The 230,686-nt window shown below is 41.0% G+C and carries 203 protein-coding genes, 1 tRNA gene and 2 riboswitches (2 of these 206 only partly in view); of the genes, 158 read left to right on the forward strand and 46 right to left on the reverse strand.

All coding sequences use genetic code 11. The annotated features are described in order from the left end of the window. On the forward strand, window positions 1–1,096 hold the 3' portion of the coding sequence (locus FZC40_RS01790) for an MFS transporter (RefSeq protein WP_243135720.1). It extends 95 nt beyond the left edge of the window; the window shows 1,096 of its 1,191 coding nt (coding positions 96–1,191); its start codon lies off the left edge, out of view; the stop codon is at window positions 1,094–1,096. A 286-nt stretch (window positions 1,097–1,382) separates the two neighbouring features. Here the strand turns inward: FZC40_RS01790 and FZC40_RS01795 are convergent, their stop codons facing one another. Further along, the gene (locus tag FZC40_RS01795; RefSeq protein WP_148602231.1) at window positions 1,383–2,138 is read right to left on the reverse strand and encodes an SDR family NAD(P)-dependent oxidoreductase; all 756 of its coding nucleotides are present in this window, start codon (window positions 2,136–2,138) and stop codon (window positions 1,383–1,385) included. A 66-nt stretch (window positions 2,139–2,204) separates the two neighbouring features. Beyond that, window positions 2,205–5,015 (reverse strand): oxidoreductase, encoded by a 2,811-nt coding sequence (locus FZC40_RS01800; protein WP_148602232.1) that lies wholly within the window; start codon window positions 5,013–5,015, stop codon window positions 2,205–2,207. Window positions 5,016–5,190: 175 nt separating this feature from the next. On the opposite strand from FZC40_RS01800, the gene FZC40_RS01805 reads away from it, so the two are divergent. Continuing rightward, window positions 5,191–6,702 carry a PucR family transcriptional regulator gene (locus FZC40_RS01805; RefSeq protein ID WP_148602233.1) on the forward strand — a complete coding sequence of 504 codons (1,512 nt, stop codon included), beginning with the start codon at window positions 5,191–5,193 and terminating at the stop codon, window positions 6,700–6,702. A gap of 93 nt (window positions 6,703–6,795) precedes the next feature. After that, window positions 6,796–7,473, forward strand: coding sequence for a flavodoxin family protein (locus FZC40_RS01810; protein ID WP_148602234.1), 678 nt, complete (start codon window positions 6,796–6,798; stop codon window positions 7,471–7,473). 151 nt (window positions 7,474–7,624) lie between these two features. On the opposite strand, the gene FZC40_RS01815 is transcribed toward FZC40_RS01810, so the two are convergent. Beyond that, entirely contained in the window at window positions 7,625–8,035 is a 411-nt protein-coding gene (locus FZC40_RS01815) for a hypothetical protein (protein WP_148602235.1), read from the reverse strand. Between the two features lie 185 nt (window positions 8,036–8,220). Between FZC40_RS01815 and FZC40_RS01820 the strand changes: the two genes are divergently transcribed. Continuing rightward, window positions 8,221–8,952 (forward strand): LytR/AlgR family response regulator transcription factor, encoded by a 732-nt coding sequence (locus FZC40_RS01820; protein WP_148602236.1) that lies wholly within the window; start codon window positions 8,221–8,223, stop codon window positions 8,950–8,952. Beyond that, window positions 8,942–10,279, forward strand: a complete 1,338-nt coding sequence (locus FZC40_RS01825) for a sensor histidine kinase (RefSeq protein WP_148602237.1) — start codon at window positions 8,942–8,944, stop codon at window positions 10,277–10,279. The genes FZC40_RS01820 and FZC40_RS01825 overlap by 11 nt, the downstream gene beginning before the upstream one ends. A gap of 130 nt (window positions 10,280–10,409) precedes the next feature. On the opposite strand, the gene FZC40_RS01830 is transcribed toward FZC40_RS01825, so the two are convergent. The 3 genes from FZC40_RS01830 to FZC40_RS01840 all read right to left on the reverse strand — a co-directional run bounded on the left by FZC40_RS01830 (window position 10,410) and on the right by FZC40_RS01840 (window position 12,741). Beyond that, window positions 10,410–10,814 (reverse strand): hypothetical protein, encoded by a 405-nt coding sequence (locus FZC40_RS01830; protein WP_148602238.1) that lies wholly within the window; start codon window positions 10,812–10,814, stop codon window positions 10,410–10,412. Window positions 10,815–11,049: 235 nt separating this feature from the next. Further along, a complete protein-coding gene (locus tag FZC40_RS01835) occupies window positions 11,050–11,952 on the reverse strand; it encodes an SPL family radical SAM protein (RefSeq protein ID WP_148602239.1) in 903 nt (300 codons plus the stop codon). A gap of 183 nt (window positions 11,953–12,135) precedes the next feature. Beyond that, window positions 12,136–12,741, reverse strand: a complete 606-nt coding sequence (locus tag FZC40_RS01840; RefSeq protein WP_148602240.1) for a LysE family translocator — start codon at window positions 12,739–12,741, stop codon at window positions 12,136–12,138. Between the two features lie 123 nt (window positions 12,742–12,864). Here FZC40_RS01840 and pdxR point away from each other — a divergent pair, with 123 nt between their 5' ends. From pdxR to FZC40_RS01860, 5 genes are all read left to right on the forward strand, one after another. After that, on the forward strand, window positions 12,865–14,310 hold the full coding sequence (gene pdxR, locus FZC40_RS01845; RefSeq protein ID WP_148602241.1) for a MocR-like pyridoxine biosynthesis transcription factor PdxR: 1,446 nt from the start codon (window positions 12,865–12,867) through the stop codon (window positions 14,308–14,310). Window positions 14,311–14,451: 141 nt separating this feature from the next. Further along, window positions 14,452–14,595: a hypothetical protein gene (locus FZC40_RS17010; RefSeq protein WP_186843857.1), complete on the forward strand. Its 144-nt coding sequence runs from the start codon at window positions 14,452–14,454 to the stop codon at window positions 14,593–14,595. A gap of 277 nt (window positions 14,596–14,872) precedes the next feature. Then, window positions 14,873–15,322 (forward strand): MarR family winged helix-turn-helix transcriptional regulator, encoded by a 450-nt coding sequence (locus FZC40_RS01850; protein ID WP_148602242.1) that lies wholly within the window; start codon window positions 14,873–14,875, stop codon window positions 15,320–15,322. A 113-nt stretch (window positions 15,323–15,435) separates the two neighbouring features. Then, entirely contained in the window at window positions 15,436–15,810 is a 375-nt protein-coding gene (locus FZC40_RS01855; protein ID WP_186843856.1) for an MFS transporter, read from the forward strand. Between the two features lie 34 nt (window positions 15,811–15,844). Then, entirely contained in the window at window positions 15,845–16,444 is a 600-nt protein-coding gene (locus FZC40_RS01860) for a cytidylate kinase-like family protein (protein WP_148602244.1), read from the forward strand. 410 nt (window positions 16,445–16,854) lie between these two features. Here FZC40_RS01860 and nifH read toward each other — a convergent pair whose 3' ends face one another. Further along, window positions 16,855–17,712 (reverse strand): nitrogenase iron protein, encoded by an 858-nt coding sequence (gene nifH / locus FZC40_RS01865; protein WP_148602245.1) that lies wholly within the window; start codon window positions 17,710–17,712, stop codon window positions 16,855–16,857. Between the two features lie 491 nt (window positions 17,713–18,203). Here nifH and FZC40_RS01870 point away from each other — a divergent pair, with 491 nt between their 5' ends. The 11 genes from FZC40_RS01870 (at window position 18,204) to FZC40_RS01920 (ending at window position 30,089) form a co-directional block, all read left to right on the forward strand. After that, the gene (locus FZC40_RS01870) at window positions 18,204–18,581 is read left to right on the forward strand and encodes a NifB/NifX family molybdenum-iron cluster-binding protein (RefSeq protein WP_186843895.1); all 378 of its coding nucleotides are present in this window, start codon (window positions 18,204–18,206) and stop codon (window positions 18,579–18,581) included. 8 nt (window positions 18,582–18,589) lie between these two features. Next, window positions 18,590–19,513, forward strand: a complete 924-nt coding sequence (locus FZC40_RS01875) for a hypothetical protein (RefSeq protein WP_148602247.1) — start codon at window positions 18,590–18,592, stop codon at window positions 19,511–19,513. A 324-nt stretch (window positions 19,514–19,837) separates the two neighbouring features. Next, window positions 19,838–20,173 (forward strand): NifB/NifX family molybdenum-iron cluster-binding protein, encoded by a 336-nt coding sequence (locus FZC40_RS01880; RefSeq protein ID WP_148602248.1) that lies wholly within the window; start codon window positions 19,838–19,840, stop codon window positions 20,171–20,173. Further along, a complete protein-coding gene (locus FZC40_RS01885; protein WP_148602249.1) occupies window positions 20,174–21,040 on the forward strand; it encodes a radical SAM protein in 867 nt (288 codons plus the stop codon). Window positions 21,041–21,173: 133 nt separating this feature from the next. Further along, window positions 21,174–22,481, forward strand: a complete 1,308-nt coding sequence (locus FZC40_RS01890; protein WP_148602250.1) for an O-acetylhomoserine aminocarboxypropyltransferase/cysteine synthase family protein — start codon at window positions 21,174–21,176, stop codon at window positions 22,479–22,481. Window positions 22,482–22,524: 43 nt separating this feature from the next. After that, window positions 22,525–24,012, forward strand: a complete 1,488-nt coding sequence (locus FZC40_RS01895) for a nitrogenase component 1 (protein WP_148602251.1) — start codon at window positions 22,525–22,527, stop codon at window positions 24,010–24,012. Further along, the gene (locus FZC40_RS01900) at window positions 23,996–25,330 is read left to right on the forward strand and encodes a nitrogenase component 1 (protein WP_148602252.1); all 1,335 of its coding nucleotides are present in this window, start codon (window positions 23,996–23,998) and stop codon (window positions 25,328–25,330) included. The genes FZC40_RS01895 and FZC40_RS01900 overlap by 17 nt, the downstream gene beginning before the upstream one ends. Window positions 25,331–25,431: 101 nt before the next feature. Beyond that, window positions 25,432–26,472 carry a uroporphyrinogen decarboxylase family protein gene (locus FZC40_RS01905; RefSeq protein ID WP_148602253.1) on the forward strand — a complete coding sequence of 347 codons (1,041 nt, stop codon included), beginning with the start codon at window positions 25,432–25,434 and terminating at the stop codon, window positions 26,470–26,472. A 118-nt stretch (window positions 26,473–26,590) separates the two neighbouring features. Then, window positions 26,591–28,048 (forward strand): APC family permease, encoded by a 1,458-nt coding sequence (locus FZC40_RS01910; RefSeq protein ID WP_148602254.1) that lies wholly within the window; start codon window positions 26,591–26,593, stop codon window positions 28,046–28,048. Between the two features lie 26 nt (window positions 28,049–28,074). Further along, the gene (locus tag FZC40_RS01915; protein ID WP_148602255.1) at window positions 28,075–29,361 is read left to right on the forward strand and encodes a glutamine synthetase family protein; all 1,287 of its coding nucleotides are present in this window, start codon (window positions 28,075–28,077) and stop codon (window positions 29,359–29,361) included. A gap of 245 nt (window positions 29,362–29,606) precedes the next feature. Then, the gene (locus FZC40_RS01920) at window positions 29,607–30,089 is read left to right on the forward strand and encodes a DNA-deoxyinosine glycosylase (protein WP_148602256.1); all 483 of its coding nucleotides are present in this window, start codon (window positions 29,607–29,609) and stop codon (window positions 30,087–30,089) included. 142 nt (window positions 30,090–30,231) lie between these two features. Here the strand turns inward: FZC40_RS01920 and selD are convergent, their stop codons facing one another. Together selD and FZC40_RS01930 are read right to left on the reverse strand one after the other, a co-directional pair. Continuing rightward, window positions 30,232–31,269, reverse strand: coding sequence for a selenide, water dikinase SelD (gene selD / locus FZC40_RS01925; protein ID WP_148602257.1), 1,038 nt, complete (start codon window positions 31,267–31,269; stop codon window positions 30,232–30,234). Between the two features lie 64 nt (window positions 31,270–31,333). Beyond that, a complete protein-coding gene (locus FZC40_RS01930) occupies window positions 31,334–31,696 on the reverse strand; it encodes a CC/Se motif family (seleno)protein (protein WP_311135684.1) in 363 nt (120 codons plus the stop codon). Between the two features lie 218 nt (window positions 31,697–31,914). Here FZC40_RS01930 and FZC40_RS01935 point away from each other — a divergent pair, with 218 nt between their 5' ends. The 8 genes from FZC40_RS01935 to FZC40_RS01970 all read left to right on the forward strand — a co-directional run bounded on the left by FZC40_RS01935 (window position 31,915) and on the right by FZC40_RS01970 (window position 39,248). Continuing rightward, window positions 31,915–34,737 carry a cation-translocating P-type ATPase gene (locus FZC40_RS01935; protein WP_148602259.1) on the forward strand — a complete coding sequence of 941 codons (2,823 nt, stop codon included), beginning with the start codon at window positions 31,915–31,917 and terminating at the stop codon, window positions 34,735–34,737. 12 nt (window positions 34,738–34,749) lie between these two features. Then, on the forward strand, window positions 34,750–35,400 hold the full coding sequence (locus tag FZC40_RS01940; protein WP_148602260.1) for a potassium channel family protein: 651 nt from the start codon (window positions 34,750–34,752) through the stop codon (window positions 35,398–35,400). 18 nt (window positions 35,401–35,418) lie between these two features. After that, window positions 35,419–36,078, forward strand: coding sequence for a potassium channel family protein (locus tag FZC40_RS01945; RefSeq protein ID WP_148602261.1), 660 nt, complete (start codon window positions 35,419–35,421; stop codon window positions 36,076–36,078). Window positions 36,079–36,184: 106 nt separating this feature from the next. Beyond that, a complete protein-coding gene (locus FZC40_RS01950) occupies window positions 36,185–37,159 on the forward strand; it encodes an aromatic ring-hydroxylating oxygenase subunit alpha (RefSeq protein ID WP_148602262.1) in 975 nt (324 codons plus the stop codon). Between the two features lie 277 nt (window positions 37,160–37,436). Further along, window positions 37,437–37,844, forward strand: a complete 408-nt coding sequence (locus FZC40_RS01955; RefSeq protein ID WP_148602263.1) for a hypothetical protein — start codon at window positions 37,437–37,439, stop codon at window positions 37,842–37,844. A gap of 9 nt (window positions 37,845–37,853) precedes the next feature. Then, complete coding sequence (locus FZC40_RS01960; RefSeq protein ID WP_148602264.1) at window positions 37,854–38,408, forward strand: RNA polymerase sigma factor; 555 nt, start codon at window positions 37,854–37,856, stop codon at window positions 38,406–38,408. Then, window positions 38,395–38,676, forward strand: coding sequence for a hypothetical protein (locus tag FZC40_RS01965; protein ID WP_148602265.1), 282 nt, complete (start codon window positions 38,395–38,397; stop codon window positions 38,674–38,676). The genes FZC40_RS01960 and FZC40_RS01965 overlap by 14 nt, the downstream gene beginning before the upstream one ends. Before the next feature lie 2 nt (window positions 38,677–38,678). Beyond that, window positions 38,679–39,248, forward strand: a complete 570-nt coding sequence (locus FZC40_RS01970; RefSeq protein ID WP_148602266.1) for a hypothetical protein — start codon at window positions 38,679–38,681, stop codon at window positions 39,246–39,248. 70 nt (window positions 39,249–39,318) lie between these two features. Here FZC40_RS01970 and FZC40_RS01975 read toward each other — a convergent pair whose 3' ends face one another. Further along, window positions 39,319–39,912: a TetR/AcrR family transcriptional regulator gene (locus tag FZC40_RS01975; RefSeq protein ID WP_148602267.1), complete on the reverse strand. Its 594-nt coding sequence runs from the start codon at window positions 39,910–39,912 to the stop codon at window positions 39,319–39,321. A 161-nt stretch (window positions 39,913–40,073) separates the two neighbouring features. On the opposite strand from FZC40_RS01975, the gene FZC40_RS01980 reads away from it, so the two are divergent. The 4 genes from FZC40_RS01980 (at window position 40,074) to FZC40_RS01995 (ending at window position 43,291) form a co-directional block, all read left to right on the forward strand. Beyond that, window positions 40,074–40,805 (forward strand): ABC transporter ATP-binding protein, encoded by a 732-nt coding sequence (locus FZC40_RS01980; protein WP_148602268.1) that lies wholly within the window; start codon window positions 40,074–40,076, stop codon window positions 40,803–40,805. After that, a complete protein-coding gene (locus FZC40_RS01985) occupies window positions 40,799–41,809 on the forward strand; it encodes an ABC transporter permease (protein ID WP_148602269.1) in 1,011 nt (336 codons plus the stop codon). Before FZC40_RS01980 ends, FZC40_RS01985 begins: the two co-directional genes overlap by 7 nt. Window positions 41,810–41,858: 49 nt before the next feature. Continuing rightward, the gene (locus tag FZC40_RS01990) at window positions 41,859–42,767 is read left to right on the forward strand and encodes an AraC family transcriptional regulator (protein ID WP_148602270.1); all 909 of its coding nucleotides are present in this window, start codon (window positions 41,859–41,861) and stop codon (window positions 42,765–42,767) included. 89 nt (window positions 42,768–42,856) lie between these two features. Beyond that, window positions 42,857–43,291: a pyridoxamine 5'-phosphate oxidase family protein gene (locus FZC40_RS01995; protein WP_148602271.1), complete on the forward strand. Its 435-nt coding sequence runs from the start codon at window positions 42,857–42,859 to the stop codon at window positions 43,289–43,291. Window positions 43,292–43,679: 388 nt separating this feature from the next. On the opposite strand, the gene FZC40_RS02000 is transcribed toward FZC40_RS01995, so the two are convergent. Further along, window positions 43,680–45,104: an MFS transporter gene (locus FZC40_RS02000; protein WP_148602272.1), complete on the reverse strand. Its 1,425-nt coding sequence runs from the start codon at window positions 45,102–45,104 to the stop codon at window positions 43,680–43,682. 295 nt (window positions 45,105–45,399) lie between these two features. Between FZC40_RS02000 and FZC40_RS02005 the strand changes: the two genes are divergently transcribed. From FZC40_RS02005 to FZC40_RS02215, 43 genes are all read left to right on the forward strand, one after another. Next, window positions 45,400–46,383, forward strand: coding sequence for a sensor domain-containing diguanylate cyclase (locus FZC40_RS02005; protein WP_148602273.1), 984 nt, complete (start codon window positions 45,400–45,402; stop codon window positions 46,381–46,383). A gap of 197 nt (window positions 46,384–46,580) precedes the next feature. Continuing rightward, window positions 46,581–46,665, forward strand: a riboswitch (cyclic di-GMP riboswitch). Window positions 46,666–46,748: 83 nt separating this feature from the next. Further along, window positions 46,749–46,833, forward strand: a riboswitch (cyclic di-GMP riboswitch). A gap of 86 nt (window positions 46,834–46,919) precedes the next feature. Continuing rightward, complete coding sequence (locus tag FZC40_RS02010; RefSeq protein ID WP_148602274.1) at window positions 46,920–47,609, forward strand: prepilin peptidase; 690 nt, start codon at window positions 46,920–46,922, stop codon at window positions 47,607–47,609. A gap of 61 nt (window positions 47,610–47,670) precedes the next feature. Then, on the forward strand, window positions 47,671–47,847 hold the full coding sequence (locus FZC40_RS02015) for a Flp family type IVb pilin (protein ID WP_148602275.1): 177 nt from the start codon (window positions 47,671–47,673) through the stop codon (window positions 47,845–47,847). A 132-nt stretch (window positions 47,848–47,979) separates the two neighbouring features. Continuing rightward, window positions 47,980–48,156: a Flp family type IVb pilin gene (locus FZC40_RS02020; RefSeq protein WP_148602276.1), complete on the forward strand. Its 177-nt coding sequence runs from the start codon at window positions 47,980–47,982 to the stop codon at window positions 48,154–48,156. 174 nt (window positions 48,157–48,330) lie between these two features. Continuing rightward, window positions 48,331–48,741, forward strand: coding sequence for a TadE/TadG family type IV pilus assembly protein (locus FZC40_RS02025; protein WP_186843685.1), 411 nt, complete (start codon window positions 48,331–48,333; stop codon window positions 48,739–48,741). Window positions 48,742–48,743: 2 nt separating this feature from the next. After that, window positions 48,744–49,910 carry a pilus assembly protein TadG-related protein gene (locus FZC40_RS02030; RefSeq protein ID WP_148602278.1) on the forward strand — a complete coding sequence of 389 codons (1,167 nt, stop codon included), beginning with the start codon at window positions 48,744–48,746 and terminating at the stop codon, window positions 49,908–49,910. A 127-nt stretch (window positions 49,911–50,037) separates the two neighbouring features. Then, entirely contained in the window at window positions 50,038–50,709 is a 672-nt protein-coding gene (gene cpaB, locus FZC40_RS02035) for a Flp pilus assembly protein CpaB (protein ID WP_186843686.1), read from the forward strand. Window positions 50,710–50,769: 60 nt separating this feature from the next. Then, window positions 50,770–51,918, forward strand: coding sequence for a CpaE/TadZ family protein (locus FZC40_RS02040; protein ID WP_148602280.1), 1,149 nt, complete (start codon window positions 50,770–50,772; stop codon window positions 51,916–51,918). Between the two features lie 25 nt (window positions 51,919–51,943). Then, on the forward strand, window positions 51,944–53,287 hold the full coding sequence (locus FZC40_RS02045; protein ID WP_148602281.1) for a TadA family conjugal transfer-associated ATPase: 1,344 nt from the start codon (window positions 51,944–51,946) through the stop codon (window positions 53,285–53,287). A 37-nt stretch (window positions 53,288–53,324) separates the two neighbouring features. Next, a complete protein-coding gene (locus tag FZC40_RS02050) occupies window positions 53,325–54,266 on the forward strand; it encodes a type II secretion system F family protein (protein WP_148602282.1) in 942 nt (313 codons plus the stop codon). Between the two features lie 47 nt (window positions 54,267–54,313). After that, a complete protein-coding gene (locus FZC40_RS02055; RefSeq protein WP_148602283.1) occupies window positions 54,314–55,234 on the forward strand; it encodes a type II secretion system F family protein in 921 nt (306 codons plus the stop codon). 2 nt (window positions 55,235–55,236) lie between these two features. Next, window positions 55,237–55,596 (forward strand): DUF192 domain-containing protein, encoded by a 360-nt coding sequence (locus FZC40_RS02060; protein WP_148602284.1) that lies wholly within the window; start codon window positions 55,237–55,239, stop codon window positions 55,594–55,596. A 12-nt stretch (window positions 55,597–55,608) separates the two neighbouring features. Continuing rightward, the gene (locus tag FZC40_RS02065; RefSeq protein ID WP_148602285.1) at window positions 55,609–56,553 is read left to right on the forward strand and encodes a coiled-coil domain-containing protein; all 945 of its coding nucleotides are present in this window, start codon (window positions 55,609–55,611) and stop codon (window positions 56,551–56,553) included. 146 nt (window positions 56,554–56,699) lie between these two features. Beyond that, the gene (locus FZC40_RS02070) at window positions 56,700–57,569 is read left to right on the forward strand and encodes a DegV family protein (RefSeq protein ID WP_148602286.1); all 870 of its coding nucleotides are present in this window, start codon (window positions 56,700–56,702) and stop codon (window positions 57,567–57,569) included. 239 nt (window positions 57,570–57,808) lie between these two features. Beyond that, the gene (locus FZC40_RS02075) at window positions 57,809–58,678 is read left to right on the forward strand and encodes a universal stress protein (protein ID WP_148602287.1); all 870 of its coding nucleotides are present in this window, start codon (window positions 57,809–57,811) and stop codon (window positions 58,676–58,678) included. Between the two features lie 163 nt (window positions 58,679–58,841). After that, window positions 58,842–59,945 (forward strand): DNA-processing protein DprA, encoded by a 1,104-nt coding sequence (gene dprA, locus FZC40_RS02080; RefSeq protein WP_148602288.1) that lies wholly within the window; start codon window positions 58,842–58,844, stop codon window positions 59,943–59,945. Window positions 59,946–60,056: 111 nt separating this feature from the next. Next, window positions 60,057–62,126: a type I DNA topoisomerase gene (topA, locus tag FZC40_RS02085; protein WP_148602289.1), complete on the forward strand. Its 2,070-nt coding sequence runs from the start codon at window positions 60,057–60,059 to the stop codon at window positions 62,124–62,126. A gap of 33 nt (window positions 62,127–62,159) precedes the next feature. Beyond that, a complete protein-coding gene (gene hslV, locus FZC40_RS02090; protein WP_148602427.1) occupies window positions 62,160–62,705 on the forward strand; it encodes an ATP-dependent protease subunit HslV in 546 nt (181 codons plus the stop codon). A gap of 1 nt (window position 62,706) precedes the next feature. After that, window positions 62,707–64,107, forward strand: a complete 1,401-nt coding sequence (gene hslU, locus FZC40_RS02095) for an ATP-dependent protease ATPase subunit HslU (RefSeq protein WP_148602290.1) — start codon at window positions 62,707–62,709, stop codon at window positions 64,105–64,107. A gap of 148 nt (window positions 64,108–64,255) precedes the next feature. Then, window positions 64,256–65,095, forward strand: a complete 840-nt coding sequence (rpsB, locus tag FZC40_RS02100; protein WP_243135721.1) for a 30S ribosomal protein S2 — start codon at window positions 64,256–64,258, stop codon at window positions 65,093–65,095. Window positions 65,096–65,122: 27 nt separating this feature from the next. Then, window positions 65,123–65,767 carry a translation elongation factor Ts gene (gene tsf, locus FZC40_RS02105; RefSeq protein WP_337959673.1) on the forward strand — a complete coding sequence of 215 codons (645 nt, stop codon included), beginning with the start codon at window positions 65,123–65,125 and terminating at the stop codon, window positions 65,765–65,767. Between the two features lie 100 nt (window positions 65,768–65,867). Continuing rightward, window positions 65,868–66,578: a UMP kinase gene (gene pyrH / locus FZC40_RS02110; RefSeq protein WP_148602292.1), complete on the forward strand. Its 711-nt coding sequence runs from the start codon at window positions 65,868–65,870 to the stop codon at window positions 66,576–66,578. A gap of 3 nt (window positions 66,579–66,581) precedes the next feature. After that, window positions 66,582–67,139, forward strand: coding sequence for a ribosome recycling factor (frr, locus tag FZC40_RS02115; protein WP_148602293.1), 558 nt, complete (start codon window positions 66,582–66,584; stop codon window positions 67,137–67,139). Between the two features lie 246 nt (window positions 67,140–67,385). Beyond that, the gene (rimP, locus tag FZC40_RS02120; RefSeq protein ID WP_148602294.1) at window positions 67,386–67,877 is read left to right on the forward strand and encodes a ribosome maturation factor RimP; all 492 of its coding nucleotides are present in this window, start codon (window positions 67,386–67,388) and stop codon (window positions 67,875–67,877) included. Between the two features lie 23 nt (window positions 67,878–67,900). Further along, entirely contained in the window at window positions 67,901–69,130 is a 1,230-nt protein-coding gene (gene nusA / locus FZC40_RS02125) for a transcription termination factor NusA (RefSeq protein ID WP_148602295.1), read from the forward strand. A 68-nt stretch (window positions 69,131–69,198) separates the two neighbouring features. Next, entirely contained in the window at window positions 69,199–69,474 is a 276-nt protein-coding gene (gene rnpM / locus FZC40_RS02130; protein ID WP_148602296.1) for an RNase P modulator RnpM, read from the forward strand. A gap of 29 nt (window positions 69,475–69,503) precedes the next feature. Further along, complete coding sequence (gene infB / locus FZC40_RS02135; RefSeq protein ID WP_148602297.1) at window positions 69,504–71,759, forward strand: translation initiation factor IF-2; 2,256 nt, start codon at window positions 69,504–69,506, stop codon at window positions 71,757–71,759. A 39-nt stretch (window positions 71,760–71,798) separates the two neighbouring features. Further along, the gene (rbfA, locus tag FZC40_RS02140; protein WP_148602298.1) at window positions 71,799–72,200 is read left to right on the forward strand and encodes a 30S ribosome-binding factor RbfA; all 402 of its coding nucleotides are present in this window, start codon (window positions 71,799–71,801) and stop codon (window positions 72,198–72,200) included. Beyond that, entirely contained in the window at window positions 72,184–73,152 is a 969-nt protein-coding gene (locus FZC40_RS02145; RefSeq protein ID WP_148602299.1) for a DHH family phosphoesterase, read from the forward strand. Before rbfA ends, FZC40_RS02145 begins: the two co-directional genes overlap by 17 nt. Beyond that, a complete protein-coding gene (gene truB, locus FZC40_RS02150; RefSeq protein ID WP_148602300.1) occupies window positions 73,139–74,059 on the forward strand; it encodes a tRNA pseudouridine(55) synthase TruB in 921 nt (306 codons plus the stop codon). Before FZC40_RS02145 ends, truB begins: the two co-directional genes overlap by 14 nt. Window positions 74,060–74,068: 9 nt before the next feature. Further along, window positions 74,069–74,977, forward strand: coding sequence for a bifunctional riboflavin kinase/FAD synthetase (locus FZC40_RS02155; protein ID WP_148602301.1), 909 nt, complete (start codon window positions 74,069–74,071; stop codon window positions 74,975–74,977). A gap of 120 nt (window positions 74,978–75,097) precedes the next feature. Beyond that, window positions 75,098–75,364 carry a 30S ribosomal protein S15 gene (rpsO, locus tag FZC40_RS02160; RefSeq protein ID WP_148567190.1) on the forward strand — a complete coding sequence of 89 codons (267 nt, stop codon included), beginning with the start codon at window positions 75,098–75,100 and terminating at the stop codon, window positions 75,362–75,364. Between the two features lie 148 nt (window positions 75,365–75,512). Further along, window positions 75,513–77,591 carry a polyribonucleotide nucleotidyltransferase gene (locus FZC40_RS02165; protein WP_148602302.1) on the forward strand — a complete coding sequence of 693 codons (2,079 nt, stop codon included), beginning with the start codon at window positions 75,513–75,515 and terminating at the stop codon, window positions 77,589–77,591. A 2-nt stretch (window positions 77,592–77,593) separates the two neighbouring features. Then, window positions 77,594–78,046: a dUTP diphosphatase gene (gene dut, locus FZC40_RS02170; protein ID WP_148602303.1), complete on the forward strand. Its 453-nt coding sequence runs from the start codon at window positions 77,594–77,596 to the stop codon at window positions 78,044–78,046. 219 nt (window positions 78,047–78,265) lie between these two features. Next, window positions 78,266–80,755, forward strand: coding sequence for a DNA translocase FtsK (locus FZC40_RS02175; protein ID WP_148602304.1), 2,490 nt, complete (start codon window positions 78,266–78,268; stop codon window positions 80,753–80,755). A gap of 7 nt (window positions 80,756–80,762) precedes the next feature. After that, the gene (rimO, locus tag FZC40_RS02180; RefSeq protein ID WP_148602305.1) at window positions 80,763–82,118 is read left to right on the forward strand and encodes a 30S ribosomal protein S12 methylthiotransferase RimO; all 1,356 of its coding nucleotides are present in this window, start codon (window positions 80,763–80,765) and stop codon (window positions 82,116–82,118) included. After that, window positions 82,105–82,644: a CDP-diacylglycerol--glycerol-3-phosphate 3-phosphatidyltransferase gene (pgsA, locus tag FZC40_RS02185; protein WP_148602306.1), complete on the forward strand. Its 540-nt coding sequence runs from the start codon at window positions 82,105–82,107 to the stop codon at window positions 82,642–82,644. The genes rimO and pgsA overlap by 14 nt, the downstream gene beginning before the upstream one ends. A gap of 105 nt (window positions 82,645–82,749) precedes the next feature. After that, on the forward strand, window positions 82,750–83,991 hold the full coding sequence (locus FZC40_RS02190) for a competence/damage-inducible protein A (protein WP_148602307.1): 1,242 nt from the start codon (window positions 82,750–82,752) through the stop codon (window positions 83,989–83,991). A gap of 55 nt (window positions 83,992–84,046) precedes the next feature. Then, the gene (recA, locus tag FZC40_RS02195; protein ID WP_148602308.1) at window positions 84,047–85,123 is read left to right on the forward strand and encodes a recombinase RecA; all 1,077 of its coding nucleotides are present in this window, start codon (window positions 84,047–84,049) and stop codon (window positions 85,121–85,123) included. A gap of 194 nt (window positions 85,124–85,317) precedes the next feature. Continuing rightward, window positions 85,318–86,862 carry a ribonuclease Y gene (gene rny, locus FZC40_RS02200; protein ID WP_148602309.1) on the forward strand — a complete coding sequence of 515 codons (1,545 nt, stop codon included), beginning with the start codon at window positions 85,318–85,320 and terminating at the stop codon, window positions 86,860–86,862. Window positions 86,863–86,918: 56 nt separating this feature from the next. Beyond that, window positions 86,919–87,722, forward strand: a complete 804-nt coding sequence (locus FZC40_RS02205; RefSeq protein ID WP_148602310.1) for a TIGR00282 family metallophosphoesterase — start codon at window positions 86,919–86,921, stop codon at window positions 87,720–87,722. A gap of 115 nt (window positions 87,723–87,837) precedes the next feature. Beyond that, entirely contained in the window at window positions 87,838–89,271 is a 1,434-nt protein-coding gene (gene purB, locus FZC40_RS02210) for an adenylosuccinate lyase (protein WP_148602311.1), read from the forward strand. A 74-nt stretch (window positions 89,272–89,345) separates the two neighbouring features. Next, window positions 89,346–89,421: transfer RNA gene (locus FZC40_RS02215), tRNA-Trp, on the forward strand. A 54-nt stretch (window positions 89,422–89,475) separates the two neighbouring features. Here FZC40_RS02215 and FZC40_RS02220 read toward each other — a convergent pair. Beyond that, window positions 89,476–90,945 (reverse strand): deoxyguanosinetriphosphate triphosphohydrolase, encoded by a 1,470-nt coding sequence (locus FZC40_RS02220; RefSeq protein ID WP_148602312.1) that lies wholly within the window; start codon window positions 90,943–90,945, stop codon window positions 89,476–89,478. 240 nt (window positions 90,946–91,185) lie between these two features. Here FZC40_RS02220 and FZC40_RS02225 point away from each other — a divergent pair, with 240 nt between their 5' ends. The 3 genes from FZC40_RS02225 to FZC40_RS02235 all read left to right on the forward strand — a co-directional run bounded on the left by FZC40_RS02225 (window position 91,186) and on the right by FZC40_RS02235 (window position 93,698). Beyond that, complete coding sequence (locus tag FZC40_RS02225; protein ID WP_148602313.1) at window positions 91,186–92,022, forward strand: DUF1002 domain-containing protein; 837 nt, start codon at window positions 91,186–91,188, stop codon at window positions 92,020–92,022. A gap of 58 nt (window positions 92,023–92,080) precedes the next feature. Further along, complete coding sequence (gene yqeC, locus FZC40_RS02230; RefSeq protein WP_148602314.1) at window positions 92,081–92,803, forward strand: selenium cofactor biosynthesis protein YqeC; 723 nt, start codon at window positions 92,081–92,083, stop codon at window positions 92,801–92,803. A 244-nt stretch (window positions 92,804–93,047) separates the two neighbouring features. Next, a complete protein-coding gene (locus FZC40_RS02235) occupies window positions 93,048–93,698 on the forward strand; it encodes a DedA family protein (RefSeq protein ID WP_148602315.1) in 651 nt (216 codons plus the stop codon). A gap of 96 nt (window positions 93,699–93,794) precedes the next feature. Here the strand turns inward: FZC40_RS02235 and FZC40_RS02240 are convergent, their stop codons facing one another. The 5 genes from FZC40_RS02240 to FZC40_RS02260 all read right to left on the reverse strand — a co-directional run bounded on the left by FZC40_RS02240 (window position 93,795) and on the right by FZC40_RS02260 (window position 100,869). Further along, window positions 93,795–94,067, reverse strand: coding sequence for a DUF5661 family protein (locus FZC40_RS02240; protein ID WP_148602316.1), 273 nt, complete (start codon window positions 94,065–94,067; stop codon window positions 93,795–93,797). Window positions 94,068–94,202: 135 nt separating this feature from the next. Further along, the gene (locus FZC40_RS02245) at window positions 94,203–95,177 is read right to left on the reverse strand and encodes a DMT family transporter (protein WP_148602317.1); all 975 of its coding nucleotides are present in this window, start codon (window positions 95,175–95,177) and stop codon (window positions 94,203–94,205) included. 156 nt (window positions 95,178–95,333) lie between these two features. Next, the gene (locus FZC40_RS02250) at window positions 95,334–97,895 is read right to left on the reverse strand and encodes a chemotaxis protein CheW (RefSeq protein ID WP_243135722.1); all 2,562 of its coding nucleotides are present in this window, start codon (window positions 97,893–97,895) and stop codon (window positions 95,334–95,336) included. A gap of 170 nt (window positions 97,896–98,065) precedes the next feature. Further along, entirely contained in the window at window positions 98,066–99,622 is a 1,557-nt protein-coding gene (locus FZC40_RS02255) for a carboxylesterase/lipase family protein (RefSeq protein ID WP_148602318.1), read from the reverse strand. Continuing rightward, window positions 99,610–100,869, reverse strand: a complete 1,260-nt coding sequence (locus FZC40_RS02260; protein WP_148602319.1) for a nucleotidyltransferase — start codon at window positions 100,867–100,869, stop codon at window positions 99,610–99,612. The genes FZC40_RS02255 and FZC40_RS02260 overlap by 13 nt, the downstream gene beginning before the upstream one ends. 148 nt (window positions 100,870–101,017) lie before the next feature. On the opposite strand from FZC40_RS02260, the gene FZC40_RS02265 reads away from it, so the two are divergent. The 19 genes from FZC40_RS02265 (at window position 101,018) to FZC40_RS02355 (ending at window position 116,383) form a co-directional block, all read left to right on the forward strand. Continuing rightward, window positions 101,018–102,208 carry an acetate/propionate family kinase gene (locus tag FZC40_RS02265; RefSeq protein ID WP_148602320.1) on the forward strand — a complete coding sequence of 397 codons (1,191 nt, stop codon included), beginning with the start codon at window positions 101,018–101,020 and terminating at the stop codon, window positions 102,206–102,208. A 70-nt stretch (window positions 102,209–102,278) separates the two neighbouring features. Continuing rightward, a complete protein-coding gene (locus FZC40_RS02270) occupies window positions 102,279–102,737 on the forward strand; it encodes a YceD family protein (RefSeq protein ID WP_148602321.1) in 459 nt (152 codons plus the stop codon). Window positions 102,738–102,769: 32 nt separating this feature from the next. Next, window positions 102,770–102,949 (forward strand): 50S ribosomal protein L32, encoded by a 180-nt coding sequence (rpmF, locus tag FZC40_RS02275; RefSeq protein WP_148567168.1) that lies wholly within the window; start codon window positions 102,770–102,772, stop codon window positions 102,947–102,949. A gap of 106 nt (window positions 102,950–103,055) precedes the next feature. After that, complete coding sequence (gene plsX / locus FZC40_RS02280) at window positions 103,056–104,051, forward strand: phosphate acyltransferase PlsX (protein ID WP_148602322.1); 996 nt, start codon at window positions 103,056–103,058, stop codon at window positions 104,049–104,051. A 3-nt stretch (window positions 104,052–104,054) separates the two neighbouring features. Further along, a complete protein-coding gene (gene acpP, locus FZC40_RS02285; protein ID WP_148567166.1) occupies window positions 104,055–104,279 on the forward strand; it encodes an acyl carrier protein in 225 nt (74 codons plus the stop codon). 149 nt (window positions 104,280–104,428) lie between these two features. Beyond that, window positions 104,429–105,100 carry a ribonuclease III gene (gene rnc, locus FZC40_RS02290; protein ID WP_148602323.1) on the forward strand — a complete coding sequence of 224 codons (672 nt, stop codon included), beginning with the start codon at window positions 104,429–104,431 and terminating at the stop codon, window positions 105,098–105,100. A 47-nt stretch (window positions 105,101–105,147) separates the two neighbouring features. Continuing rightward, complete coding sequence (gene smc, locus FZC40_RS02295; RefSeq protein WP_148602324.1) at window positions 105,148–108,720, forward strand: chromosome segregation protein SMC; 3,573 nt, start codon at window positions 105,148–105,150, stop codon at window positions 108,718–108,720. A 39-nt stretch (window positions 108,721–108,759) separates the two neighbouring features. Beyond that, window positions 108,760–109,662: a signal recognition particle-docking protein FtsY gene (gene ftsY, locus FZC40_RS02300; RefSeq protein ID WP_148602325.1), complete on the forward strand. Its 903-nt coding sequence runs from the start codon at window positions 108,760–108,762 to the stop codon at window positions 109,660–109,662. A gap of 80 nt (window positions 109,663–109,742) precedes the next feature. Continuing rightward, the gene (ylxM, locus tag FZC40_RS02305) at window positions 109,743–110,099 is read left to right on the forward strand and encodes a YlxM family DNA-binding protein (protein WP_148567162.1); all 357 of its coding nucleotides are present in this window, start codon (window positions 109,743–109,745) and stop codon (window positions 110,097–110,099) included. Between the two features lie 9 nt (window positions 110,100–110,108). Next, window positions 110,109–111,449 (forward strand): signal recognition particle protein, encoded by a 1,341-nt coding sequence (gene ffh, locus FZC40_RS02310; protein WP_148602326.1) that lies wholly within the window; start codon window positions 110,109–110,111, stop codon window positions 111,447–111,449. A gap of 63 nt (window positions 111,450–111,512) precedes the next feature. Then, window positions 111,513–111,758, forward strand: coding sequence for a 30S ribosomal protein S16 (gene rpsP / locus FZC40_RS02315; protein WP_148567160.1), 246 nt, complete (start codon window positions 111,513–111,515; stop codon window positions 111,756–111,758). A 16-nt stretch (window positions 111,759–111,774) separates the two neighbouring features. Continuing rightward, entirely contained in the window at window positions 111,775–112,005 is a 231-nt protein-coding gene (locus FZC40_RS02320) for a KH domain-containing protein (RefSeq protein WP_148602327.1), read from the forward strand. 77 nt (window positions 112,006–112,082) lie between these two features. Then, window positions 112,083–112,595, forward strand: a complete 513-nt coding sequence (rimM, locus tag FZC40_RS02325) for a ribosome maturation factor RimM (protein WP_148602328.1) — start codon at window positions 112,083–112,085, stop codon at window positions 112,593–112,595. Further along, window positions 112,592–113,290, forward strand: coding sequence for a tRNA (guanosine(37)-N1)-methyltransferase TrmD (trmD, locus tag FZC40_RS02330; protein ID WP_148602329.1), 699 nt, complete (start codon window positions 112,592–112,594; stop codon window positions 113,288–113,290). The genes rimM and trmD overlap by 4 nt, the downstream gene beginning before the upstream one ends. A 91-nt stretch (window positions 113,291–113,381) precedes the next feature. Beyond that, entirely contained in the window at window positions 113,382–113,741 is a 360-nt protein-coding gene (rplS, locus tag FZC40_RS02335) for a 50S ribosomal protein L19 (protein WP_148602330.1), read from the forward strand. Window positions 113,742–113,852: 111 nt separating this feature from the next. Continuing rightward, entirely contained in the window at window positions 113,853–114,380 is a 528-nt protein-coding gene (lepB, locus tag FZC40_RS02340) for a signal peptidase I (RefSeq protein WP_148602331.1), read from the forward strand. A 2-nt stretch (window positions 114,381–114,382) separates the two neighbouring features. Next, window positions 114,383–115,219, forward strand: a complete 837-nt coding sequence (ylqF, locus tag FZC40_RS02345; protein ID WP_148567154.1) for a ribosome biogenesis GTPase YlqF — start codon at window positions 114,383–114,385, stop codon at window positions 115,217–115,219. A gap of 22 nt (window positions 115,220–115,241) precedes the next feature. Beyond that, a complete protein-coding gene (locus FZC40_RS02350) occupies window positions 115,242–116,018 on the forward strand; it encodes a ribonuclease HII (protein ID WP_148602332.1) in 777 nt (258 codons plus the stop codon). Further along, the gene (locus tag FZC40_RS02355) at window positions 116,018–116,383 is read left to right on the forward strand and encodes a YraN family protein (RefSeq protein ID WP_148602333.1); all 366 of its coding nucleotides are present in this window, start codon (window positions 116,018–116,020) and stop codon (window positions 116,381–116,383) included. The genes FZC40_RS02350 and FZC40_RS02355 overlap by 1 nt, the downstream gene beginning before the upstream one ends. Window positions 116,384–116,461: 78 nt before the next feature. On the opposite strand, the gene FZC40_RS02360 is transcribed toward FZC40_RS02355, so the two are convergent. After that, window positions 116,462–116,782, reverse strand: a complete 321-nt coding sequence (locus FZC40_RS02360) for a nucleoside triphosphate pyrophosphohydrolase (protein ID WP_148602334.1) — start codon at window positions 116,780–116,782, stop codon at window positions 116,462–116,464. A 197-nt stretch (window positions 116,783–116,979) separates the two neighbouring features. Here FZC40_RS02360 and FZC40_RS02365 point away from each other — a divergent pair, with 197 nt between their 5' ends. The 5 genes from FZC40_RS02365 to FZC40_RS02385 all read left to right on the forward strand — a co-directional run bounded on the left by FZC40_RS02365 (window position 116,980) and on the right by FZC40_RS02385 (window position 129,836). Further along, entirely contained in the window at window positions 116,980–117,222 is a 243-nt protein-coding gene (locus tag FZC40_RS02365; protein ID WP_207706695.1) for a VanZ family protein, read from the forward strand. A gap of 356 nt (window positions 117,223–117,578) precedes the next feature. Beyond that, window positions 117,579–118,220 carry a flavodoxin family protein gene (locus FZC40_RS02370; RefSeq protein WP_148602336.1) on the forward strand — a complete coding sequence of 214 codons (642 nt, stop codon included), beginning with the start codon at window positions 117,579–117,581 and terminating at the stop codon, window positions 118,218–118,220. A gap of 245 nt (window positions 118,221–118,465) precedes the next feature. After that, entirely contained in the window at window positions 118,466–120,607 is a 2,142-nt protein-coding gene (locus tag FZC40_RS02375) for a hypothetical protein (RefSeq protein ID WP_148602337.1), read from the forward strand. 316 nt (window positions 120,608–120,923) lie between these two features. Continuing rightward, window positions 120,924–127,568, forward strand: a complete 6,645-nt coding sequence (locus FZC40_RS02380) for a leucine-rich repeat protein (protein WP_148602338.1) — start codon at window positions 120,924–120,926, stop codon at window positions 127,566–127,568. A gap of 132 nt (window positions 127,569–127,700) precedes the next feature. Further along, complete coding sequence (locus tag FZC40_RS02385; protein ID WP_186843687.1) at window positions 127,701–129,836, forward strand: Ig-like domain-containing protein; 2,136 nt, start codon at window positions 127,701–127,703, stop codon at window positions 129,834–129,836. 155 nt (window positions 129,837–129,991) lie between these two features. Here the strand turns inward: FZC40_RS02385 and FZC40_RS02390 are convergent, their stop codons facing one another. The 3 genes from FZC40_RS02390 to FZC40_RS02400 all read right to left on the reverse strand — a co-directional run bounded on the left by FZC40_RS02390 (window position 129,992) and on the right by FZC40_RS02400 (window position 132,568). Then, on the reverse strand, window positions 129,992–131,323 hold the full coding sequence (locus FZC40_RS02390; protein ID WP_148602340.1) for a sensor histidine kinase: 1,332 nt from the start codon (window positions 131,321–131,323) through the stop codon (window positions 129,992–129,994). 11 nt (window positions 131,324–131,334) lie between these two features. Next, window positions 131,335–132,042 (reverse strand): LytR/AlgR family response regulator transcription factor, encoded by a 708-nt coding sequence (locus tag FZC40_RS02395; RefSeq protein WP_148602341.1) that lies wholly within the window; start codon window positions 132,040–132,042, stop codon window positions 131,335–131,337. Window positions 132,043–132,118: 76 nt separating this feature from the next. Then, window positions 132,119–132,568 carry a cupin domain-containing protein gene (locus FZC40_RS02400; protein WP_186843688.1) on the reverse strand — a complete coding sequence of 150 codons (450 nt, stop codon included), beginning with the start codon at window positions 132,566–132,568 and terminating at the stop codon, window positions 132,119–132,121. Between the two features lie 461 nt (window positions 132,569–133,029). Here FZC40_RS02400 and FZC40_RS02405 point away from each other — a divergent pair, with 461 nt between their 5' ends. The 5 genes from FZC40_RS02405 (at window position 133,030) to FZC40_RS02425 (ending at window position 141,847) form a co-directional block, all read left to right on the forward strand. Beyond that, the gene (locus FZC40_RS02405; protein WP_148602343.1) at window positions 133,030–134,013 is read left to right on the forward strand and encodes a uroporphyrinogen decarboxylase family protein; all 984 of its coding nucleotides are present in this window, start codon (window positions 133,030–133,032) and stop codon (window positions 134,011–134,013) included. A 281-nt stretch (window positions 134,014–134,294) separates the two neighbouring features. Then, on the forward strand, window positions 134,295–137,159 hold the full coding sequence (locus FZC40_RS02410; protein WP_148602344.1) for a methyl-accepting chemotaxis protein: 2,865 nt from the start codon (window positions 134,295–134,297) through the stop codon (window positions 137,157–137,159). 349 nt (window positions 137,160–137,508) lie between these two features. Continuing rightward, window positions 137,509–140,220 carry a methyl-accepting chemotaxis protein gene (locus FZC40_RS02415; protein ID WP_148602345.1) on the forward strand — a complete coding sequence of 904 codons (2,712 nt, stop codon included), beginning with the start codon at window positions 137,509–137,511 and terminating at the stop codon, window positions 140,218–140,220. A 346-nt stretch (window positions 140,221–140,566) separates the two neighbouring features. Continuing rightward, window positions 140,567–141,211: a hypothetical protein gene (locus tag FZC40_RS02420; RefSeq protein WP_186843689.1), complete on the forward strand. Its 645-nt coding sequence runs from the start codon at window positions 140,567–140,569 to the stop codon at window positions 141,209–141,211. Between the two features lie 30 nt (window positions 141,212–141,241). Further along, the gene (locus FZC40_RS02425; protein ID WP_148602347.1) at window positions 141,242–141,847 is read left to right on the forward strand and encodes a sugar O-acetyltransferase; all 606 of its coding nucleotides are present in this window, start codon (window positions 141,242–141,244) and stop codon (window positions 141,845–141,847) included. Window positions 141,848–141,910: 63 nt separating this feature from the next. Here FZC40_RS02425 and tsaA read toward each other — a convergent pair whose 3' ends face one another. Beyond that, complete coding sequence (gene tsaA / locus FZC40_RS02430; RefSeq protein ID WP_148602429.1) at window positions 141,911–142,582, reverse strand: tRNA (N6-threonylcarbamoyladenosine(37)-N6)-methyltransferase TrmO; 672 nt, start codon at window positions 142,580–142,582, stop codon at window positions 141,911–141,913. Between the two features lie 395 nt (window positions 142,583–142,977). On the opposite strand from tsaA, the gene FZC40_RS02435 reads away from it, so the two are divergent. The 4 genes from FZC40_RS02435 (at window position 142,978) to FZC40_RS02450 (ending at window position 147,053) form a co-directional block, all read left to right on the forward strand. Continuing rightward, window positions 142,978–143,535 (forward strand): PadR family transcriptional regulator, encoded by a 558-nt coding sequence (locus FZC40_RS02435; RefSeq protein WP_148602348.1) that lies wholly within the window; start codon window positions 142,978–142,980, stop codon window positions 143,533–143,535. Window positions 143,536–143,560: 25 nt separating this feature from the next. Beyond that, a complete protein-coding gene (locus FZC40_RS02440) occupies window positions 143,561–144,274 on the forward strand; it encodes a flavodoxin family protein (protein ID WP_148602349.1) in 714 nt (237 codons plus the stop codon). A 2-nt stretch (window positions 144,275–144,276) separates the two neighbouring features. Beyond that, window positions 144,277–144,951, forward strand: a complete 675-nt coding sequence (locus tag FZC40_RS02445; protein ID WP_148602350.1) for a VC0807 family protein — start codon at window positions 144,277–144,279, stop codon at window positions 144,949–144,951. Between the two features lie 239 nt (window positions 144,952–145,190). Beyond that, a complete protein-coding gene (locus FZC40_RS02450; RefSeq protein ID WP_243135723.1) occupies window positions 145,191–147,053 on the forward strand; it encodes a sensor domain-containing diguanylate cyclase/phosphohydrolase in 1,863 nt (620 codons plus the stop codon). Window positions 147,054–147,134: 81 nt separating this feature from the next. Here the strand turns inward: FZC40_RS02450 and FZC40_RS02455 are convergent, their stop codons facing one another. The 15 genes from FZC40_RS02455 to FZC40_RS02525 all read right to left on the reverse strand — a co-directional run bounded on the left by FZC40_RS02455 (window position 147,135) and on the right by FZC40_RS02525 (window position 167,943). Beyond that, a complete protein-coding gene (locus FZC40_RS02455) occupies window positions 147,135–147,980 on the reverse strand; it encodes a PRD domain-containing protein (RefSeq protein WP_148602352.1) in 846 nt (281 codons plus the stop codon). 93 nt (window positions 147,981–148,073) lie between these two features. Then, complete coding sequence (locus FZC40_RS02460) at window positions 148,074–150,329, reverse strand: PTS sugar transporter subunit IIABC (RefSeq protein ID WP_148602353.1); 2,256 nt, start codon at window positions 150,327–150,329, stop codon at window positions 148,074–148,076. Between the two features lie 382 nt (window positions 150,330–150,711). Next, window positions 150,712–151,134, reverse strand: coding sequence for an arsenate reductase/protein-tyrosine-phosphatase family protein (locus tag FZC40_RS02465; RefSeq protein WP_148602354.1), 423 nt, complete (start codon window positions 151,132–151,134; stop codon window positions 150,712–150,714). A 180-nt stretch (window positions 151,135–151,314) separates the two neighbouring features. Continuing rightward, entirely contained in the window at window positions 151,315–152,457 is a 1,143-nt protein-coding gene (locus FZC40_RS02470) for a tyramine oxidase subunit B (protein ID WP_148602355.1), read from the reverse strand. Between the two features lie 56 nt (window positions 152,458–152,513). Further along, complete coding sequence (locus tag FZC40_RS02475) at window positions 152,514–153,938, reverse strand: APC family permease (protein WP_148602356.1); 1,425 nt, start codon at window positions 153,936–153,938, stop codon at window positions 152,514–152,516. 221 nt (window positions 153,939–154,159) lie between these two features. Next, the gene (locus FZC40_RS02480; protein ID WP_148568081.1) at window positions 154,160–154,513 is read right to left on the reverse strand and encodes a P-II family nitrogen regulator; all 354 of its coding nucleotides are present in this window, start codon (window positions 154,511–154,513) and stop codon (window positions 154,160–154,162) included. 193 nt (window positions 154,514–154,706) lie between these two features. Continuing rightward, window positions 154,707–155,570, reverse strand: a complete 864-nt coding sequence (locus tag FZC40_RS02485; RefSeq protein WP_186843690.1) for a helix-turn-helix domain-containing protein — start codon at window positions 155,568–155,570, stop codon at window positions 154,707–154,709. Between the two features lie 305 nt (window positions 155,571–155,875). Continuing rightward, window positions 155,876–157,003 carry an NAD(P)/FAD-dependent oxidoreductase gene (locus FZC40_RS02490; RefSeq protein ID WP_148602358.1) on the reverse strand — a complete coding sequence of 376 codons (1,128 nt, stop codon included), beginning with the start codon at window positions 157,001–157,003 and terminating at the stop codon, window positions 155,876–155,878. Further along, window positions 156,996–157,325: a (2Fe-2S)-binding protein gene (locus FZC40_RS02495; RefSeq protein WP_148602430.1), complete on the reverse strand. Its 330-nt coding sequence runs from the start codon at window positions 157,323–157,325 to the stop codon at window positions 156,996–156,998. The genes FZC40_RS02490 and FZC40_RS02495 overlap by 8 nt, the downstream gene beginning before the upstream one ends. 201 nt (window positions 157,326–157,526) lie before the next feature. Next, a complete protein-coding gene (locus tag FZC40_RS02500; protein ID WP_148602359.1) occupies window positions 157,527–159,119 on the reverse strand; it encodes an FAD-dependent oxidoreductase in 1,593 nt (530 codons plus the stop codon). After that, complete coding sequence (locus tag FZC40_RS02505; protein WP_148602360.1) at window positions 159,116–159,436, reverse strand: (2Fe-2S)-binding protein; 321 nt, start codon at window positions 159,434–159,436, stop codon at window positions 159,116–159,118. Before FZC40_RS02505 ends, FZC40_RS02500 begins: the two co-directional genes overlap by 4 nt. Continuing rightward, window positions 159,433–159,846 (reverse strand): Rid family hydrolase, encoded by a 414-nt coding sequence (locus tag FZC40_RS02510; protein ID WP_148602361.1) that lies wholly within the window; start codon window positions 159,844–159,846, stop codon window positions 159,433–159,435. The genes FZC40_RS02505 and FZC40_RS02510 overlap by 4 nt, the downstream gene beginning before the upstream one ends. Window positions 159,847–160,123: 277 nt before the next feature. Then, a complete protein-coding gene (locus FZC40_RS02515; protein WP_148602362.1) occupies window positions 160,124–160,336 on the reverse strand; it encodes a hypothetical protein in 213 nt (70 codons plus the stop codon). A gap of 158 nt (window positions 160,337–160,494) precedes the next feature. Then, the gene (locus tag FZC40_RS02520; RefSeq protein ID WP_148602363.1) at window positions 160,495–167,226 is read right to left on the reverse strand and encodes a non-ribosomal peptide synthetase; all 6,732 of its coding nucleotides are present in this window, start codon (window positions 167,224–167,226) and stop codon (window positions 160,495–160,497) included. A 60-nt stretch (window positions 167,227–167,286) separates the two neighbouring features. Then, complete coding sequence (locus FZC40_RS02525) at window positions 167,287–167,943, reverse strand: 4'-phosphopantetheinyl transferase family protein (protein WP_186843691.1); 657 nt, start codon at window positions 167,941–167,943, stop codon at window positions 167,287–167,289. Between the two features lie 281 nt (window positions 167,944–168,224). On the opposite strand from FZC40_RS02525, the gene FZC40_RS02530 reads away from it, so the two are divergent. The 4 genes from FZC40_RS02530 to FZC40_RS02545 all read left to right on the forward strand — a co-directional run bounded on the left by FZC40_RS02530 (window position 168,225) and on the right by FZC40_RS02545 (window position 174,918). Next, entirely contained in the window at window positions 168,225–169,469 is a 1,245-nt protein-coding gene (locus tag FZC40_RS02530) for a sensor domain-containing diguanylate cyclase (protein ID WP_186843692.1), read from the forward strand. Window positions 169,470–169,621: 152 nt separating this feature from the next. After that, entirely contained in the window at window positions 169,622–171,112 is a 1,491-nt protein-coding gene (locus FZC40_RS02535) for a phytoene desaturase family protein (RefSeq protein WP_148602366.1), read from the forward strand. A gap of 70 nt (window positions 171,113–171,182) precedes the next feature. Beyond that, window positions 171,183–173,840: a DEAD/DEAH box helicase gene (locus FZC40_RS02540; protein ID WP_148602367.1), complete on the forward strand. Its 2,658-nt coding sequence runs from the start codon at window positions 171,183–171,185 to the stop codon at window positions 173,838–173,840. A 112-nt stretch (window positions 173,841–173,952) separates the two neighbouring features. Next, window positions 173,953–174,918, forward strand: coding sequence for a tocopherol cyclase family protein (locus tag FZC40_RS02545; protein WP_148602368.1), 966 nt, complete (start codon window positions 173,953–173,955; stop codon window positions 174,916–174,918). A gap of 22 nt (window positions 174,919–174,940) precedes the next feature. On the opposite strand, the gene FZC40_RS02550 is transcribed toward FZC40_RS02545, so the two are convergent. Both FZC40_RS02550 and FZC40_RS02555 read right to left on the reverse strand, forming a co-directional pair. Further along, window positions 174,941–175,765 carry a metallophosphoesterase gene (locus tag FZC40_RS02550; protein WP_148602369.1) on the reverse strand — a complete coding sequence of 275 codons (825 nt, stop codon included), beginning with the start codon at window positions 175,763–175,765 and terminating at the stop codon, window positions 174,941–174,943. Between the two features lie 234 nt (window positions 175,766–175,999). After that, window positions 176,000–178,732, reverse strand: a complete 2,733-nt coding sequence (locus FZC40_RS02555; RefSeq protein ID WP_148602370.1) for a methyl-accepting chemotaxis protein — start codon at window positions 178,730–178,732, stop codon at window positions 176,000–176,002. A 391-nt stretch (window positions 178,733–179,123) separates the two neighbouring features. On the opposite strand from FZC40_RS02555, the gene FZC40_RS02560 reads away from it, so the two are divergent. From FZC40_RS02560 to FZC40_RS02620, 13 genes are all read left to right on the forward strand, one after another. After that, complete coding sequence (locus FZC40_RS02560; RefSeq protein WP_243135724.1) at window positions 179,124–179,591, forward strand: pyridoxamine 5'-phosphate oxidase family protein; 468 nt, start codon at window positions 179,124–179,126, stop codon at window positions 179,589–179,591. A 140-nt stretch (window positions 179,592–179,731) separates the two neighbouring features. Further along, window positions 179,732–180,778, forward strand: a complete 1,047-nt coding sequence (locus tag FZC40_RS02565; protein WP_148602372.1) for an ADP-ribosylglycohydrolase family protein — start codon at window positions 179,732–179,734, stop codon at window positions 180,776–180,778. A gap of 140 nt (window positions 180,779–180,918) precedes the next feature. Then, complete coding sequence (locus tag FZC40_RS02570) at window positions 180,919–182,022, forward strand: GGDEF domain-containing protein (RefSeq protein WP_148602373.1); 1,104 nt, start codon at window positions 180,919–180,921, stop codon at window positions 182,020–182,022. 218 nt (window positions 182,023–182,240) lie between these two features. Beyond that, window positions 182,241–182,567 (forward strand): PadR family transcriptional regulator, encoded by a 327-nt coding sequence (locus FZC40_RS02575; protein ID WP_148602374.1) that lies wholly within the window; start codon window positions 182,241–182,243, stop codon window positions 182,565–182,567. Then, window positions 182,560–183,171 (forward strand): DUF1700 domain-containing protein, encoded by a 612-nt coding sequence (locus FZC40_RS02580; RefSeq protein WP_148602375.1) that lies wholly within the window; start codon window positions 182,560–182,562, stop codon window positions 183,169–183,171. The genes FZC40_RS02575 and FZC40_RS02580 overlap by 8 nt, the downstream gene beginning before the upstream one ends. Beyond that, complete coding sequence (locus tag FZC40_RS02585) at window positions 183,155–184,108, forward strand: DUF4097 family beta strand repeat-containing protein (RefSeq protein ID WP_148602376.1); 954 nt, start codon at window positions 183,155–183,157, stop codon at window positions 184,106–184,108. Before FZC40_RS02580 ends, FZC40_RS02585 begins: the two co-directional genes overlap by 17 nt. A gap of 63 nt (window positions 184,109–184,171) precedes the next feature. Beyond that, a complete protein-coding gene (locus FZC40_RS02590) occupies window positions 184,172–184,738 on the forward strand; it encodes an acetate and sugar kinases/Hsc70/actin family protein (protein WP_148602377.1) in 567 nt (188 codons plus the stop codon). Beyond that, window positions 184,726–185,061, forward strand: coding sequence for a Rieske (2Fe-2S) protein (locus FZC40_RS02595; RefSeq protein ID WP_186843693.1), 336 nt, complete (start codon window positions 184,726–184,728; stop codon window positions 185,059–185,061). The genes FZC40_RS02590 and FZC40_RS02595 overlap by 13 nt, the downstream gene beginning before the upstream one ends. Window positions 185,062–185,203: 142 nt before the next feature. Continuing rightward, window positions 185,204–185,596: a NimC/NimA family protein gene (locus FZC40_RS02600; protein WP_148602379.1), complete on the forward strand. Its 393-nt coding sequence runs from the start codon at window positions 185,204–185,206 to the stop codon at window positions 185,594–185,596. Between the two features lie 174 nt (window positions 185,597–185,770). Next, window positions 185,771–186,073, forward strand: a complete 303-nt coding sequence (locus FZC40_RS02605; protein ID WP_148602380.1) for a hypothetical protein — start codon at window positions 185,771–185,773, stop codon at window positions 186,071–186,073. A 45-nt stretch (window positions 186,074–186,118) separates the two neighbouring features. Further along, entirely contained in the window at window positions 186,119–186,685 is a 567-nt protein-coding gene (locus FZC40_RS02610) for a hypothetical protein (RefSeq protein WP_148602381.1), read from the forward strand. Between the two features lie 98 nt (window positions 186,686–186,783). Continuing rightward, the gene (locus FZC40_RS02615) at window positions 186,784–187,899 is read left to right on the forward strand and encodes a tetratricopeptide repeat protein (RefSeq protein WP_148602382.1); all 1,116 of its coding nucleotides are present in this window, start codon (window positions 186,784–186,786) and stop codon (window positions 187,897–187,899) included. Window positions 187,900–187,996: 97 nt separating this feature from the next. After that, the gene (locus tag FZC40_RS02620) at window positions 187,997–190,000 is read left to right on the forward strand and encodes a GAF domain-containing protein (protein WP_148602383.1); all 2,004 of its coding nucleotides are present in this window, start codon (window positions 187,997–187,999) and stop codon (window positions 189,998–190,000) included. Window positions 190,001–190,086: 86 nt separating this feature from the next. On the opposite strand, the gene FZC40_RS02625 is transcribed toward FZC40_RS02620, so the two are convergent. Further along, a complete protein-coding gene (locus FZC40_RS02625; RefSeq protein ID WP_148602384.1) occupies window positions 190,087–190,491 on the reverse strand; it encodes a bacteriohemerythrin in 405 nt (134 codons plus the stop codon). A 190-nt stretch (window positions 190,492–190,681) separates the two neighbouring features. Between FZC40_RS02625 and FZC40_RS02630 the strand changes: the two genes are divergently transcribed. The 5 genes from FZC40_RS02630 to FZC40_RS02650 all read left to right on the forward strand — a co-directional run bounded on the left by FZC40_RS02630 (window position 190,682) and on the right by FZC40_RS02650 (window position 195,248). Then, entirely contained in the window at window positions 190,682–191,245 is a 564-nt protein-coding gene (locus tag FZC40_RS02630) for a TetR-like C-terminal domain-containing protein (RefSeq protein WP_148602385.1), read from the forward strand. A gap of 216 nt (window positions 191,246–191,461) precedes the next feature. Beyond that, window positions 191,462–193,231 carry an oleate hydratase gene (locus FZC40_RS02635; protein WP_148602386.1) on the forward strand — a complete coding sequence of 590 codons (1,770 nt, stop codon included), beginning with the start codon at window positions 191,462–191,464 and terminating at the stop codon, window positions 193,229–193,231. A 142-nt stretch (window positions 193,232–193,373) separates the two neighbouring features. Next, a complete protein-coding gene (sdaAB, locus tag FZC40_RS02640) occupies window positions 193,374–194,042 on the forward strand; it encodes an L-serine ammonia-lyase, iron-sulfur-dependent subunit beta (protein ID WP_148602387.1) in 669 nt (222 codons plus the stop codon). Then, on the forward strand, window positions 194,039–194,908 hold the full coding sequence (gene sdaAA / locus FZC40_RS02645; RefSeq protein WP_148602388.1) for an L-serine ammonia-lyase, iron-sulfur-dependent, subunit alpha: 870 nt from the start codon (window positions 194,039–194,041) through the stop codon (window positions 194,906–194,908). Before sdaAB ends, sdaAA begins: the two co-directional genes overlap by 4 nt. A gap of 112 nt (window positions 194,909–195,020) precedes the next feature. Further along, the gene (locus FZC40_RS02650) at window positions 195,021–195,248 is read left to right on the forward strand and encodes a hypothetical protein (protein ID WP_148602389.1); all 228 of its coding nucleotides are present in this window, start codon (window positions 195,021–195,023) and stop codon (window positions 195,246–195,248) included. A 216-nt stretch (window positions 195,249–195,464) separates the two neighbouring features. Here the strand turns inward: FZC40_RS02650 and FZC40_RS02655 are convergent, their stop codons facing one another. Continuing rightward, a complete protein-coding gene (locus FZC40_RS02655) occupies window positions 195,465–197,222 on the reverse strand; it encodes a GGDEF domain-containing protein (RefSeq protein WP_148602390.1) in 1,758 nt (585 codons plus the stop codon). A 132-nt stretch (window positions 197,223–197,354) separates the two neighbouring features. Between FZC40_RS02655 and FZC40_RS02660 the strand changes: the two genes are divergently transcribed. After that, window positions 197,355–197,606 (forward strand): hypothetical protein, encoded by a 252-nt coding sequence (locus tag FZC40_RS02660; RefSeq protein WP_148602391.1) that lies wholly within the window; start codon window positions 197,355–197,357, stop codon window positions 197,604–197,606. Between the two features lie 80 nt (window positions 197,607–197,686). Here the strand turns inward: FZC40_RS02660 and FZC40_RS02665 are convergent, their stop codons facing one another. Beyond that, on the reverse strand, window positions 197,687–198,175 hold the full coding sequence (locus tag FZC40_RS02665) for a hypothetical protein (protein ID WP_148602392.1): 489 nt from the start codon (window positions 198,173–198,175) through the stop codon (window positions 197,687–197,689). Between the two features lie 331 nt (window positions 198,176–198,506). On the opposite strand from FZC40_RS02665, the gene FZC40_RS02670 reads away from it, so the two are divergent. From FZC40_RS02670 to FZC40_RS02690, 5 genes are all read left to right on the forward strand, one after another. Then, on the forward strand, window positions 198,507–198,704 hold the full coding sequence (locus FZC40_RS02670) for a cold-shock protein (protein ID WP_148568044.1): 198 nt from the start codon (window positions 198,507–198,509) through the stop codon (window positions 198,702–198,704). Window positions 198,705–199,002: 298 nt separating this feature from the next. Next, a complete protein-coding gene (locus FZC40_RS02675) occupies window positions 199,003–199,551 on the forward strand; it encodes a TetR/AcrR family transcriptional regulator C-terminal domain-containing protein (RefSeq protein ID WP_148602393.1) in 549 nt (182 codons plus the stop codon). 137 nt (window positions 199,552–199,688) lie between these two features. Next, the gene (locus FZC40_RS02680) at window positions 199,689–200,789 is read left to right on the forward strand and encodes a zinc-dependent alcohol dehydrogenase (protein WP_148602394.1); all 1,101 of its coding nucleotides are present in this window, start codon (window positions 199,689–199,691) and stop codon (window positions 200,787–200,789) included. Window positions 200,790–201,400: 611 nt separating this feature from the next. Beyond that, window positions 201,401–201,934, forward strand: coding sequence for a hypothetical protein (locus FZC40_RS02685; protein WP_148602395.1), 534 nt, complete (start codon window positions 201,401–201,403; stop codon window positions 201,932–201,934). Between the two features lie 276 nt (window positions 201,935–202,210). Next, on the forward strand, window positions 202,211–202,684 hold the full coding sequence (locus tag FZC40_RS02690; RefSeq protein ID WP_148602396.1) for a GNAT family N-acetyltransferase: 474 nt from the start codon (window positions 202,211–202,213) through the stop codon (window positions 202,682–202,684). A 213-nt stretch (window positions 202,685–202,897) separates the two neighbouring features. Here FZC40_RS02690 and FZC40_RS02695 read toward each other — a convergent pair whose 3' ends face one another. Further along, complete coding sequence (locus tag FZC40_RS02695) at window positions 202,898–203,107, reverse strand: DUF1858 domain-containing protein (RefSeq protein WP_148602397.1); 210 nt, start codon at window positions 203,105–203,107, stop codon at window positions 202,898–202,900. A 282-nt stretch (window positions 203,108–203,389) separates the two neighbouring features. Here FZC40_RS02695 and FZC40_RS02700 point away from each other — a divergent pair, with 282 nt between their 5' ends. The 6 genes from FZC40_RS02700 to FZC40_RS02725 all read left to right on the forward strand — a co-directional run bounded on the left by FZC40_RS02700 (window position 203,390) and on the right by FZC40_RS02725 (window position 208,061). Beyond that, window positions 203,390–203,932 (forward strand): hypothetical protein, encoded by a 543-nt coding sequence (locus FZC40_RS02700; RefSeq protein WP_148602398.1) that lies wholly within the window; start codon window positions 203,390–203,392, stop codon window positions 203,930–203,932. Window positions 203,933–204,067: 135 nt separating this feature from the next. Further along, window positions 204,068–204,670, forward strand: coding sequence for a hypothetical protein (locus tag FZC40_RS02705; RefSeq protein WP_148602399.1), 603 nt, complete (start codon window positions 204,068–204,070; stop codon window positions 204,668–204,670). Window positions 204,671–204,768: 98 nt separating this feature from the next. Further along, complete coding sequence (budA, locus tag FZC40_RS02710) at window positions 204,769–205,560, forward strand: acetolactate decarboxylase (RefSeq protein ID WP_148602400.1); 792 nt, start codon at window positions 204,769–204,771, stop codon at window positions 205,558–205,560. Between the two features lie 230 nt (window positions 205,561–205,790). Beyond that, window positions 205,791–206,348, forward strand: a complete 558-nt coding sequence (locus tag FZC40_RS02715; protein WP_148602401.1) for an RNA polymerase sigma factor — start codon at window positions 205,791–205,793, stop codon at window positions 206,346–206,348. 3 nt (window positions 206,349–206,351) lie between these two features. Continuing rightward, window positions 206,352–206,738 carry a hypothetical protein gene (locus FZC40_RS02720; protein ID WP_148602402.1) on the forward strand — a complete coding sequence of 129 codons (387 nt, stop codon included), beginning with the start codon at window positions 206,352–206,354 and terminating at the stop codon, window positions 206,736–206,738. A gap of 36 nt (window positions 206,739–206,774) precedes the next feature. Then, window positions 206,775–208,061 carry a bactofilin family protein gene (locus FZC40_RS02725; protein WP_148602403.1) on the forward strand — a complete coding sequence of 429 codons (1,287 nt, stop codon included), beginning with the start codon at window positions 206,775–206,777 and terminating at the stop codon, window positions 208,059–208,061. Window positions 208,062–208,206: 145 nt separating this feature from the next. Here the strand turns inward: FZC40_RS02725 and FZC40_RS02730 are convergent, their stop codons facing one another. Together FZC40_RS02730 and FZC40_RS02735 are read right to left on the reverse strand one after the other, a co-directional pair. Next, a complete protein-coding gene (locus FZC40_RS02730) occupies window positions 208,207–209,325 on the reverse strand; it encodes a hypothetical protein (RefSeq protein ID WP_148602404.1) in 1,119 nt (372 codons plus the stop codon). 184 nt (window positions 209,326–209,509) lie between these two features. Then, window positions 209,510–212,566, reverse strand: a complete 3,057-nt coding sequence (locus FZC40_RS02735; protein ID WP_243135725.1) for a methyl-accepting chemotaxis protein — start codon at window positions 212,564–212,566, stop codon at window positions 209,510–209,512. A gap of 551 nt (window positions 212,567–213,117) precedes the next feature. Here FZC40_RS02735 and FZC40_RS02740 point away from each other — a divergent pair. Both FZC40_RS02740 and FZC40_RS02745 read left to right on the forward strand, forming a co-directional pair. Next, entirely contained in the window at window positions 213,118–214,878 is a 1,761-nt protein-coding gene (locus tag FZC40_RS02740; protein WP_148602405.1) for a sensor domain-containing diguanylate cyclase, read from the forward strand. 330 nt (window positions 214,879–215,208) lie between these two features. Beyond that, complete coding sequence (locus FZC40_RS02745; protein WP_148568030.1) at window positions 215,209–215,409, forward strand: cold-shock protein; 201 nt, start codon at window positions 215,209–215,211, stop codon at window positions 215,407–215,409. A 551-nt stretch (window positions 215,410–215,960) separates the two neighbouring features. Here FZC40_RS02745 and FZC40_RS02750 read toward each other — a convergent pair. Further along, window positions 215,961–216,659 (reverse strand): MBL fold metallo-hydrolase, encoded by a 699-nt coding sequence (locus FZC40_RS02750; protein ID WP_148602406.1) that lies wholly within the window; start codon window positions 216,657–216,659, stop codon window positions 215,961–215,963. Between the two features lie 242 nt (window positions 216,660–216,901). On the opposite strand from FZC40_RS02750, the gene FZC40_RS02755 reads away from it, so the two are divergent. From FZC40_RS02755 to FZC40_RS02800, 10 genes are all read left to right on the forward strand, one after another. After that, window positions 216,902–220,630 (forward strand): phosphoribosylformylglycinamidine synthase, encoded by a 3,729-nt coding sequence (locus FZC40_RS02755; protein WP_148602407.1) that lies wholly within the window; start codon window positions 216,902–216,904, stop codon window positions 220,628–220,630. Window positions 220,631–220,673: 43 nt separating this feature from the next. Beyond that, window positions 220,674–221,168, forward strand: coding sequence for a 5-(carboxyamino)imidazole ribonucleotide mutase (gene purE / locus FZC40_RS02760; RefSeq protein ID WP_148602408.1), 495 nt, complete (start codon window positions 220,674–220,676; stop codon window positions 221,166–221,168). A gap of 79 nt (window positions 221,169–221,247) precedes the next feature. After that, window positions 221,248–221,955, forward strand: coding sequence for a phosphoribosylaminoimidazolesuccinocarboxamide synthase (purC, locus tag FZC40_RS02765; RefSeq protein WP_148602409.1), 708 nt, complete (start codon window positions 221,248–221,250; stop codon window positions 221,953–221,955). A 107-nt stretch (window positions 221,956–222,062) separates the two neighbouring features. Further along, window positions 222,063–223,451: an amidophosphoribosyltransferase gene (purF, locus tag FZC40_RS02770; RefSeq protein WP_148602410.1), complete on the forward strand. Its 1,389-nt coding sequence runs from the start codon at window positions 222,063–222,065 to the stop codon at window positions 223,449–223,451. A gap of 36 nt (window positions 223,452–223,487) precedes the next feature. Then, window positions 223,488–224,534, forward strand: coding sequence for a phosphoribosylformylglycinamidine cyclo-ligase (gene purM, locus FZC40_RS02775; protein WP_148602411.1), 1,047 nt, complete (start codon window positions 223,488–223,490; stop codon window positions 224,532–224,534). Beyond that, window positions 224,525–225,157: a phosphoribosylglycinamide formyltransferase gene (purN, locus tag FZC40_RS02780; protein WP_148602412.1), complete on the forward strand. Its 633-nt coding sequence runs from the start codon at window positions 224,525–224,527 to the stop codon at window positions 225,155–225,157. The genes purM and purN overlap by 10 nt, the downstream gene beginning before the upstream one ends. A 70-nt stretch (window positions 225,158–225,227) precedes the next feature. Next, window positions 225,228–226,760, forward strand: a complete 1,533-nt coding sequence (gene purH / locus FZC40_RS02785) for a bifunctional phosphoribosylaminoimidazolecarboxamide formyltransferase/IMP cyclohydrolase (RefSeq protein WP_148602413.1) — start codon at window positions 225,228–225,230, stop codon at window positions 226,758–226,760. 64 nt (window positions 226,761–226,824) lie between these two features. Beyond that, entirely contained in the window at window positions 226,825–228,081 is a 1,257-nt protein-coding gene (purD, locus tag FZC40_RS02790) for a phosphoribosylamine--glycine ligase (protein ID WP_148602414.1), read from the forward strand. A 271-nt stretch (window positions 228,082–228,352) separates the two neighbouring features. After that, the gene (gene proC / locus FZC40_RS02795; RefSeq protein WP_148602415.1) at window positions 228,353–229,162 is read left to right on the forward strand and encodes a pyrroline-5-carboxylate reductase; all 810 of its coding nucleotides are present in this window, start codon (window positions 228,353–228,355) and stop codon (window positions 229,160–229,162) included. Between the two features lie 115 nt (window positions 229,163–229,277). Then, on the forward strand, window positions 229,278–230,686 hold the 5' portion of the coding sequence (locus FZC40_RS02800) for a beta-glucosidase (protein WP_148602416.1). It continues 1,183 nt past the right edge of the window; the window shows 1,409 of its 2,592 coding nt (coding positions 1–1,409); its start codon is at window positions 229,278–229,280; its stop codon lies beyond the right edge, outside the window.

Consider the following 230,686-nt stretch of genomic DNA (forward strand, 5'->3'; position numbering starts at 1 on the left):
GCCGTTTATTTCTACCTATTGCAAGTCGTTAATCGGATATACATCCGTGCTTGCCGGCCTTGCGGTCGGAATTTTTGGACTTACCCAGGCGATTTTTCAGATTCCTTTTGGAATGCTCAGCGACCGGTATGGGAACAAGCGAATGATGCTGATTGGACTAACGCTAGTGGTCGTAGGTCTTGTCCTTGCTTACTTAACAAACAATATTGGCTTGTTGATTTTTGCAAGAGCTTTACAGGGAAGTGGTGCCGTAATCGGTGTTGGCTATTCGTGGGCCGCCGGTATGGCGGGTGAAAAAGAGAGAATTCGCGCCATGAGCATATTGGGTGCGTTTATTTCTGCGGCGGCAGCTCTCGCATTTGCCGTAGGGCCATTACTTCGAAAAATCATGTCAGTTAATTTGATGTTCCTGTCCTGTGCAATTTTACTTTTCCTCAACGAATTATATATTCTGTTTTTTATAAAAGATCATCAAAGCGGAGATATGCAGGAGCAGGGTACTCCTGACAGTAAGCATATTAAAATCCTTTTAAAAAATAAAAATTTCATAGTAATGAATTTATCTGCTTTCATAAACAATTACATGATGATTTCGGTTTTTTATGCTGTCCCAATTTACTTAACCAAGGTTACCAGTGAAACGGGAATGTGGAAGGTATTTGTTCCGGCAATTTTCATTGCCATCCTAGCGATGAAACAGGCTGTCCGGTGGACACAAAAGGGGTTTAATAAACAGGTCTTGATGATATCTTTTTTAATTTCGGCCTTGAGTCTGTTTTTGTATTTTGAAAAGTCATCCTATTTATTTTTACTGTTTGGAACCACCTTATTTATGTGCGGTTATATTTCCATTGCAACCATCGTGGCAACCAATGTAAATAATGTTGTAAAGGATAGTTATCGCGGTACCGCCAATGGTATTTTTAATTCGTTTCAATACGTTGGAAATTTTGTGGGGGCTGTCGTAACGGGTGCGCTATGGGGATTTTCGGAACAGTTAACGTGGCTGGTTACAATCGGAATTGGAATTGCAGGATTTTTGATTATTGCATTAAACAGTTCATCACAGGAAGTTATTCAAGAGGAGAAAAATTAGCATTAAAGAGAGAATATTAGATACCGCTGGACGCTTGATTCAGCGATATGTTTACCGACTATGATTTTTTAATTGAAAACCGGTTAAAGAATCGGGAAGCAATGGATGAGGCACTAAAAAATATTTAACGGAATATTGAAAGAAAATCAACCATAACAGATATTAAAAAAATCCGACTAGAAAGATAATTTCTAATCGGATTTTTTATCAATGTTTAAAATGACATGTGTTTTACTGACCTTAAGACAGGGACACAACACTTTTTTGTGTATTTTAAGTGCTTGATTTAGAAAATGGTGTAGCCGCCATCAACGGCCAGACTGGCACCGTGAATAAACGAGGCATCTTCACTTGCCAGGAAGAGAATCGCCTTTCCAACTTCCTCCGGCTCGCCAGCTCTGGCAGCCGGGCTCATTTTAATCTTCATGCAAACCGGATGTTGAGGTATTGCCAGTACGCGGGCAATCATCTCGGTAGCAATCGGTCCCGGAAGGACGGCATTAATGCGGACACCGTTTCGACCATGGTCTAGAGACATCTGACGGGTCAGCCCGAGAAGCCCGTGTTTGGCAGTGGTATAGGCAAGGCCGCCTCTGCCGGCCCCGGTAGAGGCCATCGAAGCGACGTTGACAATGGCACCGGCTCCTTGTGTTTCCATAATCGGGATGATTTTTTTACAAAGCATGAATGGGGCGGTTAAATTGGTGGACAGCACGGTACTCCACTCATCACTGGTAATATCATTCATATTTGCAGTGGTTCCACTGACTCCGGCATTGTTCACCAGGATATCAATCCGGCCGTATTTATCCATCGTTGCTTTTACTAAAGCATCCAGACTTGTCTCATCGGTGACGTTTGTTTTCTGAAAGAAAGCTTCACCCCCAGCATCCAGAATTTCACGGACAGTGGCATTGCCTCTTTCTTCATTGGTGCCGACAACGACTACTTTTGCACCTTCCTCGATAAAAATCATGGCGGTCGCTTTTCCGATCCCCTTGGTTGAGCCGGTAATAATAGCAACTTTGTTTTCAAGTTTCATGATAAATCTCCTCCTATATTGCTTTCAATTATTATTTAGAAATTTTGATAACCGATGTTTTTTGTCTTATTTGCGTCCGGTTTCCATAAATGCGGTTCGGTCGTAGCGGCCAGCCATCAAATAGGGGACAATTTCTTCCGCGTTCATCTTTTTTACCAGATTCAGCTTATGAACAAGCAGACTGTTTACCGAATAAGCACCGCCGACCATTGTATTTATCGGCAATTCGCCCCATGGGTCGTCAATGCTGGAACGAAGCTTCAGGCTGGCAAAGCCCGGCTCCCAGGATTTGTAATTGTATTCACAGAGATTCTGAAGCAAGGCGCCATTCATAAAATGGGACACGCCTTCTTGGTCAGGTTCACGGTCAAAATGATAATAGAATCCGCCACCATAGGTCTGTTTTCCCGGTGCCGGGAATTGATATAAGGCACCAGTCAGAGGACTGTTGGTTTCACCGAGTTCCAGTTTGGCCTCAATTAGCTGAACACCGCGGCGGCTGACACTGGCGGTAATCGTATTTCCAGTTTGGCGGATCACAAATTCGGCGCCCAGTTTTTTGGGAATACTGCCATTGTCACGGCCAAGTTGAACGGCCATTTCGGCTCCGGGTCCGCCCAGCACCAGGCTGAGAGGATAAAGTCCCAGGTCTTTTCCGTTCATCGCATATACGCCCAGAATGGCTTCATAATAATCATCGGCAAAAGATGGATTATGGACATGTGCGATGGACAGGGTTACCACCGGCATGGAGAAAGGTTTAAGTGGTGGCGGCAACAGCCGAGCGATGACAGCAGGGTCCGTGAGAAAGCAAAGATACAAGCCCTCCTGATTGTCCATCAGAGAAATCTTTCCAAAGTTTGGCAGTTCTTCTTGAGGGGTTAGAAAACTGGTGGCTTTTGGCTTCTCGGCAAACAGACTGCGGCCCACTTCAAAGCCGGCTCGGACAGCCGGTTCAATACGGCCAACTTTAAGGGCATCGCCGATAATTATCACTTGATCAAATTTTGTTTTCAGATCTTCTAAAAGAGAACGATTTGAGCAATAACCTAGAGATAAAACAACCGCATCAGCCGGGATGGAGACTGCCGAGTGATCTTCCAGTTTTTCAAGAACAACGCTATCCGGTTTGATTTCTTTTAGCGCATGGGATAGCATATAAGTTACGCCATATTTTGCCAGCCGTCCGGTAACATCCAGAACAGTGGTACCATTTCCGTCCGGAGCGACCTTATCCAGCATGTCGACAATTGTTACCGAATTTCCGGCAGCACACAGATATTCAGCGGTTTCAATTCCACTCATCCCGGCGCCGATCAAGACGACCTTTTTATCTTTCAATCCGGCTGCTCCGGAAAGGACTGTGTCAATTCCAATCACATTTTGGCCATGGATACCAGGTATCCGTTCGGGCACGATCGGGGTACTGCCGGTGGCAAGAATGACTGCATCTGGGTTCATTTCTGCTAAGATAGAAACGGTTGCTTCGGTATTTAGTTTCACCTTTACATTCAGACGAGCAAACTCATTCTGATAATATTGAGCGATCCAGTCCATAACACTTTTATGAGGGGGCATTTTGGCAAGATTGACAAGACCGCCGAGGGCATTTTCTTTTTCAAACATGGTAACCTGGATGCCTCGAAGGGCCAGCGTCCGGGCGGCTGACATGCCAGCTGGACCACCACCGATGACGGCGACTTTATGACTGCAAGAATCGTGATCTAAGTTGCCAAGCTTTTTCTCTCTGGCTAGGCGTGGATTCACGGAACAGACAGGGGGAAGACCAACGGCATTATTTTCGTTTAAACTTTCAAAGCAGCGCAGACAGGAAATACATTTACATAATTCTTTTTCTCGGCCTTCTTTTACTTTAAGACCCCATTCTTCATCAGCCAGCCAGGCGCGGCCTAAAGCCACAAAATCCACGATGCCGTCGGCCAGAAAATTTTCACCGATAGCTGGTTCACGAATAGCCGAAACACCGATTACCGGAATGGAAACATGATCTTTTACCGCTTTAATCAGATCCCGTCGCCAGCCCTGAGGAAAGGAAATCGGTTCGACGCAGACGGAGCCGGTTTCATAAATACCGCAGCTGACATTGATGACATCGATCCCCATTTTTTCCAAGGCCATGGAAATTTTAACGCCATCTTGGATATGAATGTAATCTTCCGTTACACCAACATTACTTAAAAACTCTTCAACGGAAAGACGCACGCTAATGGGAAAATCAGGTCCACATTCTTTCCGGATACCGGCGATAATCTCGGCAATAAAACGCAGCCGGTTTTCAAAACTGCCGCCGTATTCATCATCTCGTTTATTGGTATATGGGCTTAAAAATTGATTAATCAGATAGCCATGAGCAGCATGCAGTTCAACACCGTCACAGCCAGCTTTCTGCACGCGAACGGCACCATCGATAAACTGTTGGACCAGTTCCTTAATTTCGGCATTTTCAAGAGCACGGGTCGGCTGGTTGAGATATTTGCAGGGAATTGCTGATGGCGCAGCGACTGGTCCGCCGACCAGAGCAGCCAGCGTTTCACGACCGGGATGATGCAGCTGGATGAAGATTTTTGTACCATGTTTATGGACGGCTTCCGCCAGTCTCGATAAAGGTTCAATGTGACGATCTTTGGTAACGGAAAGCTGACGCAGCATCCCGGCACCATGCACATCGTTTACACGAGTAATTTCAGGAATGATCAAGCCGGCCCCACCAATGGCTCGGGCTTCATAGTAAGCAATCATATCTTCAGTAGGCGAACCGTCCAGTTCCGCCAGTCCGATCCCCATCGGAGCCATGACCAGACGATTTTTCAATTTTAGTTTTCCAATCGTTCCTTCTATAAACAGTTTTTCATACATACTTTTCCTCCTTGATTATTAAACGTATTGAGTTTAGGATAAATTCATTATACTGTGTCTGCCCAAATTTTCCTATATTGACGAAAGACGATTTTTCATTGACGATTTGTTCATGATACACTATTATAATGATAATGTGACAATAATAAATACTTTAATCTAAAAAGGGGTAAGTATGAAATTTAATGACTTAATCACAAAAATATCGGTTAATATACCGATCATAAAAGATTCTTGTGACAATCAGACTGAGATTATCGACATTGCGTTAATTGACGGACGGCAAAATTCATTTCAAGGAAATGTCCTATACTTTGGTTATAGTAGCCAATTAGATAGTGTTGGAACTCCACCCTGTCACTGTATCCTGGTTAATGACGGCAATTTCCTGACCGACAGGATCCAAAATCTCGCTTTTGTCGAGACATCGGAATTATTTTCAGCTGTCAATCTGGCCCGTACCTTGATGAAAAGTTCAGGGGGCGGGCTTCTTTACGAAGAACTCATAAAGCGCGCCAATGAGACAAGGGATCTTCAGGCTGTCGTCAATACTGCTTCCATACTGCTCGGAAATTCTCTGCTTTTCAGCGATGTTAATTTTAAAATTCTGGCCCATTCCACTTCGATCCCAGTTACGGATGATTTATGGAAGGACAATATCAGACAGGGGTATTGCAGTTATGATTTTATCCAGGCCGTGCAACAGCTGAAGCCAATTCAGCAGGCTGGTCATACCACTGATGCCATTGAAGTTTCATGTACCGAATCACCCCATCGAAAGCTGAGCAGTAAGGTCTTCCATAATGACATGCAGGTTGGTTTTCTGCTGATGATTGAAGGCGAAACCCCGGTAACTCCGGTACATATGGAAATGCTGGAGGTGGTGAGCCATGCCATTAGTTACACCATTACCCATTATTTTGCTTATCTGTTTCAAACTGGCACGCGTTATCAACAGCTGCTGTATGAACTGCTGATCGGAGCGCCACCGGAGAATATCGCTAGTTGCTTTCCCGGTTTAGAGTTTGCATCCAAGCTGATCGCTCTTTCGATTCTCCCGACACGCTATCTTGGTGAGCGGCATTTAAAAGATCATATTGTTTCGGCATTGAAAGAAGTTTTACCGGGTTCACATGTCACCTATCATGAGGGCAAAGCAGCTGTTCTGGTGCCGCTTTCGAAAAACGACGATTTCCATGGAGAACAATTACAAGAGCTACAGAATCTGGTGGCCAATGAACATCTTCGCATTGGTGTCAGCAATGCCTTTACGCATGTTGAAAGTTTTGCAAAATATTATCATCAGGCTGTTTCGGCGCTGAATCTTGGAAAACGGCTAAATCCGGAAAATCTTATTTTCTACTATATCGATTATCAGTTTTATGATCTGCTTGATCATGTGGAAGATCAATCTCAGCTTGGTCTGTTCTGTCATCCGGCTTTAAGTATGCTGCGGCAGTATGATCGAAAAAATGAAACCTGCTTATATGCTACTCTGAAAGTCTATTTAGACAGCGGGTGCAGTATCAAACTCGCTTCAGAAAAATTGTTTGTTCACCGAAATTCACTGGTGTATCGACTGGGACGGATATCCGAAATCAGCAATGTTGATCTAAATGATTCATATATTCGCTTTATGCTACGGATGTCTTATCTGATTGACTGTTATAAAGGTCAGGCTGCTTAGTGCTGATGGGCTAAAATGACAATTAAAAAATTTAACAGAATCACTGGAAAAGATTAAAAAAATAAATATGGGATTTATGGAGGTATAGGGATTATGAAAGTAGCCGTTATTCATGGCCAGGCTCATCAGGGCAATACATATCAGGTGACACATCAGCTGATCGAACAGCTGGAATGTAAAAAAGAGGATGTAGAGGAATTTAATGTCAATGGATTAGAACCGTGTGTCGGTTGTTTCAACTGTATATTGAAAGATGAAAAGAAATGTCCGCATTACGAGCAGATGACACCGATGATTGAGGCGCTGGATGCCGCAGATGTGATTATCGTTGATTCGCCAAATTACTGTATGGGAATGACTGGTCAGTTGAAAACATTTTTTGATCATTTGGCATATCGATGGTTCAGTCACCGACCAAATGGTAAGATGACTGAGAAAATTGCGGTCGCTATTTCAACTACAGCTGGCGGTGGAGCTAAGGGAACCACCAGGGCTATCGCGAAACAGCTTTTCTGGCTGGGAATCGGAAAGACTTTTCGAATCTCGGAAGTGGTCGGGGCATGGTCGGTTGATCAGGTGACCATCAAAAAGCAGCAGCAGATCGCTCGGGATGTTAATAAAGTTGCTGTAAAAATCAAACATAAAGTCGGAAAAGTGAAACCGAGACTCAAGACCATGTTTGTTTTCAAACTATTTAAAATGATGCAAAAAGGAATGGCTTGGAATCCTGTTGATACAGAGTATTGGAGAATGCAGGGATGGATAAAATAGACTGCTCTGGTTTCGGATCTTCAAGAAGTTGGTAATTCTTTCTGTTCTGCAGACCATTAAATCTAGGTGACAATATTTTGGATAACATAAAAAGAAGGCTTCTGCTTAACCGCTTGTTTCGCCGGTTTGCAAAAGCCTCATCGGAATTTTTTTATTTGAATGTTGCAGTAGGACTGCCATTCTCGATTTTTAGATTAATTTCTGAAACAGAGAATAAATCAATGTTTGTCCATTCAACGGTCGCTCCAGCAGAGTCGGCAATCATTAAATCCCAGTATTGATCTTGAACATCGGTGTCAAAGACAATGTCGGTTGAGTTTCCAGTTGGAAGGGTATCCGTTGTTAAAATATCATCCCCCCAGTTATTTACTCCAGTTGGCGAAACATAGATCGAATAAATTTCAATCCCAGTATCATTGACAATTGTGAAATCCTGAGAATAAGTTGTTGCCTGATTTGAAGATGAACCACCCCCGGTCGAAGATGAACCACCACAACCTGTGAAAATAAACACCGATAAAGCAAAAACCACCAATAAACTAAATATTTTCTTCTTTTTCATTTTTTCTCCTCAAAGTTGAATTTGTTATGCAATTATGATACCAACAATTAGAGCAGAAAACAATTAAAACTCACGAGCTAAAATGACGTTCCACGAAATGAATCAACCGCAAAAAAATTGAAATATTTGATTTAATATGCTAGAATAAAATTATATAGTCAATCAATCAACAGTTGGAGGACAGGATGGTTTATATTGGAGTATGCGAAGATGAAAAGGAACAACAGGAAAGAATCGACGTTTTCATAAAAAGATATGCCGAAGTTAATTGTTGTGATTTTTGCCTCTCTTTTTTTTGTTCAGCTAAGGAATTTTGGAATCATTATCATGTTGGAACGTTCAATATTATTTTTTTAGATATTTATTTGGAAGAGGCCAACGGAATTGAAATTGCAAAAAAGCTACGCAACATAGGGGAGAAATGCGCAATTGTATTCACGACATCAAGCAGGGATTATGCGATTGAAGGGTTTGAGTTAAAGGCTCAACACTATTTAACAAAACCCATAACAGAAGCAAAAATATTTGAAGCATTAGAACGCTGTCAAGAGATGTACGCGAATGACATGAAGTCTATTTGCATTTCAAATGGAAAACTCGAAGTCGTTGTTTATCTTAGAGATATCATTTATGTTGAGGTTTTTAACAAGGTGTCCATCATTCATACGGTACGAGACGAAATTAAAACTTACGTTCCGTTATCTGAATTAGAAAGACAATTGGGCGGGACACCCTTTTTACGCTGCCATCGCTGCAATATCATTAATATGAATTTTGTAGAAGACTATACGTCATCTGATTTTATCATGAAAAATGGTGATATCGTAGCGATCCCAAGAAGTAGGAGTGTGGTTGCGCGACAGACATATTTAAACTTTATATTCACAAACGTTAGAGGAGAAAGTGATGCTCAGTAGCAACTTAAACACCATTTGGGGAATTTGCCTCTCTATTTTCCCTTATTTTATTTTAGCATTCATACCAGTATGGGATCAACTTCGATATTCAAAAAAAATAGTTGCTTTGGTTGGAATCCTATGTATGCTTCTAAATATTGTTTCAGTGATCCTGATCATTCAATTGTTCCCCAATTGGAATAATTTGCGCCTTTTTCATAGTGTTTTCTTTTTATTGTTATATATTGTTGTATATACTGCAACGGTACAGGGGACCCCGTCAAAACTTTTGTTTGTCGCCTTGCTCGTAAAAAGCTATGCTGATTTTATAGTATATATGGCTAAGTTCTTTGAGATTTCTTACATTACCTATGTACTGCATCGAGTCTATGTGCAAAGCTCATATTCTTTTTATTTTAACCTGTTTCAATGTTTGATTTTATTAATCACCTATCCTTTGATTTGGATATTTTTTAGCAAAAAAATCGCACAGGTCATGCGGACCATCAACAAAGCCTGGAGCTATCTATGGATTATTCCGCTGGTATACTATGTTATCAGTATGGCATTTGCGGCGATGGATGTTACTTTGATTGCGCAATGGCAATTTCTAGTATTTAATATTGCATCGTTTTTGGGATTTAACCTCATCTATTATGTCGTTATCGAAATGTTGGAACAATCGGAAAAAAATGTTGTTTTGACTGAGAACAATGAGATGATAAAGCAGCAGTTGGGATACCAGTCCGATTATTACAAGAAATTTGGAGCGTGTATTGAAGAGACTCGAAAAGGCGAACATGATTTAAGGCACCATCTCAATACCGTGCTGGGATTGATTCAGAAAAAGGACAATGAAAAAGTTGAAAAATACATATCTGAGTTGTTGGGAAATCGATTGAGTATTTCAGATGTTTTATATTGTCGGAATGATGTGGTCAATGCGATATTAGGCTATTATGTAAATACTTGCAAAAAAGAAGCGATTGATCTTTCAATTGCAACACAAGTGCCCAACGATTTGGAAATAGACGAAACGGATCTATGTGTTATATTTGGAAATATCCTGGAAAATGCTTTGGAAGCCTGTTGTAAAATAACAAACTCGAATAAATTTATAAAAATTTCATCCCAGTTTCTAAATAACAAGCTATACATTGCCGTGGACAATAGTTTTGAAGGGACATTGAGATTAAAAAACGACATCTATTTATCCCAGAAAAGAAAAGAGGAAGCTGGTATTGGTATGCTATCAGTAAAGGGCATGGCAAAAAAGTATGACGGTGAAGCTTCTTTTAAGGCAGTTGAAAAGACTTTCTGCGTATCGATCGTTTTAAATAATAGATAAAACAAAGGGACGGTCAAGGCCGGTGAAAAAGTCGCTTTTTCACCGGCCTTGACCGTCCCTTCATATCTGTTGGACTTTAAGTTGTGGGGCATAGCCAGCTTGACAAAGCTGTTTTCTTCATGCTCTTATTCTAGTTCAGCAACCCTTTTGTTTGGCACAGTTTTGTCAGTTCTTCACCGACGATACGTGTCATCTGATTCAAGTCGATGTTTTCACCGTTTAATACATCATACCAGCCGCCGGTCACCGCATCACCGACGGTTTCTTTGAGTATGCCGCCAATACCGCTGTAGATTTTTGTGACAGTAACGGTAGTTCCGCTGAGTGCTACCTGGATGACATATTTATTAACTGGTGGAAACTGGATACAATGCATAATGCCTTTTCCGGTTAGCTGTGGTTCGCCACAGGGGTAGGTCCCTTCTTTCATCACATCGTAGAGCTCTTCATAGGTCAGCTTCTGATTGAGCTTCACCTTGTCATAGCTTTTGATCATATCTTTGCTTCCCTGTTTAAACTTATCAAATAATCCCATTATAAATTCTCCTCCATATAAAGTTTTCTGGATAGATTGACCATCCTTTTTTGTCTAACAAGATTTTATCAATACCATGGATGAATTTCAATTACCATTCACACCGAAAAATCACTGTTCGCGAAATTGTGTGTAGAGATTTGATGGAGGATTCTATTTAAAAGACAGAAGATGGCAATTCCTTCCATGGAAAATCTTTCAGCAGATTTGGATGATTTCAATTCCATTGAGAAATTTAAAAATCTAAAAACGATACCTGATCTTCTAATGGCTCAAAAAATTTCATCTTTTCTTTAATGGGCTGGCTGTAACTGTTGGAGAGGCCAAAGGCTTGGCGAAGTGGATTTAGGCGGGCGTAGAGTTCGTCTTTATATTCTTTGGGTGCTCCGCCCTTTTGATAAAGCTTCCAGAGGGCATCATACTTTTGGGGATAGACAGTCTTGACGAAGTCAAAAAAAGCTGGCCGAGTAGCACCCCTGAGATAAAGTACACCGGGAAGTACATAGTGGATACCGGCATCTTTTCCGGCTTCAAACAAAGTGGACAGGTTATCAGAATCATCCGTCAGATCCGGAATAATGGGCATTAGGTGGTGACCGATGGAGGCATTGGTTTTTCGTAAGGTTTTAAGCATGTCAAACCGAGCACGTCCAGTTGCCGCCCCCGGTTCAATTTTTTTCCGGATTTCTTCATCCAGGGTCGTCACGGTGGTGGCGATATTTATATAGGTAATTCGAGAAAGCTCGTCAATGAGGTCATAATCGCGGAGAACTAAGTCAGATTTGGTGGAGATTATGGCTGGAGTTTTATATTTAATCAGCAGTTTCAGAATTTCCGGCATCAGCTGATATTGGGCTTCTGCAGGCTGATAGGAGTCAGTTACACCTCCGATATTCACAATTTCCCGTTTCCAGTCTGAAGATCGCAGTTGTTTTTCTAAAACCTCCACAATATTCGACTTTATGGCGATGTTGCATGAAAAATCCCCATAGCCCGTAAAACCGTAGGTGCCCATGGCATAACAATATCGGCAACCGTGGCTGCAACCTTTGTAAATATTTAGATCCCAATGATACGGTGTTTTTCGTTTCAATTGATTCAGTGCTTTAACACAGGTGATGGGTTGATATTGCGGCATGGGAGTCCTCCTGAATAGTTTTTTATCTTGTTTAAGTATAGATTATAAATGTTCAGGGTGTCTATTAAAATTTATGATAAATTATTACTGCTGAGACCAGATGGACGATTCTGTTCTGTCGCTTCAACTACGCAGGATAACTGGAAACAGCAGAATTATCATGAAACCCATGCTGACGTTTTATCAAAAAAACGCCAGCTGCATAGCAAAGATAATAAAGACGGCTCCAAAAATCTGTTGTATCCGAAGGCAGATTTTGGGTGAATGCTTCAGCAACTCGCTGAAGCTGCCAGCCAGAATTCCGTAGAGCATAAAAATGATCAGGGTGAGCAGCATAAAGAAAATGCCGAGCTGCAGGCTTTGTGTCGTGGAATTATCGCCGTTGACGATGAATTGAGGCAGGTAGGAAAAAAAGAATAGCGTCAGCTTGGGATTCAGAAGATTGATAAAGATGCCCTTCAAGATAATCGAAAGTGGGGGTGATGCGGTGATTTCTTCGTTTGCCGTCAGGCCGGTTTTCGACAGAATCATCCCCAGACCAAGATACAGCAGGTAGATGGCACCGATCCATTTGATCAGGCTAAAGGCGGCTGAATTCATTTGTCGGATCAATAAAAGCCCCAGAATGCTGATAGTCAGATGTGGGATAATGCCGAGGGTGCAGCCCACAGCCGCAAAGAAACTGCTTTTTCGACTCCCTGTCATGCCGGTTGAAACGGTATAAAGCACACCGCTTCCGGGAATTAGAATGACAATCAGCGAGGCAATAAAAAAAGTTGTTGTGATCATTTTGGATTCTCCCTGGATTTTGAATTTTTTTCAAATTGCATTTGTGATATAATCGTAGCAGAAAGAAGTGGTATTAAAAAGAGCCATTTCCGGTTAAAAAATTCAAACCACTATGGAGAGAACATGCTGCATATCAATTTAAACAGAAATCGAGATGAATCATTATCGGAGCAAATTTATCATGCCATGAAGGAATTCATTTTTTCAGGGGACCTGAAAGCGGATGAAAAGTTGCCTTCCACCAGGGGGCTCTCGGAATTTCTTTCGGTGTCGCGCAATGTAGTGATGGAGGCCTATGAACAGCTCTGGGCGGAGGGATATCTTTATTCAAAGGAAGGGTCCGGCACCTATGTCAGTGGTGGGATCTTTTTTGAACGCAAAGAAATATCTTCTTCAGATGAAAAAAAAGAGCCATGGGATTTGCTGTATCCTCAAAAGAGGGTTAGTTTTCGCACCGGGGTTCCAGATTTGAATACAATCCCGATCAAAAAATGGGGACAGCTCTACAGATTAGTTGCCCAAACCCTTGATAGCACAAGTCTGGATTATCAGAACAGTTTCGGGATGCATGCCCTGAGAAATCAGCTCTCAATTTATTTAAAACGGGTGCGTGGCGTCAACAGTCGGCCAGAGAACATTCTGATTGTCAACGGAGCCGCTCAGGCTTTCAGCCTGCTAGCCCGGATGGTGGGAAAAGACGAGGAGGTTCTGGTTGAAAACCCCATCAGTCAGGGCATTGTCTATACGCTGAGGAGCCTTGGGGTCAGAATGAAAACGATCCCGATTGATGAAAATGGGATCATGACGGCAGTGCTTCCGGAAAAACCGCCGAAGCTGATTTTTACAACGCCCAGCCATCAGTTTCCCACTGGCGTGGTTTTGTCCATCAAACGGCGGATTGAACTGATTGAGTACGCCAGAAAGCACGACTGCCTGATTGTGGAAGATGACTATGACAGTGAGTTCCGGTTTGAAGGCAATCCGATCCAGTCCCTGCAGAATCTTGATCCGGACCGGGTCATCTACGTGGGCACCTTCTCGAAGATTTTGTCACCGGCATTGAGAATGGGCTATCTGGTGCTGCCGGGGTGTCTGGTGTCGGAAATGAAAAACGAAAAATACGTAGCGGATATTCATTCGCCGGTTCTTGAACAGCTGACGCTGGCCAAATTTATCGAAGAGGGATACCTGACCCAGCATATCCGGAAAATGAAAGGGATCTATCTTAAACGGCGCAATTATCTGGAAACCTGTCTGAGAGAAAGTTTTGGTGATGACGTTTCCGTGACCGGAACCCGATCCGGGATGCATCTGGTTGCGGCCTTTGAGTCTGTTGTGTTTGATGCAGAGCGCCGGAAGGCCCTCGACGAAAAACAGGTTTTTGTGACGACACTGGGAGATTATTTTCTTCATGATGACGAAAATTTGGTGCAGACAAAAAAAGCCGGCGACCATGCACTGGTGTTGGGATACGGCAACACTGATTTAAAGGCTATTGAAGAAGGGGTCACCGGAATCGCCCAGGTGGTGAGCATATTTAAGCAGAAGACGGTTTTGAAGAGCTGGTAAAGACAGGAAGAATAGAGCGCTAAACGAATTGCCTACGTCGAGAAGACCGGGGTAAAAAACTTCATGTTTAAGTTGTTAGTACCTTCCTCAATTTAGCTTAATGCATGCAAGTCTAAATTATTTAATGACAGGAGATATCTTATGAATAGCAAATTAGAATTCGATTCTGAGTTTTGTAATGTACGGTACATGGAAAGCGATAACGTGGTATTTCTCAGATGGAACCGGGCAATTTCAAATACGAATATTACATCCCGGTGGATTCGCAAAATGACTTGTTCTTGATGAAAATGTGGGTAAGTAGTGAATCGCAGGTGACACATGGGGAAACTGAGCATTACAAAATGCTGCAGACATTAAAGAATGAATATGTTATTGCCGTTGCCATTGAAAAATATTGCATTAGCGCAATATCTTGAATGGGATACAGTCCGCTATTTTGTCGGAGATGTGATGTTTGCCATTTGACAAATAATAGTTGCCGTGATATTATATTCCACGACAACTATTATCGCGGCATCAATATGGCAGTTCATGGTGTTATTTAACTGAGGAGAAATTTATGGAAAATCCAAACCCCTGGTCTGAGATCATCAGCCTTTTACAAAGTGCCGAATCAAAATTGGCAAAAGCCCGAGTCCGCGCGTTTGAATCTCACGGTTTGACCGCGCCTCAAGTCAGCATTTTGTTATTGATTGACAAAAAAGGGGCGATGAAAATAAGCGATATTGCGGATGAGCTTGACATGATCAATAGCAATGTCTCTAATATTTGCTCTCGCCTTGAAAAAGCTGGATTCATTGTGCGGAAACGATTGAAGGATGACCAAAGGGTCGTTAAAGTCGAATTGACCGATGATGCCAAACATAAAATGGCTGAAATTAAAGCCAGTGCTGATGCCTTCTACAAATGTATCGAAGAAAATGTCTCTCAAAAAGATTTTGAAGAGATTAATACGGGACTTGTCAAGCTTAACAAATTGTTTGATCTGTTCTGCAAAAATAAAAAATGAAAAAAGAAATTTATGATCGAAAAAACAAAAAAATAAAGGTTTTGCCTTCATGCTGGCCATTTTACTGGCGGGCATGATCGTCACCATGCTGAATCAGTCCATTAGAAGCCGGTGTGCTCCTGCTTCCTGGATCGTTAGTTATGGGTCTGATGGGGATCTTGACCGGAAAGCTTTATGACATGTTTGGTATAAAACCCCTTGCCATTATTGGCTTGACCATTCTTACGGTTGTTTCCTTTATGTTGACCACCCTTTCGATGGATACGCACTATCTGGAAGTGATGATTCTGTACACGATTCGTTCCTTTGGCTTGTCTTTTGTGATGATGCCGATTACTACGGCCGGGCTTGCCACCATGCATGGGATAAATACTGCATTTCTGGTGGCTGCCGTGATCAGTGCAATCGCTTTGGCACTTTCGTTTTTCTTCAAAAAACAGAAGCTTGAAGCGTCCACAACTGAAAAAGAAATACTGATATTAGAATAAGAACAATCATTTTTTAATCAAATAGGAGGAACAAATGGGAAAATATCGAATTATTACAATTGAACGACAGTATGGCAGCGGTGGCAGGGAAATCGCAAGAAAATTAGCGGAGAAATTGGGTTTTGAATTTTACAATGAAGAAATTCTTAAGATGGCGGCACAAAAACTGAATATCGAAACGGATTATATTCAACATTTGGAAGAGACCGCAACAAACCCCATTATCAGTGCGATGGCCAGAGTAGCAAACTTCACTGAAGATCAACAGCTGTCGGATAAATTATTTTGCGCCGAGAGTGACATCATCAATCGCCTGTCACTTACCGGAAATGCTGTAATAGTGGGACGCTGTGCAACCCAGATATTAGCCAATCGAAAAAATTGTCTGAGAGTATTCATTCATGCAAATGATGATGTGCGAAGCCAAAGAGTCATCAAAGAGTACCATATATCGGAAAAGGAAGCGCATGCGGCGCTGAGAAAAACGGATAAACGACGTTCAGAATTCTATAACGCTCACGCCGAAAAAAAGTGGGCAAGTATGAGCACCTACGATGTGTGTCTCGATAGCGGCGGACTTGGCATTGATAACTGCGTGGAAGTCATTTCGGCTTTAGCAGCCAAACTAAAGTAGAAAACGGTACCGGCCCCCCTTGCTTTTTTTCTTAATAAAAGCTTTATTTGTTTAATGCAAATCATAATGTCGTATTTACTAGATGCTCATTATAATAAAATTAAAGAACAATCACTTTATTGAGGAGAAAGAATTGCATGTTTTGGAATACGACCAGCATCATGTTGGTCATTTGCACAGAAAATAAATGACTCAAACAGACTGGCGTCAGATAAAAGAGCGAACAAATGATTGTTTTTCAGCAAATGAATGACATAGTGGAAATTTTGGTTGTTAATTGGCGCCTGTTAAACAACTACTGAACATGATAAAGAAGGACGAATTATGTGTATAATTCGTCCTTCTTTGATTTTCTTCATTGAAAAAAATCAAAGAATTTTTCAATGAAGTGATGGTTTGAAATTACGGCATTAAATTCGGTAATCATCGTTAAGTGAATCCAGTAAACCATATTTCATCAGAATTTCTTCAAGACGTTCTTGAGTCATTGGTTTTGGGATGACAAATGAATCGTTATTTTCTATTGCCTTTGCCAATTGACGGTATTCTTCTGCTTGCGGGACTTCAGGATTATATTCGATTACTGTCTTTTTCTGTATTTCGGCACGTTGAACAATGTTGTCTCTCGGAATATAATAAATCAGATTTGTGCCTAATTCTTCAGCAAATGCTCGAAGTAGTTCCATCTCTCTATCAACATTCCGACTATTGCAAATAATCCCGCCAAGTCTGACAACGCCTTTTCTGGCGTATCTTTCAATACCCTTGGCAATGTTATTGGCTGCATATAAAGCCATCATTTCTCCGCTGGCAACAATATAAATTTCTTTGGCTTTCCCTTCTCGGATGGGCATTGCAAAACCTCCGCAGACAACATCCCCCAGAACGTCATAAAATACATAATCCAAGTCGTCGGTATAGGCACCAAGATTTTCTAACATTCCAATAGATGTTATAATCCCCCGACCGGCGCAACCCACACCGGGTTCTGGTCCACCAGACTCAACACAACGAATTCCATTATAGCCACTTTTCAAAATAGAATCCAACTGCACACCTTGTCCTTTTTCTCGTAAAGTATCCAAAACCGTCTTTTGAGCCAATCCGCCTAATAATAGCCGTGTTGAATCGGCCTTTGGGTCACAGCCGACAACCATAACTTGTTTACCAAGTTGGGCAAGACCTGCTGTTAGATTTTGAGTGGTGGTCGATTTTCCTATGCCACCTTTTCCATAAATGGCAATTTGTCTTAATTTTTTTTCTGACATATTTGAACTTCTCCTTAATGATTTTTAAATTATTATAAATTTTTTCACATATGAATAGATATCAAATTACTAGCTAATGAAATTTAGTGCTTTTTAAAATAAATAAAAAAAGAATACAACTCAAAAAAGCATATCTGCTAAATATACAGTAAAGAAGTATCCTCTGGTTTTCCAGTCAGATCATAATTTGATAATTGAAATAATGATTTTTGTAATATACTTATATCATATACGAATAATATGTATTAAATTTAAGCTACTTTCAATTATTTGTCAATATTTTTTTATAAAAGATTAAAATTCAAATATATAAATAAAAAAAGTTGACAAGCGAGAACAATGGATTTATACTCAAAACAATATAAACATATTTATAAAGTATGAATATGTAGCCAGAGCAAACTGGCCTGATAAGTGGAGATTTAGAAATACAATCTATATTACATCTACACCTTAAGATAAAGATGCTTTTTCAGAAAGGAAGTGAAAAAATGTCGTATCGAGTGGCGATTACATCTTCAGATGGTAAATGCATTGATCAACATTTTGGCAATACTAAAATATTTTATGTTCTTCAAATTGAAGAAACCGGGAAATGGGAGATGTTAGAATTAAGAAAAGCAGAAGAAGCTGAAATCAAAAAATTGGCAACCGAACAGGGGAAATTTGGAGAATGCAGCGGTCACAATGATGTATTCCTGGATTATGTGAGCAATTTGCTGAGCGATTGTACATATTTATTAACCAGTAAGATCGGTATGAGACCCTATAAAGTATTGATGGAGAATAATATCAATACTCTTGAAGCACCACATGATTTATCTGTGGCGATAGAAAAGATAAACAATTACTATTTGAAAAATAAATAATATTGAGGATGGCAGGTATTGAAAAATTGAAAACATCAGTGGAAACGACCTATGGAATCGTATCTGGGATTATCAATGCTGAGTATTATACAAATGGGCAGCTAAAAGAATGTATGTTGAAAGAAAAAAATGAGTTAACTGTGCTGGACGGTACTTTGATACCAAGATATTCCATTTGGGAAGTGCGAGACAAGTATATAAATTCCTTGTCGTTCTATGCTTCCGGGAAACTACAAAGCATCGTTTTAGCAAAACAAACTCCCGTGCAAACGCCGATGGGAATGGTTCCCGCAGAATTAATTACTTTTCATGAAAATGAAATGATTGATCGGATTTTTATGTTGAATGGAAAAATAAGCTCATATTGGAATGAAGATGATGAATATCAATTGTCGATACCCTTAACCATAAAATGTGGATTTGGAGAAATTACAAATAGATTTATTAATTTATGCTTTTACCCTGATGGCCAGCTAAAGAGTCTCACATTATGGAAAAAAGAGATTGTTTCAGTGCAGACAGAGTATGGAACAATAAATGCAAGAATTGGGCTATCATTTTTTGAAGGTGGAGCTCTTGAGTCATTAGAACCAAATGTTCCAACATGGATTTCAACACCAATTGGCAATATTCAAGCTTATGATCTTAATGCAATCGGGATATTTGGCGATGCTAATTCGATTAAATTTTATAAAGATGGCACTATTGCCAGTCTGATAACATCAACAAATAAAATAAGTGTGAGAGAAAATAATAATCAAGGACGTGAATTTATACCCACGCTTATTGAAAGCAGCATTTTACTCGATGGTTGGATAATAGCGCCAATTAAGATTGAATTTTATGACAATCAAGTGATTTTTCATGATTGTGACGGTAAAATATACGACTATCAGATTTCAGATATAAAATGTGAAATTAAGAAAAAATAGACGCTGATAGTATTTTTAAACTTATAAAAAAAGAAGTTGACATACTACCGGAGATATATTAAAATACAATTCATATATTACATATATGAATACAGTAATTTAATAAACCAATTTAAATCGAAAAGAATAATAAGGGTAGATTTAATAAACCAGCAATTTTGAAATGGTTATAAAAGACTGAGATTATTTACAAATATCGATAGAAACTGACTAGAAAACTAGAGGTTTCAGGAAAAAAGAGATTTTTTTCTGGAGCCTTTTTTTTGTAAAATTTAAAAAGAAAGAGTTTATACAGCTCAGTGGCTTGCAGATAAGGTGAGAAAAATGAGAATAGCAGCAGTAAGTTCTGACGGTAAATTTATCAATCAACATTTTGGTCATGCCCAACAATTTTATATTTTTGAAAGATTAGAAGACCGTTTCCAATTCCTGGAGTTAAGGAGAGGCAAAGCATTTTGCAACGGCGGAGATCATAATAACAAAGAACTCAAGGATGCCATTGACATCATTGATGATTGCTCTTATATTTTAGCAGTGCAAGCTGGGTATGGCGCGGTAGAGGCGCTAAATGAACGTGGCATTTGTGTGAAGATTGCAATAGGTTTTATTGATGATTGCTTAAAAGAATTTTTTAAAGAATTAACGGAAGGGAATAGATGAATGAGTCAGCTAGATAGGGTAAAGTCACTTCATCCGTGTTTTGGGGCACAGAAAAACAAGGGTAGAATTCATTTACCGGTGTGCCAGGCATGCAATATTGAATGCAAGTTTTGTGAACGAAAAATAAATGATTATGAAAATAGACCCGGCGTATCATCTGTCATTATTACTCCGGAAGAGGCAATCGAGTCGATTAAGAGAGCATTAGAACTGTGCTCGGATATTACGGTGGCGGGAATAGCCGGCCCCGGGGATACATTAGCGAGCGAAGGTGCCATTCAAACATTTCAACTTGTAAAAGAGCGATATCCGGAATTGTTAAAATGCATGAGTACCAATGGACTTCTCTTGAATGAACGGGCAGAGGAATTAATTGCGTTGGGAATCGATACATTGACGGTTACGGTCAATGCCGTGGATCCCAAAATTCAGGCAAAGATTATTTCGGGAATTCACTATCATGGGAAAAAATATAGTGGTGAAGAGGCAGCCAAAATTCTCATCAGAAACCAACTGGAAGGAATAAAAAAAATAACAACAGCAGGCATTGTGGTAAAAGTTAATACGGTTTTGATCATGGAGATCAATAGAGCTCACATTAAGGAAGTTGCAAAAGCTGTTAGTAAAGCCGGAGCTTCTATGTATAACATCATTCCATTAATTCCCCAACACGAATTGGCAAATTGTATTGAGCCGGAATGCTCGGATATTGATGGCGCAAGGCAGGAAGCAGAAGAGTATATTGATGTTTTCAGACATTGTCAGCGATGTCGTGCTGATGCGATTGGTGTTCCGGGAGGAAAAGACTATGGTGAGCAAATATATCTTAAACGATTGGCCGTAAAAGATACTTTTTCACATGGTTGATTTTCTTCATATATAAAAAAATATGATGTAATATAAATCTTGCTGATTAGCAAGTTCCTCGTGATAGAGAGCCTGTTTATATATACTTATACAATCAAGTAATAAAAATTCAAAAAATAAAGGAGAAATTATTATGGCTACAGAAAATTTTAAATTTGATACGTTAAAAGTGAGAGCGGGTTACAATCCCGAAGATCATAATTATTCGGTGGCAGTTCCTATTTATCAAACCGCAGCATATGATCTAGGAAGTCCTGAACGTGCAGAAAATTTGTTCTTAGGAAATGAGGAGGGCTTTTTATATACTCGCGTCAACAATCCAACCGTCGATGTTTTAGAAAAAAGAGTGGCAGCTTTAGATGGCGCGGCTGGTGCAATTGCAGTTGCATCGGGAATGGCTGCGATTGCTTATACCATTCTAAATATTGCGGAAGACGGTGGAAGAATATTATCCAGTGCCTACATTTATGGAGCCGCCTCAGACAGCTTCAAGAAAATTTATCCTAAATTCGGCATTCATTTTGATTTATCAAGGAATTTTGACAATCTGCAAGAGTTGGAAAAAGAAATTAAACCGGATACCAAAGCTATCTATGTCGAATCAATCAGCAATCCCAACGGCGCCCTTGTTGATATTGAAGCTTTAGCAGAACTGGCACATAAATATGGAATCCCCTTAGTTGTCGATAATACTTTTGCAACCCCTTATTTATTTAATCCCATCAAATATGGGGCAGATGTTGTTGTTTATTCCGGGACAAAAGCCCTTAACGGCCACGGCAATGTGATTGCCGGACTTGTTTTGGAAAGTGGAAAATTTCATTGGGATAACGGCAAATTCCCGCAATTCCAGGAAAAGCACTATACGCAAAGAGATGATAAGGATAATCCAAGAAGTTTTGTTGAAAAATTCCCGGATTTTCCATTTACGGCAAGAATAAGATTGAATTATTTAAACTATCTGGGCGCAGCGATTGGTCCATTTGATGCTTATCTGTTATTGCTTGGAATCGAAACTTTATCGGAAAGAATTCAAAAACAGGTTTCAAATACGAAAAAAGTCATTGCTTACCTGGAAAAGAACGAACATGTTGAATGGATTAAATACCCGTCATTGGAAACTAGTCCATATTATGAGTTGTCGAAGAAGTACTTCCCATTGGGAACCGGTTCAGTCTTTTCATTTGGTTTTCTCGGAAGTATCGAAAAAAGCAAGGCGTTTATCCAGGCTTTAAAAATATTCAGCTATCATGCCAATGTGGGGGACGCAAGATCGTTAATTATTAATTCTCCCAAAACAACTCATAGTGAATTAACACCGGAAGAACAGAATCACGCGGACATCGAACCCAATTTGATTCGGATATCCATTGGTCTTGAAGATCCAGAAGATTTAATCAATGATTTGGATCAGTCGTTTAAGCAAGTGTTTAAAAAATAATAAGGCAGTAAAAATAAATAATAAAAAAGGCAAGGTATGATTATTGAGCAAAGTTAATTTAGAAAAAGCTGAAGTTGAGATAAGAGAACGTCGTCTCGGCTCGATTACGGGTTTTGAAGGAAGTGCAAAAGAGCTGGTTGATTCGGCCAGATGTGGCAGCCTGAAAGATAAGAGTCGTTCCTTTAGTCAGTGCCTGGGTTGTTCTACCTCAAATGCGGCGTGTACCGTTGTATTGATTCAAGATGCGGCAGTCATTAGCCACGGACCAGTTGGTTGTGCCGGCTGTCTGCATGAATTTGCGTTTACCTATCGGGTAAATGGTGTTCATCGGGGCGTGGATAATCCAACGCAAAGACGTATTTTCAGCACAAATATGAAAGAAACAGATACCGTTTATGGTGGCAGCCAAAAGTTGTTTGATACGATTTATGAAGTTGAACGCCGGGTAAAACCCAAAGCGATTTTCGTCATCACAACTTGTGCTTCCGGCATTATTGGCGACGACGTCGAAAGTATTGCTGAAGAGGCGGAGGATGAAATCGGCATTCCGGTGGTTGCAATTTTCTGTGAAGGCTTTCGATCAAAAATATGGACATCGGGATTTGATGCCGGTTATCATGGCGTCGCCAGAAAATTAATTAAAAAAGCAGAAAAAAAACAAACGGATCTCGTTAATATCATCAATTTCTGGGGAACTGATATTTTTGCCGATTGGTTTGGGCGACTGGGGTTAAGGGCGAATTACTTAACCCCCTACGCCACTGTTGATCAAATTGCCCATTCTTCTGAAGCAATCGCGACGATTCAGATCTGTTCTACGCTGGGATCGTATCTAGGTGCGGCGTTGGAACAGGGATTCGGTGTTCCGGAGATACGGGTTTCCCCTCCCTATGGGATTGCTCAAACGGATCGATGGTTCAGAGAACTGGGACGAATAACGAACAGAGAAAAAGAAGCTGAAAAATTTATCGACGAAGAGCGTGAGCGATGGCTCCCACAAATTGAAGAGCTCCGCAAAAAATTGGCTGGAAAAACGGCTTATGTTACGGCCGGCGCTTCCCATGGGCATTCTTTACTGGCGCTTTTAAAGGAGCTTGGTATGGAACCCCAGGGAGCGGCTATTTTCCACCATGATCCGGTGTATGATAATGAGTCCATCGAGTCGGACACCTTGCAAAATGTTGTGAACGATTATGGCAATATTCCGAACTACAATGTTTGCAACAAACAGGAATATGAATTAGTCAATGTTTTGAATCGCGTTCGACCGGATGTGCTCTTAGCTCGTCATGGTGGCATGACCCTGTGGGGCGCCAAGTTTGGTATTCCATCTTTACTGATAGGGGATGAACATTTTGGAATGGGTTATCAGGGCATCGTTCAGTATGGGGAGCGAATTCTTGAAACAATGGAGAATGATGAATTTGTGAAAAATTTGGAAAAACACGCGATCAACCCTTATACAAAGTGGTGGCTTGATCAGGATCCATATGCTTTTTTAGGAGGTAATTCAGATGTCAGGACTTATTGAGCAACAGCGATTTATGTGTGCGATCGGTGGCATGCAGACGGTTGTAGCAATTCCCAGGGCAGTCCCCATTCTGCATTCAGGTCCTGGCTGCGGAACCATGGTATCCGGCTTTTTCGAAAGAGCGACCGGTTATTCCGGAGGAAGTACCGCTCCATGTACGAATTTTAGCGAGTCTGAAGTTATTTTCGGGGGAGAGGAAAAACTCAGAGAACTCATTAAAAATACATACAAGGTACTGGACACCGATCTGCAGGTGGTTTTAACAGGCTGTACATCAGCCATTGTTGGCGATGATGTTGGGAGCATTGTCAGTGAATTTGCTGATGAAGGAAAGCCCATTGTTTATGTCGAAACAGCTGGTTTTAAAGCAACGAATTACGAATCTCACAGCACCATTGTCAATGCGATTATTGATCAATACGTCGATCAATTTTCGGAGACAGCGGCGGATAAAGATAGCAAGCTCGTTAATGTTTTTGCATCCATTCCCTATCAGGATCCTTTCTGGAAAGGTAATCTTGAAGAATATAAACGTCTGATTGAAGGAATTGGATTAAAAGCAAATATTTTGTTTGGACCCTACTCCGGGGGCGTTGATGAGTGGAAAAGTATCCCAACAGCCGGATTTAATGTTCTCATCTCACCCTGGTATGGAACAGAAATTGTGAAAAATCTGGAAACAAAATACAATCAGCCATTCTTTCAATTTCCCTATATCCCCATCGGTGGAAATGAAACCACGCGATTTTTAGAGGAACTGACCACCTTTGCAAATGACCATGGGGCGGCGCTTTCAATGGAACGGGCAAAGCACTTTATTGCAAGAGAAGAACTTTCCTTTTATGAAGAAATTGACAATCTGGCAACATTTTTGCTTGAATTCCGTTACGGTCTGCCCAGCTTTGTCCATATATTGCAAGATGCAAGCTATGTGTTGGGGATATCAAAGTTCTTACTCCATGAGGTTGGAATTATTCCGCACGAGTTGTTTATCACCGATGATACGCCTGAAGAATATCAGGAATTAATCAAAGAAATCAGTCTGAAAATTTCAGATAAAAAGCAGATCCCGATCTATTTTCTTGCTGATGCAGGCAAAGCGCAGGAAATAATTAAAAATATTTCACATTCCGGACGAGGCTTAATCATCGGAAGCGGTTGGGATAAGGAGCTGGCAAAAGAAAAAGGTTATGATTTTTTATCGGCCGCATTGCCTTCACCCTATCGGATGATTTTAACCACCGGTTATGCCGGTTACAGAGGTGGGCTGCGATTAATTGAGGATATTTATAATAAAGTGTTGGACACCTACAGATAGGAAAAACAAAATTTTATACTTGCCGACTAGAAAACTAGAGGCTGTATCCATTTTAATAGGATGCGGTCTTTTCTTTTTTTCAATAAGAAGGGAGCGATAATTTGCTTAACACAAAGGAAATGACACTAAAGACTTTTAAAAGAGAAAACACTGGATATGTACCGGTTGGGGTTTTTCTTGGTGGCAGCTGGCCGATCATAAATTCAGGATTAACACTCGAGGGTTTAATTGGAAAGTCGAAAGAAACGGCCAATGTCTTTTACGAAGTGAATAAAAGACTCAATGCGGATATTGTCATGGTTGGAACGGGATCAACGGCATTATTAATAAAAGCTTTGGGCGGAGAGGTCAAATTTGACAACAAAGGTGCACCGCAGATTATCTCCGAGCTGATTAAAACCGAAGCTGATTTATCACGGCTTTCAGTTGATTCGGCCTTGAAAAACCAATCAGTGAGATGGCTGGTTGAAACAGCCAAAGAATTGGTGGATCTTTCAGAAGACAAACAATTGATTTTAGCAAGTGGACGTGCGCCATTTACCCTTGCCACACAACTGTTTGGCCTTGAAAAATTTTCAAAAGCAATCTATAAAAATCCGCGCTTAGTTCATAAAATTCTTGAGTTTACCACCGCACTGTCTTTAGGGTATTTCAAGTTAATGATTGAAGAAGGCAATGTTGATGGAGCATTTATTGCTGATCCCAGTGCCTCCGGGGATGTAATATCTAAAAAACACTTCGAGCAGTTGGTATTGCCTTATTTTAAAAAGGTCGTCAGGGGAATTAAAGAGCTTGATAAACCGGTCATGTTACATATTTGTGGAGATATCACGGACCGGCTTGAGCTCTTTCCCGATACTGGGATAGACAGTTTATCAATCGATACAAAAGTAGATGTCGCCAAAGCAATGGCGATAATTGGCGATAAAATATCCGTTGCCGGAAATGTCGATCCGGTGGATGTTTTGGAATTTGGAACCAAAGATGAGGTCTGGAGATCCACGGCCAGATGCCTAAAAAAAGGAACAGAAAAAACTGGTTTTATTTTGTTCCCGGGCTGCGATTTGGCGGGAAATGTTCCGGAAGAAAATATCAGGGAATTTGTTGAGACTGCCCATAAATGGAAACAAAAGGAATTCTAAATGGATTTCTGTTGATTTAATAAAAATCAAAGGAGGAAATTTTTATGAAACGATGTTGTAGCATAATATAAATTTGAGTGAGTGTAAAAATATTTATATTATAAGGAGATTATATAAAATGAGCAAAAATGTTAATGAAGAAAAAGTCAGTAAATCGGGTTTAAGATCCGACTATTTGACGAAACTTGAAGTACTGGGACAATCCGTGGCGAATATTGCACCGAGTGCTACCCCAGCCTTAGTTATTCCCCTTGTTTTTGCAACAGCAGGAAATGGAACTTGGCTGGCCTATTTATTTGCCACCGTAGCAATAGCCCTGGTAGCTGCAAATTTAAATCAATTTACCAGAAGATCGGCATCCCCTGGTTCATTATATGCCTATGTAGCAAAGGGTCTTGGTACAGATGTGGGTGTCATTGCCGGATGGGCGTTGATATTGGCCTATACCCTAACCGCAAGTGCTGTGCTTAGCGGCTTTGTAAATTATGCAAATGTATTATTTGGGTATGGCGGAATCAGTCTCCCGCCGATACTGATCGCAATTGTGGGGGCAGCAGCTGCCTGGTTTTTGGCTTACAAAGATATTAAACTATCAACTAAAATAATGCTTGCGTTTGAAGTCATATCGTTAATTCTAATCATTGTTCTGGCAGTATTTGTAATCATAACCAATGGATTTTCGTTTGACTTTGGGCAGTTTTCTTTAGAAGGTGTTTCAATTACAAGTATTGGAACCGGATTGGTATTGGCGTTTTTTAGTTTCACCGGTTTTGAAAGTGCGTCCGCGCTGGGTGATGAAGCTAAAAATCCACTGAAATCAATACCAAGGGCAATTACGACGAGTGCTTTATTTGTCGGAATATTTTTTGTTGTTCTGTCCTATTCAGAGGTTTTAGGATTTAGCGGCAGCAGTACAACCCTTGATGCCGCCGCCGCTCCGTTATCCGATATTGCCTCTAAATATGGCATTGAATTCTTCGGTCCGCTTATTTCGATAGGAGCATTGATAAGCTTTTGGGCGTGCTTTCTGGCGTGCACAAATTCTGGCGCAAGAATATTTTTTACCATGAGTCAACATGGCATATTTCATTCGTTTATCGGTAATACTCATGTAAAAAACAAAACTCCGCACATTGCAATAACAATTACAGCAACAATCGCAGCGATTATTCCGATAATTTTAATTGGAACGGGAGCTGGTTTGTTTGAAATATATGGTTGGGTAGGGACCATTGCAACTTATGGATTCATTACCCTTTATACGCTCATATCCGTTGCAGCACCTGTTTATTTATACCGTGAAAAAGAATTAAAAATTAAGAATGTTGTTTTGTCGGTGGCGTCAGTACTAATATTATTCATACCGATTGTTGGGAGCATTTATTCCAATTCGCTGGCGGCTCCGTATAGCTGGTTTATCTATATTTTCTTGGGCTGGCTGGTGCTAGGCGTTTTATGGTTGTTATTCAGAAAATTCCAAACTCCTGATGTATCCACGGAAGTGAGCAAGCGGATTGAAAAAGTTCATGTACGCTATCGTGATATTAGAGCAAAAGAGGAAAGTGAAGGAATTTAATTACATTAAAATTAGAGGTGGAAAATTTGGGCTTAACTGAAACAAAAAAATTCATTGAAGAAAATAAAATACATACAGTCAATTTGGGATTTGCCGATATTAATGGCGTTTTAAGAGGAAAAACACTTCCGGCAAGACATTTTCAGAAAATTGCCGAAAGTGGAACAGGACTTGCTAAAGCTCCTTTTGCCTGGGATATTCAATGCGGAGTTTATGATGATATCGAATTTGCGAATTTTAATAACGGGTTTCCTGAGATGATAGCAAAACCAATTCTTTCAACATTGAAAAAGATTCCGTGGAGAGCGGGAAGTGCTTTTGCGTTGGCCGAGATTGTCGACGAAGAAGGCCGTTCAATTGAAGAAAATCCTCGAGAAGTGCTTAAGAAAGTCTTGAAAAGGTATAAGGACTTAGGATTAAGACCGATAGTCGGTTCAGAGCTTGAATTTTATCTTCTCGATTCAGAGAAAAAACCGGTGTTTGATGGCATCCAATGCTATTCACTGTTAAAAGGAGCAGAACTCGAGTATGTCATCGAGGAGATGAGAAACAGTCTGGAGGATTTAGGAATAGCGCTCGAAGCATTTCATATTGAGTATGGACCTGGTCAAATCGAAGTAATACCGGAATGCGATGATGCTTTGGAGATGGCGGATAAAACAATACTGATTAAACATTCAATAAAAGAAATTGCCAGAAAGCATGGATTGTACGCAACGTTTATGGCAAAACCCTGGGCCCAGGAATCCGGAAGTGGTTTCCATGTTCATCAAAGCCTCTGGGATCTTGAATTAAAGAATAATTATTTTAATACGGACAAAGGCGTCACCGCTAATTATTTGGCAGGCCTATTAAAACATGCCCGGGATTTTATGGTGTATGGGTCGCCAACCATCAATGACTATAAGCGTTTCCAGCCAAATTCCTTTGCACCTACAAAGGTAACTTGGGCACATGATAACAGAACCGTGGCGACACGTTCCTTGTTGGGACTTGGCGATAATAGTCGCTTTGAACAAAGAAACGGTTCAGCGGCGGCAAATCCATATTTGATTATTGCGGCAAGTCTGGCTTCAGGTCTAGACGGAATAATAAATAAATTGATACCGCCTGAAAATCAGGAGGAAGATAGTATTGAGTTTCCAATAACGTTAGATTCGGCTTTGAATTATTTTGAACAAAGTATATCGGCAAAAGAGTACTTTGGAGAAAAATTCGTCAAATTATTCCTCACTTTGGGAAGACACGAAGTTGATCTCTATAATTCGGCAGTAACGGACTGGGAGTGGGATCGATATCTTGAATTCATATAAACGGATTTATAACCATTTATAGATATATAAATAGAATGTAAAACGGGATACTTATTGAACTGGAAGAAGAAACAAAAATTGGTGAGTAAGTTAGCTACTCAGGCTGAAAAGCCGGGCACATGGAAAAATCCGATTGGAAAAGAATCTTTTTAGGCAGACTGGATACAGAATATGTTTCTTGGTTGACAATTAGTATTTGATGCTCTATCCTGATTTTAAAGGTGAATGAAGGAGATTGAAGTATTATGAAACATACATTTGAACCTGTTTACAATAGAAAATCAAGAATTCTAATATTGGGGACATTCCCATCAGTAAAATCACGGGAGGCAAGCTTTTACTACCAGCATCCACAAAACAGATTTTGGAAAGTTGTAAGTGCGCTTGCGGGAATTCCAACCCCTGAAACGATCGAAGCTGAGAAAACTATGCTGTTAAGAAACAACATCGCTGTCTGGGATGTAATCTATTCCTGTGACATAAATGGTTCAAGTGACAGTTCAATTAAAAATGTTGTCCCAAACGATATCATAAAGCTCTTGCATGAGACAACTATTGAAACCATTTATGCAAATGGCGGCAAGGCATATGAATTATATAATCGCTACTGTTATGAGAGCACCAATAAAGAGATCATAAAATTGCCATCAACAAGCCCTGCCAATGCGAGGTACTCATTGGAACGACTGATAGAATGCTGGAAAAATGAGATCTGCCTGAAACCATGAAGATGAGAACTTGAAGACAAGATAATCCAGACACGCGAAGCTATAACGGCGCTTTACTACCTGCTAATCATGTTCAACTAAAAACGAGACAGCCATAAAAGGCGGTCTCGTTTTTAGTTGGAAATTCAGCTTAAAAAAGAATTTAATCGATGACGATCGCGCAATCATCACGTTTGGTTACGTGTCCGACAATAGCGGCACAGGGAATCGAGTCTTTTAGTTCTTTAAGCATTTCAATTGAATCGGCTTCGCTGACGGCTATCAATAGTCCTCCCGAGGTTTGCGGATCATACATAATATCCTGCATGGCTACGGAAACTTTTTTTGAGGCACGAACGCCGCACTCAGCATAATCCCGGTTACGATAAGCGCCTTCTGGAATCATTCCCATTTCAGCCAGTCCGTAGGCTTCCGGATGATAAGGAACGGAACTGCTGTCCAAATGGATGGTCAGATTGCTGCCCTGTGCCATTTCATAAGAATGGCCAAGCAGGGCAAAGCCGGTTATGTCGGTGCAACCGTGAATAGCATATTTTACCATGACATCCCGGGCGGCTTTATTTAGGGTTGACATCTGTTCATAAATCCGTTTTAAGACGGGTTCAGCCACCATATCTGCTTTGGCAGAAGTTGTCAGGATTCCGATGCCAAGGGGTTTTGTTAGAATAAGGACATCACCCTCTTTGGCGGAGGAATTTCTCAATACCCGTTTGGGATGGACGAATCCGGAGACGGATAATCCGTATTTGGGTTCAGCATCCTCAATGGTATGGCCTCCGGTAATGATGGCGCCAGCCTCATATGCTTTTTCATAGCCGCCGCGAAGAATGGAATAAATGGTATCCTGGCTCATCTGTTTGGTGACACACAAAATATTCATTGCCAGTTTTGGTTCTCCGCCCATGGCATAGATATCACTTAAGGCATTAGTAGCAGCAATCTGACCAAACATGAAGGGGTCATCGACGATCGGCGGAAAAAAATCAATGGTCTGTACCAGTGCCAGCTCGTCATTGATGACATAGACAGACGCGTCATCACTTTTATCGAAGCCGACAATCAAACGTGGATCGTATAAAGTTGGCAGCTTATCTAAAATTTGTGATAAGGTTCCGGCACCAACTTTTGCGCCACATCCGGCACAATTAGCCAATTTTGTTAATTTTACTTCTGTTTCCATATAAAAACCTTTCTTATTAATAAGCTCAAAGCATGGGGCCATTTGATTATAGAATGAGAAATGCTTAATATTTTTTTTGGCTCCGGTCCCAGGTATCTTCTTTGTATGCAAGTATTCCAGTTACCGCTAAAGACTTACGCCCTAAAATGTTGTGAAGTTTTATGGTAACTTTTTTGGTCTCTTTATTTATCGCTTTTTTAGGAAGATAACAGGCAAGGTTATCTTTCATGATGAGGTCATACATATTCTCGCAATCTGGTTTTCCTAATTTGACCACCGGAAGATAAACGGGACCTGAGCAACATCCTCCCCGATTGGTCATTTCTATATAAATCTCTTTGGCATTTCGTTGATTTAAATACTCTGCAACACCATTTTTAATTTCTAAGTTAATAACAATCCCTCCTTTTGTACATTTTTTTAATATTCATAAATTCATTATAACATTATTTAAAACTTATTGGCCAAAATTAAACTTTCTTTCAGGAACGAACGAATCAATACTTTTGTTTTTTGAAATAAAAATATGGCTACATTGGTTGATTTATTCACTTGCTAATTAGCATTTACAGGCATAAAATTATTACTATAAGTAAAAATATAAAAGCTGAACTATTTTACTTCATTGAGAAAGAAGGAAAAGAATTGGATAAAAAGGAATCGATTTCGGATGTGAAAGAAAATATATATAAGCTTCCGGTAGATGAGGTCTATCAGGCGCTGGGAACAGGTCCGCAGGGATTAACCCAGACCCAGGCGGAAAATATACAGAAAGAATTTGGGAAAAATCTTATCGATGAGAGAAAGAAGAAGTCTCAACTACTTATTTTTCTGTTGAATTTCACTCATTTAATGGCGATATTATTATGGGGTGGAGGCGCGATTGCTTTTTTTGCAGGGATGCCTCAATTAGGAATCGCAATTTGGGCCGTTAATGTTATTAATGGCGTTTTTAGTTTTTGGCAGGAACATCGTGCCGGTAAAGCAACAGATGCCCTAAGAAATATGCTACCATCCTATGCAAGAGTTATTCGAGGTGGGGAAGAACAAAAAATTCTTGCCGAAGACCTGGTAATTGGAGATATTATTCTATTTGAAGAGGGCGATAAGATTTCAGCAGATGCCCGCCTGATAGAATGCAGCGATTTACAAGTCGATCAATCGACATTAACTGGTGAATCCAACCCGGTTCGAAAAACTAAGGAAGCCGTATTAAAAGAAGATTTAACTCGAGCTGAAACGCCTAATTTGATTTTTGCTGGGACAAGTGTTTCAGAAGGTAATGGAAAAGCTGCTGTCATGGAAATTGGGATGAAAACAGCTTTTGGAAAAATTGCGGGTTTAACGCAAAACATGGAAGCAGAAGACAGTCCCTTGCAAAAAGAACTAAATCGATTGACGAAACAAATTTCGGTTATTGCGATTGCTTTAGGGATATTCTTTTTTGCGGCAGCAATATTTTTAGTGAAGGAACCGCTTGCCACCGCATTTGTTTTTGCTTTAGGGATGATTGTCGCGTTTATCCCGGAAGGATTACTTCCAACGGTAACTTTATCTCTGGCGAAGGCTGTACAACGCATGTCCAAACGAAATGCGCTGGTAAAAAAGCTTTCCTCAGTTGAAGCTTTAGGGAGCACGACCGTTATTTGTACTGATAAAACCGGGACATTAACTCAAAATGAAATGACGGTTAATCATTTATGGTTAGTTGATAAAGAATATGAAGTGACCGGGGTGGGATATAGTTCAGTTGGAGATATCATGGACGGCAACAAAAAAGTGATGGCCAATGACAATGAAGACCTGAGGATCCTGTTAAAGGGTGTCGCACTTTGCAGTAATGCCCGTTTGTTGCCGCCAAATGAAGAGTCTCCCCGGTATACTGTATTAGGTGATCCGACAGAGGCTTGTTTAGGGGTGGTCGCTGAAAAAGCGGGCATTAATATGAAAGAACAGTTGGAATTAACTCCCCGCTTATGGGAATTACCTTTTGAATCCCGACGTAAGCGAATGACAACCGTTCATCAATTGGAGAAACCGATTGACGGAACCCGACGGGTTGCCTATGTAAAAGGGGCTCCAAAAGAAATTATAAACTTAAGCGATTTTATTCGAATAGACGGAGAAACTCAGCCGATAACAGAAGAAATCCGAAAAAAAATCATGGCAGCAAATGACGGATATGCCCGTAACGGCTTGCGTGTCCTGGCGCTTTCCTACCGTTTGCTTCACAAAGAAGACAAAATTCCCACTGCTATGAGTGCTTATACAGCGGAAATCATTGAACAGGATATGGTTTTTGTGGGTTTGGTTGTCATGGCCGATCCTCCCCGGGCAGAGGTGGTTGATGCTGTTGAAGAGTGCCACCATGCCGGAATCCGCATCATCATGATTACGGGAGATTATGGTTTAACGGCTGAAAGTATTGCCAAGCGTATCGGAATTGTAAAAGGTCTTCATCCCCGGGTTCTATCCGGACTGGATCTGGAAGCGCTTTCGGATGAGCAACTTAAAGAATATCTGAAAGATGAGATTATCTTTGCCCGGGTAGCACCTGAGCAAAAATTGCGGGTTGTCACTAATTTACAGGAAATGGGCGAGGTTGTTGCAGTAACCGGGGACGGTGTCAATGATTCACCAGCCCTTAAGAAAGCCGATATTGGTGTAGCCATGGGTATTTCCGGTACCGACGTGGCAAAAGAAGCAGCTGACATGATTTTGACCGATGATAATTTCGCTTCGATTGTTCATGCCATTGAAGAAGGTCGGGCGGTTTACAGTAATATCCGAAAATTTCTGCTTTATATTTTAAACTCAAATATGGCGGAAGCATTTCCATCTATTTTATACCTGGTTTCCCGAGGCGCCATTCCATTACCATTAACGGTTATGCAGATTCTAACGATTGATTTAGGGACAGATATGTTACCGGCATTGGGATTGGGAACCGAGAAACCGGAAGCAGGAATTATGGATAAACCGCCGCGCAACCAAAAAGAACCGTTGTTAAGTAAAAATGTCGTTTTCAAAGCTTTTCTCTGGTATGGTTTATTGGCTTCGGCGGCTTCAACAATCTCTTACTTATTTATCAATATGCAAAACGGATGGCCGGGTGTGGCTCTTGCCGGTGGGGTTGATCCCGTATACATCAAGGCAACGGCAATGACACTGGCTGCCATCGCATTTTGTCAAATTGGCGCCGTATACAATTGTCGAACAGAAAAACAGTCTGTTTTTAAAGTGGGATTGTTTACGAATAGTCAAGTGAATTTTGGGGTCATGGTGCAAATTATTTTGATTATCACCTTAATTTACTTGCCTATATTGCAGTCTGTTTTTCATACAGCGGCACTCAGTTTAACAGATTGGCTGTTTTTGTGTATGTGGCCACCGATTATTTTGTTGCTTGAAGAAGCTAGAAAAGCATTAATTCGTCGCAACGATAAAAAAACGATTATGAAAAAATAGAGAGGTGAAAGCATGAAAGTTATTGTAGTAGGTTTGGGCAGACTGGGTATCGGTTTAGCCATGAATCTGGTCAAAAGAGGTCATCAGGTAACTGTGATTGACTCTGATCCAGAGGCGTTTAAAGGTCTGGGAACGAATTTTACCGGATTAAAAGTTACCGGCATTGGCTTTGATCGGGATGTGCTAAATGAAGCGGGGATTGATAAAGTAGACGCCATTGTATCCTGCACAGCAAGTGATGCAGCTAATGCGGTTATCGGAAGAATTGCAAAAAATATTTATCGGGTACCCCATGTCATTGCACGATTGTACGATCCCCGTAAGGCAAATATCTATCATCGTCTGGGTATTCAAACAATATCCACAACAACTTGGGGAATTGAAAGAGCAACTGAAATTTTATCATATAATCAGTTAGACCGAGTTTATGAGATTGGAAATGGTAATGTGGATTTAGTGCGAATTGAAGTCACACCCATGCTCGTTGGCAAAAGGGTAAATGATATCATGGTTATTGGAGAAATTCATGTCGTGGCGATTACGCGTAATGAAAAAACATTTATGCCAACATCCGGTACCGTTTTTGAAGCGGAAGATATTCTCTATCTTTCAGTCATGCTATCGGCAACTAAAAAATTGCGATCTATGTTAGATTTATCATAAGAAGAAGGAGAAATTAGGATGAGAATCGTTATTATCGGTGGAGGAGAAATAGGTTCCTACATTGTCGCCCTGCTATTATCCAATGGACATGAGGTGTCTCTGATTGAACATGATGAAAAAACCTTTCACATGCTTGAAAAAGGTTTTCCGCCTGAGATACTTTTTTATGGAGATGGCTCAGATCCTGATGTCATGGAAAAAGCGAATATTGTTTCCGCTAATGTTGTTGCTGCCGTTACTGGTTGCGATGAGATAAACTTAGTCATTTCAACCCTCGCTAAAATGGAGTTTGGTATTCCACGAGTCGTCGCCAGAGTTAATAATCCTAAAAATGCCTGGTTATTCGACAGTGGAATGGGTGTTGATATTCCTGTTAATCAGGCAGATATCATGGCCCATTTCATTGTTGAAGAAATGAATATAAAAGATATGTTCACGCTTTTAAAACTTACCGAAGGAGACTACTCGATTATTAAAATGAAGGTCGGGAAAAAGGCAAAAGCCGCCGATCGATTGTTAAAAGATTTATCGCTTCCCAAACAAACAGTACTTATTTCGATTACCCATGATGACGTATTGTCGATTCCCAATGGCGATACAAAAATTCTTATCGGTGATGATATATTATTACTGGCGGATGAAGCAAGTCGAAAAGAATTGAATGAAATTTTTGACTAAATTCCGAAGGTGTTTTATTACAGAAAACACTTAAAGAGAATTGTATTTCTGAATCAAAGATAAAAGGAAGAATTTCAGATTTTATATTTTGAAAGGAAGAACAGTTATGATCAAAAATCAATGGTATGCAATACTCCCATCAAAAGCAGTTAAAAAAAATAAAATTCTTGGTGTGAAAAGGTTGGATTTAGACCTGGCATTATTTAGAAATACCAAAAATGAGCTTGGCTGTGTGGTCGATCAGTGTACGCACCGGGGTGCTGAACTCAGTAAGGGAAAAATAAAGGGTGACTGTATTCGCTGTCCCTTTCATGGACTTCAGTTTGATAAAAATGGAAAATGTAAGTTCATCCCGGCAAATGGTAAAGCAGCCACTGCTGATATCAGCCGATATAATGTCAAACAGTACGTGGTCAAAGAATCAAACGGAATTATATATCTATGGCTTGGAGACGAAAAAAATGCCACTGGAGAGTTGCCGTTTTTTTATGATCATGTCGATGATTCCTATGTCTACAGTGAAATTGAAGATCATTGGAACTCCCATTACTCACGTTCTATTGAAAACCAGCTGGATGTTGTCCATGTTCCAATCGTGCATTACAATACAATTGGGAGAGGGAATAAAACCCTGATCAATGGGCCTAAAGTAGAATTTGAAAATAATGTCTTAACAACCAGTGCAAATAATGAGGTTGATGAAGGACAAACGCCAAAACCGGCGGCGGAATGTATCATTAAAGAGACTTACCTGAGTTTTATGTTTCCCAATATGTGGATGAACCACATTTCTCATAAAGTTAAGGTCATCATCTATTTTGCTCCGGTGGATGAAGAAAATACAGTTTTGTATATCCGGTTTTATTGCAAAATAACAAATTCGAGAATAATAAATCGAATCATTGCATTCTTTGGAAAGTTTGCCAATCGAATCATCGAACGTCAGGATAAAAGAGTCGTCATTACTCAGAAGCCGAAAGCTTCAGCTTTAAAATCGGGAGAGAAGCTATTATCTGGAGACGGACCGATTATCAAGTACCGGAGGGTGAGTGATGAGCTCAAAAATAGAGATAAGAGCTGAAAAAAAACAGGTGAGATGAATTTTAAAATTAAAAAAAGATATGAAGAGGGTCGTTTGCGTAGAGGTGAACGGTCTTTTTTTCTTGGCGTGCGATTCTTGAAATCATAGAAAAAATTGGAAATGAAAGCATCGCAATAAAAGCGATTTTTTTTGAATAGGATTAAAACGTTATTCGAAACTCAGAATAAATTTTTTGCGAAAATTATTTTATTTTCGAAGGATTTTTAAGATTGCCACGACTAACTTAGTGAAACCCAATGTGAAAGGAGTTTTACGTATGAGAAAGAAAGCCATAAAAATGATTGCGTTTGTTTTAGGGAGTATGCTCTTAATAATAGGACTGACGGGCTGTGAAGATGATACGGTTATGAATCTTGTCATTGACAATAAACCCTATCAGGATCAGGCAGTCCTTGACCAGGCAGAATCCCAGTCGGAATTTTCAGTGCAGACCCCATTGTATGCCAGTATATATTTCATCGAGTCCCCTAAGGGAATGAAGTATACTGCAAAATGGTTTTTGAATGATCAGGAAATAAAATCAGAGGAGAAAGAAATGCTTACGGATAAAGCGGGCGTTATTGTTTATTCTCTAGAAGCTGATAAGGTGATGGCAGGAAATTTTAAGTTCCAAATTCTATTTCGAGATAAGGTCATAACTGAACAAACATTCACAGTTAAATGAGGTGACGCTATGAGCGAACACGAAAAAGAGCAGCACTTTTCGGAGCTCTATGAAAAATATATCGATGAAATTTATCACTATGTTTTTTTAAGAACGGGGTTAGATAAGGTGACAGCAGAAGATATCGCCCAGGAAATATTTATTGATGTTTATAAAGGATTGGATCGTTTTAAAGGTTTGTGTTCTGAGCGAACCTGGATTTATAGAATAACAAAGAATAAACTGTCTGACTATTACCGAATTCAGTATAAACGGAGTATGGAAGAATGCAGCATCAATGAAGAAATTGCAGATCAAATGACAGATTTCAATCAGAATATCGAAATAAAAATGGAAGAAACATTTCAAAGTCAACAGGTTTTAGAATGTTTAAGACAGCTTCCTGATCATTATAGAATGACATTGCTGTTAAAATATGTTGATGAAAAAAGCGTTAAAGATATTGCGAAAATTATGGAAAAATCTAATAAGGCCGTGGAAAGTATTTTACAACGGGCAAAAATGGCTTTTCTCGTGCAGTATCAAAAAATTCAGGAAGGTGAGGTTAGCGATGAAAAAAAATAACCAATTTTTCGAAAATTCATTCAAAACCTTAGATGAGGTTTCGAGACCTACCGACGAACAAAAAGAACAAATTTTAAAAATGGTTCTCAAGGAAGTTGCTGTGGCGTCAAAAGTAGAACCCAGAAACAATCGAAGCCCGCTAAAAAGAATAGTGACTGATTATCCGTGGCGATTTGCCTTCGGAGCAGCTTTTTTACAGTCCTCTGTTTGCACCTTGATTTTTGGCACAGACTATATCCGTTTTGTTATGAGCATATTAGGAGGTTGAAAATGAAGCTATTGTTAGAAGCACTCAACAAGCCGGTAGACGCTTTTAAAAGGGGCAATACGAAGCTGTCGTGGACACTGGTGGTGATAACCATTGGAATGGTTACAATCCTTGATCCTATTTTGAGAATTTTCGCTAAGGTGACAGACGTCAATCCGGGGATTGATGTCCTCCATGTTATTGTACTGTCGGCCGCCGGCATGATTACCTATTGTGCTGTTTGTACGGCATTTTGGATTGTCGGAAAAATTTTTGGCAGTTTGAGACCGTTGCAGACTTATCTTCGAACATGGGGAATTACCTATTTGCCGACACTTTTCTGCGTAGTAATTGTTTCTGTTACGGATAACTATTTTTTCCTCTTTTGGAACAATCTATTTTGGGGAATGTTGTTTACCATTGCGTTTGGGGGAATACTGATCTGGAAGGCTATTTTATATGTGTTGTTTTTTAAAGAGGTTGCTCAGCTTAGCGGCTTCAAACTAGTCGGGGCACTGGTGCTCGCCGGGGTTGTGATTATCATTCTGGCTTTCATTAATGCATCAATTGGTTTAATAACACCGATAGTATAAAAATAATTAATAAAACGGCTTGACTGGAACGCTGATTGCGGTCCGGATCAAGCCGTTTTTTATTTGGGTATCAATATTTTGATAATTCCGTTTGAATACCATTTGTTGTGACCGCTAAAAGCAGTTCTAAAAACTGTTCGGTTGGCATGTCCTTATCATTGGTGTACCATTTAGAAATAGTGCTGAGCATGGCCGCACTCTGGTATTCCATTAAATACGTCACTTCCAACAATTCCTGCGGCGTTAGCTTCTTATACATCGATAGTACCGCAGGAGTGAGTTTCTTCAAGACTTTCTGTCTGAATAGGGGGTCACCGTTCTCCCCTAATAGAACAGGGAGATAGGTCTTGTTTTTCTCAAAGAACTCAAGAACTGATGTTAAAATAATTTTTTTGCGATCAGTATGTGAAAGCTTACCGCGAAAAAGCTGTTTGATTACAATTTTCTCAAAATCTTCAGTGGTAATAGTCTGCTCTTCAATTTCTTCTAGAATTTCGTATACGTCGATAAAATAAACATAAAAAGTCGAGCGATTATATCCGGCAAGGTCGCAAACTTCCTTTACAGAGATTTTTTCAATTCTTTTTTTGCAATATAACTGCCAAAATGAATCGATCAGATTTTGTCTGGTGATTTGGGCCGTCATTGATAAAGGTTTGTTCATGGAGATGTTACCTCGTTAACCATGTCGTTTATGATGATTATAAACCAATAGAGTAGGATTCACAAGAAAATCCGACACTTTGAAAAAGACTGTTGGTTGAATACGGGCACCATTGGGACTAAAATGATGGTAATAAAAAAATCAAAAGGAGAACATTGAAAATGAAGATAGAAGTGAATCAAGTCGATAAATCATTTAAAAAACAGCGGGTTCTGAATCAGATCAATCTGACCATCAATTCCGGGCGGATATTTTGTCTCCTGGGAGCATCCGGCTCAGGAAAGACAACCTTGCTGCGCATTATGATGGGCGCTATCCGTTCGGAAAATGGAACCGTTACAATCGGCGGGACAAAGGTACCAAACCGACAGCTTCTAGCAGAAATGGGTTATATGCCCCAAAATGAAGCACTGTATGAGGAATTGTCGGTATGGGAGAATTTGAAGTTTTTTGCGGGACTTCATAAATTGAAGCGAAAGACATTCGAAAAAAATGCGGCAGAACTGCTGCAGGTTGTGGATATGCTACAAGATAAAACTAAGTTGGTTCGTGATTGCTCAGGAGGGATGAAAAAAAGAATATCATTAGCGGTGGCGCTGATTCATCACCCGAAGCTGCTGCTGTTGGATGAGCCGACTGTTGGGGTTGATCCGGTTTTGCGAAGAAGAATATGGGAGTATCTCAAGCAACTGAAATCAAGCGGAGTTACTATTCTGGTTACGACCCATGTCATGGACGAAGTGACTCAGTGCGATGATGCTGCGCTGCTTCGAAACGGCCATATTATCGCCAAGGATACCGTTGAAAATTTAATCGGAATGACACCAAATGGGAATATCGAGGAATTGTTTTTTATGAACGATCAGTCCGAAATGGAGGGAGCAACATGTTAAGCATTGTTAAACGAATCCTAGTACAAATTAAAAATGATAAACGTTCGCTGGGATTGCTGTTGTTTGCACCACTACTGGTTTTAACCCTATTGTATTTTATTTTAGGAAATGCTAATTATGTTCCGCAAATTGCGACTTACGATATGAGTGAAAAATTCAATACAGAATTACAACAAAATGCCGGGGTTATCGAGCTGAATGAAAAACCGGAGGCAAAAGACTATCTGGAGAAGAATGGAATCGATGCGCTTATTTGGAAAGACTCAGAAGGGACTCACCTTGAATTGCTGGAGAAGAACTCCAAAGCGACCACCGCCTTAAAAGCCATCCAGGACACCAACAAAGTTTTGCAGCCTTCACAAAGTGAATTGCTGATCGATTATGTTTATGAAACCGCAGATGATAATCAACTGGATTCACTCAGCTATGTTTTTCTTGGCGTCATTTCATTTTTCTTTGTTTTCATTCTTTCGGGGATGTCATTTGTACGGGAACGTTTTGGCCAGACTTTAGAGCGGATGCTCATGACGCCGATTAGTCGAATGGATATTATTGGCGGGTACACCTTCGGCTATGGCTTATTATCGGCACTGCAAAGTGTGGTGATCATTTTATTCGCTGTTTATGGATTGCACCTCCATGTGGAAGGTTCGGTATCACTTTGTATTCTGGTCATGATTTTAATGGCCTTTTCAGCGGTATCCGTGGGAGCCCTGGTTTCTATTTTTGCAAACAACGAATTGCAGATGGTTCAGTTTATCCCGGTGGTGTTAATTCCGCAGATCTTTTTTTCCGGACTGATACCCATTGATACGATTCCCTTTGGATTGGGGAATCTGTGCTATTTTACACCGATTTACTATGGCTGCACAGCTTTGGAAATGATTATGATTCAAGGAAAGGGCTTTCTGGAAATATGGCCCTGGTTGGTGGGGTCGGTATTATTTATCGGGGTGCTGTTTTTAGTGAATGTGATGGCATTAAAAAAATACCGAAGACTGTAATAAATATCTGTTATACTTATCCTAAAATGATGGTTATTAACGGGTGGGGGTGAAAAAAATAAAGTCATCAAGATTGGATAAAGAGTTAAATAAGATTCAGACATTGGTTGGGGATATAACAGCTGAAGATCTCAAAAATGTTGACTGTTATTTTGGTGATCGCCTGAGTATCTTTGTACCCAGTGTAGGGTATTGTCAGTATGCCATCCGGCCAAATCATACGCATCCGTCTTATTCATTTGTCCTATTTTTTTCTGAAAAACAAAATTTTTTAAAAGATCCCATCGAATTGCCATTGAACCATTATCTGGCCGCCATTTTATCACCGGAAATCCCTCATGAGGAAGAAATAGCCGATCAGTTTACCCGATATGTTGCTATTTTTATAAATAAAGACTTTTATGAAGAACGATATAATAAGATTTTTGGTCGACCAATTGAAAAATTTCATATATGGAAGCAATTTTCGGTGCCTCAGGAAATTATGATTGATATTAAGAGCTTTATGTCAGAGTCGGAAAGTAAAATTCCCGGATATGAAAATATCCTTGAAGCGCTAACAGAGATTATCACCATTCGGCTGATTCGCAGCCAAAATAGAATTCAGACTGAAATTAATCCGGTTGTTAAGAAGTTTGATATGGAGCAAATCATAGAATTCATGGAGCAGCATTTTGGAGATCAAATTTCACTTGGGGATCTTTCGAAAAAAGTTGGGATGTCAAAATCACAATTCAGTAGATGTTTTAGACAGGAAACAGGTTTGGCACCCATTGAATATTTTATTAAAATTCGGATTGAAAAGGGCCAGAAACTTTTAAGAAGCGGAGAAAAAAACATCACTGAAATTGCAGAAGATTGTGGTTTTGGAAGTACCGCACATTTTTCAACATGTTTCAAAAATCATTTGGGAATAAGCCCTTCAATGTATAAAAAATTATACAAAGAACATAACTAGTAAGATTTTATAAGGAAATGCGTATATTTTGAAAGAAATAAAAGCCCGATATGGATATAGTATCTTTAGAAAGTTATGAGAGGTGCAAAATGAATAAACAAGAAGTCTATGAATTTATGAGTAAAAATCCAGCGTTTTTTCTTGCCACAGCGGATGGAGATCAGCCAAAGGTAAGAGGGATGCTTTTGTACAAGGCTGATGAATCCGGAATTGTATTTCATTCCGGGACAATGAAGGAAGTCTATCGACAAATACAAAAAAATCCAAAAGCAGAACTATGTTTTAATGATTTTAAAAAGGGCTTGCAAGTTCGTGTGAGAGGTCAACTTGAAATTGTGGATGACCATAAAGTTAAGGATGAAATAGTGAATCATCCGACTCGTAAGTTTTTAACAGCCTGGGTAGAAAGCATGAAACCAGAAGATTTTTATAAATCTTTTGTTGTTTTTAAACTGGTACATGGAGTCGCCGTGGTCTGGACAATGGCGACTAATTTTGAACCAAATGTCGATATTGAATTGTAATTTTAAATAAGTGTAGCTTGCCTCCTAATTGTTAGGAGGCTTTTTTGTCTATGAATTTATAACAATATCATAGATGAAGAAAGTTTTAATTAAAGAATTGCAAAAAAACTTGTAGATGACTTTGCTGATCAAAGCGGAGAGAAACCAACCTTTTGGGGGTTTGTTGTATTTAAAGTAGAGCAGAAATATTGGCAGAAGACCATTAATTACAAGGATACACTTGATTACAATTATTGGAAAGACAATGAATGGTTGGATTCAAGAAGCAAATATTATTTTAAAACACAATCTAGCGGGATCAAAATAACGACAGCAAGGTTTGTGGGCAGCTTTTTTAGTTTGTTTTTTAAATAAATGGGAAAGTATTGAGAATTGATAAAATATTAATTTATATGGTACGCTTTTTTCCAAAAAAACGGATGGCAGTTATGATTGCTCCGACTGCGCAAATGAAAGCTACGCTTAAGTAAACGCTTTTCATACCAAAGATAAAAACATCAGGTCTTCCTTTAACAAAATCAGAAACTGGATAGCCTATTTTGTTACTCATTTGCAAATACAAAAGATTAGTGGACATGGTTACCCCAAAAACGACGCCAATATTTCTCACGAGAGAATTAATGCTGCCGGCGATACCGATTTTATCCTCGGGGACGCTGGACATCACCAATGCATTATTGGGAGCCTGAAACAGACCATTCCCGATAGCCATAATGATAACAAAAATAATAAACCGCCAGATTGGAGAAGTTTCAGTTAAGCTTGACATGAGAAAAAGTGAAAAGCTCAATAAAGTCAAGCCAAGAAAAGTGAGCATTTTCGATCCGATTTTATCAGATAAATATCCGCTGATGGGAGAAACAACGGATAAAAACAACGGATAAACAATCATAGCTAACCCGGTCATGGAAGGCGATAAATTCATTGCGTTTTCAAGATAAAAAGGTTGGATGATTGTGAAACTGCCAATTGCAATGAAAGAAATAAATCCGCAAAAAATACTAAGTGAAAACAAGGTGCTTTTAAAAATACTCAATTGCAGGAGAGGGGCAGTGTCCTTTTTTTCAATGAGAAGAAAAGCAACAAATAAAATAAGCGAAAGTGAAAGACATAAAATAATTACGGGTTGGGTGTATCCCACAGTTCCACCAATAGACAGGGAGAAAAATAAAATTATAATTGTCAAGGCAAACAGTAGAGCGCCTTTAATATCAAGTTTTTCCTTTGCTTTTGGGACTGATTTAGGCAGGACTTTTATTGCTAATATTAAACCTAAGATTCCGAAGGGGATATTAATAAGGAAGATATAGTGCCAACTGAAGGCACCAACAATAAAACCGCCTAAAGTTGGTCCGGTCATTGATCCGATTGCTACAAAAGTACCAGAAATACCCAATGCTTTACCTCTCTCGTTTATTGGAAAGATCTGAGTAATGAGTCCATAGCTTGTGGCCATGGTTGCAGCTGCGCCGAGTCCCTGGATCATCCGGGCCACTAGCAAAATCATTAAGGAACCGGATAAACCACACAAGGCCGAACCAAAGGTAAATAGTCCAATGCCGTAAGTGAAAACTTTGCTGAGTCCTTTAAGATCCCCGAGCCGTCCGAAAATTAAAATGGTTGAAGAAATAACAATGAGATAAATTGTTACCACCCAAGTGATGAGCTGGGTGGTGGTTGACAAAGCATCCACCATATTGGGCATCGCAACATTGATAATGCTGGTGTCCAAAGTTGACATAAATGTGATTAATACAATGTCAAAAAGAATTAGCTTTTTGTTTGTGTTTGTGTGATCGTCGAATTGTTGCATTTTAATCTTTCAACTCCTTATATTTTTTCAAAACTTAGTTATGTGTAATTATTTTACTCCAACAGATCAAAACTGTCAATTATCGTCAATTTATTGTCAATCTTAAGGAAAATATATAAATTCCGCTTAGTTAAGTAATTAAAGAAGTAGAAAGTTGCTGATGAAAATGGTACAATGTAAAAAGTGATTCCTAGTTTTGTTATGGAACAACATCGTTATGAAGAAAATTGAGATAAAGACAAGTTTAATTTGATGTAATAGCTAGGATTTAATTATTTTAGGAGGGTTGGGCATAGTGAGTAATCATGACGACAAAATTACAATTGATACAATTATAGCAGATCAGAGAATAAAGCAAGGTGATCAAGCTTTAGAAGAATGTATTATAACATTATCTGAAAAATTGGAGCTTGCGAATAATCTATTAAAAACAATTCTGGAAACAACTCATGATTTTATTATCTTTTGCTTAGATACAGAGTACCGGTATATAAGCTTTAACAATCGGCATAAGGAGATGGCAAAATCTCAATGGGGAAAAGACATAGAGATAGGAACTAATTTGCTTGATCTCATCGATGACAATGAAGAATGGAAAAACATGAAAGGCTTTCTTGACCGCGTTTTATCAGGGGAACAGTTTTGTTCAATTGAAGAACATAAGGATAGTGATGATAATATAATTCTGGGGAAAAATCATTGGGCCCCGGTAAAAAACAAAAATGGCGAAATTATAGGTATGGTATGTTTTATTCAGGATGTAACAGAAAATAAGAAATTCTTAAAAGCAATGCTTGAAGAGCGGAAAAATCAGGAAAATGTAGAATCGTTGACTTTTTGTGATCAGCTGACAGGAGCATATAATCGAAAGTATTATGACAAGGAATTAGAAAGACTGGATAATAAATCATATTATCCGTTGTCAATTATTTTACTGTCGGTTAGCCGTCTGGACCAGGTTAATGTTAAGTATGGACGTACAGTAGGGGATATTTTGATTAAGAAGGTCGCTCAAATTCTCAAGAATGTCTGCCGAGGTGATGATGTCGTTGCCCGACTGGAAGGTAATCAATTTGTTATTCTGATGCCTAGAACTGCAGGCGCGAATGTTGAACGGGCGATTAAGCGAATTAAAATAAGTATGGATGAAGCAAAGGTGGAATCCATAAAACTGTCTGTTCCCTTTGGCTACTATACAAAATATGAAGAAACTGAAAATATTAATACGATTTTTGAAATGGCTGAAAGGCAACTAGAACGACAAAAAGAATTGGAGTAATAAAGCTATTATATAGTAACAAGTATCATTTTCACAAACATCTGTGACTCATTTAGAGTTGACAGGTGTTTTTAATTTGGGCTTGTATGGGTTTATTAATCAGGTCTTAAAAAAAGAACTAAAATTTACTCTTGTAATTATATATTTAAGAATAAAACGCTTGACATGTGAACATAAGTGTATTAGAATAATGTAAATTAAATATTTAGCATACTTATCGAAAGGTAAGGACGCAAAGCTTAAGGGTCTAAGTAATTTTTTATATGACAGCCAGTTGCAAATTAAGATAGGTGTATTTGATATGCCTTAAGCGCAACGTGTCAGAACGTTGTTTTTTTATTGAAAGAAAAAATTTGAGACTATAATTTAATATTTAGCATACTTATCGAAAGGTAAGGACGCAAAGCTTAAGGGTCTAAGTAAATTTTTATATGACAGCCAGTTGCAGGTAGAATGGGTATATTTAATATACCTTTAGTGCAACGCGTCAAAACGTTGCTTTTTTATTGCAAAAAAAAGAATAGGGGGGTTAAATAATGAACCAAATGACATTTTTTAATATTGTTGTTTTAGCATTTGGAGCAATCATCGGCGTATGTATGGAGAAGTCCACAATCTATTTAATCCAAAGAAGAGTTAACACACTTATGCCTTATCGATTTTCTGGAAGTATTAGAAAAACAATTCTTTGGGCGGCAGTAAACACAATAGGTTGGTTTCTGCTTGTTTTAATCAATGGGTTGCAATCCAATACGCTGGAATGCATGTTACTCTTTTCTGTTTGCATCATCCTGTCGGCAGTGGATATCAGTATTAAAAAAATACCAAATGAGCTCATACTCATTACGTTGATCATTGGCGCGGCATTTTTAGTGACAGGTCAACCGATTGGTAACATAGAGGTCAATTTATTCGGTTTAGCATTAGGTTTTATTATATTCTTTTTACCGGCAATGATTGGAAAAGGAGCCGGTTGGGGAGATGTCAAGTATGCTGCAGCCGTAGGCTTTTGCCTCGGGTTGTATGGAGTATTAACGGCAATCCTGATCATGACATTTTTCTTAATCATCTATACTGTTTACATTATTATCACAGGCCAGGGGAATTTGAAATCAAAAATAGCATTAGGACCATTTATGGCTTCTGGATTTGTGGCCGTTCTGGTTATAAATATGATAAATAGTCACTATTTATTATTTGATTTGGGACTACTAATCAATGGATAACATTCATGCGCGTGATAAAGTTTTCGGACTTTACATATAAAAAATAAGAAGGAGAAGGAAAATGAAAAACATGTTTGCAGAAATGATCACAGATGAAGACGGCCAAGGTATGGTTGAATATGGTTTGATTATCGCCGGAGTCGCATTAGCTGCCATCGTTGCAATTTATGCATTGGGGCCAGTGCTGAATACTTTCTTTGTAAATATTAAAACGCAATTAACAACGCCGGCGGCATAAGTACAATCATTGGTATATTGGTTGTGTGATTAAAAACTGATTTTTGATTTGGGAGTGTTAATCAATCGGCAACATTCATGAGCGTGATAAAGTTTAGAACTTTATATATTAAAAATGAGAAGGAGAAAGAAAATGAAAAACATGTTTACGGAAATGATCAGAGACGAAGACGGTCAAGGTATGGTTGAATATGGTTTGATTATCGCAGGAATCGCATTAGCTGCCATCGTTGCAATTTATGCATTGGGGCCAGTGCTAAATACTTTCTTTGTAAATATTAAAACTAAATTGACAACACCAGCAGCATAAGCACAATCATTGGCATATTGGTAATGCATGTCAAGATCTGACTTTTGCATTGCTAATATGCTTTTTTTAATTAAATTACAATTAGTATGGATCAGTCCATCTATTTTCCGATAGAATTATAATAATTTTTTTATGAGCAGGATGCTATGCGTAAATGAGCATCGGGGAGGAAACATGTTTGCAGATATAATCAGATGGATACGAAAAGAAGATGGCCAGGCGGTGGTTGAGCTGGCCATCACATTGCCGATTCTGATTATGATTTTGTGTGCGATTATTGATTTTGGCTGGCTATTTACCAATCAGAATATCGTAGACAATTGTTCCAGAGAAGGCGCGCGTTTTGCCATTGTCCATTCATCAGGCACAACTGCAATTGCTGATCATGTTCGTGCTGTCGCTCCGGACTATATTGCCAATTCTCTGGTAATAACGGTAACATTTACAAATCCTACAAATCCAAGTTTAGGCGATGTTAAGGTAGCAGTTAATGGCAATGTAAATGTGCTGACTCCCATTGTCGGTGTATTTGTTCACGGTGACACGATCAACTTAAGTTCATCGTGCACTATGAAAGTGGAATAGAGATGAGAACGGTCGTGAGGAATCTAAAACAAGTTGCCATCATTAAACAATTTAAAAATAATGAATCCGGAAATGTTATAATTATTGTTGCTTTGTTAATGGTCGTTATTCTGAGCTTTGCAGCTCTGGTTCTTGATCTTGGGATGGTCTCTTTTACACAAACAAAACTGCAAAATGCTGCTGATGCTGCTGCTCTGGCTGGAGCACAGAAGTTACCAACTGCCAATACTGCTAAAGCCACAGCTAGCTCCTATGCCAGTAAAAATGGGGTATTATCTGCAGAAGTGACAGCAACGAGCCCCTATAATGGTAACTCCAACAGGATTGAGGTTGTATGTAAAAGAACAGTAGTGTATTCATTTGCCCGAGTTTTGGGTTTAACACAAACTGAAGTATCAGCTCGAGCGGTTGCAGAAAAGTCAGGGTCTGGTTTAGGTGCTGCATTTGATTACGCAATTTTTTCTGGAAACAAATACCCAGATCCGCTTAGCTTTTCTGTTAAATTACAAAATGTTTTGACGATGTCAGGGTTAACAAATAGTGTGAATGGAAATATCCATGGTAATTTCAATGTAGACGCTAATACAAGCACCATTATCCATAATGGTGAAGGGGTTGGTACAGTAGTGGGCAATAATATTGCAAATAAACTACCTGGGTCGGCTTATATACCCATGCCTGATTATTCATCAGTACTTCCGACAATCAAAGCACAAGCGATTGCCGCTGGCCAGTATTATGCAGGCAATTTTTCCAGTGCAAACGCCAGTTCAATCAATCTTAACCAACCAGTTTACATAGAGGGAAGTGCAGATTTATCTGGAATTTCATTCAGTGGAGAAGGTTCCATCTATGCTAAAGGAAAAATAAAAATCACGGGCACCGGCGGAAGCTATGCTACAGAGAGTAAGTTATGTATATATTCAGGCTATACTTCCACAATAAAATCTGATGCCGCAATTGACTTCAGTGGCTCAGCACATGATTTCAAAGGTATTCTGTATGCACCCAATGGATCAATTTTAGTAACAGGTTCCAATTATACTTTTAATGGCAGTATTGTTGGTAGAGTTGTGGATATCAGCGGTTCAAATAAAACATTTCAATCAGCAGATGTTGCAAGTAGTTTCCCGTATTTTGCGCCAATTTTATTTAAACTAACAGAATAACTAGTTGATAGTCATGAAAGTTCAACTGATAGTGAAATGTCATAACATTTATTGCTTTTTAAATAGCGTGATATGTTCGAGGATATGAGTAAAATACGCGAAAATGTCGTATTTAATGGAGAAATCAATGAAAAAACTTATTCTTATCGCCTTGGCGGTTTCAATTATAACCGGATTTGCAGTTTTTCAATTTGCATCCTCTCTGAAAGGCGGATCCAACCAAAAAACGCAGCCGGTCGTTGTTGCAGTAGAAACGATACCAAAGGGGACAACGATATTGCCGGAAATGATCACGGTCAAACAAGTGCCGGTTGATTTTGTCAATGCTTTATCAGTTAGTAATGGGGAAGATGTTACCGGTCGAATTACCAGAGAAAGCATTGAAGCGGATGAACCGGTTTTATCAACAAGATTAAGTGATGTCAATCAGGCGAATAACAGCTTATCATATGCAGTTGATCAAAATTATCGGGCAATGACAATACAGACGGATGAAATAACCGGCGTGGCTGGTTATATCACTAAAGGAGACCATGTTGACCTTGTTGCAACGATGATTAATAGCGCCGATGAAAGTAAAAGAGTGATGTCACAAACCGTGATTGAAAATGTTGAGGTGCTGGAAGTCGGATCAAAAGAAACCACTAAAAGTGGCGATGCGGCTACATCAGTTACCGTATTAGTACCGGAACAGAGCATTCTAAAAGTAAACTATGCACTAACTGAGGGAAAATATCGTTTAATTTTGCGCTCGCCAGTTGATGGAACAATTGCGAATCCAGCTCCCTATGCCCCTTGATCGATTCATTAAGAAATCGGGACAGGCAGATTTGATTTTTTAATGAAATGAGGAATAGCTTTGGAAAAGATAAAAGTAATGATTATCGGCAATAATGACAATCGCATATATGAAATAAAAAGTTTGCTTGGAAATGATAAAATTGCGTTTGTCGGCTTTTCTAAACAGGATGAAATGGCCCTTGATAAGGCGATCAGTTTAAAACCTCATGTCATCATTATACAGTGTGAAAATGCTTACCATGATGCTATTGATTCAGCAAAAAAAATCTATATAAAAATACCGGGTTGTGCGGTTATATTCTTATGTGATCGTTTTGACATGACGATGATTGAAGAAGTCATGCTGGCCGGGGTGCGCAAGGTTTTACAGCTTCCCATTGATGCCAAAACTCTAACAGAGAACATTGAAGTCGCTTATAATATTGAGAAATCACGGCTGGAAAATACCGACACCATTGCTACTAATATGCAGTCACGGATTATCACGGTATTCGGTGCAAAGGGCGGAATCGGAAAAACAACCATTACCGTAAATTTAGCCGTGGCATTGGCGAAAATGGGAAAAAAAGTTGCGATTGTTGATTTAGATTTGCAATTTGGAGATGTGAATGTATACTTCGACATTGATCCCAAGAACACCATTGCAGAATTATCCCAGGGAAAAGATTCCGGGGATATTGATGCAATCAAACGAATCATGACATTGCATTTTTCTGGAGTCAGTATTGTATGTGCGCCGAAAAGTCCCGAATATGCGGAGTACGTGACGCCAAATAACGTTGAAACCATGATTAATACCATGAGGCCGTATTATGATTATATTCTCATCGATACGACACCTCAATTCAATGATGTTACCATGACAGCCATTGAAAATGCTAATCTTGTTCTCTTAATTTCGGTACCGGATATATCAACCTTGCGCAATACGAAAATAAGCTTGAATATTCTGGAATCCCTGCAACAAAGAGATAAAACGGAAATTGTCATTAATCGAGTAACTAAGGGATTAATCAGCATAAAAGATATGCAACGGGTTCTCGGTATACCGGCTAAAAACAATATAACACTTGATTTTAAAACAGCGGTTAATTGTCATAATAAAGGGGTGCCGATGGTATTGGATTCACCTAAATCAGAAATCGGAAAGGATCTTTTGAAACTTGCTAAAAATGTTGTCAGTAGGATCGATAATAACATTAGTTAGGAATAAAAAGTAAGGGGTGAAAACGATGGGGCTGCGGGAAAAAATGGAACAACAGCGAATCGGTCAAAACAAGAATAATCAGGAAGAGGGAAAAAAAGAGGAACATCATATTGATATTCATGATGATTTGAAAAATCGGGTCCATCAAGAAGTGATCAATGAAATAAACAACAATAGGATCGAAACGGTCAGCAAAGAGAATAAAGTAGAAATTTTAAAAATTTTAGAAGATATCATGGCGGTTGAAGCGGAAAACATAAACCATCTGGACAGAATAAGAATAACCCAGGAATTACTCAACGAGATTATTGGATATGGGCCACTGGAAGTGCTTTTAAAAGATCCTGACATAACGGAGATTATGGTGAATGGATATAATCGCATTTATATTGAAAAAAATGGAAAGATTCAGTTGTCAGACGTTGTTTTTAAAGATAATCAGCATGTCATGAACGTCATCGATCGGATTGTATCATCGGTGGGCAGACATATTGATGAATCAAGCCCCATGGTGGATGCGCGATTGCAGGATGGATCGCGAGTTAATGTAGTCATTCCGCCGTTGTCACTGGTAGGTCCGGTTATTACCATCAGAAAATTCTCAAAAGTACCGATTACGGTAGAACAATTATTGGAGTTTGGCTCTATTTCTAAAAAAATGGTGGCTTTTCTAGAGGCTTGTGTAAAGGGAAAACTCAATATTATTGTTTCCGGAGGGACCGGCAGCGGCAAGACGACCATGCTTAATGTTTTATCCAGCTTTATTCCTGACAACGAGAGAATTATTACCATTGAAGATTCAGCCGAACTGCAATTATTGCAGGATCATGTCATTACCCTAGAAAGCCGACCGGCCAACCTTGAAGGTCGAGGTAAAATTTCAATCCGGGAGCTTGTCGTGAATGCACTCAGGATGAGGCCGGACAGAATTATTGTTGGCGAAGTTCGTTCGGCCGAAACCATTGATATGCTCCAAGCTATGAACACCGGGCATGATGGCTCTTTGACAACCATTCATGCTAATTCAGCCCGAGATTCATTATCGAGAATAGAAACAATGATTTTAATGTCCGGTATGGATTTGCCGCTTAGGGCTATTCGGGATCAGACAACATCGGCGATTGATATTATAATTCAACAATCCCGGCTGCGGGATGGGACAAGAAAAGTGGTCAACATTACCGAAGTCAATGGTTTGGAAGGTGAAGTTGTTGTGATGCAGGATATCTTTAATTATGAAATGACGGGACAATTAGATAATGACGGAAAGTTTAAAGGCCAGTTTAAAAGCTTGGGTATAAAACCTCGGTGTTTGGGAAAAATTATGCATAATGGCGTCAAGGTTAATGATGACTGGTTTATTGAATAAGTCGGGTACAGAAAGGAATTAAAATAAGGTAATACAAATGAATGTAATTTTAATCACTTTAGTCATTTCACTGGGGGTATTTATTCTTGTTTTGACAACAATGCATATACTTTTAGCGGACAAACGTCTTATTCATGAAAGAATTGACAGGATTACGGCGCTCAATAAAATTGAATTGCTGGCGCAAAGAAGAGAAAAAAAGAAAAATGAGGGGCGTGACGGTCAAAAGTTAAAGATGCTAAAAAGACTTGAGAATGATTTATCCATGTCGGGAATCTTGATTAAACCTTCTGAATTTCTTGAAATCTGGGCAGCGCTGGCATTTGCCCCCTCGATTCTGATAATAATATTAAGCGACAATGTCATTTTAGCAATTGGCGCACTGCTAATAGGGGTGTTCATTCCACCTTTTTATGTTAATAAAAAACGAGCGAAACGCGTTGAATTGTTTGAACAGCAGTTGGTGGATGCCATCAGTATCATGAGCAGCTGTTTAAAAGCCGGGTTGACGTTTCAGCAAGCGCTTGTCAGTATATCGACAGAAATGCCTGATCCGATATCAGGGGAATTTGGACGCGTTGTTAAGGAGTTAAAGCTGGGAAGTTCAATTGAGACCTCGTTAACAAAACTCTCAGAAAAAATAGACAGTCAAAATTTTATGATGATTGTGTCGGCAATTTTAATTCAACGTCAGACGGGCGGCAATCTATCAGAAATATTAACCAGTATTTCAGGAACTATCAAGGAAAGGTTTAAGATAAAAAGCGAAATTAAGGTATTAACGGCAACCGGGAGAACCTCTGGAATGGTAGTGGGACTGATGCCGGTTTTTATTATATTAATATTTTTATTATTTAACCCAAGTTATGTGACTATTTTTTTTCAATCCAATCTCGGAATAACGATGGTGGTTGTCGCAGCCGCAATGGAAGCCATTGGTTATTTAGTGATTAGAAAAATCGTTAACATAAAATTCTAACTGGTGAAAATTAATTCTCACCAATTTGATGAAAAGAGGCCGGCATTATGATGCTTTTAACAATCAGCATATCGTTACTTGTTTTTATTCTCACGATCATCGTTTTTTACGGTAAAGGGAAGACAATTGATACGAAAAGCAGAAGACTTGATTTAATAAAGAAAAGAAATCAACATGATTTAGATGATGATTTTGAAAAGCCCTTTTTTCAACGCGTCATTTTGCCCGTGTCAACAGTTGTCATAAAGCGTGTATCGGTTCTTTTTCCCAAAAGCAAAGGCAATAAAACAGAAAAACTTGAAACCAGTTTGAGATTAGCAGGTCTTCATCTTGCCGTAAATGAATACAATGCGTCGAGACTTGTGTTCTCCGGGGCATTTATATTGGCCGCCTTTATACTGACGGCTTTTACAAGATTAAGTCTCGCTACTGAGGCTTTAATCATACTTTTGAGTATTCTATTTTCCGTGATCAGTCCGATATTATTACTGAAAACTAAAATAAGAAAACGGCAGGGAGCGATAGCGAATGAGATGCCGGACGTTATGGATTTATTATGTGTATCGATGGAGGCGGGATTAGGATTTGATTCGGCAATGGTAAAAATAGGAGAACGCCTGAGCGGAGTATTGGTAACGGAACTGAATATTGTTCATTCGGAAATTAATTTTGGCAAACCAAGACGTGAAGCTTTAAAAAGCTTAGCAGATAGAAATTCAGTTGAAGAATTAAAAACATTTGTGGGTTCAATTATACAAGCAGAGCAATTAGGAATTCCCATTAACCAGGTTTTAAAATCTCAAGCTGAAGAATTACGGATTAAAAGAAGACAACGGGCCGAAGAAAAAGCCATGAAGGCTCCTGTTAAAATGATGATCCCTTTAGTCGTTTTTGTCCTGCCCGTTCTTTTTATTGTGTTATTAGGTCCGACAATATTACAGGTAGTCAAGCAATTTGGAGGGATTTAGACATGGATAATTATCTGGCACTAAGAGACAATGTTATTTTATTCAATGAGGTGAAACTAGCAAATGATTTTTGCTCCAGATTGGTAGGGCTTTTAAGGACAAAATCATTGGATGAACATCAGGGACTTTTATTGGAAGACTGTAAGCAAGTCCATACCTTTGGAATGAAGTTTAATATTGATGTGATTTTTTTGTCTCGCGAAGGCGAAATATTGAATATGGAAAAAGATATGAGACCCGGACGGATCAGTCAGTACGTAAAAAAAGCCTTCTGGGTGCTCGAACTCAAATCCGGTTCATTAAATAGAAATAATTTGGAAATCCATCATCGAATCGTGTTTAAAATTTATAAAATTGAGTAAGGGGGGGATAAAATGTCGACGAAATCAGATCAATTTACACTAAATGAATTAAGGGATAAGTCCCAAAAAACGACTAGTGAAATACCCTTTAAAAAGAAATTCTTAGGAGGGTATAACGCTAAACAAGTATTAGAATATATCGAAACATTATCCGATAATTTGCATAGCGCCGAAGGATCTTTCAAAAACAGGTTGGACGAATATGCTTCCATGACAGCAATGCTGAAACAGGAACGGGATCAATATGGTGAAATGTTTAATGTGTGTAAAAACTCGAAGATGGAGATGCAAGACCAAATTGATCATTTGACTAAAGAAAATGAAAAACTGAATAATGAAATAGTTGAGCTGAATCAGAATAATGACTCAGCAGAAAATGATCAGATGTATGAGAAAATTGCAGCGCAAAATTTGGAAATGCAAATAAAATTAAATGAATACAGAAATTATGAGCAGGAATGTATTCAGTTAAAAGACCAGCTTGACCAACTAAAGTTAATGATTCAGGATCTGAATGATGAGTTGGAAAATTATGCTAAAAATGATGGCCCGCAAGAAAATCTTGAAAAGGTACTGGCAGAAAATGAAATTCTGAAGAAGCAATATGAAGAAGTTGTTCATGAAAGAAGTGTATTATTGGCTGAAAAAAATATGCTGGCTGAACTAAATATAAGAGCATCAGACAGTTTGCAGGAAGCCAAAGAAAAAAACAAAGAACTCGTGGATATCCCCATAAAAACCAAACTAAAAACACGAAAGATGATTGCCGAATTTGAGTCAAGAGCATATGAGTATTCACAAAATCATCAAAAAAATATCGATGAAATTTCTGAAACTATAAAAAAAGCATTGGGTATTTTAAAATATGAAAAAGAAGATATCGATTTACTGATTAAAAAACCGCTTGAAGACAGTGGCTTTTTAGTGGTGGAAGAAGAATTAAGTAAAAGTGAATAGTACTGTGAGTCAGCAGGTCGTTGTATTTCCCTGAGGAATTTTGTTTGTTAAGAAAAATATAATATGTACATAATTTATGCTTCTGCTTGATTAGTTGATGATTCTGTATTAATATGGTATGGATGCTAAAAAAAGGAGTAGAAGTAATGAACTTTGAAATTGTAACAGATTCTTCTGCTAATCTGCCAGATGAACTGATCGAAAAATATGATATCCACATTTTGTCTCTTTTATACCATATTGGTGATACTGAATATGTAAGTTATGTTAAAGGCAAAAAAACTGATTTAACAGAATTTTATACCAGAATGCGCAACAAAGAAGTTATCACGACCTCGTGTATGAGTTCGGGATCCTGCCGTACAGTATTTGAAAAGATTCTTAAAGAGGGGAAAGATCTGTTGTACATTGGGTTTTCATCAGCTCTTAGTGCAACTTATCAGACTGGCTGTCAGGCCTTGGAAGAATTAAAAAAAGATTATCCAAACAGAAAAATTTTATCTGTTGACACCCTCGGAGCATCGCTGGGAGAAGGACTGATAGTGAGCTACGCGGCGAAATTTCGTGAAGAAGGAAATTCAATCGATTTTGTCTATGATTGGCTGATGGAAAACAGATTGCATCTGTGTCATTGGTTTACAGTGGACGATTTATTTTATCTGATGCGTGGCGGCAGAGTTTCAACATCAAGTGCGATTGTGGGAACAGTCCTGAGTATCAAGCCAGTTATGCATATGGATGATGGCGGTCATCTCGTACCCGTTTCAAAAGTACGCGGCCGAAAAAATTCGCTGCGGGCTTTGCTTGAAAAAATGGAGGAAACGGCGATCTGTCCGGAGAATCAAATCATTTATATTTCACACGGAGATTGCCTGGACGATGCAAATTATCTTGCCGATAAGATACGGGAAAAATTTGGAATAAAAGATATTCTTATTCGTCTGGTTGAACCAGTGATTGGTGCACACTGTGGTCCTGGTACCGTGGCTTTGTTTTTCATTGGTACCGAAAGATAGATTAAAAATGTCGAATAGTGTCAAACTCCAATAAAAGAAAAATGAATAAAGGTCAATTGTTTATCGATGTACACCGCAATCAGATAAATAATTGGCCTTTTGAAATTTTGTCAAAGAGAAAAAATGAAAGAAATGAAAAAATAATGTTTAACAGGCAAGTATTCGGGCATATAATTAATACCAATTTTATTGCGCTTTATATTGAATTGAACTAAATTAAAAATTGAAGGAGATTTATTATGTTTAAAAAAATGGCAATGATTTCTGAAATATCAACTGCTTTTCCGGAAATGATAAGATGCATTGGAGGATTAAAAGCATTGGGGACGAAAGAATGCCTGCTGGTCCAATGCTTTAACCCTAAGGAAGTTGATGTAGGTATTTCGCAATATTTAAATTTAACATCAATGTTTGAAGAGAACTTAAAAAGACAAAAAGATATATTGAAACAACAAGGATTTGAAGTGGAAACCCGGATCGTTTCGGGAAATCAAAAAAATGCAATTAATCGGATCACAGTTGCCGAAGATTGCTCGTTAGTCGTAATAAATATTGAAAAACGGTCCATGCTGGGGTCATTGCTTTTAAATGGGGTTGCAAATAACGTGATCAATAATTCTAGCAAACCGGTACTTCTTATTCGCGAGAATCGTGAAGATGAAGATACTTCAACCAAATGTGATCTCAATAGTCATCTTCTTTTTTTAACAGATTTTTCAGAGAATGCTACCATCGCTTTTGAATATGTAAAAGAAATGGTTAAATGCGGCGTTCCCAAGGTGACGCTCGTTCATGTCCAGGACCAGTCTAAAATAGATCCATATCTTTCAAATCGTTTATTGGAATTTAATGAAATTGACAAGGAAAGACTTCAGAAATTAAAAGATGAATTATTAACTTTAGGGAATATAGAAGTGGATATGCAAATCCCGTTTGGAGTACCGATATCAGAAATTACTAGAATCATCAATGAACAAGCAATATCCCTTGTAGTGATGGGAACTCAAGGCCGAGGGTTTGTTAAGGAAGTGTTTGTGGGCAGTTTAAGTCATAATATTGTTAGAACTTCGCCGACTTCAGTATTACTGATTCCCGGAAATCGAGAGTAGAAAAATTTGCTTCAATTAGAAAAACAGGGATGCTTTTAAAATAAAGCTTGATGTACTCGATTGGGTATATCAAGTTTTATTATGGTTAATTCACAAAAGCATTCATAAAATAGGGGAGTTATGATAACATAATAAAAAACGTTTGCAGAAGGGAAGACCACAAATGGAAGAGGCACTCTATTGGCTTTGGTTTTTAGGTTTAGAAAAAATTACAGCTAAACAAAAAAAAATAATGCTGGAAAGATTTGGTTCTCCCCAAAATATTTTTTCAATAAACCGAGAATTACTGGAAAAAACAAACATTTTTAAAAAAGAAAATCTGGATTATTTAGAGCGGTCTAAATCACTCGAAAAAGCACGTCATTCAATGAACTACATGGAAGATCAGGGTATTCGTATGATTACCAGAGAAGATCCTTTATTCCCTGAAATGCTCAAGAATATATATATGCCACCGGCAGGTTTGTTTGTCAAGGGTGATGTGACATTATTAAATAGTTCCATAAAAATCGGAATCGTCGGATCTCGTAACCCAACGGTATTAGGCAAAAGATATGCAAAAGCATTTGCTCAATCCCTCGCCGCGGTTGGCATCACCATTGTCAGCGGCTTAGCTGCAGGTATCGATGGACAAAGCCATTGGGGCAGCATTGATGAGCTCGGAAGAACCATTGGCGTTTTAGGAACTGGAATTGATATCTGTTATCCGCTTTCTAACCAAAAGTTATTTGATCGGATGTCTAATGAGGCATTGATTATTACTGAGTTTAATTTAGGCGAGAAACCGCTTCCTTACCACTTTCCTCAAAGAAATCGAATAATAAGCGGCTTGTCTCAAGGCGTGCTTGTCATTGAAGCCCGAAAAAAAAGCGGTTCATTAATAACTGTTAATCATGCTTTAGAACAGGGTAAAAATGTCTATGTTATACCAGGAGATATCAGTGCCTCGCAATGGGCAGGGGGAAACCAGCTATTAAAAGAAGGTGCTAAGTTAGTGACGGATCCAAAAGATATTTTAGAGGACTATGTTATTGTCAATAATCATTCGGAATTGAAAACTGCTAAAAAAATGATGGCGTCAAAAGAAAAAATAATGATTAATATAGAAGAACAAACTTTGTACAATCTGATAAGAAAAGGATATACCACGATTGATGAACTTATTATTTATTCAGAATTGCCAGTTAATACCGTCAATGGTTTATTAACAATGATGGAAATTGAAGAAGTTATTGACATTAAATACGGAAATATCGTCTTACTTTAAGATCCATCAGTTATATTTTATGACATCCATTTGTATTTAGTAACTATTTTTGCTATAATGTGGCTGTTTATGAGGATAAATAACATTTAAATAGAAAAAAGGAGGTATTCAATGAGCAAAACGTTAGTAATTGTTGAATCACCGGCAAAAGCAAAAACAATAAAGAAGTATTTACCAAAAGGCTTTGAAGTTGAAGCAACGATGGGACATGTGATTGATCTTCCCAAAAGTCGAATTGGTATTAATATAGAAGATAATTTCGAACCGGAATACATAAAAATTCGTGGGAAAGCACAATTATTAAAAAAATTAAAGACGGCCGCGAAAAAAGCTGATCAAGTATATTTAGCTACTGATCCTGACCGCGAGGGTGAGGCGATTTCATGGCACATGGCCAATTTTTTAGAAATCGATTTGGACACAAAATGCCGGATTGAATTTCATGAAATTACAAAGAAGGCAGTAAATGCAGCGATAGACAATAAGCGAAACATCGATATTGACTTAGTAAACGCCCAGCAGGCCCGTCGTATTCTTGACCGATTAGTTGGGTATTCTCTGAGTCCTTTTTTGTGGAAAAAAGTTAAAAAAGGTTTGAGTGGTGGTCGGGTTCAATCGGTGGTAACACGGATTATCGTCGATCGGGAAGAAGAAATCAAAGCTTTTATTCCTGAAGAATATTGGAATCTTGATTTGCTGTTAAAAAAGGAAGATGATGATAAAGAATTCATTTCAAAGTTTTATTCTGAAAATGGTAAAAAAAAGACAATTTCCACCGTTGAAGAAGCAGTGCGATTAGAAAAAATTGTATCTGAAAGTACAATTGTTGTAGATAATGTAAAAAAACGTATTCGCAAACAAAAACCGGCGCTTCCCTTTACAACCAGTACGTTACAGCAGGAAGCTTATAAAACCCTTGGCTTTACAACACAGCGTACGATGCGCTTAGCGCAACAGCTTTATGAAGGTGTCGATATTAAAGGCAGCGGACTAACCGGGTTAATTACCTACCTCAGAACCGATTCTACCCGGATTGCTGAAGAAGCGGTCGAAGAAAGCAAGGAATATATCAAGCAGCATTTTGGAGATGACTATCTGGGGATAGAAAAGAAAACAACTAAAAAAAAGAATGTCCAGGATGCTCATGAGGCAATCAGACCTTCTTCAATTATGCTAACTCCTGAAGTTGCAAAAGAATCATTGGAAAAAGATCAGCATAAACTCTATAAACTTATTTGGGAAAGACTTCTTTGCAGTCAAATGGCAGATGCTGAGTATTATGTGACGGATGTTGATGTCGCCTGCAGTAATCTGATTTTCAAAACAAAAGGTGAAACTCAAAAATTTGACGGCTTTACAAGAATCGGGAAAAACCATGGCAAAGATGAAGATAGCATTTTGCCGGAACTTGCCATCGGAGATCCCTTAATAAGATTAAAAACAACCAAAGATCAAAAATTCACGAAGCCGCCGGCACGTTATACAGAAGCATCTTTAGTTAAAATCCTGGAAGAAAAAGGAATTGGTCGTCCCAGTACCTATGCACCAACCATTGCCACAATTAAAAATCGCGATTATGTTGAGGTTGAAGAAAAGCATTTTAAACCAACTGAATTGGGTGTAACAGTTACAAACTTGATGAAAGAGTATTTCAGCGATGTCGTTAATATTTCTTTTACAGCTGAGATGGAGGACAGTCTTGACTTGGTTGCTGAAGGCAAAAACAATTGGAAAGATATTCTCAAAAATTTTTATCAGGGATTTGGAAAAGATCTTTCCAATGCGCAGGAAAATGCCCAGTCAGTCATAATTGCCGATCCGGAATCCGATGTGGACTGTGAATTGTGCGGACGACGAATGGTCATCAAAAAAGGAAAATATGGTAAGTTTCTTGCGTGCCCGGGTTTTCCTGACTGTAAAAATACTAAACCATATTTTGAAAAGACGGGCGGTATTTGCTCGATTTGTGGTGGGGATATTGTAAAAAGACTTTCGAAAACAGGAAGAACCTTTTATTCTTGCAGCAATTATCCGGATTGCGACTATATGAATTGGGACTTGCCAATGGCTGAAAAGTGCCCGGTGTGTGGCTCAACACTGTTTCAAAAGGGCTTGGGAAAACGAAAAAAAATCTATTGCGATAAAAAAGATTGTGGATATACAGCCCCAGCTGGGGAATAAAAATAAATGTCAAAAAAAGAAAGAGAGAAAAATATGTTTCATGCAACGACAATTGTTGGAATACGTCATAATGGAAAGGTAGCGATAGCTGGAGATGGCCAGGTTACCATGGGTGAAAACATCATTATGAAAAATAAAGCAACAAAGATAAGAAAAATTTACAACGATAAAATTTTAGTCGGATTTGCAGGATCCGTAGCGGACGCATTTACATTATGCGAAAAATTCGAGCAAAAAGTGGAAAAGTATAATGGGAATTTGCGACGTTCAGCAATTGAATTGGCTAAGGAGTGGCGTTCGGATAAGGCATTAAGAAAACTTGAAGCACTGCTCATAGTAATGGATCAAACCGAAACACTGATATTATCTGGAAATGGCGAAGTTATCGAGCCGGATGACGATGTTGCGGCAATTGGGTCAGGTGGATCTTATGCCCTTTCGGCAGCACGGGCCTTAAAAAAATACTCCACCCTCAGTGCCAAAGAAATGGTTTTTGAGTCTTTGAAAATCGCGTCAGAAATTTGTGTTTTTACAAATAGTAATATTTCAGTAGAAGTACTAGAAATGGAAGAGAATTAGTATGAAAGAATTAACGCCTAAAAAAATAGTTGATGAACTGAATCGTTATATTATTGGCCAAGAAAAGGCCAAAAAAGCCGTGGCCGTGGCACTGCGAAATCGCTATCGACGATCGTTGCTTCCGGCCGACTTAATTGATGAATTCACCCCTAAGAATATTATTTTAGTAGGACCGACGGGAGTCGGAAAAACAGAAATTGCCCGACGGATGGCAAAACTTATCAGAGCACCCTTTATAAAGGTTGAAGCAACAAAATTTACCGAAGTTGGCTACGTTGGCAGGGATGTCGAATCGATGGTGCGGGATTTGGTGAACACATCCATCCGTAATGTCCAACAGGAAAAAATGAAAGAGGTTTATTCAGAGGCAGAGAAAAACGTCAATAAAATTATTGTTGACATTTTAGTGCCTTCTAAGAAAATAAAAGAAACCCTGAAAACACCATTTGATCTCTTTATGAAGCCGAATCAGCCGGCAACCACCACGCCAGTTGAGTTAGACAGCGAAAAAGAGCAAAGTAAAAAAGAAAAAAGAGAAGCTCTTTCAAAAGAACTGGAAGCCGGACTTTTAGAGGATAGAATCATTGAAATCGAAGTAGATGATGACGGATCAAAGACCATTGGTGTGATGCAGGGCATGAACAGCGACAGCATGTCTTTTAATATGAACGATATATTTGGAGATATCCTGCCCCAAAAAAAGAAGAAGAAAAATGTATCCATTGCTGACGCACGGCGAATATTAATTAACCAGGAAGCTCAGAAGCTCATCGATATGGATCAGGTTCAGGAAATAGGTATTCGGGAAGCGGAGCAAAATGGAATTATTTTCATTGACGAGATTGATAAAATAATCGGAAATGGCAATAATCAAGGACCCGATGTGTCAAGAGAAGGGGTGCAACGGGATATCCTACCGATTGTAGAAGGAAGCACGGTCAATACCAAATACGGCCCGGTCAAGACCGACTATATTCTTTTTATTGGAGCAGGCGCTTTTCATGTCTCCAAAATAGCTGATATGATTCCCGAACTGCAAGGGCGTTTCCCAATTAGTGTTCAGTTGGAAAGTCTTACCGAAGCGGATTTTAATGAGATTTTGACGCAGACCGAAAACTCTGTCATTAAGCAATATCAAGAGCTTATCCGGACGGAAGCTGTCAACCTGATTTTTGAAGAAGATGCAATTAAGCATATTGCTAAGATTGCATTTTTACAAAATGAGGAAGAAGAGAATATTGGCGCAAGACGTCTTCATACTGTTATGGAAAAATTACTAGAGGAAATTTCTTTTTATGCATCAGATTATGAACAGGAAGAGTTTATAATCAACAAAGATTATGTCGAACGAATTTTTAATATAGCCGACAAGCGGGATAATTATCAAAAGTATTTGCTCTGAAAATAAAAAAACTTGCATGAGCTAATTGATTGTGCTATTATATCAAGGTATGTATTACACACATTCTCTGAGAGACATCGGGTGCCTGGTTTCAGGTCGATGATCTTAATTGACGAGAATGGAGGAAAAACCAAGGAGGAATAAGATTATGGCATGTGTTTCGATGAAACAACTTTTAGAAGCAGGGGTGCATTTTGGGCATCAGACAAGACGATGGAATCCAAAAATGGCTCCATACATTTTCACAGAAAGAAACGGGATTTATATCATCGATTTACAACAAACTGTGAAGAGAATTGAAAAAGCATATAATTTCGTAAAAGAATTATCAGCAAACGGTGAAGAAATTCTTTTCGTTGGAACAAAAAAACAAGCGCAAACCAGTATTGAAAGAGAAGCAAAACGTAGCGGAAGCTACTGTGTTAATCACCGTTGGTTAGGTGGAACTTTAACAAACTTTGGAACGATCAGCAAACGAATTGATAAATTGAATGAATTAGAACAAATGGAAGAAGATGGAACTTTCGATCTTTTACCTAAAAAAGAAGTTATTAAGTTAAAACGTCTGCGTGAAAAATTACAAAAATTCTTAGGCGGCATCAAAGAGATGAAAGGTGTACCAGGCGCAATTTTTGTTATTGATACAAAAAAAGAAAGAATTGCAATAGCCGAAGCTAAAAAATTAGGTATTCCAATTATCGGAATCGTTGATACCAATTGTGATCCAGACGAAATTGATTATATCATTCCTGGTAACGATGATGCTATTCGGGCCGTAGCCTTAATTTTATCGGTTATCTCCGATGCAATTATCGAAGGACGTCAGGGCGAACAAGTTGAAGAAGAAATTGTAGTGGCACCTGTAGCAGTAGCTGAAGCAGTCGTTGAAGCAGCCCCAATTGCTGAAACTGCCCCAATTGCTGAAACTGCAACAGTTGTAGAAGCAGCACCAGTTGTTGAAGTAGCACCAGTTGTCGAAGCAGAATAATTTTTAAAACTTACCAGGAGGATAAACGTGGACGCAAAATTAGTAAAAGAATTAAGAGCCAAAAGCGGCGCAGGCATGATGGACTGTAAAAATGCTTTAGTAGAAACAGATGGAGTTATCGAAGAAGCAATGATCGTGTTAAGAGAAAAAGGTTTAGCAGCAACAAATAAAAAATCAGGACGTATTGCAGCAGAAGGCATCGTTGAATCCTATATACACATGGGTGGAAAAATTGGTGTTTTGGTTGAAATAAATTGTGAAACAGATTTTGTTGCAAAAACTGATGGATTTAAAACTTTTGTTAAAGATGTTGCAATGCATATTGCAGCAACAAATCCTTTATATGTCACTAAAGAAGAAGTGCCAGATGAAGAGTTGGAAAAAGAAAAAGAAATTCTTCGTGTTCAAGCCTTAAATGAAGGAAAACCTGAAAAAATTATTGAAAAAATGGTTGAAGGACGTATCAGTAAATTCTATAAAGAAATCTGTCTTCTGGAACAACCTTTTGTAAAAAATCCTGATATAACAATCGGAGATTTGGTAAAAGAACAAATCATGACGATTGGCGAAAACGTAAAAATCAGACGATTTGCTCGTTTTCAAATGGGCGAGGGTTTAGAGAAAAAAGAAGAAAATTTTGCTGAGGAAGTTGCCAAACAAATTAAAGCATAAACTGTAAAAAAGGACACATTCGTGTTCTTTTTTTACAGTTGACAGCATTGTAAATTTCAGATAATTACGATATAATGGAAAAAAAGGAAGGGGGGGTTTCATGGAACCAAAATATAAACGTGTAATCATTAAATTAAGCGGTGAAGCATTAGCTGGCAGCGCAAGTCATGGAATCGATACGCCAACAGTAGAATCCATATGTAGGCAGATCAAAGAAGTTTTTGATCTGGGAGTTGAGATTGCCATTGTTGTTGGCGGGGGGAATTTTTGGCGCGGACGCAGTGGTGAAGGCATGGATAAATCAACCGCGGACTATATGGGAATGCTGGCAACTTGCATCAATGCGCTGGGACTCCAGGATGTGCTTGAAGAAATGGGCGTTCCTGTCCGGGTTCAAACCGCCATTGAAATGAAACAGATTGCTGAACCATATATTCGGAGGAAAGCAATTCGCCACCTCGAAAAAAGAAGAATTGTTATTTTTGCTTCAGGTACCGGGAATCCCTTCTTTACAACGGATACCACTGCGGCTTTAAGAGCGGCAGAAATTGATGCGGAAATTATTTTACTGGCAAAAAGTATTGATGCTGTATATGACTCCGATCCATTAGTCAATCCAGAGGCGAAAAAATATACAGAATTAACATACATTGATGTGCTGAACAAAGGCTTGAAGGTTATGGATTCCACTGCAACATCACTGTGTATGGATAATCACATTCCCATTCTAGTATTTGGTTTAAATGAACCGAAAAATATTTTACGTGCCGTTATGGGCGAAAAAATCGGAACAATTATTCAGGAGGTTTAGAAGATGGTAAATGAGATTAAGGCAACAACAAATGAGAAAATGGAAAAAGCACTGATAAATCTAAACGAAAGTTTAGGCAGTTTAAGGGCAGGTCGAGCGAATCCCCGGATACTTGACAGAGTCATGGTAGATTATTATGGCTCACCAACCAGCTTAAATCAGCTTGCCAACATCAGTACGCCTGAGGCGAGAATGATTGTCATACAACCCTATGATGCCACGTCAATATCAGCCATAGAAAAAGGCATTCTTAAATCCGATCTTGGTTTTAACCCATCAAATGATGGCAAAATCATCCGTTTGCTGATTCCACAGCTTACCGAAGAACGCCGCAAAGAATTAGTTAAACTGGTTAAAAAATATGGCGAAGAATGTAAGGTAACAATGCGAAATATCCGCAGACATGCCATACAGGATTTGAAAGATGGCCAAAAAGAAGGATTGATCACCGAAGATGATTTAAAACAGGGTGAGAAGGAAATCCAAAAAGTAACGGACGATGAGATTAAAAACATTGAACAGATTCTAAAAGATAAAGAGATCGAAATTTTAGAAGTTTAGTTGTTTTTATGAGATATGATTTTTTTAATTGTTTATTCAATTAAATAGTATTTCATTAAGAGTGGGGAGACCCACTCTTAACTATTTTACGCGCAGGCACAGGTCAAACAAATGCTTATATTCAGATAATAAAGACTGCCCGGGACCCAATGCTAAACGCGCCTATAGGGTGACTCTTTTAAGGCAGGCGGTTAACTATTAATTTAAAGATTGATAAATACACAATTATAACAAAAAGGATTAACTATGAAAAAAATATCTAAAGAAGTTTTTTTAGAAGAACTGATTGCTCCAGTTGTAGAATCACTTGATTATGAATTAGCGGATCTCACCTTTGAAAAAGGTGGAAAAGATTGGTACTTAATTCTCTATATTGATTCAGAAAAAGGTATCACAATGGACGACTGCGAAAAAGTCAGCCGAAAAGTGAGTGAAGTTTTAGACGAAAAAGATCCGATTGAACAAGGCTATTTTTTGGAAGTCTCTTCTCCGGGGATTGATCGGCCATTGAAAAAAGACCGGCATTTTATGGCGAGTATCAATAAGAAAATTGCCATTCATCTTTTTGCACCTTTAAATGGGAAGAAAGATTTTCAAGGGGTATTAAAGACATATACACCTGAAGCTCTTTCCCTTGAACTTGAAACAGGTGAAATATTAGAACTGGAAAATAATAAAATAGCAAAAGCAAATCTATTGGATGAGTTAAATTTTAATCCTCATCCAACTGCTGAATAACATGGAAGGCGGAAAAAACAATTATGAATGCGGAGTTTATTAGAGCTCTAGATGTAATTCAAGAAGAGAAATCAATTGATAAAGAAGAATTAATTCAAGCCATTGAGGCAGCGATCACCACGGCATATAAAAAAAATTATGGAAATGCACATAATGTGGAAATTAATATTGATCGTGAATCCGGGGATATTCAAGTATACGCGATGAAAGAAATTGTCGAAATACCGGAAAATGATCAAAATCAGATTTCACTCGATAAAGCTAGAGAAATTGATCCGAACTATAATATCGGAGACTTCTTTCGTAAAGAAGTAAGACCCAGAGATTTTGGCAGAATTGCTGCACAAAATGCAAAACAGCTAATTATTCAGCGAATTAAAGAGGCTGAACGAAATATCATTTATAATGATTATCTTGAAAGACAAGATGAAGTTTTAACCGGAATTATCAAACGGGTTGAAAAAGGTGTTGTTTATGTTGAAGTTGGAAAACTTGAAGCAGTGATGTTGCCATCGGAACAAATACCGGGAGAAGCATATGACATTAACCAAAGAATAAAAGTATATTTATTGATGGTTAAGAAAACAACAAAAGGTCCTCAGGTTAATGTATCAAGAACCCATCCAGGATTAGTGAAACGCTTGTTTGAATCAGAAGTACCCGAAATATTTGATGGTATTGTGGACATTATTTCCATATCCCGAGAAGCCGGTTCGAGAACAAAGGTGGCTGTAAAAGCCAATGATCCGAGTATTGATCCAGTTGGAGCTTGTGTCGGACAAAAGGGCGTTCGGGTACAAAATATCATTAATGAATTAAGAGGAGAAAAGATCGATGTCATTAAATGGAGTGAAAATATCGATGAGTATCTTTCAAATGCATTAAGCCCGGCAAAAGTTGTTCAAGTTTTACCGAATAAAGATGAAAAGGCAGCCATTGCCATTGTGGACGATTATCAACTTTCACTGGCAATTGGTAAAGAAGGACAGAATGTAAGGTTAGCAGCAAAACTTACCGGTTGGAAAATTGATATTAAAAGCAAACTTGATTATGCCAGCAAATATCAGATTGATAAAAAATCAGATAATGAAAATGAAGATATTCTATTAGAACTAAAAGAAGAACTCGAGTTGGAAGAACTTGAGGTGGCAGAAGAACTTGACTTTGCGGAAAACCTTGAATTAGTAGAAGAACCTGAACCAGAACCAGAACCAGAACCTAAACTTGCAGATGAGCTTGAGCTAGAAAGTTAAAGGTTTAATCAATATTATAGCTTTTTATGCTATAATATTAAAAAAGATCGATGTCAGAGAGGTAATATATGAAAAAAATTCCACAGAGAACCTGTGTTATATGCCATTCGAAATTTGATAAACGGGACTTATTAAGGATTGTGTCAGATAAATCTGGAGAAATTTTTTTTGATTCCACGGGAAAAGCGAATGGACGTGGCGCCTATGTGTGCACATCCGAAGCTTGCGTGGATCAATTTTTGAATAAAAATTACCTGGAACGTGCATTTAAAAGAAAAGTAGATAAGGAAGTTGTTGATGCCGTTCGTCAGCAGCTAATGGAAAAAGTAAAAATGAACAAATAAATAAATAAAAATTTGAAGGGAGGAATAATATGTCAAAATTAAGAGTATACGATTTTGCAAAAAAATATAATATCCCCAGCAAGGAATTCGTAGCTATTTTAAATAAACACAATATTCCTGTAAAAAATCATATGAGTGCCCTGACTGATCAACAAGTAGCCGAGTTTGAAGAGAAATTTGATAAAGATAAATATCTGGCGGATTTAGAAGCAGATAATAAAAAAGAAGTTTCACAAGATAATGAGAATCAAAAGTTTCAAAGCACATCAAAAAAAGAAACTCAAACCGGAAAAGTACCACCAAAAGTACCACAAAAGGCACCACAAAAAAATCAAAGCAATCAAAGCAATCAAAGCAATCAAAAAAGTCAAAAAAATACAGGGGGCAATGTGCCTAAGAAAACAGAAGATAAAAAACGACCGGTATCGGCAAACCAGGGACAACAACCTAAGGTGAGAGATCATAGCAAAAAAGAAAAAACGGCACGAAGCGTTTACAAACGAATTAAGGATGAAAAAAAGAAAACAGTTCAATTGAATCAAGTTTTTGAAATTCCTGACATTCTAACCGTTGGGGAACTTGCTGAAATTCTCGAATTAAACGCAACGGATATCATCAAAACATTGATGGCGTCTGGTTCCATGGTTAACATCAATCAAGAAATTGATTATGAAACAGCTGCCATCGTCGCAGCCGAATTTGACCTTGAAGTTGAGGCTATTGAAATTGAAGATGTGGTTTCCAAAATTCTTGAGGAATATGACGAAGAAGAAACTGGAAATGAAGTATTGCGGCCTCCAGTTGTCACCGTTATGGGACATGTTGATCACGGGAAAACATCATTGCTTGACCGTATTCGTAAAGCCAATGTAATTGCGGGAGAAGCAGGAGGCATTACTCAGCATATTGGAGCCTACACTGTAAATATCAAAAAACAAGCCATTACCTTTATTGATACACCTGGACATGAAGCTTTTACAGCGATGCGTTCTAGAGGGGCACAAATAACGGATATTGCGGTATTGGTTGTTGCGGCGGATGATGGTGTCATGCCACAGACAATTGAGGCAATTAATCATGCTAAGGCGGCCGGTGTTCCAATTCTGGTTGCCATTAACAAAATTGATAAACCGGGAGCAAATCCTGATCGCGTCAAACAAGAATTAACAGAATATGGCCTTGTCGTTGAAGAATGGGGCGGAGAAACGATCGCCGTTTTGGTTTCAGCAAAAACAGGCGAAGGAATTGACGCACTATTAGAGATGATTATACTGATGGCTGAGGTAGAAGAATTAAAAGCGGATCCAACACGTGAAGCCAGAGGAACAGTTATTGAAGCGCAGGTGAAACGGGGCAAAGGTCCAGTAGCATCTTTACTTGTTCAACAAGGAACCTTGCATGTCGGGGACTGCATTCTTACTGGCATAACCTATGGTAAGATTAAAGCCATGATTGACGATAAAGGGAAACGACTTAAAAAAGCCGGACCTTCTACACCCGTTGAAATTTCGGGTTTATCCGATATTCCGATAGCTGGCGATGATTTTATTGTGCTGGAAAATGAAAAAGAAGCTCGACAATTGGCAGAAAAACGAAAAGATATGCAAAAAGGAGAACGACAACGTCGTTCAAATATTTCATTGGATGATCTTTTCAGCCAGATCCAGGATGGTAATATCCAAGATGTTAATATTATCATCAAAGCAGATGTTCAGGGGTCAATCGAAGCAATTAAGCAATCACTGGAAAAACTTGATAATGAATCGGTACGAATCAATGTGATCCATGGTGCCGTAGGTGCTATTAATGAGACCGATGTTATGCTGGCAGCGACTTCAAATGCCATTGTGATCGGCTTTAATGTAAGACCTGATAAGAATGCTGTTAAACTTGCTGAAACGGAAGATGTTGATATTCGACTTTACCGAGTCATTTATGACGCTGTTGAAGATATTAAGAAAGCCATGGAAGGCATGCTTGCACCTGAATTCCGGGAAAAAGTCATGGGTAATGCAGAGGTCAGAGAAGTATTCAAAATACCTAGCATTGGTACCATCGCCGGAACCTATATAACAGATGGAAAAATCAACCGAAATGATGATGTTCGAATTATCAGGGATGGCATTGTTGTATTTGAGGGGAAAATTGCTTCAATGAGACGTTTTAAGGATGATGTAAAAGAAGTTAATTCCGGCTATGAATGTGGTATTGGAATCGAAAAATACAACGATTTAAAAGTTGGCGATAACATCGAAGCATTTACAATGGAAAAAATCGAAAGATAGACAAATGTCCTATCTTTCATACTGAAGGAGGTCAATGATATGGCATCTCATCGCAACGAAAAAATTAACGGACAAATTCAAAGAGAATTGAGTCTGATCATTATACATAAAATGAAGGATACTCGAATCAGAGACAGCAATGTCAGCATTACCAGGGTTAGGGCAACTCCGGATCTCAAGACAGCGACTGTTTATGTCAGTATCTTTGGAGATGAAGCCCAGAAAAAAGCGGTAGTTGAATTGTTGAATAATGCCAAAAGCTTTTTAAGATCCAGTCTTGGAAAAGTGATTACCGTTCATTCGGTACCGGCATTGATATTTGAAATTGATGATTCAGTGGAATACGGAATGCATATCGAATCAATTTTAAAAAGTTTGAAGGATGATAAAGAAATAAAAGATGATACAGAATCGAAGGAAGATAATGAAGAAAATTCCTGATGAAATAATAGAATGCCTGAAAGAAAACCAAAACTTTTTGATTTTACTTCATCAAAAACCTGACGGCGACGCGATTGGATCTGCGGTAGCCATGGGAAAGGGTTTGAAGCAGTTGAATAAATCCGTTGACTATTATATCGAGCTTCCGATTGAAGATAAATTACTTTTCTTCAATGAGATCGCGTGTTTTAATCAACAACTGAAAGAAAGCTATGACGTCATTTTATATATGGATTGCTCTACTGGTGAATTTGCATTTTCACCTAAAAAAATGCCAAAAACAAAAGTGAAATTAGTCATTGACCACCATAAAAGCAATGCTCATTACGGTGATCTTAACTTCGTTGAAATTACCGGAGCGACGGCCGAAATTGTATTTCGTATCCTGCGGGCATTGGATGTTAAAATTGACGAGGAGATGGCGGATGCGATTTTTACAGCAATTTCAACCGATACGGGAAGTTTTCAATTTTCCAACGTGACGACTGATACGCACATCATTGCAAGTGAACTTTATAAAGTCAAACCAAGCTATGCCAATCTTTCAAAAAGGCTTCATAGTCAAAAGAATATGGATCAAATGAAAATGACCGGGGCAGCCATACATTCCTTAGAAATTCTGGACTGTGTGCCCATTGCCTTCATGGTTTTAGATTATGATACCATTACGAAGTTTGGCGGAAGCATTAATATCAGCGATGATGTTGCAAATGTCGGTCAAAATACCATTGGGGTAGATATTACAGCCCTATTAAAAGAAGTCAGACCAGGAGAATACCGAGTGTCGCTTCGTGCAAAATTCCCATATGATATTCATAAAATTGCCTTAAAATATGGTGGCGGTGGACACGAGCGAGCCGCAGGTTTTAATTTTACTGGTGATATTGAACTTTTAAAGGAAGATCTGATGGAAGTTTATAAAGAGCAAAGTGAACAATATGAAACAGTATAATGGTTATCTCAATGTTTATAAAGAGAAAGGGATGACATCCCACGATGTTGTCTTTAAAACCCGGAAGATATTGAAAACTAAAAAAATAGGACATACAGGAACTCTTGATCCAGATGCTGAAGGAGTTCTTGTTCTATGTATTGGCAAAGCGACAAAAATGGTCGAGTACATTACCGATCATGAAAAAGTCTATGAAGCAGAAGTGGTGTTGGGGATGGAAACAGACACCTGCGATCTGTCTGGAACTGTTGTTAACGAGCAACCGGACATGGGCATTACTCAAGCAGTCTTTCAAAAAGCATTAGAGCAATTTTCCGGAACAATTTCACAAAAACCACCCATCTACTCAGCGATTCGCGTGAATGGAAAAAAGCTTTACCACTACGCCAGAAATGGTGAGAAGGTTGAAATACCGAGCCGACTCGTTCATATATCCAAACTTTCTTTATTGGAATTTTCAGAAAAGACTCAGAGAGCTATAATACAGGTAACCTGTTCAAAAGGCACCTATATGCGTTCATTATGCCGGGATATCGGTACAGCACTGGGAACATACGGGTGTATGGGACATTTGATCCGTCATCAGGTTGGGGATTTCCTAATTGAAGAAGCACTTAAATTATCTGAAATTGAAGAAAAAGTGTCGAATGATCAATTAGATGCGCATATTTATCCTTTAGCATATTCTCTTGATGGATACAAACGGATAACTGCTACAGAAGACGGAAAAAAATTTTTAATTAATGGTAACAAGCTTTATCAGTGGAATGTAGTGGAATCGTTTGATGAGTTTAAACCATCAGAAATAATACGGTTATATGATAATGAAAAATTGGTGGGAATGGGCAAGTTCTATTTTTGTGATGATGAAGACGGAAACTATGTAAAACCCAGCAAATTATTGTGAGGAAAATTTATGACAAAGACCTTATATCATGGAGAAGAAATTGTTTTGGCACTGGGCTTTTTTGACGGTGTACACCGGGGACATCAGGCCCTTCTGAAAAAAACAAAAGAAATTGGCAATCAATTAGGATTGAAGACCGGGGTGATGACCTTTAACGAACACCCCCTTGAACTTATTTTTCCAAATTACACACCATGGTTGATTACTTCAAACACCGAAAAAGAGTCAATCATGCGCGAATTTGGTTTAGACTACGTATTTTTAAATCCTTTTACTGAAAGACTGATGAAACTGACTCCTGAAAAATTTATTACTGAATATCTTTTAAAAAAATACAAGGTGAAAACACTCGTAGTGGGATATAATTATAATTTTGGTTACAAAGGATCAGGAACGACAGAGATATTAACAGAACTTGGAAAAAAATATGGATTTGCCGTGGAGATTCTCCCCCAATTTATTATTGATGAGCACTCAGTCAGTTCAACTTTGATCAGAGAGTTGATTAGTTGCGGACAGGTTGAAGAAGTAAAAGATTTTCTGGGACGTGATTATGCGTTAACCGGTAGAGTTGTTCAGGGGAAAAGGCTGGGACGTCAATACGGAATTCCAACGGCAAATATTAAGTTGGATAAAAAAATAGTTTTACCGAACACTGGGGTTTACTATACGCATGTTTATTATAACGGAAGATGCTATAACGGATTAACAAATTTAGGTTGCAATCCAACCTTTGAAAAACATCCTTTTAGCATTGAAACATATATTTATGATTTTGATGAGAATATATACGATGAAGAAATAACGATTGTCTTTAAGAATAAAATACGAAATGAGATTAAATTTGATACGATTGACGATTTAGTTGTGCGAATAAAAAGTGATATCGAAGACATTCAGAAAAATTACATAAAATAAAATTATTTACATAATTTAGTGTTTATGATACAATTAGCAAGTTAATTCCATTCACTTGGTTTTTTGAAACTCCAACAAAATACTCGGTCCATGGATAATTTGAAAAATAAGGAGAAAAAAATGATTAGTAAAGAAGTAAAAGAAACAGTAGTCAATGACTACAAAAGACATGATGGTGACACCGGTTCACCAGAAGTTCAAATTGCATTGCTGACAGCAAGAATAAATGATCTTAACGGACATCTTCAAATTCACAAAAAAGATCATCACTCACGACGTGGCCTGCTAAAACTTGTAGGACAACGAAGACGATTATTAACTTATTTAAAAGGCAAAGATATCAATCGATATCGTGAACTAATCCAAAGATTAGGCTTAAGAAAATAATTTGGGGCGGAGTATTCCGCCCTCTTTTTTTTACGTGAAGGCAATGAGTCAAATGAGTCCTCACACTCACTTGACTCATTGCCTGCGAACGGCGGGAAACTCGCAAACGTGTTTCTTGTGGTTAAAATAAATAGAAAGCGAGAAAATAATGAAAATTTTTGAAACTCAAATTGCCGGACGCCCTTTCCGGGTAGAAATTGGCCAGGTAGCACAGCTTGCAAAAGGTGCGGCCATGATTAGATATGGCGAAACAGAAGTTTTAGTAGTAACTGCTGCTTCTAAAAAGCCACGTGAAGGAATGGATTTCTTTCCATTAAGCTGTGATTATGAAGAAAAACAATACTCGGTTGGGAAAATTCCGGGAGGCTTTATAAAACGAGAAGGTCGACCGACGGAAAGAGCTATTTTAAATTCAAGACTCATGGATCGTCCCCTTCGCCCCTTGTTTCCAAAGGGCTTTAGAAACGATGTATCCGTTACCGCAACCGTTATGTCGGTTGATCAGGACAATGCCCCAGAAATTGCGGCGATGATCGGATCATCAATTGTATTGTCGATTTCTGACATTCCCTTTAACGGACCAACTGGCGCCGTCGCAGTCGGCTATGTTGACGGAGAGTTGATCATTAATCCAAACGAAGAACAACGCGGAAAAAGTGATCTTAGTTTAGTTGTTTCAGGAACCAAAGAGGCCATTATGATGGTTGAAGCAGGTGCTAACATAGTTTCTGAAAAACTGATGCTGGATGCAATTTTATTAGCTCATGAAGAAATTAAAAAAATTGTGGCTTTTCAGGAAGAAATCATCGCAACAGTCGGAAAAGAAAAAAAGGAATACAAATTATTTTTGCCTTCTGAAGATGTCCAGAATGAAATTGCTTCATTTATCGGTGATCGATTAAAGGATGCCGTTAATACTTCAGACAAACTTGAAAGACTGGAAAATATCGATAAAGTAAACGAGTTGATAAAAGCACATTGCGAAGAGCTTTTTCCAGAAAAGGGAAATGAAGTTGATGATGTTCTTAAATCTCTTTTGAAAAAAGAGATAAGACGGCTTATTCTTGAAGAACGTATTCGACCGGACAATCGTAAAACGAATGAAATCAGGCCAATATCAGCCCAAATTGATTTTCTTGCCAGACCACATGGCTCAGGTTTGTTTACGCGCGGAGAAACCCAAGTATTGTCGGTGACAACTCTGAGTGTTTTAGGCGATGCGCAATCACTTGATGGGATATCAAACGAAGAATCAAAACGGTATATGCATCATTATAATTTCCCGTCCTACAGCGTCGGTGAAACCCGACCTTCAAGAGGACCGGGTCGCCGTGAAATCGGTCATGGATCGCTAGCCGAGCGTGCGTTGTTACCAGTGCTGCCATCAGAAGAAGATTTTCCATATGCCATTCGGGTGGTATCAGAAGTCTTAAGCTCAAACGGATCAACGTCACAGGGTAGTGTGTGCGGAAGTTCCCTTTCGCTAATGGCTGCCGGGGTACCGATAAAGGCAACAGTTGCCGGGATTGCCATGGGACTTATTAAAGAAGGCGATAAACTTGCTATTCTTTCAGATATTCAGGGAATGGAAGATGCCCTTGGCGATATGGACTTCAAAGTAGCGGGAACAGCAGATGGCATTACTGCTATTCAAATGGATATTAAAGTCGATGGAATCAGTGAAGAAGTATTGACTGAAGCCTTAGAACAAGCTCGTATTGGCAGACTTCATATTATGGGCATTATGAATGAAGAAATATCAGAACCGCGAAAAGAATTATCTCCAAATGCGCCGCAGATTTTCATTATGCAGATTAATCCTGATAAAATCAGAGACGTTATCGGTTCAGGCGGAAAAGTCATTAATAAAATTATTGATGAAACCGGCGTAAAAATTGATATTGAAGATGATGGCCGGGTATTCATTGCCTCGACTGATTCAGAATCTGGAAAACGGGCACGGGAAATAATCGAAAACATTGTCCGAGTGGTAGAAATTGGAGAAGTATTAACCGGTAAGGTGGTCCGGATTATGACTTTCGGAGCTTTTGTATCATTACCAGGCGGAAAAGATGGTTTGATCCATATTTCGAAATTAGCAAACGAACGCGTCGACAAAGTTGAAGATGTGGTAAACATCGGTGATGAAGTGACCGTTAAAGTTATGGAAATAGATGGGCAGGGACGTATTAATTTATCTCGCAAAGCAATGTTGCCAAAGGAATAATGATGGTTAATAATTGCAAAATCAAGATCTTCAACAAATCCGAGTACCCGTTGCCGGAGTATCAAACCGATGGCTCTGCAGGGGTGGATTTGAGAGCGAATATCGAAGGAAAATTGATTGTGATGCCTAAGAAAGTTTATCAGATTCCGACCGGAATTTTTATCGAAATGCCGCTAGGAATTGAAGCCCAAATACGGGCACGCAGCGGATTGGCTCTTAAGCACGGACTTTCATTGGTTAACGGGATCGGAACGATTGACCCAGATTATCGTGGAGAAATTAAGATTATTTTGATAAACTTACTGGACCGACCATATCAGTTGGAGCCAGGTGAGCGAATTGCGCAAATGGTTTTTGCTGAGTATGTAAAAGTGGATTTTTCAGAAGTCACCAGCATTGAAGAATTAGAAACCAGTGAACGAGGCGATGGTGGTTTTGGTCACTCAGGAAAGTGAAATTGAGTGTCACATTGCGTTCCAATAGTAATAACAATTAATAAACAAGCACTAGGAGCTGTCGCAAAATTTCATGATTGCTGCACCTTATGATTGTCGAGACTCTAAGGTGTAGGTTTTCCTACACCTTTTATCATGTCTTTTATTTGTGTGAAGGCAGTCGCCAAACGCAGAGAAACTTGCAAAGTGTATTTCTTGGGTTATATTATGAGGAGAAGAATGGCTACAAAAAAAAGAACCACACAAAATCAAAAAAGCAGAAATGCATCACAAAGTCGAAGAAAAAAGAAAGCAACAAAAAAAATATTTGGCAATAACCTGGTAATTGGGGTGTTGCTTATCATTGTCGGATGTTTTACCGCTTATTCCTATATTGATTTTAATGCCGGGATTGCTGGTGATCTGGTTAGTCAGGGATTTAGCTATTGCTTTGGGTCAGCAACGCTATTAATTTGTTTTTACTTTGTTGCCCTGGGAATTATTCTTTGTATCAATAAAATTGATGATTGGGCCCAAAACTTTGTATTGGTTTTTTTACTGCTGGTCAATTTGATGATCATCTTTACGATTAATACGCCTAATTTAATGGGTTATAGTATCCCGGAACTTTTTAGTTTAGCTCAGTATGGTCAATATGGTGGGATCATAGGAATATTGCTGGCGGTATTACTGATAAAGTTATTTGCGGTCAAAGGGACGATTTTGCTTGTCGTTATTTCCTCTATTCTGATGATGGCGATTATATTCAAAAATAGTCTCAAAAAATATTGGCAGAACATCAAAGATAAAAATAAAGATGCACCAGCTTTAAAAAATCGCGTTAAAGACAAGATTGCGGCGATCAAAGATAAAAGAAAAATAAAAAACGAAGTGAAGGCGACCAAAGATCGCACATCCGAAACAGCAATGATTCCCCCGATTAGTGCGGAGGAAAATGATGCGGCATTATTTGAACCCCTTCAGATAAACGGCGACTCAAACAAATCATTATTTAAACCCATCAATCAATCAGCTGGCAAATCAAAAAAGAAGACCAAGACAGATCCGTTTGGTTTTATTGAAGAAGAAGTCATTGTTAAAGAGCCACCCATTAAAATTCATGAAAACTTTCTTAATCCAGCGGATTTAAGTGGTTTAAGTCGGGGAAAAATAGATAATGGAATTAATGAAGAAAACAAAATGGCCGATCATTCGGATTTTAGCGGCTTAAGTCGGGGAAAAATTGGAAAAGACAAAGGTGAAGAAGTAGAACACCTCAATCAGGAAAAGATTAACCTGGGTAACGAAATCGAAGAATACACGTTTCCGTCATTAGATCTGCTCAATCCTCCGGCAGCAAAAAAAAAATCAAAAAAAGATGATGTGATCAAAAAAGCAAAAATCATTGAAGATACCTTGAAAAACTTTGGTGTCCGGGCAAAAATTATTGAAGTGAATGTCGGCCCGAGTATTACCCGTTTTGAACTCCAACTGGCGCCCGGCGTGAAAGTAAATAAGATTGTGAACTTAGCCAACGATTTGGCATTAAGTCTGGCAACTTCAGATATTCGCATCGAAGCACCGATTCCCGGCAAGGCCGCGGTTGGAATAGAAGTACCCAACGAAGTCTCGGAAATCGTTGGCTTACGGGAAATCATTGATACTCCTGAGTTTAAGGACAGCAAAAGTCCGTTAACTTTTGCCCTGGGAAAAACACTTACCGGAGAAAGTATTATTGGCGACATCGGCAAAATGCCGCATGTGCTGATTGCCGGAGCCACGGGTTCAGGGAAAAGCGTTTGCATCAACAGTATTATCACGAGTCTTATCTTTAAATCATCTCCCGCTGAAGTACGGTTCATTATGATCGACCCCAAAATGGTCGAACTCAGTCAGTACAACGCGATTCCGCATTTACTGATTCCGGTGGTAACAGATCCTAAAAAGGCCGCCTATGCATTAAATTGGGGATTGAAGGAAATGACAGACCGCTATATGTTGTTTAAAGATTCAGGCGTCAGGGATATTGAAGGCTACAATGAATTAATTGAAAAATCAGGGGATAAAAAATTACCCCGAATTGTCATCGTTATTGACGAGTTGGCAGATTTGATGATTACTTCGCCAAAAGAAGTTGAAAATGCCATTTGCCGGATCGCTCAGCTCGCGCGAGCATGTGGCATTCATTTAATTATTGCCACCCAACGACCGTCGGTGGATGTCATTACCGGACTGATTAAAGCGAATATTCCCTCCAGAATAGCCTTTGCGGTGGCTTCAAATACGGATTCACGAACAATCCTGGATACCGGCGGGGCCGAAAAACTTTTGGGGAAAGGGGATATGCTGTATTATCCGGTTGGTCAATCAAAGCCGACCAGGGTACAATGCACATATGTGTCCGATCATGAGATCAATGCCGTCATTGATGCAGTAGAAGTTAAGAAAGGCAAACAGTACGATGCTTCCATTGAAGATGAAATTTCAAAGGAGCCGGAAGAGAAAAAGCCTAAACGGGACGGCGATGTTCTTTTAGAAGATGCGATAAAAATAGCTTTCGAATATAATCAAATATCAACTTCAATGCTGCAGCGAAAATTACAGGTTGGCTATGCAAGAGCAGGAAGAATTATTGATGACCTTGAAGAACGGGGCATTATATCCGGCCCCAACGGAAGCAAACCACGAGAAATATTGGTAACAGAAGATGAAATTAGAAATCGGGAGTAGGTGAAGAATGAAAAATAAAAATATTCATGTAACAACTTTGGGCTGTGATAAAAATACCATTGATTCACAGCTGATGTTGGGTTTAATACAGGAAAAGCAGTATTGTATCCAGGAAGATCCTCAGGACGCAGACATTATCATCGTAAACACCTGCTGTTTTATCCAGGAAGCAAAAGAACAATCCATCGATTATATTCTTGAATATGCTGACTATAAAAAAAGTGGAAGGTGTAAAGTTCTCATTGTCGCCGGATGCATGGCTGAACGTTATCATCAAGAATTAAGCGAAGAGATAGAGGAAATCGATGGTTTTCTGGGAGTGGGTCATTTTGATAATATCATTGATTTAATCAATCGCTTTGAAGAGTCCAGTGAAACACAGCGTCAGGATGAAACATATTTGGGTGATATCGAAAAAGCAGTGACGGCAAAAATCAATCGCTATATAAAAAAAGGTACGGTATCCACTTTTGTAAGAATCAGCGAAGGCTGCGACCATAACTGCACCTATTGTGCGATTCCAAAAATCAGAGGGAAATACCGAAGTCGTCAGAGTCAGGATATTTTTGATGAGCTTTACTATCTAAAAGAAATGGGAATTAAGGAGATCATCCTCATCGGTCAGGACATCGCCCCATACGGGAGAGATCTTGATGAAGGTTATGATTTACCTAAACTGTTAGAAAAGATTGCTCAGGATTTTGGCTTTAAATGGATTCGGATGATGTATCTGTATCCTGAAGGCATCACCCCGGAGTTATTGTCAGTGGTTAAGCAGTATCCTTCCATTTGCCAGTATTTTGACATCCCTCTGCAGCATACTGAAGATGCGGTATTAAAACGAATGGGTCGAAAGATGTCCTTTGAGCAAATTAAAGAACTTGTTCAACTGATTCGCAAGTCGTTGCCGGATGCCGTTTTGAGAACGTCGATTATCACCGGTTTCCCGGGAGAAACCAACGATAATCATTTATCCCTGCTAAAAGGCATCAACGTCCTTGAATTTGATCATCTCGGCGTTTTCAAATACTCGCAGGAAGAAGATACCCCGGCAGCCGTCTTTCAAAATCAAATTCCGGAAGAGCTTAAAGAAAAACGTCACAATGAAATAATGATGGCTCAGCAAAATATTTCGCTGAAAAATAAGCAACGGTTTATCGGACGAACGGTAGCGGTGTTGATTGAAGGGATGGAGGAAGAAATCTATACTGGCCGCTTTTATGGAGACGCTCCGGAAATAGACGGAACGGTTTATGTTGACAGCCAAGAAACGCCATTAACCATTGGTCATTTTTATTCTGTAAAAATACGCAATGCATTAGAATATGATTTGATAGGAGAGATTGAAAATGAACTTACCTAATAAGATTACCATGGTACGAATTATTATGATTCCATTTTTCATTGCGGCCTTGTTAATTGAATTCCCATTCCATCAACCGCTTGCGGCAGCTTTGTTTGTTATTGCAGCCTTATCAGACAGCCTTGACGGTTATCTTGCCCGCAGTCGAAATTTGGTCACAGATTTCGGAAAATTTATGGATCCCCTGGCTGATAAGCTCTTAGTCTGTTCGGCTCTGATCTGCTTTGTTCAGTTAGGATCGGTACCGGCATGGATCGTTATTATCATCATTGCCCGAGAATTTGCCATCACCGGGCTGAGAACCTTAGCAGCGGCAGACGGTATCGTTATCGCCGCCAGTAAATGGGGAAAAGCAAAGACCATATCGCAGATGATCGCGATCGTGATTATCCTCATTGGCAATTGGCCATTCTACTTAATCAATATACCAGCCGGAACCATTATGATTTATATTGCAACTGTTATGACTATTATTTCGGGAGTGGATTATTTCATCATTAACAAAAAAGTATTTCGCACGATGTAATCGAATGATAAAATTATTTAGCAACAATTGTAGATTGGATTGAGTAGCGCATGATCCATATGATGATAAATAATTGTTTCTAATATTATTGAAAGGATCTAAAGAATGAAATGTGAAATTATATGTGTTGGAACTGAACTTTTAGTCGGGGATACCCTTAATACGAATGTTCAGTATTTGTCAAGAGAATTGTCTAACCAGGGCTTAAGCGTGGGTTATCATACAACTGTTGGAGACAATCCCAAACGGTTGGAAGAAGTTGTGAAAATTGCTTTTAATCGCAGCGACCTCATTATCACAACCGGCGGATTGGGACCAACCCAGGATGATCTAACCAAAGAAGTTATTGCCGAATTATTCAACAAAGAATTGGTTCAGGATGAAAAAGTTAAGCAAGAGTTGCTGCGATTTTTTGCAAATCGTGAATTCCCCTTTACTCCCAATAACCTCAAGCAAACCTTTGTGCCGGAACATGCCGAAGTATTGCCTAACCCCTGCGGAACAGCACCCGGTATCCTGCTGAGGGAACAGGGACGAGTTATTATTATGCTGCCCGGACCGCCCCGAGAAATGAAATGTGTCTTTGAAGAAGACGTATTGCCATTGATAAGGAAAAAAAATAGGCAGTTAGTGCTTTCACGATACTATAATTTGTCCGACATCGGTGAGTCAGCGGTAGAAGATCGATTGCTTGACCTCATTGACACCCAAACAAATCCAACCATTGCTACCTACGCTAAGATGGGCGAGGTGCTGGTGCGAATTACCGCCAACGGTGAAAATGAAAAAGAGCTAAATACATTATTGGATCAATATGAAGACATCATGCTGGAACGTTTTAAAGATAATATCTTTACTTGTTCCAAACAGTCTTTAGCAGAAACAGTCGCCAAGCTGTTAATTGAAAAGAATATCACAATTGCCACTGCAGAATCCTGTACGGGCGGATTAATCGCCTCTCAGCTCACCGAAGAGTCCGGAATTTCAAAAGTTTTCGGAACCGGTATTGTATCTTATTCCAATGAGACAAAAATAAACCTGCTGCATGTAAAAGCAAAAACTCTTGAAAAATTTGGAGCAGTCAGCGAAGAAACCGCAAGAGAAATGTGTGAAAATCTTCAAAAGATTTCTCTTGTCGATCTCGCCGTATCGGTAACAGGGATTGCCGGCCCTGAAGGCGGAACCGCAGAAAAACCGGTGGGACTGGTGTATATTGGTCTTTGCTATAATGGAATAACCCAGATCACGACGTGTCATTTTAATGGAGAACGTAAAATTATCCAACAAAAAACGGCGAACAAAGTCTTTCATCTGATCGGAAAGACCATAGTTGACAAAGCGAAATAAGTTAGCTATAATAGAAACAGAACGAATGTTCGAATAATGAATAGGATGGGCGAAAATGGCTGAAAAAATAAAAACAAACGATCAAATCTCAGATAAACAGCGAGCCTTAGATGCTGCACTAAAAGGCATTGAAAGAAGTTTTGGCAAAGGTGCGGTTATGCGTTTAGGAGATGATACCGCAAGGCTTAACGTCGACGTAATTTCGACATCTTCAATCGGACTGGACATCGCTTTAGGCATTGGCGGGGTTCCGCGGGGACGAGTTGTGGAAATCTACGGCCCTGAATCCTCAGGAAAAACAACCCTTACTCTTCACATTATTGCTGAAGCACAAAAAACTGGCGGAAATGCGGCGTTTGTTGATGCCGAACATGCCCTTGACCCCACATATGCTAAGGCCTTGGGAGTTGATATTGACAATCTTTTAGTAGCGCAACCGGATACCGGGGAACAGGCATTGGAAATTGTTGAAGCGTTGGTAAGAAGTAATGCCATTGATGTGGTTGTCATTGACTCGGTAGCAGCGTTAGTGCCACGGGCAGAAATAGACGGTGAAATGGGCGATTCCCATATGGGGCTGCAGGCCCGTTTAATGTCCCAGGCATTAAGAAAATTAACCGGTATCATAAATAAATCAAATACGACGGTCATTTTTATCAATCAGCTTAGAGAGAAAATTGGCGTGATGTTCGGAAATCCGGAAACAACAACCGGAGGCAAAGCACTTAAATTTTACGCTTCGGTAAGAATTGACGTGCGCCGCATTGAAACGCTTAAAAAGGGTACTGAAATGATCGGAAACCGTACCCGGGCAAAAGTTGTTAAGAATAAAATGGCACCCCCTTTTAAACAGGCAGAGTTTGATATTATGTATGGCCGGGGAATATCTAAAGAAGGCGATATTTTGGATGTTGGGGTCGATTTTGATATCGTTGATAAATCAGGATCGTGGTTTTCGTATAAAGAACAACGCTTAGGCCAGGGGCGTGATAATTCAAAAGAATTCCTTTTGGCCAATCCGGATATTGCGGACGCAATTGAAAAAGAAATTCGTGAAAAAAATGAATTAAACAAAGCACCGGCCGAACCTGATGCAAAAGAAGAAGACTTGCCGGATGAAACTGCTGAATAAAAATCAATTGAGTAGAAAATCATCACGAAGATAATCAAAAAATACTTAAAAAGAACCTTTTAATGGGTTCTTTTTTGATCATGTTAAAATAACGTACAAGGTTTCACCTTTGTTTCTTGACACTATTTTAAAAAAAGTATAAAATGGTTCTCATGATGAGTATAGTAAGAATATAATAAATATTACATAAGGAGGTGAAAATTATAAACATACTAGTAATTATCTTATCCATTGGTATTGTATTGGCTTTTGTAGTTGGTTATTTTGTCCGCAAGAATATTGCGGAAGGTAAAATCAGAAATGCTGAAGTGACAGCTACTGCCATTGTGAACGATGCTGTAAAAAATGGAGAAAATTTAAAGAAGGAAATTCTTTTTGATGCCAAGGAAGAATCCCTGCAGATGAAAGAAGTCAATGAAAGAGATAACCGAGAACGCCGAGCCGAGCTGCAAAAACTTGAAAATCGGTTTATGCAAAAAGAAGAGAATCTAGAAAAAAAATTAGTGAATTTAGAAAGAAATGAAGAAGCTCTCGGTAAAAGAGGCAAGGATTTAGAAAAGAAAAAAGAAAAGCTTGATGGTTTATATGACGAACAGGTTAAAGAACTTGAACGCATATCAGGTTTGACTTATGAGGAAGCAAAAGAAATTTTGCTTGAAGATGTCAGTAAAGATACACGACGGGAAGCGGCGATTATGATCCGTCAAATTGAAGTTGAATCAAAGGCCGTTGCGGATAAAAAGGCAAAAGAGCTTATTGCTCAGTCCATTCAACGGTGTGCTGCAGATCATGTTGCTGAACAAACCATTACCGTGGTTAACTTGCCAAATGATGAAATGAAGGGCCGTATTATTGGTCGGGAAGGTCGAAATATTCGAACATTGGAAACATTGACGGGTATTGACTTAATCATTGATGATACCCCAGAAGCAGTTATTCTTTCCGGTTTTGATCCCATCCGTCGAGAAGTTGCCAGACTGGCATTAGAAAAATTAATTATTGATGGACGAATTCATCCAGCAAGAATTGAAGAGATGGTCAAAAAATCCCAAAAAGAAGTTGAAAACCAGATTAAAGAAGTTGGTGAACAGGCTTGTTTTGACACTGGGATACATGGCTTACACCCTGAAATTGTAAAATTACTTGGGCGTCTGAAATACCGAACCAGTTATGGACAAAATGTATTAAAGCATTCCATCGAAGTGTCGCATTTGGCTGGCATTATGGCAGCTGAACTTGATGGTAACATCAAGGTTGCAAAACGAGCAGGATTATTACATGATATTGGAAAAGCTATTGACCATGAGGTTGAAGGACCACATGTTGAAATTGGCGTAAATGTACTTAAAAAATACAAAGAAAATAAGAATATTATTCATGCTGTGGAAGCTCATCATGGTGACGTTGAAGCGCATACAATGGAAGCAGTTCTTGTCCAAGCGGCAGATGCCATTTCGGCAGCCAGACCAGGTGCCAGAAGAGAAACACTGGTTTCCTATGTTCAACGGCTGCAGGAGCTTGAAACCATCGCGTCGTCTTTTGAAGGGGTCGAAAAATCCTATGCTATTCAAGCTGGACGTGAAGTAAGAGTTATGGTTAAACCGAGTGAAGTTAATGACGATGAGATGATTTTATTGTCTCGCGATATTGCCAAGAAGATTGAAGCTGAAATGGAATATCCGGGGAACATCAAAGTTAATATTATCCGTGAAACAAGGGCAAGTGACTATGCCAAATAGTCTTAAAGGGGAGATAATCTCCCCTTTTTTTATAATTAATAACAGAAGGATAGCATATGAATATATTAATACTCGGCGACGTTTATGGCCGACCGGGACGAAAAATTCTAAATGAAAAATTACCGCAATTAATCACTCAATATGAAATAGATTTTACCATTGTTAATGGCGAGAACGCTTCCGGCGGAAATGGTTTAACGACAAAAAATGCCAAACAACTACTGAGTTTGCCAATTGATGTCATCACCATGGGAAACCATGTTTGGCAGCAAAAAGAACTGCTTGAAACGATTTCAGATTTTCCACAAATTATCCGTCCGCTTAATTATCCAGATCCCTGTCCAGGGAAAGGTTATGATATCTTTGAATATCAACTAAAAACTGAAGAAACAAAAAAAATAGCGGTTGTTAATTTATCGGGTCAAATATTTATGCCTGCTTTAGACAATCCCTTTCATGCAATGCTGCCACTGATGGCGCAATTAAAAAATTCGGCAGATTTGATTATTATCGACTTTCATGCAGAGGCCACTTCAGAAAAGATTGCCTTTGGCTATTACATGGATGGTTTTGCAACGGCAGTCTATGGAACCCATACCCATGTCCAAACAGCTGATGAACGCATTTTGGCCAAGGGGACAGCGTATATTACCGATATTGGGATGACTGGTCCGCTTGATGGGGTCATTGGTGTTGATAAGGAAATTATTCTTGAGACCATGCTGACAAAACGGCCCAAACGTTTTGAAACAGCAACAGGAAGTGTCCAAATTAACGGGATTATTCTAGCAATAGATGACATTGAAAATAAAGTGACTAAAATCACTCGATTATATGAGACATTTGAAGAAACCAAGTAATTAGGAGAGAAAATATCGATGATATCTTAATTGCTTCTTTAAACAGCGAGATCAAGGATTTAATCGAATTCCAAAATTTATCAACCAATATTAATTGAACAAGAAAGGAATTATTATGAAAGAATATTACGAAAACCCTTTAATCGAACGCTACTCTTCAAAAAAAATGCTGCAAATATTTTCAGCGGACAATAAGTTTCAAACCTGGCGAAAACTCTGGGTTGTCTTGGCAGAGGCCGAAAGAGAGCTGGGCCTTAATATAACAGAAGAACAGATTGATGAACTGCGATCCAATATCGAGAACATCGATTATGAGCTTGCCGCAAAGGAAGAGAAAGTGCTTCGACACGATGTCATGGCTCATGTGCATACCTATGGGGCCCAATGTCCCAAAGCGAAAGGGATTATTCATCTGGGAGCGACAAGTGCATATGTTGGAGATAATACCGATGTCATTGTCTATACTGAAGGACTCCATCATATCCGTAAATTATTAATCAATTTGATTAATCATTTAGCTATTTTTGCGATGGCACATAAAAGCTTGCCGACATTGGGTTTTACCCATTTTCAGCCGGCCCAGCTGACAACGGTGGGAAAACGGGCCTGTCTATGGATTCAGGATTTAATAATGGATTTAGCTGATCTTGACCATGTTATCAGCAACGTCAAACTTTTAGGGGTTAAGGGAACGACCGGTACTCAGGCAAGTTTCATGGATCTCTTTGATAACGATCATGAGAAAGTCAAACGACTGGATGATCTGGTGGCTGAAAAAATGGGCTTCAAAAAATCATTTGCCGTAAGCGGACAGACCTATTCAAGAAAATTTGATTCGCAGGTGCTGAATGTATTAAGTGGCATTGCACAGAGCTTGAGCAAATTTGCCACAGATGTACGATTGCTGCAACATTTGAAAGAAGTGGAAGAACCTTTTGAAAAAAGCCAGATCGGTTCATCCGCCATGGCTTACAAACGTAATCCGATGCGATCAGAACGTATTTGTTCGCTAGCCCGTTATATTATTGTGAATTCGCTTAATCCGGCGATTACCGCTTCAACTCAGTGGTTTGAACGAACCCTGGATGATTCGGCAAATAGACGAATCAGCATTCCGGAAGGATTTTTAGCAGCCGATGCGATTTTAATGATCGCCATCAATATTTCAGAAAATCTGGTTGTCTATCCTAAAGTTATTCGTCAACATATCAATGCTGAATTGCCTTTTATGGTAACGGAAAACATCATCATGGAAGGTGTTAAGCATGGCGGAGACCGTCAGGAACTGCATGAAAAAATCAGAGTGTTATCAATGGAAGCCGGAAACACCGTAAAAGTTGAAGGAAAAGCAAATGATTTAATTGAAAGAATTTTGAAAGATTCCTCTTTTAATTTAGCAGAAAAAGATGTTGAAGGGATACTGGATCCGGCCCTTTATGTGGGAAGAGCTCCAGAACAGGTGGATGATTTTATCACCGATGAAGTCAATCCGATTCTTGAGGCTAATTCCGAAATACTTACTCTGAATAAAATTGATTTAAAAGTATAAAAATTGTTTTTTAAAATGGCTAAAAAGATTGACATTTATCTCTTAAGCGAATATAATATAGAAGTTGCTAAAGTAGGGGTATAGCTCAGTTGGTAGAGCAACGGTCTCCAAAACCGTGTGCCTGAGGTTCGAGCCCTCATACCCCTGCCATTTTAAAGAAATATATAAGAACGGCGTTTTCGCCGTTCTTTTTTTACCTTTTTTTTAGTTCATACCATTTAATTCTTGATAGAGATTCTTCGCATAAGAATCGGTCATGCCACAGATGAAATCGGTCACCAAAAGTAAACGCAAATATAAATTATTGACGGGATCATCTGTTTTTGACTTCAGATAATTTTCTTTATAATTTTCTGAAATCAAGTCTATTAAATTGTGCTCAGCTTTGGTTTGTTTATACATCGGATTGGTTTCGGTATCTTCTTTATAATAGATAATTGCTGGGATGAATTTATCGAGCAAGGAATATAAGATACTTTGAGCTGCCAACTCAAGTTTTGTTATGCTCGGTGTTAAATAGACGAATTCGTGCATAACACTTTTCAGAATACAGATAGTTGCACCATGGAAAGACTCTTCGAAAATATCCTTTTTAAAAGTACCTTCCATAATTTCCGTATAAGAATGGGTAAAACCATAAGCCGCACAATACAGGAGCCAATCCCGGACATGACTGAGCCAGTTTTGAAAAATCATAATTTCTTTACTATGCTCTTTTTTGAATTGTAGCTTTAATTCATCAAAATATTCAATCAGTAAATATGATTTTTCTATTTGCACCTTAGTAAAAAGACCGGCTTTTTCATATTCACGAAGTTCATTTTCAAAGAACTCAACAAATGTATCAATTGAAAAGAAACCTTTTTTAAAGGCATCCTCAAGATCAGCGGTAGCATAGGCAATATCGTCGGCGGCTTCAAGAATGAAGGTAAGTGGATGACGATAATATATTTGATTGATTTTTGTCTCGGTAATATCAGCGATCTTTGAAAACTCCTCGTTTTCAGACAGATAATAGCCGATCTTATGATTTTTGACATCAGGATCTTTTTCGTCAAAAGTCAAAGAATCAACCGGGTATTTCACAATAGTATTCAACACAGATGCGGTTAAGTTCAATCCAAACTCACTATCAACATGATGCAGTTTAATAAGCAGACGAAGGGCTTGAGCGTTGCCTTCAAAATTATATAGATCATTTTTCATGTGTTTCGTAAGACTATCCGTCAACGGTATATCTTTATAGGAGAAATTGCCCAGATTGTTTTTGAACCAGTCTCGAATAATGACTTCACCAAAATGGCCAAATGGAGGATTGCCAATATCGTGCAACAGCCCGCTGCACATCGCAATATCGGCAGCTAAGACGGCTTGATCCGTAGTGATTTTATAGGGTGTGTCTTTTTCGTAAATGGTAATATTTTTGGTGATCATTGCCGTCAACTGTTTAGCCAGGGATGATGTTTCGATAGAATGGGTCAGGCGGGTTCGGACAAAATCACTTTTATCTAAAGGAAACACTTGGGTTTTGTCCTGCAAGCGACGAAAGGAAGCACTGTTAATAATGCGCCAATAGTCTTTTTCAAATTCACTCATATAATATTTTTCAGGATCATAAGGCGGATCTATTTTTTTGCCAATTCGAGTGTCTGCTAAAAGTTTTTCCCATTCCATTCAAGTTCCCCTTTTAATAATTAAAAATTCATTAAGTCTATTATACCAGAAAATATTTCTTATTTCTATGGCCCCATCTGTTGATTTTATGAAAGAGACAGTGTATATTTGGTTAATAAATACTTGATTTAAGTAAAAAACTAGAATTCATTGGTATTCTTAAACGGAATAACTTTTGAACTAAATACAATTATCAAGTTGACTAAAAAGTTAGAAATCTAGAATATCAAGAGGTGAAGTATGAAGAAGAAAGTATTAATGGGTGTAATAGCCCTTGTATTATCAATGACGATGATGTCACCGGTATGGGCTGATTCAAAAAGTGCTTGTGTTGCCATCGGTGCAGATAACACCGAAGCGCAGCTAAAAACGGTTTATGGATATTTTGGTATCAGCAGAGGAGCTGTTGAGGAAACCGTCGTGACGAATGCTGATGAGCGTCAATATTTAGACGGACTGGTCTCCCTTGACAAAATTGGAACCCTTGCACTATCCAGTGTTTATGTGCAGGAGAAAACCAGTGGCGGCATAGAGATAGAAACCAAAAATATTGATTGGGTAACAGAAGATATGTATAAAGCGGCATTGACTACCGCCGGAATCACGAATGCCAAAGTAATTGTTGCGGCCTATACTCCTGTTTCCGGTACGGGAGCCTTAACGGGGATTTATAAAGCTTATGAAGCTGCGACGGGAACCACTTTGGATGAAGCCGCCAAAACAACGGCTGTAGATGAAGTCGTTGTAACTGGCGAGCTGAAGGATGCAGTCGGAGACGATGCGGTTAATATTATTAACAGTTTAAAAACTGAAATTGCACAGACAAAGGGTATGAGTGATGATGAAATTCGTCAGCTTATTAAAGAAACGGCAACAAAATATGATACGACGCTGACGGATGATCAGATTGAAGAGATATTAGGCTTAGTCAAACAATTTAATGAATTGAATATGGATCCGGATACATTTGTAAAACTGCTTGAGGCAAGCCAGAAATCAGCGGGGTTCTTTGACCAGATACAAAGTTTTTTCCAGAATTTCAGTGATTTTTTCACTAATCTTTCATCCGGGAAATGAGAAACTAAAAATAATGGATAATAGAAAAGTATTATAAAAGTTGAAAGTGGGATAAAAAATGAAGCTCATAAAATTATTTAACATTCAAAACAATGATGTCATTACGATTACCGGAGGAGGGGGAAAAACTTCCTTGATGTTTGCCATTGGAAGAGAATTATCACAGGCGGGAATAAAACACTTGCTAACGACAACAGCAAAGATTTGTATTTCTGATGTGGTGGCGGATCAATGCATCATTAATGAAGATATCACAGCGGTTCTTCATCAGATTGAGAAAGAACCGGAAAAAGAGTGGATTATTGGAAAAGACCTACTGGCCGGTCAGAAAATTTCAGGATTTTCCAACAACGAGCTGCTTTTCTTACAGGAGTCATTGAGTCCGGTTGTTATTCTTAACGAGGGCGATGGCTCTAAAAGAAAGCCGTATAAGTTTTACAATGAATATGAACCAATCATTCCCAGTTTGACAACCAAGATCATTCATGTGATTGGCGCTGAGGTTTTATTTAAAAAAATAGATGATGAATATTTTCACCGGTCTGAATTATATGAAGATGAAGAAGAAGTTTTTGATGAACTTGTTTTAAAAAAAGTTTTGGAAGCATTCATAAAAAATAAATTGGAACCAGAATATGGGAAACTGCCTAAAATACTTTTCATCAATAAAGCCGACCAGGATAATTTGGAAAAAGCCCGGATTATGGGGAAAATCGGAAAATTAATCTTTGATCAGAGTTTCATCGGCTCTTTGAAAGAAGGTTGGTTGGAGGAGTGTTAGTTCTTAACAAAGACAAAACAATTTAAACAATAAGGTCTGATTGCGATGTTTTATTGCAGTCAGATTTTTTTAGCTGAGCACGCTGACTTATGAATTAAGAAAACGCTATCAATAATTATTTAAGTTAATTAATACAATTGATATGATACAATAAAGCGATTCAAAAGTGCTGAATTATGGCTGCAGATGTATTTGACACAATAACTAAGAAAGCTGTTTTTGAAAAATAAAAAAGGAGAAATAGATGGACACAATAATGTATCTCATTAATTTTATTATGCATCTTGACCAATCGTTATACGGAATAATACAAAACTATGGTTTCTGGACATACTTAATCTTATTCATTATTATATTCTGTGAAACCGGATTGGTTGTTACCCCATTTTTGCCAGGAGACTCTTTAATATTTGCTTCAGGTGCTTTGTCGGCAATGGGGTCACTTAATGTTGCTGCTTTTTTCATCACATTTTTGTTGGCGGCAGTGATTGGTGATACCGTAAATTACTCGATCGGTAAAGCCATAGGAAACAAAATTTTAGAAAACGGAAAAAATAAATTTGTAAAAAAAGAATATATTGTCAAGGCTCATAAGTTTTATGAAAAATATGGTTCGCTGACAATCGTCATCGGAAGATTTATTCCGATTATCAGGACTTTCGTTCCGTTTGTAGCTGGTATGGGGGAAATGCACTATGTCAAGTTTATCGGCTACAATATATTAGGCGGATTCTTATGGGTAACCTTATTTTTAACCGGCGGTTATTTATTCGGAAATATACCGATTATCAAAGACAATTTTACCTTTGTTTTAATTGCTATTATTGCCATATCAGTACTTCCAGCCTTTATTATTTTTCTTAAAGAAAGAAAAAATGCCGATGCACAGGTTTAGTTAACTCCCAGCGTATTATTAACTCTAAAATTAAAGGCTAATTATTTATCTTGCACCATGCAAGATAAATAATTAGCCTTTAAAAGTTTGATCTTTTTATTTTGTTTCCCAAAATTTTTCAGCTTCTACTTCCATTTTTTCAAGCCGTGTATAATAGTCGGGAAACTCATTTAAATGAGCCAATGCAATTTTTCCGGTAACAAAAGGGTCATCACCGGTTACATTGGTATGAGAATCACAGGTTCCATGTTCCAGTTCGACAGTCATTCCCATTCGAAATTGTTCAATATCGAATTTACTCCAATTGATGCCAAGCTTTTTGCCAGTTTCTTTTGCTTGTTCAGTCGTAAACACTTTTTTTTCCGACATAAAAATCACCTCTTCTAAAAAATTTTAAATATGACGATTCTAATCGTCATTTTTTAATTAATCTGATTATATGCATATTGTGCTTTTTTGTCAATCGGTCAAATTAACGACTTGTTTCTTTTTAGCTTGAAAAATTTAAGGTCGGAAAGATTCAATATCTTCTTTCAAAACAGCTTTCTTTTTTAACTTAAAACCGGGAATGAAAGAAATAAGCGATCCGGTAATGATTAAAATAATCCCGATAGTCATGTTGACTGTGATGACATCATGTAAGATGATCAGCGCCAATATGGGAGCAAGGACGGGCTTAATAAAGAATACCAGCGAGGCTGTTGCGGCAGAGGTTTCTTCCATCGCGAGAAAATAAAAGGTATAACCGAGTCCGGTAACAAATATGCCAACATAGATCAAGCCGGGAAGCGTATGGCCGTTGATTCCCTGAAGAATCGGAACACTGGCAAATGATTTTAAGCCAATCTGGGTAAAAAAAACAGAAACGACATTTATTCGCGTAATGAAAATCAATAAAATCATTTCCATACTGCCAAACAAAAAACTGAAGCAAGTTAGGGCGATACCCCCAAATCGTTGGCTGTACTTACGTCCGACGACGTTGTATAGGGCAAAGACGATGGCAGCGAGAATGGTTAAGGTCATGCCAAGCATGCTATTAGCACCGGACATGTGCCACGGGTTAATAATGACGATAATGCCGATCACGCTGATAATTAGAGAAACAATCGTGTATTTGTATATCTTTTCATGTAAGATAAAATAGGCGAACAGGACGACAAAGACGGGGTTGCAGCTAAATAGAACCGCCACAATGGACGCGGGTGAATAGACAATTGCCATCTGGTATAGTATCATACTGACCATAACGCAAAGGAATCCCGTCATGGCAAAAAAATAAAAGTCTTTGGCTTTCAAACGGACATTTCTGTTGCGCAGTCCTTTGATGGCAAATGGCATTAGAATAAACGAACCGATCAGAAAACGCAGAAATGTCAACTGGACCGGATTGAATGCATTAGAAAACATTTTCAGCACAATTTCCATCGTACTGAATAGAACCGTTGATAAAACGATGTAAAGATATCCTTTTTTCAAATTTTTTCTCCCTAAATTAAGCAAATGTTTTGCGAAGTGCTTTCTTGATGAATGCTAACTTATATATTATAACCTAATTTAATGAGGGAAAATATGATTTTTCATTTTTTTTCTTGTTTTATAGATGTACAAAGGGATTAAAAGTGACAATACCGGCTATATGCTTTCCAGCAGTGGCAGAGCGGCCGCTAAGTCTTCATCCACCTGGTTTTCAGCTAATTTTGCAAGTATGATTTGGGGATCCATTTCCAGAATGGTGCGATCAGAACCGTCAGTTAAACAAATAATACCGGTAATCGCTGAAGAAATACTCACGGGTTGAATATCAGTTAAACTGATTTCTAAGACACTGACAAGTTTTTCAACTTGGATGGCAATCATTTCCGTATCCGAAAGCTTAAGCATCAGCAGATGGGTTGCGTTGAGACTTGGCTCATTTTTGTCAAAAAGAGCGAGAGCGTCAACAACGGCGTAATAGCTTTCATTGAATTCCACGGCACCGCGGATGACACTGTTTGTACCGGGGACCGAAATTGCTTTACTTGCTTCCAGTGCCTCGATGACATAAGACTGTTCCACACCATAAACCTGTCCATTGATGACAAAAGTTGCCAGTTTTTTAGATTCATCAGTCATTGAAAATGAAAAATCGGATTGTTCGATTTCTTTGTAGACCGTTTTCTCTGGTGGCATTTCTGAATAATTCGCCATCTTTTCAAAAACAAAAGCGATCACATCATTTTTGTATCCATCCGAGTTTTTATATTCCCGATAACTGGCAGAGCAGGCACACCCGATTGAATAGTAGCAGTTCTCATAAACCAGAATTTCAGATCGAGTATTGCCATTGGAAACAGTAAAGAGCTCATCCGGCAGATTAAGCATTTCGCCAACTGCATAGGCATCATTGGTGGAAGAAATGATTTTTTTATTTCGGTCCGCAAATACGGCAAAAGTATCATTGTCGGTGTTGAGAGATTCCTGTAAGATGGTTTTAAATTGGTCTTCACTGTCGAAGACAATACCGATACCGCCAACGGTTCGGCTGCTGTTATTGAAATCAGTAATGGAGGCACCGTAAATATAGGTATGGCGATTATTATATAAATCGGATTTTTCAAATGGGGATACAAAATATTTTTCAGGTTGTGCGTTAAATAGGATCTCACTGATAAAAGGCATGGTCAGTGTTTTGCCAATAGCTTCTGAATGGTTTGGGTTGGAAACGGCAACAATGGTTCCGGTTAGATCAAAAACAAATATATTGCTGTAAACCGTATAAAGATCATTGATATAGGATAAAATATTAGTCAATTTATTTTGGCTGGTAGGATCTATTTCATTTTTTGCCAGGATCCGACGAATGGTTGAATCCAATGCCCACCAGCGACAGTCGTTGGCACGTTCGTATAGATTTCGATCCATAATGTCCACACAAAGAGAGGCAAGAAAGCCGGTATCAACAAGACTAGTGGATACAACCGTTGAAAACAGGCTCGAAACTGAACTTTCAAAAAGATTGCTGGTATTGGTTCCGATGCGACCGATTGCTCTTAATATGGGCTTCAAACGAGAATATTCGGCATCAATACTGTCATCTCGGGCAATGATTTGGCCATTATAGACAATCCGTTTGAGCGAACCATTGATCGTTTGGGTTTTATCGATAATCTCGTTAAGTTCAGTGGAAAAAGAATCAGCCTGACGCATCAGCCCGGAAGAAACAATTGAATCAATATGAGTAAGGTTACGATTATCTCGGAAGGCAAGGCGAAGCGGCAACATGACATGCCCCTTCCAACCCAGACCAAAGTATTTTTGATACCCCTGGGTAGAAATGGTTTTAGAAATGTAGTCGGAACCGCGGTAGTAGACAACGCCATTCTCGCCCGATTCAACTGATTCAACGTTGATACCGATGGGAACATGATTTTCATCACTGCTGGCAATAACGGTATTGGCAGCATCGATAATCGTGATGACCGATCCGTCATAATCATTGGTTAGTTTCTTGAAAATCCGCTTCATTTCATTTTCAAAGCGAAAACACAAACAGATGAGACCAATGGCTTCCGATGTGTCTTCTTTACAGATTCGGCTTGTAAAAATATGAGAATTCTTATTGCCATACTGCAATTTTGAGTTCTTAAAATATTCAACAAAGCCTTCTTCTCCACTCATCGCTTTGTTGAAATTGGGACCCGTAATTTTTTTACCCAGAATATTATTCTTTTCATCCAGATTTGCCAACACCTGATAGTTTCGATCAAGCACGATGATGTCCTCATAAACGGAATATTTTGCCACGTATTCGCGCATCCGGCTCAGAATAACATTGCGGTCACTATCGGTTCGTTCATCGTTTTCAACAAAGCGGCGAATATCATCGTCGGTGGCTAAAAAACCGATATCAGCGGTTCTTTCAAAAAGGTTTCGAATCAGGATATCGATGGCTACCTGAGTTTTTGAAACGATCTTCTGCTCCATCTTTTTTAATTTTTCAAATACAAGAGTATCAATGAGTTCATGTTGCAAATCACAAAAACCATTTTGTATTTTTGTCATATTGGGAAGGACACTTTTTGACTGGATGGGACAATTGATTTCAGACAAAAGTTTAATATTATCCCATTGATCATTTAAGTCAGAAATACTTTTATTGCATTCCTGAACATCCGGCATGTTGTTAAGAAAGTCATTTTGTTTGTAAATTATCATCAATATTCTCCTGTTTAATAAAAAGATGCTTAGTGGTAAAAATATCCCAGTTTAAGCATCTTTGCTATATTATTTAGTATTAATGTAGCATTTTCTTCATCAGTTTGCAAGGCATTTAGCGTAAAAAATTATTGTACAATCAACTCGTTGAGACCGATTCCAATTAGTTTTCAGTTAAACATCAGATTTTCTAAAAAATCTAAATCATTTTGGCAGGGCAGCACAATACTGGACAATTTGGCGTCAAACACCAGGATATGTTTTTTCTCAGTATCAAACTTTGGCCAGCCGATTAGTCCTTTATACGCTTGCTTAAAATTGGGATCTCCAAATTTTATAAAGTTCGTCCAGGATTGCTGCATAATCCATGATAGTTTGCTGATTTTAGTGGCACGGCGCTGACCGATTCCATTGCCGAAAACGAATGGCAGTTCCATCCCATGAGCCGTGTTTAAACCGACAATTTTTAGAATCGCCGGATCATAGTCAAAATTATAAAAATATACATCCAAGCCCAGATCGGCATATTTCTTAGCCATCATTACCATGCCAATTAAAAAAGCCGAATGGGTATAGATTTCCAACATTCGTTTTAATGGAGAATGCTCGTCATCGACTTTGAAATAATTCATTACGGCAGGCGCATGCTCCGGACCAAAAATATGATAGCATAGCATTTCATAAATGCCCAAATTGGTATGCCCCTTGATAAATAAGGTCGATTCATTCGTGTTATAGCCAATCAGAACTTTTACTTTGTTGACTTCGCCATTTTTGAGAGCGGCCACCGGGTCTTTGGGAAGCACCACGCCGTCGTAAACCGGCCAAAAGCCGAAGGCATTCGGTACGGTCGACTGATCGGATTTCACCATCGATAGGGCCGCCAGCATTTCACCGGGAAGAGACCTCAGCTGGTCCAGACCTTCACGGGTATCTTTGATACCATACAGTTCACAAAAAAGATGGCCATTCGCCATCGTTTTTTTTAAATCCCCGCGATTGAGCATGGCAAAAGCAGGAACAGAAAAAATGGAACCGCTTTCGACCACCGCCTGATGAAAAAGACCTTTGGCAAGAGGTGAGAGCATCAGCGCAGTGACGCTGTAGGCTCCGGCGGATTGTCCGCCGATGGTCACCTGGCTGGGATCGCCGCCGAAGGCTTCAATGTTTTTTTGAACCCAATGAAGGGCCTGAATTTGATCCAGGATGCCGTAGTTTCCGGTTGTCCCGGATTCTTCCAAAAGACCTTGGGTCGCCAGAAAGCCAAGCGCTCCCAAACGGTAATTGATGGTTACCACCACCACCCCTTCCTGAGCCATTCGAAAGCCGTCATAAACCATGTCGGAACCGGAACCGGTGGCAAAGGCGCCGCCATGGATAAAAACATAAACCGGATATCGTTTTTCAGGTGCGGTTGCCGGGGTCCAGACGTTCAGAAATAGACAATCCTCACTTTTCCCTTCCATTTGATAAGTGCCGGGTGAATCAATGGTAATGCCGCCCATTTGCAGGGAAGCATTGCCGGGTTTTAAGCACTCTCGGATTTCCGCCCAGGGCGGCAGCGGCTCTGGGGCCTTAAACCGGCGCTTGCCAATTGGCGGCAGGGCATAGGGAATGCCCTTAAAGCTGGTGATTCCCTTGTGAAATTGTCCCAGCACAGGACCGCAGGGGGGATTGAGTATCGGCCGCTTGGGCAGCTTGGGTTTATCGCTGTTTAAAAATGACATTCGTTTCTCCTTATTGGGCTTTGGGTATAGTCGCGATGATAGCAATAATTATTTTCATAAAATAAATTATGCAAATCAGTGGCCCGGCAATCGTAGGTTAGCATTTTTCTTTGATCGGCGTTCAGACAAGATTCGCTTTTTTTAAGATTTGTCAAAATGGGAAGGTCACTGCGGTCTTTGATTTTTTTTAGAATGGCTTGTCCGGTTTTGTTAAAGCCCAGAACGCGAAGGTAAGGAAAAAAAGCGTCGGCTTGGAGGGTATCTAATGTTTGCTTATTCAATTCCAAAACCCGATTGCTTAAAATCCGGAGGACCCGGGTTTTGGGAATGCGTTTAGAAATAATGGCATTCACTAATTCATCCAGGGTTTCAGCAGTTTTAACGGCATCCCTAATTTTGTGCTCCAAACCTTCCGAAACATAGGGGGTGCTTTTGAGATGATAAACATCCTGAGCAAGAATCTGGAGGCGCAGGGCGTTCAAAAAGCGTTCATCACCGTGACGATGATAATTTTGTTTTAAAGGAAAGAATAGTTTTTCAACCGGGTAGGGAAGACTGCGGGATAAAGCATTAAATGCTGTTTTTTCAGATCCTGTTTTAGTCAGAGCATCTTTGAGAATGTTACGGATTCCGCTGGCGCTGAGATATTCAGAAGCTGCCAAACTATGATAACCGCAGCCCTGACGTGGTACGGTCATGGGACTGATTGAACTATGAGTCTTGTAAAGAGACTTAAGGTATTCAATCGCCAAAATATTATTAGGCATTCTCAGCAGCGTGCTGGCTTCGTTTCCCAGAAGATGGTCAATAGCGATCATGCGGGCTTTGGGAAAGGATACCCCGGCGGACAAGGCTTCCTTAAGAACGGATTTGAATACAGGCGGTTCCGCAACTAAGAATTTTGCCAGGTTATTCAACGGGTCTAAGGCACCGCCCTCGGAACCAAAAGAAAGCACATCACAGACACGGGTGGCATTTAAAATTTTTATCCCTCCGCTGGCAAAGGCCTCGGCACTCTGGCAGGCATAGGCAACGGGCAATTCACAGACAAGATCCACCCCGGCGGATAATGCCAGTTGCGTCCGTTCCCACTTATTAAGGATAGCAAAGTCACCGCGTTGCGTAATGCTTCCGCTCATCAGAGCCATCACGGCATCGCATTGACTCCTTTTTTGGGATTCGTTAATTTGCCAGGCATGGCCTTTATGAAACGGATTATATTCGGCAATAACACCAAGAATTTTCATAATAGTCTCCCTTGTGTTAAAAAAATAGCAATATTTTTAGAATTTATCGCAATATGACAAAAAAATAATGGAATTATTTACTTATTACTGATATTATATAGGACGTACGATATGTAATCAATCAAAAACTAAAGGAGAGTAATTATTAATGAATGTACTTGTTATTAACTGCGGTAGTTCTTCACTTAAATATCAGTTGCTTGATATGTCCAACGAAGAAGTTTTAGCTAAGGGTTTAGCCGAAAGAATCGGTATTGATGGATCTGTTTTGACGCATGAAGCGCCAGGTCAGGACAAAGTAAAATTTGAACAACCGATGCCAAGCCATAAGGATGCTTTAAATATTTTAATGGCCGCTTTAGTCGATCCAAATCATGGGGTCATTAAGTCTTTAGATGAGATTTCTGCAGTGGGACACCGAACTGTACATGGCGGAGAAGCTTTCACGGATTCGGTAATTATTGATGCCGATGTTATTAACCAATTGGAAGTTGTTTCTGAATTGGCACCGCTGCACAATCCGGCCAACCTGATTGGTATCCGCGCTTGTCAGGAATTATTACCAACCGTTCCGATGGTTGCTGTTTTTGATACCGCCTTCCATCAAACGATGCCGGCAAAAGCTTATATGTATCCCCTGCCATATGAATTATATGAAAAATATAAAATTAGAAAATATGGTTTTCACGGGACCTCCCATAAATTTGTAAGCCGTGAAGCTGCCGATTTAATGGGCAAAAAAATTGAAGATTTAAAACTTATTTCCTGTCATTTAGGAAACGGTGCCAGCCTTTGTGCTGTTCTTAATGGCAAATCAGTTGACACTTCCATGGGATTAACCCCACTTGCCGGTTTGGAAATGGGAACACGATGCGGTGATATCGATCCTGCCATCATTCCTTTCCTGGCAAACAAAGGCTATGCCATTGATGAAATTGACAACATCATGAATAAAAAATCTGGTGTGCTTGGGGTTTCAGGCGTCAGCTCAGACTTCCGTGATGTCGAAAGTGCCGCAAATAAAGGCAACCAACGCGCAAAATTGGCGCTTGATATTTACCACTACCGCGTTATCACCACCATTGGCGAATATGTAGCCGCTATGAACGGCGTCGACGGAATCATCTTTACGGCCGGTCTGGGCGAAAACTCTTCAACCTCACGTCAGGCCATCTGCAATGGCTTGAAATTCCTGGGAATTACGCTTGATCCGGTTGCTAACAGCAAACGTGGCGAGGCAACGATCATTTCGGATAAAGATTCCAAAACCACCGTTATGGTCATCCCAACGAATGAAGAATTAATGATTGCCAGAGATACCCTTTCTTTAGTTAAATAATGTAAAGTATTTTACTTGACAAAACGGGCAATCGTCTATATAATGATGATTGCCCGTTTGGAGTGATAATATGAATTTTGAAATCAATAAGCTATTACAGGAAGAAATAATCCCTTTTGAATTTGTTGTAAAAAATACGGATTTTAATGAGATAGAGGGAAAACTGGATGAAAATGGTGGGTTGATTCGTGGAACCATTGAGAAAATATCACGTGGTACTTTTCTTGTGTCTTTCACCATCGAGATGACCATGATCTATCCTTGTGCGCGTTGCCTGGAACCAACCCCAATCGCTTGTTGTTATGAATATTCAGATACAGTAACGGTTGAAGACGGTGTGACCACCCTCGATCTTTTGCCCATTGTTGAAGAATGTATTTATATTAATGAGCCTTACCGCGTGTTATGCCGTGAAGATTGTGCGGGTTTGTGTCCAAAATGTGGCAATAATTTAAATCACAAACAATGCGAATGCGAGAAATCCGATGATTTAGATCTTCGATTTGAAGCATTAAAAAAGCTATTGTAAGTGAATGACTTTACTATTAGGAGGTGTAAGTGATGGCTGTACCAAAGAGAAAAACTTCTAAGTCCAGAAGAGACAAAAGAAGAACACATTACAAATTAAATATTCCGGGGATGAGTACTTGTCCAAAATGCGGTGAGATTAAATTACCACATCGAGTTTGCAAGTCTTGTGGAACATACAAAGACGTTAGCGTTCTTAGTTTTGACGAATAAACAGAGTTTAGACTCTGTTTTTTCTCTATCCGGGATTATTTTTTCAGACCGTATTGGCTGAAGTAAGTTTTTTCGGGACAATAGATAAAAAAAGGAGAGGGTTATTTTGAATATATTTTTAGATGCGATGGGCGGAGACAATGCCCCCTATGAAATTGTCAAGGGTGCCGTTGATGCAGTTAAAGAATATGACGTAACGCTTACCCTTGTGGGGCGAAGGTCAGTCATCGAAGACGAGCTTTCAAAATACGACTACCCTAAAGACAAAATAGAAATTCTACCTGCTGAAACGGTTATTGAAAACAGCGAAGAGCCGGCAATGGCCATTCGCCGTAAACCTGATTCGTCCCTGGTGGTAGCCCTTGAAGAAATGAAAACGCGTGAAAATGCCGTGCTTATTTCAGCCGGCAGCACCGGAGCGCTCCTATCGGGGGGGCTTTTAAAACTGGGACGCATTAAAGGAATCAAACGACCAGCCCTGGCAGCGACAATCCCCAAGAATGATGGTGTGTTTTTACTCATTGATACGGGAGCAAATGCAGACTGCAAACCCGAATATTTGGAACAGTTTGCACAATTGGGGAAAATTTATTCAGAAAATGTTTTAGGAAAAATAAATCCTGGCATTGGTCTTATTAATATCGGTGCAGAAGCAAAAAAAGGAAACACCCTTGTAAAAGCGGCTTATGAGCTACTGGAGGCTGGAGACTTTAATTTTTTGGGCAATGTTGAAGCGCGCGATATCATGGAAACAAAGGCCGATGTTTTAGTGTGTGATGGATTTACTGGGAATGTTGTCCTAAAGCTAACAGAAGGAACGGCTGATTTTATCCTTAAGGGAATCAAGAAATCAATCTTGAGCAGTACCAAAGGAAAAATTGGTGGCATGTTGATTAAAGACAACTTAAAAAACTTTAAAAAACAGTTTGATTATGCAGAGTATGGCGGAGCACCCTTTTTAGGTGTGAACGGCGGCATCATTAAAGCCCATGGAAGCAGTGATGCATATGCCATCAAAAATGCTATCCGCCAAAGCATTAAATTTGTTGAAAATGATGTTTTGAAAAAAATATCGGAAAATGCTAAAAAAATGGAGGCGTAAATCATGGATGAACGATTTTTAAAAGTGACTGCAATTATTTCGGAACAGCTTGATGTTGATATTGAAAAAATTACTCTTGAAACCTCACTCATTGATGATCTGGAAGCAGATTCACTAGATATTGTTGAGCTGATCATGGCGTTTGAAGATGAATTTGGAACGAAAGTTGCTGACGATGCGCTGGAAGATATTCACACGGTTGAGGATATCCTTAATGCCATTTCATAAAAAAGCTGCAAGAAACACGCAACCTGAGTTTCGTTGTGGTTCATGGGCGGTCGCCAAGTGTGTGTAAGATACCCATTTGGCGACTGTCTGCGAGTTAAGGAGAAACTTTAGAGAGGCTGTTTCGAGTTATTGTTAAGGGGGGATACCAGATGACAATAGAAAAAAAAATTGGCTATGTTTTTAAAAAAAGAGAACTGCTGAAAATCGCTTTAACACATAGTTCACATTCAGGGAATACGACAAATAATGAGCGTCTCGAATTCTTGGGGGATGCAGTATTGGAACTGATTATCAGTGAGTATTTATTTATATCTCACAAATTATCTGAGGGTAAAATGACGAAAATCCGTTCCAATATTGTATGTGCCGAGTCTCTTTCAAAGGCTGCTTGCGAACTCGAATTAGGGGAACATATATTTTTGGGAAAAGGTGAAATTGTAACCGGGGGAAGACATCGCAAATCAAATCTTGCTAATGCCTTTGAAGCCCTGATTGGTGCGGTTTTTTTGGATAGCGATTTTGAAACGACGAAGGAAGTAGTCCTGCGGCTGCTGGAAAACAACATTCATCTGGCATTAAGTGGTGCGTTGGTAAAAGATTATAAAACAGAACTTCAGGAATATATTCAAAAAAACAACGATAATGTAATTGAATATACCTTGGACAGATCCGATGGGCCGGAACATAATAAAACCTTTTATATCAATTTGATTTTTAATGGGGAATCTGTCAGTCAGGGAATTGGAAAAAGCAAAAAAGAAGGCGAGCAGAACGCTGCCAAAAAATACCTGCTAGAAGTAAAGACGATTCAAGAAAAATAATTAAGTTGACTTTCGCAGACAAGATCGGGAGGAATTGAGGTGAAGGCTTGTATTTAAAAAAATTGCGATTATCGGGGTTTAAATCATTTGCTGACCCGGTCACCTTTGAGTTTTCAAAGGGTATCTCAGCGATTGTGGGCCCTAACGGCAGCGGGAAAAGTAATATTACCGATGCGATTAAATGGGTGCTGGGTGAGCAAAGCATTAAATCCCTGCGGGGAAAAAAAATGGAAGATGTTATCTTCTCAGGTACAGAAAAAAAACAAGCCTCCGGCTATGCCGAGGTTGTTTTGGTTTTGGACAATAAAGACGACGCTCTGGAAAATTATCCGCAAGAAGTGGCGATTTCAAGAAAATTGTATCGAACCGGGGAAAGTGATTATGCGATAAACAAGAAGAGCTGTAAGCTCAAAGAGGTTCAGCGCCTTTTTATGGATACCGGTTTAGGTAAAAATGGTTATTCTCTGATCAGTCAAGGTGGAATTGAAAGCATAATCGCCAGTTCACCCGCTGAACTTAGAAATATTTTCGAAGAAGCGGTTGGTATTGTCTCCTATAAAACGAAAAAAAACGAAGCCGAAAAGAAACTCGAGCAAACCCAGGGCCACTTAGACCGTTTGCGGGATATTATGATGGAAATAGAAAAACAACTGGGCCCCTTAAAAAATCAGTCCCGCAAAGCAAAGAGTTGGCTGATTCTTCATGAAGAGCTAAAAACAGTGGACTTGGTCGTTTTTCACGCCAAGATGAGTGTCGCGCTCAAGGACCTTGAAAATCTAAAAAACAAACTGGCGCTTCAAATAAAACAGTGTGAATCGGCTGAAAAAACAATTGTCGAAAAAGATGCCTGGTATCAGAAGCTAACCATCGAAAATCGTGAATTGGATTTATTAGGGGATAATGAGAAAAAAAGCCTTGCCACGATAAAGGGTGACTTTGATGGTGTTCAGCGAGAAGAGATTCGCTGTAAAAGTCAGTTGGAAGCGAATGAGATCACCCAGGAACGCTTGAAAGCTGAATGGAGGACCCTTCTTTCCCGAATAAACGCCACCCAGGAAAGAATAAAAGGGGTCGAAACAGAAAAAGAAACCCTAGCTCAGAATTTAAAAAAACATCAAGTGCATCATGAAAAACTCGAGCATTCCTTTAATGAGCTGATTTTAGCAGAACAGCGAGAAAAGGATCGGGTCAAAGCTCAGCAAACGGCGGTTTTAAATCATCAATCAACCTGTGACAGTCTTGAGGAAAAACGCCTGGAGCTGCGGTCCGGCATTCAGGAAATAAAAACAGAAGCGGTTTTTGTAAAAAATCGTTTAGTGGAATCAAGTGAAAGCAAAGCGCTTTTACTAAAGGACCTTAAAAGTGTAAAAGAAAATATTAATACGCTAATTGAAGAGATTAAACAGCGACAGGAAGCCTATAAAAACCTTCAGATTGATTACAATCAAGAAGTCGAGGGCCAAAAAAATCGTTTAAATCAAGAACACCTTATCGCCAACAACTTAAAGGTTAATGCCTCAAAGGTGGAGTACTTAAAAAACATCCAAAAAAATTATCAGGATTACTTTCCCACCATTCGAAAGTTAATGACCTCAGAAAAAATGCTGGGACCGGTTATCCATGAAGTATATGGTCCGGTCGGGGAACTGATTTCCACGGATTCCCGCTATCTCCAGGCGATTGATATCGCTTTAGGTGCCAAAAGTCAAAACATTGTCGTCGCCAGTGTGAAAGTGGCCAGCAATTGCATTGACCTGCTGAAAAAAGAACGCCTGGGACGGGCGACATTTTTACCTTTGGATAACCTGCGATATAGTTCCATTGACGAAAGAACCAGGCAGACGCTTCAAAACCTGCCCGGTGTTGAAGGGATTGCCAGTGAGCTGGTTAAAACAGCGGTTGTCTATCAAAAAGCCATTGATAGTTTGTTAGGCCGAATCATTGTCGCGAAAGACTTTTCGGCAGGAAAAGATATTCAAAAAAAACTTGCTTCCAAATTTACCATTGTCACCTTGGAAGGGGAAATCTTCTATCCCGGCGGGGCTATTGTCGGGGGACAAAGCAAGGACAATCGGCAATCACCACTTTCAAAAAAAATAGAAATAGCAAACCTGGAAAAAGAAATGGCAGAACAGGAAAAAGCTTTGAATGCCATCAAGAAGCAAGCAGAAGACAAGCAACGATCCGTGACAAAAAAGGCGGAAGAATTGAAAACACTTGAAAATCAGTTCAATCTTTGCAAACAGACCCTGTGGGAAAAAAACAAGATGGCTGAAGATTTAACTAAGAAAAATACCGAAACGACTCGATCCATCAGTGAGATGGAAGAAAAAACACAGCTTTTTGCGCAGCATCTTCAGCGACAAGAGGCTGAATTAGAAAATACCGAAAAAGCCTATAACGACGTCAAAGAGCTTACCAAAGGGCCGGAAGCCGATGAGAATTCGGAGGAAATCCGGTCCCGCCTGGATACCTTTCGTTCAAAAATATCGGCAAGTCAATTAGCGATTACTCAGATAAAAGGTGAAATGGCCGGTTTGGACCAGCAGCTGCACTTGATCCATGAGCAGTTAACCCAACAAACCGATCAAAAAAATTCATTAGCAGAAGAAATGAAAAGTTACGAGCAGGGCAATGAGGAACTGTTACAAAAACAAAAAAATCTGGCGGATGAGTCGATCCGACTGAGAAAAGCGATCGAATCGCGTCGGGACAAAAACAAAACCGCGGTGGAGCAGCAAAAAAACAATGCGCGGCGATTAGAGACCCTTCAAGAAGAAATTAAAAACGACAACCATCAGCTGATCATCAATAATGATGAAAAAAATACATTAACCACCCAGATTAATGGTCTGCAAATCCAGATCAGCAACTGGGAAGACAACATCTATAAAAGCTATGAGATGAACTATTTAATGGTCGAGGATGCCTATCATCAGTTGGCGGCAACTCAACAGCTGGATGAACTGGATTTATCAGAAGAGCGGCAACGCCTCCTCAAAGGAAAAATTGTCGCCCTGGGAAATGTGAATTTAAATGCCATTGATGAATACGAAGAAATATTGACCCGGCATGATTTCATGAAAAAACAGCTGGATGATTTGATTGAAGCAAAAAGTGAAATTTTAGATATCATTAATACTTTGTATGATGCCATGACCGAACAGTTTAAGAATAACTTTATTAAACTTCAGGAAAATTTCACCCGGATTTTCAGTATTCTGTTCGAAGGGGGACGGGCATACTTAGAGTTCACCGATCCAACCAATATTTTGGAAGGCGGCATCGAATTGGTGGCGCAACCGCCGGGAAAACGGCTGCGGCATATATCGCTGCTCTCAGGCGGCGAAAAATCAATGGTGGCGATATCCCTGCTCTTTTCTTTTTTGGAAATCAATCCCTCGCCGTTTTGTGTGATTGATGAGGTGGATGCGGCTCTCGATGATCGTAACATTTATCGTTACACAAATTATTTAGAGAAAATATCGGAGCACAATCAGTTTATTGTCATTACCCATCGGCGCACAACCTTGGAGGTCTGCGATAATCTTTATGGCGTTTCGATGTCGCGAGATGGAGCGTCGCAATTAGTATCGGTGCGACTCACGGATTATGTCTAAAATCAAAGGTAAATAAAACGATAACCAAAGGAGGCTAAAATGGAATTAAGTTTATACGAACGGATGCGTAACCGCCTAGTTAAAACAAAGGATAATTTTAAAGAGAAAATAGAAAATGTCATGTATATGGGCAGTTTTGACGATGATTTTTTTGATGAGTTAGAAGAAACACTGATTCTTTCGGATTTAGGGGCTCAAACATCGGTAAAAATCACGGAAGCTCTGCGGAAAAAAATCAAAGAGACCCACTCTAAAAGTAAAGAAGAGGTGATGGGTTTCTTGAAAGAAATTCTTATCGAGATGGTTCAAGTGGAGGCGGTCAAACCCCAGGATCCAACGATTATGTTGGTGGTAGGGGTCAATGGCGTGGGAAAAACAACCACCATTGCCAAGCTGGCCAGCCGTTACAAAAGCCAGGGAAAAAAAGTGGTTATTGCCGCGGCGGATACCTTTAGAGCAGCGGCTGCTGAACAGTTGGATGAGTGGGCACAGCGGGTTGGCGTGGATATTGTCAAAAGTACCACCGGTGCGGACCCCGGAGCCGTGGTTTTTGATGCCATTGGCGCGGCCAAAGCACGAAATGCGGATATCTTATTATGTGATACTGCCGGTCGGCTGCATAACAAGGTAAATCTCATGAACGAGCTTCAAAAGATAAGCCGGATCATTATTCGGGAAGGGGAAGGGTTCACCATTCATAATCTGATGATATTGGATGCCACAACCGGCCAAAATGCCATCAATCAGGCTAAGGTCTTCCACGAATGCGTCGATATCAGCGGCATCATCCTAACCAAACTGGATGGAACAGCCAAAGGCGGGATTGCCATTTCGATTATCGACGAAATGCAAATTCCGATTGAATATGTCGGAATTGGAGAAAAATCCGAGGATCTCATTGACTTTGATCCGAAAAAATTTGTTGATCTCTTATTTGAATAAATGCTTGACATTTCCCCCGCCAGGACTTACAATAATTAAGTCGTCAAGTAAAATTCCTTTACGATTTAACGAAGGTGCATATGGAAAAGAAAGTCGGAGAACAGTATTTATTTGATTTTTATGGTGAGTTGTTAACGCAAAAGCAGAAGCAGATTTTAGAGTACTATTATGATGATGATTATAGTCTGGCCGAAATTGCCGAGGTCATGTCGGTGACCCGACAAGGAATATTTGATGTTATTAAACGCTCTAAAGCCATGATGCAAGTTTATGAAGAAAAACTTGGACTTATCAATAAATTTTTGAAATCGCAAATTCTTCTGGAGAAAATCCAAAAGGATTTATCGGGTTTGGCAGATCGCGAAAGAGATGATACGCTAAAATCCGAATTGATGGTGGTAGTTGAAAAACTGAAAAAAGTCAGTGAGGAAAACTAAGGGTGACACATGATCTTTGAAGGATTAAACGAAAAATTTCAAAATATATTTTCCCAGCTTAAACGCAAAGGCAAGCTTAATGAAAAAGACATCCAGGAAGTCAGCCGCGAGATTAAACTTGCACTTTTAGAAGCGGATGTCAACTTTAAGGTTGTTAAGCAGTTTACAAAGAATATCAGCGAACGTGCCGTGGGCCAGGAGGTTTTGAACAGCCTGACGCCAGGACAACAGTTTATTAAGATTGTCAAGGATGAAATGACAACCCTTTTAGGCGGCGAAATTGAACGGATGGATTTTGTCGACGGACGCCGGAATGTCTTTATGCTGGTCGGTTTACAAGGTGCCGGAAAGACAACGACAGCGGGTAAGTTAGCTAATTTACTGCGTAAAGAAAAAAAATTCAAACCTTTGCTGGTTGCCTGTGATGTATATCGTCCAGCGGCAATCAAACAACTTGAAATTTTAGGTGAAGAATTAAATATCGATGTCTATTCAGAACATGATGTCAAAGACCCGGTGGGCATTGCCAAACGGGGGCTTCAAAAGGCCGTGGCTGGACAGTATGACCTGGTAATTATGGATACCGCCGGCCGGCTGCAAATTGACGAAACGTTAATGGCAGAGTTGGTCAATATCAAGGAAGCCATTGAACCGACCGAAATTCTGCTAACCGTAGATGGAATGACCGGTCAGGAATCCGTGAATGTTGCCAATGAGTTTAATCGTCTTTTGAATATTTCCGGAGTCATTTTAACAAAACTCGATGGCGATACCCGAGGGGGGGCCGCCTTATCAATTACCTACACCATTGGTAAAGCCATTAAATATATTGGTACCGGTGAGAAATTGACGGATATCGAGCTTTTTTATCCAGACCGAATGGCTTCTCGTATTTTGGGGATGGGGGATGTACTGTCCTTTATCGACAAAGCCCAGAACATGATGGATGAAGAAAAAGCCAAAAAATTAGAAGAAAAATTAAAAAACAATATTGACTTTGATCTCAATGATTTCTTGGACCAGATCAAACAGATAGAGGATATGGGCTCCATCAGCAGTTTACTGGAAATGATGCCCGGCGCTAATAAAAAAGCGCTTAAAAATGTGGATTTGTCAGGGGCGGATACTAAACGCACCGAAGCCATTATTTTGTCCATGACCAACGAAGAACGAAGCAAACCGGGGATCATTAATGCCGGCCGCAGAAAGCGTATCGCTTTAGGCAGCGGTACCAAGGTTGCTGATGTCAATCGCTTATTAAAAGGTTTTGAACAGTCAAAGAAAATGATGAAACAAATGACCAATTCCAATATTTCGAAAAAAGGCCGCATGAAGCTGCCTTTTATGTAAAAATTATGTTATCAAAGACGCTATGTCATTTAGATAAAGATGTTAAGAAAGGGGGAACAAAACATGGCAGTAAAAATTAGATTGAAAAGAATGGGTAAAAAGAAAAAACCTTTTTATAGAATCGTTGTTGCAGATGTACGTGCACCACGTGATGGTAAGTTCATTGAAGAAATTGGATACTATGATCCTTGTGTTGATCCTGCACTTGTAAAAGTTGATGCAGAGAAAGCCAAAGCATGGTTAGCTAATGGCGCAAAACCAACAGATACCGTTAAGTATTTATTAAAGAGAGAAAACGTAATCGAGTAGTATCAGGAGGTAAATGATGAAAGAACTTGTAGAAATTATTGCTAAGTCTCTGGTTGATCACCCCGATGCCGTATTTGTTCAGGAAGTCGTAGGCGAACAATCCATTACATTGGAATTGAAAGTAGCTGATGACGATATGGGCAAGGTCATTGGAAAACAAGGGCGTATCGCAAAGGCAATTCGTACCGTCATAAAAGCCGCTGCCACGAAAGAAGATAAACGTGTCATGTTGGAGATTATTCAATAACAAGGCATTGGGCTGTGTATACAGCTCTTTTTTTATTCGCAAAGCGTGTTTTTGTTTATTTAAATCAGGAGAAAGATATGAAAGATGATAGTTTGATAATTATTGGTCGAATCCTTGGTGCTCACGGCATAAAGGGCGAGTTAAAGGTGCTGCCTTTAACGGACGATCCCGGCCGTTATTATGATTTAGAAGCCATTACTTTGTTAAATGGAAAAATTCAACAAGACTATGTCATCACCAACTGTCGTTTGCATAAAACAAATGTCCTTTTGTTTGTCGACGGAGTTGCAACCCGGAATGATGCTGAGGCATTGATTGGCAGAGAAGTAGGGATTCCCAGGGATCTGGCCGTGAAATTGCAAGAGGATGAATTTTTTATTGAAGAACTGCTCGGTTTGCCAGTTTACAACGAAGGCGCGCTTTTAGGAAAAATAACGGACGTGATGCAAGCCGGTGGGGTCGATGTATATACCATTACCGGAGGTCCAAAAACCTATTGTGTGCCAGCGCGAAAAATTTATTTCAAAGAGATCAATGTCAATGATCGCCGTATTGATGCGACGATTCCCCAGGAAATTCTGGAGCTATGAGATATTATTTTTTAACTTTATTTCCCGAAATATTTCACACCTATTTTCAAACAGGGATGATTGACAGAGGGGTGAAAGCCGGGATCATTGAATATGAAGTCATTAATATTCGCGATTTTTCCGGTAATAAACATAATAAAGTGGATGATTCTCCTTATGGCGGAGGTGCTGGGATGGTAATGGCCGCGCCGCCAATTGCGGCGGCGCTTAAAAGCATTCCAAACTTTAGCGATTACCCGGTGATCTATTTAACCCCGGGGGGAAAACCTTTCGAACAAAAAGACGGCATCAGCTTATCGCAACTAAAAGGGATCGTTTTTATTTGTGGTCATTACGAAGGGATTGATCAGCGGGTGATTGATCATTATGTCACCAGGGAATATTCGGTGGGAGATTATGTGCTGACGGGTGGGGAATTACCCGCCCTAACCGTGGCTGACGCTATCGCCAGGCACATTCCCGGTTTTTTAGGAAACTGTGATAGCCTTTGTGAAGAATCCTTTGAGTCGAATCTGCTGGAATATCCTCAATATACCAAACCGCGGGAGTTTGAAGGGCTGGAAGTACCGGAAGTGCTGTTATCAGGACATCATGAAGCGGTTGGAAAATGGCGCCAGGCAAAGTCTGAGGAAAAAACCCAAATTAATCGTCCTGATTTATATGAAAAATACAAAAAAAACTTGCCAAACGAATAAATCCAATGTATAATTCATGGGTATGATATTAATAGAGACGGTCCTCTGTACTTGATGCACGAACGTCGAAAATCGAATTTAAGGAGAAAAAATGGACATTATAAAAAAGATTCAATTGGAAAACATGAAAGCAGAACCACCAAAGTTTAACACCGGTGATACTGTAAAAGTTCATGTAAAAATAACTGAAGGAAAAAAAGAAAGAATTCAGATTTTTGAAGGCATCGTGCTTAAAAGACAAAACGGCGGCGTCGGAGAAACCTTTACCGTACGAAAAATATCTTCCGGCTTTGGCGTTGAACGAACCTTCCTGGTACACTCACCTAAAATCGAAAAAGTTGAAATTGTTCGACATGGTAAAGTCCGTCGAGCTAAACTAAACTATCTTCGTGACCGTATTGGTAAAGCAGCAAAAGTCAAAGAAAAAAAGAGCAACATAAGAGCAAAATAAGAGCGTAATTCAGAGGCTGTCAAGCCTCTTTTTTGATTATTCGTCCGGGAACCAGGGAGAAACGGGAAGCGTGTTTTTCTGATAATTAGCATAGTGCAAGGGAGTAAAAGTATGAGCGAAGATAAAAAGTCTAAAGGCGGTTTAGAAATTAAAGAATGGTTGCAATCTGCATTAATTGCCATTATTCTTGCTTTTATTATCAAGATGTTTTTATTCGATTTCGTTATGGTTCAAGGGAGTTCAATGTTCCCGACGCTTGAACAGGGCGATCGATTAATTGTCAATAAAATTGGTTATACGATTGGCGAGCCGGATTACGGTGATATTGTTATTCTCAGTTACAGTCAAAATGTTGAATATGTCAAACGGGTCATCGGCAAAGGCGGCGACACCATTGAGGTTAAAAATGACGTGGTTTATCGTAACGGTGAACCCCTTACCGAAGACTATATCAACAAGGAAAATTACGATGATTTCGCCAAGGTAACTGTTCCTGAAGGGACCTATTTTGTGATGGGGGATAATCGGGCAAATAGTTCCGATAGCCGTTTTGCCAGCCTCGGTTTTGTGAAAAAAGATGCGATTGACGGAAAAGTAATTTTTAGGATTTGGCCTTTTAATGAAGTCGGGACGGTATAATAATGACTGACGAAAAAATTGAATATATCCAGTGGTATCCCGGTCATATGGCCAAAGCGAACCGTGAAATTAAAGAAAAACTCAAACTGATTAATGTGGTTATCGAAGTGGTAGACGCCCGTTTACCGCTGTCAAGTAAAAATCCGGAGATTAATCAATACACTTGGAATAAGCAGCATATTCTGTTGTTAAATAAAGCGGATTTAGCTGATCCGGAGGTGAGCCAGGATTGGATCGATTGGTTTAAAAAGAACACCGATATTCAGCAAATCATGTTGTACGATGCCTTTGACCGGCGTCAGAAAACGGAATTGGTTAAAAATATTCAGACGCTGAATGTTAAAAATAAGGCCCAAATAAAGTGTCTGGTCTGCGGGATTCCTAACGTGGGAAAATCGACAGTAATCAATAGCCTAATTGGAAAAAAGAAAACCCAAGTCGGCAATAAGCCGGGAGTCACCAAAGGTCAGCAGTGGCTCAGCACCCCGGAGAACCTGATGCTTTTGGATACCCCGGGAATTTTGTGGCCAAAGTTTGAAGACCCGGCTGTGGGTTTGCACCTGGCTTGGCTGGGTTCCATCAAAGATACGCTTTACGAAAAAGAAAATATTGCCGCTGATTTGTTAAAATACCTGGTTGCCTATTACCCTGATGAACTCGAAGCCATCTATAAAATCAGTGTTGTCGATAGAAATCTTCCAGAAATTTTTGACGCTATTGCCAAAAGCCGTGGTCTCCTCATAAAAGGGGGAGAGTATGATTATACACGTACTAGCGTACTGATTCTTAATGACTTTAAAAATGGCCGTATCGGGCGAATTACCTTAGAGCGTCCTTAATCATTCCCCAAAAGAGGTAAATATGATTTTATTTCAGAACATGACCGTTAAGGCTGTAAAAGACCACCTATCAAGTTTAAACATTCAGGCATATCCAGAAATCATTCCTGATTTAAAAGCTGATTCTCGGATTGCGGTCCAAAATTTGGGTGTGTCGCTGGAAAAAAAAATTCTGGCGATGGAGTCAGAAGTAACCCGAATCGCAAAAATGAAAGCTCTTGAAGCCAGCTATTATGCCGCCGGAATAAAAAAAATTGGCGGCATCGATGAAGTGGGTCGGGGGCCGTTGGCCGGACCGGTGGTCACCTGTGTGATCATCTTAAAGCCATGTTCCCAGCGATTGTATGTTAACGATTCAAAAAAGCTATCCCGCAAAAGGCGTGAAACATTATGCGAACAGCTGCTGGAGGATGCCATCGACTATGCCATCGGTCTGGTGGATAATGAAACCATTGATGAAATTAATATTTTAAATGCCACCAAAAAAGCGATGACCGATTCGCTGACGAAACTGACCGAACCACCGCAGCTGCTGCTGATCGATGCGTTGCAGATCAACACGAAAATTCCGCAAAAATCGATTATTCATGGGGATGCCATCAGTTATGCGATAGCCGCGGCCAGTATTGTCGCCAAAGTTTACCGGGATAATTTAATGCAGATCTATCATGAAGAATACCCGGAATATGGGTTCGATCATCATATGGGTTATGGTACCGCCGCACATATTGAAGCGATCAGAAAATATGGGCCAACGCCGATTCATCGAAAAAGCTTTTTGAAAAATTTGGATTATTAATGAAAACCCATAATGTCAAAAAGGGAAATCAGGGCGAAGAATTGGCCGTTGCTTTTCTCGAAAATGCCAATCATCGCATTCGCGAAAGGAATTACAAAAGGCCTTCGGGCGAAGTCGATCTTATCACCGATGATTGTGATACCATCGTTTTTGTGGAAGTAAAATATCGCAGAAATTTGCAATACGGTTATCCCCGGGAAGCCGTAAACCGTTCAAAACAAAAGCGCATTTTGAAAACAGCGCTCTGGTATTTGAAGGAAAAAAAGATTGCGGACTATAACGTCCGGTTTGATGTCATCGAAATTTATTTTGAAGAAGACGGCCAACAGATCATCAATCATTTTGAAAATGCTTTTTGCTTCTAAAAATAGGAAATAAAAGATAAGAAAATTTAAAAAAAGGACGGTTGCAATTTTGCAGCCGTCCTTTTTTGCCCTTAATCTTTATTGGCCATCGTCTACTGAAATAAGAAAGACTTTCTCAGAGTATGATCCTTTATTTTCTTTGTTTTGAATTTTTAAATAATCAATATGAAGGGGTTCGTACTCAAAGGCTTCAACAATGGTATCTAATAATTCGTAGATATCGGAAAGTTCGTCTTCTGAGGGCTTATTCATAAAAACTTCAGCTTTTTCAAGAAGCTTGTCTTTTAATGCGTCTTGAATTTCCGATTTGCCTAAGATTTTGTATTCACAGGCACGTCCGCTGTTTTTAATAATTTCAGGAATCTTATCCCGAACAAGTTTATTGTAATCAACTTTCATAATCCATCACCTCAACCCTATTATACCCATTGCCGGCCTTTAAAAACAAGAGGGAAAATTATATTTTAAGAAAAGTGCTTGCGGCTGATAAATTATCTGGACCTACCAATACATTTGGGAGACACCTGACTTTCGGCTTGTCTTAGAAGTGCTTTTCAACTGCCTGATGTTTATCCCCGTGGGGATAATTAATACCATTGGCTTATGAAAATGATATCGATGAGGATGAAGCAAAAAAGCGTAATACCGTCATATTATTGGGCTTTCTTATTTCTGTTTCAGTGGAGTGCCTGCAGCTTATTACCAAAACCGGCATTTTTGAGTGGGATGATATTATCCATAATACGATCGGTGTAATCGTGGGATACGGAATTTACCTTTATCTGAAGAACCATATCAGGGGTGAGGATCACCAATATTTCCGGTTATTTATCAATTAAAACTGCAAAAGGCAAAATACAGTAATCAAGCATATCTTCAAACGACTGATTCCCATACCAGAAGCGATGTTTATCGCAATGAAAAACTGGAACATGCTTTCCTGAAATCTAAACAAGTTCAAATAAATTTATTTGATTTTTGATGATGATAGATTTTTTCTGATTTAAAAAAAAGAGGATGATATGATGACGTTGTGGACCTCATTTATTATCCGTGTTATTGTTGTTACACTAGTACCATTAATTATAAATATATGGTATGCTCTTTATAGATTGGGTATCATGCGATTTAGACGTTTATATTACAAATGCTAGAAAATAATTTTATAAATCAGGAAACTAGGAGGAAGTATTTTATGAACATCATTGCCATTAACGGCAGTCCCAGAAAAAATGGAAATACCGCGATTCTGCTTGAAAAAGCGCTGGCAGGCGCAGCTTCAAAGGGTGCCCAAACCGAGCTCATTCACCTTTATGATCTGAACTACAAAGGCTGCATCAGCTGTTTTGCCTGCAAGCGAAAGGGCGGCAAGAGTTACGGGAAGTGTGCGGTAAAAGACGATCTTTCGGCGATTTTCGAAAAGATTGAAAAGGCCGATGCCCTGATTCTGGGTTCGCCCATCTATTTCGGCGAAATTACCGGGGAGATGCGTTCATTCCTGGAACGGTTGTTTTTCCAGTACCTGGTTTACGACAGTGACCACTCGGTGCTGTTCCCGAAAAAAATCAAAACCGGTTTCATCTTCACCATGAACGCCCCCGAGCAGGCTTTGAAAGAAATAAAATATGACATGAAATTCAAAGGGTATGAAGGCATTCTCACGCGTTTCTTTGGCAGCGCAAAAACGCTGGAAGCCACGGATACCTGGCAGTTTGATGATTACTCGAAATATGAGGCAACGGCTTTCAATGTCGAAGCCAAGGCCCAGCGCCGTCGGGATGTTTTCCCACAGGACTGTCAAAAAGCCTTTGATTTGGGCGCCGAACTGATGGTCTGAAAGTGATCGCAGTCGGCTGCAAACAAAACGTGGTGGTGTCCATTTTGCGGCCAGAAGCGAGGGGAAATCACCATGTCGAAAAGATAAAATATCCAGTCGCGATCTTGAAGAACTTATAGCTATGGGGGATATCGTCACGGTCAACACTGGATATTTTGGTTCGGGATCAGTCATGATTAAATGGATAGAACCCGGTCGGTACTGTTGGGGTGATTGCGTGATTATAAAGATGAAAGAAGAAAATAATGAAAAGAAAAAGCATTTATCATGTAATCGTTTTAGTCGTCATCCTGATAATTCTTACTCCTAGGGTCTTTGCCGCCGGAGCGGAAAACCGGACCGGAACAGACAATGACGTTTTAAAAACCAGTGCCCCAGAAGCGGTGGGCGTCACCTATCGCACCCACATCCAGAATAGCGGCTGGGAAAGCACCTGGGCAGCGGACGGCAATCCAGCCGGAACCGAGGGCCAGAGCCTGCGCCTGGAAGGGCTTCAAATCAAGCTTACTGGGGCAGATCTGCCGGCCGGGGCCCAGATTGAATACCGAACCCATATCCAGGACCGCGGCTGGGAAAACACCTGGACTCAGGATGGCAACACCGCCGGCACCGAGGGCCAGAGCCTGCGGTTGGAAGCGATTGAGATTCGTTTATTGAAGTTGCCGGGGTATTCGGTGCAGTACCGGGGCCATGTTCAGAATGACGGCTGGGAAACCAGCTGGGCGGCCGACGGCGAACGGGCCGGCACGGAGGGCCAGAGTCTGCGGCTGGAGGCGATCGAAATCAGACTGGTTAAAGTCGTCCCGGCACCGGATGGGGTAGCGGCTAAAGCGGCCAGTCACGGCATTTCCCTGACCTGGAACAGCGTTGCGGGGGCCGATAGCTATACCGTCGATCAGGCAACTTCAATTGATGGCGACTATACCGAAGCGGTAACGGGCATCACGGCAACCAACTATACGGTGCCTAACCTCGAGGACGGCAAACGCTATTATTACAAGGTTAAAGCCACCGCCGGCAGTGCGGACAGCCCGCTTTCCGATGCGGTCACCGCTATTGCCAGTGTCGATGACCAGAGCACTGTGCTGCTGGGGAACCGGCTGTTAATCAGCAATGAGTCCACCGACATTGAAAAAACCCAGTCAACCGGCACCCTGAGTCCGGCGGCAGCCGCGATGGAAACCTCACAGCTTGATTCGGTTCCCTTCGGTATTGACAGGATCCTGCCTTTTGAACCGGCCGCCGATCAAAAGCCCATTGATCCCACTGATCCCGCGGTGCTGGGAACCAGCGACGTCTATGAAGTGAACAGTACCAAAGACTTTTACACCTACAATTTCGATACCGGCAATACCGATATTACCCACGCCAGACTGGCTTATATCGGCACCCATGTGCAAATCTGGATTGATGCCAATGATCCCAAAATGGTGATGACCGATGAAGATGCCCGGATCATGGCGGCGGAATTTGACAATCAGATGTATCCCTTAGTCACCGAGAATTTCTATACCGAATCTGACGTTAACAACGATGGTAAAATCGCCATTTTATGCTATGACATCCAGGATGGCTATACCGGTGTCAGACCCAATACCAATTACACCTGCGGTTATTTTGCGCCCAGGGACTTGTTTGATAGTGCGAACTCCAATAAAATGGAAGTATTCTATGCGGATACCTATCCGTCCATTAAAAAAATTGGCGACACCACCGATATGACGCAAATCTATGGGACCTTGGTGCACGAGTTCCAGCATATGGTGAATTTCAATGCTACGGGACTAATCGGAGATTCGGGAGACACGGATCTATGGTTGAATGAGGCCTTTTCACTGGCGGCAGAGGAAATGTATTCAGGTTCGGCACCCTTCGGCGGAACGGGTAAAAGCTTTGCCAGTCTTTATGTCGGTATTTATAATACGAATGATGCGATCCGAAATGGCCGGTCGCTGCTGAAATTTGATACATCCGATGATCCGTCCTATTCCAATTATATTCTGTCCTATTTCTTTTCCCAATACCTGCGCACCCAGGTGGACGCGGCCTTGGGAACCGGAAACAGCGTGAAGGTTTTTAAAGAAATTATGGCAGACACCGGGACGCGAACTGCCGCGGTGGAGCACGTGATGCAGAAATACGTTGATCCCAATCTTACCTTTGGAGATATTCTGACCAATTTCAGAGCGGCCATGGTGGTACGTGCGGATACGGGTGTTTTTAGTTTTAACGGCGAAGCTGTCTTTGATGAGCTGTCAACCCCATTGTATACCGGCGGCAACACCAATCTGTTAGGCGGCGGTGCGATTGTGACGGCGATTGATGCGCCATTTACAGTACCGGCGGATCAGGGTGCAGATGTGAGCTGTTTGGGACTCTTCCGGTAAACCGGATACTAATTGAAAAGATTGAAGCCCTCGGTAACCTTACGGTTACCGAGGGCTTTTTAGGTGCCTTTTTTTTACATTTATCGTGTGCATAAATCACTCAAGTGATGACTGAAAATACGCTGATGATGTTAAATATGATGGCAAAACGGTTATTTATGTCGAGCTCGGTTGCCGGGCCTTTTTATGTGATAGGATTATTTATATATAAAAAAAATTACTTTAAAAAGTGCAGCAAATAAATCAGCATGGCCTTAAAAATAGTGCTATTTTTCAAAAACGTTGCAATGAAGTGAGAAATTCAGGAGGAAAAAACATGGAGATCAAAAAAACAAGCAGCAAAATAATGGGCAAGAAAATTTTGGCATTGATGCTAACGGTGGTCATGGTAACCGGGCTGTTGCCGCCAATGACCATGCCGGTACAGGCGGACGGCGAGGTTTACGGCGTGCTGCAAAGTGACGGCAATGTCTATGTAACTAATGAAGGCAACACAGCGCCAACCACAACAGTAATCACTGATAAAAAGACCGTGACACATCTGTATGCGGCAAAGGGGGTAACGACAATTGCTGCAGGGGCATTTTATATGTGCGATAAGTTAATTTCGATCGACCTGCCAGCAGTAACATCAATCGGCAATTCGGCATTTTTGGGTTGTACTGAATTAACTACGATCGATCTGCCAGCTGTAAACACAATCGGCAATTCGGCATTTTTGGGTTGTTTTGAATTAACTGCGATTGATCTGCCAGAAGTTGTGGTAATTTCTGATAATGCATTTAACAGTTGTAAAAACTTAACCACGGTGAAACTGCCAAGGGTAACCTCGATCAGTAATAATGCCTTTAAATCGTGCACGTCATTTGATAACCTCACCGTTGGAGTGACACCACCGACTGTTGGCACTGATGTGTTTGATGGCTGTCTATGCACCAACCTAACCATTGATGGTGGAAACACTCCTGCAGCTGTAGAAGCATACGAAAACGCTGGTGACAATGATACTTGGTATGGATGGCGGCTTAGCGTTACACACTATCCCCTTACTGTAGTCGGCGGGGCTGGAAGCGGAAATTATGGTAAAGACACAACGGTCACCATTACGGCGGCCCATCTCGATGATGGACAGTACTTCAAGGAATGGACGGTTCAACAAGGCGACGTTATTCTTGCTGATCCAACTGCTGCAACCACAAACTTCACGATGCCGGGGAAGACCGTTGAAGTGACTGCCAATTATGAGCATATTCCTGAAATATATACTATCACATACGCCACCAATGGGATAAATGTTATCGGTTCGATGACTTCGGATGAATTCACCGAAGATGTTGCAAAAGTGCTTCAAACTAACGTATTTATACGTGATGGCTATAGCTTTAAAAACTGGAACACCAGTGCCGACGGCACGGGCACAGCCTATGCCGATGGTGCATCATTTACAGCAACAGCAAACACAACCCTATACGCCCAGTGGACCGAAACCACACCGGCAGTAGCAGGCTATGGGGTTTTAAGAAAAGATGGCGTTATCTATGAAACCAATGTGGGAAATACCAAAACAGACGGAGCGGTAATTACGGATAAAAAGACCGTGACACATCTGTATGCGGCGGATGATGTAACGGAAATTAAGGCCGATATGTTTTTCAATTATGATAAATTAACTACGGTCGACCTGCCAGCGGTAACCTCAATTGGGAATGAGGCATTTTATAAGTGTGAAGCATTAACCACAGTTAATATGCTGAAGGTAACCTCAATTGGGGACAATACATTTGCTGGGTGTAGTAGATTAACTACCGTGAACCTGCCAGTAGCAACATCAATTGGCTTCGAAGCTTTTCTGACGTGCACAAATTTAACAAAACTGGATCTGCCAGCGGTAACATCGATTGCTGAAAAAGCATTTTCTTGGTGCGATGGATTAACCGAGGTGAACCTGCCATTAGTAACATCAATTGGGGTTGGCGCATTTTATACGTGCGGTCATTTAACTACAGTGGATCTGCCAATGGTAACATCATTGGGTGACAGTGCATTTTATGGGTGTGATACTTTAGCAAATCTCACTGTAGGAGCAACACCGCCGACAAGTGTCGGCACAAATCCATTTGAGGGCTGTTCACGCGATAATCTGACAATTGACGGCAGCAACACCCCAGATAATGTAAAAAAATACGAGGATGCAGACAGCAGTAGTCCCCAGGGGTACTGGTATGGCTGGGCATTGCCTTATTCACTTACGATAAACAATGGAACCGTAAGCGGGGCGACAACCAGCGGCGATTACCGTACCGGCACAACAGTCACCATTACGGCGGCTGACCCAGCAGATGGTCAGCGTTTCAAGGAATGGACGGTTACAGGCGAGGGCGTGACGCTTGATAGTGCAACTACTGCAACCACAACCTTCACCATGCCGGGGAATGCCGTCGCAGTGACTGCTAATTATGAGGCCGTTCCTGTAACCACCATCAGCTTTGATGCCACCGGCGGCACCGGCACCATGGCGGAACAAAAGATCAGCGAAGGCACGCCACAGGCGCTGAATAAAAATACATTCACTTGGGCAGGCTTCAGTTTTGCCAGATGGGACACTAAACCAGACGGCACGGGCACAGCCTATGCCGATGGTGCATCATTTACAGCAACAGTAGACACAACCCTATACGCCCAGTGGACCGAAACCACACCGGCAGAACCAGGCTATGGTGTTCTAAGAAAAGATGGCGTTATCTATGAAACCAATGTGGGAAATACCAAAACAGACGGAGCGGTAATTACGGATAAAACGACCGTGACACATCTGTATGCGGCGGATGAGGTAACCTCAATTGGGAGCAGTGCATTTAGGGACTGCAGTAGCTTAACTACGGTTGATTTGCCAGCAGTAATATCAATTGGGAGCGCTGCATTTGCGAGGTGTAGTGGATTAACTACCGTGAACCTGCCAGTAGCAACCTCAATTGGTGTTGTGGCATTTTATAGTTGCAATGCGTTAACCACGGTCAATATGCCAAAAGTTACCACAATTGGTGAAGAGGCATTTAATGGTTGCAAAGAGTTAATCACGGTTAATCTGCCAGCAGCAACCTCAATTAGGGACAATGCATTTGCGGGGTGTAGTGGATTAGTCACAGTGTACCTGCCAGCAGCAACATCAATTGGTAAAGAGGCTTTCAATGGTTGCCAGGCATTAACCAGTGTTGAAGTGCCAGCGGCAACTTTAATCGACGAGCAGGCATTTTCTATGGATGACGCATTGGTTCATATCAATATGGCGGCGGTAGAAACAATCAACGCCGGTGCCTTTGCTAACTGTGAAAAATTAGAAACGGCTGAGATGCCCCGAGCAACCTCAATCGGCGAGGGTGGATTTGAAACGTGTGTGGCGTTAACCATGGTCAATATGCCAAAAGTTACCTCCATTGGTAAGGGTGCGTTTGTTAACAATAGAGCCTTAACCAAGGTGGAAATACCCGAAGTAACATCAATCGGTGATTGGGCATTTGCAAACTGCAGTGCCTTAACCACGGTGGAAATGCCAAAGGTAACATCAATCGGGGAGGAAGAATTTTCGAAATGCCCACTTTTGAGTAACCTGACCGTGGGTGCAACCCCACCGACAAGTGTAGGGGCAAAGGCTTTTGAAGGCTGCCCAAGTACCACGCTGTCAATTGCCGGCGGCAATACCCCGGCGGCGGTTGCAGCCTATGAAGCGGCAGATACCAGTAATCCCCAGGGTTATTGGTATGGCTGGGCGTTATCCTATCCACTAACGGTGACTAAGGGAACCGGAAGCGGCGACTACCGTACCGGCACAACAGTCACCATTACAGCGGCGACACCGGAAGCCGGACAGCGCTTCACAAACTGGACAGTTGCAGGTGACGGTGTCACACTGGCTAAAGCAACGGATACAACCACAACCTTCACCATGCCGGCGAATGCCGTCGCAGTGACTGCTAATTATGAAGCCATTCCGGTAACCACTATCAGCTTTGATGCCAACGAGGGCACCGGCACTATGGTTGCACAGAAGATCAGCGAAGGCATGCCACAGGCGCTGAATGAAAATACATTCACTTGGGCAGGCTTCAGTTTTGCCAGATGGGACACTAAACCAGATGGTACGGGCACAGACTATGCCGATGGTGCGTCATTTACAGCATCAGCAACAACAGCTAGTGTCACACTGTATGCCCAGTGGACCGAAACCACACCGGCAGTAGCAGGGTACGGTGTTTTAAGACATGACGGCAAAGTCTATACTACCAACACGAACAATACCAAAACAGACGGAGCGGAAATCAATATAAAAACTGTTAAAGCTACTGTGACACACCTGTATGCGGCAGATGATGTAACCTCAATTAGTGACTGGAAGTTTTGTAGTTGTGATGTTTTAACCACCGTTACGATGCCAAAGGTTACTACAATCGGTAAAGAGGCGTTCAATGGCTGCCAGGCGTTAACCAGCGTCGAAGTGCCAGCGGTAACCTTAATCGACGAGCAGGCATTTTCTATGGATGACGCATTGGTTCATATCAATATGGCAGCGGTAGAAACAATCAACGCCGGTGCCTTTGCTCACTGTGAAAAATTAGAAACGGTTGAGATGCCCCGAGCAACCTCAATCGGCGTGGGGGGATTTGATACGTGTGTGGCGTTAACCATGGTCAATATGCCAAAAGTTACCTCCATTGGTAGGGGTGCGTTTCTTATGAATAGAGCCTTAACCACGGTGGAAATACCCGAAGTAACATCAATCGGTGATTGGGCATTTGAAAGTTGCTGGGCCTTAACCACGGTGGAAATGCCAAAGGTAACATCAATCGGGGAGCAAGAATTTTCGCAATGCCCACTTTTGAGTAACCTGACCGTGGGCGCAACCCCACCGACAAGTGTAGGGGCAAAGGCTTTTGAAGGCTGCCCAAGTACCACGCTGACAATTGCCGGCGGCAATACCCCGGCGGCGGTTGCAGCCTATGAAGCGGCAGATACCAGTAATCCCCAGGGTTATTGGTATGGCTGGGCGTTATCCTATCCACTAACGGTGACTAATGGAACCGGAAGCGGCGACTACCGTACCGGCACAACAGTCACCATTACAGCGGCGACACCGGAAGCCGGACAGCGCTTCACAAACTGGACAGTTGCCGGTGACGGTGTCACACTGGCTAAAGCAACTGATACAACCACAACCTTCACCATGCCGGGGAATGCCGTCGCAGTGAGTGCCAATTATGAGGCCATTCCCGTAACCAGCATCAGCTATGCTGCCAACAGCGGCGCGGGTGACATGACATCACAGCAGATCAGCGCGGGCAGCCCACAGAACCTGAGTGCCAATGCCTTCACACGTGTTGGCTACAGCTTTAAAAACTGGAACACCAGTGCCGACGGCAGCGGCACCTCCTACGCCGACAGTGCGCAATTTAGTGCATCCGTCACAGAAAACATTATCCTGTATGCCCAGTGGACTGATAATAATAACACGTTTATCGTGTCGGGAACGGTTGCGGACAGCAAGAATCAGCCAGTGTCTGGTGCCGAGGTTAAGCTGATGCAGGGCAACGTTCAAATTGGCGTAAGCGTCACCACCGATGCAAACGGGGGCTTTACTATTAGTAACGTGCCCAACGGCAACTATAATCTGGTGGTTGTCAGCAAGAATGGTGATAAGGACGATATTGTGGTGACCACCCTTGTGAGTGTTGATAATGCTAATTATAGCGTTTCAAGTACCATCATCCTGCCAGCCGGAACGATGAACAGTGCGGTCGAGGTAAAAGCAGACACACCAGAGATCGTTGTTGGAAATCTAGAAAACCAGTTTACCGCTGCTGATAAAGAATCTGCAGCAAATGGTGATTTGGTTGAGATTAAGTTTACTGCTGAAGCAAAAAACAGTACAGCGCCGCAAGCAGGGGATATTGATGCCGCTGCGGCAGCAACTGGAAAAACCGTAGGGATGTTTATTGATTTTTCGGTATTGAAAACAATTAATTCGTCAACACCAACACCAGTCCCTGACCTGCCTGATCTGATTGAGGTATTGATCCCGCTTGATCCTTCGCTTCAAGGTAAAACAGATTATGTCATTTATCGCTACCATGGTTCGGCTGTCGATACGATTACTACCACGGAAAAGGACGGCGAAAAAATTGAGCTGATTGACGGTGGCAAAACCATAAAACTGACCGCCAAAAAATTCTCCACCTACGCCGTTGCCTATGATGAGGCTGTCCCTGATCCTGGCCCAGGACCTAGTCCCAGCCCGGTCCAAACATATACCTTAACCTATAACGAAAATAGTGGTACCGGCACCATGAAGGATCAGGTCTTCACTGAAGGAACGAAACAAGATCTGGTTAAAAACACCTTTGAACGCACCGGCTATACTTTTGCCGGCTGGAATACCAAACAGGATGGGACCGGCACAGCCTATCCCGATGGGGCGGACTTTACTGCAGCAGCAACGTCAACCCTGTATGCCCAGTGGACCAAAAACGAAATCACAGTCCCAGATGGCGTCACTTATCGCACCCATATCCAGAATATCGGCTGGGAAAACACCTGGGCAGCTGACGGTACGCGTGCCGGAACTGAGGGTCAGAGCCTGCGCCTGGAAGGGATTGAGATTAAGCTCGCCGGAGATAATCTGCCGGCCGGGGCACACATTGAATACCGCACCCATATTCAGAACAGCGGCTGGGAAAATGCCTGGACTTCGGAGGGTAATATCGCCGGTACCGTGGGCCAGAGCCTGCGGCTGGAAGCGATTCAGATTCGGCTGGTGGATATGCCAGGGTATTCGGTAGAATACCGGACCCATATTCAGAATCGAGGATGGGAACCCGACTGGGCCTCAGATGGCGAAAGTGCTGGCACCGAAGGGCAGAGCCTGCGCCTGGAGGCCATCGAAATCAGGCTGGTTAAAACAAATGACTGAGTGCCGGTCGGAAATAAACCGTTAATAACAACGGGGAGGGATTTCAAGAGCGGCGGATATTGTCGAGGAATATTTGTGCTAATAAGAATGATCAAATTTCTAATCATTTTCATAAAAGTGGGGAAAAATCACATGAAAAAACTAATCTTCAGTATTATCAGCGCTTTAATCATGACCGTGATGGTCGTTTCACCGGGTGCTTTTGCCGCCGGGGAGGAAAGCCAGAACAGCGATGTGTTTTCAGCCAATCAAGGGATCGCAATCAGTGATCCGGAATCGGTGGGCGTCACCTATCGCACCCACATCCAGAACAGCGGCTGGGAAAACAGCTGGGCAGCGGACGGCAATCCAGCCGGAACCGAGGGCCAGAGTTTGCGCCTGGAGGGGATTGAGATTAAGCTCGCCGGGGATAATCTGCCGGCCGGGGCACACATTGAATACCGCACCCATATTCAGAACAGCGGCTGGGAAAATGCCTGGACTTCGGAGGGTAATATCGCCGGTACCGTGGGCCAGAGCCTGCGGCTGGAAGCGATTCAGATTCGGCTGGTGGATATGCCAGGGTATTCGGTAGAATACCGGACCCATATTCAGAATCGAGGATGGGAAACCGACTGGGCCTCTGACGGCGAAAGTGCTGGCACCGAAGGGCAGAGCCTGCGCCTGGAGGCCATCGAAATCAGGATGGTTAGAGTCGTTCCGGCCCCGGACGGCCTGACGGCTAAAGCGGCCAGTCACGGCATTTCCCTGAGCTGGAATGGGGTTGAAGGAGCTGACAGCTATACCGTCGATCAGGCAACTTCAATTGATGGCGACTATACCGAAGCGGTAACGGGCATCACGGCAACCAACTATACGGTGCCCAATCTGGCCGATGGCAAACGCTATTTTTACAAGGTCAAAGCCACTGATGAAGGCATCAACAGCCAGCTTTCCGAAGCGGCCACCGCTATTGCCAGCGTCGATGATCAGGGCAATGTGCTGCTGGGAAACCGGCTGTTAATCAGCAACCAGTCCACGGATTTTGAAAACACGCAGTCAATCGGCAGTTTGGTTCCGTCGGCAGCAGTGATGGAAACCGGAGCACAGCAGCAGTCGGCGGACTTCGTTGACGCGACGGTTCCATTTGAACCCGCGGTGGGCCAGAAGCCCATTGATCCGGTTACGGCACCGAATCTGCTGGCCAGTGCTGTCGATGAGCAAGACAGCACCCAGGACTTTCATACCTGGAACTACGAAACCGGCGGTAATGATCTAACCAATGCCAGACTGGCTTATATCGGTACGCATTCAGAAATCTGGGTTGAGACGGACACCCCGGATAACATAATGATGGTCATCACCGATGAGGAGGCCAGGCAACTAGGGGAGGAATTTGACAATAACATCTATCCTCTGGTGAGGGAGAATTTTTATACCGAATCCGATGTTAATGGCGACGGCCGGGTCGCGATTCTGTGCTATAACATTGTTCAGGAACTGAATTCGGTAGACCCGACGATTGGCGGTTATTTTTCGGCAGAAGATTTATATGATACGGAGTTTTCAAATAAGAGGGAAATGTTTTATCTAGATACCCTTCCGACCATGGGGGTTGGTGATAGTAACCCAGATTTCACGATAGTTTATGGATTGCTGGCACATGAATTCCAGCATATGGTGAATTATAACTGCAATGTTATAGTAGAAGGAAACGAACAAGGGTTATGGTTAAACGAAGCCTTGTCCGAGGCGGCCGGTTATATGTATGAAGTGTCGTCGGATCTGGGGGATGAAACCGTGCATGCGAATAGAATCATGGAGTACAATGAATCGGAAGCGGTTCGAAACGGAAAATCCCTTTTTTATTGGGACAACAGTGATATGATACCGAATTATGCGCTGTCCTTTTTATTTTCCCAGTACCTGCGGACCCAGGCGGATGCCGCATTGGGCAGCGGACAAAAGGTGAAGGTGTTTCATGAGATCCTCGCCGATCCTGGAAATGATTATGAGTCGGTTGAGAATTTTATTCAAAAACACATCGATCCGGGCATGACGCTGGGAGAATTCATAACCAATTTCAGAGCGGCGATGGTTTTGAAGGCAGATTCGGGTTATTTTGGCTTTAACGGAGAAGCATTCTTTGATGCGATTTCGACACCCCTGTATACCGGAGGCACCACCGGCCTCAGAGGTGGCGGTGCCATTGTGACGACGATTGATTCACCATTTACGGTACCGGCGGATAAAGGCAGCGATGTCAGTTATCTGGGCATTTTCAGATAAAGCCGGATACCAATTGAAATAATTAAAGCCATCGGAAACCTTAAGGTTACTGATGGCTTTTTAGTGGCCTTTTTTTACATTAATCGTGTGGCTAAACTTTCCTGAGAGACAAATGAAAATGCATTATCCGTTGTCGATTGACGCAAGTAGGATCTTCAGATGGAGACATCCAGTACAAATAAATCCCCTTCAATGTTGCAGGTGATAAAGCCGCCGAGCGACTCTGCCGCGTCTCGGATGCTCAGAAGGCCATAGCCGTGGCCGGGAGTTTCCTTGGTAGATTCCGGGACCTCGCCGTTCATGATAATCGCGTTGTTGAAGCGATTGGTAACTCGAAACAGAAAACGGCTCTGCTTTGTTTTGATTTGTAATTGAACACTACGCTGCTCAGGCAGTAGTTTGAGCGAGGCTTCCAGTGCGTTTTGCAGCGCATTATTTAGGGCCATGCACATTTCCACCTGGTTCAGCACCATCCGGCCCGCTTGAATATCGTATTCGAAGGTCGTCTCGTTTGCCAAAAAAAGTGCGGCATAGTTGGTCACCACGGCGTTAAGATAAGGGTCGTCGGAATATAGCTTTTTCTGATGGCTTTCAGCGTAATCTCCGAGGCTGTCAAGGTAGTGGACAGCCTCGGCCTGGTTATTCTCCTTAAGCAACTGGGCGACAGTGCTCAGGTGTCCGTTCATATCGTGCTTCATCCGGTGCAGCTCCTCCTGATTTTGAAGCTGGGCTTCATAATACCGTTGCTGTGCTTCCTTCTCAAAAACCAGTCGATTCGAGGCGGCTTTCAGTTCCAAATGTTTCATGGTGGAAATCATGTTGTAGAGATACAAACCGAGGACGGCGATGGAAAAGAGGCAGACGGCGATCATGGCCCCGATGATTTTGATATCGGAATAGGGGTTTAATTCAAAGGCATAATCCGAACAGAAATCGATGATCAGCTTGGCAGAAAGTGCGAAGCCAGCCAGGGCGAACCAGCTATGACGTGGCAGCTGAGTTTGAATCAGCCGGCGGCCTTTTTCACGCAGGAGCAGCCAGGATAAAAGTAAAATCACGGTGTACATCACCACCAGCATGAGTGCCACCGACACACCGGTTTCCAGATCACCGCCAACCGCCGTACTTAGTGGAAGGTGCAGAATAAAACCACAGAAGGTGAATAATCGGTTGAGAATGCCCTGGGTGAATAGAAAGGCCATCATCGCGCCCAAATCCTCCCGAAAGGCGATCAGCACCATGATATCAATCCAATACCCGAGGCAGGACATCAAAACGCTGTAGGAGCTGGGCTGATGAAACACTGCGGCAAACAGGACCGCCAGCAGCGGCAGGGAAAAGAAAGTCAGCATCAGCATCGCCGGGTATAGCCACCACTTCCAGCGTGGCCGAAGAAAGCAGAAATACAGCAGCATCCCACCAATGGCAACGGTAACGGTACCGGGATTGTGCCATATCATTTCCCAAACATGTGTTAGATAGGTCATTTTATGCCTCCTTAAAAGTTACGAAACAAAAGTTCATGATACTGGTTTCGTGCCTGTCCGGAGTAGCTTCGGGAAATAGGAATGCTGATGTCACCAAGGTTGAATTCACTGGTTGTCATAGCGGTTACCTGGTTCAAATTGACAATATAGCTCTGATGACAGCGCATGAAGCTTTCGTTGGGAAGTTGTGAAATAAAGTCGTCCAGTTTGCCATAGGATTTTAAGGTTTCACCGCTTTTTAGGTAAAAATTCACCGTGTGCTGTTTGCTCGAAAGATACAAAAGCTGGTTGCAGTGGATGGTATGCAGGCTTCCCATGAACGGGATGCGGATAACCTGATCCGCATCTTTGTTTAGCTGTTTCAGGGCTCGGCCCAGAACCTCGTTCATCTTGTCTTTAGTCAGTGGTTTAATGAGGTAGTTGAAGGCATAAAGATCATAAGATTCCCGGTAAAAATCATTGCTGCTGCTGACAAAGATTAAAAGTGCTTCGGATTCTGTCATACGAATGTGTTTTGCCGCGTCAATTCCAGTCATTTCGGCCATAAAAATATCAAGGAATATGATGTCAAAACGAGCGTCGTTGTCAAAATCCCAGAGCAACATTTCACCGCTTTCATAGGCAGTGCACTTGCTGTCGGAATGTACTGATTTAATAAGCGATAGCAGACGCTGCCTGTCGCTGGGATTATCGTCGCATACCGCAATTTTTAGGGCCATTGAGTGTCACATCCTTCTTTGGTTTTCTTTAGTTTACCATAAAATCTGTTGATGATGCAAAATATGACGGCACGATCTATGAAAAAAATGAAGGCAATACAGATCCAACCACAATTGTAGCGGTGGTGTTGATCAAATACCTGACCTCAAGCGACATCAAAAAAAATGGGATGCCAGCCGGAATAAAAAGCATGGTTGATTTGGTAATCTTGCGCGTTTCACCATCAATGGTCACTTCCAGCTCACCCCCTAAATCATAGGGATGATTCGGGTCGCCGCTATAAAATCCGATGATTTCGTCAGAGTTATGACAGTGCTCTTCAAAGACCGGATCATCATCAGGAACGGCAAAATACCAGGCGGTATTCATCTGAAAAGCACCCTCCACGACATTACCGTCCATCCATAGAATTCGATTCGAAAAACGTTTGTACATCTCCTGGAATTCCTTGGAGCCCATCTGGGGATCCTGCAATTCCTGAACTACATATTTACTTGTTCTACCTGCTTCCGTATTTTCTAACATCGCTTTCATTCCTCTCTTACATCCAATTTTGAGATTTATTGCTGATCATCTTAGTATTACTAATAATTTTGTAACATACTCGAGAGGATTATGCAAACGATTTTTAGCAAAATGAGAAAGATTTTCTGTTTTTAAAAAAAAGCATCATTCCCGGGAAGTTTCAAAGCTTTTGGGATAGCTGCCTGATCGAGTTAAATGGTCTTTGTGGTCATCAGAAACATTATTTTTATTTTAGAATATTATCACAAATGTTTTAAATTTAATTTTGCGGGTATATTATTTCGAAAGAATAATAAAAAGAACAAGGCGGTTAAATTTGGCTTGCGTTGCCCGGTAAAACTGGTAGTCTGGTTCAGGTCTTGCTGACCACGACCATGCCGGCAGTGTGGCTGTAAAGGCTAAAGAATTAGTAAATGATTAACCGCTAAAAATAAAATTCTAAAATACGAGGAGGTATTACAATGTTGACAAAAAGACAGAATTTAATGGAAGTGATGAAAGGCGGCCATCCCGATCGCTTTGTCAAGCAGTATGAATTTATGGAGCTGATTTTGGAAGCTCCGATGGATCTTCCCCTGGCCCCGGAACCAGGCACAAGAGTCAAAAATAAATGGGGCATCACGTTTGATTGGCCGGCAGATCAAATCGGCTCGTTTCCGATGCATGATGACGAACACAAAGTAGTAAAAGATATTACCAAGTGGAAAGAAAGCGTGAAGGCGCCCTCTGTTTTTTATACCGATGAAGAATGGGCGGCGGCAGAAGCACATGCGAATGCTGTCGATCGTAAGGATAAATTTGTAACGGCATTTTGTGCCCCCGGTATTTTTGAAATGACCCATCATCTTATGAGTATGGAGGACGCCTTGATGGCACTCTATGAAGAACCGGAAGACATGAAGGAACTGATTGCTTACGTTGTTGAGTATGAGCTGGCTTATGCAAAAGAATGCATTAAGCATATTCATCCCGATGCCTTATTCCATCATGATGACTGGGGCAGCCAGATTTCTACATTTATTTCACCGGCAATGTTTGATGAGTTTATTCTACCCGCTTACAAGAAAGTTTACGGCTACTGGAAAGCCAATGGCGTTGAAGTGATTGTTCATCACAGTGACTCCTACGCAGCCACCCTTGTTCCAGAAATGATTGAAATGGGTATCGATATCTGGCAGGGGGTTATGACAACTAACAAGGTACCGGAACTCATCAAGAAATATGGTGGAAAAATCACCTTTATGGGCGATATTGACAGCGGCCGAGTCGATTTCCCCGGCTGGACCCGAGAAAAGATTTATGAAGATGCTAAAAAAGCCTGTGAAGAATGCGGTAAATTATACTTCATTCCCAATCTCAGCCAGGGCTTGAATATCAGCTCATTCCCGGGTGTTTATGAAGCAACCAGTGACGTGATCGACCAACTCACCAGGGAAATGTTTTAACAATTGAAGTACCAGCTGTGCTGCCGAATGGGGAAAGAAAAATTTACTGGAAACAGAGAAAATAATGTCTTGATTTCAGATTAAATAAAAAATATAATCGAATATACGAATATCAGACGGATGACTTAGAGCGATTGTTTCGAAGAAATGAAACAACCGCTTTAGCATTATAATTTATTAATAAAAAAAGGCGAGCCATCAAAAAAAGGACGCAGAGCACAAGAACAAGAAAAAGAGAAGGAAAACGAGAAAAAAGAAAACGATAACAGGAGGCTTTAGAAATGAAATGGTTTAACAACATGAAAATCAGATCCAAGTTATTAACCGGCTTTATTCTGATTGCGTTGGTCATCGGTATTGTTGGTTACATCGGAATTACCAATATTAACAGTCTGAATGCAGCAAGTCAGGATTCATATGAAAATATGACGGTTCCTATTTCTGAACTGGGGGAAATCGGCGTTGTCTTTCAGAAGTTACGTGTTAACGTCCGGGACATCATTTTAGAAAATGATCCCACGCAAAATCAGAAAAATGTCAATCTCTTTAACGCCAATAATAAGAGAATCGATGAGCTGATTGTGTCTTTTCAAGAACATCAGCACTCTGATGTCGTCAAGGCAGCCTTTCAGGAATTTATTGCTGCCCGTAAAGCAATGGACACCGAATTCGATAAGGTCAGTGCGCTGGGCTTTGAAAATAAAAATGATGAAGCGATTGCTCTGATGCGTGAAGGCGGTTCAGCCTATATCGCCTCTGAGAATGTCCAGAATGCCCTTGACAATGTGATCAGTTTAGACGTTGAAAAAAGCGGTGACAATGCAAAAGCTAATGCGGATCTTGCCGCTCAGGCGTCAACAACAACGATGATCATCATCATCGTGGGTGTTCTTTTTGCTATTGCACTGGGTCTGTTCCTGAGCACGATTATCAGCCGGCCGCTTAATAAAGCGGCACACATGATTAAAGAAATGCGTCAGGGTCATTTTGGTGGACGCTTAAAGATGGACAGCAAAGATGAAATTGGGGAAATGGCCATGTCCATGGATGGTTTGTCTGACGATCTGCAAAACGTGGTCATCACTACCATGAACCAGATCTCCGAAGGGGATGTCTCGACCAATATTGAACTCCGGGATCCTCTGGATGAAATTGCTCCTGCCCTTAAAAAAACCATCGAAACCATCAGATCCTTGATTACCGAAGCCACCATGCTGTCCCAATCCGCTATTAACGGCAAATGGGATACCAGGGGGAACGCAGAGTCCTTTAAAGGTGGGTTTAAAGAAGTGGTTGAAGGTGTCAATGCCACCCTGGATACGGTGGTAGATAAAATGGTCTGGTACGAAGCAATTATCGATGCGGTACCATTCCCCATTCACGTCACCGATAATAACATGAAATGGACCTTTATGAACAAACCATTTGAAGACAATATGGTCGCTGGCAATGTCATTAAAGATCGGGATTCTGCCCGGGGCATGGACTGCTACAATGCCGGAGCAGATATCTGCCGAACTGAAGGCTGCGGGATCCGACGACTGGTTGATCAGGGATTAACCGACAGCTTTTTTGAGTGGTGCGGAAAAAGCAATAAGCAGGACACCGCCTACCTCAAGAATGCCAAAGGCGAAAATGTCGGTTTCGTGGAAGTTGTCACCGATCTGACATCGATGATTCGGGTCAACGACTATACTAAAAATGAAGTGACACGATTGGAAAGTAACCTGATTCTTCTTTCTCAGGGGGATGTTGCTTTTGATATGGCTATCGGTCAAGCCGATGAATATACTACTGAAGTCAGTGTCCAATTTAACGAAATTGGTAAGAGTCTAGCCGAAGTAAAAAGCGCCATTGGCAATTTGATTAATGATGCCACCATGCTGGCTCAGGCCGGAATTGACGGCAAACTAAATATTCGAGCAGATGCCAGCAAGCACCAAGGTGACTTTGCCCGAATTGTCGATGGGGTTAATGCGACTCTGGATGCTGTCGTCGCACCGGTTCAAGAAGCTTCAGCCACCTTAAAAGAACTAGCCCAGGGGAATCTGAATACCGAGATGGTGGGCAATTATCAGGGGGATTACACCCTCATCAAAGATGATATGAACCAAACCGTAGACTTTCTTAAACGCTATGTGAATGAAATTACGCATACTTTGGAAGAACTTGGCCAGGGTAATCTGGATCAGCACATCACCCAAGATTATCTGGGCGATTTCGAGGCCATTAAAACAGCCCTGAATGAGATCACCACCAACCTCAGCACCACCATGTCGGACATTAACGTTGCCGCCGACCAAGTGAAAATCGGGGCCCAGCAGATTTCTGATGGCGGGCAGGCATTATCCCAGGGTACCACCGAACAGGCCAGCGCAATTGAAGAACTAACTGCTTCAATTGAAGAGGTTGCCGGCGAAACCAAGAAAAATGCCGTCAACGCCAATCAGGCCAATGAACTGACCAACACCGTGCGATCCCATGCCGTTGAGGGCAATGAGCAGATGAGTGAAATGGTCACTGCTATGGTGGAAATCAATGACTCGTCGAAGAGTATTTCTAAAATCATCAAAGTCATTGATGATATTGCTTTCCAAACCAATATTCTGGCTTTGAATGCTGCAGTGGAAGCTGCTCGGGCCGGACAGCAGGGTAAGGGCTTTGCGGTTGTTGCGGAAGAAGTCCGCTCGCTGGCTGCCCGCAGTGCGGAAGCCGCCAAGGAAACCACCGGCCTCATCGAAGGCTCCATTGACAAAGTGGCAGCGGGTACAAAAATTGCCGACCAGACAGCGGAAAGCTTAAGAGACATCCTCGACCAGATTGAAAAAGTAACGACGCTGGTTGGTAATATTGCCCAGGCCTCCAACGATCAGGCTTCGGAAATCGCCCAGATCACCCAGGGGATCGAGCAGGTATCCCAGGTGGTGCAAACCAACTCCGCCACCGCCGAAGAAAGCGCCGCCGCCAGCGAAGAGCTTTCCGGTCAGGCGGAAATGCTGAAACAAATGGTGGATGCTTTTAAAATTAAAAATGCAAATACAAAAAGTTACCAAACAAAACCAGCGGTTTCCAAACCGCCAAAAACAAGAATCCCGTCTCCGTCCCAGCCAGTCATCAATTTAGATGATGACAGCGACAAATACTAGACCCGGTAAAATATTGAAGGCTTTCTCTAGTTTGCTGATGCAAACCGGGAGGCCTTCATTTTTTTTTGGGTGAAAAACTTTATGCTATTTCGCTGTTACAGCAAAATAGCATCACAGGAAGACTTCTTTTTTTGCTTCTTACGTCAAGGTTGGTTGGTATCAAATTTGCAAATAGCTTAATTCAATTCAATAGAGAAAAATAAAACAAATATAATAAGATCTTAACTATTAATTATCTGATAATTGTGCTATCCTAATAAAGCGCACTGAAGGCAAACTCTTGTTTGAATAGCTAGCGTTATTATCTGAATAGATACGAAAATATTTAATGCCGTAGGAGGGCAACACGATGAGATGGTTTTACAACTTTAAAATTCGAACAAAAATACTATCGATTATCGGAATAGCTGTGATTGCAGTCGCGATACTGTTTTTTATTAGCTGTTCAAGTATGAACAGACTGGGTCAATTACAAAATTCTGGAAATATATTAAGTGCAAACGCTGTGACGGCAAAAGATGCAACGTCATCTTTATATCGATTAAATTCAATATATGCCGATGCAGTCGTCAATCGTAATTTCGCAGAAGACCAAAAAGCATGGGAAGCTGCAAAGCAGAAAGAATTAAATTTACTGCAGTCTGTTAAAAATGTTGCCGATACGGAAGAAGAAAAAAATTCAATAAATGCTGCCGAAAATGCTATGAATGCGTATATTGCCATCTTTGAAAATCAAGCCCTTCCGGTAATAAAAGCAAATGGCGATACAACCGCAATCGCACAATTAGATGATCAAATGGATTCGCTGAGAAATCAATATCAGGATCAAATGACTAAAGTGAGTGATTCAATCACACAGGAATCAGCAGATGGTGATAATCAATTTGATGCTTTAGTAGCGGCAACTACACAAATATTCATTGGAATTTCAATTGCGCTTCTAATTGTTCTGATCGGTTCAGGAACCTATATCGCTCAGATCATCAGCCAGAAAATTAAAAAAGCGGAACACATGATTAAAGAAATGCGTAACGGTCATTTGAGCGAACGCTTAAATATTGATACTCATGACGAAATCGGGGAAATGGCGATGGCCATGGACGGTTTAGCTGATGATCTTCAAAACGTGGTGATCGGTACCATGAACCAGATCTCCCAGGGGGATGTCTCAGCCAATATTAAAGTCCGGGATGACCAGGATGAAATTACACCGGCACTTAAAAAGACCATCGAAACCATTCGGGCACTGGTTGCCGATGCTACCATGCTGTCTAAGGCAGCCGTGGCAGGTCATCTGGACAAAAGAGGAAACGCTGATGCTTTTAACGGCGGCTATAAAGAAATCGTTCAGGGCGTCAATGACACGTTGGATGCCGTCATCGGACCATTAAATATGGCGGTAGATTATGTGGGAAAAATAGGACAAGGACAAATTCCAGTTAAAATTACAGAAACGTATTATGGCGATTTTGATACCTTGAAGAACAGCATCAATGCCTGCATTGATGGATTGGGAGCATTAACTGAAGGGAACCGTATTCTCGGAAAAATGAGTCTGAATGATTATTCCGAAACAATTGAAGCCACTTATTCAGGTATTTACGGAGAAATCGCCTTGGCAATCAATGCGGTTCATGACCGTTTGGTTCGCGTTGTTGAAGTCTCAACTCATATCGCCGCTGGTGATATGACTGATCTGGAGGCACTAAAACAAATCGGCAAGAGAAGTGACAACGATACGTTAATCCCGAGCTTAGTCAGAATGATTGAGAACATTAACAATCTTGTCAAAGAAACCGAAGTCATGGCTGATATTGCCGTGGAAGGTGATCTTCGTAACCGTGGGGATGCGAGTCAATTCCAGGGCGAATTCGCCAAAGTCATTGAAGGTTTTAATCAAACTTTGGATGCGGTTATTAATCCAATCAATGTTGCATCGGAGACCCTTAATGAATTGTCGCAAGGTAATTTGAGCATCACCATGGACGGCGATTTCAAGGGTGATAATGGAAAAATAAAAGCAGATCTGAACAACACCATCGCATTCCTGAAACGCTATGTGGATGAAATCACCAACACATTGCAAGAAATGAGTCAGGGAAATTTTAATCAGGAGATTACCACTGACTATCAGGGCGACTTCCAGGCTATTAAAAATGCGCTGAATGATATTACCACCAAACTCAGTACCACCATGTCAGACATTAACATTGCCGCCGACCAGGTGAAAATCGGTTCTCAACAAATATCCGACGGCGGACAGGCACTGTCCCAGGGGACGACCGAACAGGCCAGTGCTATTGAGGAATTGACTGCCTCCATTGAAGAGGTTGCTGGCGAAACGAAGAAAAATGCCGTCAATGCCAATCAGGCCAATGAACTGGCAAACACCGTGCGATCCCATGCCGTTTCCGGCAATGAGCAAATGAGTGACATGGTCACTGCGATGGTGGAAATTAATGACTCATCCAAAAGCATTTCCAAAATCATCAAAGTGATTGATGATATTGCTTTCCAAACCAATATTCTGGCTCTGAATGCCGCCGTGGAAGCCGCTCGGGCGGGACAGCACGGTAAGGGCTTTGCAGTTGTTGCGGAAGAAGTCCGATCATTGGCAGCCAGAAGCGCGGCAGCTGCCAAGGAAACCACTGGCCTCATCGAAGGCTCTATTGACAAGGTGGAAACAGGTACAAAAATTGCCGACCAGACAGCGGAAAGCTTAAGAGATATCCTCAACCAGATTGAAAAAGTAACGACTCTGGTTGGCAATATTGCCCAGGCCTCCAACGATCAGGCCTCGGAAATCGCCCAGATCACTCAGGGGATCGAACAGGTATCCCAGGTGGTACAAACCAATTCGGCCACTGCTGAAGAAAGTGCCGCTGCCAGCGAAGAACTTTCCGGTCAGGCGGAGCTGCTGAAACAAATGGTGGGTGCCTTTAAAATTAAAAACGTAAAAACAAAAAGTTCTCAAATAAAACCAGCGGTTTCCAAGCCGCAAAAACTGATAACCCCGTCTCAGCCCATCATCAATTTAGATGATGACAGCGATAAGTACTAGATCCGGTAAAATTCTTGAAGGCTTTCTTTGGTTTGCTGATGCAATCCAGGAGGCCTTCATTTTTTGTTCTTTTTTGAAGACAGCGTGATTATAAATGTCGGGTCTGAATTGGAGGCAATCAGTCTTTAGTGCATTGCCAATACTTTTGGAAACGACTATGATATAAAGCGGGTACTCTTAATGTTGATGAACAACGCTGGTAACGATTCTTTATAAAGAAAAAACGAATATTTACTGAGATTATTTATTGACGTAATCAGACGAAAATGGTTACAATAAAAGTAACAATAGAAATAAATTTGGAGGAACGCATGACGAATCTTCAGAATGTGCTTTTGAAAGGGCGGTGCTTCCGATCGGCATTGAAAGTAAATTAAAACAAGTGGATTTCACGCAACGGGATGTGATGGTGGGGGTGGTGCGGAATGTTAAGCAGTTAGCGGACAATTTGACCCATCGCTTTTATCGGATACCCAAGAAAAGCGTGGCAGATATGCGGCTGCCCATTCACACCATCGCATTGTATCAGCCAATGCGCGCTTTTGGCAAAGAGCAGTCCGGGATTTGGTATTACGGGGAAGTCGTCACCTGTGAAACCCTGAAAAGCAAAGAAGACTTTTACTATAAATTTACGGTTGAAGAATGGCTGGAACTCCCTAAGCGGATCCGGCCCAAAGAACTTTGCCCGATTGTCAGTACCTATACCAATCAGTATTTATTGGAAAACGCCGAGGATATGCCGGAGCTATATATTAAAACAGAAGCGGAATATCGGCTGTATGTTGAGATAAAGCGGATGACGGCTGTTTCGATAAAAGAAAGAAGCGGTGCAACACAGGAGTTTCGGTTTGGCGAGAACCGTATTGCGATTCGGGATGAGCAGATATTTTTGTTTGCGGGGGATGGCAGAGTGCAGGTATTTGCGGTTGCGGCGTTTGTCAGACGGCCTCAGGAAGTGATGAGGGGCTGCCAAACTTTTTTAAAAATTTAGCTTTATGGTTTTATTTTAGGAGGATAAAGAATGACTGAAGAAGAAAAAATATTTCAAGGTAAATTGTTTGATGCTCGCGCTCAAGAACTGCGTGATATTAAGCACAAAGCACATATTCTTTGCCAAAAATTTAATGCGCTTGATGAGTATGATGAGAATCGCTTACCGATAATTAAAGAATTTATTGGAAAAATAGGCGAAAAATATTATTTTCAGGGACCGATACAGATAAATTACGGATGTCATACTTATATTGGTGAAAATTTCTTTGCGAATTTTAATACGACGATTTTAGATGATGGCAGGATTTACATCGGGGACAATGTTATGTTTGGTCCTAATGTATCGCTTATGGCGTCCTCGCATCCACTTATTCCAGAGGAAAGAACTGCTATGAAATACCAAGATGGTCATGTATCGACCTCAGAATATGCGGATGAAATCCACATTGGAAACAATGTTTGGATTGCCTGCAATGTGGTGATTTGCGGTGGCGTACATATTGGAAATAATGCCGTCATTGGAGCAGGTAGTGTTGTTACAAAAGATATTCCAGATAATTATATTGGATATGGTAATCCCTGTAAGCCAATTAGATTGATTACAGAAAAAGATTCAAAGCTGGATTTACTATAACAATTCGAAGTATCGGTTGTTTTTTTGGTATTTAACAAATTGTTTAAACAGGATTGATAGGGTTCAGATGGCCGTGACCTGGCAAACGGTGAGGACCCCATCTTGCACGGTAAACCGAATGTTGAAGCGGTTGAATGCCAGCCCATAGATGCGCAGCGGGTCGGTCTGATAGGATGGCCGCGGGTCATGGGCGAGAACCCCCATCAGGGCGGACTGGTGTTCGCGGGGAATGAGCTGCAGCAAGGCCGCAGGGAAATCCACAGCCAGAATGTAGTCGCTGACGGGATCGCTAAAACCGCCGGTTGCCTCGGGATGACTGTCGGTGTAGGCAAGATAAGGCTTAATGTCATAAATTGGCGTCTGATCCAGAAGATCGGCCCCGGAAACATGGATGACGGGGCCGAGTTGGGGATGGTTTTCGATGCGGTCGATCTGCACTGAAGAAAGGCCGATGGGGTTTGGGCGAAAAGGGGAACGGGTGGCAAAAACGCCCATTCGTTTGGATCCCCCCAGCCGTGGCGGTCTTACTGTCGGTGAATACTGATCCCGAACACTCTGAGAAAAGCCCCAAATGAGCCAGATATGGGAGAAGTTCTCCAGGCCGCGGAGAGCATCAGGATTCCGGTAGGCCGGTTCAAAAACAATGGCGGCTTTCAGGGCATCCACCAGGCCACTTTGCCTGGGAATCCCGAACTTTTCAGGAAAATCGCTGCGAATTCGCGCAATTATTTTCATGGGCGGATTTTCAGGATCGCTGGTGGGCTGATCCGATATCGCTGTTTCATTAGGGTCTTTACTGAGGGGCGTGTTTTTGAGCATGATGGTGTCTCCTTCATCTGTGTCATAATACATGATAACAGTTATTATCTATATTCTACCATATGATGCAATCATTCATAAATTGATTAAATGGATTTATGAATGATTTTTTTCTGTTAAATCAAATGACTAATTGATGAGCCTGTTGATTGCAGGTTTTTTTAATGCCTTTTTTTATCCAGACGGCTATAAAAAAATAAAAAAATTGGTTGACTTTATATATCACAGTGGTATAATAAAATAAATTATATATCACTGTGATATATTTCAAATGAATAGACAACAGTGATATGGATAGAAGGTAAAAACGAATGGCAAAAAAAAATAAAACAAAGTATGCGCTTTTAGGGGTCCTCAATACAATGTCCGGTTCGGGATACGATATCAAAAAATTCTGTGATTCTTCGATACGTTATTTTTGGAATGAAAATTACGGACACATCTATCCGGTATTACAGAAAATGGAAGAGGAAGAATTAGTAACGAAGCATGTTGAACAAACGGACGGCAGACCATCAAAGAATGTCTATTCCATTACCGCAAAAGGCCGAGCAGAATTAGACAATTGGCTTTTAATGCCGGTGGAACCTGAACATGGGCGATCAGAACTGTTGTTAAAAATATTCTGGTCGAAGAATGTCCCCGTAGAAGTTCTGATTGAAAAATTTATGCAAATAAAAGAAGTGAGTGAAGAAATGCTGGTGCAATATGCTCAGATTGAGAACGACTTAAAGGCCCATAAGGATGAGATCGATAAAATGAATTTAGTTTTATGGATCTCGACGGTTAATTACGGCAAGCATGATTCGGAAGCAAAGATCAAGTGGTGTGAAGAAACCATAAAAAGTTTGGAAGAAATAGAAGACTAATAAAAAATAGAATGGGAGGATTAAAATGAATATTTTAGCTTTAAATGGAAGTCCAAGAGGCAAGAATGGAAACACTGAGGTTATTTTAGAACCATTTTTAAGAGGTTGTGAAAAAGCCGGAGCAGCGATAGAAATAATTTATCTTGCAAAAAAAAACATCAAACATTGCAGTGGTTGCTTTTCGTGTTGGACCAAGACCCCTGGTAAGTGTGTTCATCAAGACGATATGGAAGACCTGCTGGTTAAAGTATCTGAGGCCGATATCATGGTTTATGCCACACCATTATATTACTTTACGGTTACCGGAATCATGAAAGATTTTATGGATCGGATGCTGCCATTAAATAATAAGGAAATCGTCAAGGTCGGAGAAAAATATGGCCATCCCAAACGGGTTGAAAGAGAAATCCCGGTTAAGTCAGTTCTGATTTCAAACTGCGGCTTCCCCGGCGACTATAATTTTTCAGGCTTGTTAGAGACGTTTAAGGTTATGACAAAGGGAAATCTTGCCGGTGCGATTTTATGTACTCAAGGGGGAATCCTTCAGACGATTCATTCTAATGCGATGCTTGAAAAATTATATAGCCCTTTTTTCCTAGCATTAGAAACTGCCGGCAAAGAAATAGTCAATCAAGGGACCATAACTGACGCAACACAAAATATTTTAAATAAAGACTTTATCGATTCTGAAACCTACATGAACGCTGCAAATGGCGAAAACAGAAAAGGAGAATTATAGACATGAATGAAACATCCGGCAATCATTTAAATGAAAAGCAATCGGTCTTGAAAAATATCTTTAACCGGGACTTTGTTGTCAGTGCGATTATCCCGATTATTATATTTGCTGCATTTGATAACTTTAAAATGACCTTACTGGGAATTATACTCTCAGGAGTGTGGTGCTTAGGTGTTGTTTTAATAAATTATATCATTGAACGTAAAATCAATGCCCTTGCCGTCATCGCGGGAGCTTTTTCGGCCATTGGATTAATTGGGACAGTTATTTCAAGGGATCCTACCTTTTACCTCGTCGCTCCGATTGTACAGGACTTTCTGGGGGCATTTGTTTTCTTTGGCTCTTTGTTTTTCGAAAGATCATTAATTCAGATAATTGTTGAACAATCTTATTTAAAAAATGTACCAGAGGCTTTTAAACAAACGTCCAGATATAAATCTGCCTGGCGAATATTGACCTGTGTCTGGGGAATTATGAATATCAGTCAGGCAGTAGTGAGAATCGCATTGTTAGCTTCAGTTTCAATGAGTTCTTACTACGCAATAAGCATGGTCTATGGCAGTATTGCGACGCCGATACTTTTAGTGGTATCAATGACATTCCCGAAATGGTATTGGAATCGCGGAAAAACAACAAATTCCCTTTCGAAAAAATTAGCAGTTGAAAATAAGGATTAGACAATAGAGTTATAAGTAGAAATACCCTCATATCATTTTCGTGATATGAGGGTATTTCTACTTATAACTATTTATTAATGGTCCTTGATACCGATTCCACTTTAATCAAAGTGATGAGCTCTTTTATATGGTTAGTTTTAATTGAAAACAAACCAGGGACTGGTCAACAAAGCAAAGTTAGGTTGTATATGTTTGATACATAGATTATAATATAGAAAAATGATAATGAGGTGAAGACTGTGGATTCTAAAACTGAAAAAGTTATAGAGAATCATGATATCTCTGAAAGGAAGCTTGTTAAAAAAGAATTAGAGGAAAGCGAAGCGCGCTTTCGTTTCATCACCGATTCAACCAATGATGCCATCCTGATGATGGATTCGATTGGCCTTATTTCTTTTTGGAATCCTGGGGCTGAAGGTATTTTCGGATACACGGATACTGAAGCTATTGGTCAAAACCTCCACGACTTAATTGCCCTGTCCCAATATCATGAAGCCCACCAGGCCGCTTTCCCCAGGTTTCAACAGACTGGTCAGGGTAGCATTATCGGAAAGACCATTGACTTGGAAGCATACCGAAAAGATCGCACGCAGATTCATATACAATTGTCACTTTCCGCTATTCATATGGTTGATGGCTGGCATTCGGTGGGAATCATTCGGGATATTACGGAGCGTAAACGGGCAGAAATTTTATTAAAGGAAAGTGAAATACGATTAATTGCCGCCCAGCAGATGGCCCATGTTGGCAATTGGGAACTGAATCTGTCGACCAAAAAAATGTGGGCATCCGAGGAGGCTTTCAATATTTATGGTATTGATTATAATTCTCAGTACATTCCCCTGGAATTGGCTCAAGAAAGTGTTCTTTCTGAATATCGTGAGATGATGGATACTGCCCTTTATGATTTGATTACCCAAAAAGCAAACTATAATGTTGAATTCGAACTAAAAAATCTTAAAACGGGTCAATTGCATTTTGTTCATTCGATTGCCAATCTGATTCTGGATGATGATGGCAAGGCCTATAAAGTGGCTGGCACCATCCAGGATATCACGGAAAATAAATTAAAAGAAGCCAAAATAATAAATCTCAGTTTTCGTGATCAGCTAACGGGTCTTTATAATCGCCGATTTTATGAAGAAGAATTGCTGCGACTTGATACAAAAAAGAATCTGCCTTTGACCATATTAATGGGAGATATTAATGGCCTAAAATTAATTAATGATTCCTTTGGTCATGATATGGGTGATGAGCTGATTAAAAAAGTTGCAAAGGTGGTCTCAAAGGCCTGTCCATCTGATGCCGTTATTTCCCGAGTCGGCGGGGATGAATTTATTGTTTTATTACCAAAATCAGATGCTATTGAAGCAGAGAAAATTCTCAAGCGGATTAAGGATCTTTCATTAAAAGAAACAGTCGGGTCACTTAATATTTCTATTTCCTTTGGCTATGAAATGAAGATAAACGAAAATGATCAAATTAAAAATGTATTCAAAAAAGCTGAAGATCAGATGTATCATCGGAAACTGTTTGAAAGCCCAAGCATGAGAGGGAAAGCGGTTGTAACGATTATTAAAACCCTTTATGAAAAAAATAAACGAGAGGAACAACACTCCCACCGCGTTTCAAAACTTTGCGAAAGGTTGGGTGAAGTGCTGGGATTGTCCGAATATAAAATAGAGGAACTTAAAACCGTTGGATTACTTCATGATATCGGAAAAATTGCCATTGATGAAAGAATACTCAATAAACCGGGGAAACTCACCGATGATGAGTGGAAGGAAATTAAGCGCCATTCAGAAATAGGCTATCGTATTCTAAGTACCGTTCATGAGATGTCAGAAATGGCTGAGTATGTCCTGGCCCATCAGGAAAGATGGAACGGCACCGGTTACCCCAAAGGCTTAAAAGGTGAAGAGATACCGTTAGAGTCAAGAATCATTGCCATTGCCGATGCCTATGATGCCATGACAAGTGAACGGAGTTATCGAAGTAAAATGCCAGCGGAAGCGGTATTAAAAGAATTACAGGAAAATGCCGGGATTCAATTTGATCCGGAACTGGTAAGTGTATTTATTGATAATTTTTTAAAAAAGTAAAACGAAGAAATCTATGTTATTTAACTTGAAAAATAATGCCGGAAGCTTACCATCTTTTATGGTAAATTTTCCGGCATTATTTCATGATTTGAGAGATGATCCCTCAATCATTCGAATCCTCTCAATGTGTAGGGCTAAATAACTGACTTCTCTTTCGGAAAAAGGCTTGCCTAATTCTTGCTCAAGTTTTTTGCAGACGCCGGCGGCCACCTCGAAGGCATAGGAACAATGGGCTTTTGTGTATTCAATCATATCGGAGTTTAGTTTTTCGTTGGTCATTACCCGGGAGATCATAAAACGAAAATGGTACATCAGCCGGGAATAGGCGAATGAGCCAACTTCAATGGTCATATTGCAGTCGTTTTCTATTTGCTTGATGGCTTCGCTCATAATAATGGCGACATTCATGGATTGGGATACCTTGGTATCGCTAATGGCCGAATGAATGTACAAAGCAATGTATCCCACATCATCGTCACTGATTGTATAGCCGGTCTTTTCTTTAAGAACAGCCTTTCCCTTCAGGGCAACTTCAAATTCCTGCTCGTATAAAAAGCGGATATCATTAGTAAACGGATTTTCAAAATTAATATGTTCCTCAATGCGTTCAATGGCAAAAGCAATGTGATCGGCCAAAGGCAGTAAGATATGGTTGTCCAATTTATCAAATTTTATTTCGGCTTCTTTAATAATTTCATGGGCGATTTCTAAATAAATTGGTGCCACATTTTTTATGAGATCTGCTGAAAGTCCTTTTGCGGTATCTATATCCAGATAATACTTTTTAATTCCAGGCGGGGTTTCACCAGTCATGGCAATCTTTTTATTAAAGCCAACACCCTTACCCAGAAAAATAACTTCCATCTTTTTCTCAATATCAAAAGCCAAGATGGCATTATTGTTTAATATTTTTTTAATGACAACCATGAAAACACCCCTTTTAGACAAAGCAAACCACTGATAACCAGTGGCATGCTTTTTATTTATAGTAACTCAATTCAAGAAGAGATGCAAGTTTAGTCAGGATTCGATGGCAAAGGCCTCTTCATTTTCTTTAACCGTTCCACTTTTAATCAATTTCACCTTTTGATTTTCTTTAAGGTTTGTAAACACAATCGGGATAGCTGTGGAAGGGGCATTTTTGGAAATATAATCCAGATCCAAGGCTAATAATAAATCACCTTTTTTTACCTGATCACCTTGCTTTACAAAGGCCTCAAATCCTTTTCCCGCTAATTTGACGGTATCAATTCCAATATGAATGAGGACTTCGGTTCCCTTTAAACTGGTCAGTCCCAAAGCATGTTTGGTTGGGAAAAGCACATCAACACTGGCATCACAGGGGGCATAGATTTTATTGCCGGTGGGGAAAATCACCACCCCATCGCCGACCATTCTTTGACTGAAGGCATCATCGGGGGTTTCGGTGATACTGGCAATTCTGCCAGCAATGGGAGATCCAAAAATCTCCATCTCCATGATTTTTGGGGCTTCAATCTCCGTGGCTTTTTCGTTTTCATTTTTTTGTACTGCTCCTGGTTCTTCGATGACGGGTATGTCTATTTCCAGATCGCTTTCAGGACTTTGTAAGTATTCTTCTAGTTTGGATTTAATGACGGTAACTTTCGGGCCATAAATGACTTGAATCCCATTTCCTTTTTTAATCACACCGATTGCGCCGGAATATTTAAGGATCTTTTCATCAATACTTTCACCATTTTTAACTGTCACGCGAAGTCTGGTGGCACAAGAATCGAGGTCAATGATATTTTTCTTACCGCCTAATCCGGTGGTTATCATCGTCGATACTGGATCGCTGGATTCAGGAGCGGGATTTTCTGAACCGCCATTTTTACTTTTGTTTTTTTGAGCATCAACATCGGCACGGGTATAGAGTTTCGTTTCTTCATCATCATCTTCACGGCCAGGTGTTTTTAAATTGAATTTCTTAATCAAAAATTTAAAGAGGAAGTAATAAACAAAGAAATAAGCGATGCCAACAAGGACAATGTAAATCCAATTGGTTTTAGCATTTCCCTGAAGAATTCCAAACAGGGTAAGGTCAATCAGGCCGCCAGAAAAAGTCATGCCGACGCCAACATTGAGCATGTGCATAAACATATAGGATAAACCTGCAAGAACACAATGAATCACATAAAGAAAGGGTGCTACAAAAAGGAATGTGAACTCAATGGGTTCGGTAATTCCTGTGATCATGGCAGTTAAAGCAGCTGACATTAACAATCCACCCACGGCCTTTTGGCGGCTGGTTTTAGCACATTTATACATGGCCAGTGCAGCACCGGGAAGACCGAAAATCATGAATGAGAATTTACCAGACATAAAACGGGTCGCTTCGACTGAAAAATGCGTTACATCCGGACTGGCCAATTGGGCGAAGAAAATGTTCTGGGCACCTTCAACAACCACACCATCCACGGTCATGGTACCACCCAGGCCGGTTTGCCAGAATGGCAGATAGAATACATGGTGCAAACCGAAAGGAATCAGGGCCCGTTCAATGAACCCATAAATAAAGGTTCCAAAGTATCCGGATGCCATAACCAGCCCCCCAAGGGCATAAATGCCATTTTGAATAAAAGGCCAGATATAGAACATTAAAGCACCAACAAATAAAAATACCACGGCGGTAATGATGGGAACAAAACGGGTTCCTCCGAAAAAGGAAAGAACCGGTGGTAATTCTATTTTGTAAAATTTATTATGAAGTGCCGCTACGCCTAAACCAACAATGATACCGCCAAAAACGCCCATTTGCAACGAGGTAATTCCGACTGTACTGGAGATTGAACCACTGGGAAGTAATTGATTTGCGACGATGGGAATATACTCAACACCTTTTTTTGCGGCTGCTATTAATCCGGTTTCATTAGCCGCTAAAAGGGTTTCCGGGGTATAGGTGCCGGTTAGGGTAATCAGCGCACCAATGACGGTATGCATAATGAAGTAACCAATTACGCCTGCCAAAGCGGCAACGGCTTTTTCCTGTCTGGCCATACCAATGGCCACACCCATAGCGAAAATAATGGGTAAGTTATTGAAAACAATCTCACCGGCGGCCATCATAACCGTTAAAATTCCATAGATGATGGTACCAGGTCCCATAATCCCCATAAGGTTGTAGGATGTTAACATGGTTTCGTTGGTAAACGAACCCCCAATTCCTAAAAACAGACCGGCTATCGGTAACAGAGCAATGGGCAGCATAAAGGACCGGCCAACTCGTTGTAAAACACCAAAAATCTTGTCTTTCATTTCTTTTCCTCCTGATTCAACTTTTATTTGTTATCGGTGCTGTTATCGTATTGCATAAAAAAAGACATTAACACCCAAGAGCAGATTCTGATAAGACTACCTCCTGAATAGTTAATGCCTGATTGGTCAGTAACACACTATAGAAAACACTATTTAATTCTTAATGTAATCGTATGTCAGTTGCTTTAGTTTGTCAAGGCTTTTTAATAAATATTTTTGATAATAAAAGAAGTGGATTTTGATGACTGAAAAAGTTTGTTTTTTATTTTTAGTGAGGAGGGAAGCAAAAATAAGAAAGATCACCAAACCGAATCCGGCCATCATGAGTGGGATTCAATTCGGATTTATTTCGAGAATATTTGAAAACTATTTTTAAAAATAATTATTGTAGGATTGAGGATACATGATTTTTTTTAATTTCTACAGCAAGATTTTTTATGAATTGTTCAATTCCGAAAATAAAGCACTTGAATTCATCATTGCTTTTTCCGGCCGGATCTTCCAATCGCAAGTCGATCATGAATTCGCCGGGAAGGTTCGGGTAACTGTTGTCACAGTCCATTTTCACAACAATGTCAACAGGCGGGAGATCTTTCAACAGTCTTGACTCTTCGTTTGGCTCCAGATTGATGTTGTATAGTTCCTTCATTAATCGTACCGCATCGGGATTGGGTGAAAGCCTTTTTTCGGTTCCGGCCAAATAGCTTTCAAAGACATCGCCTCCAAATTTTTCACCTAATGCTTCCGCAATCTGACTCGTACATGAATGATGCATGCAAATAAATGCGACTTTTGTTTTGTCCATTTTTTTTCTCCATTTCTTTTGAGTTAGACAAATCCAGGGATGAACTCGTCTTTATATTTGTTGTTATCATATCAAAAGAAAGTGATGGAAAATATTACAGGCAGGTTAAATGTTTTTAACATAAGGACAAAATCAAAAATGCCACGGGATACCCGTGGCACTTTTGATTTCAGTTCAATTTTAGTATAAAGCTGGTTTATCCCAAAGGTTGAGGTCGACTCCGATAGTGTTCTTTCGGGCATAGTCGTAGACTTCTTTACCCCAGGCCACATCTTCCACTGGCATGCCACCGACGGAGTAGAGGATGATTTGATCGTCGCTTTCACGTCCGGGTATCTTACCATTTAAGATGGCCCCCAAATCATGAATAGCGGATTTTTCAAGCTTCCCATCATGAATCATATCCATAAATTTGGAACCGAGAATGTAAACCATATCGAACGTCGGGTAGGGATATTCTTCAGCCCAGGCTTCGTAAAGGGAGATATTATCCACCACCAGCTTGGTTTTATCACTTTTAATCAGTTCATCTGAAAAATCGGCCGCACCCGGGAGACAGAAGAGGGCACCAGGCTTGATCCATTCGGTTTTAACGAAGGGATAAGCGGAAGGGCCACTGCCCATTGGGGTAGAGGTGGCAAAGCTGAGGATATCCGCGTCACGAACACATTCTTCAAGGGTTTCACAGATGATAATCTCGGTGAACTGAGGACATTTTTCATTGACATAGGCGATGCATCGGTCAATGGATTCCTGGCCGCGACCTTTGATTTTAAGGGTCGTCAGGGTTGGTCTCAAGGCGGCGAAGGTTTCAATAGCGGTGGAGTTGATCACTCCAGGGCCGATGATGGCCAGAACTTTAGCATCCTTAAGCGCCAGATTCTTCACCCCCACACCGGGGATAGCAGCGGTACGATACGCACTGAGCAGGTTGGCAGACATCAGAGCTAGTGGTGCGCCGGTGTCCTTATCATTGAGCATCATCATAAGAATGGAGCGCGGCAATTTTTTGTCACGATTTTCAACATTAGAGCCGTACCATTTCATGCCGGCGACGTCGAACTTACCCCCCACATAGGCCGGCATGGCCATGAAGCGGCGATCAGGGCCGTCCTTAGGCATATTAGGGAATTCTGGTTCGCTAGGGAAAGTAATCATGCAACCGTGAGAATTGCCATTATCACCGCCCATTCGATAGTCGCCCTTATCCAGGAGCTTCAACAGCTCTTCCATACAATCGGTGCAGCCGACCACATCGTCGACACCGGCCTTAAGCATATCTGCTTCACTTAAATACAATAAATCAATTTTTGGGAACGCCATAATATTAACCTCCAAATAGTTTTTATTTTAAATGTTGTGAATAAACATCGATGAACTTATTTTTCTAACTGCGGTATGTGATCGCCGGAGTTTGCATTGTGATAGACATGGTACAGATCATTTTCCATCGCCATAACCTTTTCCAGAGGGATCGGTTTAAAGAGTTTGAGCTTCATGACCTTCTTGACCCAGATGACGGAATAAACGGTTAAGGCAGCGAAGATGAGGCCGCAAAGTATGTAAATATTCAGACGGGTTGCCGGATCGGATGAGATGTTATAAATCATCCACACAATACCGATGGAACCGATAATGGGTAGCACCGGGCCGAAGGGCACCTTAAATGTCCGCGGAGCTTTGGGTAGACGCTTTCGCAATACCAGCACATTGAGATGGGTAACAATATAGGCGACCATCCAGAAGACCACGCCGGTTAAAATCAGGAAGGACAGCTGGCTGGTGGTGGATAAACCGGTGGCATTAATGAGTGCCATGATTCCGCCAATGATGAGGATGCCCACATAAGGAGCCCCTTTTTTGTTTGTCTTCATGAAAAATTTAGGCAGCAGGTTGATTTTAGCCATCCCGTCAGCGATATAAGCCAGGGATGAAATGATGGTATTAATCACACCGGTAACGGCGCAAATTGAAACCAGAGCCATCCAGATGGTACCAAAATTACCCAGCAGCATGGTGCCATATAAGATGTGGGGCGTGGTGCTGGCCCCCAGGTCAGCCCAGGCGGTGTAATTGTGAAAACCGAAAACCAGCAGGGTTTCCATACCAAAAACGACGACCAGAGTGATGATTAGGCCCAAAGGGACGTTCCGCCGGGCATTCTGAACTCGGTTTGAAATGGGAACGATGTATTCAGAGCCGATAAAGAGGAAGAAAGCCAGCCCGCAAAGGGAAGTGATATCGGTGAAATTGGTTGATAGGATCATCGGCTGGGCGACCACTTCACCGGTACCCAGTTTGAGAAAACCAAGGACTCCCATGATGACCAGAGAGCCGATGAGGGTATAGGTCACCACGTTTTGTATTTTGGCGAAAACATCCACACCGTTCAGGTTGGTGATTATCAAAATGATGATCAGGGCGACGCTATAGTAGTTGCCGGGGATGGGAATATTCGGAAGAACACTGGCAATAGTGTTCCCGAACATGGCACACTCAGCGCTGCCGACGATGGTATTGCAGAGCAGATACCCGCCGACCATCACGACGATGCTGATAAAAGGTCCCATACAGGCCAAGGTATACTGAGCCAGTCCACCGGTTAAGTTGGGCATGAGCGCATTGAGTTCTGAGACCGAGAGGGCAAAAAGAATATTTAAGATGATGGCAATGACCATGGAGATGATGAAGGTCATTCCAATAGCGGATGAGCCTATCCCCAGTGAGATTAGACAGCTGGTGGCGACGACGACACCGACCCCGGTGGCGACGACGCTGGGCAAGCCAAGTTTTTTTTCAGTCATGGTAAGCTCCTTTCATGGGCAAAATAATAGGTGATTAGCGAAACTGTCGTGAGCTTCGCTGCCAGTTTACACGAAACACTTTTTATATTGTATGGCGGATAGTCTGTCGATTGTTCGCCTACACGTCACAAAATTATTTGTGCAAACTGACAGCAAAGCAACCATTGTTCACTTCTTTTGAATTTTACAATTATCAGAAAATAAGACCGGATGTTTTTTTCTTAATTCTGGCAAAGTGCATCCAGACCATCTTCGCCGGTACGGACGCGGATGGCATTGGTAACGGCAGAGACGAAGATTTTGCCATCGCCAATATGGCCAGTGTAAAGCTCTTCCTGGACAAATTTAAGAAAAGCCGGAACATCTTTGGTGGGAAGGACCAGCATAACCAGATCCTTGGGCAGGAGCGTGGGTTCTTTTTTTTGCTCGACTTCGTATTCCTGGGTTCCAAATTGGACCCCGCATCCCAATACCTGAGATACAGTCATCCCGGTAATGCCATATTTACCCATGGCGTTTTTTAAAGCTTCGATTTTTGAGTTGTTGGTAATAATTTCGATACGTGATAATTCCATAATGATTCTCCTTAATTTTTATATTTTATTTTGTAAAGATACTACGGTGAGCTTCGCTGCCAGTTTACATCAAACTTTTTTTACTCTAGGCCGAACAATATTTTCTGGTAATGTTCGTCTACACGTTGCAAAATTGTTTATGTAAACCGACATCAAAGCAAGATTTGTTCGGTTTTAAATAAGCAGGTCCGGTTTAGATCCGGAGGGCTGTTCCGGCAGTCAGGGATTTGCGGTAATTCAGGGGCGATATTCCCGTGAATTGTTTAAATTCCTTGAGCAGGTGGGATTGATCATAATAACCCATGTCCGCGGCGATGGTTGAAATATGCTGATCCTTCCCTAGGGCCAGCAAAACATTCTGAAAACGGATGATTTTAGAGAAGGTCTTTGGGGGCAAGCCAATTTCATTATTAAAGAGCCGGTTGATGTATCTTGGGGTATAGCCGACGCTTTGGCTTAATTCATTGACATTGATAATCCCCACCACCTTGGTGATCTTGTCAACCATGCAATAACTGAAGGGACGAGTCCCGGGACTATAATAGTTTTGATAATCCGGAATATAAGAATTGAGGAACAATTGAATCTGTTCTTTAAAATCGGTACTCTTGGTGATGCCTTCCATCATGGTCTGATCCTTGCAGATTTCCAGCAATGGAATGGACGTCTCGGTAAGGCTGCCAATGGGATAACCCTTGGGTAAGAATGCCTTCCCCGGCAGAAAGCGAATGCCAAAGATGGTATCGTCCAGATGAAAGCTGGCAGCATAGTCAATGGAATGCATCTTTAGAACCGCCCCGTAGCAGGTTGCATCCACATGATCCTGACCGCAGCGGAAGACGATGTCCACGGTGCCATCGGGAACGATGGTGGCAGTTTCTAACATTTCTGGGGTGACTCGGAACCGATAAAAGTGGGAGATGCCATAAGCCCGGTAATCAAAGCATTCATAACCCAGGGAATGCTGTACCATTAAAGGCTGTTTCGGGACGATGATTTGTTCTTTTTCTTTTAGGGATGACTCATAAGACCCATACCGTTGCAATAGACCAATCATAGGTAAAACCTGAAGCGTATGCTTTCCTTTCTGAACGGATTGTTGTGAGAAAGTGCCGTGAGCTTCGTTGTTGGGTTGCGACAACCGACAACAAAGCAATTTCTGTTTGATCAACATAAAAAAGACAAGGACGCCGAAACTTTGGTTTCGACATCCTTGTCTTTTTATGGCTGGTCGTGCACTTCTTATTTATGTATACAATATACCATAGTTCGGAAGGAAAGAATAGTAAAAATCGGCACTAATTTACATAAACAATCATTTTTAAGAAAATTCAGATTAAGGCATTCAGAATCAGGGTTTTATTACTGCTTGGGTTTAAAGCGGTCGTAGCGTAAGGCTGACAGATCAATGGTGGAATGACCGTCGGCAATCATTTCGGCGATGTTGTAGCCGGCCGCCGGAGCGATGCCAAAGCCATGACCGGAAAAGGCGCAAGCAATGTACAGGCCGGGGACTTCTTCCACCGGGCTGATGACCGGCACCTTATCGGCACAATCATCCAGCCAACCGGCCCAGGCCCGGACGATTTTAGCGTCTGCCAGAGCGGGGAAGTATTTCATAATACCCCGACAGGTACAGGAGGCTCCGATGCTGCTGGAGATCGGGGTGCCATTATCTTTATTAAAGGGCTCAAAACCTGAAGATCCGCCAAATACAAAGGAACCATGCTTGGATTGATGACCGTAAAAATCAGCTTCGGCGGTGCCGAGCATCTGTAAAAACATTGGGGGCTCGGCTTCGGTGACCAGACATTCCATTTTTAAGGGCATCATGGGGACATCAATGCCCACCGTCGCTAACAGTTTCCGGCTGCCATAACCGGCTGCTACCAATACTTTATCGGCCTCATAGATGGCGTCCGGAGTGACGACCTGGCGGATGACGCCTTTTATTTTTCGCAGTTCGAAGCAGGGAGATTCAGTGATGAATCGGACCCCTAATTCACGGGCTTTTTTATAGTAACCCAGGGTGGCCGTCAGGGGGTTGGCGTGGCCGTCGGTGGGACACCAGCTGGCACAGGTGACTTCGTCGGAAAGGTAGGGGTTGATCGTCCGAATTTCGTCGCCGTCGATCATGCGAACATCGAGCCCGCAGGATACCGCCTTATCGGTTAAACCCTGCAGGATTTTCTGATGGGTTTCGGTTTTCCCCAGCCGCAGGTTGCCTTTTTGGGTGTATTCCACATCCACGCCCAGTTCTTCGGAAAGTCCCGGCCACAGATTTTTGATTCCCCACATAGCTAGCGGGAGCTCCCGGGTGTCCCGGCCGGACTGTCGGACGCCGCCGCCATTTCGGGAAGAACCGCCGACACCGATGTCCTTGCTGACTTCCAGGACGGTGACGGATAGGCCTTTTTTGGCGAGATAGTAAGCAGTGGCATTACCGATGATGCCGCCGCCAATGATGATAACATCGGTATGTTTAGACATGAGTCACCTCTTCATTTCCTAATACTTTCATTTCTACCGGGCGCATCGGGGAACGGCTGGTGGCGGGATCTAATTGCGCCGGGATGACATCCAGCTCCTGGACAACGATGTTCTTAACCAGCTTGCCGCAAGTTTGTCCCTGGCAAAGCCCCATGCCAGACCGCAGGTAACGTCTGATTTCGTTGACGGTAAACATCCCATCGTGGATCGCCTGACGAATTTCGCCCTTGGTGATTTCTTCGCAACGGCAGATGATGATTGCGTCATCGGTCTGGGAAACGAAGGGACCAATATCTTGGGAACGATCATTAATTGATTTCATTTTTACTCTCCTTTTCTTTGATTCTGATAGGTAAATGCGAAACTGCTGTGAACTTCGCTGTCTAGTTTTACACAAACCAATTTTTCCACTGTGCGGCGGACCGTCTATCGACTGTTCGCCTACACGTTACAAAATTGGTTGTGAAAACTGACATCAAAGTAATAATGGTTTGATTCATTTGAATTTCATAGCTGCTTTTTATCATTCAGCTCTTTGGGCTTCACGTTTATAAAACCGGGCGGTCATCGCTTGGGCCACCGGGACTTTAATGGTGACCAGCGTGGTATGATCAAAAGCTTTGGCACTGCGAACATCGATGATTTCGGCGACGCCCAGAGGTTGGCCGCTGCGGCTCAGGGCCGTTCCCAGATCTCCTTTTTGGGGCCGGGGTAAAAATTCATAGGGGAGGGTGATGCTGGCATAGCCCGGTTCATAGTCTTCGTCAACCAGGAAGATGGCCTGTCCGGAACAGGAGGCAATGCACAGCCCACACCCGGTGCAGGTGTTGTCTTCATCGATCCGGGGGATTGCAGTGATGGTTTTCCCAATTTTAATGCACTGTTTGGGACAGGCATCCTGACAGGGATTGCAGGGAATGTTTTGAGTACATTCGATCACCGGATGGACTCCGGTTTTTTTACCGAAATGGTTAAATCGGGCAATGTCGGCTTCATCAAGATAGCCTTTTTTAAGGAGACTTTGGGAGACCGCAATCCCTTCATCAGTTTTTGTGAAGGCTTTACCCTTGCTGCCGGGGGCGAACATGCCCTGATGCAGACTGTCTAGGGCGACTTCCAATTCATTCAGACTGCTATCCTTATCTTTTTCACTGAGAAAGCCCAGATAAGCAGCGGCGGAAAGACCGGACATCCGCCCTTCTATCATGGCCGAGCTGGCTTCTTCGATGCCGGAGACATCTCCGGCGGCAAAAACACCAGAAATAGAGGTTTCACCATTTTCATCTACTAGCGGAACCTGGCCCCCGCGACGGGGATCATCGACCATGTTGCAGCCGGCCATTTTAAGGAGCTGGGACATCGGGGAGAGGCCGACAGCCATACAGATGGTGTCCACATCAAAATGTTTCTGAGTTCCAGGAATGGTAGTGAAGTGATCATCCACCTGGGAAATCTCTACCCCGGTGACGCAATCGGTACCTTCTGCTTTAGTAATGGTATGGGAAAGATAGAAGGGAACGCCGCACCGGGCGATTTTGGAAGCGTGGACCCCATAACCGCCAATCCGGGGGGCAGCATCCACCAGGGCGACGACTTCACAGCCAGCCTGCATGAGCTGGAAACTGACCACCAGGCCAACATTTCCGCTGCCAAGCATGAGCACGCGCTTTCCGGGCTGAATGCCGTAAAGATTCATCATGGTTTGGGCGGCACCGGCACCGATGACACCGGGAAGAGTCCAGCCATCAAAGGTGACCATATTTTCGGAAGCGCCGGTGGCGATGATGATGGCATCCGCTTTGAAGTGCTCCATTGCAGCTCCGATGCGAACAAGGATTTCTTTGTCCATATACATGCCTGAAACGGTGGCATTTAGGTAGACTTCGACTCCGGCTGCATCCGCTTCCGAAAGAAGAGTTTCGCCGATTTTGTAGCCCCGGATTTTTGCCTGGTGTTCTTTGGAGCCGAAAAATTTATGAATCTGCTTGAATAATTGCCCACCGGGCTTGGCATTTTCATCAAAAACAGCAACGCTCAGACCGCATTTGGCGGCTTCAATGGCAGCGGAGAGACCGGCAGGGCCTGCTCCGACGACAATTAAATCATATCGTTTCATTCTGTTACCTCCAATGCAGTGACCCCATACTGGGTCTGAATCGTCATGCCCTGAACCAAAGGGGTGATACAGGTGCGAATATTGGGAACCCCATCCACGATCATTACACAGTCCGTACAGCGTCCGATGGCACAGAAGATGCCCCGGGGCTCATGAGTCTTTTGCGTGTAGCGGTGAATCATGACCCCGCTGGCTTTGAGGGCCACAGCGATGGGTTCGCCTTCATAGCCTTCCATTTGCTTGCCATCCATTAAAAAGGTAACCTTCTGGCCCTTTTCGATATTTCCGAGAATGGGATGATCACTGATCCGGTTCATTTTGCACCCTCGCTTTCTTTAGCTGAAATAATAATAGCGGTCATTTCGATCTCACACAGTTGCGAGGGTCGATTAAGTTCTGGTGTTCCCACGGCCGTAAAAAGCGGACGGAATTCTTTGAAAATCTCGGAATAGGCTCGGCTGATTTCCCCACAATCTGACATATGGGTCGCATAAACCATGATTTTGACAACATCGGCTGGTTTGGCTCCGGCCTTTTCTAATAGTTTGACTTGCTTTTCAAAGATGAATTTTGCCTGTTTATAAGGATCGCCTTCACCGTAGACACTGCCATCGGCCTGGACCGAGGTGGTTCCGCCGATCATAATCAGGTTGTCGATTTGTACCATCCGTGAATAGCCTACTTTTTCTTCAAGGGGTGCTCCGGATGAATAATTAATTCTTGACATGTTGGTAACGTCCTTTCCTACTGGATTTATTGAGTTTAGCGGTACTGTGTCATAAAAATAACAAAGACGCCGAAAGGTTCTTTCGACGTCTTTGTCTTGATTTTTCTGTGGTTCTTTTTCTAAGGTTGCACATAATATATCACAGGAAATGGAAAGTTAATAGTAACAATCGGAACAATTTTCAGAGATTTTCATACTAGAAAAGGAAAATAAATAAAAAGAATTGGTGATCTCGCACCAATCCTTTTTATTTAATACATGCTTTTTACAGCTTTGTTTATAAAGTTTCAAGCTCCGCAGCTGTTAATGGTTCCACAACGGCGGCCCGCATTTTTTCTTCTGCGGCACAGTCTTGTTCATAATACCAGTCCCTGACTGCTTTTTCTATTTCCGCATCCGTACCGACTGGTTTATGTGGATAAACAGCGATCAGCTCTTCGGTTTCAATATTCCTTATTCCGACTCGTTTAGCATCTTTTAATGTGTCCATGTTTTTGTCCTCCATTTAATTTTTACTTTACTGTTTAATTATACCCAACTTTATAATTTTTAAATACAGGTAAATAAAATAATTAGGAAAAAGATACATTCAGAATGAATAATCATTATAAACCGGTGATTCACAGAAAATTCATATTAAAGCTGTTTTTAATTCTCGTCGATGTCAAAGAACCCCAGCCCATCCAGGGCTTTAATGGATTTGTGCAGATAAGTTTCATTGGTAATGGGCCAGCTGTGTCCGATCCGATACAGCACTTCGGTGGTGAACTGGTTATGGGGATCGATGGGATAAACCGTATTGATCGTATCGCTGGTCAGATAGACAATCAATCCGGAAATCGCCGGGGCGATTTCCGGGTCATCCATGCCGTCTCTTAGGGCCGTCTCAAATTCCTGATCGCTGACGACTGTGATAGTAAAGCCGTAGGCATTCATTTCCTGAAGCACATCGGCCATATAAACGGTGTGGTTATTGTAGGGATGGAATACCGTAAATTCCGGGTTGGTTTCGGACAGTTTCAAAATAGCCTGAGCCGTATTGTCAATCGGGGAAAACTCAACCGGGCTGTTCAAGGCGCTGACCGGGAATTTGCCAAGAATCTTGTAACCTTTGAGACTCCGCATAAAGCCATTGCGAAGGAAGTTGATCTGGAATTCGCCATCGTTGTTGCGGCTCATCAGGTTTCCGACACGCATGATTTTTGCCCGCAGGCCGTTCTCGGCCACGGCGGATAACACCGCCCGTTCGGCCAGAAACTTGGAGTGGACATAGGCATTTTCGAGGCTCTGTCCGAAGTGAAAGTCCTTTTCCATAATCAGCTTATCCTTAGGGGGGGTGCCGTTGATGCCTTCACCGGCGATGCTGACGGTTGAAATCTGAATCAGCTGTTTATCTGTTTGTTGACACAGTGCGACGAGGTTTTCCACCCCGTGAACATTGATTTTTTCCAAAGTATCATCAGCTACAAAATGTTTGACGCAGGCGGCGCAGTTGATGACGGTTCGGGCGGGAATGGTTGCAAGGGCCATGACGCTGTCCTGATTGGTGATATCCCCTTCGATGCAGAAAATCCGCTCGCCGAAGAGCGCGTCATAATCCCGGTCGAAATAGTAAACCAGCATGGTTTTAATTCGCTGTTCCAGTGAGCGGGCCTGGCCCTTGCGGATAAAGCAGGTGACCTTGCCATCATAATGATCCAGAAATTCTTTGAGAATATGGATCCCCAGAAATCCGGTGGCGCCAGTGAGAATAATGTCCCCCAGTGCATAGCTTTTGATTGCACTGAGATTCTTGACGTCATTTTCTAAAAGAACCGGCGTCAGGCTTTGGTAGTCGAAGTTCTTGATAACGTCTGACGGATCGATGGTCTGGGTCTCATTTCTATCAATAAATTCGGCCAGGTTTTTGACGGTTTTACAGTCAAAGATATCGGCATAGGCCAGCGGGATCTGCTGGGTCATGCATTTCATGGCCACTTTGGTGGCGGAAATGGAGGTGCCGCCGATGGCAAAGAAATCGTCGAGGATGCCCACGGTTTCCAGCCCCAGGGTCGCGGCGAAAATGTCGCAGAGCTTTTTCTCGAGCTCAGTTTTAGGGGCCAGATAGTCGGCCGTTTTGAGTCCGGTTTCGGGCTGGGGCAGCGCTTTTTTATCGATCTTTCCGCCCGGGGTCACCGGCATTTTGTCCAGATGCACGTAGAAAGTCGGAATCATGTATTCAGGTAGCTGCGACAGCAGCAGATGATGCCAGACTTTGGGGTCGATTTCGCCCTCCGGGCGAGTGTAGTAGCCCACAATATACTGGTTGCCGCCGTGCTCGAGCACAGTGACCACCGTTTCGCTGACGCCGGGGTGGGCACGCAGGGCGCCTTCAATCTCGCTGAGTTCGATGCGGTAGCCCCGTATTTTAACCTGGGAATCGATCCGACCGATATATTCGATATTGCCGTCGCCCCGGCGGCGAACCATGTCCCCGGTGCAGTAAAGCACCCGATCATCAGCCCCGGTAGCAAAGGGGTTGGCAACAAAGGCAGCCGCTGTTTTTTCGGGGAGATTGTGATAGCCGCGGGCAATCTGCCGGCCAGCATGGCAAAGCTCTCCGGGCCTGCCCACCGGTACGGGATTCATATTCTCGTCCACCACGTAGGAATGCACATTAATCAGGGATTTTCCGATGGGAATGTTCCGGTAGGGCTGATCCACGGTGAAGATGGTGCTTTCAACTGTGCTTTCGGTAGGTCCATAGGCATTGACTAAGGTATAGGGCCGCTCGTAATAACGCTTGAATTTTTCCCCGCCGAGGATGATATGGGTCAGGCTGGAGTCATCCGTCATATTATCAATAATGATTTCACCCATCTGGGTTGGGAAGACCGCCACGTTGATGGTTTCATCTTTTAACAGCTGACAAATCTGGGCCGCATCCTTGCGGACCTCTTCGGCAAAGAGATAGAGGGTTGATCCGTTGGCCAGATACGGGAAAATTCCCAACACTGAGGCATCAAAGCAGAAGCTCGAATACTGGGCGCTTTTGGTGTTCTCATCGACCTTCTGATTAAGGGTTTCGTTAAAAATCAGGTTAGTGAGATTGCTGTGGCTGATCATCACGCCTTTGGGTTTTCCAGTGGAGCCGGAGGTATAAATCATGTAGGCCAGATCGGTCGGCGATGGTTTCGTCGACGCCCAGCTTTTGTCTGGTCGGTGGAGTCCGGCTGCGGCAATGACATCGAGATTGATGGTCTGTTTCTGGAAAAAACGGGTTAGCTCTTGATAGTCGTCGACATAAAGAAGAATGTCGGCATCGGAGTCCTCAAGCATGTAGCATAGTCGGTCCGGTGGATATTCGGGGTCCAGGGGAACATAGGCGCCGCCGGCCTTCATGGCCGCAACCACTCCGATGATGAATTCCCGGGTGCGTCCAGACAGCACCCCGATAAAATCTTCTTTTTTTACTCCGGCGGCCAGCAGCTGCAAAGCCAGCACATCCGAGGCCGCATCCAACTCAGCATAAGTGATGCTGCCTCGCTTGTCTTGAACGGCAATGTGACCCGGGAATTTTTCAGCGGCCGCACAGAAAAGATCCACAAAGGTCTGGCCGTAAAAACGCGGATCATCGATCATTTTCTGGTCTTCATCAAAAAGCAGCCGGATTTGGGACAGGTCATTCGTGGTGAGCACTTGTCGGGCGGCCAGCGCGGTGTTTTCAAGCAGAGCTGTTATCGAGCTGTCATCATACAAGTCACCCCGGAAGGACGACGTAAAACAGTAATGGTCATCACTGACCGTAATGGCCACGGAAATCGGCGCGATGGCGCCTTCGCTGATGACCTCGATGGACTCGCAGGGCAGCCCGGCGAGGGTGTCAAATTCGAAATCATCCCCTTGGTAGGCCAGTAGAATATCGGGGCTGAGGTCGAAGGCCCGGCTGATTTCGGCAAAGGAGTATAGATCATGATCCATGCTGTCCATCAGCTGGTTTTTGGTGGCGGTAAATAGGCCGGCGGCAGTGGTGTTCAGGTCGCAGTAAACCGGCATGGTTTTGACGTACATCCCCATCGATCGGGCGATTCGAGAATCATTCCGGCCATTGTAAATGGTGGTGAACACGGCGTGGTCTTTGTGGTTATAGCGGCCCAATACATAACCGAATAACCCCACAAAAAAAGCGTTAGGGGTGATCTGCCTCTGTTCGCAGTAAGCCGCAACGGCGGCAACTGAAAGATCTTCGGGCACGAAGGTTAATTCGCCCAGACTGGCGCTCTCATCACTCTTGTCCGGACCGGGCAGGAAATCGCTATCGCAGTCTTCAAAAATCGAAGCGTAATAAGCTTTGGCCCGGGTGTAATCATCTGAAGCCCGGCTCTTCTGTTCATCTAGGGCGGCTTCAAAACCGGTATAGGTTTCCGGTGACAGCGTCTCCCCGGCATAGGCGCGGTTGATATCCTCAACGAGGATAGCCAGGGAGGTGCCGTCGCAGATCATATGGTGGATATCGATAAAGAAATAGTTGCCCACTTTGGTCTGATGCAGCGATGCATTGAATAGTCGGCCTTCAATGAGTTTAAAAGGGGTGACGAGTTTATCCCGCTCCAGATAGTCTTTGATCCGGACGGTGAAAGGACTGTCATCTCGACGTTTCTGCATGATTTCACCGGCATCGTCCATGAAGAACCGGGTTTTGATGTAGGCATGGGCTTCAATGGTTGCTTCGATGGCCGTTTTAAGCCGGTTCAGATCCACATTGGCATGGAGTCTAAACAGAAAGGGGATATGGTAAAGCAGTTTGTCCGGTTTGGCCATGGACTCCACAAATAGCGCCATTTGGGTCTGGGAAACGGGATAGGCATTCTGTTTCTTTGCTACAGTCATCGGAATCAGGGCTTCGGCGGTCTTGAGAAAGGATTCCAGTTTTGAAACGGTATTGTTTTCCTTCAAATCTCTGGTTTTCACCACCACCCCGAAAGCATTGGACAGGCTCACATTTAAAGACAAGGTGCCAATGGAGGTAAGGCCGGCGTCATGGAGATCGGTAGTAATGCCGAACTGGTCATGGCCCAGAATCTTGGCGATGCAGTCAAAGATCTGCTGCTGGGTGTCGTTTTCCGGAGGAATGATGGTTTCTATCTTCTTGACGGGCACCGGCAGTTCCTTTTTATTGACCTTCATGTTCTGGTTCAGGGGAATTTTCTCAATCTGCATTGTCACCGCCGGCACCATGTAAGGGGGTTTGTCGGTTTCAATAAAAGCATTGAGGGCGTCAATATCGATGGGGGCATCGGCCACGACATAGGCGACAATGTACTTACCGCCTATCGCTTGATCATAGGCCACCACCGTGGCATCGTTAATGCCCTCAAACTGCCGGATCACCGCCTCAATTTCGGTCAGTTCTACCCGGAAGCCGCGGATTTTTACCTGGGCATCCCGCCGGCCCACAAATTCAATATTGCCATCGGGAAGATAACGAACGATATCGCCGGAATAATAGATGCGGTCATAGGGTGGCTCATCACAATAGGGGTTTTGGCCGAAAGCTGCTGCGGTGGCATCCGGCCGGTTTAGATAACCCCGGCCTACATGCATGCCGGCGATGCATAGCTCGCCGGGCACGCCGATGGGCACCTGTCTTCGCTCCCGGTCCAGGATGTATATCTTGACATTGTCAAGGGCTGTGCCGATGGGGATGTTGTCGTAGTCGCCATCGACCAGAAAGCTGGTGGCGATGACCGTGGTTTCGGTGGGGCCATAGAGGTTGTGAAAGGGATACTGGGGCGGGTGGATGGCCGCCAGTTTTTCGCCGCCGGTGGACAGATGTTTCAGGGAATGGTTGTCGATATTGTCGGCAAACTGCCGGCCTACCTGGGTGGTCATAAAGGCATGACTGACCCCGTTGGTTTCAAAATAGTCATTGAGCCGCAGCAGGTCCAAGCGGATTTCATCGGCAATGATATGCAGGGTACCCCCCACGGTCAGCACCGGATAGGTATCCATAATATTGGCATCAAAGCCAAAGCTGGCGTAGGCAATCACGTTGGCGGTTTCATCCAGTTCATAGTAGCGGTGATACCACTGGCAGAAGCAAACGACATTGCGGTGCTCCAGCATCACCCCTTTGGGAACCCCGGTGGAGCCGGAGGTGTACAGCATGATAAACAGATCCTCAGGCTTGGGGTCTGTAAGCACTGTATCGCTGTCGGCCAGTGTAAAAATGTCTTTGGTCAGGATAACTTGACCGCTATAGGCTGGGACCAGTGCCAGCATCGCTTCATCGGCAATCATCAGCCGGGCATCGGTATCTTTGATCATAAACTCCAGGCGATCCATCGGATAGGTAGGATCCATGGGCTGATAGGCGGCCCCGGCTTTAAGAACTCCAATGGCAGCAATGGTCATGGTTTCGCATTTGGGCAGTAGAATCGGGACGATATCCTCTTGGTCAATGCCAAAGCTTTTGATGTGTTTGGCCAGGCGGTCAGTAATTGCATCGAGTTCTTTATAAGTCAGCTGAACGTCCTGATAAACCAGGGCCGTCTGTTCTGGTGTTCTTTTCATCTGGTTTCGCAGCATATCGACTATCGTCAGCGTGGTATCGTAGGGAACCTCGGTGCGGTTGAAAACATCGCAGAGAAGTCGGTCCATTTCGGAAATTAGGGTAATCTCACATAGTTTGTTTGTGTTCAAAAAACCCCGGATGGTCGTTTCGAATAAATCACAAAATCGCTGGATGGACTCTTTTAGATATAAATCACCCCGATAGTACAGGTTGATTTCGAAGTTCTCCCCTTTGGGTGAAATGACGGCGGCCAGATTGGCGTGGCCTAAATTCACAGACGCAGCATCATCACCCTGATAAACAAAAAGAATATCAGCTTTGATATCGAGCTCCCGGGCCAGTTTTTCAAATGGACAGGCATTATGGCGGATGGTTTCCTGGTAATTGGCCTGGACCCCGCCCAGGTATTCTGAAATCAGCCAGTTTTCGTCAATTTTAATGTAAAGGGGCAGGATCGGATCTGCACCGTTTTGAGGATAAAGGCAGAAAACACTTTCATCCTGGCCGGTAAACTTGGCCAGGGTATAGGCAAAAGCGCCGATAAAGAGGGCATTTAAGGTCAGGTTGTTTTTGATGAGAAAATCGTCGGTTTCCGTCAGGGTGCAGACATCGACGGCGATGCATTCGCCGGGAATGGCTTCCCGGCCGATGTTCCCGAGATGATCGTAAATCGGATTTGAATCGGTTTCGAGTCCGGCGAAAATCCGGTCGAAATAAGCAAGGCTCTCGGTCATCACCCGGGAAGTTTTTTCCTGGGTAAAGGCGCTCTGACTCCCGGTGGAGGCAGTTTCGGCATTCGTTAGCTGGCGGTCATTGAAATTTTTCATATTCAGGTTGTTCCTTTCTGAGTGAGAGATTGTTTGGTCGTTTGAGAAAATATTGTGGATTTAGCTGGCAGCATTGATAAAGCTCAATTGCAAATCCGGTGGATCACCTTTAATGCAAATGGCCAGTTTGTAGTGTTCAAACACGGTTGCTTGATAAAAACCATAGGGCCTTTGAATTTCATCCACATAAACTCGGATGTCCTCGGCCAAGGCAATCCGAAAGTCATTCAGTGGCAGCTTAAATCCCAGTCCAGTCGCTTTCATGTAGCTTTCTTTCAGCACCCAATAATCAAAAAAAGTATCCTCGGGACAGTCGGAGGTGATAATATCTCGGTACTCCGAGCCATAGAAAAACTGTTTGGCAATCGCAAGATCAATCGGCGTCACCTTTTCCACATCAGCGCCGATTTCGCAGCTGGAAAAGGCACAGATGGCGAGGTTCTCCGAATGCGATATATTAAAGTAAAGGTTCGGATGTTCCGAGATAAAGGGTTTGCCATTCTCGTGATGGGCAATGGTCAGTTCCTGTTCCCGAAGGCCATAGTTGTCAAGTCCGGCCTGAAATACCAACCCGGCGGCCAGGCTCAGCTGTTTATCCTTTTTAAAGATAAACCGATCGATTTTTTTTTGCCGGGCGAGGGAGAGGGTATGATAGCGGTCCCGGAATAGGGCATCATCTTTCAGCTGATCGGTTTTCATCAAATAGACTTCACTCATTTGGCTGATTCCACCTCCTATTGTGATGATCATTAAATGATCTTAAATTTTTTCTGGCACCATTGCGGTGCAACATGGGGAGTAGATTGAAATTCCGGTAATATCAGTCTTTGTTTTCTTTGATAGGCATTTCCGCTTACTTTCGTATTTGGATATTGATGCTTTAATTCTAACGAGAGACGCCTGCAATGTAAAGAAAAAATTGAATGTTAAGAATCTTATGATATAATTTATCTAATTTTGTAACGATCACGATGAGAGTAGAACATGAGGAAAAAAGAATGTTAAGTAATGATGCAAAAGCCATGATCAACTATGTTAATGGAATTTTAAACGATAAAAAACTGAATAATAATATCCCGGCGATCGCCGAGAGCGATGCGGACTTTTTACATCTGAATCAAAGCCTTCGGACCATCAGAAATGTTGCCGAAGCGCTGAGCGTCGGAGACATTCATCACGTCATCCAGGGCGACGGGTTTGTGCTGGACTCTTTCCAACGCTTTCAAAAGGACTTTAAACGATCGCAGCAAGAAGTTCCTGAGAGCATTGCTTCGAAAAATAGGAAAAGCAGACGTAGTGATCGTCTGCCTCTTGAAAATCGGAATAGGACAGCCATCAAAAATCCGGACCCGCGAATCACCAGCAGTGAAGACAGACACCGGCTCTTGACCGATAACGCATGCGACATGATTGCAACCTTGGATCTGTCCGGAAATTTTACCTATATCAGTCCGTCGGTTAAAAAAATGACCGGTTATACCCAGGAAGAAGTGCTGCATCATTATCGGGAGATTGGCTATTTTCTCCCTGGGGTACAAAAAGAAATGGATCGAACCAGAGAGAGTATTAAAAAAATGGTGGAAAAGGGGGAGCACTTTGATGCCATTAATTTTGAGCAACGACAGGTTCGCAAGGATGGTGAGAGTATCTATACCGATACTGTGCTTTCCGGGATTTATGACGAAGAAAATAATTTCAAGGAATTGCTGGCGATTAGTCGGGATATCACTGAAAAAGTGAAAAAGCGCCGGGAAATGAAAAAGCTTTCAGAAACCGATAAGCTCACCCAGCTTTATAATCGGGTTAAACTGGATTGGGCCATGGAGAATGAATTGGATCGAACCAAAAAATACAACACGATTTTTGCTTTAATTATGATCGATATTGATCATTTTAAACAGGTTAATGATCGTTTTGGACATCTGGCAGGAGATCTGGTATTGGTGGAACTGGCAGAACTTTTTAAAACCAGTATCCGGTTGACCGATATAATCGGCCGATGGGGTGGAGAAGAATTTCTGATGATCTTACCGGATACTGATGAAAACGGCGCAATGGAACTGGCGGAAAAGCTCAGAAGACAAGTGAGCGAAAAGCTTTTTCTCAAAACGGAAAGCATTACAATCAGTCTGGGTGTTGCGGCTTTTAGAGAAGATGCTTCTGTTGACAGCGTCATTTATCGGGCCGATCAGGCGCTGTATCAGGCAAAAAATAATGGCAAAAATCAGGTTCAGATGATGTGATCATACCGATCTTTATCTTACTACCGATCAGTGTGGAAGAGGTATTTCGAGAAATATTTGAACTTTGGCATAGAAATTGGAAAAATCTCCAGTCTGGTACTTACCAATATTGAGCTGTATGAAAAACTGAAGATAGGGAGAAAAAAACAAAAATGAAAAAGATAATCATAATAGGGGGCGGTATCGCCGGATTAAGTGCCGGTATTTATGCTCAGCAGGCGGGCTTTGAAACTGAAATTTATGAAAAGAACAGTGTTGTCGGAGGACAATGCACCGGCTGGGATCGCAAGGGATATCACATCGATAATTGCCTTCACTGGCTCACCGGAACTAAGAAAAATACGGATCTTTATAAAATATGGGAAAATGTGGGAGCATTGAGTAACGACGTGACCATCCTTCAGCCGGATTCTTTTTATTCTATAGAGCGAGAAGGCGAAAAGATTACTCTTTGGAAAGACCTTGAAAGAACCGAAAATGAGATGCTTGCGTTATCACCGGAAGATAAGAAAGAAATAAAAAAATTCATCGCAAACACCCGCATGGCGGAATCCATGAAGATGCCCACAGAAAAAGCCATGGACATGATGAATATTTTTGAGATCTTGCAGTTTGGCATGTCCATGGGAGATATGGGAAAAGTTGTCAAGGAATATGGACGAATCAATGTCGGGGAACTGTCTGAGCGATTCAAACACCCCCTTCTTAAAGCCATGATTGAAACTTTTATGGCCAAGGAATATCTGGCCTATTCTTTGATTGTTTCCTACGCGACCTTTACTTCCGGAAATGGGGGAATTCCCGAAGGCGGTTCCCGGGCAATGGCATTACGGATGCAGAAACGTTTTGAAGCGCTGGGGGGGGAAGTTTTTACCGATACCAATGTCGCAAAAATTAAAATCGGGGAATCACAACTGGCCGCGGGGATTGAATTGGCAGACGGCAGGCTGGTGACCGGAGATTATATCATCTGTGCCTGCGATACAGATTTTACCTTTCAGCAATTACTGAATGTATCGTACATGGATAAAAAACTCAAAGCGGTTTATGATGATCGAAAAAATAATCCGGTGATCAGCAGTTTTCATGTTGCGTTTGGGGTGGATGGCAAGCTGGAAGAATTAACCGAAACGCTTTTGTTTGAATGCGAATCGTTGGAGATCGGAACCCAGACGACTAATCGGATGAGCCTTAAGAATTACGCAACCTATGGACCGAATATGGCACCGCCAGGCAAAACAGTCATTCAGAGTCAGTTTATTCAATATGAACAGGATTATGATTATTGGAAAGCCTTGGCTCAGGATAAAACGAAATATGAAACAAAGAAAATGGCGATAGCCAAAGCGGTCAGGCAGCGAATTGAAACAAAATTTCCAGCCTATCAGGGCAAGCTTGAAATTTTGGATACCTGGACACCGATGACCTATCATCGCTATTGCAATGCCTATCATGGGGCTTATATGAGCTTTATTTCCACTGTCAGCAGTCAGACCACCATGTTTAGCGGCAACATAAAAGGCCTTGACAATGTGGTGCTGGGCAGTCAGTGGCAGATGAACCCCGGGGGATTGCCGACCGCTGTGATTATGGGAAAATTTGCGGTGCAACGGATTCTAAAGAAAGACAAAAGAAAAAGATAATAGCATAAATAACAAACAAAAATCCACACACTCCAGCAGGATCGGGCGAGAATAAAAAGGAAAATCAATAATGACAGACTATATGGAATTAATTGCCAGCTTTACAAAGGATGACTTCATCTTGGATTATGAACCGGTGGCAAAAAAAGGGTTTACCGAAGAAAAGAAAAAGTTTGAGCAGGAATGGCAGGCCCGGTTCAGAGCGAACAAGGATCAGACGTTATTCGATTTTGGCTTTCTGAGCAATCTGGATTATCTTTCCCCAACGATTGACTTTCTGCATCGACTCGGAACGGAGTTTGTCCAAAAGATAGCCCAACAGCCGGATATGGAATTGTCAAGGGAAAATGCAGATTTATGTTTGACTTCAGATGAAAGCGAAGAAATCAGAAAAATGATCCCCTTTGGAAATGGTATGGCTCACGTTAATGATCAATGGATTCTGGGAATCTGGGCACGTCTGACCCATGTCTATCAGGAGGCCATTCGGTTTTATCCGGGAACGGTGGCGGTGTTTTTAACCGAGCATCATGCCGGGATCAGTGTGGCCGGGAGAATCTTTTTTCATTTAGTGGAAAATAGTGAGGATGTTCAGTATCCCTTTGCTTTTTTGGCAACCTATTCCACCAAACCCCCGGGCAGCCGGAAAGCGGTGCATACTCCGCTGAAAAATGCCCTGCTGGAATATAAAAATGATCAGGGCAAGCTCCTGCAATTATTGTCCACGGTCAGCCGGGCGGCGGATCAGAGTGAGTTTATTTCGAATTTAATGGATACCGGGGAATTGTTTTCGCCGCTTAAATTAACGGCCCAAGATGCCACCGTCTTTTTAACCGAGATCCCCCTTTACGAAGAGGCCGGGATTATGTGCCGGATCCCCAACTGGTGGCGCCGAAAAACCAACCAGCTTCGGCTTGCCATTACCGTGGGGGAAAAAGAACCGCCCAAAGTAGGAATGGATGCCATTTTGGCCTTTAAACCCAATCTGTTGTTTGGGGATACTGAGATTTCAAAAGCGGAAATCCAGACGCTTTTATCAGAAACCCAGGGGTTGGCATTTATCAAAGGCAAATGGGTGGAAATCGATTATGAGCAGTTGAAAGCAGCTTTGGATGTTCTGTTAAAAGCAGAAGATCTGGCATCCCGTGAAGCGCTTACCCTGGCTCAGGCCATGCGTCTGGAACTGAGACCGGAAGATCTTCTGGGGATCAAGACCCCGGATCTGGAGGTGTCCGTTTCAAGCGGTGAATGGCTGCGACAGGTGCGAGAAAAGATGGCCAACCCCCAGAGTTTCCACGGCCTAAAACCCGACCAGAGTTTTCACGGAGAGCTGCGGCCTTACCAGCAAGCTGGTTTTGACTGGCTGAAATACATGGTCGATCTGGGACTGGGGGCCTGCCTTGCGGATGATATGGGTCTGGGTAAAACCGTCCAGATCATTGCTCTGCTGGAATACCTGCGCAATCATCAGGGGGGACGGGTGCTGCTGATTCTCCCCGCATCCCTGATTGGAAACTGGGAAAAGGAAATTAAAAAATTCGCGCCAGAGATGCTCGTTTGTGTTTTACACGGCACGGCGACTGCCAAAAATACCGAGGAAATTTTGGCTGACCCCGCATTTTTAACCATCACAACCTATGGTATGGCGGTACGCCTCCTGGTGTTGCGGGAAATAAGCTGGGATCTCATTATCCTGGACGAGGCCCAGGCCATTAAAAACCCCGGAACCAAGCGGACCAAAACCATTAAGGCGCTCAAAGCCAAAACCCGGATTGCCATGACCGGAACCCCGATTGAAAACCGTCTGTCGGATTTATGGTCCCTCTTTGACTTTCTGGACGGGGGACTGCTGGGAAATTCAAAAGAATTTACGGGCTTTACCAAGGGCTTGAAGGCGGATCCTTCTGGTTATGCAAAACTGCGAAACCTCGTGAATCCCTTTATCCTGAGACGATTAAAAACCGATGCGTCGATTATCGCGGATCTGCCGGATAAGCTTGAGATCAAGGAATATCCGCTGCTTTCAAAAAAGCAGATGGTTCTGTACCAGAATCTGGTCAAGGAATTATCAAAAAAATTGGAAGAAACCGAGGGAATTCAGCGCAAAGGGCTGGTTTTGTCCAGTATCATCAAACTCAAGCAGATCTGTAATCATCCCGATCAGTATTTAGGCCAGGATGACTATAAGAAAGAACACAGCGGGAAATTTGAAATGCTCGAAAATATCTGCGAAACCATTTATGAGAAACGGGAAAGGGTGCTGGTTTTTACCCAGTTCAAGGAGATAACCGAGCCGTTGTCGCGCTTCCTGGAAGAAATCTTTCACCGCCCCGGGCTGGTCCTCCACGGCGGAACCCCGGTGGCTAAACGAACCAAAATGGTGGAAGCCTTCAACGGTGAAGACTATATTCCTTTCATGGTACTGTCACTGAAGGCTGGCGGGGTCGGGCTTAATTTAACCGGAGCCAACAATGTGATCCACTTCGATCGGTGGTGGAATCCGGCGGTGGAAAATCAGGCTACAGACAGAGCTTTTCGGATTGGACAAACTAAAGATGTCATGGTTCATAAGTTTATAACCGCCGGCACCATTGAGGAAAAGATAGACGTGATGATTGATGAAAAAAATCAACTGGCCGGGGATATTATTAAATCCTCCGGGGAAACCTGGATCACTGAGTTAAACAATGACCAGCTGATGGAATTATTCAGCTTAGGTGGGATCTGAGATGTGCTATTATGATGATAAAACGGTATCCGCTGCGGCAAAATGCGGACCAAAAAAGTCCCCGTGTCATTGCGGATGATCAGGTATTTGATTTATTCGGGGTGTAGGGATCGTGTCACAGAAAGGAAATCTTATGATCAAACAGGCATTTTTTCAAGGGAAAAATAAAAAGAAACGTTATTTTGAAGGCTGGTACTTTAAATGTATCAGCGCCAACCGAAAGCATGCCATTGCAATTATACCGGGAATGGCCATTGATCCCAAGGGAAAAAAGCAGGCCTTTATCCAGGTGATTAATGCGGTAACTGGAAAAACCTGGTATCATCATTTTCCTTATGCTGATTTTAGTGCTTTGTCAGACCAGTTTGAAGTGGAAATTGAACATAACACGTTTAATACTCAGGGTTTATCCCTGAATATTGATACAGCGGAAGGCTCTATTAAAGGACACCTGAGCTTTAATAACATTCATCTCTTTCCATCCGGCCGAAAGAATCCCGGGATTATGGGACCGTTTGGATTGATACCCTTTATGGAGTGTTACCACGCCATTATTGATTTGTATCATGAAATCAAGGGTGAAATTCAGTTGGATGGGGAGATCCTGAATTTCAATGGGGGCGTGGGTTATATTGAAAAAGATTATGGCCGTTCTTTTCCCAAAACCTATCTTTGGCTGCAAGCCAGTCATTTTGATACCAGTAATGCCACCTTTGTATTTTCACGAGCCCGGATTCCCTTTTTAGGCCGGGAATTTCCGGGCTTTTTTGCGTACTTTACCAACTTTGAAGGGTTAACCTTCCGTTTTGCAACCTACAATCATTCCCGGCTGGAGAAATGGGAAGTTGACAAAGAAAAAGGAAGCTGCACCGGAAAATTGGAAGGTCCGGCTGGGGTACTTACTTTTAAAGCACAGATGGCTGGAGGGGGACGACTCCGGGCACCGGTGGATGGGCTGATGGATCGGGAAATTGTTGAGAGCATCACAGCTGAGGTGTGGGTGCGTCTAACAGATCGGCAGGGGAACGTTCTTTTTGAAAGCTCAAGCAGTGAAGCCGGTATGGAAATATGTTTATAGCGATGAAAAGATCCCTTTAGATTCAATTGATCTCAATGGAAACAATCTCTGGTACATTCATAAACCGGTATGGTATTGTCGACATCCCGGTACCTTTGGTTACAAATAGGTTTGTTTGTCCGTCACTTCCCACCTCAAAAAGACCCTTCACATATTTTTTCCCACCGGGTGGGAGGAATTTTTCGGTCAGAAAGGGAACAGAAATCTGGCCGCCATGGGTGTGTCCGGCTAAAATTAGTTGAATACCATCAATATCCATTTGGTCAATAATATCGGGCTCGTGGGTTATCATAATATTATAGGCGCTATCCAGAGCGGCATCACTCAGATTTTTATCGGGCTTTCCTGAATATGCATCATCAAGACCAAGCAGCCTAATATTGATTTCGGGAATGTCAAGGCAGTCATTAACCAGGACCTCGAAATTCGCTGAATTCATCAAATCTTTATAGCTATACTGTTTCAATGTTGCATACTCATGATTCCCCATAACACAGTACTTCCCGTAGGGTGCCTGAATTTTCTTTAAAGTCTGGGAAACTGCATCAGTATCGACGTTCAAATTTTTGCTGGCACTAATCAGGTCCCCGGTAAAAATAACCAGATCGGGATTTTGAGCATTTATTTCGTTAACAATACGCTCCAATTGGTCAATGTTGTTGAATTCACCCATATGGGTATCTCCAAAAAAAACAATTTTAAGGTGCCCATCCATTCTGGAACTTTCAAGATTAACCCGATTGACCATCAAGAGATTGGGTTCGATATATCGGGCATAGATATAGACCCCCAGTAAAAGAATGGTTAATATGGCGATAGTAATCAGAAAAAATTTCAAAAGCTTCATAGGGTCTCCTTTTGGGGGTATTCTTTTTGGGTTTTGTGGTATTATAACCTTTTAAACATAAAGAGATCTTTAAAATTTCGGAAATCTTAATTTAAATGGTAAAATTGAATTAAAAACGGTAGATTTGTGGTTGGTGACAATATCATCTGAGACTATAGAACTGATTTTTTATCACATAAAGAAATGCCCCAGACAGTTGAATTTGTCTGGGGCATAGTTGGATAATCCATTAATCTAATATTTATCCAGATTATTCAGAACAATTTTTGGTTCAGATGAGGAGCTGATATTATGTATTGCTGTCTTTTCAACCTTGGTTTCTTTGATTGTTTTCTCAATATGATCAGCTGGCTTTAATTTAAAAGCACCTACCATTTGTCTGAGCATTTCCGCCTGTCCGGAAAGTTCTTCACTGGCGGCGGCACTTTCTTCGGCAGTGGCGGAGTTGGTTTGTACTACCAGGGATACCTGTTCAATCCCCTGGTTGATCTGGGCGATTTCCGAGGCCTGATCGTTGGAGGCCTGGGCAATATTCCCAACCAGAGTCGTTACTTTTTCAATCTGGTTGAGGATGTCTTTTAAGCTTTCCGCGGTCTGGTCGGCAATCTTTGATCCCACATTCACCTTGGCAATGGAGCCTTCAATTAGGCCGGTGGTTTCCTTGGCGGCTTCCGCACTTCTGGCTGCGAGTGAGCGGACTTCTTCCGCAACAACGGCAAAGCCTTTACCATGCTGTCCGGCTCGAGCGGCTTCCACGGCGGCATTCAGAGCCAGAATATTGGTTTGAAAGGCAATATCATCAATGACTTTGATGATTTTGGAAATACGTTTGGATGAATCATTGATTTCCACCATGGCGGTGACCATGTCACTCATTTGCTCATTTCCGTCAACGGCAAGGGATCGTACGGTGTTGGTCAGTTCATTGGCCTGATTGGCATTGACGGCATTTTTCTTTGTTTCACCGGCAACCTCTTCAATGGAGGCGGTTAATTCTTCAATAGAACTGGCCTGTTCGGTCGTCCCCTGGGACAATGTCTGTCCGCCGTCGGATATTTGTTGAGCACCGATTTTCACCTGATCGGCGGCAATGTTAATATCCGACATGGTGCTGCTGAGGTTGGTGGTAATATCATTCAGCGCATTTTTAATGGCCTGGAAGTCGCCCAGATAGTCAGTGGTAATCTCCTGATTAAAGTTTCCCTGACCCATTTCTTCCAACGTGTTTGTGATTTCATCCACATAGCGTTTCAGGAATGCGATGGTGTTGTTTAAAGCATTCTTTATCTGGGCATGATCGCCCTGGTAGTTACCGACCATCGCCGTGTTGAGATTCCCGGTTGAAAATTCATTTAGCGTGTCACTCGCTTCAATTAAAGGTTGGATGACCGCATCCAGGGTTTGATTGAAGCCTTCAATAACCTTGGCAAATTCGCCCTGAAATTGACTGGCGTCCCCACGGTTACGAAGATCCCCTGCCACAGCAATTGTGGTCATGTCTGCAGTTTCTTTGACAAGATTGTTAATATTCTCGATCATTCTGACTAAGCTTGGGATTAAGGTATCATTGTTACTTCTCTTGCCGATTTGTTTTAATGTATCCAGATCTATCATATCACCAGCGACGATATGGGTTGAAATAGCAACAACTCGGTCGAGACGAGTATGAACCGCATTGACTGCGACCGCGATTTCTCCATAGATGCCAGAATAGGTAGTTTCAATTGTTTCGGAATAATCATTCAGACTCATTTTGCCGAGAATACGGTTACTTTCAGTTAATGCTCCCAATCCATCAATGCAGGCATTGATGTTATTCTTAAAGGTATTGAAATCGCCTTGGTACGGCTCTGTAATTTTTGATGGAATTTGGCCGAGACCTATTTTTTCCACATAATCCGCAGCCACATTTAATGGTCCGATGACGGCATCCAGAGTGTCATTGACGCCCTGAACGATTTCTTTATAGCCGCCGTTAAAAGCATCGATGTTTCCTCTTTTGTCCAGACGTCCTACCACGGCAGCATTAGACAGCATAGTGGCTTCGGCAATCAGTCCCCGAATGGTTTCGATGATTTGTTTCAGAGCCGGTGTCAGCTCATCCTGTGAATCCCATGGTTCAATTGTTGCACTGACATCGCCGTTGGAGATCTGATTCATGGTACCGATGATGACGGTTTGAATTTCATTAGAAAAAGTGTCCATCGATTGAGCCATTTCACCAATTTCATCCTTGCAATTCATATTTAGACGCATGGTGAAACGTCCGACACTCATTTCTTTGATCATCAGGTTGGCTTTTCCAAGCGGTTTAGCGATCATAGTGCGCAGGATCAGACCGAAAGCAATTGCCAGAATAAAGGCGATAGCGGTAAAAATACCCATAAAGATTGCGGCTGAATTCCCTTGAATGGTAATGGCCTCTTCCTTGGCTTTGGCAGCGTCCAGTTTTATTTTAGTCATGTTATTGAGAGCATTCACTTCGGTTGCCGCAACTGCGACAAGGGATCCATTTGCCGACAACATTGCAAACGCTTCAGTATCCTGATTCTGCAATGCCAGAGCCTGGACCTTTTCGAATTCATCGGCAGTAGCTTTTTGAGAGGTGATAAACGTATCATAGGCAGCTTTCATTTCTGGATCACTGACAGACTTTTCCAAACTGGCCGCTAAAGTTTCTATTTCCTGTTTTTGAATGAGGTATTTACCAATGTTTGCCTGAATCAATTCCGGGCGATTTTCAATAATCATATTCCGGATATCAACGCTCATTTCCTGAAAGGACGTGGTCATATCGCCGAGTTCAGAAATTGGCACCGTCATGTCTTCATAGAGTTCTGTGTCAGATTGATTAAGCATATTAAGATTAATAATACCCACAATTCCAACAATACCGGTAATAATGGCGAGGATGATGAAACTCACCATTAATTTCACCCCGATTTTCATGTTCAAAAAACACCGCATAAATAGAACCTCCTAAATTTTGATTCCTTATAAAATGATAAACTGAATTTTGGATTATTCCGTTATGAAGCGAGTTAATATTCACAACAGAATGAATATTATATATTGTAGCGATTTATATTTTAATGAGAAAGACTAATACTGTAAAGTGAATGTTAATTGTATATAAAAATATAACTTAATATTTGATGGAAGGGATTACATTTACGAAACTCCCATAAGAATATTGTGCATTTTCCTGAGCGAAGATGAACTGATGATTTCTAAACTAGCTGGAGACTTTAATTTGCAAAATCAGAGATTCATCGATCCGATACTCAATAACGTTGAATTACTTTAAAAGATCAAGTAAAATAGATTCCATAAAGGCTTTTGAAGGAGTATGATGAAAATGAGAAGAAAAGACAGAGAAGTAACAGAAAAAAAAGAGTTAATGAAAATTATTGAACAGTGTAAAATTTGTAGAATTGCGATGCAGGCACAAGATGGACTTTATCTTGTGCCAGTGAATTTTGGCTACCTCTATATTAACAATCAATTGGTATTGTATTTTCACAGTGCCAAAGAAGGACGTAAAATTAACGCTTTAAAAGAGAATAGTGAAATCTGTTTTGAAATGGATTGCGAACATCGCCTGATTACAGGAGACGTCGCCTGCCAATACGGGTACTCGTTCAAAAGCATTATTGGAAATGGCAGAGTTGCTTTTGTGCATGATGTGGAAGAAAAGAAAATAGCAATGTTTGAATTGATGAAACATCAGACGGGTCAGAATTTTTCATTTGATGAGAATATGGTTGACTGTGTTGCGGTGTTAAAAATTATCGTTCATCAGTTTACCGGAAAAGACCATCATTAATCAGCTAATGCATTGATATTTGATAATAACTCAATAGAAATCAATAAAGTAGAATGTCACTTTTCCTTTGCGTTGAACGTGATGGTTTTGGGTATATATGATGTAAATGATATTTCATATTTAGGTAGGGAGGAACCACGATGAAAAGAGACCAGAATTCTTTTAGAGGGTGTCTTGTTGGCGGTGCAATCGGTGATGCTTTGGGTGCTCCGGTGGAGTTTATGCAGTTGGATGAAATTATCAGCCAATACGGTCCTGATGGAATTCAGGACCTGGTTATTTCTTCATCTGGAAAAGCGCTAATTACGGATGATACTCAAATGACTCTTTTCACTGCAGAAGGGATCTTGAGATCTGAAACTCGGCGGGTGACGAAGGGGATTTGTCATCCGCCGTCTGTTGTTTTCCATGCCTATCAGAGATGGCTGCTGACCCAGGGGTACCCGAGGGTAACGGAATATGAATGGGTTTATGATGGGTGGCTGCTTGATATTGAAGCACTTCATGCCTGCAGAGCACCGGGGGTTTCCTGCTTAACTGCCCTTAGAAGGGAAGATCATGGCACAATGGAAGATCCAATCAACACCAGCAGGGGTTGCGGCGGGGTAATGCGGTCGGCACCGGTGGGTCTGTTTTATCGAAGAGAGGAAGCCTTTCAGTTGGCGGCGGAAATGGCGGCACTAACCCATGGACATCCGTCTGGATTTCTGAGCGCTGGGGCACTTGCCTATCTGATTGATGCTCTGATCGAGGGATTCGATCTGGAAACCGTAGTGACAAAGACACTGATGATCCTCAAAAAATATGAAGGACATGAAAAATGCACGAAAAAATTGGAGCTGGCTGAGAAGCTTTCAAAAATGGGCTCTTTTGATGATGAAGCGATTGCCCTGCTGGGCGGGGGATGGGTCGGCGAAGAAGCCCTAGCCATTGCGGTCTACTGCGCCCTGAAATATCAGCACGATTTCAGAAAAGCACTGCAAACCGCGGTTAATCATAGCGGCGACAGCGACAGCATCGGTGCCATCACTGGAAATATTCTTGGGGTCTATCTGGGACTGAGTGCAATCCCTGTGGAGTGGATTGAGCAAGTTGAGCTGAAAGACGTCCTAATACAGGTCGCTGATGATTTATTGATTGATTATGATGAAAGTAATGTTGACCGAAAACGCTATCCCGGGTATTAGAATTCATGATTAGCCACAGGCTTATTTTATAAATAAGCGGCATAACCCTAAAATAATTGTTTAGTGACCAGACGCCAATTTATTATGTTATAATAGAAATTCAAGCATAGTTTAACATTTTGAAAGGCGATATTGAGAAAATGGATCAGAATAAAAACAAAAACGTGCCAATTCATTTAGGGGAATTCAGGGAAGAAGCGCTCGAAAAAGAATTTTATAATGCTGAAATCGCAAAGAACTTAAAGGAAGTAAAATTTACGATCTTCGTCGTCGGGATGATATACTTTTTATTTATCATCCCGGAGTATTTTATCCTAAAAGATGTAAATGATTTTATCGCGGTATTAATTTGCCGCAGTGTCATCGCAGCATTGTTGATTTTTTTGTATTTTAAGGTCAGCCGGGACAAAAAATACGATTCACTGATCTACTGGTTTACCGCCTATGAAGTGATCATTTCGCTGTCATTTATTTATATTTCCAACAAATTTTCTGATCCTGATTTTATGATCCAGGCTTTTAGCGTGATGATCATTATTCTGGCTATTTTTCTAATTAATAATCGGTGGCTGTATTCAATTTTTACTTCACTGTTCATCAGCATTGGTTATTTTGCTTTTGCGGCATTGAGTTTCAAGAATATTTCGTCTTCTGATTTTCTGGCAGCCATTTTTCATATCATGCTGGTTATTATCATAAGCAGCAGCGCTTCGTATAGTTTCAATTATTTTAAGAGGATTCAATACCTGAATAATGTTGAACTGATAAGAATGGCTGAGCACGATCCGTTAACGGGAATCTATAACAAAGGGAAGTTTAATAAGGAATATGCACGATTAGCAGATCATGGCGAACAGAAAAATGCTCATTTGTCGATTGCCATGTTTGATATTGATGATTTTAAGGCGATCAATGATCACTATGGACATTTGACTGGCGATGCGGTCTTAGTCGATCTTACCGGTTTAATTGGAAAACACATCAGAAATTCCGATCTTTTTATCAGATGGGGCGGGGAAGAATTTGTCCTGACTTTTCCGGATACGTCGTTACTTCAGGCGACTGAAATTACTGAAAAGCTGAGAGTGCTGATATCTGAGCATACATTTGAGATAATTGGACATCTGTCCTGCAGCTTTGGCGTGGCGTCATATAAAAAAGGCGATGATTTGGACAGTGTGATACGTCGTGCTGATGAACGATTGTATCGGGCTAAAAGGTCTGGTAAAAACAAGGTGATGTAGTAGAAGTTATAGAATAATAAGACGCTGCGGCGGTGATGAGAGAAATCCATCACCGCCGTTTTTTTTGGTATAAATTTGGAGTGTCACCGTCACCTATAAATCGCCATTTTATAGGAAAGCATCTAGTTGAGGAAAAAAATAAGAAATAAAAAAGGAAGAAATTGATTGACAAATTATACTATGCATAATATAGTATAACGCAAATGGAGGTATTGTTTATGGACGTCCAATTAAAAAAAGGGCTGTTGGAAACATGCGTGCTCACCGTTCTCAATCGAGGGGATTCTTATGGCTATCAGATCATCAAGGATGCAAGTCCTTATCTGGAAATTTCCGAATCAACACTATACCCGATATTGAAAAGGCTGGAGTCAAGTGATTGTCTGAATGTCTATTCAGTCGAACATAACGGACGGTTGCGCAAGTACTATAAAATAACCGATGCCGGCAGGGAGAAGATTGAGACTTTTCTTGAAAGTTGGAAAGAGGTTATGACGGTCTATAATTTTATAACTGAGGAAATGAGGTCTTCTGACAATGAATAAAACTGAATTTTTATCCTGTCTTGAAAAAAAGCTTGCCGGGCTTCCGGAAAATGAAGTCGAAAAAACCAGGAGTTTCTATTTGGAAATGATCGATGATCGGAGTGAGGACGGAATGAGTGAAGAGGAAGCGGTTGCCGCTATGGGGAATATTGACGATATCGTCAAAGCAGCCATGCTCGAGCTGCCGCTGACTACTCTGATGAAAACTAAAATGAGGCCTAAAGCCCGGCTAAAAGCCTGGGAAATTGTTTTGCTTGTTCTTGGGTTCCCCTTGTGGTTTACGCTTCTGGCCGCTTTTGTAGTCGTGATTCTATCGGTATATGTTTCTGTATGGGCAGTGATCATTTCTCTTTATGCGACAGTGGCGGCTCTTGTACTCAGCGGGTTAGCCGGGATTTTTGGTGGCTTGTTTTGTTTATTCCAGAATTTTGCAGCCAGTTTGTTTATTTTGGGATCCGGCCTGATATGCGGTGGAATCGGCATTCTCGCATTTTTCGGCGTAACGGCACTATCGGTCTGGCTTGTAAAACTCACGGGACTGTTCCTGCGCTGGATCAAGTCACTATTTATCACCCGGGAGGTTGACTATGAAATCAATAACTAGAACACTTTTAATCATTGCGGGAGCATTGATCGGCACTGGTTTTGTTCTGACGATTGCCGGTTTTACCATCGCCGGCTTTAACTGGCAGTCACTTAGCACGGAGAAGCCATATGAAGAAAAAACGGAGACTTTCAATGCCGGTGATATTAACGCTTTAAACGTGGATGTTGAGAGCTGCAATGTGGTTTTGGTGGGAGTGGATTCGGATGAGATCAAAATTGATTACTTTGAAAATGACGATGAAACCTACGATATCGAACGATCTGCGGATGGAAATCTGACGGTAAATTATGAATCGAGTAAAAAATGGTTTGATTATATCCACCTTGGCATCAATTTCGATACTCAGGATCGGAAACTCATGATTTCCGTGCCGTCCAAATATATCGGTTCTGTTGAGGCGACGACTGCCAGCGGTTCTGTCGAAGCATCAAAGCTTAAACTTTCCAAGGGGCTGACGATAAATTCCTCCAGTGGGACCCTTAAGCTGACGGATGTTTCGGTTGATGGCGCAATCGTTGCCGATGCCAAAAGCGGGAACATTAAAGTTGAAAATATCAGTACCACCAACGATTGTGAACTCACGGCCAACAGCGGAAATATTGCGCTCAATTCAGGACAGATCGCTGGTAACTTATCCATACTGGGATCCAGTGGGGATTTGAATGTCGTGAAAACGAAGGCCGATGGAAAAATTGCCATGGAGATAAACAGCGGAAATATCACTTTTAAAGGACTTGCCGGGAATGATATTAGCATGAAAGCTGCCAGTGGAAATATTTCAGGGAGTATTGCCGGAAACGCAGCGGACTATTCAATCACTGCTGATACGAACAGCGGCAATAAGAATATTTCCAATTCCACAAGCGGTACCAGGCATCTGAATGCATCAACCCACAGCGGAAACATCAATATTGACTTTGATGGTTCAATATAATGCCTGAGTTTATTTCCTTGAAAATATAACGGCAGACATTTCTCATGAAGAGGAGATAAACAAATGAAGGACTATGTGATATTGACGATCAACCCCGGCTCAACGTCGACAAAAATAGGGATTTTTGAAAATGAAAATGAATTATTTTCGGCATCTATTGAACATCGGAGTGATGTACTGGAAGCATTTCTGACAATTAATCAGCAATTTGATTTCATAAAAGATACCATCATGGAAATTTTGGAGAATCATCATTTTGACACCAAAAAATTGTCGGCGGTGGTTGGCCGTGGCGGCTTGCTGCCACCCATCAAATCCGGTGGCTATACGGTGAATGAAGCGATGAAAAATCTGATATGGGCAGGCGGTCTTTCGGAGCATGCTTCGAACTTAGGGGCGTTGCTGGCAGACACCATTGCCGGGCCCCTGGGCATTCCGGCTTTTATTTATGACGGCGTTTCTGCAGATGAAATGGAAGACATTGCCCGGATTACCGGATTTCCTGAAATTCAGAGACAGAGCTTTTGCCATGTTTTAAATAGTAAAGCAATGGGTAGAAAGTATGTAAGGGGAAAAAACCCCCCATGTTTTTGTAGTAGAATGAAAGGATGGTTTCTATGGACTATGTAAAAATTGCTCAGACAACTGATTTTATTGTGGATCAGAAGAAAAAAATCGCTTACGAGGGTAAAGAAATTCTTCTGACGAAGATTGAAGGTCGCTATTATGCAATTGACAATAAATGCACGCATATGGGAGGATCGCTCTACGACGGTAATTTGGAAGGAAACACAATTGTCTGCCCTCGGCACGGTTCGGCATTTGATGTGCGGACCGGGAAAGTGGTAAAGCAAGGGAAAATCTTATTTATAAAAGTTAGGGTTCCCGATACTCGCAGCTATCTGGTTAAAGTCGAAGGAACCGATATTCTTATCAGTCCCAGTAGCGAATGAGGTTAGTTTGAATTTTTGGATAAAAAAATTGCTATCTTTTGGCACTTTGGTTTCATGAAAAATACTGCTTGTTTTAAGGTTGCCCATGATATAATTTTTTGAAATAAAAACTATTAATTTATATAAAGTGGAGGATCAGATCATGCAGGAAGTTTATGATTATTTGAAAAAATGCGGAACCTATTTTTTAGCAACAGAAGAGGGCGACCAGCCAAGAGTTCGACCTTTTGGTACAATTGATATTTTTGAAGGTAAACTCTATATTCAGACGGGTAAGTCAAAGGATGTATCAAAGCAGATCTCGTTAAACCCCAAAATAGAAATCTGTGCTTTCTTGGGAGATAATTGGATTCGCATCCAGGCTATTGCAGTTGTGGATGATCGAGTTGAAGCCAAACAGCATATGCTGGATGCTTATCCGAGTTTGCAGGCCAGGTATTCAGCAAATGATGATAATACACAGGTATTGTATTTAAAAGATGCCGTAGCAACGATTGCATCCTTTGCTGGTGAACCAAAAGTTATTAAATTTTAGATCGATGTTTTAATTAAGAAATAAACCATATTGTACGAAAAACATGGAGCTGTCGCATCAAACAGCCTCATGTTTTTTTATTTGAATAATCCTAAATCATGGTATAATAGAATTAACAGTGACCAACAACGGTTTGATGATACTGATTAATTTTCGACGAAGAGGAGTTTTAGAATGAAAAAAATATTAGAGAAGGCAAAAATAGAAGGATGGACCGACCTTAACCAAGGACTGGCCTGTGGGAACCGGATGGAATTTGTAAAAGGTGATAAGCAAATTGGCATTACCCTCAATCCGGCTTCTTACCAATTGACAAATATGTTGCCGTCCCAAATGACAAATATGCTGGAGGCTGATACCCTGTATGCTTCCAATGATCCGGTCATAGAAAAAATACGCAATCTTTCGTTTGAAGATCAAGCCGCGTTATCGGGTGTTGCCCGGGAACTGTTTTTACTGATTTGCGAAGAGGATTAGAACGTTCCGGCAGCATGGAATAATCGAGTATATTGGGGTAGAAAAATGAAATTATACCATCTGACAAGCGAAAAGAGTGCAATCTCAATATTGAGTGAAGGCTTTAAATTAAAAGAAAGCAAATATATTCAAGCTAATGGAAACGGCATTTATTTAACTGATAAAATGCATGTCCTTTTTTGGTTTCATATCTTGCAGTCAGATATTTATAAAAACAAGAAGATTTGCATTATAGAATGCGAAATAGAAGACAGTTTGAAAATGTTGAGATTAGAAAACAACGTCGCCACGGACAAGTTTTCTGGGGATTATAAAAAAGTACATGATTGGTATGTTGAAAACAAGGTGGAAATTGATCAATTGATTACCGAGAATAAGAGGCTTCACACCCTGCGCCAAATGTATAATAAACAGAATCAATACTTTGACGAACAGAATAAATCAGGCTACATCATTGAACTGTACTGCAAAAAGCATTCAATTGACGGGGTTGTCTGCAACAAATATCATCTCGAGGATGACGCTGCCGTAAACGAATATAACGATATCACGATTTATGAACCGGGTAAAATCAAGCCGTTATCCGTAATTGCGTTTGCAGCGGTGAGTTAGACAAAAATCCAGGGGTTGGAAATTCCAACGGCATGCTAATAACGGAAATCACAAAGGGCATGGTTTTAATTTTTGAAGTGGAAGATTGGGAGAAAATGATGAAACTTTTATTTTGTAATGGTGCATGGATGAAATATTATCAAGGAATCACCGCAGATGATATGCCTCAAGATGGCGGAACACTGATAGATGAGAGCAGATCGGTAGGAGAAGCTTATAATTTTATGGATTATAATCGAAAATGTTACGGTCATGTTATCTCATTTGATAATTTAGATCTGGAAAAATGTGATCCGGAAATATCAATACAAGACCCTCAGTCAGAGGGCTTCATCATTGTCTGGTGTGCGACTGCTGATGATGGAAAAACGAGAATTGTTGGATGGTATGAAAATGCAACGGCTTATCGGGAAGCCCAGTTTGTGCCCTCGTTCACGGATGAAAATGCCAGTCTGTATTTTAATTTTGTCGCCGCCGCCAGCGACTGTCATCTTCTCCCTGAAGATCAGCGCACCTTTGAAATCAAAAAGGCATCAGTGGCAGGTACAGGCAGCGGCGTTGGTCAATCAAATGTCTGGTACGGCGAGTCTGATAATGCCAAAAATGAACTGATTCCTGAAGTTCTTCGATACATGAAGGAATACAACGGGGAATTCGCAAATTTAACGGTAACGGATGAAATGATCCATGCGGTCATAGACAAGGCCTCTCTCAAGGCTGGTTACGACGAACTGTTTGAAAAAGGCATGGCATATTGTAACGAAGAAGACTATCAGAAGGCTCTTAAATGCTTTAATACGGCCAGGATTATGAAGGAAACGCCTGAGCTGCTCTACAACATTGCTTATATTCTATTTTTGTATTACTGCTTTGATGACGCCATTCCGCTTTTTGAAAAATGCCTTAAATCGGGCTTCGAACCAGAGGGTGTTCTTCCGCTGCTGGTGAGCTGCTATGATTTTATCGGCAACAGAGAAAAGACCTTGGAGTACTGCAAAATGCTGATGAAAATTTTAAAAAATCCGCTCAATGAAAATTATATGGATTATCGGATTTTTTACTGCACCATCATGTGTGACATTTACGTCTATTTAGGTGATTTCAAAAATGCTGCAGACATTGCCAAACAAATTTTGACCTATGCAGACGATGAAGAAACGCAGCTGCATGTCAAGGAACTGCGTTCATTTATAAAGGAAGCTCAGGAAGACTAAAGAATTACATCCCATCAGGGAAAAATTGCAAACAGCGGAAATAAGAAGCTGGCTGGTTGATCCAACCAATGGACCGCAAAAAAGGAGGGCTTCGTCGATGAGTTTAAAAATGTGCAATCTGCTGGATATTGAAAAATACTTATTGCTTGAAATAGCCTATTTTCATCTGCCATCGGGATTCAAAAACAAAATCTCCCGTGAAACACCGATGAAGCTGGATGTCTATATCGATCTGCTTGACCAATGCGGTTGTTCCATGTATCCCGCCTTTATCAGCAGATCTCAAAAGGGAAAAAAATACATCAAGTCAAGACAGGCCAATTTTCGCCGCATCTATGCGACCAGCGATAATTTGGATGATGTCGTCATCACCGGTTATATGAATGACAACTATGGCAGCTACGGCAATACCAAAGAGAAAAGAAAAACAAGCTTTGTCGGATTGGCTTTTAAAGACAGTGACGACAATGCGGCTGTGTCTTTCAGCGGATGCGAGCTGATGAACACATCCAGCATTGTATTGGATTGGGGGGGATGCCTGGTGGCATCGCTAGGCAGGGTTACCAACCATCATCAGAAAGCGCTGGCTTTTTATGATGTCAACATGCGGGGTATTTCGGGAGAACGAAACATATTGGGTCATTCTAAAGGCGGGAATCTGGCAACCTATGTTTTCATCAACCGTCTCACAGAAGCTGTCAACGCCTATTGTATTAACGCCCAGCCCTACTGCTGGTACGCGATGAACGATACCCAGAAAGAAGCTCTTAAAACAGACCGATTTGAGTATATCGTCCATGCCGAAGATCTCACCCGGAAAGCAAGCTATGTTCCCTATATCAGCCGCACCGCACCCATCAATCGCTATGCGGCCAAGCGCATCATCAATATCCACGGCTTTAACGAGGTGAATTTTGATGAATTTGGAAACCTGGAAGGCACCCGCGTTATACGGGAAACCACGAATAAACTGAAGTCAAAAATATTCAAAGATTTTACCGGAGAAAAGCATCTCAGCTATGAAGAGTGCATCCAGCGATTTCAGGAGAAGATTGAAGCAAGTACCTCGGTCCCCCGACTTTTCAGTATCACCCTGGATGAAGTCCTGATGGTGACGGATGCACTCGCCGCGGTTCTCTGGCTGAAGGATAAGGATCGGGATGGGGAGTATATTTATCCTGTGATTATCAAGAGTCCATCGGCGGAGCGATTCTATCAACTGAAGCTGAGAAAAGGGCATGGTATTGCTGCACAGTGTGTATTTGAAGGACTGCCATTGTTCGTCCGGGATTCACAACAGACGGCGGTGCATTTTGAAGAGGTTGGTCACGCCCTTGGTATTGCCGTCAGTTCAGGAATTGCCGTGCCCCTGGGTATTGATGAAAAGGAAGTTTTTGGTGCCCTGGAACTGATCAATAAGAAAAACGGACGCTTCACTATTGAGGATTTTGCACTGGTAAACGACATGACATTGGCGATGCTGGAGGTTTTTAAAAAATCCGGTCAGATTATTGATAGTTTTCAGGACTTTTCCCTGTTGCGGATACGACGAGGAAATGAAAAACTGTTTTCGATTGAGAAACATGCTTGCCGAGAATTGCTTTTTTCATCTTCAAATAAGAAGGAGACATTTCTGAAAATGATCACCGGTAAAAAACTTAAGCCGGATGAGCTTTTTTTCTTCAACCGAAGAAAGTTTGATTTTGGAAAAAAAGAAGAATTAAAAGCGTTAGTGCGTTGTGAATATGCCATTATGTTTGAGGATCCGAAACGTCGGTACGGAAATGAATGTGTTCAGGATTTTTTGAAGGCATCACTGTTGCATGTCAGAGACGTCAGTGATAAGAGAATCTGGGCTGAGTCGACAGCCAAACGGATCGGGTTGGGAAATAAACTGAAAACACCGGTAAAAAAACTGTCGGATACCGAATATATCTTCCTTGAGTATGCGGCCGCGCGAATCAAACATCCCATGCTGATTGTTGTTAATGCAGCCTTCGACGGTTTTGTTCCAACTGCACTTGAAGTGGTATGCAATCAGCTAAAACAGGATTGCCTGAATAAAACGGCAACCGTGATTGTCCTGAAGATGATCAAATGAAATGAAAAATCATGTTGGTTCAATCACTGGTTAGTCGTTTCCCTTGTCCATAAATTGCCAGCCTGTCGGCGGCTTTTTGATGTACCTTATTTAAGAGTATTGGCGTAGGTTCCAATTTTTTTATCCATCACTGAAATATGTTTGGTCAGCCAGCTGATTACCATCTGGTTCGCATTGATAATCAGACAGATATTTCCACCAGAAGCTGCATATTCTTTTTTTAATTTGGTGAGTTCCGCGATAAAATCCTTGTGTGCCGTTTTTTGTTCCGAAATTCCTGGATAATTTATGCTTGTCATGTATACTTCCTCATCATGAAAATGTTGTTTCGTATATTTGTCAAGAAAATCCAACATCTGTCCGATAATCTCTTTCGATTTACCGGATTTGCCTGCTTCAAAAAGCTTATCTGCTTTTTCAAACAAGACCTTGTGTTGATCATCAATACTTGTTACGCCGACTGATAAATTTGGTGTCCATACAATTGCCATAAGTAATCCTCCTGGTTGATTTAATTTATTTAATTATAAAGCAAACTATATTAAAAATCAAGAACGATTCTTAATAAATAATTATTTTACTTGAAACCGACTAAGTTGAGTATATTATTTAAGGATATCATAATAACATTAAAACTGAAATAAGAATAGCGATTATTATATAAAAAAACGGAGGTGTCCAGTGTCACAGACAACGAAAAGAGCTCTTGCTGCTTCATTGAAAAAGCTGCTTTTAAAAAAACCTTTAGATAAAATTACCGTCATCGATGTGGCAGCTGACTGCGAAGTGAATCGGCAGACTTTTTATTATCATTTCCAGGATATTTATGATCTCGTGGAATGGATCTACACTAACGAAGCTACCAAAGCTTTGGATGGAAAAAAAACCTATGACACCTGGCAGGAAGGCTTTTTAAAAATATTTGAATATGTTCTGAAAAACAGCGGATTTGTCCGAAATACCTACCACTCCGTCAGCCGACAGCACCTGGAAACATATCTTTATAATGAAACCTACAATCTTTTAATCGGGGTCATTGAAGAAAAAGCATCGGGAATGACAGTTCGAGATGACGACAAAGCTTTTATTGCCCACTTCTACAAATATGCTTTTGTAGGACTCGTGCTGGAGTGGATTCAGCAGGGGATGAAAGAAGAACCGAGGATCATTATTGACAGATTGAGCATTTTGGTTCATGGGGATATTGAAAAAGCGCTGGAAAAATTCAGAACACCATCGAGATGAAGGTATTTTCAAAGATATGATTTACTGAATTTTTCTGAAGATTTTATTGATGTGATTCAAAACTTTAGACAATGAGTTGATTTGTCTAAAGTTTTGACAATATGGGCTCAGTGTTAGAACTTTTGACATTGAGCCTTTTTGTATATGGCAAAATTTTGAATAAAAGTCTATGATGACAATATCAATAAAATAACATTAAGAGTTGGAGGAAAAAAGATGTATTATAGCAACGGAAATTATGAAGCTTTTGCAAGACCGCAGAAACCGGCGGATGCGGATAAAAAATCAGCCTATCTGGTGGGGTCGGGTTTAGCCTCTTTGGCAGCGGCCTGTTTTATGGTGCGAGACGGTCAGATGAAGGGTGAACGTATTCATATTTTAGAAGAACTTAGTCTCCCAGGAGGTGCCTGCGACGGCATTTATGACAATCAAAAGGGCTTTATCATTCGGGGTGGTCGGGAAATGGAAAACCATTTTGAATGCCTCTGGGATTTGTTCCGATCCATCCCGTCCTCAGAAATCGATGGGGCTTCGGTGCTGGATGAATATTACTGGCTGAACAAGAAAGACCCTAATTTTTCATTGATGCGGGCAACCGTCAATCAGGGGGAAGATGCCCATACCGACGGGAAGTTCACCCTCAGTGACAAAGCATCCATGGAAATTGTAAAACTCTTTATGACCCGGGATGAAGATCTCTATGATCGAAAAATCGAAGAAGTCTTTACCGAAGAATTTTTCGCTTCCAACTTCTGGCTTTACTGGCGGACGATGTTTGCTTTTGAAGAATGGCACAGTGCTCTGGAAATGAAGCTCTACATTCAGCGATTTATTCATCACATCGGGGGACTGCCTGATTTTTCAGCCTTAAAATTCACTCAATACAACCAGTACGAATCGCTGATTCTTCCCATGGTCAACTATCTGGAAGGCAATGGCGTTCAGTTCCAATATGACACCCAGGTGACCAATATTCTTTTTGACATTCAGAATGATAAAAAAGTGGCCAAAAAAATCATCTGTATGCATAATGGCGCCGAAGAATCCATTGATCTAATCGAAGATGATCTGGTTTTTGTCACCAACGGGAGCTGTACCGAAAACGCCTCTCTCGGAGATCAAAATCATCCTGCCGGCATCAACAATTCCCCCGGCGGCTGTTGGGAGCTATGGCGAAACATTGCCAGTCAGGACGAGGCTTTCGGCCATCCCGATAAGTTTTGTACCAATATTCCCGCCACAAATTGGGAATCAGCCACCGTCACCACCCTGGACAATCGCATTCCTCCTTATATTGAAAAAGTCTGCAAACGCGACCCCTTCAATGGAAAAGTGGTTAGTGGCGGAATTGTTACGGTGAAAGATTCCAAGTGGCTCATGAGTTACACGGTCAATCGCCAGCCTCATTTCAAAGCGCAGCCAAAAGATCAGCTGGTGGTTTGGGTCTATGGTTTGTTTACCGATGTTCCCGGAGATTATATTAAAAAGCCCATGCGGGAATGTACCGGTATTGAAATCACCGAAGAATGGCTTTACCATATCGGTGTGCCGGAATCCGAGATCCATGAAATGGCGACTGAATCAGCCCGTTGTATCCCTTGCATGATGCCATATATCACGGCCTTCTTTATGCCAAGAACCAAGGGAGACCGACCGAAAGTAGTGCCGGATGGGGCCGTGAACTTTGCCTTTATTGGCCAGTTTGCGGATACGGTCCGGGATACGGTGTTTACCACTGAATATTCAGTGCGAACAGCTATGGAAGCCGTCTACACGCTACTGGATGTGGATCGTGGCGTTCCGGAAGTTTTTGCTTCCTGCTACGATGTGCGGACCCTCATGGATTCTACTTCCAAGATGATGGACGGAAAGAAAATTACAGAATTGAAACTGCCTTTCATCATCAGCTTGATTGAAAAAGGGAGTCTGAAAAAAATATCAGGGACGGTGATTGAAGACCTGTTAAAGGAATATCATTTAATTTAATAAAGTTATAAACAGGGGCTATGTTTATATAGAATTGACGTGTTATAATATGTTCATTGAAATCAATCAATAATTAATTTTTACAATCAGACTTTTCAAAAAGTGTTTAAATATTCAAAAAGTTTTGTAAAAGAGGGATGAGATGAACGTATTTGATATTATTGGACCCATTATGGTTGGGCCATCCAGTTCCCATACCGCGGGGGCAGTCAAAATTGGTTATCTTTCCAATAAATTGATGGGTGAGAAGATTAAAACGGCGAAGATTTATTTTCATGGATCCTTTCTGACGACCGGAAAGGGACATGGCACAGATAAAGCGATCATCGCCGGATTACTGGGGATGAAGCCGGATGATGTTCGAATACCAGAAAGTTTTAAATGGGCTCAAAAAGAGGGAATGACATTTTGCTTTGAAGGAATCGAATTGAGAGACGCGCATCCTAACAGTGTCAAACTGAATTTAACCGGGGTATCAGGAAGAGAGCTGGAGATTCTCGCTTCTTCAGTGGGCGGCGGCAATATTAAAATTTTTCAGATCGATGGTCTGGATGCCAATTTTGGAGGAGATTTCCCGACGCTGATTGTTCATAATCTGGATAAGCCGGGGCTGGTAACCAAAGTGGCAGCCATGCTGAGTCAAAAATCGATCAACATTGCCACGATGCAGTTATATCGAAGCAAGCGGGGTGGTGATGCGGTGATGGTTCTGGAATGCGATCAGGAAATATCACCGGAATCAATAAAGTGGCTGGAACACTTGGACGGCATTCGAAAGGTTACATATCTCAGTTTAGAGGAGTCAGCATGAGTTTCAAATCATTCAATGAAATTATGGATCGGATTAAGACATCCAATAAACCGTTCTGGGAAGTGATTCTGGAAGAAGATATCAGCGAAAGTCAAATGACCAGAGATGAAGCGATGACAAAAATGAGCAGCTTATATCTTGCGATGAAAGCGGCGGACGACAATTATGATAAGCAGCTAAAGTCTCCCAGCCAATTAGTCGGCGGGGACGGCGAGAAAATTGCCGTCGCCGTCAAAAAAAAAGCCATGTTGTGCGGTGATTTTATCGGAACGGTTATGGAAAAAGCGATTAAAATGGGTGAATCCAATGCCTGTATGAAACGTATTGTTGCAGCGCCTACGGCTGGTTCCTGTGGCGTCATCCCGGCGGTGCTCTTAACTTATCAAGAACAAAATGAAATTGAAGAGATGAAAATAATCGAGGCCCTGTTTGTGGCTGCCGGTATCGGAGAAGTCATTGCTCACCGAGCCTTTATTGCCGGAGCAGCCGGCGGCTGTCAGGCGGAAATCGGATCTGCCAGTGCCATGGCGGCCGGAGCCGTGGTCTATCTGAAAAATGGAGACGGGGATTGCATCATTCACGCAGCGGCCCTGGCCTTGAAAAGCTTATTGGGTTTGGTTTGCGACCCGGTCGCTGGGTTGGTTGAGGTGCCTTGTGTTAAGCGGAACGTCATTGGTGCGGTCAATGCCTTAACGAGCGCGGATATGGCTTTGGCCGGAATTCGCAGCCAGATCCCCCCAGATGAAGTGATTGATGCCATGCGTTTGATTGGAAATGCCATGCCCATTTCGCTCAAAGAGACGAGTGAAGGGGGGCTGGCGATCACCCCGACGGGTCTATTGATTGCAAAAAGATTGAAAAACTGACCGTAGCATTCTAGCAAGAACGTTTAGATGGTTTACTGCGAGAATATGGACCGGTGTGATGTGCTTGTCGCCGTCGCATCGGTCGTTTTAACTAAAATAAGGAGAATGCAACATGGAAAAAACAATCGATATTTCAATAAAATATGCCAAAGAAATAGCAGCAATTAAAGCCTCTTTAAATGAGTTGGAAAGCGGGCGAATTTACGGATTTAACGGCAACTGTACTCCGGCTGACGGTTCCCTGGAAACGAATGTCGATAAACTGACGGAACAATTAAAAGACCTGCTTCATAAGCTCGAGTACGGGAAAGATTCAGGATCGCAAAACAGTGAGAACTAAACACTCCTGAAGTCACAGAGCCAAAGGGGTGACTTCAAGCATTTTACAAATTATATACTTTAATATACGAACATAATACAAACGATTACATTTTATCCATTTACTTCTGAAAAGCAGATGACATCAGAGATTGAGAGCTAGGCCGGTCTTGCAAATAAAATTGTGGAATCGGTCTTAGCTCTTTTTTGGATGTAATCATATCAGTAAGCGGAGGCATTATGCCAATAGAAAGTTGCTGCCTTGCTTTTTTTTGCATTTTTTTTTGATTTTAGCTGCGGTTTCCGCTAAATCGAAAATTGTTTTATTCTGATCACTGGCAACTCCGGCAATGGATACGGAAAGCAAAGGAAAGTTTTCTTCGACGTCATTACGGTTTTTTGATGTAATATATCCTTTTAAGGCATCTTCCTTATTGTAAAAACGAACGACATTTTCATTGAAGGCAGCGATGATCGTTGTGCATAATTGTTCCGTTTTCTTTTTGGAAACAATGGCAATAAAATCGTCTCCGCCAATATGTCCGATAAAATCGTCATCGGGTATCTTGCTCTTCAATATTTGAGCAAAATCTTTTAAGACCTTATCGCCATTTTCAAACCCGTACAGATCATTATACGCTTTGAAATTGTCAAGATCAAAATACAGGATGGTCTTTTTGTCCTTAGTATTGATAGATCTTTCCAGGGCTTGTTCAATCATTAAATTTCCGGGCAATTCAGATAAAGGATTCAGATGTTTGGCATACACAAATTCAATTTCAATCAATTTTTCCATTAAGTCTTTTACAGTCACAATCCCATAAAATTTATCTTTTCGGGAAATAACGACAAAGTCATAAATTTTATCAAATTCGCGTTGCATAGCGTCTTTGCCGACGACATCAATGGTCGTTTGATAGTCAGCCCGCATAAAGTTTTTATCCATAATGTTTTTTACCGGTTTATTGGAATAAAGAATATAACCATATTGACCACTGATCTTTTTGTAAAGAGCATTTCTTGTTATGACGCCGATGGGTATCTCTTTATGGACAACACAAAATCCGGAGATCGTTTCATCTTTTTTAAATAGTTCATCAACTTGAGAAACGAGAATATTTGGGCCGATGGTTTTTACCAGTTTGCAAATCGAATCAATTTTAACATCAAATACGCTGTTGTCCAGCAGTTTCCTTTTATTTGCATTTTCTTCCTTTATTATTTCAATCACATCCTTAGAGATTGGCTTTATCACAGCATTTGGTCTTTGTAGAAAAAAACCTTGACCATACTGGATGCCAAGTTCAATTAATATTTGAAGTTCTTCTCTGGTTTCGATTCCTTCTGCAATCAAAGCGGTTTCTGTAAATGATGCGAATTCGTTAAGGCATTTGATGAGTGATTGTTTGGTAACATCGCTATCGATATCCCTGATGAGTTTCATATCCAATTTAATAAAATTGGGATGGATATCTGAGATTAAATTAAGTCCGGAATAACCGGCTCCGGCATCATCAATGGCAATTCGATAGTCCTGTTCTTTATAGTTGTCAACCGTTTTGATAAAGTCTGAAATATTATTGATGGCCTCATTTTCAGTTATTTCGAAGATGATCCGTTTGGGATCAATTGAAAATTCGTTGAGATATTCTTTTGTAAACCCTTTTCTGAATTTGATGTCCTCCATGATGTTCGGATTGACATTTAAAAAAATCTTGAATTCCATTCCCATTTCGAAGGAAGCTTCAAAGGCTTTTAATCGGCATAAAAACTCCAATTCCCATAATTTATTGTATTGCTGAGCGCATTTAAAAAGGATATCCGGGGTGTGCAGTGCTGAATATTTAGGTCCGCGGCTGAGCGCCTCATATCCGTATACAGCCCCATCTCGAAGGGAGACAATCGGTTGGAATACTGTTTGGATATTTTTCTGTTCCAGAATTTTTAAAAATTCATCTCGGTGGTTGTCGTCCTGATTTTCGCAATAACTATTCAAGTAAATTCCTCCATCTTTTGATGTCTCTAAATTATAACCATAAGCCGCATATTTTAATGTTATAATGCTGTTAAATTTAAGTTAATTTTGTATTCTATTGTTCAAATATTAGATGGAATGGATAAATGAGCAGTGTTGCTATCTGATTTAGAATGGAATGAAAAGGACGATGTTTTGGAACTGGCTAAAAAAGTCAGCGGAATGTCAGTCAGCCCACGGATTTACGTTGCTTGGGGAGACCAGGATTTTATGCGAGAGCCCAACAGTCGGTATGCTGATGAAATGAAAAAACTGAATCTGGATTTTATCTGGGAGGAGTGGCCGGGAAGCCACAGCTTCTATTTCTTTGACGAAGCGCTGAGAAAAGCCCTGGCTCGTTTTTAAGGGGACAAATAAAAACAGACCAGCCTGGTCAATAATGACGGGTGGTCTGTTTCTATTTGGGGGTGGGATATTAGAACAAGCTATGCTGTAACATCGAGAGCCGAACCAAGGGTGCTTGTGTCGCTGGTTGTCGCATCACTGGAGTAAAGTTTTGCATATACTTTACTGTAAGCTCCGCTTTGAACATAGCTTAATTCTGAAAACAAACTGGACATTGAAGAATCGTCGGTTTTGTTCAGGCTGTTAAATGATGACAGTAGACTTGAACTCAAGGAACTGCCCAAGTCAGACACTGTCGGTAAAGTTGAAGAGTCTGTGCTGCTGGAAGTGGCAATATTGCCGCTCGAATTATAAGTTAAGCCGATACCGTAATCACTCTGAACAGATTTATAAATATCCTGAAGTGCAGCTGAGGTCGTATCACCTGAGAATGCATCAGCAGCATAAGTTTCAGAAACAGCAGAACTGACACTGCCGGATTGATAAAGCGCTGATGTATTGCTGGCAGAACTCAAATTGTTTAAGAGCGAACTGTTATTATAGTTACTCATAACGCTACTTACATCCATGATCGACACCTCCATAATTAATTACAATAATTATACTCCTTATTAGAGGGAAATACATTAAAAATAAAAAAAATAATATCATTTCATAAAAAGCTCTTAATAATGAGGGCTCTTTAAATTTATTTTGAAATTTTGATTATTATTTCACGAAAAATTTGCTAAAATCAGAAACTTATGATACAATAAGTAAAACTTAAATTGATAGTAAATAAATTTAACATTGATATTTTTTAATTGGTACTTATATTTAAACGTATTATCCTAATTTAGAAATGTAGTTGTTATTCGTATTACAAGGATTTAGGGGAATAAAATTAGGAGGTACACACATATGCGTGGTACAGTGAAATGGTTTAATGCGGTAAAAGGTTTTGGTTTTATAACAGGAGAAGATGGTACTGATGTATTTGCACATTTTTCACAAATTCAATCAGAAGGATACAAGTCTTTAGATGAAGGACAAGAAGTTACTTTTGATGTAACACAAGGACCAAAAGGTCCACAAGCTGAAAACATTCAAGTTGTTTAATTCCAGATATTTTAAACTTATGCTTAATTGCATAAGTTTTTTTTATTTTTTGATAAAGGTTCTTTAGCAATGTGGAACTCAAGTAAATATTTTTAATGCCGTCTTTTTTTATTTAAGGCTGTTATTACAATCTTTATCTGTCTCAATATGCAAAATAATCCTAATCCATTTTGAAAATCAATTGAGTGCTTTTTCAATAAAAAATGTTATATAAGCAGGTAAAATATTTCATTGACAAGTGTTTGGCAAATCGATAAGATGATGTTAAATCTCAAATAATTAACAAAGAGGGATGTCAATGGATGCAAACGATCGCACGAAAGAACGTTTGGCTAAATCGGTTAAAACCTTGATGATCAACAAATCTTTGGATAAGATAACAGTTAAGGAAATTGCTGATCAATGTGAATTAACAAGACAAACATTCTATCGTTATTTTCAGGATAAATATGATTTAGTCAATTGGTGTTTTGATAAATTGGCCCAGCAATCGTTCAAACTGAGGGGTGTTAGTTTAACTTTAGAGGAAGGACTTATTCAGAAATTCACCTTTGTCAAGGAGGAAAAAGATTTTTTTTCGGCGGCATTTAAATCCCGAGACTGCAATTCGCTTTTCGATTATGATTTGAAACTGATAACAGAATTTTATACGAATCGAATTATGGAAAAAACCGGGAAGCCATTAGATTCACATAGTAAATTCTTGCTGGAAATGTACTGTTTGGGTTCGATGGATATGACCTTTAAATGGATCGGTGAAGGGATGAAGATGGAGCCAAAAGAAATAGCTGATTTGCTTATTGATGCAATTCCGGAAAGACTTAAAAACGTTTTGTTGCTGATGTAAAGATGTTACATATATTGAATAGTGTAACATATGTGACACTTTATAATTCTTGTCAATTGATTCATGAAGATAATTTGTTAAAATGTTAATAAGTGAATGTAATAGTTTACAATTTTAGAATTATCGGAGGTATAAAAATGGCAAAAACACGTTTGGCGATGTTGATGGAGCCCCGTAAGGTTGAAATCAAAGAGTTTGATTTACCTGTGGTTGGTGATGATGAAGTTCTTGTAAAGGTTGAAGGCTGTGGCATTTGTGGAACTGATGTCCATGAATTTAAAGGTGATCCTTTCGGTATTTGCCCCATTACACTTGGTCATGAGGGGACCGGCGAGGTAATCGCACTTGGGAAAAATATTACTCATGATACAAAGGGCGATCCCATCAAAATCGGTGATAAAGTTGTAACATCGGTATTACTTTGCGGCGAATGTGATTATTGCCGTCGTTATCCTGAAAAACCAAATCTGTGTGCAGGTCTAGGCGTATATGGATTGATACCAGAGGATGATATTCACCTTAACGGTTGGTTTGCAGAACATATTTTGATACGAAAAAATTCATCTATATTTGTTGTTAATGAGTTTAATGTTGACCAAAGAATGCTTCTTGAACCGGCCGCCGTTTGCGTTCACGCCTTAGAAAGAGCTAAAACAACAAATATAATGAATTTTAGTTCATTTGTGTTGGTTCAGGGTTGTGGCCCAATTGGTCTGATGATGATTGCAGTTTTAAAAGCTGCTGGAACCGTCAATATCATAGCTGTTGATGGAAACGATAGAAGATTGGATCTTGCAAAAAAAATGGGAGCAACCGAAACAATCGATTTTAGAAAGTTGAAAACAATTGAAGACCGTGTTGCAAAAGTAAATGAAATTACAAATGGATTTGCAGCTGACTTTGTTTTCCAATGTACAGGCTCGCCGGCAGCAGCTGCTGACGCATTCAAGTATGTGCGACGCGGCGGCGGAATGTGCGAAATGGGCTTCTTTGTAAATATTGGTGAAGCGACAATTAATCCTCATTTTGATTTTTGTAATAAAGAAATCACTTTAGTTGGTTCTTGGGTTTATGGGGCAAATGAATATATCACCACAATGGGTTTCTTCAAGAAAGCTGCAGAAATGAATATTCCGGTGGAATTGCTGGTAACGGATAAATTTGATCTTGATCATGTCACTGAAGCGATGGAAACAAACATAGCAATGACAGGAGTAAAGATTGCCATCATGCCCTAACATATGAGTGTGCTTCAAACCGGGTTAAGCGTTCTGTAAATACAATTATTTTTTATATTGAAAGTAAGGTCTGTTCAAAATTGGACAGACCTTTTTAGGTGCGCAATTAGCTCGAAAACCAAAGAGAAACTTGAAAGTGCTTTTTACCGTTTTTAATCCTTGCGTCGTTAATTTTAATTCAGCAGGAAGGTTCATATAATAGCAATTATTTTATTAAAATTAGACTGGAGTTGCAATTATGGAAAAATTTAAATTAAGGGATATAAGGGTAAGAAATGTTTGTTGACAGAAATATTTTAGATGATACAATTTAATTGTAAACAGATATATAAAATAGAAGAGATATCAATTTAAAAGTATGTGTGTTGACAGACAATATGACGATTCTAGTTAAATAGATATTTATAAACAGCGGAAACATTATGAAAAAATATTGTGGCATGAATGACATATTTACAATGAAGAATTTGGAGTGAAAAATGAAAGCATATTAATACAGTATATTTGTAACATTAGCTTTAACTGTATTTTCAGTTATAGCCATCTTTGCGTTTGACGATGTCTTTTTCTATATTCCCAACGACCAAATAAAAAATTTTATTATTCATAATATGGATAATTTTGATAGCCTATTTTTTGGAATTTTCACAGGTTCATTGGTTAGTCTAATTGTGGCAGCTGTGAGTTATTCCATTGAAAAAAGAAGACTTAGCGCTGCAATTTGGAACAGTTCACGGAAATTGATTAATGATTTTAAATTGCTTTTAGTGGATAATATCGATTTTGATCAGCTTACCAAAGAGTCTCTTTTGGATACAATCAAACGAAGTGAATTTAATCATAAAGTAAGGGATTGGAAAAATTATCACAGGTCTCCTTATTCTCTGAATATTATGGACTTGGACTTTATTCTCAGCCATTCAAAAATGGCACAATTGATGATGAATCTCCAGAAAAATATTGCCCATCTAAGCTTGGTAGTTGACGGTTTTATGAATGCTTTTCTGAATGATAAACTAGAAAATGCATATGGAGATGTTGATATTGAAAAATTATTTGCGGTCATTACATCTGAATATGAACAGAAGCTTGTTAAAACTACAGAACGGTATTTAGATGATATTGTCAGGCATTTAAAAAAATAAAAGATTGTGGAATTTGATTCGTTTTTTAGGGCTAATAAAATCGCAGCACAAATGAATAAAATTGTTTATTGATTGTAAATAATGGTAGCAGATATTAAAATTGAGATAATATAAAACAGAAGGAGAATTGATAATGTTGATTTATGCGGTTGCCTTTATAAGTTTAGCAGGTGTGCTCTATACAAGAGGTGTTAGTTTCTGACTGTAGTAATCTTATCGAAATGGTGAAAGAACGCAAGAAAATTTAAGTTAGTGATTAAATTATTGGGAGGGAATATGTTAAATTTTAGAGTTGCGGTTGAAAAAGATGTTGCGTTGATTTTACATTTCATTAATGAATTGGCAAAATATGAAAAAATGGAAAATGAAGTTATTGCTACGGAGATATTATTAAAACACTGGTTGTTTGAGGAAAAAAAAGCTGAAGTTATTTTTGCAATGGATGATAATAAAGAAGTAGGTTTTGCGCTTTTCTTTTATAACTTCTCGACGTTTCTTGGAAGAGCTGGAATTTATCTCGAAGATTTGTATATTTCTCCAGAATACCGTGGAAACGGGTTCGGCAAGGCACTGATTAAAAAACTCGCTCACATTGCGGTTGAACAGGGATGTGGAAGACTTGAATGGTGGTGTCTTGATTGGAATAAACCAAGTATTGATTTCTATTTGTCCTTGGGAGCCGAACCCATGAAAGACTGGACTGTATACAGAGTCGCAGGAGCGGAATTGACAGCACTGGCAGATCTTTAGAGATCTAATAGACAGTCATTAATTGGGGGATATTTTAGTTTCTGGTTTGTAGGCAACGTCACCACCATCAGGCTGAGATGAAAAAAGGAACCTTATAAGGTTCCCAGGATCATTGGCAAACTCATTATTAAGGACAATTAATAATCCTTAATAATTGAGCTTTTTTATGTTGCCAACAATATTGCTAATCGTCAAATATTATTTATTTGATGATTATGCTTTCGCAGAGGCAAGGAATTCATTAAGTTGCTTAACGAGAGATTCAACACTGATGCCATGAACTGCACACGCTTCTTCCAGGGATTCTGCCTGCGAAGAGGGACATCCAAGACAGTGCATTCCAGACTCCAATAAAATAGGAGCAAGACCGTCATTCACCTTTAATAATTCACCAATTAACATACTTTTGTCTACATTTTGCATAAAAATCCTCCTGCAATTCTCTTATGGAATAAGATTAATTTGTTTTTGTTTTAAAAGTAGTATAACATAACAGGCAATAAAAATCTGTGCCTATTACAACAGATTTAAAAAAAAGTGCAATTGTTATTAAAAAATGGAAGTATAAAAGAAAACAAATTAATAATCGGATGGATCGGTTGATTTAAAAGCGCATAGTTCAAAAGATGTGTTGCAATTTTGAGGATGGACAAATATAATAGTAAAAAGTAGATTGTTTCATTTATGGAAAATAAGGAGAATGATATGAAAAAAATTAAATTTGGCCGATTTATCCCAGCTGTAATATTTTCCTTGAGTTTGGTAATTATGTGTTCAGGTTGTGGGAATAGCCGAACAGTTAAGAATGCTTACAATTTTTACAATAAAGTTCAACTTGGACAGTCAAAAGATGATGTCGATAAATCTTTAAAGGTTACTCCGAAAGAAAAGAATAGTGGTTTCATTTATTTAGATAAGGATACAGGTTATGGTGTTACTGTTTATTATGATTCCGATAATTTAGTTAAAACAAAAGCAATGTATAATGCTGATAATACAAAAATTTTCAAACTGAGTGATGCAACAGTAACAGAAGATCAAGTGGCAAGTATTTCTGAAGGAATGACTTATGATGAGGTAAAGACAATTCTTGGTTCGGAAGGGAAAGAGACCATTACAACAGTAAACCCAGAAGATGCGAATAATCCAATTTCTATGATGATTTGGTTCAATGATGATGGAACTGGAATTTATATAACTTTTAATGGTTATGAAGGAACGGTTAGAGATGTTAAATACTGGAAGTGATTGTTTTTCTTAAAAAAAGGCTTGTGAAGGCCTTTTTTTAGTGCAAACGTTTCTATGAAAAATTATGGGGTATTTAAAAAGCGAAAGGCTATAGATATTGGCAGGACTTAATTGTGGGAAAGGGGGGTGAGTATAATGTCTGAAACTACTTTGATCCTGCATTTAATTGGGATCCTATTATTTCTGGTTTGGATAATTATACTTATACGCTATGATCAGAATAATACAGGTGATGATACAATCAAAAGGGGTTCTGTTGTAAAATCAAATGATGTAAATGATAATGCGATCTTTAATTTTTATAGTCAGGTTAAAATGAATCAATTTAAAGCCGAAGTTGACGATATTTTGGGCGCTGTTCCGGAAGTTGATGAGGACGGTTTATACACTTATGTTGATACAAACACCGGTTACGGGGTTTGTATCGCTTATAATGATAGAGAACGGGTCACACTTAAAGGCATTTCAACGCCTGAGTGTGAGAGTGAATTGATTGCACTAGGTAATATGAGTGTAACGCCAATTCAAGTGGCAAGTATAAAAGAAGGAATGAGTTATGAAGAAGTAAAAAGAATACTTGGGGGAGCAGGAATAGAAGTAATTTGTGTTGAAAATCAACTGGATAGGGATAAGCTGCTTTATGGAATGGCATGGATTAATAAAGATGGAACGGCTATAACGGTGCAGCTGGATGGATATAAAGGAACTGCATATACGGCTAAATTTCGGGAGAAATAATGCTGCTGTAATTATTTCCATCAAAATGAAATTGTTATATTATTCTTATTCATATATAATGGAGATAAATTACTAATAGAAAGATTAAGAGGAGACTTGTGAAAAATATAATAAAAATAGTCCTGCTCCCGGTTTTATGTGTTGGTTTATTGGCTGGATGCGCTAATTCTGATAGCGAAGCCTTAACCCTTAAAAAAAATGATACCCTTTATCAAGTGTCCACCATAAATTCTCTTTTGGCGGGAAATTATGATGGATTCATAAGTTTTGGCGAGCTGAAGAATTATGGTGACGTTGGTATCGGGACCTTTAATGCATTGGATGGAGAAATGGTGATGATTGATAATACAGCCTATAAGGTTAAATCCACCGGTGAAGTAGTGAAAGTGCCAGATACGGAAACCACGCCTTTTGCCGTTGTGACGCATTTTGATAAGGATGCCACAGTAGAACTTGCCAATATCACCAATCTTGATGCTTTAAAAGCGGAATTGGACAAGCTCATTGAGAATAAGAATTTATTTTATGTTTTTAGAATTGACGGGACGTTTAAGACCATTCAGGCTCGTTCCGTACCTCGTCAGGAAAAGCCTTATCCGGTTATGACCGAGGCGGTCAAGGAACAAACGGTTTTCAATTTTACTAGTGTTACCGGAAGCATTGTTGGGATCTGGTGTCCTGATTACATTGGGGGAGTCAATGTACCAGGTTATCATTTTCATTTTATTTCCGAAGATCGAACACAGGGAGGACATTTGCTGGATGTAAGTTTTGATAAGGCTCAGGCATTCGCTGACAGCACCGACGGTTTTGTAATGGCGGTATCGCCGACTGAACCAGAAGGAGTTGTTAAGGATTTAGGTAGTGAACTTAATGCGGTAGAGCAATAAATAATCAGATCTCGAAGTGTCAGTTTGAGATCAATTGTCAGCATTGAGAATTATGGATACCACGCTTATTAAATATGAATGAAAATTTCAGATGAACTGTCTGCTATTATTGGCTTTTTCCTGTATGCAGCATCAGTAGTTTTTCAAAAAATATATTTATTAATTCGGGAAGAAAAATCGATTTGGTTCCGTTATATAAGTGTGCAGAAAAAAACGGAGGTGTAATTTGATTGAAAAAACATAAAGAAGGGGAATCGGATGATGAGTTGATCGAAAAGTATATTGCCAGCGGTCATTCTCAATATTTTGAACCATTAGTTGAACGCTATGAAAAATATGCTTATATTTATGCTTATTCCCTTCTGAATGATCAATTTGATGCACAGGATGTGGTAGCTGAAAGTTTTATAAAAGCGTTCACAAAAATCAATCAGTACCGGTTGGGGAGTAACTTTAAAAACTGGTTTTTAAAAATTGTCCATAATGGGTGCTTTGATCTTTTACGAAAGAAAAAAACAATGATCTCTCTTGATGATCTGGAAAACAGCGAATCTTTATATAATGACGCGGCTCTAAGTTACGACAATATTGATTCCCTGGATTTTGGAGAGATGAAAAAGCATTTGGAATGTTTGCCTCATGAGCTCAGGGGAGTCGTGATTCTACGGTTTTATTATGATTGGGATTATAAGACCATTTGCGAATTTTTGAAAATTCCTATGGGCACATTGTCATCACGATTAAATCGTGCCTGCAGCAAGCTCAAAAAAATTATGAAGGAGGAATGAGACATGGAAAATTTAGATAAGATAATAGAATGTCTGGGATTTAACGATGAAGCTGTTAAAAATTTTGTTTCGTCCATACCATTTGAAAGCCAGAAGTCAAACATTATGAGGCGGATTATTAAAGTAAATGAACCGGTCACTTCCATCGATTGGTTTTATCCTTTGATTTTTGTATTAGCGATGGCTTTTTCGGTTCTCGTTATCAGATGTGCGATTTTTCCAGCCAGTCAGAACACCTTTCTAGTTTCGATTTTTACCAGCATAGTTATTGATTATTCAAATCAATTATGGGAATGTTTTAGGGCTCTTTCATTCATCTTTTCAGTACTCATATGCACAGGAATTTATTTCTTGATTGCGCATTTAAAAAATGAACAGAGATTTTGGTAAACACATGATTGTAATAAAAATGAAGGAGATAGGGTAATGTATAAAAAAATAAGTTTGTCAGTTTTAATGATGATGATGATTCTTCTCACCACTGTTTCGACGGCTTTTGGCGCTTCGGAAAAATATCAGGGCTATTATGATAACTCAGGAAATATCAGTATTACAGATGCGACGGTATCGGACAAGGATTTGTTTTTTGCAGGTTCCAATATCGCGGTCAAATCGGTATTTAATGCCACTACTTTTTTTGTTGGCAATTCCGTTATCCTGGACGGAGAATACAACGGGGATGTTTTTGCAGCGGGTAACACCGTTACCATTAACGGAAAAATAAATGGGAATCTTTACACCGCCGGAAATCAGGTGACTATCAATGGTTTAGTCGATGGTGATGTGTTTTCAGCTGGAAATAATGTGACCATCAGCAATACCGCAACGATCAATCGGGATCTTTATATTGCTTCTTCCAGCGCTTATATGGATGGAAACGTTGGTCGAAACCTTCGTTTCAATGCTGGAAATGCAAACATTAACGGTACCGTGAATGGCTATGTGGAATCAGATGTAGAACAGTTAATTATCAGCAACAATGCTAAAGTTACTGGAGCAATTGATAATCGCAGTGCTAATGAAGCCATTGTATCCGCTAATGCATTAGTACCAACAATTAATTGGGAACAAGTGAAAGAGCAGAAAGTGGAAAAAGATCAAGGAACAAGTATCGGTTCCATCATTTTATCCATTATTACCAAGCTGGCCTTTATACTGGTTATCTGGTTATTGATTACCTTCCTGACCAAAGACTTCCGCGAAAATACAGGAATTATGGCTAAAAAGCACATTTTGGCATCGCTGGGAATAGGAGCGGCGATGCTGTTTATTTCACCCTTACTGATAGGATTGTCCTTTATCATTTATGTGCCTTTCGGCATTGCCATGACCTTGCTGATTATTGCAACATGCATCCTCAGTATGCCGATAGCAGTTGTCGTATTCTCAAAACTTTTGGGCAGGTTCTTTAATGATAAAATGAAACCGTTGTTAAGCTCTTTCGTTTCAGTTTTAATTATTGCTGCGGCCGTGATTATTTTAGAATTCATCCCTTTCTTAGGTGGTTTCGTGGGATTCTTCCTGATGCTTTTCGGACTGGGATTTATGGGATACAATATCCTATTCACCAACAAAAAATTAAAAGAGGAACGAGATTTAATGACAGAACTTGTATTTACTGAAAAAATTAATAATGACGTTACCGAAGAGGTATTAGCGATTGAAGAAAAAGATGAAAATCATTCAGTTGAAGATTCAGCGGAAAACAAATAAAGGATCCGCTATAAGCGCTGAAAAGTAAAATGAATAAGGCCAATTGTTTTATCTGGTTATGGGCAAACGCAAACAGAATTTTCCTGTTTGCGTTTGCCATATTCAACGATAAAACAATTGGCCTTTAAATTTGGCATTATCGATGTTATCTTTCGACAAAATCAATGATAATCCGGGTAATGTCATCCCGCAGTTTATTGGGCTGATCATCAGTCAGATCATCTGTGCCGGAGTAAATAAGCACAAAGGATTTGGCATTGGGTCCAACTCCAATTTTTATTTTCGGTTCGTCTTCGAAGTGTTCCGGTATATTATCGTTTCTCAGAGCGATATACATTTTTTCTTTATCGGCAAAGAGTTTTACCAAAGTTCTGCCATCAGCTGATTTGACACTGTAAGAACCATTGAAGATAATGATCTTTCCGGTTGTCAGTTTGTCCGATAAAGAGAGTATAAATTCTTCCAGATTTAGCTTTAAAATTGGATTCCATTGATCCATAACAATTGTTTTGACAGATGGATCATTGTCGTTGGTCCCGATTTCAGCGGGTAAATGAAGAAAGTTCCGTTTGGCAATGGGATAATAACCGTGTGTTCTTTCAATAATATTGTTATCATCCAGCATAGCATAAGAAATAAGACCAAATGATTTTCTTTCGGTGTGCCAGCTTGTGACCCCAATTGCAGGAAGAAATTTCTTGTTCTTAAAAGGGATAACATCTATCGGATCATTGGTTAAGGCAACGAATAGGAAATCGGGATTGTATCCGAAATTTTCGATACACAATTTAATCATACTCGGCTTTTTCAAGGTTCTTGGGACATCATGATAGACTTTTGAAGCGGTATTGGCTGATTCAATAACACTGTCTTCTTTCATGCTGTTGTAGGCTTTTGCAAAGCGATACATCAAGGCAAGTTTAATATTCAGTTTATTGGACACACCCTTATAGGAATTAGGCAGTAAACTGACATTTAGTTTTTCTGAAGCATCATTATAAGCGCAAATTCTTGCTTCAACAAAAATAACATGGCGTTGAAGGAACTTTTCTTCAGCGATGATAATTAGATTTGGACTGCCAAACTGGGAAAGTGATGGCTCAACGATAAAATCAATTTTGACGGTATCAGAAATCCAGGTCGGTTCATAATTATCAGAAAATTTGATCGTTTTTAAAAATTTTTTTTGTTTTGCGATATCGGTTCCCATATCAAGAATAATGCTAGTTACAAGACCGCGTTCACCGTAAAAAGTCAATGGCATAGAAAAAACCTCCATTATTAGTAAGTTAAGTATAACATGGTAGGATAATAATAAAAAGGACTTTGATTAAAAAATAACAAACGAATACCACGGTTGAACAAAGAGCACAAAAATCCTTTCGGATTCATGCGTAAATTGAACCCGAAAGGATTTTTGTGGATAAATCATCAATAGTAAAGTTTAGTTAGTATTTATCCATTTCCATATCATCTAATACAATTCGTGGTTTAGGAGCAGAACTGTCTGATTGTTTTTCGGATTTTGAAACGGTTGGATGCTCCTTCATTCCCAAACCAATATTATCGTGGCTTTTCAGTTTAAATGTATCCACCATACCTTTAAGCATTTGTGCCTGGCCAGTTAGCTCTTCACTGGCAGCAGCACTTTCTTCAGCAGTAGCAGAGTTGGTTTGAACCACTTGAGAAACTTGTTCGATCCCTTGGGTGATTTGGGCGATTTCTGAAGCTTGATCGTTGGAAGCCTGGGCAATATTCCCAACTAAGCTGGCAACTTTTTCAATATGATTTAAAATATCTCTCAAACTCTCAGCTGTTTCGTCGGCAATCTTTGTTCCAACTTCCACTTTTTCAATGGATCCTTCAATAAGGCTGGTTGTTTCTTTGGCAGCTTCTGCACTTCTTGCCGCCAGTGAACGAACTTCTTCTGCAACTACAGCAAAACCTTTCCCCTGCTGTCCAGCTCTGGCAGCTTCAACGGCGGCATTTAAGGCTAGAATATTTGTTTGGAAAGCAATATCGTCAATGACCTTGATGATTTTTGAAATGCTGTTAGAGGAATCATTGATTTCTACCATGGCTGTGACCATTTTTTCCATTCGATCATTTCCAATCTGTGCATTCGTTCGAACTTCAATCGCTCGATTGTTGGCTTCGTTGGCACCAAGTGCATTACGCTTGGTTTCTGCGGCAACCTCCTCAATAGAGGCGGTTAGTTCCTGAATGGAACTTGCCTGTTCGGTTGTTCCCTGGGCCAAGGCCTGACCGCCATCGGATATTTGTATAGCACCTGATTCGACTTGTCCGGCGGAATCATTAATCTCGGCCATGACTTCGCTTAAACGTGTGGTAATGTTGTTGATGGCAATTTTAATATTGACAAAATCACCATGATAGTAAGTTGTGATTTCCTGGCTGAGATCACCTTCGCCAATGAGTGTTAATGTCTCGGAAATTTCATCTACATAGCGTTTCAAAAATTTCACAGTTTTATTCATATCATCCTTGATTTTACCATTTTGTCCTTTGAAATCACCTTCCATGGCAATGCTCAGATTGCCCTGTGACAGTTCGTTTAATACCCGAGAAGCTTCTTGTATCGGGGCAGTGACTGCATCCAGGGTGTTATTAAAGCCTTGGATGACTTTGGCATATTCGCCTGGGAACCCGTTGAGATCACCACGGTTATCCAAATCGCCTTCAATAGCCACGCGAGCCATTTTATCCGTTTCATCAACCAGCATTACAATGTTTTCAATCATGGCTGTTAAACTTGGTATTAAATTATCATTTTCACTATGTTTTCCAGCTGATTTCAGTTCCGCAAGGTCAGTCATATCACCGGTTGCAATATGGTTGGAAATATCAACAATATGAACCAACTTGTCATGAATGCCATTAATCGATTCAGCTATTTCAGCGTATATCCCCTGGTAGCTTCCTTCAATTTTTGCAGAAAAATCATTTTGGCTTATCAGTGCTAAAACTTCATTTCCTTCTTTCAAGGCACCTAAACCGTCAATACAGGAGTTGATATTGTTTTTTATGGCATTGAAGTCCCCATGATATTCGGTTGTAATCTTTGGCGGGATGCGACCATCACCAATTCTTTCAATGGATTTTATGGCAACTTTCAGAGGGTTCTTGAAGGTAGTCACAATTTTATTCACACAGATAAGAAAATCTTTATAGGAACCGGGATAGTTGTCGGTGTTTCCTTTAAAATCCAGTTGACCCTCTATAATCGCGGTTTTAATTTCTTCCATGCCATCATGAAGTTTATTCATTTCGCTGATGACTGAATTTAGGGAATAGGCGAGAACATCTCGGTCAGATTCGGGCTCGATTTCAACACTGAAATCTCCGTCAGCTAAACGCTGAGCGGCCTGGGCCTGAAGTTTTCTGTTTTTAACCATCTCGCCGAAGGAGATCATGAGTTCGCCAATTTCATCATTACTGGTTGGAATAACATCTACATCGACATCACCAAGTGCCAATTTATCAGCGGCATCTTTAAGCTTAATAATAGGGGCGGTCAGACGCTTGGCTAAAATGTAGGCGGTGAGACCGCCGAGTAAGAAAACAATAAGTGAGGCAATTATAATGACATTTCTTAAATTGATCATGGGTGCCAGGACGTTCGTTTGATTTTCGGTAATTATCAACGTCCAATTGGTCCCCGGAATGGGTGCGGTGGCGGCAATTTTTGTTTCGCCATTATGTTGATATGAAAGCATGCCAGTTTGCCTGGTCCCAAGATCTTTTAGGGATTGTCCGAAGTCTTTAAAAGGTCCATTTTTGTCAATGTCATCAAATACATTAGTCTGATTCATAATTACCTGATCGTCGGGATAGGCCATGAGTTCGCCGTCTGAATTAATGACAAGACCGTATTTTTCAATGCCATCCCCTAAAGCATTGGTGATATCTTTTAAAAAGGTAGGATCTCTTCTGCCAACGAGTAGACCCACGACCTGCCCATTGCTTTTAATCGGCGCGACGTCAAAAATAACGGGTTGTAAAGTTACCTTGCTGATAGCAACATCTGAAATAGCACTTTCGCCTTTAAATCCATTTACATACCAAAACTGGCCGGCAGAATCAAACTCTCCGCCACCCAGTACATATTTAGCGTGGCCATTTAGGTCCATGATTGCAATGTCCTGATAACCAAGTTGAGTGGCATCAGGCGATAAAGCTGCAACCTGGGTAGCCCAATCCATAGAAGAAAGACCCGCTCTTCCGGTAACTTCAGTAAGTGTTGTCAAATTTCCAGTTATAATGGCGCCGATATGGGAAGCTCCTTCGGTGGCATATTCTTTTGCATCATCGTTTGAACGATTTGTAATCGCTGAGGATCCCATATTATATGAAATGACTCCTAGGGATAATACGGCGACTGCAAGAATTGCAAAGATAAATCCTACTAATTTAGTGGATAAATGTTTTTTTTGCGGCCCTTCTTTTTTAATGTTTGTTTCTTCATTTGTTTGATTCTCGTTCATTGAATAACCCTCTTTTCAATTTTATGCGCTCCTAATTTGACATAATATATACATAAAAAAACGATTACACGCTTTTGAATTTCAATAATATGTAAACAACTATATTATTTAGTATAACCATTATTTGCAAATTTTCCAGTTTTATTCACTGTAAATTTTAGTGATTCAATATTTGTACGTTTCTGTTGAAAAAATTTGAACTTTCTACTGGATTTTGTTAAGTCTTAAGCGATAAGCAGCGTGAAAGCCATTGTTATGATTATTATTTTTATGGGTGAACGGGATCAGATCTCTTTATTGTGAAATTCATGAATTATGATCGTTTGATACTGAGCGATCCCGGTATCTAATAGGCAACTCTGTCGATTCTTTTTAAACCTATTACTTGTAATAGGACAATACCTAAATTTGTTGATAATAAGACTGGTAAGGTGTTGGAAAAATTGGTACAATAAAAAAAACGACAGACATAAATATACTTGTTAATCTTGTTTTAAATGGCTAATGTTATTGGGTATAAAATAATGTAAATTAGAATAGAGGAAAAATCCATGATCAGTAAAACAGTCATTGTACAAACGATAAGAGATTTAACAGCCTTTGTACATACGGATGAAATTAATAAATTCTTCAAAGAATCATCTTCGGTATTTATTCAGATCTTCATACCAGAAATGGATGCTGACTGGGCTATGAGTATTGAAGCTGTTCTAAGCGAAACATTTCCCGCCGCCGTCATTGTAGGGGGATCAAGTATGGGCGGGATTGTTCATGGAGGACTGTGCATCGAATCCACTATTTTATCGATCACGTTTTTAAAAAAAACCATGGTTAAGGGTTTTATCGTTGATGGATCCAGTGATGATTCAAAAGCGTTGGGTAAGACATTGCAACAAAAAATTAGCAGTTCTTGTAAGAATATAGCAGGAGTGTTGTTATTGGCAACAACTTCGAATATGAATGTTGCAGAATTTTTGACCGGCTTCTCAAACCCAAAGGGCACTTTTCCTGTTTTTGGAGGAGGTTCCGGGAATGTTGCAGAGACAGAAGACTCTTTGTTGTTCCTTAATCATGAGGTTCAAACCAAAGGGGTAGTAGCGGTGGCTTTTATCGGAAATTACATTAAGATTGAAGCGCATACATACCTTGGATGGCAAGCATTAAGTAAGGAGATGGTTGTTACGGAAATGGATGGACCATGGGTTAAAAAAATCGATGATCAACCGGCCTTTAGTATATATCATCGTTATCTTGATATTCAAAATGATGAGAACTTCTTTCTTAATGTATCAGAGTATCCTTTATTGCTAAAAAGAGATGGTGTTGAGTACGCTAAAACACCAGTAGCAGCAAATAAAGAAAACGCAATTAAATTTCTTTCTGATATAAAAGTAGGAGAAACCTTTCGGATTGCTTATGGAAATCCCCAAACAATGATTGATCAGGCCCATGTTATTCAAGATCGGATCGACAACTTCAATCCAGAATCGATTTTTCTTTACAGCTGCGTTTCCCGATTGTCACTTCTTCAACAAGACGTGGATTTAGAGACAAAACCTTTTGAAGCAATTGCAACGACCTTTGGATTTTATACTCAGGGTGAATTTTATGGTCAAGTTGACAATATACATCTTCTTAATGCGACGATGGTGGCGGTTAGTATGAAAGAAGGGGTAAAGAGCAGGAAGCGAATTAAGAGGGGGGAACTGCCGTTACTCTCTGAGAATCCGGATCCTTTTGCCAATAAACATTTTCAAATTATTTCTCGCTTGGTTAATTTTATTCAAGCGGTTACAGAAGAACTTGAGGAAGTAAATAAAGAGTCCCGAATTCTTGCCGAAAGAGATTACTTAACGCAAGCCTACAACCGAGTGAAAGCTCATGAATTCATTGAAGCTGAAATAAATCGTTGCCAACGCTATGACACAGAATTATCATTTTTAATTTTGGACGTGGATCTTTTCAAAAGTGTCAATGATACCCATGGACACAATGCTGGTGATGCCATCCTTGTCTATCTTGTCAAAATGCTTAAACAGGAAATTAGAGATATTGATATGTTAAGTCGCTGGGGGGGGGAAGAATTTCTTATTATTATGCCTGAAACTGATCTTGAGGGGGCGAAAATCTCGGCGGAAAGAATTCGCAAAACAATTGAACAGACTATATTTCCTAAAGGAAATCATCAAACATGCAGTATCGGGGTCACTTCATACAAAGTTGGAGAACGCTTTGAAGAAACCATTGATCGCGCCGATCAAGCTCTTTATGAAGCAAAAAAAAGGGGGCGAAACCGCGTTGTGGCAAAATGAAGAATAGAAGTTTTCCCGAAGGATTGCGAAAAAGCCTTTAAAATTGGGACTAAAAATTCAGCTAATAATAAAACTCGATTATTTTAATAAACCTGTGTTTTTCATTAGTTGAATTTGTTGTTCAAAGGGGAATGTTAATATAATTAAGATATAAAAGTTTGTAAAAAACATTTGACAAAACATCCGAAATAGCTTATGATAATAAAGAATTAAAGTGTATAGATTGATTTCACATATTTTTGAAAGTCATTTTTACGTTTAGATGGTTTCTAAAAGTATGTGTTTTTGCTTTTTGCATCACGATTTAATTAAAATGTAGGAGGTACCAAAATGAATACAGGTACAGTAAAATGGTTTAACGAGGAAAAAGGTTTTGGCTTTATTTCAGTAGATGGTGGCGAAGATGTGTTCGTACATTTCTCTGCAATTGTTGCTGAAGGACGTAAAAATCTTGTTGAAGGACAACGCGTAACTTTTGACACAGAAAAAACTGATCGTGGCTTACAAGCTACAAACGTTCATGTTGCATAAGTTTTTAATGTAACAAGGGGCGCGATGCCTTCTAACTTTTTAAGTTAGAAGGCATCGCGTTTTTTTATGTCTTAAATAAAATAAAAAGCGAAGATTTCTGCATTTGCAGGGATCTTCCTTTTTTATTTTAAGCCTAGATAAGACGAAGGACGTTTGCTTAATTTTATTAAAAAGGACTGGCTCAACTGGGGTGAGTCATTATAATACGGCAATGGTTAGAGTGTTTAAACCATAAGGGGGCAGGGTAAATATATTTATATTTAAAGGGGTGATGATATGGAAAAGGTATCAGCTGTTATTGTTGCATGTTCGTTTGTCCCCACAATGCCATAAAGATCAATTCATCACTCATGAACAAACTGATCCGGTTACCAAACGGTGCTTCTCGTAAAATTTTCAGGGAAAGTATGGCTGGTCAGAATAAAAAATCGGCTTTGTATCGGCAGTTCTAACCAGCCTGAAATACTAATTTCTTCATATTTCACCCCTCCGAATGATTCAGTCTTAATGAGAGATAGAAAATTTAGATATACTTTATGAAAGCATTTTCTTTAAATTTCTTCAGCCCAGGTATTCTTAATTTTCACGTTCCGTTGATTGAATTCAGGAATAATGGTTTCTGTATTGCCGATCTTATCTTTGAATTTCTTAATAATTCCAAAATCATCCATGAAGTGCATGGGGATCATGACCTTTGGGTGAAAGGTTTCAATAAAATACTGTCCGGCTTTGTAGAATGAATCTCCCAGACGCGGGTCGACCGGTACAAAAGCAAATTCCATGGGGAGATTTTTCATTTTTTCTATTTCTGCTTTAAAATCGATTTCTTCCTGTTCAGGATCAATTTCTGGTTTGAGCTTGGTATCCCAATCCCACCAATTCAAATCTCCGGCGTGGAAGATGCGATGCTGGTTGGTGGCAATATAATAGGACAGGCCCTGGTCGGTGGAGCCAAAGGTTCTGATATCCATCCCACCTAATGACATATGCTGGTAGGGCTCCATCGTATGGGTTTGGAATGTCGAAACTTTTGGAATATCTGAACTTAGAATATAAGTGGGTTTGTAAATCCGATCCATCGAGAAAATATCGGCCGTATAATGATCGCTATGTCCATGTGTCACAAAAAAATAATGGGGGATGCTTTTGCGCAGCAAACTGTTTGGAATATGGGTAAAGCAATCAAAAATAAGCGTCTTGTCTTCAAATTGAATCAGGAATCCGCTATGGTGCAGGTGATAAATTTTCATTATGAACCTCTTTCATTTAATTTTCATTTTTATTGGGTAATAATTCGCATAGGATATAATATAACCATTATAATACTCAAACATAATTAATTATACGTTTATTTTTTTTGAAGAGAAAAGAATTAAAATAAAATCAATAAATTTAAGGAAATAAAAAAAATAATCCGAACGTTATAAATTATATTGAAAAAATTGTTCGGAAATAGTAAAATAAGAATATCATTAAAAAAGGTGGGAAAATTGTGATAAAACGAATTTTTGTAGAAAAAAAAGAAAAATTTGAAGTTGAAGCCAAAGCGCTGACACAAACATTTCAAAGAATTTTAAAGATTCAAAACCTTGAATCCATGCGTATTTTGTATCGTTACGATGTGGAAGGTGTTGAAGAAAAATTATTTGGTCAGGTGATCAGCACCATTTTATCAGAACCCAATGTAGATACAGTGACAGAGAATACATTTCCAAAAAGGGATCAGGACAAAATCTTTGGCATTTCGTATTTGCCGGGTCAGTATGACCAACATGGAGATTCTGCGGTTCAATGTATTCAAATCGTATCTGGTGAACGGGCGATTGTTAAAGTTGCAAAAATTGTTATTCTCACCGGGGACATCACTCAAAAGGAATTTAACAGCATCAAACACTATATGATTAACCCTGTTGATTCCCAGGAAGCAAAGCTTGAACCATTTATTACATTAGTTGACGAAATTCGTGAGCCACAGGATATTACTCAATTGGATGGATTCAGGGAGCTTGATAAAAATGGATTAGAAGCCTATCGTGTAAATAATGGATTTGCAATGACGACAGAGGATATTATTTTTGTCCAAAACTATTTTAATAATGACGAAAAACGGAATCCGACCATTACAGAATTAAAAGTAATTGATACCTATTGGTCAGATCATTGTCGTCATACGACCTTTTCAACCCAGATACAAAAGGTGAAATTCCTGGGAAACGATCCTGTTTCCGAGGAAATGAAGCAAGCGTATGCAGATTATATAAAAAATAGAAACGATCTTTATGGTGAAAATACCAACCGCCCGATGAGCCTGATGGATTTGGCTGTGATTGGTACTAAGATCCTTAAAAAACAGGGGCGTATTCCAGATTTAGATGAGTCAGAGGAGATAAACGCCTGCAGTGTCAACATGATTGTAGATCATGACGGAGTTGATGAAGAATGGTTGTTGATGTTTAAAAACGAAACCCACAATCATCCCACAGAAATTGAACCATTTGGTGGGGCGGCAACTTGTTTAGGAGGCGCTATTCGCGATCCTCTTTCTGGTCGAAGTTATGTGTATCAGGCCATGCGGGTAACCGGTGCATGGGATCCACGGGTTCCAATTGAAGATACTCTCCCTGGTAAATTGCCGCAGCGAAAAATCTCTACTGAGGCGGCGCAGGGATACAGCTCTTATGGAAACCAAATTGGTTTAGCAACCGGACAGGTTACGGAAGTTTATGATCCGGGATTTTTGGCAAAACGCATGGAAGTCGGTGCTGTGATCGCAGCGGCTCCCAAAGAAAATGTCATCAGAGAATGTCCAATACCCGGAGATGTTGTTCTCCTGGTGGGCGGCCGTACCGGAAGGGATGGCTGTGGTGGAGCGACCGGATCATCCAAGGCGCACACGGAAGAATCCATTTCGGAAAGCGGCGCTGAGGTTCAAAAAGGAAACCCGATTGAAGAACGAAAAATTCAACGGCTCTTTAGAGATAAAGAGCTGGTAACCTTAATCAAACGATGTAATGATTTTGGTGCCGGCGGGGTCTCCGTTGCCATTGGAGAATTGGCTGACAGCTTGGAAATTGATTTGGATAAAGTACCTAAAAAATATGAAGGTCTCGATGGAACGGAATTGGCTATTTCCGAATCCCAGGAACGAATGGCGGTGGTGGTTGATCCCAAAGATGTGGAAACTTTTATTGCCATGGGACATGCGGAAAATTTAGAAATTACTCAAGTTGCCGTTGTAACGGAAACCGGCCGTTTGATCATGAAATGGCGTGGTTCTGAAATCTTGAATATTTCAAGAAGCTTTTTGGAGACCAACGGCGCTCCTCAGTTTATTGATGTCGATGTTGAGCCGCCAAAAGAAGTTAAAGCAGATTCTGAAACAGAAAAAAACAGTTCCTTTAGAGAAACGCTAATGGAAACACTCCAGGATTTAAATATTGCCAGCCAACGGGGCTTGGTGGAAATGTTTGATTCCACCATTGGTGCTGGTACAGTTGCTATGCCCTATGGCGGAAAAAATGCGTTATCGCCAATGGACGGAATGATTGCAAAAATTCCGGTGATTCACGGAGATACCACCACTTGCAGCATGATGACCTTTGGTTATAATCCGAAAATTTCAAAAAACAGTCCCTTCTTAGGGGGCATGATGGGGGTTATTGAATCCTTGTCGAAACTGGTTGCGATCGGCGGCGATTACAATAAAGCCAGGCTCAGTTTTCAGGAATATTTTGAACGATTGGGAAAAGAACCGGTAAAATGGGGCCGTCCTTTTGCAGCTCTGCTTGGCGCTTATCGGGTTCAGACCGCGATGGGAACACCCGCCATCGGCGGAAAAGACAGTATGTCCGGAAGTTTTGAGGATTTAACCGTTCCTCCGACCTTGATTTCTTTTGCAGTGGCAACGGCTCATGTGGACGATGTCATCACCAGTGAAATCAAATCTACTGAATCATTGTTGCAGCTGTTCGTCCTTCCTTTGGATGAAAATGATGTGCCGGGTTTAGCTGGGATTAAAGCGATTTACGATGTTATCATCAAAGCCAACAAGAGCGGAAAAGTTTTAAGCGCTAAAACCCTTGGCTTTGGCGGTTTAGCTGAAGCGATTGTAAAGATGGCACTTGGAAATGACATTGGCGTTACATTAAACGACCGACTGGATCCGAAATTTATTTTCGCACCTCATTATGGCAGCATTATTATTGAAAGTTTTGAAATCCTGGAAGGTGCAATACCAATCGGTAAAACTAATTTCATTGGAAAAATTGTTTATGAAAATGAAAGTGTTGATTTAGCCGAGCTTGCTGAAGTTTGGGAAGCCCCGCTGCGAAGTGTATACCCTGAAAAGGCGGATACAACAGGGGAAGTAACGACCTTAAGCTTTAATGCCGCACCGATCGTCTATACCAAAGAAAAATTCGCTTCACCGCAGGTATTTGTTCCGGTATTCCCGGGAACCAACTGCGAATACGACAGTACAAAGGCATTTGAAAATGCCGGAGCAAAACCAGTCACTGCTATTTTTAGAAATCAGTCGGCTCAGGATATTACAGATTCTATTGACGAGATGGCAAAATTTATTAAAGCATCGCAAATTATTATGATTCCGGGAGGCTTTAGTGCTGGTGATCAGCCTAATGGTTCAGGAAAATTTATTGCTTCGGTCTTTAGAAATCCCAAGATGATGGCTGCGGTCTGGGATTTGCTTAATAACCGCGACGGTTTGATTCTGGGTATCTGCAACGGCTTCCAGGCCCTGATTAAATTGGGACTGGTTCCCAATGGCGAAATCTGCGGGATTACCAATGATATGCCGACCTTGACCTTTAACACAATTGGACGGCACGTGTCTACGATTCCGATGACTCGAATCAGTTCCAATCTTTCACCCTGGCTTGCCGACACACAGGTAGGCGATATTCACCGCATGCCGATGTCTCATGGGGAAGGCCGGTTTGTGGCTAATGATGATGTGATGAAAAAACTAATTGAAAATGGCCAGATTGCCACTCAGTATGTCGACTTCAGCGGCGACGCAACGTTGAATGGTAGATTTAATCCTAATGGATCAATGTATGCAGTTGAAGGCATTACCAGTTTGGATGGTCGTGTATTCGGGAAAATGGGTCATTCGGAACGTATCGGCAAAGGCTTGTATAAAAATATTCCGGGAAACATGGATCAGCAAATATTTAAAGCCGGGGTTAATTACTTTAAATAATAGTTAGAAAAAGAAGAAAATTTAGATTTAAAGGAGATTAAGAATGAGTACACCAAAAGTTGCTGTCATCATGGGAAGTGATTCCGATTTTGAAGTGGTAAAGAAATGTTTAATTGCATTGGAAAGATTTGACATCGAGTATGAAGTTCAGGTTATTTCTGCTCATAGGAATCCACAAAAGATTTTTGAATATGCGGCCACAGCTGAAGAGCGCGGGATTGAGGTCATTATCGGGGCGGCTGGAAAGGCTGCTCATCTGCCTGGTATCATTGCCGGAATCACACCACTTCCGGTTATCGGGATACCGATCCAAACTTCTTTTCAGGGTGGTCTTGACTCCCTATTGTCCATCGTTCAAATGCCGTCTGGAGTACCGGTTGCGACAATGGCAGTGAATGGGGCAGAGAATGCCGGAATTTTAGCGGCTCAAATGCTTTCGATAAAATATCCGGAAATCCGCAAAAAAATGAAAGCTTTTAAGATTCTGTTAAATGATGAAGTGATTGCAAAAAATGAAAAAATCCAGGAAATTTTATAAAATAGTTGCATATCAGTGTTAAGAAGCACTTGTTATAGAGTTCACATCAAAAATTCAAAAAAGAATCAAGGAGATTAAGATGGAAAAGTTAGAACAATTGTATGAAGGCAAGGCCAAAAAAGTTTTTAAAACCGATAATCCCAATGAATTTATCATCGAATATAAGGATGACGCCACCGCATTTAACGGCGAGAAAAAAGGCAGCATTGTTGGAAAAGGGGTTATTAACAATAAAATGACTGAGCTTGTTTTCAACATGCTTCAGGAAAAAGGTATTCCCACCCATTTCATTAAACTTTTATCAGATTCTGAACAATTGGTAAAAGCCGTTACCATTTTCCCATTGGAAGTAATCATTCGAAACACCGCCGCCGGTTCTGTCTGCAAGCGTCTTGGTTTGGAAGAAGGGCTGAAGTTAAAAACTCCGATTTTTGAATTCTGTTATAAAAACGATGCATTTGGAGATCCGATGATAAATGATTCCCACATCATTGCTATGGAACTTGCCACTGCGGATGAAATTGAAACGATTCGAGATATGACCTACAAAATCAATGATATCTTAAAACCTTATTTCTTCGAAAAGGGAATTAACCTCATCGATTTCAAGATCGAGTTTGGTAAAACAAATGATGGCCAAATTGTATTGGCAGATGAAATTTCTCCGGATACCTGCCGTTTCTGGGATGTTAAAACCAATGAAAAACTTGACAAAGATCGTTTTAGAAGAGACCTTGGCAATGTTGAAGGCGCATACGTAGAAATGTTAAAACGCGTTCAGTCGTAATTTCTACGCAGCAGATTTAAAAAATGATTAAGAATAAAGTATGATTGAAAAAAATAAAATTTAAGGTAGAAAATTAATTCAAAATACCTGGAGGAAAAAACATACCAATGATAAATGATAAATTTCATGATGAATGTGGAATAATGGGTGTTTATCTCAAATCTAAAGAGATTAACTGTGCTTCTTATATTTATTACGGTCTCTATGCACTGCAACACCGAGGACAGGAAAGTGCCGGCATTTCAGTAAACAAAGATGGTAAAATTCAAACACATAAAGAAGTTGGACTGGTCAGTGAGGCATTTAAAAATGGCGCTTTAAAGCAGATGAAAGGGAACATTGGGATTGGTCATGTTCGGTACTCAACATCAGGAGATGAAGGTGTTACGAATGCTCAACCATTGACGGTTAATCACAGTACTGGCCAAATCGCCTTGGCGCATAATGGTAATCTTATCAATGACAATGCTCTTCGTGAAATGCTTGAAGATTCAGGTGTTGTGTTTCAAACCACCATCGACACGGAAGTGATGGTCAATATTATAGCCCGAGGCTTACGACATGGAATGATTGAAGCCATTCAGCGAATGGTGGAAATCATCAAAGGAGCTTATGCATTGGTCATTACCGTTGGCGACCAATTGGTGGGGGTTCGTGACCCCTATGGATTACGGCCTCTTTGCATCGGTAAAAAAGATGACGATTATTTCCTGTCGTCTGAAAGCTGCGCCCTGGATGGAATTGGAGCAGAACTCGTTCGAGATGTTGAACCAGGTGAAATTGTCGTTATTGATGAAAACGGACTGACGAGTTACGGGCAGAACAACTGGGTAAAAAAGAAAGCCTGCATTTTTGAATTGATTTATTTTGCCCGACCTGATTCAATCATGGATGAAACTTCTGTTTACGCGGCACGTCATAAAGCTGGGGAAATTCTGGCAAAGGAAAGCCCTGTTGAAGCAGATATAGTCATTGGTGTGCCGGATTCTGGTATTCCTGCAGCAATCGGATATGCTGAAGCTTCCGGAATTCCGTATGGTGTTGGTTTGATTAAAAATAAATATATCGGGCGAACATTTATTCAGCCTAATCAGAAACTGAGAGAAGAAGGGGTTCGAATCAAATTGAATCCTTTAAAAGAATGTGTTGAAGGAAAACGCGTTATTATTATTGATGATTCCATCGTTCGGGGAACCACTTGCAAGCGATTGATTGAGATATTAAAACAGGCCGGAGCAAAGGAAGTACATTTCCGTGTAACCAGCCCACCAGTTGCGCACACCTGCCATTTTGGCATTGATACACCCCGACGGAAACACCTCATTGGTGCAAAAAAAACAGTTGAAGAAATCCGCGAAATATTGGGAGCAGATTCACTGGCGTATATTTCTCTTGATGGATTGACGGAATCTGTTGGAGGGAAAACCACTTTCTGTCGCGCTTGTTTTGACGGGGAATACCCCATGGAAGTGCCTATTTTAGAAATAAACGAATAAAAAAGTAAACGGATATACAAATTGATGGAGGAAATGATGTCAGATAATCAAATAAAAACAGATGCTTATAGAAAAGCCGGAGTAGATGTGGAAGCAGGCTATCAGTCTGTCAAGCTCATGAAGGCAGATGTACAGCGAACTTTTAATGCTCAGGTGCTGTCCCACTTAGGTGGATTTGGAGGCTTGTTCGAATTACCGGAAGGTTATAAAAAACCGGTATTGGTGTCCGGAACCGATGGTGTTGGCACCAAGTTAAAACTTGCATTTATGATGGATCAGCATGATACCATTGGAATTGATTGTGTGGCAATGTGTGTGAATGACATTTTATGTCAGGGAGCACAGCCGCTTTTCTTTTTAGATTACATCGCCTGCGGCAAAAATTTCCCGGAAAAAATTGCTACAATCGTTAAAGGCATCAGTGAAGGCTGTATTCAGGGAAACATGGCGCTAATTGGCGGAGAAACCGCTGAAATGCCGGATATGTACGATTTGGATGAATATGATTTGGCCGGCTTTGCTGTCGGCATCGTTGAAAAGGATGATATTGTCACTGGTGCAGCTATTTCTGAAGGTGATGTTCTGGTTGGATTGCCTTCCTCTGGGGTTCACAGCAATGGCTTTTCATTGGTTCGAAAAGTTCTATTTAAAGATCTATTCATGGATGAGACCACTTATGTAGAAGACTTGGGCATGACCCTCGGTGAGGCTTTGTTAACACCAACCCGCATCTATGTAAAGGCCTTATCTGATTTAATTAAACCATGTGGGGTCAAGGGCATGAGCCATATTACCGGCGGCGGTTTCTACGAAAATATTCCGCGTATGATTCCTGATGGGCTTTGTGCGAAAGTTGATACAAACGTCATCCAATCTCTGCCAATTTTTGATTTTATTCAGGAAGCCGGAAAAATTCCCGCCGAAAGTATGTATGCCACTTTTAATATGGGGATCGGTCTGGTAGCGGTTTTACCTGCAGACACGGTCAATGATTTTATATCCGGCCTGGAAAAGAAGGGTGAAAAACCGGTTATTCTTGGTTCTATTATTAAGGGAGAGGAAAAAATCGATTTATGGCTGTAAAACCTTTAAAAAAAATAGCTGTTCTGATATCAGGCGGTGGCACCAATTTTCAGTCGCTCATTGATTCCATTCATCAAAAATATGGCGAGATCGTTGTAGTGATTTCCAACAATCGTCAGGCCTTTGGTTTGAAACGGGGAGAAGCCGCAGGAATTCCAGCTGTTGCTTTAAACTCCAAAGGTTATCCAACCAACGAGGATTTTGATCAGAAAATCGTTGAGATATTAAAAGGCTATGAGGTTGAGCTGGTTGTTTTGGCGGGCTATATGAAAATTGTGACTCCAGATTTTGTTAAAGCTTATCCAAATGCCATCATCAACATCCATCCGGCTCTGATACCTTCCTTTTGCGGAGAAGGCTTTTATGGAATGCTTGTCCATCAGGCCGTTATTGATTACGGAGTGAAAGTTACCGGTGCAACGGTACATTTTGTGAATGAAATAGCTGATGGCGGCCCCATCATTGCGCAGGAAACCGTAAAGGTAGCCGATGATGACACACCGGAATCCATTCAGAAGAAAGTATTAAAGATCGAACACACCCTTTTGACGGCAGTGGTGAAAGCTTTATGCCGGGATGAACTGGTAATTGAAAGGCGGACGGTCAAAAAACGATTGATTTAAAAGTATTTAGGGAACTAAAAAATAGAAGAATGGTAAACTTCTTAGAGTTATATAATATTTGGAGGAAAAAATGAGAGCATTATTGAGTGTATCCGATAAAAACGGGATTGTAGAATTCGCACAGAAATTGGCTGACATGGGCTGGGAAATCCTGTCAACCGGGGGGACCGCAAAAACTTTGAGAGAAGCGGGACTTTCAATCATCGGAGTTTCGGAAGTCACTGGATTTCCAGAATGTCTGGATGGCCGGGTAAAAACGCTTCATCCTAAAATTCACGGAGGAATTCTTGGAATCCGAAATAATCCCAGTCATCAAAAGCAAATGAAAGATTTAGATATTACGCCAATTGATTTGCTCGTCATCAATCTTTACCCTTTTAAAAACACCATTTTAAAAGAGGGGGTTGTATTTGAAGAGGCCATTGAAAACATTGATATCGGCGGACCGACCATGCTTCGTTCAGCGGCGAAAAATTTCAACGATGTTACAGTGGTTGTGGATCCAGACGATTATGCCATTGTTTTATCTGAACTGGAAGCGGACGGAAAAACTACTTTTGAAACCCGATACAATCTTGCACTTAAGGTTTTTGAAACAACTTCTAATTACGATACGATGATTGCAGATTATTTGAAAAAAAGAGTGGCAGGCGAAGTTTTAAATGACACCATTACCATGACTTTTGAAAAAGTTCAAGACATGCGTTACGGTGAGAACCCTCACCAGAAGGCAGCTTTTTATGGCGAAGTTGTTCTGGTAAAAGGGGCTTTGACTTCGGCAAAACAACTGCAGGGAAAAGAACTTTCATACAATAATATCAATGATACAAACGGTGCTTTGGAAATTTTAAAAGAATATGGAAATGAGGAACCGACTATTGTAGCGGTGAAACATGCCAATCCATGTGGGATCGCGAGTGATCCCGAAATTGCTGTAGCCTACCAGAAAGCTTATGAAAGCGATCCAGTTTCCATCTATGGCGGAATCATCGCTTCTAATCGGGTAATCGATGAAACAACAGCAAAGCAAATGGTTGAAATCTTTCTGGAGATTATTGTTGCCCCTGGTTTCTCAAAAGAAGCCCTGAAAATTTTAGCGGCTAAAAAAAATCTGCGATTATTGGAACTTGAAGAGATCACCTACAGCGAACCAGGCTATGAAATGAAAAAAGTTTTGGGTGGTTTGCTGGTACAGGAACGCGACACTCAATTATACGAAGAACTAAAAGTAGTGACTAATCGGAAACCGACGCCAGAAGAAATGGAAGACCTTTTATTTGCATGGAAGGCTGTTAAAAATACGAAATCCAACGCCATCAGTATAACCAAGGAAAAATGCCTGATTGGTAATGGACCGGGACAGGTAAACCGTATTGGAGCATTGGAAATTGCCATTGGCCAGGCTGGAGATAAAGTAAAAGGATCAGTCATGGGATCAGATGCATTCTTCCCATATGACGATTGTGTCAAAGCTGCCGCAGCGGCAGGAATCACGGCTATTATTCAGCCCGGCGGAGCAGGCCGAGATGAAGATTCGATCAAGGCTTGTGATGTAGCTGGAATTGCGATGATCTTTACTGGCATGCGCCATTTTAAACACTAATTATTTCACATCTTTTAATAGCAAAATGACAGAATCCAAAATTCATATAAGCAGGGAGAAATAGATGAAAATATTGATGATAGGATCCGGCGGTCGGGAGCATGTGCTGACCTGGAAAATAGCTCAAAGTCCCCGAGTCGATAAAATATACGCTGCCCCGGGGAACGGTGGAATGGCAGAATTGGCAGAATGCGTGGATTTATCCGTCGAAGATATTCCCGGTTGTCTGGCTTTTGCAAAAGAACATGACATCGATCTGACCGTTGTGGGTCCGGAAGTTCCGTTGGTTTTAGGCATGGTGGATGCGTTTAAAGCGGAAGGTCTGAAAGCTTTTGGACCCAACAAACAATGTGCTCAATTTGAAGGAAGCAAAGCTTTTACCAAAGAATTTCTTTTCAGACACAATATTCCAACGGCGGCATATAAAGAATATAGCGATTATGATGAAATCATCAAAGATCTGGGCATCTATGGTTATCCAATGGTCATCAAAGCCGATGGTCTGGCTGCTGGCAAAGGTGTTCTGATTGTCGAAAATGAGCAGGATGCCCGAGACGGTATGGAAATGATCATGAAAAAGAAAGAGTTTGGAGAAGCCGGAGACAAGGTGGTCATTGAAGAATTTCTCACCGGCCAGGAAGCTTCGATGTTGTGCTTTGTAGACGGGAAAACGATTGTTCCGATGGAAAGCGCACAGGATTACAAACGAGCTTTTGATAACGATGAGGGTTTAAACACTGGCGGCATGGGGACCTATTCTCCCAACGTTTTATTTTCAGACTCAGACCTGAACAAACGGATTAAAGCAGAAATCTTGGATCCCATTATCAACGGTCTGATTGCCGATGATATGGATTTTAAAGGAATTTTGTTCATTGGTTTGATGATCGAAAACGGCGTGCCCAAAGTGCTGGAGTTCAATGTGCGATTTGGTGATCCCGAAGCGCAAAGTGTGCTGATGCGAATGGAATCTGATTTGGTGGATATCATGGAAGCCGTGATTGATGGAGAACTAAAAGATTGCAACATTAAATGGAGCAAAAAGGAAGCCGTTACGGTCGTCATTGCCTCTGGCGGATACCCCGGATTCTATGAAAAAGGAAAAGTCATTACTGGAATAAATAACGTTAAGAATTGTATCGTTTTTCATGCTGGTACAAAATTGGTGAATGGCAAGCTTCTGACCAATGGAGGTCGTGTGCTTTGCATCACCGCGCTAAGCGAAACCCGTGAAGCAGCCCGAAAAACAGTTTATGACAATATTGGCAAGATTCACTTTGAGGGGGCACAATACCGTACGGATATTGCAAAATTCAATTAGATATTAGGTAAATATTGGCAAATTATACTGACAATTGTTACACTGCGTTGATTGCTTTAAGGTGAACAGGCCTTGCCGGTACGATCTTGGCGAACCCAACCAAATAATTGATGTATGATACTTTATTGATAAATCAACCCATTAATTTGAAAAATTAATGGGTTTTTGCATTTTAGATTTGCGTTGACTCATATTAAAGTCTAGAATAGACGTATACAGATAAAATAATCATTTAAATCGTTTTAATGGATTTAATGGAATTGGAGTAATAATGAAAAATACAATAGGTTTTATAGGTTGCGGAAACATGGCAAAAGCCATGATGGGTGGTTTGACTAAAAGTGAGTTGTTTAAACCTGAAAATATTTTGTGCTTTGACCCATCAGAGGCATCAAGAATCCAGGTAGCGGAAAGTTTTGGGGTTACTGTCCTGGGATCCAATATGAAAGTGGCAGAAAAAGCGGATTATTTGGTTCTGGCGGTAAAACCATTTCTATATTATAAAGTATTGGAAGAAATTGCAAAAAGTGTTAAACCTACAGTGGTCATTATTTCCATTGCCGTTGGTATCGGTTTTGGAGATATTAAAGAGCTGTTGGGAAAGGATATAAAAGTATGCAGAACTCAGCCCAGTACGCCGGCTTTTGTTGGCGAATCGGATTCAACCATTTGCCCGGATAATCATATGACGACTGAAGACATTGAAGATGTTATCGCGATTTTTAATAGCTTTGGAAAAACGGAAATCATCAGTGAGAAACTAATGGAAGTGGTTCCTGGAATCGCCAGCTCAGCTCCAGCCTATGTTATGATTTTTATCGAAGCAATGGCAGATGCAGGAGTGCTTCATGGTTTTCCGAGAGATCAGGCCTATCGTTTGGCAGCTCAAGCAGTATACGGTTCGGCCAAGCTTGTCCTTGAATCGGGAGAGCATCCTGCTAAATTAAAAGATCAAGTTTGTACGCCGGGGGGAACGACGATTGAGGCCGTTCGTGTTTTAGAAGCAAAAGGCTTCAGAGACGCAGTTATTTCTGCCGTAGATGCCTGTGCCCTTAAGTCATTGGCGATGGGTAAAAAATAATATAGTGGGTAAATATTATAAAAAATGATCATCGAATAAAACCCTGAATTAATTGTTTAAAAAAATGATTAAAGATATTAAACAATCCGATGGTTAATCCACTAAGGAGATTATTATGGATGAAGGGTTAATAAAAAAAATTAGAAGAAACATGAGTCTGGAAGAAATGGTATCCCTCTGCTCAGGTAATACCGCATGGGAGACCTTAAGTTACCCCCAATATGGTATTGAACCGGTAATGATGGCTGATGGACCTCACGGCATGCGGGTTGAGGAAGGCAGTGGTAGTATTGGCGTTGCCGAGGGAAAACCGGCGACCTGTTTTCCGCCAGCAGTGCTCACGGCCTGCTCCTGGGATGAAGGACTTCTTGAATTTGTAGGAAAAACCATTGCCCTCGAAGCGAGAGCTCTGGGAGTCGATTTGATCCTGGGACCGGGTATTAATGTCAAACGTTCGCCTTTGTGCGGACGTAATTTTGAATATTTTTCAGAAGATCCACTACTCTCTGGCCGATTGGGGACTAGTTTTATTCTTGGTGCTAAAAGTCACGGAGTAGGATGCACAGTCAAACACTATCTGGCCAACAGTCAGGAAACCCGTCGGATGACCATTGATGAAAAGATCGATATTCGTGCTTTAAGGGAAATATATCTGAAACCATTTGAGATTGCCGTAAAAGAAGGCGAACCGATGGCGGTGATGAGCTCTTACAATAGCATCAATGGAAAATTTGTGTCTCAAAGCCGTTATTTCTTAACAAGGGTACTCCGTGATGAATGGGGATTTGACGGTATTGTCATTTCCGACTGGAATGCATCGTTTGATCGGGTTAAAGAGGTTATGGCCGGCATGGATTTGGAAATGCCTGGCAATGGTGGCATTAACAATCGGAAGATCTTTGATCGCATTAAAGAAGGAAAATTAAAAGTAAGTCTTCTAAATGAAATGGTGGAGCGTCTCATTCGCTTTTCTTTTCTTGCAAAGGAGAATAGAAGAAGCTTTCCGTCACCCACGGAGATTGAACCGAAAGGACATCATCAAATCGCTAAATTGGTGGCTCTTGAAAGCATGGTATTATTGAAAAATGATGACAACATTCTACCAATCGATCGAAACAAAATAAAGAAACTGGCGGTGATCGGCAGTATGGCTTTTGATCCCCGGTATCAGGGAAGCGGCAGCTCAAAAATCAATCCCTATCATATTGATACACCCTATGAACATATTAAAATACTAGCAGGTGACGACATTCAAATTCTGCCGCATCAGGGATATATTCACGATGAAGTGGTTGAGCAGATCCATTTAGAAGAACAGGCAGTGGAGTTGGCAAAAAATTCCCAGTTAACGCTTTTATTTGTGGGATTGCCAGATCATGATGAATCAGAAGGGTATGACCGGGCCCATTTGAACCTTCCTAAAAAGCAGATTTCATTGATCAATAAGATTTGCAAAGTCCAGCCAGAAACAGTGGTCATTGTTCAAAATGGTGGTGTTGTTGATATGAATTGGGAAAACGGTCC

This window comes from Acetobacterium tundrae (assembly GCF_008086615.1).
GTDB lineage: Bacteria > Bacillota > Clostridia > Eubacteriales > Eubacteriaceae > Acetobacterium > Acetobacterium tundrae.

Coding starts and splice junctions, on each gene's coding strand:
- rpsO (WP_148567190.1), top strand. CDS start 75,098: ATGATTAGTAAAGAAGTAAAAGAAACAGTAGTCAATGACTACAAAAGA.
- FZC40_RS02355 (WP_148602333.1), top strand. CDS start 116,018: ATGAAAACCCATAATGTCAAAAAGGGAAATCAGGGCGAAGAATTGGCC.
- FZC40_RS02665 (WP_148602392.1), bottom strand. CDS start 198,175: ATGGATGTAAGTAGCGTTATGAGTAACTATAATAACAGTTCGCTCTTA.
- FZC40_RS02695 (WP_148602397.1), bottom strand. CDS start 203,107: ATGCAAAATGTAGACAAAAGTATGTTAATTGGTGAATTATTAAAGGTG.
- ylxM (WP_148567162.1), top strand. CDS start 109,743: ATGGAAAAGAAAGTCGGAGAACAGTATTTATTTGATTTTTATGGTGAG.
- sdaAA (WP_148602388.1), top strand. CDS start 194,039: ATGAGTTTCAAATCATTCAATGAAATTATGGATCGGATTAAGACATCC.
- ffh (WP_148602326.1), top strand. CDS start 110,109: ATGATCTTTGAAGGATTAAACGAAAAATTTCAAAATATATTTTCCCAG.
- FZC40_RS02490 (WP_148602358.1), bottom strand. CDS start 157,003: ATGTCTAAACATACCGATGTTATCATCATTGGCGGCGGCATCATCGGT.
- FZC40_RS01840 (WP_148602240.1), bottom strand. CDS start 12,741: ATGATCACAACAACTTTTTTTATTGCCTCGCTGATTGTCATTCTAATT.
- FZC40_RS01835 (WP_148602239.1), bottom strand. CDS start 11,952: ATGCCGCAATATCAACCCATCACCTGTGTTAAAGCACTGAATCAATTG.
- purN (WP_148602412.1), top strand. CDS start 224,525: ATGGCTGTAAAACCTTTAAAAAAAATAGCTGTTCTGATATCAGGCGGT.
- FZC40_RS02025 (WP_186843685.1), top strand. CDS start 48,331: ATGTTTGCAGATATAATCAGATGGATACGAAAAGAAGATGGCCAGGCG.
- recA (WP_148602308.1), top strand. CDS start 84,047: ATGGCTGAAAAAATAAAAACAAACGATCAAATCTCAGATAAACAGCGA.
- FZC40_RS02410 (WP_148602344.1), top strand. CDS start 134,295: ATGAAATGGTTTAACAACATGAAAATCAGATCCAAGTTATTAACCGGC.
- FZC40_RS02535 (WP_148602366.1), top strand. CDS start 169,622: ATGAAAAAGATAATCATAATAGGGGGCGGTATCGCCGGATTAAGTGCC.
- purH (WP_148602413.1), top strand. CDS start 225,228: ATGAGAGCATTATTGAGTGTATCCGATAAAAACGGGATTGTAGAATTC.
- FZC40_RS02380 (WP_148602338.1), top strand. CDS start 120,924: ATGGAGATCAAAAAAACAAGCAGCAAAATAATGGGCAAGAAAATTTTG.
- FZC40_RS02070 (WP_148602286.1), top strand. CDS start 56,700: ATGAACTTTGAAATTGTAACAGATTCTTCTGCTAATCTGCCAGATGAA.
- FZC40_RS02725 (WP_148602403.1), top strand. CDS start 206,775: ATGTATAAAAAAATAAGTTTGTCAGTTTTAATGATGATGATGATTCTT.
- FZC40_RS01850 (WP_148602242.1), top strand. CDS start 14,873: ATGGAAAATCCAAACCCCTGGTCTGAGATCATCAGCCTTTTACAAAGT.
- FZC40_RS02015 (WP_148602275.1), top strand. CDS start 47,671: ATGAAAAACATGTTTGCAGAAATGATCACAGATGAAGACGGCCAAGGT.
- FZC40_RS02485 (WP_186843690.1), bottom strand. CDS start 155,570: ATGATTGGTCTATTGCAACGGTATGGGTCTTATGAGTCATCCCTAAAA.
- FZC40_RS02690 (WP_148602396.1), top strand. CDS start 202,211: ATGTTAAATTTTAGAGTTGCGGTTGAAAAAGATGTTGCGTTGATTTTA.
- FZC40_RS02400 (WP_186843688.1), bottom strand. CDS start 132,568: ATGTTAGAAAATACGGAAGCAGGTAGAACAAGTAAATATGTAGTTCAG.
- FZC40_RS02250 (WP_243135722.1), bottom strand. CDS start 97,895: ATGATAATTTACAAACAAAATGACTTTCTTAACAACATGCCGGATGTT.
- FZC40_RS02235 (WP_148602315.1), top strand. CDS start 93,048: ATGGACACAATAATGTATCTCATTAATTTTATTATGCATCTTGACCAA.
- FZC40_RS02560 (WP_243135724.1), top strand. CDS start 179,124: ATGAGAAGAAAAGACAGAGAAGTAACAGAAAAAAAAGAGTTAATGAAA.
- purM (WP_148602411.1), top strand. CDS start 223,488: ATGTCAGATAATCAAATAAAAACAGATGCTTATAGAAAAGCCGGAGTA.
- FZC40_RS02000 (WP_148602272.1), bottom strand. CDS start 45,104: ATGCAACAATTCGACGATCACACAAACACAAACAAAAAGCTAATTCTT.
- FZC40_RS02440 (WP_148602349.1), top strand. CDS start 143,561: ATGAATATTTTAGCTTTAAATGGAAGTCCAAGAGGCAAGAATGGAAAC.
- FZC40_RS02515 (WP_148602362.1), bottom strand. CDS start 160,336: ATGGACACATTAAAAGATGCTAAACGAGTCGGAATAAGGAATATTGAA.
- FZC40_RS02395 (WP_148602341.1), bottom strand. CDS start 132,042: ATGGCCCTAAAAATTGCGGTATGCGACGATAATCCCAGCGACAGGCAG.
- FZC40_RS02745 (WP_148568030.1), top strand. CDS start 215,209: ATGAATACAGGTACAGTAAAATGGTTTAACGAGGAAAAAGGTTTTGGC.
- FZC40_RS02735 (WP_243135725.1), bottom strand. CDS start 212,566: ATGAACGAGAATCAAACAAATGAAGAAACAAACATTAAAAAAGAAGGG.
- FZC40_RS01920 (WP_148602256.1), top strand. CDS start 29,607: ATGAAACATACATTTGAACCTGTTTACAATAGAAAATCAAGAATTCTA.
- FZC40_RS01825 (WP_148602237.1), top strand. CDS start 8,942: ATGCTCAGTAGCAACTTAAACACCATTTGGGGAATTTGCCTCTCTATT.
- FZC40_RS02220 (WP_148602312.1), bottom strand. CDS start 90,945: ATGGAATGGGAAAAACTTTTAGCAGACACTCGAATTGGCAAAAAAATA.
- FZC40_RS02240 (WP_148602316.1), bottom strand. CDS start 94,067: ATGTCGGAAAAAAAAGTGTTTACGACTGAACAAGCAAAAGAAACTGGC.
- FZC40_RS02075 (WP_148602287.1), top strand. CDS start 57,809: ATGTTTAAAAAAATGGCAATGATTTCTGAAATATCAACTGCTTTTCCG.
- FZC40_RS02020 (WP_148602276.1), top strand. CDS start 47,980: ATGAAAAACATGTTTACGGAAATGATCAGAGACGAAGACGGTCAAGGT.
- trmD (WP_148602329.1), top strand. CDS start 112,592: ATGAGATATTATTTTTTAACTTTATTTCCCGAAATATTTCACACCTAT.
- infB (WP_148602297.1), top strand. CDS start 69,504: ATGTCAAAATTAAGAGTATACGATTTTGCAAAAAAATATAATATCCCC.
- FZC40_RS02435 (WP_148602348.1), top strand. CDS start 142,978: ATGGCAAAAAAAAATAAAACAAAGTATGCGCTTTTAGGGGTCCTCAAT.
- rpmF (WP_148567168.1), top strand. CDS start 102,770: ATGGCTGTACCAAAGAGAAAAACTTCTAAGTCCAGAAGAGACAAAAGA.
- FZC40_RS02575 (WP_148602374.1), top strand. CDS start 182,241: ATGGACGTCCAATTAAAAAAAGGGCTGTTGGAAACATGCGTGCTCACC.
- FZC40_RS02700 (WP_148602398.1), top strand. CDS start 203,390: ATGAAAAAAATTAAATTTGGCCGATTTATCCCAGCTGTAATATTTTCC.
- rimM (WP_148602328.1), top strand. CDS start 112,083: ATGAAAGATGATAGTTTGATAATTATTGGTCGAATCCTTGGTGCTCAC.
- FZC40_RS01900 (WP_148602252.1), top strand. CDS start 23,996: ATGTCAGGACTTATTGAGCAACAGCGATTTATGTGTGCGATCGGTGGC.
- FZC40_RS02590 (WP_148602377.1), top strand. CDS start 184,172: ATGAAGGACTATGTGATATTGACGATCAACCCCGGCTCAACGTCGACA.
- FZC40_RS02470 (WP_148602355.1), bottom strand. CDS start 152,457: ATGGCGTTCCCAAAAATTGATTTATTGTATTTAAGTGAAGCAGATATG.
- FZC40_RS02145 (WP_148602299.1), top strand. CDS start 72,184: ATGAAGAAAATTCCTGATGAAATAATAGAATGCCTGAAAGAAAACCAA.
- FZC40_RS01810 (WP_148602234.1), top strand. CDS start 6,796: ATGAAAGTAGCCGTTATTCATGGCCAGGCTCATCAGGGCAATACATAT.
- rpsB (WP_243135721.1), top strand. CDS start 64,256: ATGGCATGTGTTTCGATGAAACAACTTTTAGAAGCAGGGGTGCATTTT.
- FZC40_RS02190 (WP_148602307.1), top strand. CDS start 82,750: ATGAAATGTGAAATTATATGTGTTGGAACTGAACTTTTAGTCGGGGAT.
- rnc (WP_148602323.1), top strand. CDS start 104,429: ATGACAATAGAAAAAAAAATTGGCTATGTTTTTAAAAAAAGAGAACTG.
- FZC40_RS02350 (WP_148602332.1), top strand. CDS start 115,242: ATGATTTTATTTCAGAACATGACCGTTAAGGCTGTAAAAGACCACCTA.
- rnpM (WP_148602296.1), top strand. CDS start 69,199: ATGAAAAAAATTCCACAGAGAACCTGTGTTATATGCCATTCGAAATTT.
- FZC40_RS02425 (WP_148602347.1), top strand. CDS start 141,242: ATGACTGAAGAAGAAAAAATATTTCAAGGTAAATTGTTTGATGCTCGC.
- FZC40_RS02730 (WP_148602404.1), bottom strand. CDS start 209,325: ATGCCATTGACTTTTTACGGTGAACGCGGTCTTGTAACTAGCATTATT.
- FZC40_RS02555 (WP_148602370.1), bottom strand. CDS start 178,732: ATGCGGTGTTTTTTGAACATGAAAATCGGGGTGAAATTAATGGTGAGT.
- sdaAB (WP_148602387.1), top strand. CDS start 193,374: ATGAACGTATTTGATATTATTGGACCCATTATGGTTGGGCCATCCAGT.
- FZC40_RS01800 (WP_148602232.1), bottom strand. CDS start 5,015: ATGTATGAAAAACTGTTTATAGAAGGAACGATTGGAAAACTAAAATTG.
- FZC40_RS01955 (WP_148602263.1), top strand. CDS start 37,437: ATGAGAAAGAAAGCCATAAAAATGATTGCGTTTGTTTTAGGGAGTATG.
- FZC40_RS02055 (WP_148602283.1), top strand. CDS start 54,314: ATGATGCTTTTAACAATCAGCATATCGTTACTTGTTTTTATTCTCACG.
- rbfA (WP_148602298.1), top strand. CDS start 71,799: ATGGCATCTCATCGCAACGAAAAAATTAACGGACAAATTCAAAGAGAA.
- FZC40_RS02625 (WP_148602384.1), bottom strand. CDS start 190,491: ATGGCAATTGTATGGACACCAAATTTATCAGTCGGCGTAACAAGTATT.
- rimO (WP_148602305.1), top strand. CDS start 80,763: ATGAAAAATAAAAATATTCATGTAACAACTTTGGGCTGTGATAAAAAT.
- purE (WP_148602408.1), top strand. CDS start 220,674: ATGAGTACACCAAAAGTTGCTGTCATCATGGGAAGTGATTCCGATTTT.
- FZC40_RS02585 (WP_148602376.1), top strand. CDS start 183,155: ATGAAATCAATAACTAGAACACTTTTAATCATTGCGGGAGCATTGATC.
- FZC40_RS02505 (WP_148602360.1), bottom strand. CDS start 159,436: ATGAACCGGATCAGTGATCATCCCATTCTCGGAAATATCGAAAAGGGC.
- FZC40_RS02550 (WP_148602369.1), bottom strand. CDS start 175,765: ATGAAGCTTTTGAAATTTTTTCTGATTACTATCGCCATATTAACCATT.
- FZC40_RS02175 (WP_148602304.1), top strand. CDS start 78,266: ATGGCTACAAAAAAAAGAACCACACAAAATCAAAAAAGCAGAAATGCA.
- FZC40_RS02165 (WP_148602302.1), top strand. CDS start 75,513: ATGAAAATTTTTGAAACTCAAATTGCCGGACGCCCTTTCCGGGTAGAA.
- purF (WP_148602410.1), top strand. CDS start 222,063: ATGATAAATGATAAATTTCATGATGAATGTGGAATAATGGGTGTTTAT.
- FZC40_RS01805 (WP_148602233.1), top strand. CDS start 5,191: ATGAAATTTAATGACTTAATCACAAAAATATCGGTTAATATACCGATC.
- FZC40_RS02360 (WP_148602334.1), bottom strand. CDS start 116,782: ATGAAAGTTGATTACAATAAACTTGTTCGGGATAAGATTCCTGAAATT.
- ylqF (WP_148567154.1), top strand. CDS start 114,383: ATGACTGACGAAAAAATTGAATATATCCAGTGGTATCCCGGTCATATG.
- FZC40_RS02460 (WP_148602353.1), bottom strand. CDS start 150,329: ATGAAAGACAAGATTTTTGGTGTTTTACAACGAGTTGGCCGGTCCTTT.
- topA (WP_148602289.1), top strand. CDS start 60,057: ATGAGCAAAACGTTAGTAATTGTTGAATCACCGGCAAAAGCAAAAACA.
- FZC40_RS02255 (WP_148602318.1), bottom strand. CDS start 99,622: ATGTCATTTTTAAACAGCGATAAACCCAAGCTGCCCAAGCGGCCGATA.
- hslV (WP_148602427.1), top strand. CDS start 62,160: ATGTTTCATGCAACGACAATTGTTGGAATACGTCATAATGGAAAGGTA.
- FZC40_RS02620 (WP_148602383.1), top strand. CDS start 187,997: ATGAGTTTAAAAATGTGCAATCTGCTGGATATTGAAAAATACTTATTG.
- FZC40_RS02205 (WP_148602310.1), top strand. CDS start 86,919: ATGAATATATTAATACTCGGCGACGTTTATGGCCGACCGGGACGAAAA.
- FZC40_RS02475 (WP_148602356.1), bottom strand. CDS start 153,938: ATGACTGAAAAAAAACTTGGCTTGCCCAGCGTCGTCGCCACCGGGGTC.
- FZC40_RS02270 (WP_148602321.1), top strand. CDS start 102,279: ATGAATTTTGAAATCAATAAGCTATTACAGGAAGAAATAATCCCTTTT.
- cpaB (WP_186843686.1), top strand. CDS start 50,038: ATGAAAAAACTTATTCTTATCGCCTTGGCGGTTTCAATTATAACCGGA.
- frr (WP_148602293.1), top strand. CDS start 66,582: ATGGTAAATGAGATTAAGGCAACAACAAATGAGAAAATGGAAAAAGCA.
- FZC40_RS02675 (WP_148602393.1), top strand. CDS start 199,003: ATGGATGCAAACGATCGCACGAAAGAACGTTTGGCTAAATCGGTTAAA.
- rimP (WP_148602294.1), top strand. CDS start 67,386: ATGAAAAAAATATCTAAAGAAGTTTTTTTAGAAGAACTGATTGCTCCA.
- FZC40_RS01975 (WP_148602267.1), bottom strand. CDS start 39,912: ATGAACAAACCTTTATCAATGACGGCCCAAATCACCAGACAAAATCTG.
- FZC40_RS02705 (WP_148602399.1), top strand. CDS start 204,068: ATGTCTGAAACTACTTTGATCCTGCATTTAATTGGGATCCTATTATTT.
- FZC40_RS02265 (WP_148602320.1), top strand. CDS start 101,018: ATGAATGTACTTGTTATTAACTGCGGTAGTTCTTCACTTAAATATCAG.
- truB (WP_148602300.1), top strand. CDS start 73,139: ATGAAACAGTATAATGGTTATCTCAATGTTTATAAAGAGAAAGGGATG.
- FZC40_RS02415 (WP_148602345.1), top strand. CDS start 137,509: ATGAGATGGTTTTACAACTTTAAAATTCGAACAAAAATACTATCGATT.
- FZC40_RS02525 (WP_186843691.1), bottom strand. CDS start 167,943: ATGAGTGAAGTCTATTTGATGAAAACCGATCAGCTGAAAGATGATGCC.
- FZC40_RS17010 (WP_186843857.1), top strand. CDS start 14,452: ATGAATAGCAAATTAGAATTCGATTCTGAGTTTTGTAATGTACGGTAC.
- FZC40_RS02670 (WP_148568044.1), top strand. CDS start 198,507: ATGCGTGGTACAGTGAAATGGTTTAATGCGGTAAAAGGTTTTGGTTTT.
- FZC40_RS01875 (WP_148602247.1), top strand. CDS start 18,590: ATGGCAGGTATTGAAAAATTGAAAACATCAGTGGAAACGACCTATGGA.
- FZC40_RS02045 (WP_148602281.1), top strand. CDS start 51,944: ATGGGGCTGCGGGAAAAAATGGAACAACAGCGAATCGGTCAAAACAAG.
- FZC40_RS02065 (WP_148602285.1), top strand. CDS start 55,609: ATGTCGACGAAATCAGATCAATTTACACTAAATGAATTAAGGGATAAG.
- FZC40_RS02750 (WP_148602406.1), bottom strand. CDS start 216,659: ATGAAAATTTATCACCTGCACCATAGCGGATTCCTGATTCAATTTGAA.
- FZC40_RS01950 (WP_148602262.1), top strand. CDS start 36,185: ATGATCAAAAATCAATGGTATGCAATACTCCCATCAAAAGCAGTTAAA.
- FZC40_RS02260 (WP_148602319.1), bottom strand. CDS start 100,869: ATGAAAATTCTTGGTGTTATTGCCGAATATAATCCGTTTCATAAAGGC.
- FZC40_RS02510 (WP_148602361.1), bottom strand. CDS start 159,846: ATGTCAAGAATTAATTATTCATCCGGAGCACCCCTTGAAGAAAAAGTA.
- FZC40_RS02650 (WP_148602389.1), top strand. CDS start 195,021: ATGGAAAAAACAATCGATATTTCAATAAAATATGCCAAAGAAATAGCA.
- FZC40_RS02595 (WP_186843693.1), top strand. CDS start 184,726: ATGGACTATGTAAAAATTGCTCAGACAACTGATTTTATTGTGGATCAG.
- FZC40_RS02635 (WP_148602386.1), top strand. CDS start 191,462: ATGTATTATAGCAACGGAAATTATGAAGCTTTTGCAAGACCGCAGAAA.
- dut (WP_148602303.1), top strand. CDS start 77,594: ATGGTTAATAATTGCAAAATCAAGATCTTCAACAAATCCGAGTACCCG.
- FZC40_RS01885 (WP_148602249.1), top strand. CDS start 20,174: ATGAGTCAGCTAGATAGGGTAAAGTCACTTCATCCGTGTTTTGGGGCA.
- FZC40_RS01960 (WP_148602264.1), top strand. CDS start 37,854: ATGAGCGAACACGAAAAAGAGCAGCACTTTTCGGAGCTCTATGAAAAA.
- FZC40_RS02480 (WP_148568081.1), bottom strand. CDS start 154,513: ATGGAATTATCACGTATCGAAATTATTACCAACAACTCAAAAATCGAA.
- FZC40_RS02720 (WP_148602402.1), top strand. CDS start 206,352: ATGGAAAATTTAGATAAGATAATAGAATGTCTGGGATTTAACGATGAA.
- FZC40_RS02685 (WP_148602395.1), top strand. CDS start 201,401: ATGGATAATTTTGATAGCCTATTTTTTGGAATTTTCACAGGTTCATTG.
- FZC40_RS02500 (WP_148602359.1), bottom strand. CDS start 159,119: ATGAAACGATATGATTTAATTGTCGTCGGAGCAGGCCCTGCCGGTCTC.
- FZC40_RS01890 (WP_148602250.1), top strand. CDS start 21,174: ATGGCTACAGAAAATTTTAAATTTGATACGTTAAAAGTGAGAGCGGGT.
- yqeC (WP_148602314.1), top strand. CDS start 92,081: ATGAAGCTCATAAAATTATTTAACATTCAAAACAATGATGTCATTACG.
- FZC40_RS02385 (WP_186843687.1), top strand. CDS start 127,701: ATGAAAAAACTAATCTTCAGTATTATCAGCGCTTTAATCATGACCGTG.
- FZC40_RS02390 (WP_148602340.1), bottom strand. CDS start 131,323: ATGACCTATCTAACACATGTTTGGGAAATGATATGGCACAATCCCGGT.
- pgsA (WP_148602306.1), top strand. CDS start 82,105: ATGAACTTACCTAATAAGATTACCATGGTACGAATTATTATGATTCCA.
- FZC40_RS01795 (WP_148602231.1), bottom strand. CDS start 2,138: ATGAAACTTGAAAACAAAGTTGCTATTATTACCGGCTCAACCAAGGGG.
- dprA (WP_148602288.1), top strand. CDS start 58,842: ATGGAAGAGGCACTCTATTGGCTTTGGTTTTTAGGTTTAGAAAAAATT.
- FZC40_RS02375 (WP_148602337.1), top strand. CDS start 118,466: ATGAAAAGAAAAAGCATTTATCATGTAATCGTTTTAGTCGTCATCCTG.
- nifH (WP_148602245.1), bottom strand. CDS start 17,712: ATGTCAGAAAAAAAATTAAGACAAATTGCCATTTATGGAAAAGGTGGC.
- FZC40_RS02495 (WP_148602430.1), bottom strand. CDS start 157,325: ATGAAATCAATTAATGATCGTTCCCAAGATATTGGTCCCTTCGTTTCC.
- FZC40_RS01985 (WP_148602269.1), top strand. CDS start 40,799: ATGTTAAGCATTGTTAAACGAATCCTAGTACAAATTAAAAATGATAAA.
- FZC40_RS01940 (WP_148602260.1), top strand. CDS start 34,750: ATGAAAGTTATTGTAGTAGGTTTGGGCAGACTGGGTATCGGTTTAGCC.
- FZC40_RS02060 (WP_148602284.1), top strand. CDS start 55,237: ATGGATAATTATCTGGCACTAAGAGACAATGTTATTTTATTCAATGAG.
- FZC40_RS01995 (WP_148602271.1), top strand. CDS start 42,857: ATGAATAAACAAGAAGTCTATGAATTTATGAGTAAAAATCCAGCGTTT.
- FZC40_RS02740 (WP_148602405.1), top strand. CDS start 213,118: ATGATCAGTAAAACAGTCATTGTACAAACGATAAGAGATTTAACAGCC.
- FZC40_RS02570 (WP_148602373.1), top strand. CDS start 180,919: ATGGATCAGAATAAAAACAAAAACGTGCCAATTCATTTAGGGGAATTC.
- FZC40_RS02455 (WP_148602352.1), bottom strand. CDS start 147,980: ATGGTTGTCATTAAAAAAATATTAAACAATAATGCCATCTTGGCTTTT.
- FZC40_RS02615 (WP_148602382.1), top strand. CDS start 186,784: ATGAAACTTTTATTTTGTAATGGTGCATGGATGAAATATTATCAAGGA.
- FZC40_RS02320 (WP_148602327.1), top strand. CDS start 111,775: ATGAAAGAACTTGTAGAAATTATTGCTAAGTCTCTGGTTGATCACCCC.
- FZC40_RS01980 (WP_148602268.1), top strand. CDS start 40,074: ATGAAGATAGAAGTGAATCAAGTCGATAAATCATTTAAAAAACAGCGG.
- tsaA (WP_148602429.1), bottom strand. CDS start 142,582: ATGAAAATAATTGCGCGAATTCGCAGCGATTTTCCTGAAAAGTTCGGG.
- rplS (WP_148602330.1), top strand. CDS start 113,382: ATGGACATTATAAAAAAGATTCAATTGGAAAACATGAAAGCAGAACCA.
- selD (WP_148602257.1), bottom strand. CDS start 31,269: ATGGAAACAGAAGTAAAATTAACAAAATTGGCTAATTGTGCCGGATGT.
- purB (WP_148602311.1), top strand. CDS start 87,838: ATGAAAGAATATTACGAAAACCCTTTAATCGAACGCTACTCTTCAAAA.
- FZC40_RS02465 (WP_148602354.1), bottom strand. CDS start 151,134: ATGGACAAAACAAAAGTCGCATTTATTTGCATGCATCATTCATGTACG.
- pyrH (WP_148602292.1), top strand. CDS start 65,868: ATGGAACCAAAATATAAACGTGTAATCATTAAATTAAGCGGTGAAGCA.
- FZC40_RS02680 (WP_148602394.1), top strand. CDS start 199,689: ATGGCAAAAACACGTTTGGCGATGTTGATGGAGCCCCGTAAGGTTGAA.
- FZC40_RS01820 (WP_148602236.1), top strand. CDS start 8,221: ATGGTTTATATTGGAGTATGCGAAGATGAAAAGGAACAACAGGAAAGA.
- FZC40_RS01870 (WP_186843895.1), top strand. CDS start 18,204: ATGTCGTATCGAGTGGCGATTACATCTTCAGATGGTAAATGCATTGAT.
- FZC40_RS01815 (WP_148602235.1), bottom strand. CDS start 8,035: ATGAAAAAGAAGAAAATATTTAGTTTATTGGTGGTTTTTGCTTTATCG.
- FZC40_RS01965 (WP_148602265.1), top strand. CDS start 38,395: ATGAAAAAAAATAACCAATTTTTCGAAAATTCATTCAAAACCTTAGAT.
- purD (WP_148602414.1), top strand. CDS start 226,825: ATGAAAATATTGATGATAGGATCCGGCGGTCGGGAGCATGTGCTGACC.
- FZC40_RS02010 (WP_148602274.1), top strand. CDS start 46,920: ATGAACCAAATGACATTTTTTAATATTGTTGTTTTAGCATTTGGAGCA.
- FZC40_RS02565 (WP_148602372.1), top strand. CDS start 179,732: ATGAAAAGAGACCAGAATTCTTTTAGAGGGTGTCTTGTTGGCGGTGCA.
- FZC40_RS01945 (WP_148602261.1), top strand. CDS start 35,419: ATGAGAATCGTTATTATCGGTGGAGGAGAAATAGGTTCCTACATTGTC.
- proC (WP_148602415.1), top strand. CDS start 228,353: ATGAAAAATACAATAGGTTTTATAGGTTGCGGAAACATGGCAAAAGCC.
- rpsP (WP_148567160.1), top strand. CDS start 111,513: ATGGCAGTAAAAATTAGATTGAAAAGAATGGGTAAAAAGAAAAAACCT.
- nusA (WP_148602295.1), top strand. CDS start 67,901: ATGAATGCGGAGTTTATTAGAGCTCTAGATGTAATTCAAGAAGAGAAA.
- acpP (WP_148567166.1), top strand. CDS start 104,055: ATGGATGAACGATTTTTAAAAGTGACTGCAATTATTTCGGAACAGCTT.
- FZC40_RS02225 (WP_148602313.1), top strand. CDS start 91,186: ATGAAGAAGAAAGTATTAATGGGTGTAATAGCCCTTGTATTATCAATG.
- FZC40_RS01860 (WP_148602244.1), top strand. CDS start 15,845: ATGGGAAAATATCGAATTATTACAATTGAACGACAGTATGGCAGCGGT.
- FZC40_RS02405 (WP_148602343.1), top strand. CDS start 133,030: ATGTTGACAAAAAGACAGAATTTAATGGAAGTGATGAAAGGCGGCCAT.
- FZC40_RS02540 (WP_148602367.1), top strand. CDS start 171,183: ATGACAGACTATATGGAATTAATTGCCAGCTTTACAAAGGATGACTTC.
- FZC40_RS02445 (WP_148602350.1), top strand. CDS start 144,277: ATGAATGAAACATCCGGCAATCATTTAAATGAAAAGCAATCGGTCTTG.
- FZC40_RS01880 (WP_148602248.1), top strand. CDS start 19,838: ATGAGAATAGCAGCAGTAAGTTCTGACGGTAAATTTATCAATCAACAT.
- FZC40_RS02050 (WP_148602282.1), top strand. CDS start 53,325: ATGAATGTAATTTTAATCACTTTAGTCATTTCACTGGGGGTATTTATT.
- FZC40_RS02155 (WP_148602301.1), top strand. CDS start 74,069: ATGACAAAGACCTTATATCATGGAGAAGAAATTGTTTTGGCACTGGGC.
- FZC40_RS01830 (WP_148602238.1), bottom strand. CDS start 10,814: ATGGGATTATTTGATAAGTTTAAACAGGGAAGCAAAGATATGATCAAA.
- purC (WP_148602409.1), top strand. CDS start 221,248: ATGGAAAAGTTAGAACAATTGTATGAAGGCAAGGCCAAAAAAGTTTTT.
- FZC40_RS02600 (WP_148602379.1), top strand. CDS start 185,204: ATGCAGGAAGTTTATGATTATTTGAAAAAATGCGGAACCTATTTTTTA.
- ftsY (WP_148602325.1), top strand. CDS start 108,760: ATGGAATTAAGTTTATACGAACGGATGCGTAACCGCCTAGTTAAAACA.
- lepB (WP_148602331.1), top strand. CDS start 113,853: ATGAGCGAAGATAAAAAGTCTAAAGGCGGTTTAGAAATTAAAGAATGG.
- FZC40_RS02610 (WP_148602381.1), top strand. CDS start 186,119: ATGAAATTATACCATCTGACAAGCGAAAAGAGTGCAATCTCAATATTG.
- FZC40_RS02530 (WP_186843692.1), top strand. CDS start 168,225: ATGTTAAGTAATGATGCAAAAGCCATGATCAACTATGTTAATGGAATT.
- FZC40_RS02030 (WP_148602278.1), top strand. CDS start 48,744: ATGAGAACGGTCGTGAGGAATCTAAAACAAGTTGCCATCATTAAACAA.
- FZC40_RS02605 (WP_148602380.1), top strand. CDS start 185,771: ATGAAAAAAATATTAGAGAAGGCAAAAATAGAAGGATGGACCGACCTT.
- pdxR (WP_148602241.1), top strand. CDS start 12,865: ATGCTGCATATCAATTTAAACAGAAATCGAGATGAATCATTATCGGAG.
- FZC40_RS02520 (WP_148602363.1), bottom strand. CDS start 167,226: ATGAAAAATTTCAATGACCGCCAGCTAACGAATGCCGAAACTGCCTCC.
- hslU (WP_148602290.1), top strand. CDS start 62,707: ATGAAAGAATTAACGCCTAAAAAAATAGTTGATGAACTGAATCGTTAT.
- FZC40_RS02580 (WP_148602375.1), top strand. CDS start 182,560: ATGAATAAAACTGAATTTTTATCCTGTCTTGAAAAAAAGCTTGCCGGG.
- FZC40_RS02370 (WP_148602336.1), top strand. CDS start 117,579: ATGAACATCATTGCCATTAACGGCAGTCCCAGAAAAAATGGAAATACC.
- FZC40_RS01910 (WP_148602254.1), top strand. CDS start 26,591: ATGAGCAAAAATGTTAATGAAGAAAAAGTCAGTAAATCGGGTTTAAGA.
- FZC40_RS01970 (WP_148602266.1), top strand. CDS start 38,679: ATGAAGCTATTGTTAGAAGCACTCAACAAGCCGGTAGACGCTTTTAAA.